Origin of the sequence: Mycobacterium terramassiliense (assembly GCF_900157385.1) — a bacterium.
GTDB lineage: Bacteria > Actinomycetota > Actinomycetes > Mycobacteriales > Mycobacteriaceae > Mycobacterium > Mycobacterium terramassiliense.
This window is the reverse complement of the sequence record NZ_LT717699.1, coordinates 1-225,142: the sequence shown is the minus strand read 5'-3', so window position 1 is coordinate 225,142 and position 225,142 is coordinate 1. Positions and strand designations below refer to the sequence as shown.

The 225,142-nt window shown below is 69.9% G+C and carries 216 protein-coding genes, 4 tRNA genes and 15 pseudogenes (1 of these 235 cut by a window edge); 101 read left to right on the top strand and 134 right to left on the bottom strand.

Features of this window, described 5'->3' with window-relative positions:
- The 8 genes from MTAB308_RS05225 to mqo form a co-directional block, all read right to left on the bottom strand.
- Positions 1–987, bottom strand: partial view of a proline--tRNA ligase gene (locus MTAB308_RS05225; protein ID WP_077098470.1) — the 5' portion only. 771 nt of this gene lie to the left of the window's left edge; the window shows 987 of its 1,758 coding nt (coding positions 1–987); its start codon is at positions 985–987; its stop codon lies off the left edge, out of view.
- An 80-nt stretch (positions 988–1,067) separates the two neighbouring features.
- Complete coding sequence (locus MTAB308_RS05220) at positions 1,068–2,660, bottom strand: MFS transporter (protein ID WP_077098469.1); 1,593 nt, start codon at positions 2,658–2,660, stop codon at positions 1,068–1,070.
- Positions 2,661–2,693: 33 nt separating this feature from the next.
- Entirely contained in the window at positions 2,694–3,899 is a 1,206-nt protein-coding gene (cobA, locus tag MTAB308_RS05215; protein ID WP_077098468.1) for a uroporphyrinogen-III C-methyltransferase, read from the bottom strand.
- Between the two features lie 119 nt (positions 3,900–4,018).
- Positions 4,019–5,404 carry a cobyrinic acid a,c-diamide synthase CobB gene (locus MTAB308_RS05205; protein ID WP_077098467.1) on the bottom strand — a complete coding sequence of 462 codons (1,386 nt, stop codon included), beginning with the start codon at positions 5,402–5,404 and terminating at the stop codon, positions 4,019–4,021.
- Positions 5,405–5,498: 94 nt separating this feature from the next.
- Positions 5,499–6,113 (bottom strand): cob(I)yrinic acid a,c-diamide adenosyltransferase, encoded by a 615-nt coding sequence (cobO, locus tag MTAB308_RS05200; RefSeq protein WP_077098466.1) that lies wholly within the window; start codon positions 6,111–6,113, stop codon positions 5,499–5,501.
- Positions 6,114–6,134: 21 nt separating this feature from the next.
- Positions 6,135–8,051, bottom strand: a complete 1,917-nt coding sequence (locus MTAB308_RS05195; RefSeq protein ID WP_077098465.1) for a magnesium chelatase subunit D family protein — start codon at positions 8,049–8,051, stop codon at positions 6,135–6,137.
- Entirely contained in the window at positions 8,048–8,527 is a 480-nt protein-coding gene (locus MTAB308_RS05190; RefSeq protein ID WP_077098464.1) for a GNAT family N-acetyltransferase, read from the bottom strand. Before MTAB308_RS05190 ends, MTAB308_RS05195 begins: the two co-directional genes overlap by 4 nt.
- Entirely contained in the window at positions 8,524–10,008 is a 1,485-nt protein-coding gene (gene mqo / locus MTAB308_RS05185) for a malate dehydrogenase (quinone) (protein ID WP_077098463.1), read from the bottom strand. Before mqo ends, MTAB308_RS05190 begins: the two co-directional genes overlap by 4 nt.
- Positions 10,009–10,089: 81 nt before the next feature.
- On the opposite strand from mqo, the gene MTAB308_RS05180 reads away from it, so the two are divergent.
- Together MTAB308_RS05180 and mtr are read left to right on the top strand one after the other, a co-directional pair.
- On the top strand, positions 10,090–11,115 hold the full coding sequence (locus MTAB308_RS05180) for an alpha/beta hydrolase (protein ID WP_245831278.1): 1,026 nt from the start codon (positions 10,090–10,092) through the stop codon (positions 11,113–11,115).
- Positions 11,116–11,125: 10 nt separating this feature from the next.
- Positions 11,126–12,505 carry a mycothione reductase gene (gene mtr / locus MTAB308_RS05175; protein ID WP_077098461.1) on the top strand — a complete coding sequence of 460 codons (1,380 nt, stop codon included), beginning with the start codon at positions 11,126–11,128 and terminating at the stop codon, positions 12,503–12,505.
- Between the two features lie 49 nt (positions 12,506–12,554).
- Here mtr and MTAB308_RS05170 read toward each other — a convergent pair whose 3' ends face one another.
- Complete coding sequence (locus tag MTAB308_RS05170) at positions 12,555–12,974, bottom strand: transcriptional repressor (protein WP_108637230.1); 420 nt, start codon at positions 12,972–12,974, stop codon at positions 12,555–12,557.
- A 169-nt stretch (positions 12,975–13,143) separates the two neighbouring features.
- Here MTAB308_RS05170 and nicT point away from each other — a divergent pair, with 169 nt between their 5' ends.
- Genes nicT through hypB form a run of 3 tightly spaced genes read left to right on the top strand, consistent with a single transcriptional unit; the run spans position 13,144 to position 15,431 of the window.
- Entirely contained in the window at positions 13,144–14,271 is a 1,128-nt protein-coding gene (nicT, locus tag MTAB308_RS05165) for a Nickel transporter NicT (protein ID WP_077098921.1), read from the top strand.
- Between the two features lie 25 nt (positions 14,272–14,296).
- Entirely contained in the window at positions 14,297–14,632 is a 336-nt protein-coding gene (locus MTAB308_RS05160) for a hydrogenase maturation nickel metallochaperone HypA (RefSeq protein WP_077098459.1), read from the top strand.
- A gap of 28 nt (positions 14,633–14,660) precedes the next feature.
- Positions 14,661–15,431 carry a hydrogenase nickel incorporation protein HypB gene (gene hypB, locus MTAB308_RS05155; protein ID WP_077098920.1) on the top strand — a complete coding sequence of 257 codons (771 nt, stop codon included), beginning with the start codon at positions 14,661–14,663 and terminating at the stop codon, positions 15,429–15,431.
- An 81-nt stretch (positions 15,432–15,512) separates the two neighbouring features.
- On the opposite strand, the gene MTAB308_RS29195 is transcribed toward hypB, so the two are convergent.
- Positions 15,513–15,842 (bottom strand): hypothetical protein, encoded by a 330-nt coding sequence (locus tag MTAB308_RS29195; protein WP_173842119.1) that lies wholly within the window; start codon positions 15,840–15,842, stop codon positions 15,513–15,515.
- Between MTAB308_RS29195 and MTAB308_RS05150 the strand changes: the two genes are divergently transcribed.
- The 17 genes and pseudogenes from MTAB308_RS05150 to MTAB308_RS05075 all read left to right on the top strand — a co-directional run bounded on the left by MTAB308_RS05150 (position 15,736) and on the right by MTAB308_RS05075 (position 31,313).
- On the top strand, positions 15,736–16,791 hold the full coding sequence (locus MTAB308_RS05150; RefSeq protein ID WP_077098457.1) for an NADH-quinone oxidoreductase subunit B family protein: 1,056 nt from the start codon (positions 15,736–15,738) through the stop codon (positions 16,789–16,791). The two genes, MTAB308_RS29195 and MTAB308_RS05150, sit on opposite strands and share 107 nt — an antisense overlap.
- A 55-nt stretch (positions 16,792–16,846) precedes the next feature.
- Positions 16,847–18,646, top strand: a complete 1,800-nt coding sequence (locus MTAB308_RS05145) for a nickel-dependent hydrogenase large subunit (protein WP_077098455.1) — start codon at positions 16,847–16,849, stop codon at positions 18,644–18,646.
- An 80-nt stretch (positions 18,647–18,726) separates the two neighbouring features.
- Positions 18,727–19,626 carry a NifU family protein gene (locus MTAB308_RS05140; RefSeq protein ID WP_077098453.1) on the top strand — a complete coding sequence of 300 codons (900 nt, stop codon included), beginning with the start codon at positions 18,727–18,729 and terminating at the stop codon, positions 19,624–19,626.
- The gene (locus tag MTAB308_RS05135) at positions 19,623–20,264 is read left to right on the top strand and encodes a DUF5947 family protein (RefSeq protein ID WP_077098451.1); all 642 of its coding nucleotides are present in this window, start codon (positions 19,623–19,625) and stop codon (positions 20,262–20,264) included. The genes MTAB308_RS05140 and MTAB308_RS05135 overlap by 4 nt, the downstream gene beginning before the upstream one ends.
- Positions 20,261–20,914: a DUF6084 family protein gene (locus tag MTAB308_RS05130; RefSeq protein WP_077098449.1), complete on the top strand. Its 654-nt coding sequence runs from the start codon at positions 20,261–20,263 to the stop codon at positions 20,912–20,914. The genes MTAB308_RS05135 and MTAB308_RS05130 overlap by 4 nt, the downstream gene beginning before the upstream one ends.
- Positions 20,911–22,252, top strand: a pseudogene (locus tag MTAB308_RS05125) (hypothetical protein); the annotation flags it as partial. The gene MTAB308_RS05130 and the pseudogene MTAB308_RS05125, both read left to right, overlap by 4 nt.
- The gene (locus tag MTAB308_RS30570; RefSeq protein ID WP_425436186.1) at positions 22,243–22,362 is read left to right on the top strand and encodes a DUF6893 family small protein; all 120 of its coding nucleotides are present in this window, start codon (positions 22,243–22,245) and stop codon (positions 22,360–22,362) included. The pseudogene MTAB308_RS05125 and the gene MTAB308_RS30570, both read left to right, overlap by 10 nt.
- 16 nt (positions 22,363–22,378) lie before the next feature.
- Positions 22,379–22,876, top strand: a complete 498-nt coding sequence (locus tag MTAB308_RS05120) for a hydrogenase maturation protease (protein WP_077098446.1) — start codon at positions 22,379–22,381, stop codon at positions 22,874–22,876.
- Positions 22,876–23,142, top strand: coding sequence for a HypC/HybG/HupF family hydrogenase formation chaperone (locus MTAB308_RS05115; protein ID WP_077098444.1), 267 nt, complete (start codon positions 22,876–22,878; stop codon positions 23,140–23,142). Before MTAB308_RS05120 ends, MTAB308_RS05115 begins: the two co-directional genes overlap by 1 nt.
- Before the next feature lies 1 nt (position 23,143).
- A complete protein-coding gene (hypF, locus tag MTAB308_RS05110) occupies positions 23,144–25,507 on the top strand; it encodes a carbamoyltransferase HypF (RefSeq protein ID WP_077098441.1) in 2,364 nt (787 codons plus the stop codon).
- Entirely contained in the window at positions 25,504–26,235 is a 732-nt protein-coding gene (locus MTAB308_RS05105) for a HypC/HybG/HupF family hydrogenase formation chaperone (RefSeq protein WP_077098439.1), read from the top strand. Before hypF ends, MTAB308_RS05105 begins: the two co-directional genes overlap by 4 nt.
- Positions 26,232–26,900: a D-sedoheptulose-7-phosphate isomerase gene (locus MTAB308_RS05100; RefSeq protein ID WP_077098437.1), complete on the top strand. Its 669-nt coding sequence runs from the start codon at positions 26,232–26,234 to the stop codon at positions 26,898–26,900. The genes MTAB308_RS05105 and MTAB308_RS05100 overlap by 4 nt, the downstream gene beginning before the upstream one ends.
- The gene (hypE, locus tag MTAB308_RS05095) at positions 26,897–28,009 is read left to right on the top strand and encodes a hydrogenase expression/formation protein HypE (RefSeq protein ID WP_077098435.1); all 1,113 of its coding nucleotides are present in this window, start codon (positions 26,897–26,899) and stop codon (positions 28,007–28,009) included. The genes MTAB308_RS05100 and hypE overlap by 4 nt, the downstream gene beginning before the upstream one ends.
- A 20-nt stretch (positions 28,010–28,029) precedes the next feature.
- On the top strand, positions 28,030–28,302 hold the full coding sequence (locus MTAB308_RS05090; RefSeq protein WP_077098433.1) for a HypC/HybG/HupF family hydrogenase formation chaperone: 273 nt from the start codon (positions 28,030–28,032) through the stop codon (positions 28,300–28,302).
- An 11-nt stretch (positions 28,303–28,313) separates the two neighbouring features.
- Positions 28,314–29,444 carry a hydrogenase formation protein HypD gene (hypD, locus tag MTAB308_RS05085; protein ID WP_077098431.1) on the top strand — a complete coding sequence of 377 codons (1,131 nt, stop codon included), beginning with the start codon at positions 28,314–28,316 and terminating at the stop codon, positions 29,442–29,444.
- Complete coding sequence (locus MTAB308_RS05080) at positions 29,441–30,190, top strand: DUF6390 family protein (protein ID WP_281253073.1); 750 nt, start codon at positions 29,441–29,443, stop codon at positions 30,188–30,190. The genes hypD and MTAB308_RS05080 overlap by 4 nt, the downstream gene beginning before the upstream one ends.
- A gap of 10 nt (positions 30,191–30,200) precedes the next feature.
- Positions 30,201–31,313, top strand: a complete 1,113-nt coding sequence (locus tag MTAB308_RS05075) for an alkaline phosphatase family protein (protein ID WP_077098429.1) — start codon at positions 30,201–30,203, stop codon at positions 31,311–31,313.
- Positions 31,314–31,321: 8 nt separating this feature from the next.
- On the opposite strand, the gene MTAB308_RS05070 is transcribed toward MTAB308_RS05075, so the two are convergent.
- Entirely contained in the window at positions 31,322–31,561 is a 240-nt protein-coding gene (locus MTAB308_RS05070; RefSeq protein WP_157900912.1) for a hypothetical protein, read from the bottom strand.
- A gap of 431 nt (positions 31,562–31,992) precedes the next feature.
- Here MTAB308_RS05070 and MTAB308_RS05065 point away from each other — a divergent pair, with 431 nt between their 5' ends.
- Entirely contained in the window at positions 31,993–32,829 is an 837-nt protein-coding gene (locus MTAB308_RS05065) for a PPE domain-containing protein (RefSeq protein ID WP_077098425.1), read from the top strand.
- Here MTAB308_RS05065 and MTAB308_RS05060 read toward each other — a convergent pair.
- The 13 genes from MTAB308_RS05060 to dxr form a co-directional block, all read right to left on the bottom strand.
- Positions 32,816–33,589, bottom strand: coding sequence for a 3-oxoacyl-ACP reductase (locus tag MTAB308_RS05060; RefSeq protein WP_077098918.1), 774 nt, complete (start codon positions 33,587–33,589; stop codon positions 32,816–32,818). The genes MTAB308_RS05065 and MTAB308_RS05060 overlap by 14 nt on opposite strands.
- 8 nt (positions 33,590–33,597) lie before the next feature.
- Positions 33,598–34,965, bottom strand: a complete 1,368-nt coding sequence (locus MTAB308_RS05055; RefSeq protein WP_077098423.1) for an aldehyde dehydrogenase family protein — start codon at positions 34,963–34,965, stop codon at positions 33,598–33,600.
- Positions 34,962–35,729, bottom strand: coding sequence for a gamma-glutamyl-gamma-aminobutyrate hydrolase family protein (locus MTAB308_RS05050; RefSeq protein WP_077098421.1), 768 nt, complete (start codon positions 35,727–35,729; stop codon positions 34,962–34,964). Before MTAB308_RS05050 ends, MTAB308_RS05055 begins: the two co-directional genes overlap by 4 nt.
- Positions 35,710–37,062, bottom strand: a complete 1,353-nt coding sequence (locus MTAB308_RS05045) for a glutamine synthetase family protein (protein WP_077098419.1) — start codon at positions 37,060–37,062, stop codon at positions 35,710–35,712. The genes MTAB308_RS05050 and MTAB308_RS05045 overlap by 20 nt, the downstream gene beginning before the upstream one ends.
- Before the next feature lie 11 nt (positions 37,063–37,073).
- The gene (locus MTAB308_RS05040; protein WP_077098417.1) at positions 37,074–37,625 is read right to left on the bottom strand and encodes an alpha/beta hydrolase; all 552 of its coding nucleotides are present in this window, start codon (positions 37,623–37,625) and stop codon (positions 37,074–37,076) included.
- A 58-nt stretch (positions 37,626–37,683) separates the two neighbouring features.
- A complete protein-coding gene (locus tag MTAB308_RS05035) occupies positions 37,684–39,183 on the bottom strand; it encodes a cobyric acid synthase (protein WP_077098415.1) in 1,500 nt (499 codons plus the stop codon).
- A 19-nt stretch (positions 39,184–39,202) separates the two neighbouring features.
- Positions 39,203–40,060 carry a type I methionyl aminopeptidase gene (gene map, locus MTAB308_RS05030; RefSeq protein WP_077098413.1) on the bottom strand — a complete coding sequence of 286 codons (858 nt, stop codon included), beginning with the start codon at positions 40,058–40,060 and terminating at the stop codon, positions 39,203–39,205.
- Positions 40,061–40,161: 101 nt separating this feature from the next.
- Positions 40,162–40,725 carry a DUF1707 SHOCT-like domain-containing protein gene (locus MTAB308_RS05025; protein ID WP_077098411.1) on the bottom strand — a complete coding sequence of 188 codons (564 nt, stop codon included), beginning with the start codon at positions 40,723–40,725 and terminating at the stop codon, positions 40,162–40,164.
- A gap of 58 nt (positions 40,726–40,783) precedes the next feature.
- On the bottom strand, positions 40,784–42,601 hold the full coding sequence (locus MTAB308_RS05020; RefSeq protein ID WP_077098409.1) for a penicillin-binding transpeptidase domain-containing protein: 1,818 nt from the start codon (positions 42,599–42,601) through the stop codon (positions 40,784–40,786).
- 146 nt (positions 42,602–42,747) lie between these two features.
- A complete protein-coding gene (locus MTAB308_RS05015) occupies positions 42,748–43,602 on the bottom strand; it encodes a GNAT family N-acetyltransferase (RefSeq protein ID WP_077098407.1) in 855 nt (284 codons plus the stop codon).
- Positions 43,603–43,657: 55 nt separating this feature from the next.
- Complete coding sequence (gene ispG / locus MTAB308_RS05010; RefSeq protein WP_077098405.1) at positions 43,658–44,824, bottom strand: flavodoxin-dependent (E)-4-hydroxy-3-methylbut-2-enyl-diphosphate synthase; 1,167 nt, start codon at positions 44,822–44,824, stop codon at positions 43,658–43,660.
- Positions 44,825–44,841: 17 nt separating this feature from the next.
- Positions 44,842–46,056 carry a M50 family metallopeptidase gene (locus MTAB308_RS05005; RefSeq protein ID WP_077098403.1) on the bottom strand — a complete coding sequence of 405 codons (1,215 nt, stop codon included), beginning with the start codon at positions 46,054–46,056 and terminating at the stop codon, positions 44,842–44,844.
- Between the two features lie 19 nt (positions 46,057–46,075).
- Positions 46,076–47,272 (bottom strand): 1-deoxy-D-xylulose-5-phosphate reductoisomerase, encoded by a 1,197-nt coding sequence (dxr, locus tag MTAB308_RS05000; protein ID WP_077098401.1) that lies wholly within the window; start codon positions 47,270–47,272, stop codon positions 46,076–46,078.
- Positions 47,273–47,349: 77 nt separating this feature from the next.
- Here dxr and MTAB308_RS29655 point away from each other — a divergent pair, with 77 nt between their 5' ends.
- Positions 47,350–47,604 carry a DUF2631 domain-containing protein gene (locus tag MTAB308_RS29655; RefSeq protein WP_077098917.1) on the top strand — a complete coding sequence of 85 codons (255 nt, stop codon included), beginning with the start codon at positions 47,350–47,352 and terminating at the stop codon, positions 47,602–47,604.
- Here the strand turns inward: MTAB308_RS29655 and MTAB308_RS04990 are convergent.
- The 3 genes and pseudogenes from MTAB308_RS04990 to MTAB308_RS30235 form a co-directional block, all read right to left on the bottom strand.
- Positions 47,605–48,522: pseudogene (locus MTAB308_RS04990) on the bottom strand (cytochrome c biogenesis CcdA family protein); the annotation flags it as partial. It abuts the gene before it with no gap.
- Between the two features lie 4 nt (positions 48,523–48,526).
- Positions 48,527–49,030, bottom strand: coding sequence for a disulfide bond-forming protein DsbE (dsbE, locus tag MTAB308_RS04985; RefSeq protein ID WP_077098399.1), 504 nt, complete (start codon positions 49,028–49,030; stop codon positions 48,527–48,529).
- A 138-nt stretch (positions 49,031–49,168) separates the two neighbouring features.
- On the bottom strand, positions 49,169–49,810 hold the full coding sequence (locus MTAB308_RS30235) for a PE family protein (protein WP_077098396.1): 642 nt from the start codon (positions 49,808–49,810) through the stop codon (positions 49,169–49,171).
- A 237-nt stretch (positions 49,811–50,047) separates the two neighbouring features.
- On the opposite strand from MTAB308_RS30235, the gene MTAB308_RS04975 reads away from it, so the two are divergent.
- Positions 50,048–52,642 (top strand): helix-turn-helix transcriptional regulator, encoded by a 2,595-nt coding sequence (locus MTAB308_RS04975; protein WP_077098394.1) that lies wholly within the window; start codon positions 50,048–50,050, stop codon positions 52,640–52,642.
- A 72-nt stretch (positions 52,643–52,714) separates the two neighbouring features.
- Here MTAB308_RS04975 and rlmN read toward each other — a convergent pair whose 3' ends face one another.
- From rlmN to pyrH, 4 genes are read right to left on the bottom strand one after another with little or no spacing between them, the layout of a single operon-like run.
- Positions 52,715–53,809, bottom strand: coding sequence for a dual-specificity RNA methyltransferase RlmN (gene rlmN / locus MTAB308_RS04970; RefSeq protein ID WP_077098392.1), 1,095 nt, complete (start codon positions 53,807–53,809; stop codon positions 52,715–52,717).
- 22 nt (positions 53,810–53,831) lie between these two features.
- Positions 53,832–54,755: a phosphatidate cytidylyltransferase gene (locus MTAB308_RS04965; RefSeq protein ID WP_083746433.1), complete on the bottom strand. Its 924-nt coding sequence runs from the start codon at positions 54,753–54,755 to the stop codon at positions 53,832–53,834.
- Between the two features lie 21 nt (positions 54,756–54,776).
- Positions 54,777–55,334 carry a ribosome recycling factor gene (frr, locus tag MTAB308_RS04960; protein ID WP_068234960.1) on the bottom strand — a complete coding sequence of 186 codons (558 nt, stop codon included), beginning with the start codon at positions 55,332–55,334 and terminating at the stop codon, positions 54,777–54,779.
- 10 nt (positions 55,335–55,344) lie between these two features.
- Positions 55,345–56,130: a UMP kinase gene (gene pyrH / locus MTAB308_RS04955; RefSeq protein ID WP_077098390.1), complete on the bottom strand. Its 786-nt coding sequence runs from the start codon at positions 56,128–56,130 to the stop codon at positions 55,345–55,347.
- Between the two features lie 320 nt (positions 56,131–56,450).
- Here pyrH and mbp1 point away from each other — a divergent pair, with 320 nt between their 5' ends.
- Positions 56,451–56,693 (top strand): microaggregate-binding protein 1, encoded by a 243-nt coding sequence (mbp1, locus tag MTAB308_RS04950; protein ID WP_066909539.1) that lies wholly within the window; start codon positions 56,451–56,453, stop codon positions 56,691–56,693.
- A 200-nt stretch (positions 56,694–56,893) separates the two neighbouring features.
- Positions 56,894–57,640: a winged helix-turn-helix domain-containing protein gene (locus tag MTAB308_RS04945; protein ID WP_077098388.1), complete on the top strand. Its 747-nt coding sequence runs from the start codon at positions 56,894–56,896 to the stop codon at positions 57,638–57,640.
- A gap of 40 nt (positions 57,641–57,680) precedes the next feature.
- On the opposite strand, the gene MTAB308_RS04940 is transcribed toward MTAB308_RS04945, so the two are convergent.
- A complete protein-coding gene (locus MTAB308_RS04940; protein ID WP_077098385.1) occupies positions 57,681–58,619 on the bottom strand; it encodes a lysophospholipid acyltransferase family protein in 939 nt (312 codons plus the stop codon).
- A 94-nt stretch (positions 58,620–58,713) separates the two neighbouring features.
- Positions 58,714–59,295 (bottom strand): MPT63 family protein, encoded by a 582-nt coding sequence (locus MTAB308_RS04935; RefSeq protein WP_077098383.1) that lies wholly within the window; start codon positions 59,293–59,295, stop codon positions 58,714–58,716.
- Between the two features lie 338 nt (positions 59,296–59,633).
- On the opposite strand from MTAB308_RS04935, the gene MTAB308_RS04930 reads away from it, so the two are divergent.
- Positions 59,634–60,188, top strand: a complete 555-nt coding sequence (locus MTAB308_RS04930) for an SDR family oxidoreductase (protein WP_077098381.1) — start codon at positions 59,634–59,636, stop codon at positions 60,186–60,188.
- A 12-nt stretch (positions 60,189–60,200) separates the two neighbouring features.
- On the opposite strand, the gene MTAB308_RS04925 is transcribed toward MTAB308_RS04930, so the two are convergent.
- The 3 genes from MTAB308_RS04925 to MTAB308_RS04915 all read right to left on the bottom strand — a co-directional run bounded on the left by MTAB308_RS04925 (position 60,201) and on the right by MTAB308_RS04915 (position 61,486).
- Positions 60,201–60,440 carry a DUF2795 domain-containing protein gene (locus tag MTAB308_RS04925; RefSeq protein WP_077098379.1) on the bottom strand — a complete coding sequence of 80 codons (240 nt, stop codon included), beginning with the start codon at positions 60,438–60,440 and terminating at the stop codon, positions 60,201–60,203.
- Between the two features lie 79 nt (positions 60,441–60,519).
- A complete protein-coding gene (locus MTAB308_RS04920) occupies positions 60,520–60,933 on the bottom strand; it encodes a ChaB family protein (RefSeq protein WP_077098377.1) in 414 nt (137 codons plus the stop codon).
- A gap of 16 nt (positions 60,934–60,949) precedes the next feature.
- Positions 60,950–61,486: a DUF1360 domain-containing protein gene (locus tag MTAB308_RS04915; protein ID WP_077098375.1), complete on the bottom strand. Its 537-nt coding sequence runs from the start codon at positions 61,484–61,486 to the stop codon at positions 60,950–60,952.
- 124 nt (positions 61,487–61,610) lie between these two features.
- Here MTAB308_RS04915 and MTAB308_RS04910 point away from each other — a divergent pair, with 124 nt between their 5' ends.
- Positions 61,611–62,033 carry a MarR family winged helix-turn-helix transcriptional regulator gene (locus MTAB308_RS04910; RefSeq protein ID WP_077098373.1) on the top strand — a complete coding sequence of 141 codons (423 nt, stop codon included), beginning with the start codon at positions 61,611–61,613 and terminating at the stop codon, positions 62,031–62,033.
- Between the two features lie 92 nt (positions 62,034–62,125).
- Here MTAB308_RS04910 and MTAB308_RS04905 read toward each other — a convergent pair whose 3' ends face one another.
- The 3 genes from MTAB308_RS04905 to rpsB are packed head-to-tail and all read right to left on the bottom strand — an operon-like array spanning position 62,126 to position 65,265.
- A complete protein-coding gene (locus MTAB308_RS04905) occupies positions 62,126–63,529 on the bottom strand; it encodes an amidase (protein WP_077098371.1) in 1,404 nt (467 codons plus the stop codon).
- Between the two features lie 30 nt (positions 63,530–63,559).
- A complete protein-coding gene (tsf, locus tag MTAB308_RS04900) occupies positions 63,560–64,375 on the bottom strand; it encodes a translation elongation factor Ts (protein ID WP_077098369.1) in 816 nt (271 codons plus the stop codon).
- Between the two features lie 32 nt (positions 64,376–64,407).
- Positions 64,408–65,265 (bottom strand): 30S ribosomal protein S2, encoded by an 858-nt coding sequence (rpsB, locus tag MTAB308_RS04895; RefSeq protein WP_077098367.1) that lies wholly within the window; start codon positions 65,263–65,265, stop codon positions 64,408–64,410.
- A 203-nt stretch (positions 65,266–65,468) separates the two neighbouring features.
- On the opposite strand from rpsB, the pseudogene MTAB308_RS04885 reads away from it, so the two are divergent.
- Positions 65,469–65,984 (top strand): annotated as a pseudogene (locus tag MTAB308_RS04885) (M23 family metallopeptidase); the annotation flags it as partial.
- 87 nt (positions 65,985–66,071) lie between these two features.
- Here MTAB308_RS04885 and MTAB308_RS04880 read toward each other — a convergent pair.
- The 8 genes and pseudogenes from MTAB308_RS04880 to MTAB308_RS04845 form a co-directional block, all read right to left on the bottom strand.
- Entirely contained in the window at positions 66,072–66,974 is a 903-nt protein-coding gene (locus MTAB308_RS04880; protein WP_077098365.1) for a tyrosine recombinase XerC, read from the bottom strand.
- Between the two features lie 32 nt (positions 66,975–67,006).
- Positions 67,007–68,168, bottom strand: a pseudogene (locus tag MTAB308_RS04875) (lactate 2-monooxygenase).
- Positions 68,169–68,171: 3 nt separating this feature from the next.
- Entirely contained in the window at positions 68,172–69,020 is an 849-nt protein-coding gene (locus tag MTAB308_RS04870; RefSeq protein WP_077098363.1) for a siderophore-interacting protein, read from the bottom strand.
- A 32-nt stretch (positions 69,021–69,052) separates the two neighbouring features.
- A complete protein-coding gene (gene dprA / locus MTAB308_RS04865; protein WP_077098361.1) occupies positions 69,053–70,219 on the bottom strand; it encodes a DNA-processing protein DprA in 1,167 nt (388 codons plus the stop codon).
- Positions 70,216–71,727 (bottom strand): YifB family Mg chelatase-like AAA ATPase, encoded by a 1,512-nt coding sequence (locus tag MTAB308_RS04860; protein WP_077098359.1) that lies wholly within the window; start codon positions 71,725–71,727, stop codon positions 70,216–70,218. The genes dprA and MTAB308_RS04860 overlap by 4 nt, the downstream gene beginning before the upstream one ends.
- Positions 71,727–72,104 carry a YraN family protein gene (locus MTAB308_RS04855; protein ID WP_077098357.1) on the bottom strand — a complete coding sequence of 126 codons (378 nt, stop codon included), beginning with the start codon at positions 72,102–72,104 and terminating at the stop codon, positions 71,727–71,729. Before MTAB308_RS04855 ends, MTAB308_RS04860 begins: the two co-directional genes overlap by 1 nt.
- Positions 72,105–72,207: 103 nt before the next feature.
- Positions 72,208–73,029, bottom strand: a complete 822-nt coding sequence (gene fdhD, locus MTAB308_RS04850; RefSeq protein WP_077098355.1) for a formate dehydrogenase accessory sulfurtransferase FdhD — start codon at positions 73,027–73,029, stop codon at positions 72,208–72,210.
- A 21-nt stretch (positions 73,030–73,050) separates the two neighbouring features.
- Positions 73,051–74,031: an NAD-dependent epimerase/dehydratase family protein gene (locus tag MTAB308_RS04845; protein WP_077098353.1), complete on the bottom strand. Its 981-nt coding sequence runs from the start codon at positions 74,029–74,031 to the stop codon at positions 73,051–73,053.
- A gap of 215 nt (positions 74,032–74,246) precedes the next feature.
- On the opposite strand from MTAB308_RS04845, the gene MTAB308_RS04840 reads away from it, so the two are divergent.
- Positions 74,247–75,017, top strand: a complete 771-nt coding sequence (locus tag MTAB308_RS04840; RefSeq protein WP_077098351.1) for a GAF and ANTAR domain-containing protein — start codon at positions 74,247–74,249, stop codon at positions 75,015–75,017.
- A 10-nt stretch (positions 75,018–75,027) separates the two neighbouring features.
- On the opposite strand, the gene MTAB308_RS04835 is transcribed toward MTAB308_RS04840, so the two are convergent.
- The 4 genes and pseudogenes from MTAB308_RS04835 to rplS all read right to left on the bottom strand — a co-directional run bounded on the left by MTAB308_RS04835 (position 75,028) and on the right by rplS (position 77,370).
- Positions 75,028–75,333: a DUF2469 domain-containing protein gene (locus MTAB308_RS04835; RefSeq protein WP_007171389.1), complete on the bottom strand. Its 306-nt coding sequence runs from the start codon at positions 75,331–75,333 to the stop codon at positions 75,028–75,030.
- Between the two features lie 15 nt (positions 75,334–75,348).
- A pseudogene (locus tag MTAB308_RS04830) lies at positions 75,349–76,117 on the bottom strand (ribonuclease HII).
- A 2-nt stretch (positions 76,118–76,119) separates the two neighbouring features.
- Positions 76,120–76,980, bottom strand: coding sequence for a signal peptidase I (gene lepB, locus MTAB308_RS04825; protein ID WP_077098347.1), 861 nt, complete (start codon positions 76,978–76,980; stop codon positions 76,120–76,122).
- 48 nt (positions 76,981–77,028) lie between these two features.
- Complete coding sequence (rplS, locus tag MTAB308_RS04820; protein ID WP_012393605.1) at positions 77,029–77,370, bottom strand: 50S ribosomal protein L19; 342 nt, start codon at positions 77,368–77,370, stop codon at positions 77,029–77,031.
- A gap of 302 nt (positions 77,371–77,672) precedes the next feature.
- Between rplS and MTAB308_RS04815 the strand changes: the two genes are divergently transcribed.
- Positions 77,673–78,629: a serine hydrolase gene (locus MTAB308_RS04815; RefSeq protein ID WP_077098345.1), complete on the top strand. Its 957-nt coding sequence runs from the start codon at positions 77,673–77,675 to the stop codon at positions 78,627–78,629.
- A gap of 16 nt (positions 78,630–78,645) precedes the next feature.
- Here the strand turns inward: MTAB308_RS04815 and trmD are convergent, their stop codons facing one another.
- The 5 genes from trmD to MTAB308_RS04790 form a co-directional block, all read right to left on the bottom strand.
- Positions 78,646–79,335 (bottom strand): tRNA (guanosine(37)-N1)-methyltransferase TrmD, encoded by a 690-nt coding sequence (gene trmD / locus MTAB308_RS04810; RefSeq protein WP_077098343.1) that lies wholly within the window; start codon positions 79,333–79,335, stop codon positions 78,646–78,648.
- On the bottom strand, positions 79,332–79,853 hold the full coding sequence (gene rimM, locus MTAB308_RS04805; protein WP_077098341.1) for a ribosome maturation factor RimM: 522 nt from the start codon (positions 79,851–79,853) through the stop codon (positions 79,332–79,334). Before rimM ends, trmD begins: the two co-directional genes overlap by 4 nt.
- A 24-nt stretch (positions 79,854–79,877) precedes the next feature.
- On the bottom strand, positions 79,878–80,120 hold the full coding sequence (locus MTAB308_RS04800; protein ID WP_029114920.1) for an RNA-binding protein: 243 nt from the start codon (positions 80,118–80,120) through the stop codon (positions 79,878–79,880).
- 6 nt (positions 80,121–80,126) lie between these two features.
- Positions 80,127–80,654 carry a 30S ribosomal protein S16 gene (rpsP, locus tag MTAB308_RS04795; protein WP_077098339.1) on the bottom strand — a complete coding sequence of 176 codons (528 nt, stop codon included), beginning with the start codon at positions 80,652–80,654 and terminating at the stop codon, positions 80,127–80,129.
- A gap of 160 nt (positions 80,655–80,814) precedes the next feature.
- A complete protein-coding gene (locus tag MTAB308_RS04790) occupies positions 80,815–81,234 on the bottom strand; it encodes a nuclear transport factor 2 family protein (RefSeq protein WP_077098337.1) in 420 nt (139 codons plus the stop codon).
- A 170-nt stretch (positions 81,235–81,404) separates the two neighbouring features.
- On the opposite strand from MTAB308_RS04790, the gene MTAB308_RS04785 reads away from it, so the two are divergent.
- Positions 81,405–81,662: a hypothetical protein gene (locus MTAB308_RS04785; protein ID WP_077098335.1), complete on the top strand. Its 258-nt coding sequence runs from the start codon at positions 81,405–81,407 to the stop codon at positions 81,660–81,662.
- Positions 81,663–81,763: 101 nt separating this feature from the next.
- A complete protein-coding gene (locus MTAB308_RS04780; RefSeq protein WP_077098332.1) occupies positions 81,764–82,642 on the top strand; it encodes a D-alanyl-D-alanine carboxypeptidase family protein in 879 nt (292 codons plus the stop codon).
- 13 nt (positions 82,643–82,655) lie between these two features.
- Here MTAB308_RS04780 and MTAB308_RS04775 read toward each other — a convergent pair whose 3' ends face one another.
- The 6 genes and pseudogenes from MTAB308_RS04775 to ffh all read right to left on the bottom strand — a co-directional run bounded on the left by MTAB308_RS04775 (position 82,656) and on the right by ffh (position 89,155).
- Positions 82,656–83,249, bottom strand: a complete 594-nt coding sequence (locus tag MTAB308_RS04775; RefSeq protein WP_077098330.1) for a TetR/AcrR family transcriptional regulator — start codon at positions 83,247–83,249, stop codon at positions 82,656–82,658.
- Between the two features lies 1 nt (position 83,250).
- Complete coding sequence (locus MTAB308_RS04770; protein WP_077098328.1) at positions 83,251–85,056, bottom strand: N-acyl-D-amino-acid deacylase family protein; 1,806 nt, start codon at positions 85,054–85,056, stop codon at positions 83,251–83,253.
- A 98-nt stretch (positions 85,057–85,154) separates the two neighbouring features.
- Complete coding sequence (locus tag MTAB308_RS04765; RefSeq protein WP_077098326.1) at positions 85,155–86,297, bottom strand: serine/threonine-protein kinase; 1,143 nt, start codon at positions 86,295–86,297, stop codon at positions 85,155–85,157.
- Between the two features lie 38 nt (positions 86,298–86,335).
- Positions 86,336–87,412 (bottom strand): metal-dependent hydrolase family protein, encoded by a 1,077-nt coding sequence (locus MTAB308_RS04760; RefSeq protein WP_108637200.1) that lies wholly within the window; start codon positions 87,410–87,412, stop codon positions 86,336–86,338.
- A gap of 13 nt (positions 87,413–87,425) precedes the next feature.
- Positions 87,426–87,590: pseudogene (locus tag MTAB308_RS30565) on the bottom strand (hypothetical protein); the annotation flags it as partial.
- A complete protein-coding gene (ffh, locus tag MTAB308_RS04750; RefSeq protein ID WP_077098322.1) occupies positions 87,587–89,155 on the bottom strand; it encodes a signal recognition particle protein in 1,569 nt (522 codons plus the stop codon). The gene ffh and the pseudogene MTAB308_RS30565, both read right to left, overlap by 4 nt.
- A gap of 146 nt (positions 89,156–89,301) precedes the next feature.
- Between ffh and MTAB308_RS04745 the strand changes: the two genes are divergently transcribed.
- Together MTAB308_RS04745 and MTAB308_RS04740 are read left to right on the top strand one after the other, a co-directional pair.
- Positions 89,302–90,099 (top strand): alpha/beta hydrolase, encoded by a 798-nt coding sequence (locus MTAB308_RS04745; RefSeq protein WP_077098320.1) that lies wholly within the window; start codon positions 89,302–89,304, stop codon positions 90,097–90,099.
- Positions 90,100–90,225: 126 nt separating this feature from the next.
- Complete coding sequence (locus tag MTAB308_RS04740; protein ID WP_077098318.1) at positions 90,226–91,938, top strand: DEAD/DEAH box helicase; 1,713 nt, start codon at positions 90,226–90,228, stop codon at positions 91,936–91,938.
- Between the two features lie 100 nt (positions 91,939–92,038).
- Here MTAB308_RS04740 and MTAB308_RS04735 read toward each other — a convergent pair whose 3' ends face one another.
- From MTAB308_RS04735 to MTAB308_RS04705, 7 genes are all read right to left on the bottom strand, one after another.
- Complete coding sequence (locus tag MTAB308_RS04735) at positions 92,039–94,483, bottom strand: [protein-PII] uridylyltransferase (protein WP_077098316.1); 2,445 nt, start codon at positions 94,481–94,483, stop codon at positions 92,039–92,041.
- A gap of 45 nt (positions 94,484–94,528) precedes the next feature.
- Positions 94,529–94,867 carry a nitrogen regulatory protein P-II gene (glnB, locus tag MTAB308_RS04730; protein WP_066909426.1) on the bottom strand — a complete coding sequence of 113 codons (339 nt, stop codon included), beginning with the start codon at positions 94,865–94,867 and terminating at the stop codon, positions 94,529–94,531.
- Positions 94,864–96,252, bottom strand: coding sequence for an ammonium transporter (locus tag MTAB308_RS04725; protein ID WP_077098914.1), 1,389 nt, complete (start codon positions 96,250–96,252; stop codon positions 94,864–94,866). Before MTAB308_RS04725 ends, glnB begins: the two co-directional genes overlap by 4 nt.
- Before the next feature lie 187 nt (positions 96,253–96,439).
- Complete coding sequence (ftsY, locus tag MTAB308_RS04720) at positions 96,440–97,756, bottom strand: signal recognition particle-docking protein FtsY (protein ID WP_077098314.1); 1,317 nt, start codon at positions 97,754–97,756, stop codon at positions 96,440–96,442.
- Between the two features lie 176 nt (positions 97,757–97,932).
- Positions 97,933–101,532 (bottom strand): chromosome segregation protein SMC, encoded by a 3,600-nt coding sequence (smc, locus tag MTAB308_RS04715; protein WP_077098312.1) that lies wholly within the window; start codon positions 101,530–101,532, stop codon positions 97,933–97,935.
- A gap of 135 nt (positions 101,533–101,667) precedes the next feature.
- Complete coding sequence (locus tag MTAB308_RS04710; RefSeq protein ID WP_077098310.1) at positions 101,668–101,961, bottom strand: acylphosphatase; 294 nt, start codon at positions 101,959–101,961, stop codon at positions 101,668–101,670.
- Entirely contained in the window at positions 101,948–102,361 is a 414-nt protein-coding gene (locus tag MTAB308_RS04705) for an OsmC family protein (RefSeq protein WP_077098308.1), read from the bottom strand. The genes MTAB308_RS04710 and MTAB308_RS04705 overlap by 14 nt, the downstream gene beginning before the upstream one ends.
- Positions 102,362–102,411: 50 nt before the next feature.
- On the opposite strand from MTAB308_RS04705, the gene MTAB308_RS04700 reads away from it, so the two are divergent.
- The gene (locus tag MTAB308_RS04700; protein WP_077098306.1) at positions 102,412–103,185 is read left to right on the top strand and encodes a PIG-L family deacetylase; all 774 of its coding nucleotides are present in this window, start codon (positions 102,412–102,414) and stop codon (positions 103,183–103,185) included.
- Between the two features lie 80 nt (positions 103,186–103,265).
- Here MTAB308_RS04700 and mutM read toward each other — a convergent pair.
- The 5 genes and pseudogenes from mutM to sepIVA (MTAB308_RS04675) all read right to left on the bottom strand — a co-directional run.
- Positions 103,266–104,072 (bottom strand): annotated as a pseudogene (gene mutM / locus MTAB308_RS04695) (bifunctional DNA-formamidopyrimidine glycosylase/DNA-(apurinic or apyrimidinic site) lyase); the annotation flags it as partial.
- Between the two features lie 311 nt (positions 104,073–104,383).
- Positions 104,384–104,455, bottom strand: a pseudogene (locus MTAB308_RS30560) (DNA-formamidopyrimidine glycosylase family protein); the annotation flags it as partial.
- Between the two features lie 80 nt (positions 104,456–104,535).
- Positions 104,536–105,249, bottom strand: a complete 714-nt coding sequence (gene rnc, locus MTAB308_RS04685) for a ribonuclease III (RefSeq protein WP_077098207.1) — start codon at positions 105,247–105,249, stop codon at positions 104,536–104,538.
- Complete coding sequence (locus MTAB308_RS04680) at positions 105,246–105,833, bottom strand: YceD family protein (protein ID WP_216823646.1); 588 nt, start codon at positions 105,831–105,833, stop codon at positions 105,246–105,248. The genes rnc (MTAB308_RS04685) and MTAB308_RS04680 overlap by 4 nt, the downstream gene beginning before the upstream one ends.
- Before the next feature lie 50 nt (positions 105,834–105,883).
- Positions 105,884–106,621 (bottom strand): cell division protein SepIVA, encoded by a 738-nt coding sequence (gene sepIVA, locus MTAB308_RS04675; RefSeq protein WP_077098904.1) that lies wholly within the window; start codon positions 106,619–106,621, stop codon positions 105,884–105,886.
- 339 nt (positions 106,622–106,960) lie between these two features.
- Between sepIVA (MTAB308_RS04675) and MTAB308_RS04670 the strand changes: the two genes are divergently transcribed.
- Both MTAB308_RS04670 and MTAB308_RS04665 read left to right on the top strand, forming a co-directional pair.
- Positions 106,961–108,142: a permease gene (locus tag MTAB308_RS04670; RefSeq protein WP_077098211.1), complete on the top strand. Its 1,182-nt coding sequence runs from the start codon at positions 106,961–106,963 to the stop codon at positions 108,140–108,142.
- Between the two features lie 6 nt (positions 108,143–108,148).
- Positions 108,149–108,401, top strand: a pseudogene (locus MTAB308_RS04665) (formyltetrahydrofolate deformylase); the annotation flags it as partial.
- Positions 108,402–108,445: 44 nt separating this feature from the next.
- Here the strand turns inward: MTAB308_RS04665 and coaD (MTAB308_RS04660) are convergent.
- The 5 genes from coaD (MTAB308_RS04660) to MTAB308_RS04640 all read right to left on the bottom strand — a co-directional run bounded on the left by coaD (MTAB308_RS04660) (position 108,446) and on the right by MTAB308_RS04640 (position 112,110).
- Positions 108,446–108,928, bottom strand: coding sequence for a pantetheine-phosphate adenylyltransferase (gene coaD / locus MTAB308_RS04660; protein WP_077098213.1), 483 nt, complete (start codon positions 108,926–108,928; stop codon positions 108,446–108,448).
- Positions 108,929–108,939: 11 nt separating this feature from the next.
- Positions 108,940–109,506 (bottom strand): 16S rRNA (guanine(966)-N(2))-methyltransferase RsmD, encoded by a 567-nt coding sequence (gene rsmD / locus MTAB308_RS04655; RefSeq protein WP_077098215.1) that lies wholly within the window; start codon positions 109,504–109,506, stop codon positions 108,940–108,942.
- Between the two features lie 10 nt (positions 109,507–109,516).
- On the bottom strand, positions 109,517–110,155 hold the full coding sequence (locus MTAB308_RS04650) for a vitamin K epoxide reductase family protein (protein WP_077098217.1): 639 nt from the start codon (positions 110,153–110,155) through the stop codon (positions 109,517–109,519).
- Entirely contained in the window at positions 110,155–110,916 is a 762-nt protein-coding gene (locus MTAB308_RS04645) for a DsbA family protein (RefSeq protein ID WP_077098220.1), read from the bottom strand. The genes MTAB308_RS04650 and MTAB308_RS04645 overlap by 1 nt, the downstream gene beginning before the upstream one ends.
- 81 nt (positions 110,917–110,997) lie before the next feature.
- Positions 110,998–112,110, bottom strand: a complete 1,113-nt coding sequence (locus tag MTAB308_RS04640; RefSeq protein WP_077098222.1) for an alpha/beta hydrolase — start codon at positions 112,108–112,110, stop codon at positions 110,998–111,000.
- A gap of 215 nt (positions 112,111–112,325) precedes the next feature.
- Between MTAB308_RS04640 and MTAB308_RS29640 the strand changes: the two are divergent.
- Both MTAB308_RS29640 and MTAB308_RS04635 read left to right on the top strand, forming a co-directional pair.
- Positions 112,326–112,496, top strand: a pseudogene (locus tag MTAB308_RS29640) (aldo/keto reductase); the annotation flags it as partial.
- Between the two features lie 2 nt (positions 112,497–112,498).
- Positions 112,499–113,344 carry an aldo/keto reductase gene (locus tag MTAB308_RS04635; RefSeq protein WP_173842132.1) on the top strand — a complete coding sequence of 282 codons (846 nt, stop codon included), beginning with the start codon at positions 112,499–112,501 and terminating at the stop codon, positions 113,342–113,344.
- Between the two features lie 15 nt (positions 113,345–113,359).
- Here the strand turns inward: MTAB308_RS04635 and MTAB308_RS04630 are convergent, their stop codons facing one another.
- Genes MTAB308_RS04630 through MTAB308_RS04620 form a run of 3 tightly spaced genes read right to left on the bottom strand, consistent with a single transcriptional unit; the run spans position 113,360 to position 117,968 of the window.
- Positions 113,360–114,070 (bottom strand): HNH endonuclease family protein, encoded by a 711-nt coding sequence (locus MTAB308_RS04630; protein WP_077098226.1) that lies wholly within the window; start codon positions 114,068–114,070, stop codon positions 113,360–113,362.
- Positions 114,067–116,286: an ATP-dependent DNA helicase RecG gene (recG, locus tag MTAB308_RS04625; protein WP_077098229.1), complete on the bottom strand. Its 2,220-nt coding sequence runs from the start codon at positions 116,284–116,286 to the stop codon at positions 114,067–114,069. Before recG (MTAB308_RS04625) ends, MTAB308_RS04630 begins: the two co-directional genes overlap by 4 nt.
- A gap of 2 nt (positions 116,287–116,288) precedes the next feature.
- Complete coding sequence (locus MTAB308_RS04620; RefSeq protein ID WP_077098231.1) at positions 116,289–117,968, bottom strand: DAK2 domain-containing protein; 1,680 nt, start codon at positions 117,966–117,968, stop codon at positions 116,289–116,291.
- 281 nt (positions 117,969–118,249) lie between these two features.
- Between MTAB308_RS04620 and rpmB (MTAB308_RS04615) the strand changes: the two genes are divergently transcribed.
- A complete protein-coding gene (rpmB, locus tag MTAB308_RS04615; protein ID WP_007171345.1) occupies positions 118,250–118,444 on the top strand; it encodes a 50S ribosomal protein L28 in 195 nt (64 codons plus the stop codon).
- 9 nt (positions 118,445–118,453) lie between these two features.
- Here rpmB (MTAB308_RS04615) and MTAB308_RS04610 read toward each other — a convergent pair whose 3' ends face one another.
- Positions 118,454–119,275, bottom strand: a complete 822-nt coding sequence (locus tag MTAB308_RS04610; protein WP_077098233.1) for a mycofactocin-coupled SDR family oxidoreductase — start codon at positions 119,273–119,275, stop codon at positions 118,454–118,456.
- Complete coding sequence (locus MTAB308_RS04605) at positions 119,268–120,170, bottom strand: SDR family NAD(P)-dependent oxidoreductase (RefSeq protein WP_077098235.1); 903 nt, start codon at positions 120,168–120,170, stop codon at positions 119,268–119,270. The genes MTAB308_RS04610 and MTAB308_RS04605 overlap by 8 nt, the downstream gene beginning before the upstream one ends.
- A gap of 61 nt (positions 120,171–120,231) precedes the next feature.
- Between MTAB308_RS04605 and MTAB308_RS04600 the strand changes: the two genes are divergently transcribed.
- Genes MTAB308_RS04600 through MTAB308_RS04585 form a run of 4 tightly spaced genes read left to right on the top strand, consistent with a single transcriptional unit; the run spans position 120,232 to position 123,939 of the window.
- Positions 120,232–120,675 (top strand): nuclear transport factor 2 family protein, encoded by a 444-nt coding sequence (locus MTAB308_RS04600; RefSeq protein ID WP_077098906.1) that lies wholly within the window; start codon positions 120,232–120,234, stop codon positions 120,673–120,675.
- Between the two features lie 31 nt (positions 120,676–120,706).
- The gene (locus MTAB308_RS04595) at positions 120,707–121,855 is read left to right on the top strand and encodes a sulfotransferase family protein (RefSeq protein ID WP_077098905.1); all 1,149 of its coding nucleotides are present in this window, start codon (positions 120,707–120,709) and stop codon (positions 121,853–121,855) included.
- A 10-nt stretch (positions 121,856–121,865) separates the two neighbouring features.
- Complete coding sequence (locus MTAB308_RS04590) at positions 121,866–123,110, top strand: hypothetical protein (protein ID WP_077098237.1); 1,245 nt, start codon at positions 121,866–121,868, stop codon at positions 123,108–123,110.
- 1 nt (position 123,111) lies between these two features.
- Positions 123,112–123,939 carry an oxidoreductase gene (locus MTAB308_RS04585; protein WP_077098239.1) on the top strand — a complete coding sequence of 276 codons (828 nt, stop codon included), beginning with the start codon at positions 123,112–123,114 and terminating at the stop codon, positions 123,937–123,939.
- On the opposite strand, the gene MTAB308_RS04580 is transcribed toward MTAB308_RS04585, so the two are convergent.
- The 4 genes from MTAB308_RS04580 to MTAB308_RS04565 are packed head-to-tail and all read right to left on the bottom strand — an operon-like array spanning position 123,936 to position 126,825.
- A complete protein-coding gene (locus MTAB308_RS04580) occupies positions 123,936–124,868 on the bottom strand; it encodes an NADP-dependent oxidoreductase (protein WP_077098907.1) in 933 nt (310 codons plus the stop codon). The genes MTAB308_RS04585 and MTAB308_RS04580 overlap by 4 nt on opposite strands.
- 5 nt (positions 124,869–124,873) lie before the next feature.
- Entirely contained in the window at positions 124,874–125,557 is a 684-nt protein-coding gene (locus tag MTAB308_RS04575) for a uracil-DNA glycosylase (RefSeq protein WP_077098241.1), read from the bottom strand.
- A complete protein-coding gene (locus MTAB308_RS04570) occupies positions 125,554–125,844 on the bottom strand; it encodes a DUF1330 domain-containing protein (RefSeq protein WP_077098243.1) in 291 nt (96 codons plus the stop codon). Before MTAB308_RS04570 ends, MTAB308_RS04575 begins: the two co-directional genes overlap by 4 nt.
- A gap of 9 nt (positions 125,845–125,853) precedes the next feature.
- Complete coding sequence (locus MTAB308_RS04565) at positions 125,854–126,825, bottom strand: thiamine-phosphate kinase (protein ID WP_077098245.1); 972 nt, start codon at positions 126,823–126,825, stop codon at positions 125,854–125,856.
- 110 nt (positions 126,826–126,935) lie between these two features.
- Here MTAB308_RS04565 and MTAB308_RS04560 point away from each other — a divergent pair, with 110 nt between their 5' ends.
- Positions 126,936–127,496 (top strand): DUF3515 domain-containing protein, encoded by a 561-nt coding sequence (locus MTAB308_RS04560; protein WP_077098247.1) that lies wholly within the window; start codon positions 126,936–126,938, stop codon positions 127,494–127,496.
- A gap of 239 nt (positions 127,497–127,735) precedes the next feature.
- Here the strand turns inward: MTAB308_RS04560 and MTAB308_RS04550 are convergent, their stop codons facing one another.
- Both MTAB308_RS04550 and MTAB308_RS04545 read right to left on the bottom strand, forming a co-directional pair.
- Positions 127,736–128,845 carry a D-alanine--D-alanine ligase family protein gene (locus tag MTAB308_RS04550; protein WP_077098248.1) on the bottom strand — a complete coding sequence of 370 codons (1,110 nt, stop codon included), beginning with the start codon at positions 128,843–128,845 and terminating at the stop codon, positions 127,736–127,738.
- 79 nt (positions 128,846–128,924) lie between these two features.
- Entirely contained in the window at positions 128,925–129,935 is a 1,011-nt protein-coding gene (locus MTAB308_RS04545) for an NAD(P)H-dependent glycerol-3-phosphate dehydrogenase (RefSeq protein ID WP_077098251.1), read from the bottom strand.
- A gap of 101 nt (positions 129,936–130,036) precedes the next feature.
- On the opposite strand from MTAB308_RS04545, the gene cofC (MTAB308_RS04540) reads away from it, so the two are divergent.
- The 3 genes from cofC (MTAB308_RS04540) to mutT1 (MTAB308_RS04530) all read left to right on the top strand — a co-directional run bounded on the left by cofC (MTAB308_RS04540) (position 130,037) and on the right by mutT1 (MTAB308_RS04530) (position 133,998).
- Entirely contained in the window at positions 130,037–130,699 is a 663-nt protein-coding gene (cofC, locus tag MTAB308_RS04540; protein WP_077098253.1) for a 2-phospho-L-lactate guanylyltransferase, read from the top strand.
- 53 nt (positions 130,700–130,752) lie between these two features.
- Positions 130,753–132,984: an RNA degradosome polyphosphate kinase gene (locus tag MTAB308_RS04535; protein WP_077098255.1), complete on the top strand. Its 2,232-nt coding sequence runs from the start codon at positions 130,753–130,755 to the stop codon at positions 132,982–132,984.
- 72 nt (positions 132,985–133,056) lie between these two features.
- Positions 133,057–133,998: an 8-oxo-(d)GTP phosphatase MutT1 gene (gene mutT1, locus MTAB308_RS04530; protein ID WP_077098257.1), complete on the top strand. Its 942-nt coding sequence runs from the start codon at positions 133,057–133,059 to the stop codon at positions 133,996–133,998.
- A 63-nt stretch (positions 133,999–134,061) separates the two neighbouring features.
- Here the strand turns inward: mutT1 (MTAB308_RS04530) and MTAB308_RS04525 are convergent, their stop codons facing one another.
- The 3 genes from MTAB308_RS04525 to leuC (MTAB308_RS04515) form a co-directional block, all read right to left on the bottom strand.
- Positions 134,062–134,706, bottom strand: a complete 645-nt coding sequence (locus MTAB308_RS04525; RefSeq protein WP_077098260.1) for an HU family DNA-binding protein — start codon at positions 134,704–134,706, stop codon at positions 134,062–134,064.
- A 214-nt stretch (positions 134,707–134,920) separates the two neighbouring features.
- Positions 134,921–135,517, bottom strand: a complete 597-nt coding sequence (gene leuD / locus MTAB308_RS04520; RefSeq protein WP_077098262.1) for a 3-isopropylmalate dehydratase small subunit — start codon at positions 135,515–135,517, stop codon at positions 134,921–134,923.
- 19 nt (positions 135,518–135,536) lie between these two features.
- Complete coding sequence (gene leuC / locus MTAB308_RS04515; protein WP_077098264.1) at positions 135,537–136,970, bottom strand: 3-isopropylmalate dehydratase large subunit; 1,434 nt, start codon at positions 136,968–136,970, stop codon at positions 135,537–135,539.
- A gap of 63 nt (positions 136,971–137,033) precedes the next feature.
- Here leuC (MTAB308_RS04515) and MTAB308_RS04510 point away from each other — a divergent pair, with 63 nt between their 5' ends.
- Both MTAB308_RS04510 and MTAB308_RS04505 read left to right on the top strand, forming a co-directional pair.
- The gene (locus MTAB308_RS04510; RefSeq protein WP_077098266.1) at positions 137,034–137,735 is read left to right on the top strand and encodes an IclR family transcriptional regulator; all 702 of its coding nucleotides are present in this window, start codon (positions 137,034–137,036) and stop codon (positions 137,733–137,735) included.
- Between the two features lie 202 nt (positions 137,736–137,937).
- Positions 137,938–138,450, top strand: coding sequence for a pyridoxamine 5'-phosphate oxidase family protein (locus MTAB308_RS04505; RefSeq protein ID WP_077098268.1), 513 nt, complete (start codon positions 137,938–137,940; stop codon positions 138,448–138,450).
- Between the two features lie 7 nt (positions 138,451–138,457).
- On the opposite strand, the gene MTAB308_RS04500 is transcribed toward MTAB308_RS04505, so the two are convergent.
- From MTAB308_RS04500 to MTAB308_RS04485, 4 genes are all read right to left on the bottom strand, one after another.
- A tRNA-Glu gene (locus MTAB308_RS04500) sits at positions 138,458–138,530 on the bottom strand.
- A gap of 84 nt (positions 138,531–138,614) precedes the next feature.
- Positions 138,615–138,686 (bottom strand) — tRNA-Gln (locus MTAB308_RS04495).
- A 106-nt stretch (positions 138,687–138,792) separates the two neighbouring features.
- Positions 138,793–140,247: a glutamate--tRNA ligase gene (gene gltX, locus MTAB308_RS04490; RefSeq protein WP_077098269.1), complete on the bottom strand. Its 1,455-nt coding sequence runs from the start codon at positions 140,245–140,247 to the stop codon at positions 138,793–138,795.
- On the bottom strand, positions 140,244–141,044 hold the full coding sequence (locus MTAB308_RS04485; protein ID WP_077098271.1) for a fumarylacetoacetate hydrolase family protein: 801 nt from the start codon (positions 141,042–141,044) through the stop codon (positions 140,244–140,246). The genes gltX (MTAB308_RS04490) and MTAB308_RS04485 overlap by 4 nt, the downstream gene beginning before the upstream one ends.
- Before the next feature lie 68 nt (positions 141,045–141,112).
- Between MTAB308_RS04485 and MTAB308_RS04480 the strand changes: the two are divergent.
- Positions 141,113–142,174, top strand: a pseudogene (locus MTAB308_RS04480) (MFS transporter); the annotation flags it as partial.
- A 133-nt stretch (positions 142,175–142,307) separates the two neighbouring features.
- On the opposite strand, the gene MTAB308_RS04475 reads toward MTAB308_RS04480, so the two are convergent.
- Together MTAB308_RS04475 and serA (MTAB308_RS04470) are read right to left on the bottom strand one after the other, a co-directional pair.
- Complete coding sequence (locus MTAB308_RS04475; RefSeq protein ID WP_077098273.1) at positions 142,308–143,318, bottom strand: 3-isopropylmalate dehydrogenase; 1,011 nt, start codon at positions 143,316–143,318, stop codon at positions 142,308–142,310.
- A complete protein-coding gene (gene serA, locus MTAB308_RS04470) occupies positions 143,315–144,901 on the bottom strand; it encodes a phosphoglycerate dehydrogenase (RefSeq protein ID WP_077098275.1) in 1,587 nt (528 codons plus the stop codon). The genes MTAB308_RS04475 and serA (MTAB308_RS04470) overlap by 4 nt, the downstream gene beginning before the upstream one ends.
- Before the next feature lie 29 nt (positions 144,902–144,930).
- Between serA (MTAB308_RS04470) and MTAB308_RS04465 the strand changes: the two genes are divergently transcribed.
- Complete coding sequence (locus tag MTAB308_RS04465; RefSeq protein WP_077098277.1) at positions 144,931–146,361, top strand: phytoene desaturase family protein; 1,431 nt, start codon at positions 144,931–144,933, stop codon at positions 146,359–146,361.
- The gene (wrbA, locus tag MTAB308_RS04460) at positions 146,358–146,960 is read left to right on the top strand and encodes an NAD(P)H:quinone oxidoreductase (protein WP_077098279.1); all 603 of its coding nucleotides are present in this window, start codon (positions 146,358–146,360) and stop codon (positions 146,958–146,960) included. Before MTAB308_RS04465 ends, wrbA (MTAB308_RS04460) begins: the two co-directional genes overlap by 4 nt.
- A gap of 64 nt (positions 146,961–147,024) precedes the next feature.
- Here wrbA (MTAB308_RS04460) and ilvC (MTAB308_RS04455) read toward each other — a convergent pair whose 3' ends face one another.
- From ilvC (MTAB308_RS04455) to MTAB308_RS04445, 3 genes are read right to left on the bottom strand one after another with little or no spacing between them, the layout of a single operon-like run.
- Positions 147,025–148,026, bottom strand: a complete 1,002-nt coding sequence (gene ilvC, locus MTAB308_RS04455; protein ID WP_077098281.1) for a ketol-acid reductoisomerase — start codon at positions 148,024–148,026, stop codon at positions 147,025–147,027.
- Positions 148,027–148,060: 34 nt separating this feature from the next.
- Positions 148,061–148,561, bottom strand: coding sequence for an acetolactate synthase small subunit (gene ilvN, locus MTAB308_RS04450; protein WP_067009364.1), 501 nt, complete (start codon positions 148,559–148,561; stop codon positions 148,061–148,063).
- On the bottom strand, positions 148,561–150,429 hold the full coding sequence (locus tag MTAB308_RS04445; protein ID WP_077098283.1) for an acetolactate synthase large subunit: 1,869 nt from the start codon (positions 150,427–150,429) through the stop codon (positions 148,561–148,563). Before MTAB308_RS04445 ends, ilvN (MTAB308_RS04450) begins: the two co-directional genes overlap by 1 nt.
- A gap of 324 nt (positions 150,430–150,753) precedes the next feature.
- Between MTAB308_RS04445 and MTAB308_RS04440 the strand changes: the two genes are divergently transcribed.
- Positions 150,754–151,092 (top strand): PH domain-containing protein, encoded by a 339-nt coding sequence (locus MTAB308_RS04440; protein WP_077098909.1) that lies wholly within the window; start codon positions 150,754–150,756, stop codon positions 151,090–151,092.
- Between the two features lie 3 nt (positions 151,093–151,095).
- Here the strand turns inward: MTAB308_RS04440 and MTAB308_RS04435 are convergent, their stop codons facing one another.
- Entirely contained in the window at positions 151,096–151,953 is an 858-nt protein-coding gene (locus tag MTAB308_RS04435) for a DoxX family protein (RefSeq protein WP_077098285.1), read from the bottom strand.
- Between the two features lie 219 nt (positions 151,954–152,172).
- Between MTAB308_RS04435 and MTAB308_RS04430 the strand changes: the two genes are divergently transcribed.
- The gene (locus MTAB308_RS04430) at positions 152,173–153,294 is read left to right on the top strand and encodes a PQQ-dependent sugar dehydrogenase (protein WP_077098287.1); all 1,122 of its coding nucleotides are present in this window, start codon (positions 152,173–152,175) and stop codon (positions 153,292–153,294) included.
- Here the strand turns inward: MTAB308_RS04430 and MTAB308_RS04425 are convergent.
- The 6 genes from MTAB308_RS04425 to gatC (MTAB308_RS04400) form a co-directional block, all read right to left on the bottom strand.
- Positions 153,291–153,830 carry a flavin reductase family protein gene (locus MTAB308_RS04425; RefSeq protein WP_077098910.1) on the bottom strand — a complete coding sequence of 180 codons (540 nt, stop codon included), beginning with the start codon at positions 153,828–153,830 and terminating at the stop codon, positions 153,291–153,293. The genes MTAB308_RS04430 and MTAB308_RS04425 overlap by 4 nt on opposite strands.
- Before the next feature lie 97 nt (positions 153,831–153,927).
- Complete coding sequence (gene gatB, locus MTAB308_RS04420) at positions 153,928–155,436, bottom strand: Asp-tRNA(Asn)/Glu-tRNA(Gln) amidotransferase subunit GatB (protein WP_077098289.1); 1,509 nt, start codon at positions 155,434–155,436, stop codon at positions 153,928–153,930.
- Positions 155,437–155,471: 35 nt separating this feature from the next.
- The gene (locus MTAB308_RS04415; RefSeq protein ID WP_108637199.1) at positions 155,472–156,620 is read right to left on the bottom strand and encodes a MinD/ParA family ATP-binding protein; all 1,149 of its coding nucleotides are present in this window, start codon (positions 156,618–156,620) and stop codon (positions 155,472–155,474) included.
- 143 nt (positions 156,621–156,763) lie between these two features.
- The gene (locus MTAB308_RS04410) at positions 156,764–157,795 is read right to left on the bottom strand and encodes an ATP-dependent 6-phosphofructokinase (RefSeq protein WP_077098291.1); all 1,032 of its coding nucleotides are present in this window, start codon (positions 157,793–157,795) and stop codon (positions 156,764–156,766) included.
- Between the two features lie 48 nt (positions 157,796–157,843).
- Positions 157,844–159,331, bottom strand: coding sequence for an Asp-tRNA(Asn)/Glu-tRNA(Gln) amidotransferase subunit GatA (gatA, locus tag MTAB308_RS04405; protein ID WP_077098293.1), 1,488 nt, complete (start codon positions 159,329–159,331; stop codon positions 157,844–157,846).
- Positions 159,328–159,627 carry an Asp-tRNA(Asn)/Glu-tRNA(Gln) amidotransferase subunit GatC gene (gene gatC / locus MTAB308_RS04400; RefSeq protein ID WP_077098912.1) on the bottom strand — a complete coding sequence of 100 codons (300 nt, stop codon included), beginning with the start codon at positions 159,625–159,627 and terminating at the stop codon, positions 159,328–159,330. The genes gatA (MTAB308_RS04405) and gatC (MTAB308_RS04400) overlap by 4 nt, the downstream gene beginning before the upstream one ends.
- Positions 159,628–159,732: 105 nt before the next feature.
- Between gatC (MTAB308_RS04400) and MTAB308_RS04395 the strand changes: the two genes are divergently transcribed.
- Entirely contained in the window at positions 159,733–160,389 is a 657-nt protein-coding gene (locus MTAB308_RS04395; protein ID WP_108637226.1) for an ACT domain-containing protein, read from the top strand.
- 11 nt (positions 160,390–160,400) lie between these two features.
- On the opposite strand, the gene MTAB308_RS04390 is transcribed toward MTAB308_RS04395, so the two are convergent.
- The 4 genes from MTAB308_RS04390 to MTAB308_RS04375 form a co-directional block, all read right to left on the bottom strand.
- Positions 160,401–161,513 carry a cystathionine gamma-lyase gene (locus MTAB308_RS04390; protein WP_077098297.1) on the bottom strand — a complete coding sequence of 371 codons (1,113 nt, stop codon included), beginning with the start codon at positions 161,511–161,513 and terminating at the stop codon, positions 160,401–160,403.
- 6 nt (positions 161,514–161,519) lie between these two features.
- Positions 161,520–163,604: an NAD-dependent DNA ligase LigA gene (ligA, locus tag MTAB308_RS04385; RefSeq protein ID WP_077098299.1), complete on the bottom strand. Its 2,085-nt coding sequence runs from the start codon at positions 163,602–163,604 to the stop codon at positions 161,520–161,522.
- A 135-nt stretch (positions 163,605–163,739) separates the two neighbouring features.
- Positions 163,740–164,057, bottom strand: coding sequence for an ArsR/SmtB family transcription factor (locus MTAB308_RS04380; protein WP_077098301.1), 318 nt, complete (start codon positions 164,055–164,057; stop codon positions 163,740–163,742).
- On the bottom strand, positions 164,054–164,539 hold the full coding sequence (locus MTAB308_RS04375) for an SRPBCC family protein (protein ID WP_077098303.1): 486 nt from the start codon (positions 164,537–164,539) through the stop codon (positions 164,054–164,056). Before MTAB308_RS04375 ends, MTAB308_RS04380 begins: the two co-directional genes overlap by 4 nt.
- A gap of 328 nt (positions 164,540–164,867) precedes the next feature.
- Here MTAB308_RS04375 and MTAB308_RS04370 point away from each other — a divergent pair, with 328 nt between their 5' ends.
- From MTAB308_RS04370 to MTAB308_RS04355, 4 genes are all read left to right on the top strand, one after another.
- Positions 164,868–165,353 (top strand): SRPBCC family protein, encoded by a 486-nt coding sequence (locus tag MTAB308_RS04370; protein WP_077098303.1) that lies wholly within the window; start codon positions 164,868–164,870, stop codon positions 165,351–165,353.
- Positions 165,350–165,667, top strand: coding sequence for an ArsR/SmtB family transcription factor (locus MTAB308_RS04365; RefSeq protein WP_077098301.1), 318 nt, complete (start codon positions 165,350–165,352; stop codon positions 165,665–165,667). The genes MTAB308_RS04370 and MTAB308_RS04365 overlap by 4 nt, the downstream gene beginning before the upstream one ends.
- A 135-nt stretch (positions 165,668–165,802) precedes the next feature.
- On the top strand, positions 165,803–167,887 hold the full coding sequence (gene ligA, locus MTAB308_RS04360; protein ID WP_077098299.1) for an NAD-dependent DNA ligase LigA: 2,085 nt from the start codon (positions 165,803–165,805) through the stop codon (positions 167,885–167,887).
- Between the two features lie 6 nt (positions 167,888–167,893).
- Complete coding sequence (locus MTAB308_RS04355) at positions 167,894–169,006, top strand: cystathionine gamma-lyase (protein ID WP_077098297.1); 1,113 nt, start codon at positions 167,894–167,896, stop codon at positions 169,004–169,006.
- Between the two features lie 11 nt (positions 169,007–169,017).
- Here MTAB308_RS04355 and MTAB308_RS04350 read toward each other — a convergent pair whose 3' ends face one another.
- Positions 169,018–169,674, bottom strand: coding sequence for an ACT domain-containing protein (locus MTAB308_RS04350; RefSeq protein ID WP_108637226.1), 657 nt, complete (start codon positions 169,672–169,674; stop codon positions 169,018–169,020).
- Positions 169,675–169,779: 105 nt separating this feature from the next.
- Here MTAB308_RS04350 and gatC (MTAB308_RS04345) point away from each other — a divergent pair, with 105 nt between their 5' ends.
- The 6 genes from gatC (MTAB308_RS04345) (at position 169,780) to MTAB308_RS04320 (ending at position 176,116) form a co-directional block, all read left to right on the top strand.
- Positions 169,780–170,079, top strand: coding sequence for an Asp-tRNA(Asn)/Glu-tRNA(Gln) amidotransferase subunit GatC (gene gatC / locus MTAB308_RS04345; protein WP_077098912.1), 300 nt, complete (start codon positions 169,780–169,782; stop codon positions 170,077–170,079).
- The gene (gene gatA, locus MTAB308_RS04340) at positions 170,076–171,563 is read left to right on the top strand and encodes an Asp-tRNA(Asn)/Glu-tRNA(Gln) amidotransferase subunit GatA (protein ID WP_077098293.1); all 1,488 of its coding nucleotides are present in this window, start codon (positions 170,076–170,078) and stop codon (positions 171,561–171,563) included. Before gatC (MTAB308_RS04345) ends, gatA (MTAB308_RS04340) begins: the two co-directional genes overlap by 4 nt.
- A 48-nt stretch (positions 171,564–171,611) precedes the next feature.
- Complete coding sequence (locus MTAB308_RS04335; protein ID WP_077098291.1) at positions 171,612–172,643, top strand: ATP-dependent 6-phosphofructokinase; 1,032 nt, start codon at positions 171,612–171,614, stop codon at positions 172,641–172,643.
- 143 nt (positions 172,644–172,786) lie between these two features.
- Positions 172,787–173,935 carry a MinD/ParA family ATP-binding protein gene (locus MTAB308_RS04330; RefSeq protein ID WP_108637199.1) on the top strand — a complete coding sequence of 383 codons (1,149 nt, stop codon included), beginning with the start codon at positions 172,787–172,789 and terminating at the stop codon, positions 173,933–173,935.
- Positions 173,936–173,970: 35 nt separating this feature from the next.
- Positions 173,971–175,479, top strand: coding sequence for an Asp-tRNA(Asn)/Glu-tRNA(Gln) amidotransferase subunit GatB (gatB, locus tag MTAB308_RS04325; protein ID WP_077098289.1), 1,509 nt, complete (start codon positions 173,971–173,973; stop codon positions 175,477–175,479).
- A gap of 97 nt (positions 175,480–175,576) precedes the next feature.
- Positions 175,577–176,116, top strand: coding sequence for a flavin reductase family protein (locus MTAB308_RS04320; protein ID WP_077098910.1), 540 nt, complete (start codon positions 175,577–175,579; stop codon positions 176,114–176,116).
- Here MTAB308_RS04320 and MTAB308_RS04315 read toward each other — a convergent pair.
- Positions 176,113–177,234 carry a PQQ-dependent sugar dehydrogenase gene (locus MTAB308_RS04315; RefSeq protein WP_077098287.1) on the bottom strand — a complete coding sequence of 374 codons (1,122 nt, stop codon included), beginning with the start codon at positions 177,232–177,234 and terminating at the stop codon, positions 176,113–176,115. The two genes, MTAB308_RS04320 and MTAB308_RS04315, sit on opposite strands and share 4 nt — an antisense overlap.
- 219 nt (positions 177,235–177,453) lie before the next feature.
- Between MTAB308_RS04315 and MTAB308_RS04310 the strand changes: the two genes are divergently transcribed.
- Positions 177,454–178,311 carry a DoxX family protein gene (locus MTAB308_RS04310; RefSeq protein WP_077098285.1) on the top strand — a complete coding sequence of 286 codons (858 nt, stop codon included), beginning with the start codon at positions 177,454–177,456 and terminating at the stop codon, positions 178,309–178,311.
- Between the two features lie 3 nt (positions 178,312–178,314).
- On the opposite strand, the gene MTAB308_RS04305 is transcribed toward MTAB308_RS04310, so the two are convergent.
- Complete coding sequence (locus MTAB308_RS04305) at positions 178,315–178,653, bottom strand: PH domain-containing protein (protein ID WP_077098909.1); 339 nt, start codon at positions 178,651–178,653, stop codon at positions 178,315–178,317.
- Between the two features lie 324 nt (positions 178,654–178,977).
- Here MTAB308_RS04305 and MTAB308_RS04300 point away from each other — a divergent pair, with 324 nt between their 5' ends.
- The 3 genes from MTAB308_RS04300 to ilvC (MTAB308_RS04290) are packed head-to-tail and all read left to right on the top strand — an operon-like array spanning position 178,978 to position 182,382.
- On the top strand, positions 178,978–180,846 hold the full coding sequence (locus tag MTAB308_RS04300) for an acetolactate synthase large subunit (protein ID WP_077098283.1): 1,869 nt from the start codon (positions 178,978–178,980) through the stop codon (positions 180,844–180,846).
- Positions 180,846–181,346, top strand: coding sequence for an acetolactate synthase small subunit (ilvN, locus tag MTAB308_RS04295; protein WP_067009364.1), 501 nt, complete (start codon positions 180,846–180,848; stop codon positions 181,344–181,346). The genes MTAB308_RS04300 and ilvN (MTAB308_RS04295) overlap by 1 nt, the downstream gene beginning before the upstream one ends.
- A gap of 34 nt (positions 181,347–181,380) precedes the next feature.
- On the top strand, positions 181,381–182,382 hold the full coding sequence (gene ilvC, locus MTAB308_RS04290) for a ketol-acid reductoisomerase (protein WP_077098281.1): 1,002 nt from the start codon (positions 181,381–181,383) through the stop codon (positions 182,380–182,382).
- A gap of 64 nt (positions 182,383–182,446) precedes the next feature.
- Here ilvC (MTAB308_RS04290) and wrbA (MTAB308_RS04285) read toward each other — a convergent pair whose 3' ends face one another.
- The gene (gene wrbA / locus MTAB308_RS04285) at positions 182,447–183,049 is read right to left on the bottom strand and encodes an NAD(P)H:quinone oxidoreductase (protein ID WP_077098279.1); all 603 of its coding nucleotides are present in this window, start codon (positions 183,047–183,049) and stop codon (positions 182,447–182,449) included.
- Positions 183,046–184,476 carry a phytoene desaturase family protein gene (locus MTAB308_RS04280; RefSeq protein WP_077098277.1) on the bottom strand — a complete coding sequence of 477 codons (1,431 nt, stop codon included), beginning with the start codon at positions 184,474–184,476 and terminating at the stop codon, positions 183,046–183,048. Before MTAB308_RS04280 ends, wrbA (MTAB308_RS04285) begins: the two co-directional genes overlap by 4 nt.
- Before the next feature lie 29 nt (positions 184,477–184,505).
- On the opposite strand from MTAB308_RS04280, the gene serA (MTAB308_RS04275) reads away from it, so the two are divergent.
- Positions 184,506–186,092: a phosphoglycerate dehydrogenase gene (serA, locus tag MTAB308_RS04275; RefSeq protein ID WP_077098275.1), complete on the top strand. Its 1,587-nt coding sequence runs from the start codon at positions 184,506–184,508 to the stop codon at positions 186,090–186,092.
- Positions 186,089–187,099: a 3-isopropylmalate dehydrogenase gene (locus MTAB308_RS04270; RefSeq protein WP_077098273.1), complete on the top strand. Its 1,011-nt coding sequence runs from the start codon at positions 186,089–186,091 to the stop codon at positions 187,097–187,099. The genes serA (MTAB308_RS04275) and MTAB308_RS04270 overlap by 4 nt, the downstream gene beginning before the upstream one ends.
- A gap of 133 nt (positions 187,100–187,232) precedes the next feature.
- On the opposite strand, the pseudogene MTAB308_RS04265 reads toward MTAB308_RS04270, so the two are convergent.
- Positions 187,233–188,246 (bottom strand): annotated as a pseudogene (locus MTAB308_RS04265) (MFS transporter); the annotation flags it as partial.
- Between the two features lie 116 nt (positions 188,247–188,362).
- On the opposite strand from MTAB308_RS04265, the gene MTAB308_RS04260 reads away from it, so the two are divergent.
- From MTAB308_RS04260 to MTAB308_RS04245, 4 genes are all read left to right on the top strand, one after another.
- A complete protein-coding gene (locus MTAB308_RS04260; RefSeq protein WP_077098271.1) occupies positions 188,363–189,163 on the top strand; it encodes a fumarylacetoacetate hydrolase family protein in 801 nt (266 codons plus the stop codon).
- Positions 189,160–190,614, top strand: coding sequence for a glutamate--tRNA ligase (gene gltX / locus MTAB308_RS04255; protein WP_077098269.1), 1,455 nt, complete (start codon positions 189,160–189,162; stop codon positions 190,612–190,614). The genes MTAB308_RS04260 and gltX (MTAB308_RS04255) overlap by 4 nt, the downstream gene beginning before the upstream one ends.
- 106 nt (positions 190,615–190,720) lie before the next feature.
- Positions 190,721–190,792: transfer RNA gene (locus MTAB308_RS04250), tRNA-Gln, on the top strand.
- Between the two features lie 84 nt (positions 190,793–190,876).
- Positions 190,877–190,949, top strand: a tRNA-Glu gene (locus tag MTAB308_RS04245).
- Between the two features lie 7 nt (positions 190,950–190,956).
- Here MTAB308_RS04245 and MTAB308_RS04240 read toward each other — a convergent pair.
- Complete coding sequence (locus tag MTAB308_RS04240; RefSeq protein ID WP_077098268.1) at positions 190,957–191,469, bottom strand: pyridoxamine 5'-phosphate oxidase family protein; 513 nt, start codon at positions 191,467–191,469, stop codon at positions 190,957–190,959.
- 202 nt (positions 191,470–191,671) lie between these two features.
- The gene (locus MTAB308_RS04235; protein ID WP_077098266.1) at positions 191,672–192,373 is read right to left on the bottom strand and encodes an IclR family transcriptional regulator; all 702 of its coding nucleotides are present in this window, start codon (positions 192,371–192,373) and stop codon (positions 191,672–191,674) included.
- A gap of 63 nt (positions 192,374–192,436) precedes the next feature.
- Here MTAB308_RS04235 and leuC (MTAB308_RS04230) point away from each other — a divergent pair, with 63 nt between their 5' ends.
- The 3 genes from leuC (MTAB308_RS04230) (at position 192,437) to MTAB308_RS04220 (ending at position 195,345) form a co-directional block, all read left to right on the top strand.
- Entirely contained in the window at positions 192,437–193,870 is a 1,434-nt protein-coding gene (gene leuC, locus MTAB308_RS04230; RefSeq protein ID WP_077098264.1) for a 3-isopropylmalate dehydratase large subunit, read from the top strand.
- Between the two features lie 19 nt (positions 193,871–193,889).
- Entirely contained in the window at positions 193,890–194,486 is a 597-nt protein-coding gene (leuD, locus tag MTAB308_RS04225; protein WP_077098262.1) for a 3-isopropylmalate dehydratase small subunit, read from the top strand.
- A 214-nt stretch (positions 194,487–194,700) separates the two neighbouring features.
- Positions 194,701–195,345, top strand: coding sequence for an HU family DNA-binding protein (locus MTAB308_RS04220; RefSeq protein ID WP_077098260.1), 645 nt, complete (start codon positions 194,701–194,703; stop codon positions 195,343–195,345).
- 63 nt (positions 195,346–195,408) lie between these two features.
- Here the strand turns inward: MTAB308_RS04220 and mutT1 (MTAB308_RS04215) are convergent, their stop codons facing one another.
- The 3 genes from mutT1 (MTAB308_RS04215) to cofC (MTAB308_RS04205) form a co-directional block, all read right to left on the bottom strand.
- Entirely contained in the window at positions 195,409–196,350 is a 942-nt protein-coding gene (gene mutT1 / locus MTAB308_RS04215; RefSeq protein WP_077098257.1) for an 8-oxo-(d)GTP phosphatase MutT1, read from the bottom strand.
- A 72-nt stretch (positions 196,351–196,422) separates the two neighbouring features.
- On the bottom strand, positions 196,423–198,654 hold the full coding sequence (locus tag MTAB308_RS04210) for an RNA degradosome polyphosphate kinase (RefSeq protein ID WP_077098255.1): 2,232 nt from the start codon (positions 198,652–198,654) through the stop codon (positions 196,423–196,425).
- 53 nt (positions 198,655–198,707) lie between these two features.
- Entirely contained in the window at positions 198,708–199,370 is a 663-nt protein-coding gene (cofC, locus tag MTAB308_RS04205; protein WP_077098253.1) for a 2-phospho-L-lactate guanylyltransferase, read from the bottom strand.
- 101 nt (positions 199,371–199,471) lie between these two features.
- On the opposite strand from cofC (MTAB308_RS04205), the gene MTAB308_RS04200 reads away from it, so the two are divergent.
- On the top strand, positions 199,472–200,482 hold the full coding sequence (locus tag MTAB308_RS04200) for an NAD(P)H-dependent glycerol-3-phosphate dehydrogenase (RefSeq protein ID WP_077098251.1): 1,011 nt from the start codon (positions 199,472–199,474) through the stop codon (positions 200,480–200,482).
- A gap of 79 nt (positions 200,483–200,561) precedes the next feature.
- A complete protein-coding gene (locus MTAB308_RS04195) occupies positions 200,562–201,671 on the top strand; it encodes a D-alanine--D-alanine ligase family protein (RefSeq protein WP_077098248.1) in 1,110 nt (369 codons plus the stop codon).
- A 239-nt stretch (positions 201,672–201,910) separates the two neighbouring features.
- Here MTAB308_RS04195 and MTAB308_RS04185 read toward each other — a convergent pair whose 3' ends face one another.
- The gene (locus MTAB308_RS04185) at positions 201,911–202,471 is read right to left on the bottom strand and encodes a DUF3515 domain-containing protein (RefSeq protein WP_077098247.1); all 561 of its coding nucleotides are present in this window, start codon (positions 202,469–202,471) and stop codon (positions 201,911–201,913) included.
- A 110-nt stretch (positions 202,472–202,581) separates the two neighbouring features.
- Between MTAB308_RS04185 and MTAB308_RS04180 the strand changes: the two genes are divergently transcribed.
- From MTAB308_RS04180 to MTAB308_RS04165, 4 genes are read left to right on the top strand one after another with little or no spacing between them, the layout of a single operon-like run.
- Positions 202,582–203,553: a thiamine-phosphate kinase gene (locus MTAB308_RS04180; RefSeq protein WP_077098245.1), complete on the top strand. Its 972-nt coding sequence runs from the start codon at positions 202,582–202,584 to the stop codon at positions 203,551–203,553.
- Between the two features lie 9 nt (positions 203,554–203,562).
- Entirely contained in the window at positions 203,563–203,853 is a 291-nt protein-coding gene (locus MTAB308_RS04175) for a DUF1330 domain-containing protein (protein WP_077098243.1), read from the top strand.
- Positions 203,850–204,533 (top strand): uracil-DNA glycosylase, encoded by a 684-nt coding sequence (locus MTAB308_RS04170; protein ID WP_077098241.1) that lies wholly within the window; start codon positions 203,850–203,852, stop codon positions 204,531–204,533. Before MTAB308_RS04175 ends, MTAB308_RS04170 begins: the two co-directional genes overlap by 4 nt.
- 5 nt (positions 204,534–204,538) lie before the next feature.
- On the top strand, positions 204,539–205,471 hold the full coding sequence (locus MTAB308_RS04165) for an NADP-dependent oxidoreductase (protein ID WP_077098907.1): 933 nt from the start codon (positions 204,539–204,541) through the stop codon (positions 205,469–205,471).
- Here MTAB308_RS04165 and MTAB308_RS04160 read toward each other — a convergent pair.
- Genes MTAB308_RS04160 through MTAB308_RS04145 form a run of 4 tightly spaced genes read right to left on the bottom strand, consistent with a single transcriptional unit; the run spans position 205,468 to position 209,175 of the window.
- Positions 205,468–206,295, bottom strand: a complete 828-nt coding sequence (locus MTAB308_RS04160) for an oxidoreductase (RefSeq protein WP_077098239.1) — start codon at positions 206,293–206,295, stop codon at positions 205,468–205,470. The genes MTAB308_RS04165 and MTAB308_RS04160 overlap by 4 nt on opposite strands.
- Before the next feature lies 1 nt (position 206,296).
- A complete protein-coding gene (locus MTAB308_RS04155; RefSeq protein ID WP_077098237.1) occupies positions 206,297–207,541 on the bottom strand; it encodes a hypothetical protein in 1,245 nt (414 codons plus the stop codon).
- A gap of 10 nt (positions 207,542–207,551) precedes the next feature.
- Positions 207,552–208,700, bottom strand: coding sequence for a sulfotransferase family protein (locus MTAB308_RS04150; protein ID WP_077098905.1), 1,149 nt, complete (start codon positions 208,698–208,700; stop codon positions 207,552–207,554).
- 31 nt (positions 208,701–208,731) lie between these two features.
- The gene (locus MTAB308_RS04145) at positions 208,732–209,175 is read right to left on the bottom strand and encodes a nuclear transport factor 2 family protein (protein ID WP_077098906.1); all 444 of its coding nucleotides are present in this window, start codon (positions 209,173–209,175) and stop codon (positions 208,732–208,734) included.
- Between the two features lie 61 nt (positions 209,176–209,236).
- Between MTAB308_RS04145 and MTAB308_RS04140 the strand changes: the two genes are divergently transcribed.
- A complete protein-coding gene (locus MTAB308_RS04140; RefSeq protein WP_077098235.1) occupies positions 209,237–210,139 on the top strand; it encodes an SDR family NAD(P)-dependent oxidoreductase in 903 nt (300 codons plus the stop codon).
- On the top strand, positions 210,132–210,953 hold the full coding sequence (locus MTAB308_RS04135; protein ID WP_077098233.1) for a mycofactocin-coupled SDR family oxidoreductase: 822 nt from the start codon (positions 210,132–210,134) through the stop codon (positions 210,951–210,953). The genes MTAB308_RS04140 and MTAB308_RS04135 overlap by 8 nt, the downstream gene beginning before the upstream one ends.
- 9 nt (positions 210,954–210,962) lie before the next feature.
- Here MTAB308_RS04135 and rpmB (MTAB308_RS04130) read toward each other — a convergent pair whose 3' ends face one another.
- Positions 210,963–211,157 carry a 50S ribosomal protein L28 gene (rpmB, locus tag MTAB308_RS04130; protein ID WP_007171345.1) on the bottom strand — a complete coding sequence of 65 codons (195 nt, stop codon included), beginning with the start codon at positions 211,155–211,157 and terminating at the stop codon, positions 210,963–210,965.
- Positions 211,158–211,438: 281 nt separating this feature from the next.
- Here rpmB (MTAB308_RS04130) and MTAB308_RS04125 point away from each other — a divergent pair, with 281 nt between their 5' ends.
- Genes MTAB308_RS04125 through MTAB308_RS04115 form a run of 3 tightly spaced genes read left to right on the top strand, consistent with a single transcriptional unit; the run spans position 211,439 to position 216,047 of the window.
- Positions 211,439–213,118 carry a DAK2 domain-containing protein gene (locus MTAB308_RS04125; RefSeq protein ID WP_077098231.1) on the top strand — a complete coding sequence of 560 codons (1,680 nt, stop codon included), beginning with the start codon at positions 211,439–211,441 and terminating at the stop codon, positions 213,116–213,118.
- 2 nt (positions 213,119–213,120) lie between these two features.
- Positions 213,121–215,340 carry an ATP-dependent DNA helicase RecG gene (gene recG, locus MTAB308_RS04120; RefSeq protein ID WP_077098229.1) on the top strand — a complete coding sequence of 740 codons (2,220 nt, stop codon included), beginning with the start codon at positions 213,121–213,123 and terminating at the stop codon, positions 215,338–215,340.
- Positions 215,337–216,047 (top strand): HNH endonuclease family protein, encoded by a 711-nt coding sequence (locus MTAB308_RS04115; RefSeq protein ID WP_077098226.1) that lies wholly within the window; start codon positions 215,337–215,339, stop codon positions 216,045–216,047. Before recG (MTAB308_RS04120) ends, MTAB308_RS04115 begins: the two co-directional genes overlap by 4 nt.
- Before the next feature lie 15 nt (positions 216,048–216,062).
- Here the strand turns inward: MTAB308_RS04115 and MTAB308_RS04110 are convergent, their stop codons facing one another.
- Together MTAB308_RS04110 and MTAB308_RS29635 are read right to left on the bottom strand one after the other, a co-directional pair.
- Entirely contained in the window at positions 216,063–216,908 is an 846-nt protein-coding gene (locus MTAB308_RS04110) for an aldo/keto reductase (RefSeq protein ID WP_173842132.1), read from the bottom strand.
- Between the two features lie 2 nt (positions 216,909–216,910).
- Positions 216,911–217,081 (bottom strand): annotated as a pseudogene (locus MTAB308_RS29635) (aldo/keto reductase); the annotation flags it as partial.
- Between the two features lie 215 nt (positions 217,082–217,296).
- Here MTAB308_RS29635 and MTAB308_RS04105 point away from each other — a divergent pair.
- The 5 genes from MTAB308_RS04105 (at position 217,297) to coaD (MTAB308_RS04085) (ending at position 220,961) form a co-directional block, all read left to right on the top strand.
- A complete protein-coding gene (locus MTAB308_RS04105; protein WP_077098222.1) occupies positions 217,297–218,409 on the top strand; it encodes an alpha/beta hydrolase in 1,113 nt (370 codons plus the stop codon).
- Between the two features lie 81 nt (positions 218,410–218,490).
- Positions 218,491–219,252 (top strand): DsbA family protein, encoded by a 762-nt coding sequence (locus MTAB308_RS04100; RefSeq protein ID WP_077098220.1) that lies wholly within the window; start codon positions 218,491–218,493, stop codon positions 219,250–219,252.
- On the top strand, positions 219,252–219,890 hold the full coding sequence (locus tag MTAB308_RS04095) for a vitamin K epoxide reductase family protein (RefSeq protein WP_077098217.1): 639 nt from the start codon (positions 219,252–219,254) through the stop codon (positions 219,888–219,890). The genes MTAB308_RS04100 and MTAB308_RS04095 overlap by 1 nt, the downstream gene beginning before the upstream one ends.
- 10 nt (positions 219,891–219,900) lie before the next feature.
- Positions 219,901–220,467 carry a 16S rRNA (guanine(966)-N(2))-methyltransferase RsmD gene (rsmD, locus tag MTAB308_RS04090; protein ID WP_077098215.1) on the top strand — a complete coding sequence of 189 codons (567 nt, stop codon included), beginning with the start codon at positions 219,901–219,903 and terminating at the stop codon, positions 220,465–220,467.
- A gap of 11 nt (positions 220,468–220,478) precedes the next feature.
- A complete protein-coding gene (gene coaD, locus MTAB308_RS04085; protein ID WP_077098213.1) occupies positions 220,479–220,961 on the top strand; it encodes a pantetheine-phosphate adenylyltransferase in 483 nt (160 codons plus the stop codon).
- A 44-nt stretch (positions 220,962–221,005) separates the two neighbouring features.
- Here the strand turns inward: coaD (MTAB308_RS04085) and MTAB308_RS04080 are convergent.
- Positions 221,006–221,258 (bottom strand): annotated as a pseudogene (locus MTAB308_RS04080) (formyltetrahydrofolate deformylase); the annotation flags it as partial.
- Positions 221,259–221,264: 6 nt separating this feature from the next.
- Complete coding sequence (locus MTAB308_RS04075) at positions 221,265–222,446, bottom strand: permease (protein ID WP_077098211.1); 1,182 nt, start codon at positions 222,444–222,446, stop codon at positions 221,265–221,267.
- A gap of 339 nt (positions 222,447–222,785) precedes the next feature.
- On the opposite strand from MTAB308_RS04075, the gene sepIVA (MTAB308_RS04070) reads away from it, so the two are divergent.
- The 4 genes and pseudogenes from sepIVA (MTAB308_RS04070) to MTAB308_RS04055 all read left to right on the top strand — a co-directional run.
- Positions 222,786–223,523, top strand: coding sequence for a cell division protein SepIVA (gene sepIVA / locus MTAB308_RS04070; protein ID WP_077098904.1), 738 nt, complete (start codon positions 222,786–222,788; stop codon positions 223,521–223,523).
- A 50-nt stretch (positions 223,524–223,573) separates the two neighbouring features.
- Entirely contained in the window at positions 223,574–224,161 is a 588-nt protein-coding gene (locus MTAB308_RS04065) for a YceD family protein (RefSeq protein WP_216823646.1), read from the top strand.
- Entirely contained in the window at positions 224,158–224,871 is a 714-nt protein-coding gene (gene rnc, locus MTAB308_RS04060; protein WP_077098207.1) for a ribonuclease III, read from the top strand. The genes MTAB308_RS04065 and rnc (MTAB308_RS04060) overlap by 4 nt, the downstream gene beginning before the upstream one ends.
- Before the next feature lie 80 nt (positions 224,872–224,951).
- A pseudogene (locus MTAB308_RS04055) lies at positions 224,952–225,023 on the top strand (DNA-formamidopyrimidine glycosylase family protein); the annotation flags it as partial.
- Positions 225,024–225,142: the final 119 nt, after the last annotated feature.

Genomic DNA, 225,142 nt, shown 5'->3' with positions numbered 1-225,142 from the left:
GGCCGGTTCCAGCGCCGCGCCGAGCCGCTTGTCGTCGACCTCGCGGTCGCCGGGCACCCCGATGGCCAGCAGCTCCCACTCGCCGCCGGGCTGGCGCACCTTCAGCAGGACGTTCTTCAGCGTGTCGGCGGCGGTGACGGTGCGGCCGAGACCGGCCCCGTCGGCCGTGTTGGCCCAGGCCACCAGGGTCGCGATCGTGGGGGTGTCGCCGGTGTCGTGGACCACCGCCTCGGGCAGCCCGTCGACCGGGCGCGCCTCGGGCCGGGCGGTGATGACGGCCTCGACGTTGGCCGCATACCCGGACTCCAGGCACCGCACGAAGGTGTCCTCACCGACGGGGCTCTCGGCCAGGAACTCCTCGGACGCGCTGCCGCCCATCGCGCCCGACACCGCGGAGACGATGACGTAGCGCACCTGCAGCCGGGCGAAGATGCGCTGATAGGCCTCCCGGTGCGCGTGATAGGCGGCCTTGAGCCCCGCGTCGTCGACGTCGAACGAGTAGGAGTCCTTCATCAAAAACTCCCGGACGCGCAGGATGCCGGCCCGCGGCCGCGCCTCGTCGCGGTACTTGTTCTGGATTTGGAACAGCAGCAGCGGAAAGTCTTTGTAGGAGCTGTATTCGCCCTTCACGGTCAGCGCGAAGAGCTCCTCGTGGGTGGGGCCCAGCAGGTAGTCGCTGCCGCGGCGGTCCTGCAGCCGAAACACCCCGTCGCCGTACTCGGTCCACCGGTTGGTGGTTTCGTACGGGCCGCGCGGCAGCAGGGCCGGGAACAGGATCTCTTGCCCGCCAATCGCGTTCATCTCGTCGCGCACGATCCGCTCGATCTTGCGCAGCACCCGCAGGCCCAGGGGCAGCCAGCTGTACAGCCCGGGCGCGATGGGCCGGACGTACCCGGCCCGAATGAGGAGTTTGTGGCTGGGCACTTCGGCGTCGGCGGGGTCGTCGCGCAGGGTGCGCAGGAACAGCTCGGACATCCGGGTGATCACAGCGGGCCAGCCTAGCCTGGCTATCGGCCTAGTGACCGGCGGCGTCCGGCCGCAAATCGCCGCGGTTGAGCGGCCGGGAGCTACAGCTCGCCGGCGTCTATCGCTTCCTTGACCTCTTGCGCGTGGGCGACCTGTTCGGGCGTGTAGCCGATGAGCAGCGCCGCGGCGCCGACGATGACGGCCACGCCGGCCACCCACAGCAGCCCGTAGGTGTAGCCGTGGTCCAGCGCACCCAACTGAGCGTCGGTCATGAACTTGACCGGGCCGGTCGTGCCGCCCAGGTACAGCGTGCGGGAGGTGATCACGGCCTGGATGACGGCCAGCACCAGCGGCCCACCCAGGCTCTGCAGCATCAGCGCGATGGCCGACACGGGGCCGATCTGGTCGAAACCGACGCCGGCGATCGCCGACAGAGTCAGGGGGACCACGCAAATGCCGATCCCGATCCCGCCGACGATGATGGGCAGTACCAGGTTGGGGAAGTAGGGCACGCCCCGATGCATGAGAAACGAGCCGTAGATCATCGCCCAGAACAGCAGCAGCCCACCGCCGATCGTCAGCACCCGCGGGGAGAACCGCGACACCAGCTGCGACGACACACCCAGGCCGATCCCCATCGCGATGACGAACGGGATGAAGCCGACGCCGGCGCGCAACGCGCTGTAGCCGAGGATGTCCTGCACGTACAGGCCGATGCACACGGTCAGGCTGAACATGAGCCCGCCGGCCAAAAAGATCGCGGCGAAGGTGACCAGCCGGTTGCGGTCGCGGAACAGCGCGAACGGCACGACGGGGTTTGCGGCGGTGCGCTCGACCACCACGAAGGCCAGCGCGGCGGCCAACGCCACCGCCCCCGAGCCGATGGTGGTGACCGAGATCCAGCCCTTTTCCGGGCCCATCGAGAAGGCGAACACCGCGGCGGTGCACGCGAGCGTGGCCAGCAGGGCGCCGGTGGCGTCGAGCTTCATCCGCTCCCGGTTGGTTTCCCGCAGGGCGGTGCGGGCCAGGTAGATCATCACCAGCCCAATCGGCACGTTGACCAAAAACGCCAGCCGCCAGGACAGTTCGGTCAGCGCCCCGCCGACCACCAGCCCCATCACCGAGCCGACGGCGGTCATCGCGGCGAACACGGCCGTCGCGGCGTTGCGCGCGGGCCCCTTCGGGAAGGTGGTCGCCACCAACGCCAGGCCGGTGGGCGATGCGATGGCCGATCCGATGCCCTGCAGCAACCGCGCGATGACCATGGTCGCCTCGTCCCAGGCGACCGCGCACAACACGGAGGAGATGGTGAACAGCGCGACGCCGACGATGAACGTGCGCTTGCGCCCGATGGTGTCGCCCAGGCGCCCACCGAGCAGCATCAGCCCGCCGAAGGTCAGCACGTACGCGGTGATGACCCAGCTGCGGCCGGCGTCGGACAGGCTCAGCTCGTTTTGGATCTTAGGAAGCGCGACGATGGCGACCGTGCTGTCCATGGTTGCCAGCAACTGCATGCCACCGATCGCGATCACGGCCGCGATGAAGCGCCAGGAAGGGAGCCATGCAGGGTAGTACCTGCCGATACGCGAAGAGGCGGTCTCCGCCGGCGGCGTTGCGCGCACCGGGGCCGGACGATCGGGGCGTACGGATGCCAAGTTTTGGACCGCCCGCTCAGAGTCGTTGAGAGCCGTCATAATGGGTTACCTTACAGTAATCTTAAGATCCTTTTAAATGCCGAACGCCGCCACGGCCCCGATCACGATGATCGCGGGAGGTCGGATCCCCTCTGCGCGGACCTTCTCCGGCGTGTCGGCGAGGGTGGCCCGCAACGTGTGCTGAGCTGCCGTTGTTCCGTGCTGGACCACCAGCACCGGCGTATCCGCAGGTCGGCCGCCGTTCAGCAAGACGTCGACGAAAAGCTCGATGCGTTCGACCGCCATCAGCAAAACGATGGTCCCCCTCATCGCGGCCAGTGCGTCCCAATTTACTAACGATTCGGGATGGCCCGGCGCCACATGGCCGCTGACCACCACGAATTCGTGATTTATCGCCCGATGCGTGACCGGAACTCCGGCCAGAGCGGGCACTCCTATGGCACTCGTCACACCCGGCACCACGGTCACCGGGACGCCGGCCTCGGCGCACGCCAGCACCTCCTCATACCCGCGCGCGAAGACGAACGGGTCCCCACCCTTGAGGCGCACCACGAAGCTCCCCGACCGCGCCCGCTCGATCATCACGTCGTTGATCGCGTCCTGGGCCATGGCCCGCCCGTACGGGATCTTGGCCGCGTCGATCACTTCGACGTGCGGGGGCAGCTCGGCGAGCAGCTCGGGCGGCGCGAGCCGGTCGGCGACCACGACGTCGGCCTGGGCGAGCAGGCGGCGGCCGCGCACCGTGATGAGCTCGGGGTCGCCGGGACCGCCGCCGACCAGCGCCACCCCACCGCGCACCACGTCGGAGCTCGCCGCGCCTTCCGGGGTGATGAGCCCCGTCTGCAGCGCCTCCCGGATGGCCGAGCGGATCGCCGCGGACCGCCGGTGCTCGCCGCCGGCCAGCACCCCCACCGACAGGCCGGCATAGCTGAAGGTCGCCGGGGTCACCGCGGTTCCCTCGACCGCGATGTCGGCGCGGACGCAAAAGATCTGGCGGCGTTCGGCCTCGGCGACGATGGCGGCGTTCACGTGCGGGTCGTCGGTGGCCGCGATCGCATACCAGGCCCCTTCGAGGTCGCCGTCGCGGTATTCGCGCAGCGACAGGACGATTCCCTCCATCGCCTCCACGGCCCGGGTGGCGGACCGCGAGATGACGAGCACGTCCGCGCCGCTGGCGATGAGGAGCGGCAATCGGCGCTGAGCGACGGTCCCCCCGCCGACCACGACGACCTTCTTGCCGGCCAGCCGCAATCCGGCCAGGTAGGCGTTCTCGGTCACCGGCCAAGCCTAGTGGCGATCGCCAGCGCGGCGGAGCCGGGCGCAGAGGGTCGACACCGTCGGCCTAGTGGCGATCGCCAGCGCGGCGGAGCCGGGCGCAGAGGGTCGACACCGCCGGCCTAGTGGCGATCGCCAGCGCGGCGGAGCCGGGCGTGGGCGACGAAGCGCGCCACCGCCGCCGGCGCCGCGGCCGGGTGGGTGTGCAGGTACGACGCGTGGACGCCGGCGTGCACGGCGCCGTCCCGGACCGGAGCTTTCTCGTCCGCGGCGCGGGCCCCATACACCCACGCCGGCGGATACCTCTCGGCGAAAGTGACCGCGGTGCGGTGGAATTCGTGCCCGACCGCCCGCTGCCCGGTCGAGTACAGCGGCGAATCGGCGACGGCGACGGCGTCGCGATAGGCCAGCGTGAGCTGCGGCATGAACCGGGCCGAACCGGCCAGCACCCCGCACATCGGGTGGCCGTCGAGTTCGGAGACCAAGTAGATCAGCCCGGCGCATTCGGCGTGCACGGGCGCGCCGGCGGCCGCCAGCTCGCTGATCTGTTTCCGCACAACGCGATTGGCCGAAAGCTCGGCCGTGAACTGTTCGGGGAAGCCACCGGGCAGCAACACCGCGTCGGTGCCGTCGGGCAGCGCGTCGACGAGCGGGTCGAATTCGGCCACGTCGCCGCCGGCGGCGCGCAGCAGCTCCGCGTGCTCGGCGTAGCCGAAGCTGAACGCCTTGCCGCTCGCCATGGCGACGGTGGCGCGCGCGCCCGACGCCTCGCCCACCGCTGCCGCCGGGTCCCACGGCCGGTCGGCGGACCCGCACCGGGCGGCCGCCACCACGGCGGCCAGGTCGACGTGGCGCGCGACCAGGGTGGTCATCGCGTCGACCGCGTCCCGGGCGTGCCGCCCATACTCCACTGCCGTCACGAGCCCGAGATACCTTGTCGGCAGCTCCAATTCGGCGGCGCGGGGGATGGCGCCCAGCACCGGGACTCCGGCCTGTTCGCATGCCTGGCGCAGCACGTGCTCGTGGCGGGCCGAGCCGACCCGGTTGAGGATCACGCCGCACACCCGGGTCGCGGCGTCGAACGTCGAAAAGCCGTGCAGCAGCGCGGCGATGCTCTGGCTCTGGCCGCGCGCGTCGATGACCAGGATCACGGGGGCACCCAGCAGGCCCGCGACGTGCGCGGTGGAGCCCGCCGCCGGGGCGGTCGTTCCGATCCGCCCGTCGAACAGCCCCATCACCCCCTCGATCACGGCGATGTCGGCGCCACCGCTGCCGTGCGCGTAGAGCGGGCCGATGAGCCCCTCCCCCACCAGCACCGGATCGAGGTTGCGGCCGGGCCGCCCGGCCGCCAGGCCGTGGTAGCCGGGATCGATGAAGTCGGGCCCGACCTTGAACGGCGCGACGCTGTGGCCCGCCCCGCGCAGAGCGCCGATCAAACCCGTTGCCACGGTGGTCTTTCCGCTCCCCGACGCGGGCGCGGCGATGACCACCGCGGGGACGCTGGTCACTGGCCCACCCACCTCGGCGAGCGTGCGCACAATGACACCTCACACGGCGTGTCGGTGTGCAAACACGCACGCTCGCGGGGCCAGGCGGGGACGCTCACCACTCGATGCCCTTCTGCCCCTTGCGCCCGGCGTCCATCGGGTGCTTGACCTTGGTCATCTCAGTGACCAGATCAGCGGCCTCGACCAACCGCGGCGGGGCATCGCGTCCGGTGATCACCACGTGCTGGTGGCCGGGCCGGGCCAGCAGGACGTCCACCACGTCGTCGACGTCGACCCAGCCCCACTTCAGCGGGTAGGTGAATTCGTCGAGCACGTAGAAGTCGTGGCGCTGCGCGGCCAGCCGGCGCGCGATCTCGGACCAGCCGTCGGCCGCGGCCGCGGCGTGATCGATCTCGCTGCCCGCCTTGCGGGTCCACGACCAGCCGGCACCCATCTTGTGCCATTCGACTTGCCCGCCCACGCCGTCCCGGTCGTGCAGTTCGCCGAGTCGCGCGAAGGCCGCCTCCTCGCCCACCTTCCACTTCGCGCTCTTGACGAACTGAAACACCGCCACCCGCAGGCCGGCGTTCCACGCCCGCAACGCCATTCCGAACGCCGCCGTCGACTTCCCCTTGCCCGCGCCGGTGTGCACCGCCAGCACGGGCGTGTTGCGCCGCGCGCGGGTGGTCAGGCCGTCGTCGGGCACGCCGAGCGGTTTTCCCTGTGGCATGGACGCTTATCCCTCGCTCGCTCAGGCCACGCTGCGGACGGCCTGCGTCAGGTGGTCGGCGCGCAGCTGCTCCAGCCGCACCGCCGGCGCGCCGAGCTGGTCGGCTAGCCGGCCCGCCAAACCCAGCCGCACGTACGACGTCTCGCAGTCGACGACCACCGCGGCGGCCCCCTCGGCGAGCAGGCGCGCCGCCGCGATCCGGCTGCGCCCCAACGGGTCCGGCCCGGCGGTGGCCCGGCCGTCAGTGAGCACGACGACCAGCGGCCGCCGCGCGCGGTCGCGCGCCCGCTCCCGGACGATCAGCTCGCGCGCGGCCAGCAGGCCCTCGGCCAGCGGGGTCTTGCCGCCGGTGTCGAACCGGGCCAGCCGCCGCCCGGCGATGTGCGCCGAGGACGTCGGCGGCAGCAGCAGCCGCGCGCCGTGGCCGCGGAACGTGATCACCGCGACCTTGTCGCGACGCTGATAGGCGTCGCGCAGCAACGACAGGGTGGCGCCGCTCACCGCGGCCATGCGATCGCGGGCGGCCATCGAACCCGACGCGTCGACGACGAAGATCACCAGATTGCCTTCGCGCCCTTCGCGGATGGCCCGGCGCACGTCGTCTGGCGTCGGCCGCAACGGCCCAGCCCCGGCGCGCTCGGCGGCCGAGAGCAGGGTCGCGAACAGGTGCAGGCCGTGCGCGCCGGCGCTCGTGTCGCCCGCGTCGGCCGCCGCGACCACGCTGCCGGAGGCGTTACGGGCCCGCGACCGCCGGCCCGGTGCGCCCTCGCCGACCCCCGGAACGGTCAGCGCCCGGGTGCGAAACGCCGCCGACGGGGGCGCGCTGGGCCTGGTCGACGACCGCGCGGGGGGCGAAGCCGGGCGCTGGGGGTACCTCTCGCTTGCGGGGGACGGGTCGTCGCCATCCGAGTTCGGGGCCCGCTGCGGCTTCGAATTCGGCTGTGGCGCAGGCGCATCCGCGGACTGTCCGCCGCCGGGCGGGTCGGGGTCGGGCTGGGGGTCGTCGGCGCCGGCCCGCGCCAGGGCCTCGTCGAGCTGGTCGCGGTCGATGCCCGGGTCGTCGAACGGGTCGCGGCGGCGCCGGTGCGGCAGGGCCAGTTCGGCGGCGGCCCTGACGTCCTGCTCCTCGACGACGGTGGCGCCGCGCCACGCCGCGTGCGCGACGGCGGTACGGGCCAGCACCAGGTCGGCCCGCATGCCGTCGACGTCGAACGCCGCGCACAGGGCAGCGATGCGCCGTAACTCGTTGTCGGGCAACGACACGTCGTCGACGAGGGCGCGGGCCGCGCCGATCCGGCGGGCCAACTCGGCGTCGGCGTCGGCGTAGCGCTGGGCGAACGCGTCGGGGTCGGCCTCGTAGGCCATGCGCCGCCGGACGACCTGCGTCCGCACGTCGACGTCGCGCGACGCGCGCACGTCGACGGTCAGGCCGAATCGGTCCAGCAGTTGCGGGCGCAGCTCGCCCTCCTCGGGATTCATCGTGCCGATCAACACGAACCGCGACTCGTGCGAATGCGAGATGCCGTCGCGCTCGATGTGCACGCGGCCCATCGCCGCCGCGTCGAGCAGCACGTCGACCAGGTGATCGTGCAGCAGGTTCACCTCGTCGACGTAGAGGACGCCGCCGTGCGCGCGGGCGAGCAGCCCCGGGGAGAACGCGTGCTCGCCGTCGCGCAGCACCCGCTGCAGGTCCAGCGAGCCGATCACCCGGTCTTCGGTTGCCCCCAGCGGCATTTCGACAAGGCCGCCCTCGCCGGTCGCGTCGCGTCCCGACGCGGCGGCCAGCAGCGCCGCAAGCCCGCGCACGGCCGTCGACTTCGCGGTGCCCTTCTCGCCCCGGATCAGCGCGCCGCCGATCTCGGGGCGCACGGCGCACAGCAGCAGGGCCAGCCGCAGCTGGTCGTGCCCGACGATCGCGCTGAACGGATACGGCTTCACGGCAGTTCCGCCGGACCGGAGCCGGGGCGCGAGGGCTTGAGCATGGGCACGTGCGGGATGCCGTCGTCGACGAAATCGTCGCCGTCGCGGACGAATCCGTGCTGGGCATACATGTCGGCCAGGTAGGTCTGCGCGTCGATGCGGCACGGGTAGTCCCCCACCTCGGCCAGCGCGGCGCGCAGCAGCCGCGTGGTGTGGCCCTGGCCGCGTGCGCTGCGCTTGGTGCACAGCCGACCGATCCGGAAGGCCTTCTCGCCCCCGGCGTGCTCCTCCATCAGCCGCAGCGTGCAGATCACCTCGCCGTCGGGCGTCTCCAGCCAGAAGTGCCGGGTTTCGGCGAGCAGGTCGCGGCCGTCCAGCTCCGGGTACGGGCAGGCCTGCTCGACGACGAACACCTCCACCCGCAGCTTGAGCAGCTCGTAAAGGGTTGGGACGTCGAGGTCTTTGGACCAGGCGCGGCGCAGCGATTCGCTCATGACGCCTCCAGCTGCAACGCCTTGGTGCCCCATGACCAGACCTCGTCGAACAGCCCGGGCTCGCGGGACAGCTCCACCCCCAGCGACGGCACCATCTCCTTCAGCGCGGGCAGCCACGAGTCGTAGCGCTGCGCGAAGCACCGCGCCAGCACATCGAGCATGGCCGGCACCGCGGTCGACGCCCCCGGCGAGCCGCCCAGCAGCCCGGCGATGCTGCCGTCGGCGGCGCTGAGCAGGGTGGTGTTGAAGTCGAGCGCGCCGCCTCTGCGCCTGTCGCGGCGGATCACCTGGACCCGTTGGCCGGCCACCGTCAGCTCCCAGTCGGAATCCGTTGCGCTGGGCGCGAAGTCGCGCAGCATCCGCACGCGGTCGGGTTCGGAGAGCCGCAGTTGGCCGATGAGGTAGTTGACCAGTGTCAGCTGGGTGACCCCGACACCGAGCATCGACAACAGGTTGTCCGGCTTGATCGAGCGGGGCAGGTCGCTGAAGTGGCCGTGTTTCAAAAACTTCGGCGACCAGCCGGCGTACGGCCCGAACACCAGCCACGACTTGCCGTTGACGAACCGAAGGTCCAGGTGCAGCGCGCCGAGCGGCGGGGCCCCCGGCGCCGGCACGCCGTACACCTTGGCGCGGTGCGCGGCCACCAGCGCCGGATTGTCGGCCCGCAGGAACCGCCCGCCGATCGGGAAGCCGGCGAAGCCCTTGACCTCCTTGATGCCCGACCGCTGCAACAGCGGCAACGCATCCCCGCCGGCGCCGACGAAGACGAATTTGGCGTTCAGCCGGCGCTTTTGGCGGGTCCGGCGGGTGCGGATCGTCAGCGCCCAGCCGTCGGACTGCCGTGTCAGGTCGCGGACCTCGTGACCGAACAGCGCCGTGGCGCCGCCCCGCACGCAGAAGGCGATGAGCTGGCGCGCCAGCGCACCGAAGTCGACGTCGGTGCCGTCGGCGGCCCAGTTGAGCGCGACCGGCTCGGAAAAGTCACGCTTGGCGGCCATCAACGGCAGCCGTCGCGCGAACTCTTGCGCGTCGTCGATCAACTCGGTCCGCGCGAACAGGGGGTTGTCGGCCAGCGCGCGCCGGCGCCGCCGCAGGTAGTCGACGCCCGGCGCGCCGCGCACGAAGCTGACGTGCGGGACGGGGTTGACGAACCCGCGATCCGTCAGGATGCCGTTCTCGACCGCGTACGCCCAGAATTGGCGCGTCACCTGGAACTGCTCGTTGATGCGCACCGCTTTGGTGATGTCGATCGAGCCGTCGGGGTGCTGCGGGGTGTAGTTCAGCTCGCACAGCGCGGAGTGCCCGGTGCCGGCGTTGTTCCAGGGGCTGCTGCTTTCGGCGGCGACGGCGTCCAGCCGCTCCACGATGGTGATCGACCAGTCCGGCTCCAGCCGCCGCAGCAACGCGCCCAGGGTCGCGCTCATGATGCCGGCGCCCACCAGCACGACGTCGGTCCGCGCGGTTCTGGCCTGCCCTGACACCGTCCCAGGTTATCCCGACGCGATCCGGGCGCTCACCGCGTGCGGCCCACCCGTGGCCAGCAAAACCTTTAAGCTGGCCTCGTGACTGGCTGGGTGCCCGACGTGCTGCCCGGCTATTGGCAGCGCACCATCCCGCTCGGTCCCGATCCGGCCGGCGAGGGCGACATCGCGGCGACGCTGGTCCGGCGCGGCGAGCCCGCCGGCGCCGACCACCGCGCGGTCCTGGCGGTGCACGGCTACACCGACTACTTCTTCCACACGGAGTTGGCCGATCACTTCGCGGATCGCGGCTTTGCCTTCTACGCGCTGGACCTCCAGAAATGTGGCCGGTCGCGGCGCGAGGGCCAGACCCCGCACTTCATCACCGACCTCGCCCACTACGACGCCGAACTCGGGCACGCCGTGGCGGCCATCCGCCGGCAGGCGCCCGCCGGCCGGCCCGCCGAGATCCTGGTGTACGGCCATTCCTCCGGCGGGCTGATCGTGTCGCTGTGGCTGGACCGGCTGCGACGGCGGGATCCGGCCGCGCACGCCGCCGTCCGGGGCCTCGTGCTCAACAGCCCGTTCCTGGACCTGCACGGCCCCGCGGTGTTGCGCCATGCGCTGGCCTCGGCGCTGATCGCCGGCCTGTCGCGGGTGCGGTCCAAGGGGGTGGTCCGGGCCCCCACCGAGGGCGGCTACGGCACCACCCTGCACCGCGACTACCACGGCGAGTTCGACTACGACCTGGAATGGAAGCCGGTGGGCGGCTTCCCCATCACGTTCGGCTGGCTGCACGCCATCCGCCGCGGTCACACCCGGCTGCATCGCGGGCTCGAGGTCGGCGTGCCGACTCTGATCCTGCGGTCGGACCACAGCGTGGCCGAATCCGACGACCCCGCATCCATGCACCGTGGCGACGCGGTTCTCGACGTCACCCAGATCGCGAGGTGGGCCGGCCGCATCGGCAAACGCAGCACCGTCGTCCCGGTGGCCGACGCCAAACACGACGTGTTCCTGTCGCTGCCGGAGCCGCGCCGGATGGCCTACCGCCACCTGGACATGTGGCTGGACGAGTACCTGGGCAGCGACAACAGCCAGGCCTCGACGTCCTCGGGAAAGGGGTGAGGACCCAAGGATGGAAACCTACGACATCGCCATCATCGGAACCGGTTCGGGCAACACCATTCTCGACGAGCGCTACGCGCGCAAGCGCGCGGCCATCTGCGAGCAGGGCACCTTCGGCGGCACCTGCCTCAACGTCGGGTGCATCCCGACGAAGATGTTCGTCTACGCCGCCGAGGTCGCCGCGGGCGTCCGGGGCGCGGCCCGTTATGGCGTCGACGCGCACATCGACGGGGTGCGCTGGGACGAGATCGTCTCGCGCGTCTTCGGACGCATCGATCCCATCTCGATGAGCGGCGAGGACTACCGGCGCTCGCTGCCCAATGTCGACCTGTACGAACGGCACACCCGGTTCGGACCGGTTCAGCCCGACGGGCGATACCTGTTGCGCACCGATGCGGGCGAAGAGTTCACCGCCGATCAGGTGGTGATCGCGGCGGGCTCGCGGCCGATAATCCCGGCGACCATCCTCGCCTCCGACGTGCATTACCACACCAGTGACACCATCATGCGCATACCCGAGCTGCCCGAGCACCTTGTGATCATCGGAAGCGGCTTTGTGGCAACGGAATTCGCCCACGTCTTTTCCGCGCTCGGCGTGCGAGTCACGCTGGTGGTCCGGGGCGCCACGCTGCTGCGCCACTTCGACGACACCATCTGCAAACGGTTTACCCGCATCGCCTCGCGCAAATGGGAGCTGCGCACCCACCGGATGGTCGCTCGCGCCGCCAACCGCGGCTCCGGCGTCGCCCTGGAGCTCGACGACGGGTCCACCCTGAACGCCGACCTGCTGCTGGTGGCGACCGGCCGGTTGCCCAACGGCGACCTGCTGGACGCCGACCAGGCCGGCGTCGATGTCCAGAACGGCCAGGTGGTGGTGGACGAATACCAACGCACCTCGGCGCGCGGCGTTTTCGCGCTCGGCGACGTCTCGTCGCCGTACCAGCTCAAGCACGTGGCCAACCACGAGGCCCGCGTCGTGCAGCACAACCTACTGTGCGACTGGGACGACACGGAGTCGATGGCCGTGACCGATCACCGGTTTGTGCCGTCGGCGGTGTTCACCGATCCCCAGCTGGCGACCGTCGGCCTCACCGAAAACCAGGCCATCGCACGGGGATTCGACATCTCGGTCGCGATCCAGGACTACGCCGACGTCGCCTACGGCTGGGCGATGGAAGACACCACCGGCATCGTCAAACTCATCGCCGAGCGCAACAGCGGGTGCCTGCTGGGCGCCCACATCATGGGCCACCAGGCGTCGTCGATCATCCAGCCGCTGATCCAGGCGATGAGCTTCGGGCTGACCGCCACGGAGATGGCGCGCGGCCAGTACTGGATTCATCCGGCACTGCCCGAGGTGGTCGAGAACGCCCTACTGGGCCTGCGCTAGCGGCGATCGCAAGCGCGGCGTAGCCGGGCGTGGCGGGTCGCCGCCGTTGTCAGCCGCGCTGGCACTGCGGGCACAGGCCGCGCAGCGTCAGGCCGGCCGCCTCCGACAGCGTGAACGAACTGCCCGCCATCGCGTGCTCGAGCGCCGAGCTCAGCTGGCGGGCGGGCACCTCGATGATCGAGCCGCAGCGCGTGCACACCGCGTGGTGGTGCGGCGCGGTGGCCAGCCCGTAGGTCGCGACGCCGCCGTCGAGGGTCAGGGCGTGCAGCACCCCCTGGTCGACCAGGGTGGTCACGGTGCGGTAGATGGTCGCGACATCCGGCGGCTGGCCGCCCGGCGGCAGGCAGGCGCGCACCCGCTGGTGGATCTCCGCCACCGGCAGGTGCCCGTTGACCGGCTCGAGGACCGCCAGCACCTGGATCCGCGACGCCATCCGCCGTAGCCCATGGGCCCGCAGGATGTCACCCATCCGTTCGGTGACGGCCGCGTCCAGCACGGGGGCCTTGGGACTCACCCGTTCAGTGTCGCGCCCCACACCCTGGATCGCCAGTCTTCGGCCCAACTCGGCGCGGGCGACCCCCGGTGAGTTCCTGCAATCGACTTGCATTTGGCTCGCGGCGGCCCCTAATGTCGTGCCGGTGGCCAGCACTGAGTTGGACTGGCGGCCATCGCGAATGAGCAGGCTTCGGGGCGCGCTGGCGCCGGCGGAGTGGTGGCGGCTGGGGGCGATGGTGGCGGTGATCGCCGCCCTGCACCTCGTCGGCTGGATCACCCTGGTGCTGATCGTGGATCCGGAGCGATTCAGCCTCGGCGGCAAGGCGTTCGGTGTCGGCGTCGGGCTGACGGCCTACACCCTCGGGATGCGGCACGCCTTCGACGCCGACCACATCGCCGCCATCGACAACACCACCCGCAAGCTGATGAGCGACGGGCAGCGCCCGCTGGCCGTCGGGTTCTTCTTCTCGCTCGGCCACAGCACCGTGGTCTTCGGGCTGGCGCTGCTGTTGGCCACGGGGACGAGGGCCGTCATAACGGCCACAGTCGGGCCGGTCGAGGACGACTCCTCGGCGCTGCATCACTACACCGGCCTCATCGGCACCAGCGTGTCCGGGGCATTCCTCTACCTCATCGCCATCCTCAACGTGATCGTCCTGGTCGGCATCCTGCGCGTGTTCCTGCGGCTGCGCCGCGGCGAGTACGACGAATCCGAACTCGAACGGCAACTGCAGAACCGCGGGCTCATCAACCGGTTCCTCGGGCGGTTCACCCAGTCGATCACCAAGTCCTGGCACCTGTACCCGGTCGGGCTGTTGTTCGGGCTGGGCTTCGACACCGCCACCGAGATCGCGCTGCTGGTGCTGGCGGGCACCAGCGCCGCGGCCGGGCTGCCGTGGTACGCCATCCTGTGTCTGCCGGTGCTGTTCACGGCGGGCATGTGCCTGCTGGACACCATCGACGGCTCGTTCATGAACTTCGCCTACGGCTGGGCCTTCGCCAGCCCGGTGCGCAAGATCTACTACAACATCACCATCACCGGGCTGTCGGTGGCCGTCGCCCTGCTGATCGGGACCGTCGAACTCCTCGGCCTGTTCGCCGACCAGCTGGGCTGGCGCGGTCCGTTCTGGCGCTGGCTGGGCGGCCTCGACCTCAACACCGTCGGTTTCGTCGTCGTCGGCATCTTCGTCGCGACCTGGGCGCTCGCCCTGCTCGTCTGGCGCGTCGCGCGCATCGAGGAGAAGTGGAACTCGGCCGAGACGGCGGGCTGACCCCGGTCGGGTGTAGAACAGTGCCATGCACGAGCTGTCGTTGTGCGAGGCGATCGCCGGGGTGGTCAAGACGCATGCCGACGGCCGGCACGTCGACGTCGTGCGGGTGCGGATCGGGGCGCTCCGTCAGGTGGTGCCGGAGTCGCTGTCGTTCTGCTGGACGCTGGTCCGCGACTCCGAGGACATGCCCGACGCCGAGCTGGAGCTCGAGTGCGTCACCGCCGAGGTGCGCTGCCGTTCGTGCGGCCGCCAGTCCGAGATCACGTCGGCCTGGTCGATCTGGTGCCCGCGGTGCGACAGCCCCGACGTCGAGGTGCTGCGCGGCAACGAATTCCTGGTGACGTCGTTGGACGTCTCGTGAAAACCGCACCGTCTGAATGGACTTGATCATGGGCAGATTTCATCGCCACGACGACGGCACCGTGCACACCCACGATCACGATCAGCCCGACCACGATCACGGCGACCACAGCTCCTACCGGACGGGCGCGCAGCGCATCGAGGTGCTGGAGGCGATCTTCGCCGAAAACGACGTTCTCGCCGATGCCAATCGGGCGGCCTTCGAGAGCAACGGGATCCGCACGCTGAACCTGATGAGTTCACCGGGATCGGGGAAGACGAGCATCGTGGCGGCGACGCTCGACGAGCTCGCCGGTGAACTCGCGATCGGCGTGATCGAGGGCGACATCGCCACGGACCTGGATGCGGCCAAGCTCAGCGGTCGCGGCGCCCAGGTGTCACTGCTCAACACCAGCAACGGGTTTGGCGGCGAATGCCACCTCGACGCGCCGATGGTCAATCGCGCGCTGCCGGGCCTCGACCTGCCCGGTCTGGACCTGGTGATCATCGAAAACGTCGGCAACCTGGTCTGCCCGGCGGAGTTCGACGTCGGCGAGCACGCCAAGGCCATGGTCTACTCGGTGACCGAGGGCGAGGACAAGCCGCTCAAGTACCCGGTGATGTTCCGCTCGGTGGATGTGGTGCTGCTCAACAAGATCGATCTCGTGCCCTACCTCGACGTCGATGTCGACTCGTACATCGCGCACGTGCGCGAGGTCAACGCCGAGGCGGAGATCCTGCCGGTCAGCGCGCGCACGGGGGCCGGCATGGGCGCCTGGTTCGGGTGGCTGCGGCGCTTCGCCACGGACTCCGGCGCGTGATGCGCTGGTGCGATTGATTCGCACGACAAATCCTGCGAATAATTCGCATGACGACATGTTCGGGGCGCTCGTTAGGCTGGCTCACGGTTGGGCCGCGTCGCGGCGGAGGACCGTACCGCCTTGGCGCACAACGGCACTGGCCGGTATCACCGAGTTATAGGGCATATGTGCATTTGTCGGCACACTGAGCCCCGTTGACAACGGTGTGCGGCGGGAGTAGACCCAAAACCAGCGCTGCGCAAGTGGGCCGATGGTCGACTCCGGCAGCGCAGGAGCACCCAGCCCGGCTCCGGAAAGCTGCGTCATGCCAACTGAAGCGGCAGTCAAAGCAGAAGAAACATTGATCCATGTTCTATGGATCAATGCGGGGCTCAGTTGCGACGGCGATTCGGTGGCGTTGACTGCGGCCACCCAGCCCAGCGTCGAGGAGATTGCCCTCGGCGCGCTTCCGGGCTTGCCGAAGGTCGCCGTGCACTGGCCCCTGATCGATTTCGAATGTGGACCCAACGGGGGGGCGGACGACTTCCTCGAGTGGTTCTTCAGAGCCGATCGCGGCGAACTCGAGCCCTTCGTGCTCGTCGTCGAGGGATCGATACCCAACGAGAGGATCAAGGACGAGGGCTACTGGTGCGGGTTCGGCAACGACCCAGCGACCGGCCAGCCCATGACCACCAGCGAATGGCTCGACCGGCTGACGCCCAAGGCCACCGCCGTCGTCGCGGTCGGGACCTGCGCCACCTACGGCGGCATCCACGCGATGGCCGGCAACCCGACCGGTGCGATGGGCGTCCCCGATTACCTCGGCTGGGACTGGAAGAGCAAGGCGGGCATCCCGATCGTCTGCGTGCCGGGGTGCCCGATCCACCCCGACAACCTGTCGGAGACGCTGACCTACCTGCTCTACATGGCGACCGGTCAGGCGCCGATGATCCCGCTCGACGAGGCGCTGCGCCCCAAGTGGTTGTTCGGCAACACCGTGCACGAAGGGTGTGACCGCGCGGGCTACTACGAGCAGGGCGATTTCGCCACCGAGTACGGGTCACCCAAATGCATTGTCAAGCTTGGCTGTTGGGGCCCCGTCGTGAAATGCAATGTGCCCAAGCGCGGCTGGATCAACGGTGTCGGGGGCTGCCCGAACGTCGGCGGCATCTGCATCGGATGCACCATGCCGGGCTTCCCCGACAAGTTCATGCCGTTCATGGACGAGCCGCCGGGCGGCAAGGTTTCCACGACCGCCTCGGGCCTCTACGGGTCGGTGATCCGCAGCCTGCGGGGCGTCACGGCGCGCACCGTTGACAAGGAGCCGCGCTGGCGCCACAACGGCGACGAACTCACCACCGGAGCCCGCCGCACCTGGTAGATCCCCTCTACCAGGTCGGCGCGCTTTCATCCCCACTGCACAGGGAGAAACTTCGATGACAACTATCGTCCCCGAGCCGACCACCGCCAAGCGCGAGCCCGGCCAGCTCGTCGACATGGCCTGGGACCCCATCACCCGCATCGTGGGCAGCCTCGGCATCTACACCAAGATCGACTTCGAGAACAAGGAGGTCGTCGAGTGCCACAGCACCTCGTCGATCTTCCGCGGCTACTCGATCTTCATGAAGGGCAAGGACCCTCGCGACGCCCACTTCATCACCAGCCGCATCTGCGGCATCTGCGGCGACAACCACGCCACCTGTTCGTGCTACGCGCAGAACATGGCGTACGGGGTCAAGCCGCCGCACCTCGGCGAGTGGATCGTCAACCTCGGCGAGGCGGCGGAATACATGTTCGACCACAACATCTTCCAGGAGAACCTGGTCGGCGTGGACTTCTGCGAGAAGATGGTCTCCGAGACCAACCCGAGCGTGCTCGCGCTGGCGGAGAAGACGCCGGCGCCGCAGGCCGGCGCGCACGGCTACCGGACGATCGCGGACATCATGCGCTCGCTCAATCCGTTCAGCGGCGAGTTCTACCGCGAGGCGCTGGTGGTCAGCCGCTGGACGCGAGAGATGTTCTGCCTCATGGAGGGCCGCCACGTGCACCCGTCCACGCTGTACCCCGGCGGGGTCGGGACCGTCGCCACCATCCAGCTGATGACGGATTACATGACGCGGCTGATGCGCTACGTCGAGTTCATGAAGAAGGTCGTGCCGATGCACGACGACCTGTTCGACTTCTTCTACGAGGCGCTGCCCGGCTACGAGAAGGTCGGGCTGCGCCGGACCCTGCTCGGCTGCTGGGGCTCCTTCCAGGACCCCGAGGTGTGCAACTTCGAATACAAGGACATGGAGCGCTGGGGTAACGCGATGTTCGTCACCCCGGGCGTGGTGGTCGACGGCAAGCTGGTCACCCACTCGCTGGTGGACATCAATCTCGGCATCCGAATCCTTTTGGGCAGTTCGTATTACGACGACTGGACCGAGCAGGAGATGTTCGTCAAAACCGATCCGCTGGGCAACGCGGTGGACCGGCGGCACCCGTGGAACCAGCACACCAACCCGCACCCGCAGAAGCGGGACATGGACGGCGGCAAGTACAGCTGGGTGATGTCGCCGCGCTGGTTCGACGGACAGGACCACCTGGCCCTGGACACCGGCGGCGGCCCGCTGGCGCGGCTGTGGGCGACGGCGCTGGCCGGGCTGGTCGACATCGGCTACGTCAAGGCGACGGGCACCAGCGTCAAGATCAATCTCCCGAAGACCGCGCTCAAGGGTCCGGTGGAGTTCGAGTGGAAGATCCCCCAGTACGGCAGCAACACGATCGAACGCGACCGGGCGCGCACCTACTTCCAGGCCTACGCGGCGGCGTGCGCGCTGCACTTCGCCGAGAAGGCGCTCGCGGAGATCCGTGCCGGGCGCACCAAGACGTGGGAGCGCTTCGAGGTGCCCGACGAGGCCATCGGTTGCGGCTTCACCGAGGCAGTACGCGGCGTGCTCAGCCACCACCTGGTGATCCGGGACGGCAAGATCGCCAACTACCACCCGTACCCGCCCACCCCGTGGAACGCCAACCCGCGCGACAGCTACGGCACGCCGGGCCCCTACGAGGACGCGGTGCAGGGGCAGCCGATCTTCGAGGAGAACGGCCGGGACAACTTCAAGGGCATCGACGTCATGCGCACCGTCCGCAGCTTCGACCCGTGCCTTCCGTGCGGCGTGCACATGTACCTGGGTAAGGGCAAGACCCTGGACAGACTGCACACGCCAACGCAATCACCCGTCGGGGAGTGACGATCGCAAGCTCGGCGAAGCCGGGCGCTGGGGGTACCTCCCGCTTGCGGGGGACGGGTCGTCACATTAACGGAGGACGCATGGCGGATCGCCCGGAGAACCCCGAGAAGGACACGCAGTGGCGCGCGGCGGGCGATCGAATCCAGACATTGCTGGATTCCTGCGCGGCGAGTGGGGCCGCCGCGTATGAGCGCGCCCAACAGCTGGTCCGCGAGGTAGTCGGGCTCTACGGGGCCGGTCTGGAGCGGATCGTGCGGGCCGGTGACGCCGGCCTGGCCGAGCGGCTGGCCGCCGACGACCTGGTGGCCAGCCTGCTCCTCGTCCACGGGCTGCACCCGCACGACGTGCACCGGCGGGTGTCCGACGCGCTGGACCGGGTGCGGCCCTACCTCGGCTCGCACGGCGGCGACGTGGACCTGCTCGAGATCGTTGCTGGCGAGGGGCCGGGAGAAAACACCGTGCGGCTGGCGTTCAGGGGGAGCTGCAAGAGCTGCCCGTCGTCGGCGGTGACGCTGGAGCTGGCGGTGCAGGACGCGGTCCGCGCGGCCGCGCCGGAGGTCACCTCGATCGAGGTGGTCACCGCCCCGACCGAGAAGGTCACCGGCGTGATCCCGGCCGAATCGCTGATGGCGCATGTGAAGTCGAACGGGCACGCCGCCGGCTGGCATGCCGTGCCCGAGGTGGGCGACCTGGCTCCCGGCGAGGTGGCGGGTTTCCTGGTGTCGGGCACACCGCTGCTGGTGTGCAGAGTCGGTGACCTGCCGCTGGCCTACCGCGACCATTGTCCGGTGTGCGACGACTCGTTGGCGGGGGCGTTACTGCGCGACGCGCTGCTGGGCTGCCCGCGCTGCGGCACGCAGTTCGACGCCGTGCACGCGGGTGCCGGCCCCGGCGGAGCCCACCTCGAGCCGCTGCCCCTGCTGCTGCGCGATGGGGTGCCCTCGGTGGCGCTGGACGAGCCGATGGGGGCCCGCGCATGACCACTCCTTTCGACGTGCTCAGCCGGATTCGCAGCAACCGGGCCGTCCCGGCGCCCGCGGGCGAACGGTGCGACATGTGCTCCGAGCTCATCGCCGACGAGCACCAGCATGTGGTGAACGTGGCCGAGCGCCAGTTGATGTGCGTCTGCCGGGCCTGCTATCTGCTGTTCACCGACTCCGCCGCCGAACTGCGCTATCGCGCGGTGCCGGACCGGTATCTGGCGTTTCCGGGCTTCGCGCTGAGCCGCCGCGCCTGGGAGGCACTGCAGATCCCGGTGGGCGTCGCCTTCTTCTTCACCAACTCCGAGCTGCACCGCACGGTGGCCTTTTACCCCGGGCCGGCTGGGGCGACCGAATCGGAGCTGGACCTGGACGCGTGGAACGCCGTCGGCGGCGCCGACCCCCGGGCGGGGCTGCTCGCCGACGACGTCGAGGCGCTGCTGGTCCGGGTCCCCCAGAACGACGACGACGAGAATGCCGAGCCGCAAACCTATCTCGTGCCGATCGACGCCTGCTACGAGTTCGTCGGGCGGCTGCGCATGCTGTGGCGGGGGGTCGACGGAGGCCAGGAGGCCCGGGCGTTCATTGACGGCTTCTTCGCCCAGATCGCGGCTCGCGCGGTAAAGACACCGCCATGACCGGAGAGCACGTGGACGTCAACTTCGCGGTGCTCGACGTGGCGCCCGAACCGTACTCGGTGAGCCCGGTGTTGACCGCGCGGGTCAGCGTCGCCGCCGGCGGGGACGACCCGGTGCACGCGATCGCCCTGCGCTGCCAGGTCCGCATCGAGCCGCTGCGCCGTTCCTACTCGGAGGCGGAGGCGGGCGGGCTGCTCGACCTGTTCGGGCCCCGCGAACGCTGGGCCTCCACCCAGCGCACCTTCCTGTGGCAACACGCCACCGCGATGGTGCCGGGGTTCGCCGGAAACACGACGGTCGCGCTCGCGCTGGACTGCACGTACGACTTCGAGGTCGCCGCAGCCAAGTACCTGCACGCGCTGCGCGACGGCGCCCTGCCCCTCCAGTTCCTTTTCAGCGGAACCATTTTCGTCAAGTCCGAACGCGGGTTTTCGGTCCAGCAGGTGCCGTGGGACTGCGAGTATCGCTATGACATGCCGGTCGCGGTCTGGCGGGACCTGATCGCCCAGCACTATCCGAACACCGGCTGGGTGCGGCTGGGCCATGACACCATCGCGGCGCTGGCCTCCTACAAGTCGGCGCAAGGGCTGCTCGACCTCGACCACGCGGTCACCTCGCTGCTGGGCTCCGACCGGGAGGAGGCCCGATGACATCCGATTGGGACCGGGCCCGGGCCGTTGCCGACGCGGTGCTCTACGAGGGCTACCTGCTCTACCCGTACCGCGGGACGTCGAGCAAGAACCAATCGCGTTGGCAATTCGGCGTTCTGGGGCCCCCCGGCGCCGCGGCGGCGGGGCTGGGCGAAGACGACAGCCTGGCGGCGGATTTCCTGGTCGACGGCGCCCGGGCGCTGACGCTGGTGGTCCGGTTCCTGCAGTTGCAGCACCGGCGGGCCGAGCGCGAGTTCACCCACGGCGAGTTCGAGCCGGTGGACGAACTGACCACCCCGGCCGGGTCGTGGCTGACCTGGGACGAGGCGGTCGAACGCGAAGTGTCGTTCGGCCCGCTCGCCATCGACGACGAGCCGTGCACGCTGCCGGTGGTGGCCGAGGAGGGGACGGACGTCGAGCTGATGGCCGGCGGACGCCTGGTGCGGCACCGGCAGGAGGTGCTGGGCGTGCTGTCGGTGGCCAGCGTGCCGGACGGTGACCTGCGCCGGGTGTCGGTTCGGGTCAGCAACGTCGGCGACGGGGCACGCGACAAACACGACGCGATCGCGCGGTCCATGATCGGCACGCATGTCATCGCCGAAGTCGTTGGCGGCGCGTTCGTCTCGCTGCTCGAGCCGCCGCCGAGCGCCGCCGCCGCGGTGGCGCGGTGTGGCCGGCACCGGTGCTTCCCCGTGTTGGCGGGCCCCGCCGGCACCAAACACATCCTGCTGATCTCGCCGATCATCCTCTACGACCACCCCGAGGTCGCCGAACAGAGCAACACCGCCCTGTACGACTGCACCGAGATCGACGAGATCCTCACGCTGCGCGTGATGACGATGACGGACGAGGAGAAGGCCCAGGCGCGGGCCACCGATCCGAGGGCGGCGCGGATCATCGACCAGTGCGACGCCATGTCGCCCGAGTCGATGGCGCGCCTGCACGGTGTGCTGCGCGACCCCCACGCGATCTCCGGTCTCGTCCCCGAGATACCCGAGGGGGTCGATTGGTGGGATCCGCTGGCCGACAACGCCGTTCGCCCCGAAGTCGACGCGGTCGCGGTGAACGGGATCCGCGTCGCCCGTGGCAGCCGGGTCCGGTTACGGCCGCGGCGCAACGCCGACGCCCAGGACATCTTCGTCGTCGGCAAGACCGCCCGCGTCACGTCGGTACATGAGGACGTCGAGGGCAACAAGCACGTCGCGGTGGTCGTCGACGACGACCCCGCCGCCGAGCTGCACGACTGGTACGGACGCTATCTCTACTTCTCCCCCGACGAAGTGGAGCCACTCGAAGCCTCGCAACCCACGACATGAAAGGAGTTCGAAATGGAAGTCTTGGGTTGGATATTCATCGCCATCATCGCGTTGGTGGTCGCGATCGGACTCGTGCTCGGGATGGTGTCGATTCCCGATGCCCGCCGCTACCTGAAACTGAGGCGGATGTAGCCGCCCGGGAGACTCGATGACAGCGCGCATCCTGGTGGCGGGGATCGGCAACATCTTCCTGGGGGACGACGGATTCGGTTCGGAAGTGGTCCGCAACGCCGAGATCCCGCAGGGCGATTCGAGCGGCAATTCCTGCGTCCGGGTCACCGACTACGGCATCCGGGGCATGCACCTGGCGTACGACCTGCTCGAGGAGTGGGACACCCTGGTCCTCGTCGACGCCGTACCCAGCCGCGGCAACCCCGGCACGTTGCACGTCTTCCAGGCCGACCACGAATCCGATTGCGGCGCAGGGGGCCTCGACGGTCACAGCATGGATCCGGCCGCGGTGTTCGCCAGCCTGCGGGCCCTGGGCGGCAGTCCGCCCTACACGGTCGTCGTCGGATGCGAGGCGGCCAGCGTCGAGGAGGGCATCGGCCTGACCGAGCCGGTGGCCCGGGCGGTCCCCCGCGCCGCGCGGGCCGTCGAGGAAATCGTCGCGGCGCTGCAGACGTCCGCGCGGGAGGACCGCTGATGTGCCTGGGGATACCCGGTCAGGTGATCCGGATGCTGGACGGCTACGAGGGCCAGCTCGCGCTGGTCGACGTCACCGGCGAACAGCGCAGGGTCAACGTCGGCATGCTGCCGGAGGAGACGTTCTCACCCGGGGACTGGATAATCATCCACATGGGCTTCGCCGTCGAGAAGACAGACCGCGCCGGAGCGGAACAGGCGATGGCCGGCCTCGAGCTGATGGGCAGGGGCCGCACCGATCCGACAGCCAGCCCGGAGGGCGGTTGAGGTGACCCAATCCCCCCTAGTGCTGCGGACCGGCCCGCCCGCTGCTCAAGTCCGGCGGCGCTTCACCGTGACCGGTGTCGTCCAGGGGGTTGGCTTCCGTCCGTTCGTCCACCGGATCGCCGGCGAGCTCGGCCTGGCCGGCTTCGTCGGCAACGATTCCGGCGCCGTTTTCGTCGAGGTGCAGGGTGAGCCCGCCCGCGTCGGCGAATTCACCCGCCGGCTGCGCGCCGAGGCGCCCCCACTGGCCCGGATCGGCGCCGTCACGGCCACCGATCTGGCCGCCGAAACATCCTGCGGGGGCGGGTTCCGGATCGTGCCGAGCCGGCCGATCGCCGGTGTGGCGACGCCGATTCCCCCCGACATCGCCGTGTGCGACGACTGCGTCGGCGAGCTGTTCGACCCGCACGACCGCCGCTACCGACATCCGTTCGTGACGTGCACCAACTGCGGGCCGCGGTTCACCATCATCCGCGAGTTGCCCTACGACCGCCCCGCCACCACCATGTCGGGCTTCGCCATGTGCGACCGCTGCGCCGCCGAATACCACGATCCGGGCGACCGGCGGTTCCACGCGCAGCCGATCGCCTGCCCCGATTGCGGTCCCTCCCTGAGGTTTTCGTCGTCGGGCGGGCGGCTGGCGGGATCGGACGCCGCGCTGGCGGCCACCCAACGCGCGCTCGCCGCGGGCGCCGTGGTCGCCGTCAAGGGCATCGGCGGTTACCACCTGGCCTGCGCCGCCGACGACGACGCGGCGGTCGCCGCCCTGCGGGCGCGAAAGGCGCGGGCCGCCAAGCCGTTCGCCATGCTGGTCCGCGACCTGGACGTCGCCCGCCGCTACGCGCACGTGGACGCCGACGAGGCGGCGGTGCTGTCGAGCCCCGCGCGGCCGATCGTGTTGCTGCGCCGCCGATCCGGCGCGCCGGTGGCCGACGCCGTCGCGCCCGGCAGCCCGCTGCTCGGATTGATGCTGCCGTACTCCCCCCTGCACCACCTGCTGCTGGCCCCCGTGCCGGGGGCCGACGGGCCGGTGCCGGACGCCCTGGTGTGCACCAGCGCGAACCGCTCCGACGAGCCCATCTGCTTCACGGATGACGATGCCGCCCAACGGCTTCCGCCGCTCTGCGACGCGGTCCTCGACCACGACCGGCCGATCCACGTGCCGTGCGACGACTCGGTGGTGCGCGTCGTGAACGACGGAGGGGCCGGTCGCGAGCTGCCGATCCGCCGATCCCGCGGCTTTGCCCCGTTGCCGGTGGATCTCGGGCGGGCGGGCCCCGCCGTCCTCGCCGTGGGCGGGGAGCTGAAAAACACGTTCTGCCTCACCGCCGGCTCCCGCGCCTACCTGTCCGGCCACATCGGGGACATGGCCACCTGGGAGACGCTGCGGGCGTTCGAGCGCGCGGTGGATCAGCTCACCGGAATGCGCGGCGCGCCGGCGCGCCTGGCCGCCGACCTGCACCCCGGCTACCACACGCGGAACTGGGCCGAGCGCCACGCGGGCGAGCGGCCACTGGACCTCGCCCAGCACCACCACGCGCACGTCGTCTCGCTGCTGGCCGAGCACGGGCGCCTCGGCGAGCCCGTCATCGGGGTGTCGTTCGACGGAACCGGCTACGGCTGCGACCAAACCATCTGGGGTGGCGAAATTCTCGCGTTGGGAAGCGAAAGCCATCGATTCGTGCGCGTCGGCCATCTGTTGCCGGTCCCGCTGCCCGGCGGGGACGCCGCGGTGCGCAACCCCTGGCGGATGGCGCTGTCGCAATTGTGGACCGCCGGCATCGACTGGAGCCCGGATCTGGCGCCGGTCGCCGCCGCCACGCCGGACGAATTGCGCCTCGTCCGTTCGCAGTTGGAGAGCGGCACCGGCTGCGTGCCGTGTTCCAGCATGGGCCGGCTGTTCGACGCCGTCGCCTCCCTGCTCGGGGTGCGGCACCGGATCGACTACGAGGGCCAGGCCGCCATCGAGCTGGAGGCGCTCGCGGAGTCGGTCCCCGACGATCCCGGCCCGTCGCTGCCGATGCTGGTGCTCCCCGACGGGGTGATCGATCCCGCCACGATGGTGCAGGCGATGGTGGCGGCGCGCTACGCCGGCACCCGGCCGGCGCTGCTGGCCGCCGCGTTCCACGATGCGGTCGCCGACGCGGTCGCCAAGGTGGTCGCACAGGTGGCCGGCGAGATCCGGCTGGTGGGCCTGACCGGCGGGGTGTTCCAGAACGTGCTATTGCTGCGCGCGTGCCGTAAGCGCTTGCAGCGCAAGGGGTTCGAGGTGCTGACTCACCACACCGTCCCGCCGAATGACGGTGGCCTCGCGCTCGGTCAGGCCGCGATCTCCATGCTGAGGGGGATGGAGGAGACTGAATCATGACCACCACCGCCATCGATCGCGGGCTGGGCGCCGAGTTGGCCGGGGATTTGGCCGCGACCGCGCTCACGCTGGCCAAGCGGTTCGCCGCGGGGGCGACCATGTGGTCCGTCGCGCCGTCGTGGGAGCCGCATGCGCTGCACATCGCGGTCGAGTTCGTGCATCCGGTGATCATGGGCAAGCGGGCGCTGCCCGCGGTGGCGCTCACCGGACCCGAGCTGGTGGACCTGGTGCGGGTGTCGGTGCGGCCCGGCGACATCGTGATCGCGGTCGCCGGCGCCGACGATCCGCAGGTGCGCTCGGTGATGCGTCGCGGCCCGGCCTGGGGCGCCACCACGATCTGGATCGGCAGCGGCGAGCGTCGCCCGGAGGGCGGCTTCAAATCTAGCCCAGCGGACCACGTGCTCTGGCTCGACGACCCCGACCCGCGGGTGCCGGCGACGGGTGGCTTCGTGCTGTTCTATCACCTGCTGTGGGAGCTGACCCACGTGTGCTTCGAGCACTCGGGGCTCCTCAAAGACGAGTGCTCCGAAGACATCTGCGTCACGTGCAGCGACGAGGGTCGCCTGGGTGAAGTCGTGACGGCGTCGGCGGACGGGCAGGCGGCGGTGCGCACCGCGCGCGGGGTCGAGAACGTCGTCACCACCCTCGTCGACCCGGTCGCCGCCGGCGACCTGGTCCTGGTGCACGCCGGCACCGCGATCAGCAGGCTGGACGAGGAGGACCGATGAGCCAGGACGAACCCACCAACTTCCTGTACCCATTCATCGACGCGCAGGAGGATGACCCCAAGTCGCTGCTGGCCGACCTGGCCGCCTCGGCTCAGGCAAAGGCGGCCGAAAGCCTGGCGCTGCGGCGCTCCACGCTGGAGGCCAACGCCGGGCTGCTGGAGGCGGCGGCCACCGAAATGGCGCGCCGCTTCGCGGCGGGCGGGCGGTTGTTCACCTTCGGAAACGGCGGCAGCTGCACCGATTCCATGACGCTGGCGAGGCTGTTCGCCCGGCCGCCGCTCGGCAGGCCGCTGCCCGCCTGGCCGCTGACCGCCGACCAGGCGGTGATGACCGCGCTGGGCAACGACGTGGGGTTCGAGCTGGTGTTCGCCCGCCAGCTGATCGCCCGGGCGAAGGCCGGCGACATCGCGATCGCGATGTCGACCAGCGGGGGCTCGCCCAACCTGCTCGCGGCGCTCGCCGAGGCCCGCCACCGCGGGCTGTACACCGCCGGGTTCGCCGGCTACGACGGCGGCGCCTTCGCCAACAACCCCAGCGTGGACGCCTGCTTCGTCGTTCGCTCGCAGAGCGTGCACCGCATCCAGGAATCCCAAGCGCTGCTGGGCTATCGGCTGTGGTCGAGCGTGCACCGACATCTCGGCGACCAGGGCCTGGGGGCGGCATGAATAAGCCCGCGGGCGAATACCTTTCGTCGGGCCCCCGGTTCGCCGAGGGCGAGGTGATCGAGCGGATCGAGTCGTTCCGCAGGCGTCGCCCCCGGTTGCTCGACGACCACGTGACCCTGGCCCACGGGGCCGGCGGCAAGGCCTCGGCCGCGCTGGTGGACGCGGTGTTCCTGGAGGCCTTCCGCAACCCGATGCTGGAGTCGCTGGGCGACGGCGCGGTCCTGACGCTGCCCGGCGGCGAGCGGCTGGCAATGTCGACGGATTCGTTTGTGGTGCAGCCCAGGCGCTTTCCCGGCGGGTCGGTCGGCGAACTCGCCGTCCACGGCACCTGCAACGACCTCGCGGGGGCCGGTGCCGTGCCGTCGTGGATCTCGGCGGCGTTCGTGATCGAGGAGGGCTTCCCGATCGCCGAGTTGCGGGAGATCGTCGCCGACATGGCGGCCGCGGCCGCGGCCGCCGGTGTCCAGATCGTCACCGGTGACACGAAGGTGGTGCCCAAGGGCGCCGCCGACGGGCTGTTCGTCACCACCACCGGGGCCGGCATCGTCCCGGCGGGTCGCGCGCTGTCGCCCGCGTCGGTGCGCAGCGGCGACAAGGTGCTGTTGTCGGGATCGATGGGCGATCACGGCATGGCCGTCATGCTCGCCCGCGGCGACCTGGCCATCGAGGCCGACATCGTCTCCGACACCGCCAGCCTCAGCCCGCTGGTGGAACGGCTGCTGGCGGCCGCCCCGTCCACCCGATGGATGCGCGACGCGACCCGCGGCGGGGTCGGCACCGTCTGCAACGAGCTGGCACAGGCCTGCGGCCTCGGGGTGCTGCTGGACGAGGAGCGACTGCCCGTGCGCCCCATGGTGAACGGCGCCTGCGAGTTGCTCGGCATCGATCCCCTCTACGTCGCCAACGAGGGCAAGTTCGTCGCCGTCGTCGCGCCGGAGGAGGCCGAGGCCGGGCTGGCCGCGCTGCGGTCGCACCCGCTGGGCGCCGAGGCGGCCCAGGTCGGGGAGATCGTCACCGAACCCGCCGAAACCGTGGTGCTGCGCACCGGGTTCGGCGGAACGCGGATCGTCGACATGCTCGTCGGCGACCCGCTGCCGAGGATCTGCTGAGAGCGTGGAGGTATAGACCGATGTGTCTTGGGATTCCGGGCCGGATCGTCGAAATCACCGACCCCGCCAACTATCTGGCGAAGATCGACGTCAGCGGTGTCCAGCGCACGATCAGCGTGCGGCTGCTGGAGGACGACATGCCCGAACCCGACGACTGGGTCCTGGTGCACGTCGGGTTCGCCATGGCCAAGATCGACGAGACGGAGGCGTTGCTGACCCTGGCCGCGATCCAGAAACTCGGCGAGGCCTACGCCACCGAAATGGAAGCCTTCGACTCGTCGGCCATCATCTAAGGGGAAACGCTATGAAGTTCGTTGACGAGTTTCGCGATCCGGCCGCGGCCCGCAAGCTGCTGGGCGCCATCGAGCGACTGGCCGGGGACGGTGGCGACGAGTTCAAGTTCATGGAGGTGTGCGGGGGGCATACCCACACCATCTACCGGCACGGCATCGAGCACCTGCTGCCCGACAACGTCGAACTGGTGCACGGACCGGGCTGCCCGGTGTGCGTGATCCCGATGGGCCGCATCGACGACGCGATGTGGCTGGCCGGCCAGCCCGACGTGATCTTCACCTGTTTCGGCGACATGATGCGGGTGCCCGGGTCGGCCGGCAGCCTGCTGGACGCCAAGGCGCGCGGCGCCGACGTGCGGTTCGTCTACTCCCCGCTGGACGCGCTGAAGATCGCGGTCGACAACCCCGACAAGCAGGTGGTGTTCTTCGCCATCGGCTTCGAGACCACCGCGCCCTCGACGGCGGTGACGCTGGTGCGGGCCCGAGACCTCGGCCTGTCCAATTTCAGCGTCTTCTGCAACCACGTCACGATCGTGCCGCCGATCAAGGCCATCCTGGAGTCACCGGACCTGCGGCTGTCGGGTTTCATCGGTCCCGGGCACGTGTCGACGGTGGTCGGCAACCGCCCCTACCGGTTCGTTCCCGACGTGTACCGAAAGCCGTTGGTGGTGGCGGGTTTCGAGCCGCTGGATATCCTGGCGGCCGTCGCGATGCTGCTGACCCAGATCCGTGAGGGCCGCTGCGAAGTGGAGAACCAGTACAAGCGCGTGGTGCCCGAGCACGGCAACCCCGCCGCCCTGGCGTTGATGGGCAGGGTGTTCGCGTTGCGGCCGCACTTCGAATGGCGCGGGCTGGGGTTCATCTCGCAAAGCGCGCTGCGCCTGCACGACGATTTCGCGGAGTTCGACGCCGAGCTGCGGTTCGCGATGCCCGGCGTGCGGGTCGCCGACCCCAAGGCCTGCCAGTGCGGCGAGGTGCTCAAGGGCGTGCTCAAGCCCTGGGAATGCAAGGTTTTCGGCACCGCGTGCACGCCGGAGACGCCGATCGGGACCTGCATGGTCTCGCCGGAGGGCGCCTGCGCGGCCTACTACAACTTCGGTCGCATGCACCGCGACGCGGTCAAGCTGGTGGGGCGCACTTGACACCCGAGGCGGCCGGCTCGGAAAAGGGTGCGCAGATGTTCGCCCGCTACGCGTATGCCCCCAACGCGCTGGGCTACTGCGGACCCCCGCTGGGGGCCACCCTGCGGGACGGCTCCGTCGACGAAGTGCGCCGCGCGGCGGCCACGTTCTCCGGGGCCTGGCCGTACCTGCGGGTGCTGTCGGAGCTGACCGGCATCGCCGACCCGCTGGACTACCGGCTCGTCGAATCCTATTGGCTCGGCGGCGGGGTGGGCGCCGAGCTGGACCCGCAAGCGTTCGTCGACGCGCTGCTGGGGATCATCGGCCCGCAGGCCGGCCGCTACTGGTCACACCTGACGGCCGACCTGGCCCAGGAGGCCGCCGGCAATCATTGCTTCCACGTCTTCGGGGTGTATCCCTGGACCCGCTTCCTCGGGCGGGGCATCGACGAACACCCGCTGAGCGTCCTGGACAACTGCCGAATCGCCTGGGGCACAGTGGTTTCCCGCGCTGGCGACCTCGTCGAGGTGTCGTGCCGGAAGTTGCTCTGGGACGGTCGTGCGCTGACGCTGTCCGAGCCCGCGGTCCGGCCGCTCGACGTCTGGGCCGACGGGTACAGTGCGGTGCCCGATGTGGCCGTCGGCGACGAGGTCGCGGTGCACTGGGGCCGGCTGTGCGGCCGCCTGTCGCCGGAGCAGGTTCGCGCGCTCGCCGCCAGCACCGAGCGGCAGCTGCGGGTGACCAGCCGGCGCCTGGCGCCCGTCTAGTCTTGCCCCTGTGCCCAAGTCGATCTGCGACGTGCTGCCCGCCGCGGCCGCGCTGCTCGGGGCCCCGGGCGCGGTCGACGGCCTGGGCCTGGCTCAGTCGGTTGACGCGAAAGACCGCGTCGCGGTCGTGCTGGTCGACGGGCTGGGCTGGCACCTGTTGCCGGAGTTGGCCGCGAGCGCCCCGTTGCTCGCCTCGGTGCTCGCCGGGGAGGTCGGGCGGCTCACCGAACTGGCCTGCACCTTCCCGTCGACGACGCCGAGCAGCCTGGTGTCCCTGGGCACCGGCGCCCGCCCCGGCGAGCACGGCATCCTCGGCTTCACGCTCAACATTCCGGGCACCGACAGGGTGCTCACCCACATCGTGTGGCGCGACGACCCGCCGCACGCCGAATGGCAGCCGCTGCCCACCTGGTTCGGGCGGCTGCAGCGGTCCGGCATCGCCGCGCGCGCCGTGTTGCCCGCGGCCTTCATGGGCAGCGGGCTGACGGATGCGGCCTACCGCGGCGCCCAATTCCGCCCGACCCTGCCGGCGGATGACTACACGGCGCAGCTGGCCGACGAGCTGCGCGCGGCGCCCGGGCTCGTCTACGGCTATACCGCCGAGCTGGACACCGCGGCGCACGTGTTCGGCATCGGTTCGCAGCGGTGGCACGAGGCGGCCGCCCGCGTCGACGCCCTGCTCACCCGGCTGGTCGAGACCCTGCCGCCGGGCGCGGCGTTGCTGGTGACGGCCGACCACGGCGGCCTGAACGTCCCGCCGGACGCCCGCGTCGACCTCGACGCCGACCCGCGGCTGGGCGAGGGGGTGCGCGTGGTCGCCGGCGAGCCGCGGGTGCGCTACCTGCACACCGAGCCGGGGGCCGCCGCGGACGTGCGGGCCGCGTTCGGCGAGGCGCTCGACGGCCGGGCGCGCGTCTACCTCCGCGACGAGGCGGTGGCCACCGGCATGTTCGGGCCGGTCGCCCCGCAGCACCTGGCGCGGATCGGCGACGTCGTCGTGGTCTGCACCGGCGATGCCGCCGTGCTGGCGACCGGCCACGAGCCGCCGGAAACGGCTCGGCTCATCGGTTTTCACGGGGCGGCCACCCCCGCCGAGATGGCGATCCCGCTGATCGTCTTCTGACTGCCCCGCTACCACCAGGCCATGCGGGACCGCGCCAGGTCCCGCAGCCAGACGAGGGCATGTCGCAGCCGAATCCGGACGATCTCGGGGATGAACGGCGCGCGGCGACGGCGGCGCGGACGACCCTCCCGGTCGCCCTCGGGAGGCGCCGCCGCAGGGCCGGAGTCGGTGTCCGCCGCCGCGGTCACGCGAGCCCGGGAACTGTCCGGGGACAGCCACCGCGGCGCCCCCGCCAAGTCGGAAGGCATGGGTTCGTGCAAGATCCGGGACCGTTGCTCGCCTGCCGGGCCCCGGCAATAAACGCCGTCCTGATCGCTCTTCACCGAGCCGTCCCGGGGCACCCACACCCCCGAAGGGTGCTGGACGATTGCCCTGCCACAGTGGCGGCAGATGGCCGCGTACAACTTTGCCCCCTGTGATATCGCTGCAGCTCCGCGCCCCCGACTGCATCGCTCGTTCTCAACTCTACGTCGCGGGGCCCCGCAATGAAAGTGCTCGTTTTCAATACCCGCGGTGAGGACCCGCCGGGCCCGACGGTTCGGCAGACTTCGAGCGTTTTCACAGCCCGCTCCCGTCGTGGATTAAGCGTGCGGCACTACCGTCGGTGCACTGTGAGCCCCGGCTGTAACCCCCGCGTCTATCTGAAGGAAGACTCCACGTTTCGGGTGCGGGGGTGGTAATGGATTTCGCGTCGCTACCGCCGGAAATCAACTCCGGGCTGATGCATTCGGGCCCCGGCGCGGGTTCGATGGCGCGGGCCGCCACCGCCTGGGACGGGCTGGCGGCGGGGCTGCGTGCCGCCGCGGCGCGAATGGCGATGACCGACGCCGCGGCGCCCTACGTCGACTGGCTCCACGCGACCGCGGCGCGCGCCGAGCAGGCGGCCGCCCAAGCCGCGGCGGCGGCCCACGCCCATCGGTCGGCGCGCCAGGCGATCGTGCCCACGCCGGCGATCGCCGCCAACCGCGCGCGGCGAAGGTCGCTGGCCCAGCGGAACTGGCTGGGGCACGCCGGCCCGGCGATCGCGGACACCGACGCGCAGTACGAGCGGATGTGGGCTCACGACGCCGACGCCATGTACGCCTACGCGGCCGCCTCGGCCAAGGCGGCGGCGCTGACGCCGTTCGCGTCGCCGCCGGGTAACCACGGCACCGGCACCTGGGCGCTGGCGTCGGCGCCGGACGTGGTAGCGGCCGCCGGCCGGGTGATGGCGGCGATTCCCGAAGCCCTGCAGGCGCTTTCGACGTCGCCGCTGACGCCGCTCGAGGCGGCGCTGTCGCCGGTGACGCCCACGTTGTCAAGACTGAGTTCGCTGTCGGCGCCGACGGACACCGCCATCAGCCACCTGAATTCCCTGAACAAGCGGGCCGCGCTGTGCGCCCTGTTCACAAAGCCCGCCCGCGCGGCGTCCGTCCCGGGTTTCGGTCGCGGCGCGCCGGTCGGGAAGCTGTCCACGCCGCGGGCCTGGGCGACGGCCACGTCGCGGCCCCGCCATCCGGCGGTCAGAGCGGGGTGACGTAGGCCGAGCTGATGCCGCCGTCGACCAGGAACGTCGAGGCGGTGATGAACGAGGCGTCGTCGCTGGCCAGAAAGGCCACCGCGGCGGCGATCTCGTCGGGTTCGGCGAAGCGGCCCAACGGCACGTGCACCAAGCGGCGGGCGGCGCGCTCGGGGTCCTTGGCGAAAAGCTCTTGCAGCAGCGGGGTGTTGACCGGCCCCGGGCACAGCGCGTTGACGCGGATGCCCTGCCGCGCGAACTGCACGCCCAGCTCCCGCGACATCGCCAGCACCCCGCCCTTGGAGGCGGTGTAGGAGATCTGCGAGGTCGCCGACCCCAGCACCGCGACGAAGGACGCCGTGTTGATGATCGACCCCTTGCCGGCGGGCACCATGTGCCGCAGCGCGGCCCGGCAGCACAGATACACCGATGTGAGGTTGACGTCCTGGACTCGTTGCCACGCCGCAAGTTCGGTGTTCTCGATCAGGTCGTCCTCGGGGGGCGAGATGCCGGCGTTGTTGAAGGCGATGTCGACCCGTCCACAGGCCTCGGCCGCGGCGTCGAACAGCGCGTTGACCGCGGCCTCGTCCGAAACATCGGTGGGCACGAACAAACCGGACAGCTCCCCGGCGGCCGCGACGCCGGCGTCGCGGTCGACGTCGCCGACGACGACGGTCGCGCCCTCGGCGTGCATCCGCCGGGCCGCGGCCAACCCGATGCCGCCCGCGCCGCCGGTGATGACCGCCACCCGGCCGGCCAGCCGTTGCGTCAGGTCCATCGAATCCACTAGCCCTCCTCAGCGACGGCGATGAACACGTTCTTGGTCTCGGTGAAATGCAGCGGCGCGTCGGGGCCGAGCTCGCGGCCCAGGCCGGACTGCTTGAAACCACCGAAGGGCGTGTGGTAGCGGACCGACGAGTGCGAGTTCACCGACAGGTTGCCGGACTCGATGGCCCGCGACACCCGCAGCGCGCGGGACAGCTCGTCGGTCCAGATCGATCCCGACAGGCCGTAGGCGGTGTCGTTGGCCAGCCCGACGGCGTCGTGCTCGTCCTCGAACGGCAACACGGTGACGACCGGGCCGAAGATCTCTTCGGTGACGCTGCGGTCGGTGCGCTCGGGCGTGAGGACCGTTGGCGGGAACCAGAACCCGGGGCCCGGCGGCGCCGTCCCGCGAAACGCGACGGGGGCGTCGTCGGGCACGTAGGAGGCCACCCGGGCGCGGTGCTCCGCCGACACCAGCGGGCCCATCTCGGTGTCCCGGGAGGCGGGGTCGCCCACGGCGACGGCTCGAACCGCGGGCTCCAGCAATTCCATGAACCTCTCATAGACGCTGCGCTGCACCAGGATCCGGCTGCGCGCACAGCAGTCCTGCCCGGCATTGTCGAACACCCCGGCGGGCGCGGTCGCCGCCGCGCGCTCCAGGTCGCAATCGGCGAAGACGATGTTCGCGCTCTTGCCGCCCAGTTCCAGCGTCACCCGCTTGACGTGGGCCGCCGCTCCGGCCATCACCCGCTTGCCGACTTCGGTGGAGCCGGTGAACACGACCTTGCGCACCCCCGGATGGGTGACGAGCCGCTCCCCCACCACGGCACCCTTGCCGGGCAGGACCTGCAGCAGGTCCGCGTCGAGACCGGCCTGTACCGCCAGCTCGCCGAGCCGGATCGTGGTCAGCGGCGTCAATTCGGCGGGCTTGACGAGGACCGCGTTGCCGGCGGCGAGGGCAGGGCCGATACTCCAGGACGCGATCGGCATCGGGAAGTTCCACGGGGTGATCACGCCGACGACGCCCAGCGGCTCGTTGAAGGTCACGTCGAGCCCGCCCGCGACAGGAATCTGCCTGCCGGACAGGCGTTCCGGGCTGCCGGCGTAGAACGTCAGCACGTCGCGGACGTGGCCGGCCTCCCATTCGGCCGACGCGATCGGGTGTCCGGAATTGGCCACCTCGAGCGCGGCCAGTTCGTCGGTGTGGGCGGCGACGGCGGCGGCGAAGGCGCGCAGGCCCTCTGCGCGTTCCCACGGGGACAGTCGGGCCCAGCGCCGCTGGGCCACGGCGGCGCGGGCCACGGCGTCGTCGACCGCGGCGGCGTCGAGGAGCTCGACCGAGGCCAGCGCCTCCTCGGTCGCGGGGTTGACTAGTTCCGTTGCGGTCATCGGCTTTGCGCATACGATTGGGCGGCCTGCACCACCGCCTTGAACAGCCGCAGGTCGTCCAGCGACTTCTCCGGATGCCACTGCACCGCAAGGACGAACGGCTCGCCTGGCAGCTCCACGGCCTCGACCACACCGTCGGCGTCCATCGCGCTGACCACCAGGGGATCGCCCACCGTGTCGATGGCCTGGTGGTGATAGCACGGCGCGTCGATGGATTCGCCGAGCAGCGCGGCGAGCCGCGTGCCCGCCACGGTGCGCACCGGCAACCTCGTGAACACTCCGTTGCCCGCTCGATGGCCGTTGTGCCCCAGAACATCCGGGAGGTGCTGATGCAGCGTGCCGCCGAATGCGACGTTGAGGATCTGGGCGCCGCGACAGATGCCCAGCACCGGAAGCCCGCGGTCCAGCGCGCCCCGCAGCAGCGTCAACTCGAGGTCGTCGCGGTCGGTGCGGGGCCGGTCGGTGGCCGGATGCGGATCCTGGCCGTAGCGGGCGGGGTCGATGTCGTAGCCCCCGGTGATCACCAGCCCGTCGAGGCGGTCGAGGAGCACACCGGCGGTCTCGGCGTCCGCCGGCTGCGGCGGCAGCAGCGTCGCGATGCCGCCGGCCATGACGACGCCCTCGAAGTAGTCGGAAGGTAGATATCCCGCGGCGATGTCCCAGATCCCCGTCTTCACCTGCTCCAAGTAACTCGTCAGGCCGATCACCGGCCTAGCCGGGCGACGCGGGTCGCCACCGTCCGACTCAGAGGCGTTCAAACCCACGTATCCTCTCCCAGTCGGTGACCGCCGCGTTGAAGGCCGCCAGCTCCACGCGGGCGTTGTTCAGGTAATGCGCGACGACGTCGTCGCCGAACGCCTCCCGCGCGAGTGCCGACGCTTCGAACGCCGCCGCCGCGTCGGCCAGTGTGGCGGGCAGCCGCTCGAGATCGGTTGCCTCGTAGGCATTCCCGACGTAGGGTGCGGGGGGCTCGAGGCCCCGTTCGACGCCGTGGAGCCCCCCGGCGATCAGGGCGGCCACCGCGAGGTAGGGGTTGACGTCACCGCCGGGAACGCGGCATTCGACGCGGATGTTGCGGCCGTGCCCGACCACCCGCAGGGCGCAGGTGCGGTTGTCCAGCCCCCAGGCCAGCGCCGTGGGCGCGAAGCTGCCGTCGGCAAAGCGCTTGTAGGAGTTGATGTTTGGCGCATAGAACAACGTCAATTCGCGCACGGTGGCCAACAGTCCCGCGAGGAAGCTACCGAATGTCGCCGACATGCCGTGCGGGCCGGCGGCGTCGTCGAACACCGCCGCGCCATCCTTGTCACGCAGCGACAGATGGATGTGGCAGCTATTGCCTTCGCGTTCATCGTATTTCGCCATGAACGTCAGGCTCTTGCCGTGCCGGTCGGCGATCTCCTTGGCACCGTTCTTGTAGATGGCGTGGTTGTCGCAGGTGACCATCGCCTCGGCGTAGCGGAAGCCGATTTCCTGCTGGCCCCTGTTGCATTCGCCCTTGACGGCTTCGAACCGCAGGCCCGCCCCCTCCATTCCCAGCCGGATGTCGCGCAGCAGCGGCTCCATCCGCGCCGACGCCAGCATCGCGTAGTCGATGTTGTAGTCACTGGCCGGGGTCAGCCCGCGATAGCCGCCGGCCCAGGCCTGACGATATGACTCGTCGAACACGATGAACTCCAGCTCGGTGGCGACGTCGGCGACCAGCCCGCGCGCGCCCAGCCGGTCGAGCTGCCGGCGCAGGATCGCCCGGGGCGCCGCGGCGACCTCGCCGCCGCCGGCCCAGCCGAGGTCGGCGATCACCAGGGCGGTGGCGTGCAGCCACGGGGTGAGCCGGAGGGTGGACAGGTCCGGGGTCATCACCATGTCGCCGTAGCCGGTCTCCCAGCTCGACATCGCATACCCGGGCACGGTGTTCATCTCGACGTCGACGGCCAGCAGATAATTGCAGCACTCGACCCCGTGCGCGGCGACTTCCTCGACGAAAAGCCCGGCGGCCATGCGCTTGCCGACCAGCCTGCCCTGCATGTCGGCGAACGCCACGATGACGGTGTCCACCGCGCCGCGTTGCACCAGCTGTTCCAGCGCGGCCAGCGACAACATCGCGGAAGGCGCTACCACGTGCTGGTGCGCAAGACGATCTCGGCGGCCAACTGCGCCGTCGACTCCTGCGCGGTGCGCCGGCCCAGCTCCACCACGCGGTACTCGGCGTAGACGTAGCGCTGGCTGGCGGCCGCCGCCGCCCGGGCGGCCGAGGAGCTGACCAGCACGGTGGTGCCGATTTCCACTGGCGGGCAGTGCTCGTCGAGAACCACTCCCTTGGCGTCGGGCACCCGCGGATGCCCGCGGTCGATCACGATCAGGCCCACGAACCGGCCCAGCCGGGTCGCCGCCAGCTCCCAGGCCAGCTCGCCGCCGGCGCGGTCGCCGCAGACCACGGCCCAGCGAATCCCCAGCGCATCGAGGATCCCGACCACCGATTTGGCGGTCAGCCGCTTGTCGAGGCCGATGACGACGGTCCGCAGCGACGCGGTGTGCAGCCGCTCGCATACCGCGTCGTAGGCGACGGGCGCGCGCTCCTGGTCGCCGAGGATGACGACGACGACGCCCTTTTCCGGACCCGCCACGGCCACCGGGACCGGAAATCCGTCGAGCGTGTTCATCATCGAGTGCACTCACGCACGCTACAACCAAGGGGCCAGCTCGCGCGAGGTTTCCTATCGCTCACGGCCGCAGCCGGATCGCGACCTGGGGCCGTCGCGGCGGCGGCCCGTCGAGTAGGTCCAGGACGGCGTCGAGATCGAGATGGGCGGCCAGCAGGTCGGCGATCGTGTCCAGCTGGGCATCGCGCCGCGCGGCGACGTTCGTGTCGGCCAGGACGAAGCCGCTGCGGCCCGCCGCATCGGCGACCCGGGTGAGCCACGCCCGGCGGAAGTCGTCGTTGTCGAGCAGGCCGTGCCAATGGGTGCCGAAAACCGCGCCGCGCGCGATGCCGTGAGCCTGCGAGCCGACGGTGAACCACGCGTCCTCGGCGCACCGGGAAAGCCGCCCGTGATGGATTTCGTAGCCGGTCAGGGGCGGCTGCCAGCGGCGCAAGACCTTGGCCGGCTCGAAGGCGATGTCGGCGTCCAGCAGGCGCAGGCCGGTGACCTCCCCGGCGCCGGATTCCACCCTGTCCTCGATGCTCCGGCACAGCATCTGGAACCCGCCGCAGATGCCCAGCACCGGCCTGCCGGCCCCGGCGTGGTCGACGATCGCGCCGGCCAGGCCGCGATCGCGCAGCCAGGACAGGTCCGCCACCGTCGCCTTGCTTCCGGGCAGCACGATCAGGTCGGTGTCGGCCAGCTCGGCGGGGTCGGTGACCCAGCGCACCAGCACGCCGGGCTCGCAGGCCAGCGCCTCGACATCGGTGGAGTTGGAAATCCGGGGCAACCGGATCGCGGCCACCCGCAGCCAGTCGTCGCCGCGCGGCGGCGCCGGCGCGCCCACGACGCGGTGCGCGAGGACCGACAGCGAGTCCTCGGCGTCCAGCCAGAGCTCCTCGGCGTAGGGCAGCACGCCGTACGTCGGGCGGCCGGTCATGCAGCGCAGCTGCTGCAGCCCCGGTTCCAGCAGCGCCGCATCCCCGCGGAATTTGTTGACGACGAAGCCGGCGATCAGCGCCTGGTCGTCGGGCTCGAGCACCGCGACCGTCCCGAACAGATGGGCCAGCAGGCCGCCGCGGTCGATGTCGCCGACCAGGATCACCGGCAGCCTCGCGGCCCGGGCCAGGCCCATGTTCGCCAAATCCGTGGCCCGCAGGTTGATCTCGGCGGGCGACCCGGCGCCCTCGCAGATCACCGCGTCGAACTCGTCACGCAGGCAGGACAATTCGTCGAAGACGATGCCGGCGAGCCGGTCGCGATGGGCCACGTAGTTGGCCGCGGAGACCGACTCGGCGACCTGACCCCGGATCACCAGCTGCGAGGTGCGGTCACTGCCCGGTTTGAGCAGGATCGGGTTGAACCGCACGCTGGGCTCCAGGCCCGCCGCCCGTGCCTGGATCGCCTGGGCGCGGCCGATCTCGCCCCCCTCGACGGTGACCACGGAGTTGTTGGACATGTTCTGCGCCTTGAACGGCGCCACTTTCGTGCCGCGGCGCGCGAGCAGCCGGCACAGGCCCGCCACCACCACCGATTTCCCGGCGTCGGAGCTGGTGCCCGCGACCAGCAGGGCCCCGCTCACGTCGTGCCGGCGGGGAAGCTCACGGCAGGGTGAGGATCTCGACGCCGGTATCGGTGACCAGCAGGGTGTGTTCGAACTGCGCCGTCCACTTGCGGTCCCTGGTGACCACCGTCCAGCCGTCGTCCCAGATCTCGTAGTCCAGCCCGCCGAGGTTGATCATCGGCTCGATGGTGAACGTCATGCCCGGCTGGATGATCGTGGCCACGGAGGGCTGTTCGTAGTGCAGCACGACCAGTCCGTTGTGGAAGGTGGTGCCGATGCCGTGGCCGGTGAAGTCACGAACCACGTTGTACCCGAACCGGTTTGCGTATGACTCGATGACGCGCCCGACGACCGACAGTGCGCGGCCCGGTTTGACGGCGTTGATCGCGCGCATCGTGGCCTCCCGCGTTCGCTCCACGAGCAGCCGGTGCTCCTCGGAGACATCGCCGGCCAGAAACGTCGCGTTGGTGTCGCCGTGCACCCCGTCGATGTAGGCGGTGACGTCGATGTTGACGATGTCCCCGTCCTCGATCACCGTCGAGTCGGGGATGCCGTGGCAGATCACCTCGTTGAGCGACGTGCAGCACGACTTCGGGAATCCCTTGTAGCCCAGCGTCGACGGGTAGGCCCCGTTGTCGATCATGTACTCGTGGGCGATCCGGTCCAGTTCGTCGGTCGTCACCCCGGGCGCGACGGCCTTGCCCGCCTCGGCCAGTGCGCCGGCCGCGATCCGGCCGGCGACGCGCATCTTCTCGATGACCTCGGGCGTCTGCACCCACGGCTCGCTACCCTCCCGGGCGGTCGGCTTGCCGACGTATTCCGGGCGCGGGATGCGGCCGGGCACCGGCAGAGTCGGCGATATCACTCCGGGGGAAAGCGCGGTCCGGGCAGGCATGGGGCCAGCTTAATGCTGCTCGCGGGGCGGTGCCGTCGGCGAGCCGGTAAATTCGCAGGGTCCTACTCGCACTTCTGCTGCAGATTTTCAGGCTCGGCGCATCAGAGCTTGCCGCGGCGCAGAAACGAGCGGCGCGGCCCCCGCACGATCACCGACCCGCACACCACCCGGCCCGTCAGCACGACGTGCGGCGTCCCCTCGGCCCGGGCGTCCTTGCGGCGGTCGCTGGCGCTGCCCACGTAGACCTCGACGTCGTCGATCGAGGCGCTGGCGCCGTCGGGCAGGCGGACCTCCACCGAGCCGAACCTCATGTCGAGTTCGATGACCACCACCGGCCCCGCGAATCGGGCCCTGGTCAGGTCGAGTTCGACCGAGCCCAGCCGGCGCACCAGCGCCAGCCGGGTGGGCACGGTCCATTCGCCGTGGCGCTTCAGCGAGCCGGCCCAGCCGCGCAGTTCGACCCGGTCGGCCGCGGACGTGACGATCGCGCCCGGCCCGGGCAGGTCGCCGACCAGCCCGTCCAGCTCGCCCCGGGTGCGCGCGTAGGAGACCTGCGAGGAGCGCTGCTCGAACTCTTCGATGTCGATCAGCCCCAGCGCGACGGCGTTGTGCAGCCGCCGCATCGTGCCGTTGCGGTCGGCGTCGGAGACCCGCAGCGCCACCATGTCCCCGCCGGATGTTTCGCCCACGCTTGCAATTTACCGCCGCCAACGGGCCGGAGCTCTAGGCCAAATAGTCCCGCGGCAGCGACTCGAACATCACCTTGGTCATCCGCACCGCGTATTCCGAGCTGCCGCCCCCGACGATCAGCGCCGCGAACGCCAGGTCGCCGCGGTACCCGGCGAACCACGAGTGCGATCCGCCCGGGAACTCGGCCTCACCGGTCTTCCCGTAGATCTCGCCGCAACAGCCGGCGATCTCCTTGGCCGTCCCGTTGGTGACCACCAGCCGCATCATCGGCCGCAGCGCGTCGACCATCTTCTCCGAAATCGGCGTGTCGTCGCCCTCGACCGTCGTCGGCCGGCCCGCGATCAGCTGCGGCACCGGCGTTTTGCCGGCGTCGACGGTGGCGGCGACCAGGGCCACGCCGAAGGGGCTCGCCAGTACCTTGCCCTGCCCGAAGCCGTCCTCGGTGCGCTCGGCCAGGTCCACCGTGGGCGGCACCGACCCCGTCACCGTGGTGATGCCGTCGACCGTGTAGTCCAGCCCGATGCCGTAGCGGTTGGCCGCCTGGGTGAGGCCGCGAGGCGGCATCCTGCTGCTCAGCTCGGCGAACGTCGTGTTGCACGAACTGGCGAACGCGCGCGACATCGGGACCACGCCCAGGTCGAAGCCGCCGTAGTTGGGGATGGTGCGGTGCCCGATATCGATGCGGCCCGGGCAGCCCAGCATCGTGTTGGGCGTGGCCATGTCGCGGTCGACGGCGGCGCCGGCGGTGACCATCTTGAAGGTCGACCCCGGCGGGAACAGGCCGTTGGTGGCCGGCAGGCCGTCGGCGTCTGCGCCCTTGTTCTGCGCGATCGCCAGGATCTCCCCGGTCGACGGCTTGATCACGACGATCATCGCCTTGCCGCCCCGGGTGTCCACCGCGTGCTGCGCGGCGTTCTGCACCGCGCGGTCCAGGGTGATCGACACCGACGGCGCCGGGGAGCCCTCGACCTCGTGCAGCACGGCCACGTCGACGCCGTTCTGGTTGACGCTGACCACCCGCCAGCCGGCCTGGCCGTCGAGCTGGTCCAGCACGGCCTTTTTCACCTCGGCGATGACGGCCGGCGCGAAATGCGGGTCGGTCGGCAGCATCTCGGCCTGCGGCGTCACCACGACGCCTGGGAGCCTGCCGATCGCGGGGAAAACCTTGTCGTTGTCGTCGGGATGCAGCGTGACCCCCAGGTCCAGCGGCTGCGTCGCCGAGGTCGCCTGTTCGGCCAGCAGCTGCGGGTCGGCGAGCGCGTTGTTGAACGGCCGCAGCACGTCGACCACCGCGTGCGTCGTCCCGATCAGGGCGGGCCCGGCCTGCGTGGCGTCCAGCGTGTAGTGGTACAGGTAGCCCGGCGCGAGCACATCGCTGCCGCCGAGCTCGTTCACCGAGGCCCGCCGCGGTTGATCGGCCCGCAGCGCGAACGTCTGATGCTCGCCCAGCTTGGGGTGCAGCCCGGTGGTGGCCCACCGGACCTCCCAGCGCCCCTCGTCGCGGGCCATCTGCAGCTGGCCGTCATAGCTCCAGGTCCGGTTCTTGGGCAGGTGCCAGGTGAAGCGGTAGTTGACCGTGCCGGTGTCCTCGGCGTACTTGGCGCTGAGGACCTGCGCGTCCAGGTGGGAGGCCTGCAGCCCGGCCCAGGCGGCGTTCAGCGCTTCGCGGGCTTCGTTGGGGTTGTCGCTGAGCTGGGCGGCCGTCGCGGTGTCCCCGACCCCGAGGGCGCGGAAGAACTTCTCGGCGGCCGGGCCGGGCCCGTCGGGCCTCGGGGTGCACCCGGACAGGGCGATTGCCGCGACGAGCAGCAACGCGGAAAAAGCTGAGGCTGCTGTTGTTTTTGTGACCATCGGTGCTGATGTTAAGAACTGAGGTCTCGCCAGGGGCCTCGACACACCGAGACCGAAGCGTTATGCCGTCCGGCGATGCCGAGTGTGCGGTCAGCAGCAGCGTCGGCGGCGGGCGTGCGGCCGGCCGCACACCCGCGGGCAGCGGCCTAGTCCAGCAGGACCGTCGCGAAGGTGCCGACCTCGGCGAAGCCCACCCGCGCGTACGCGGCGCGGGCGACGGTGTTGAAGTTGTTCACGTACAGGCTGGCGACCCGCCCGGTGGCGACGATCACGGCGGCCACCGTCGCGGTGCCCCTGGTGCCGATGCCCTGACCGCGCCACTCCGGGTGCACCCAGACGCCCTGGATCTGACCCACCCCGGGCGACTGCGACCCCACCTCGGCCTTGAAGACGACCTGGCCGTGCTCGAAGCGCGCCCACGCCCGCCCCGCCGCGATCAGGCTGGCCACCCGCCGGCGGTAGCCGCGGCCGCCGTCGCCGAGCCGCGGGTCGACGCCGACTTCGCCGATGAACATGTCGACGGCGGCCACCAGGTAGGCGTCCAGCTCGTCGGGCCGGACCTGGCGCACGCCGACGTCGATCTCGCAGTTGGGATGGCGGGCCAGCGCCATCAGCGGCTGGTCGTCGCGCACGTCGCGCGCCGGGCCCCAGGCCGATTCGAGCCGCTCCCACATCGGCATCACCAGATGGGCCCGGCCGACCAGCGAGGAACAGCGCCGCGCGCCGCTCATCGCCTCGTCGGCGAAGGCGTTCAGGTCGACCGGCGCTCCGCGCAGCGGGATCAGGTTGGCACCGGCGAAGCACAGCGACTCGTCCGGGCCGCGGCGGGTCCACAGTTCCCCGCCGATCGAATTCGGGTCGATGCCGTGGTCGGCCACCCGGGCCGCGACCATGCACGAACCGACCGGGTCGTCTTCGAGCACCCGCCAGACGGCGGCCGCGTCACGCACCACGGACACCCGTCGCTCGCCGACAAGGCGCATGATGGGCGGAGCCGACATCTACGGAACTCTCTGTGGTGCGAAAAGACGATCAGTGCAGGGGCACAAGCCCCTATCAGCTTACGGTCACAATCGGCGAACCGCTCGCTTCTGTGTGAGGATCGTGATCGGTTTCCATCTCGGCCGCCAGCCGCATGGCCTCCTCGATGAGCGTCTCGACGATCTGGGCTTCCGGCACGGTCTTGATCACCTCGCCCCGAACAAAGATCTGTCCCTTGCCATTTCCCGACGCGACGCCCAGGTCGGCCTCGCGGGCCTCCCCCGGGCCGTTGACGACGCAGCCCATCACGGCCACCCGCAGCGGCACGTCGAGCCCGTCCAGCCCGGCGGTGACCTCGTTGGCCAGGGTGTAGACGTCGACCTGCGCGCGACCGCACGACGGGCAGGACACGATCTCCAGCCCGCGCGGCCGCAGGTTGAGCGATTCGAGGATCTGGATGCCGACCTTGACTTCCTCGACGGGCGGGGCCGACAGCGACACCCGGATGGTGTCGCCGATGCCGCGCGACAGCAACGCACCGAAGGCGACCGCGGACTTGATGGTGCCCTGGAACGCGGGACCGGCCTCGGTGACGCCCAGGTGCAGCGGGTAGTCGCACCGGGCGGCGAGTTGCTCGTAGGCGGCGACCATCACGACGGGATCGTTGTGCTTGACGCTGATCTTGATGTCGCCGAAGCCGTGCTCCTCGAACAGCGAGGCCTCCCACAGCGCCGACTCGACGAGCGCCTCGGGCGTGGCCTTGCCGTACTTCTCCATGAACCGCTTGTCCAGCGAGCCGGCGTTGACGCCGATGCGGATCGGGATGCCGGCCGCCGCGGCGGCCTTGGCGACCTCGCCGACGCGGCCGTCGAATTCCTTGATGTTGCCCGGGTTTACCCGCACCGCGGCGCAGCCGGCGTCGATCGCGGCGAAGATGTACTTCGGCTGGAAGTGGATGTCCGCGATCACCGGGATCTGGCTCTTCTTGGCGATCGCGGCCAGGGCGTCGGCGTCCTCCTGGCGCGGGCAGGCCACCCGGACGATGTCGCAGCCGGCGGCGGTCAGCTCGGCGATCTGTTGCAGCGTGGAGTTGATGTCGTGCGTCTTGGTGGTGCACATCGACTGCACGGAAATCGGATGGTCGCTGCCGACCCCGACGTCGCGGACCATCAATTGCCGCGTGGTGCGCCGGGGGGCGAGCGTGGGCGCCGGGGCGTCCGGCATGCCCAGGCCAATGGTCACTTTCTGCCTTCTCTCACTTACTGGAAGAGCCTGATCGGGTTGACCAGATCCGCGGTCACGGTCAGCAGCATGTAGCCGACCACGAATACCAGCACCACGTAGGTCGCCGGCATCAGCTTGAGGTAGTTCACCGGCGCCGCCGCGACCATGCCGCGGGCCGACCGGATCAGGTTGCGGACCTTCTCGAACAGCGCGATGGCGATGTGGCCGCCGTCGAAGGGCAGCAGCGGCACCAGGTTGATCGCGCCCAGGATGAGGTTCAGCTGGGCCAGGAAGAACCAGAACGCCACCCACAGCCCGTGGTCGACGGTGTCGCCGCCGATGATGCTGGCCCCGACCACGCTCATCGGCGTCTGCGGGTCGCGCTGCCCGCCGCCGATGGCGTGCACCAGCGCCCCGACCTTCGTCGGGATCGTCACCAGCGCCTTGCCCACCTCGACGGTCAGGTCGCCGGCGAAGGCGACGGTGGCCGGTATCGCCGACAGGACGTTGTAGTGCGTCGGCGGGGTCTTGATGGCGCCGACGCCCATGGCACCGACGGTGGCGGGTTCGGGCTTGCCGGCCTGTCCCTTGGAGATGTAGCGCTGGGTGGGTGTGACGTCGACATAGGTGGTGATGGTGGCGCCGCCGCGCTCGACGACGACGGGGACGGTGCCGTGCAATTTGCGCACCGCGGCGGCCATGTCCTCGAAGGTGGACACCGGGGTGTCGCCCACCTTGACGACGACGTCGCCTGCGCGAATTCCGGCCAGCGCCGCCGGACCCGGCCCGGTGCAGTCCCCGACCTTGCCGGGGGCCACTTCCGGTGCGACGCAAGCGGTTTCGCCGACGATGGCCTTGGTGGGCGGGTGCAGGTTGGGCAGCCCCCAGACGAGGGCGATGCCGTAGATCAGCACCAGGCAGATGACGAAGTTCATCCCCGGGCCCGCGAACAGCGTGGCGACCCGCTTCCAGGTCGCCTGCTTGTACATCGCGCGCTCGGTCTCGTCGGGCTCCAGGTCTTCGACCGGCGTCATGCCGGCGATGTCGCAGAAGCCGCCGAGCGGGACGGCCTTGATCCCGTACTCGATTTCGCCGCGCCGCGTCGACCACAGCGTGGGTCCGAAACCGACGAAATAGCGACGCACCTTCATGCCGGTGCCGCGGGCGACCCACATGTGGCCGCATTCGTGCAGGGCCACCGAGATCAGGATGGCGAGGGCGAACAGCGCAATGCCGATAGCGAACATCATCAGGCTGCCAGGACCTTTCTCACACCATTCCGGAGATCTTGTGGGCGCTCGCGTCTCCGACTCGCTCAATCCGGCGCTTAGCTTTTTCCCTCGCCCAGCGCTGCGCGTCGAGTACCTCATCCACGTTAGCCGGTGAAACCGCCCATTGGTCGGCGGCGTGCAGCACGTCGGCGATGGTTTGCACGATGGCGGGGAACCCGATGCGGCCTCGCAGGAACGCCTCGGCCGCCTCTTCGTTGGCCGCGTTGTACACCGCGGTCATGCAGCCGCCGGTCACCCCGGCGTGGCGGGCCAGCTCGACGGCGGGGAAGACCTCGCTGTCCAGCGGCTCGAATTCCCAGCTAGAGGCGGTGGTGAAGTCGCAGGAGGCCGCCGCCCCGGGCACCCGGTGGGGCCAGCCGAGGGCCAACGAGATGGGCAGCTTCATGTCCGGGGGGCTGGCCTGCGCGATGGTCGAGCCGTCGGTGAAGGTGACCATCGAATGAACAATCGACTGGGGGTGCACGACGACCTCGATGCGGTCGTAGTCGATGCCGAACAACAGGTGCGTTTCGATGAGCTCGAGCCCCTTGTTGACCAGCGACGCCGAGTTCAGCGTGTTCATCGGGCCCATCGACCAGGTGGGGTGGGCGCCGGCCTGCTCGGGGGTGACGGCCTCGAGGTCCGCGGCCGACCAGCCGCGGAACGGGCCGCCGGAGGCCGTCAGCACCAGCTTGGCGACCTCGTTCGGGCTGCCGCCGCGCAGGCACTGGGCCAGCGCGGAGTGCTCGGAGTCGACGGGCACGATCTGGCCCGGCCGCGCCGCCCGCAGCACCAGCGGACCGCCGGCGATCAGCGATTCCTTGTTGGCCAGGGCCAACCGGGCCCCGGAGTCCAGGGCGGCCAGCGTCGGTCGCAGGCCCAGGGCCCCGACCAGCGCGTTGAGGACGACGTCGGCCTCGGTCTCCTGGACCAGCCGGGTCACGGCCTCCGGGCCGCTGAAGGGGACGTCGCCGACCTGCTGCGCCGCGCGCTCGTCGGCGACGGCGACGTTGGTGACCCCGGTCTCGGCGCGCTGCCGTGCCACGGTCTCGGGGTTGGCGCCCCCGGCGGCCAGCCCGACGACCTCGAAACGGTCCGGGTTGGCCGCGATGACCTCGAGCGCCTGGGTGCCGATCGAGCCGGTGCTGCCCAGCACCAGCACGCGCAGGCGGCGCTCGGCAGTCGCGTTGGTCACTCACCCATTGTGCCCGCTCGGCCCCGCGGCGGATGTGCCAGAATCTCCCTACCAGCCGATCACGAAAGGGATTCGCCGTGGCCAGTACCGAGGTGGAGCACTTCAACGGCGTCGACGTCGCCGAGGTGCCGTCGGCAGCGTGGGGGTGGAGCCGGATCAATTACCGCACCTGGCACGCCACCGGGCTGGTCATCGTGATCTTCCTGCTGGCCATGCTGCGCGGAAACCACGTCGGCCACATCGAGAACTGGTTCCTGATCGTGTTTGCCGCGCTGACGGTCGTCGTGCTGGTTCGCGACCTGTGGGGCCGCCGCCGGGGCTGGATCAGGTAGGCGCCGCACCCGGCGATGCCAGGCGGCCGCGAGCGCGCCCGCCACCAAAATGCACAGGGCCACCGCCCAGGGCACGACGCCGTGTTGGTGCACCCAGCCGGCCAGCGCGCCCTGCAGCCGCCCGGCCGAGGTGATCACCGCGTCGCGGGGACTCGCGTTGCCGTTGAACAGGCGCAACTCGTAGACGCCGTAGTAGCCGACGTAGAGCCCGACCAGCACCAAAAGGGCGCCGCTGATCCGGTTGACGAACGGCAGGACGCGGCGCAGCCGATCGGCCAGGGCCGAGCTGGCCGAGGCCGCGGCGATCGCCAGCACCCCCACCACCAGGGTCAGTCCCGCGACATAGGCGAGAAAGATCGACACGCCCGTGAGCACCGATGCCTTGAAGCCGGCGGCGGTGACCGCCAGGAACGGCCCGATGGTGCACGACAGCGAGGCGATGGCGTAGCTGACGCCATAGGAATACATCGAGCCCAGCCGCACGGTCGGGGCCCACCGCGGGCCGAGCGGGCGGGGTGTCAGCGCCGTCAAGTCGCGACCCGCCAGCAGCCAAACCCCAAGCGCGACAAGCACAATCCCGATCACCGCGGTCCCGTAGGGCAGGTAGCGCTGGACGGTGTTGGCCGCCGAAATCGTCAGCGCGCCGAACAACCCGAAGACCGTCAGGAAGCCCAGCGCCATCCCGAGGGTGGCCGCCAGGGCGCGCCCGAGCGCGCGGATGGGGCTCGTCGCGGACCGCGCGCCGAGCGTGCACTGGCGGCGAGATTTCGGCGATTTTTCCGCCGTGAGTGCACGCTCGGCGGGCTGCGGCCCGCGCACCACGAGGAGCAGGTACGCGGGCAGCATCGCGAACCCGCAGGGGTTCAGGGCCGCGACCAATCCGGCGGCGAAGGCCAGTCCGACCAGAGCGCGATCCACGGGATCAGCGCAGCGCGGCCACGCGGCCGGCAAGCTCGCTCTGGGGCATGGCCGCGGTGGGGTTGTTGACGAACGTCGAGCTCCCGTCCGCCCGATAGAACACGTAGGCCGGCTGCCACGGGACGTTGTAGCGGGCCCAGATCGATCCGTCGGTGTCGTTGAGGTTGGTGAAGTTCAGGTTGTACTTGGAGACGAAGTTCTGCATGGCCCCGACGTCCGAGTGCGCCGCGACGCCGACGAAGGTGACGCCCGGATTGGCGGCCGCCACCTGGCTGACCCCGGGCGCCTCGGCGTTGCAGAACGGGCACCACGGCGTCCAGAACCACAGCACCGCGGGCTTGCCCTGCAGGCCGGCGCCGTTGAACGGCGCGCCGGCGAGCGTCGTCCCGGTGAATTGCAGGCGGTCGTCGGCGGCCGCCGAGCGCGGGGCCTCGGCCAGGCCGAAGATCAGCGCAGCGGCGAAAACGGCCGCTGCGAACAGCTTGAGCGGTGACAACAAGCGCACCATCGCGGCATCCCCTCGTTTGCTGGTGTTCTGCCCTAAAGACGGTGGCGCCGCCCGCCGGGTTCATCGCGAGGGCTCAGCCGTATCCGTGCCCGCGGCGCGGGTGAGCGAATTCGTTGCTTTCCGGGTCGTCGAGCGGTATCAGCCGGGTTGGCCCGTCGCGCCGGTGTCGCCCGGGCTGCCGTCGCTGCCCGGAGTGCCGGTGACGTTGGTGGAACCACCGGACGCCTGGCCGCCCGCGCCGGCGTGACCGAGTCCGCCCCCGGGGCCGCCGGGGCCACCGGCGCCGCCCTGGCCGCTGCTGCCCGCGGTCACCAGCGGCCCGAACACCACCGCCACCGGCGGTAACGGCGGCGACGGCGGCGACGGCCCTGTTCGGGCGCCCGCCTGCCCCGGCCCACCCGGCGTGCCGTTGCCGATCAGCGGGCGCCCGAACAGGGCTTGGGCCGGCGCGTTGACCGCGCCCATGGCGTTTTGCTCCGCGGCCGCCAGCGGCGAAGCGTTGGCCGCCTCGGAGGCCGCATACGACCCCGCCGCGGCCTGCATGGCCTGCACAAATTCGGCGTGGAACGCCGCCGCCCGCGCGCCGACCTCCTGAAAGGCCTGCGCGTGACCGCCGAACAGCGCCGCCACCGCCGCCGACACCTCATCGGCCCCGGCCGCCAACAACCCCGTCGTCGGCCCCACCGCCGTCGCATGCGCCTGGGTCAACGCCGACCCGATACTGCGCAGATCCGCCGCCGCCGACGCCACAACCGCCGGTGCGGCTATCACATACGGCATCTGATTCCCCTGCCCCCGAAGACGTTTCGCCGACTTAGCGCGCACCCGGGCGGCGTCGCGGCTACATTAAGAGCGCATCATGTCCAGATGTTGCCGTTGCTGCGGCCGTGTCGGCCGCCCGGGGCGCACGCTGCCCAGTGTGCGCCGTTCGAAAGCCGCGGAAATCCGTAAATCTACGTATTTCGGGCGCCCGGCTTCGTGGCTCCCTTCCGGCCCCCGGCCGCGAGTGCGCAGCTGATGGAACGGTTGCTGGAGCGCGAGGCGGTGCTGGCCGAGCTGGGCAAGCTGCTGCGGGCGCCGGCCAACTCGGGCCGCGTGATGTTGCTCCGGGGCGAGGCCGGAGTGGGCAAGACCGCGGTGGTGCGGCGGTTTATCACCAGAGTCAATTCGGCGACGGTGTTGGTGGGTTGGTGTGACCCGTTGGCCGCGCCGCGTCCGCTGGGGCCGCTGATCGACGCCCTCGCCGGCCTGAGCCCCGCGGCAGCCGGCGGACTGATCTCGGCAATCGAATCCAGTGACACCGGCGCGCTGTACCGGCGCCTGCTGACGGTGTTACGCAACGGGCAGCGCTGGGTGTGGGTGATCGAGGATGCCCACTGGGCCGACGGGGCCACGCTCGATCTGGTGCGCTTCCTCACCCGGCGCATCGAGTCGTTGCCGGTGCTGCTGGTGGTGACCTATCGCGAGGACGAGGTCGATCGCCAGCACCCCCTTTCGGTCGCCCTCGGGGACCTGGCGGGCTGCGCCGGAGTCAGCCGCATCAAGTTGGAGCCGCTGAGCCGTGCCGCGGTCGCGGTGCTGGCCGCCGGCAGTGGGGTCAACGCCGCCCAATTACACGAAGTCACCGGGGGAAACCCTTTTTACCTCACCGAGGTTCTGGCGGCGGGCGCCGAGGCGCTGCGCCGACGGGCGTTGCCGCACAGCGTGACTGAGGCGGTGTGGGGCCGGCTGGCGCGGTTGTCGCCGGACGGGCGCGCTGTCGCCGATGCGGCCGCGACCTGCGGCCCGCGCGTGGAGGTCAACCTGCTGACCCGGGTATGCCCGGACGGCGGCGCGGCGCTGGCCGAATGTGTCAGCGCCGGGGTGCTACTGGTCGACGAGCAGGGCGTGCGGTTCCGCCATGAATTGGCCCGGCGTGCCACCCTGGAACAAATCCCCGAAACGCAGCGTCGCATGCTGCACAAGCGGGCGCTGACCGCGCTGGCCGAATCGCCTATCGATCCAAACACGTTGGCCGCGTTGGCCTTTCACGCCGACCGGGCGGGTGACACCGATGCGGTGATCCGCCATGGGGTTGCCGCCGCCGAGCGTTCCATCGCGCTGGGCGCCAACCGCGAAGCCGCCCAGCTGTACGCGCTGGTGTTGGGCAGCGCGCAGGCCGTTCCTCCCGACCAAAAGGTGCGCTGGGTTGAACAACACGCGCTGGCCAGCTATCTGTGCGGGCTGGCCGAAGAGGCGGTGTCGTCGTGGCGCGAGGCGATCCAATTGCGCCAGTCGCTGGGTGATCGGCTCGGACAAAGCGAGAACCTGCGCTGGCTCTCGCACGAGTTGTGGGGCATGGGCCGCGTTCGCGAGGCCTTTGATGCGGCACGAGCCGCGCTGGCACTGGTGCACGACGCCGGCCCGTGCCCACAGCTGGGCTGGGCGCTGGCCAACTTGGCCGACTTCGGAAGCTGGGGGTTCGACCCGGCCGCCGTCGAATACGCTGCCCGAGCCACCGCCCTAGGAACGCACATCGGCGACAACGCCTTGGTGATCCGGGCCCGCGCCGCTGCGGCGACGGCGCAGATCCTCACGACTAACACCGGGTGGGAACTGCTGGAAGCGGCGTGGCGTGGCGCGATGGCTACGGAAACTCGCGGCGAACATGCCGGACTACTGGCGACTCTCGTTTGCTTGCTGGCGGCCTTGCATTACGACATCGATCGCGCCGATCGCTACATCGCCGACTCGCTCGCCTATTGCCGCGACCATAACGTGTTCACCTTCGAGGCCTTGGTCGTCGGGGTCGATGCGGTGGTGCGGCTGCACCGCGGCGACTGGGACCACGCCCGCACGGTGGCCGAGGATCTTCTCACCCGGCCGGGGCTGGCCGCTGTAAACAGGACGTTGCCGCAAGTGGTCTGTGGGCTCATTTCGGCCCGACGCGGCCAGCGGCCCGCCTTGACTCCGTTTGACGACGACCTGGGCAGAGCCGAACCCGACCAGCTGCGACTTTTCTCGGTGTGGGCTGCGCGCGCCGAGGCGGCCTGGCTGGCCGGCGACGACGACGCCTGCCGCAGCGAAGCCCGGACCGGGCTGGCGGTCACCCCCGCCCACGCCGATCCGTGGCTGATCGGAGCGCTGCAACGCTGGCTGTATCTGACCGGCGCCGACCCCGCACCCGGCAGCGAGCACCCGCGCACGCCGTTCGAGTTGGAGATCTGCGGTGACTGGCAGGCCGCCGCCGCCGAATGGCTGCGCCGCCGCTGCCCCTACGACGCCGCCATCGCCCAGCTCGGCGGTGACGTCGCCGCCGTCGAATCCGCACTGGCCACGTTTCGCGACCTGGGCGCCCGGGCCGCCGCACGGCGCGCCCAGCAGCGGCTATCGGCGCTGCGCGGCTCCGCCCGACGCAGCCGCCGCGCCGATACTTCCGCCAACCCCCACGGGTTGACCCGCCGCGAACACGAGGTTTTGGAGCTGCTGGCCGGCGGGCAAAGCGACGCCCAGATCGCCGCCGCGTTGCATATCAGCACAAGAACCGTCAGTTGCCATGTGAGCAAGATCCTGCTCAAACTGGGCGCCGCCAACCGCACCCAGGCCGCCGGACAGTTCCGCCTCGGCTCTTAAGGCGTTGGCATTGTCCAGCAGGGCACCCTTTTGCCGGCCAATCAGGCCACGGCCGATGCGCCTGCGCTCCAGCTACCCGCCCTCGGCGGCCAGCTGTCCGCAGGCGGCGCTGATCTCTCGCCCCCGCGTATCCCGCACCGTGCAGGAAACGCCTTGGGCCCGGACCCGCCGCACGAACTCCCGCTCCACCGCCTTGGGGCTGGCATCCCAATCGCTGCCGGGCGTCGGGTTCAGCGGGATCAGATTCACGTGCACCAGCGCGCCGAGCGCGCGATGCAGCCGCTTGCCCAGCAGGTCAGCCCGCCAGGTCTGGTCGTTGACGTCGCGGATCAGGGCGTACTCGATTGACACTCGCCGGCCGGTCACGTCGGCGTAATACCGGGCCGCCTCGAGCGCCTCGGCGATCTTCCACCGGTTGTTGACGGGGACCAGGGTGTCGCGCAGTTCGTCGTCGGGCGCGTGCAACGACAGCGCCAGCGTCACCGCGAGGCGCTCGTCGGCGAGTTTGCGGATCGCCGGGGCCAGGCCCACCGTGGACACCGTCACCGAGCGGGCCGAAATGCCGAAGCCGTGCGGCGGCGGCTCGGTGATGCGCCGCACCGCGGCCAGCACCCTGGCGTAGTTGGCCAGCGGCTCGCCCATGCCCATGAAGACCACGTTGGAAAGCCGGTCCCCGAAGTCGTCGCGCAGCGCCGCCGCCCCGGCCCGCACCTGTTCCAGGATTTCGGCGGTGGACAGGTTGCGGGTCAGCCCGCCCTGGCCGGTGGCGCAGAACGGGCACGCCATGCCGCACCCGGCCTGCGACGAGATGCACACCGTGTTGCGGTCCGGGTAGCGCATCAGCACCGACTCCACGGTGGCGCCATCGATGGCCCGCCACAACGTCTTTCGCGTCTGCCCAGCGTCACAGGTGACCTCGGCGGCCGCGGTGAGCAGCGTCGGGAACATCGCCTCCGCGATCGCCTCACGCACCGCCGCGGGAAGGTCGGTCATCCGCCGCGGGTCGGCGATCAGCCGGCCGTAGTACTGATGCGCGAGCTGCTTGGCGCGAAACGCCGGCAGGCCCAGCTCCGCGACGGCCGACGCGCGGCCCGCCGCGTCGAGATCGGCCAGGTGCCGCGGCGGCCGGCTCGGGCGCGGTTCGGTGAAGACCAATTGTTGGACCATGACCCGTCCAGTATCGGCCACCTCAGCGCACGAGCGTCAGGATCGTCCACGCCGCGACCGCCGACGGGAGCACCCCGTCGAGCCGGTCCATCAGGCCGCCGTGACCGGGCAGCAGCCGGCCCATGTCCTTGATGCCGAGGTCGCGCTTGATCTGGGACTCGACCAGATCACCCAGCGTGCACGTCAGGACCAGGACGACGCCGAGCAACGCGCCGACCCAGAGCGGTTTGTGGGCCAGGAGGGTCGCCGTCAGGATCGCGGCCGTGATCCCGAAGACGAGCGATCCGGCGAGTCCCTCCCACGACTTCTTCGGGCTGATCGCCGGGACCATCGGATGCTTGCCCAGCAGCACCCCCACCGCGTAGCCACCCACATCGGAGGCGACGACAGTGATCATCAGGCAAAACACCCGTCCGGCGCCGTCCTTGGGGTAGACGAGCATCGCGGCGAAGGAGGCGAACAGCGGGACCCAGGCGGCCAGGAAAACGGTGGCGGACGCGTCGCGCAGGTAGTTGGCCGACGGTGAACCGGCGAACGGCTCCGGCCGCTTGCGGTTGTCCTGCATGAACAGGCGCCACACCATGCAGGCCACCACGGTGGCCCCGAAGCCGGCCACCGCACCGCCGGAACGGTACGGCCAGGTCAGCCAGACGGTGACCTGCCCGCCGATCAGCAACGGGATGAGCGGGATGACGTACCCGGCCTCGCGCAACCGGCGCACCACCTCGTGGCTGGCGACCAGGATGGCCCCCGCGCACAGCACCACCCAGCACCGCGGGGCGAACAGCAGCGTCGCGACGAGAACGGCGCCGATGCCGACGCCGACCGCGATCGCGGCGCGCAGGTCGCGCCCGGCCCGCGACGTCTTCTTGGCCGGCTGCTGCGTCGTTTCCGGGGACCCGCGCCGCGGCTCGTCGGACGGGGCGCCTGCGCCGGTAGTCACCACGGATACGTTGCTGAGCGGCCGCTAGACCTCCAGCAGCTCGCCTTCTTTGTGCTTGACCAACTCATCGATCTGGGTGACGTACTGATGGGTGGTCTTGTCCAAATCCTTTTCCGCCCGGCCGACCTCGTCCTCGCCGGCTTCCCCGTCCTTGCGGATGCGGTGCAGCTCCTCCATGGCCTTACGGCGAATGTTGCGCACCGACACCCGCGCCTCCTCCCCCTTGTGCTTGGCCTGCTTGACCAGCTCCCGGCGACGCTCCTCGGTCAGCTGCGGCACCGCGACCCGGATCAATGTGCCGTCGTTGGTGGGGTTCACGCCCAGGTCGGAATTGCGAATGGCGGTCTCGATGGCGTGCAGCTGACTGGCCTCGTAGGGCTTGATCACCACGAGCCGCGCCTCGGGAACGTTGATGCTGGCCAGCTGCGTGATGGGCGTGTTGGTGCCGTAGTAGTCGATCACGATCCGGTTGAACATGCCCGGGTTGGCGCGCCCGGTGCGGATGGTGGACAGGTCGTCGCGAGCCACCGACACGGCCTTCTCCATTTTCTCTTCCGCGTCGAAGAGAGCCTCATCAATCATCGTCTTCCCCTCAGGTGGTGACCAGCGTCCCGATCTTCTCACCAGCGACCGCCCGAGCGATATTGCCGTTGGTCAGCAGGTTGAATACCAGGATCGGCATGCCATTGTCCATGCACAGGCTGAACGCCGTGGCATCGGCCACGCGCAGCCCGCGGTCGATCACCTCGCGATGGCTGATCGCGGTGATCAGCTCGGCCTCGGGGTTGAGCCGCGGGTCGGCGGAGAACACCCCGTCGACCGCCTTGGCCATCAGGACCACGTCGGCGCCGATCTCCAGCGCCCGCTGCGCGGCCGTGGTGTCGGTGGAGAAGTACGGCAGGCCCATGCCGGCCCCGAAGATCACCACCCGGCCCTTCTCCAGGTGGCGGACGGCCCGCAACGGCAGGTATGGCTCGGCCACCTGGCCCATCGTGATCGCGGTCTGGACCCGGGTGACGATGCCCTCTTTCTCGAGGAAGTCCTGCAGGGCCAGGCTGTTCATGACGGTGCCGAGCATGCCCATGTAGTCCGAGCGGGTGCGCTCCATGCCGCGCTGCTGAAGCTGCGCGCCCCGGAAGAAGTTGCCACCGCCGATCACCACCGCGACCTGCACACCGCCGCGGACCACCTCCGCGATCTGGCGGGCCACCTGGGCGACAACGTCGGGATCCAGCCCGACCTGGCCGCCGCCGAACATCTCGCCACCGAGCTTGAGCAAGACTCTGGAATACTGCGATCGCCTCTCCGGCTGCCCGGAAGTCGCGCTCTCCGGTGAAGATGTCGGTACGCCGTTGGCGCTTCTCGTCGGCTCCGTCATCAGACTCCTCGCATGAGAGTGCCATCCCGGGGCGAACTCGTCCGGAACGGCATTTCACATCCTGCCTCATCGCAACACAATGCGGCGCGGGCGGGGTGCATTATCTGCACAGTTGGCGAATTACATGGGTTTCCCGGCGCCGCCTCGCCTTCCGGCGCCGGATGTTTGAGCGGGTGGCGACACGGGGAATAGGCAGCACGGCGGGGGGCGAACCAACGGTCTTGAGAATAAGGACCGCGCCTCACCGTGGGTCGATCGCTTTCGCGATCGGCGCTGAGCAAGTGCTCAAAGCACGTACGCCAATGAGGAGGAACAAATCCATGGCGGACAACGAGAACAAGTCGGGACCTGCCGAGGCGGTCAAGGGCGTCGTCGAGGACGTCAAGGGCAAGGCCAAGGAGGCCGTCGGTGCGGTGACCGGGCGCGACGACCTCACCCGCGAGGGGCAGGCCCAGCAGGACAAGGCCGAGGCTCAGCGCGACGCAGCAAAGAAGGAAGCCGAAGCGGAGGCCGCCCGAGGCGGCGCCAAGGCGGCTGAGGAGCGCCAGAAGGCCAACCAGTAGCAGCTTGTCGCGAAGATGGGTCCGGTCCGTGCAAACGGGCCGGGCCCATCGGCGTCCCGGGCCGGAGCATTGACCCCGCGATCGCGGGCAATAAACTTTGCATAGTTTGGCTCTGAATCGGGTACTCAGCGCTGCGCTGGCAGACATCTCGCCGTGAGGTGCCTACGGGTGGGGGGCGATGACAAACTCACGAGTTGGAGATGTCGTTGGACGTTTTACTACTGACCGAGGTAGACGACTTCGAAACGGCCCTGCCCACCCTGAACTCTTTCGCGCCCACGGTGCGGCGCGTTCCCCTCACCGCCGGCGTCGACGGGCACCGCGGTAGCGCCGACGTCGCGATCGTCGACGCGCGCGCCGACCTCGAGGCCGCGCGCAGCGCCTGCCGCCGGCTGGCTTCCGACGCCCCGTCCACCGCGGTGGTGGCCATGGTGGCGCCCGCGGACTTCCCGGCGGTGGACGTCGACTGGCACGTCGACGACGTGCTGCTGCCCGCCGCCGGGGCCGACGAGCTGCAGGCGCGGCTGCGGCTGGCGATCTCGCGGCGGCGCAGCGCGATGGACGGCACGCTGAAATTCGGCGACCTGCTGCTGCACCCGGGCAGCTTCACCGGCTCGCTCGACGGTGTGGACCTGGGGCTGACGCTCACCGAGTTCAAACTGCTGAACTTCCTTGTGCAGCATGCCGGCCGGGCTTTCACCCGAACCCGGCTGATGCACGAAGTGTGGGGCTATGACTGCAACGGCCGCGTCCGCACGGTAGACGTTCACGTGCGCCGCCTGCGCGCCAAGCTGGGACCCGAACACGAATCCATGGTCGACACCGTGCGCGGGGTCGGCTACATGGCGGCCACGCCACCGCACCCCGAATGGGTCCTGCGCGGGTCGACGCTGGCCCCGCTGTGGACATCGGCGACGCGGCCGGTCACCGACCCGGTGGCGCACTAGCCGCGACAGATCTTGTCGCGCAGGGTCTTTCGCGATCGACTCACGCGAAGAGCGGCAGCGCCCGCTTGCGCGCCAGCGCGTCCATCCCTTGCTGAATCGAGTCTTCGACCTCGTGGTACTTGCGGTCGACGTAATCGTCGTCGTCGGCACGCGCCGGGTCGCGGTCCAGCTCGACGGCGGGCATGAACCGGGTCCTGATCTTTGCCGGCAGCGGCAGCTGGGGCAGCGCCGCCGGGGCGATCCCCCACGGCAGGGAGACGGCCAACGGGAAGACCTTGAGCCGCAGCACCCGGTCGAGCTTGAGCGCCTTCGACAGGCGGTCGCCGCGGATCAGCACCGGCATTGCGTCGGCTCCGCCGACGGTCGCGATCGGCACGATCGGCACGCCGGCGCGAATCGCCATTTTGACGAAGCCTTTTCGCCCCGCCAGGTTGGCGCGATCGCGCTCGGTCCACGGGCGCAGCGAATCCACCTCCCCGCCGGGCCACAGCGCCACGTCGCGCCCCTCCGCCAGCGCCGTCGCGATCGCGTCCGGGGCTGCCGGCAGCACGCCCATCGCGCGGAAGTAGCGCCCGAAGACCGGGATCGCCATCAGCGCGTCGTGTGCCGTGCCGTGCAGCGGGCGGTCCTGGCCGAAGCGCCGCCACCATTGCAGGCCGACGGTCCAGGCGTCCCAGACGAACGGGGCGCCCGAGTGGATGCCCACCAGCAGCGCCGGCGGCTCCGCCGGGATGTTCTCCCAGCCGTCGACCTCCATCCGGAACCAGTAATCCACCAGCACATTCCAGAAAAACTTCTGGCGCTGCAGGGTGGCCTCGTCCTGGCCGCTGAGATCCCACCTGCCGGCGCGCTCGGCGACCCAGCCGGCGATCCCTCCTTGCTGCTTGCTGCGGCGCTCGTCCATGGTCACGCGGGCCCGCCTGGCGTGCAGCTTGGCCTGTGCGCGTACCTCGGCTGGTCTGTGATCGGGGTTACTCATGGGTGTCGGGTACCCGATTCGGGCGCGCGGGACTCCCGCATACGCAAATCTCCCCGCGCCATCGGGGTGGCGCGGGGAGACAGCTGCTACCGGATTACGCGTGCGGCGCCGGCGCCGGCGGTTGACCCGGTGCCGGGCTGGGTTGACCCGGTGCCGGGCTGGCGTTCGGCGCTTCGCCAGGCGTCGAGGCGCCCGGCACGTTCGACGTCCAGATCAGGATGTCCTGCATCCCGTCGTTGTAGACGACGCCGTTCGGCGGCGCGCCGGTCACGTCGAAGTACAGCGTGCCGGTGGACTCTTGGCCCTGCGGGATCGGCGCCGGGTTGAGGCCGCCCGGGGCGCCCGGCTTGTCGATCAGCTTGTAGGTCTGACCGTTGGGGCCGCGGGCGCTGAAGTCCTTGACCATCGGCGTAACGACCCCGGCGTCCGACCTGGCCGTGATTTCGGCCTGGTACAGCGTCCCCTTCGGCGTATAGCCCGGAATCGAAACATTGCTCGGCTGCAGGTTGCTGACGGTGTAGTTGGTGATCATGGGCCCGTCAACGAGTTGTTCGCTGGCGCCGAAGCCCTGAATGTTGGGCGGCGCAGCGGAAGCGGTTGCTGCTGCGAAAACGCCTGCAGCCGCTATAGCTCCGGCAGCAATAGCACTCTTTACAGCGGTGGTGGTGACCTTCATGGTGTTCCTTTCGTGTCGAACAATCGCCCCCACATATAGGGCGATAACCGCACTGCGTGGAGATAACCCTTTGGCCGCGGCAGTAAACCGGCATGCCCGCCGAATTTGCCGATATATGCGTTGTCACCAGCATTAACCGTGCGGTATTTATTTTGTCCCGCAGCGCCTTTCGCGCCACAGAATTAACATTGGCACCATCGACACCACGGCTTTTTGCCGCTGATTAGTTCCGTTCCAGCCGGGTATGTGCACCCACGGAGCGGCGCTGAAAGCCAAGCCTTCGCGCACCCGCGAATCGTAACCGGCGCGTAGTGCGAGCACGAAAGGATCACTCCCCAATGAGTTTTGCGGCGCAGCAACAGGAAGTTCCGGGCGTGCAGGGGAAAATGAACCCCGTTCCCGACTGCGGGGAAAACGGTTACCGGGGCTCGGGAAAGCTCACCGGCAAAAGGGCCATCATCACCGGCGGCGACAGCGGCATAGGCCGCAACGTCGGCGCCTATTTCCACCTCGCCAAGGCCGCCGTGCCGCACATGAAGCCGGGCTCGTCGATCATCGGCAGCTCGTCGGTCAACTCCGATTCGCCCAACCCCACCCTGGCGCCCTACGCGGCGACGAAGGCGGCCATCGCGAACTTCTCGGCCAGCCTCGCCCAGCTGTTGGGCGACAAGGGAATCCGGGTCAACAGCGTGGCGCCGGGCCCGATATGGACGCCGCTCATCCCGTCGACGATGCCCCCGGAAAGCGTGGAGTCGTTCGGCGACAACGTACCGCTGGGGCGTGCCGGCCAGCCGGCCGAGCTGGCCCCCATCTGCGTCGTGCTGGCCTCCGACGACGCGAGCTACATCTCCGGCGCGCGGGTCGCCGTGACGGGCGGCCGGCCGATCCTGTAGCGCCCGAACCGATTAGGAGCCCCGGTTCTCGCCCAGCTCCTGCACGATAGGGCTTTGGGCCGCCGCCTCCCCGGCGCCGTCGCCACCCCGGTCGTCGTCGACGGTCACCGACGCGGCGACCTGCGCGAGGTTCGCGTAGGTCTCCGGCGGAACCGCGCGCAACGCACGGACGGTCTGCTCGTCGCAGCCGTTGCGGTCGGCGGCCTCGATCAGGTCCTGCTTGCTGGCCGGAAGTCCACGTCGTTGAGGCACTTTCGGAGTTGACTGCGGGTGGTAGACGCGACCATTGCTGTCGGGATGCCCACCGGGTGCCGGCCTAAACGCGTGGCCGTCAGCGGCCGCGCACCCGGCGGTTCTGCTTCATGATCGCGTCGACCAACTCCGACTTGTTCATCGACGACCGGCCGCGCACATCGAGCCGGCGCGCCACGTCGAGCAGATGCTTCTTGCTCGCGTTGGCGTCGACACCCTCGGCCGAGCGGCCGCTGTTGTCCGGACCGCCGCCCTCGGCCAGCTCGTCCGACGGTCCCTTGCGTTCCTTGGGCTCCCAGTGGTCACCGACCTTTTCGAAGCTGTGCTTGAGCGCCGAGTAGGCCACCCGGTGGGCGCGCTCCTCGCTGCCGTACTCCTCGGCGGCCGAGTCGTGGGTCTTGGCGAACGTGCGTTGCGCTTTGGCGTTGGAGCGCCGCAGGGTGCTGGGCAATTCGCTCTTCTTTGCCGCGCCGCCTTTCGTCGTCTTGGGCATCGAACCCCCTCGCTTGTCAGCCCTCGGTGATCTGCTGTGCCCGCGCGTAGGCCAGCTGCAAGAAGTCGGCGCCGGCCAGGGCGGTGAAGGTGCCCGCGACCAGCCGGGTCGGCCTCGGCGCGAAGATCAGCCCGATGACGAACGCGGTGGCCACCCACATGTCGAGGCAGAAGGGGCACGTCAACAACTCCCCCAGGCTGTGGCGCAGCGCGCTGCCGTGCCGCGTTTCCTCCATCACCTCGGCCGGGCCACCGGTACCCGCATAGCGCGCGAACGGCGCCCGCAGCGGGCTGGTCACGGCGTCCTTGGACACCGTGCGCGCCAGCTTGTGGGTGCCGATGGTGACGGTCAGGAGATCCTGAACACTCCAGCGCTCGGGCAACTTGCGCCCGGTGGCCGCGGCGACGACGCCGGCCAGGGCGACCAGGGCGCCGTAGATCGCGAGGACCACGGTGTAGCCCTCCAGGGGGCGGGGGTTGTCGCCGCGGTACGCGTCGGCTTCGCGCCGCGCGCGCTCGGCCACCCCGTGGGTCATTTCGGTTGCATCGCCCATGGCGCTCCTTGTCGTCTGGATCCCCTGTGGGTTACCCCGTTGGGCGCCCGGAAATCACGATCGCGCTGAACCGCACCGGCGAAGCTGCGCGGCCAGGCGCCCCGGATATGTCAAGATCGCTGACATGGGCCAGGCCGAAGACGCGCCGCTGGGTTACCTGTTGTATCGGGTGGGAGCCGTGCTCCGGCCGGAGGTGGCCACGGTGCTGGGTCCGCTGGGCCTGACGCTGCCCGAATTCGTCTGCCTGCGCATCCTGTCGATGCACCCGGGCATGTCGAGCGCGGAACTGTCCCGGCACACCAACGTCACACCGCAGGCGATGAACACCGTGCTGCGCGCGCTGGAAGACGTGGGGGCGGTGGAACGGCCGGCGTCGGTCTCCTCGGGCCGGGCGCTGCCGGCCACGCTGACCGCTCAGGGCCGCGCGCTGCTGAAGCGCGCGGAGGCCGCCGTCCGGGGCGCCGATGCCCGGATCCTGGGCAAGCTGACCGACGCGCAGCAGCGCGAGTTCAAGCGCATGCTCGAGAAGCTCGGATCCGACGGCTGATCAGCGGCGATCGCGGGGGCTCCCCCAGCCCCGCGGGGGCCTGGCGCTGGGGGTACCCCCGCGGGGCTGGGGGACGGGTCGCCGCCAGCGAGCTACGCGGCCTGGATGCGGGCCCACGGCCGCGCCTCTTCGAGTTCGTACGCGAGCTGCAGCAGCAGCGACTCCTGCCCCAGATCGGCCGACAGCATCATGCCCACCGGCATGCCGGTGGGCGACTGCGCCAGCGGCAGCGAGATCGCGGGCTCGCCGGTGACGTTCTGCAGCGGGGTGAACGCCACCCAATCGATCAGCCGGTCCATCACCTGCCGGTAGTCCGTGGGCGCCAGGTAGCCGATGCGGGGCGTTTCGTCGGCGAGGGTCGGCGTCAGCACCGCGTCGTAGGTGCGGAAGAACTCCGCGGTGCGCCGCCGCAGCCTGCGCAGCCGCATGATCGCCGTCGGCAGGCGGTGGATGTTGCGGCCGCTGTGCCGCTCCAGGCCCAGGGTCAGGCTGTCCAGCCGGGTTCGGTCGAAGCTGCGGCCGAACAGGCGCCGGCCGCCCCGCACCTGCGCGAATGCCAAGAAACCCCAATACAGCACGAAGTCGTCGACGAAGCTGGGCGGCACCGGGGGCTCGTCGAGGTGTTCGACGCGGTGGCCCAGTTCTTCGAGGAGCCCCGCCGATTTCAGGGCCAGCTCCCGCACGGCGGGGCTGCACTCGCGCTGCACCGAGCGGGTGAGGACGGCGATGCGCAGCCGCTGCCGGCCGGGCCCCGTCACGTCCCCGATCGGGGCCAGTTTGGGGTTGCGCCAGATTCGCTCGGCCTCCCGATAAAACGCCGCGGTGTCCCGCACCGTACGGGTCAGCACGCCGTTGGCGACGATGCCCACGGGCATTCGGCGATGCGCCGGGTCCAGCGGCAGCCGGCCGCGCGACGGCTTGAGGCCGACCAGCCCGTTGCACGCGGCCGGGATGCGGATCGAGCCGCCGCCGTCGTTGGCGTGCGCGATCGGCACCACCCCGGCGGCGACGAACGCGCCCGACCCCGACGACGAGGCCCCGGCGGTGTAGTCGGGGTCCCACGGGTTGCGGACCGGCCCCAGCCGCGGGTGCTCGGCGGCCGCGCTGAACCCGAACTCCGATAGCTGCGTCTTGCCCAGCGAGGTCAGCCCGGTGCCGAGAAACACCGTCGTCAAGACGCTGTCGGCGGGGGCGTCGAAGGGCACCCACGCGTCGGCGCCGTGCATGCTGGGCTGCCCGGCGACGTCGACGTTGTCCTTGACGAAGGTCGGGACGCCGCCGAAAAACCCGTTCACGGGCTCCGAGGCGGCGGCTCGCGCCCGGTCGAAGGCGGCGTGCGCCAAGCCGTTCAGGGTCGGGTTGACGAGCTCGGTGCGCGCGATGGCCGCCTCGACGAGGTCGGCCCTGCCGACCGAACCGCCTCGCAGGGCGTCGGCCAGGCCGACCGCGTCGAGGTCACCGAGGGCATCGTCACCGAAAGCGTGCACGCGTCGCATGACACGACGCTAGCCGCTTGCGCCCGCCGGTTAAGCCTGGCCCACCTCAAAGCGAACGAACCGTGTCACCGTCACCCCGGCCTCGTCGAGCAGGGCCTTGACGGTCTTCTTGTTGTCGGACACCGAGGGCTGCTCGAGCAGCACCGCGTCCTTGAAGAAGCCGTTGAGGCGGCCCTCGACGATCTTGGGCAGCGCCTGCTCGGGCTTGCCCTCGGCCTTCGCGGTCTCCTCGGCGATGCGGCGCTCGCTGGCCACCACGTCCTCGGGGACGTCGTCGCGGGACAGGTAGCGCGCCTTGAGCGCCGCGATCTGCAGTGCGACGGCGTGCGCCGCGTCCTGGCTCTCGCCCTCGAACTCGACCAGCACGCCGACGGCCGGCGGCAGGTCGGCCGCACGCTTGTGCAGGTAGGCCTCGACGTTTCCGTCGAAGTACTGCACGCGCCGCAACTCGAGCTTCTCGCCGATCTTGGCCGAGAGGTCGGCAATGGCCTGCTCGACGGTCGTGTCGCCGATCTTGGCGGCCTTCAGGGAATCGACGTCGGTGGCCTTGGCCTGAAGCGCGGCGTCGACGACCTGGTCGGCCAGCTTCTGGAACTCGGCGTTCTTGGCGACGAAGTCGGTCTCGCTGTTCAGCTCGATCAGCGCGCCGCCCTTGGCCGCGACCAGGCCCTCCGCGGTGGCCCGCTCGGCGCGCTTACCGACGTCCTTGGCGCCCTTGATCCGCAGCGCCTCGACGGCCTTGTCGAAGTCGCCGTCGGTTTCGGCCAGCGCGTTCTTGCAGTCGAGCATGCCGGCGCCGGTGAGTTCCCGAAGCCGCTTGACGTCGGCAGCGGTGAAATTCGCCAATGCTCAGCCTTCCTATGAGGGGTCGGGCCTTCCTATGAGGGGTCGGTTGTTGATTCGGGGGTGCCCGCAGCGGCGTCGGTGGGGGCGGCAGACGGGGCGGTGGCGGCGGCCGTGGCCGTCGCCGAGGCCAGCAGCTCCTGCTCCCATTCGGCGAGCGGCTCGGCGGACTCCGCCTCGGGCTTGCCGTCGCCGCGGCCCAGCCCGGCGCGCGCCTGCAGGCCCTCGGCGACCGCGGAGGCGATCACCTTGGTGAGCAGGGCGGCGGAGCGAATCGCGTCGTCGTTGCCCGGGATCGGGTAGTCGACCTCGTCCGGGTCGCAGTTGGTGTCCAGGATCGCGATGACCGGGATGCCGAGCTTGCGGGCCTCGCCGACCGCGATGTGCTCCTTGTTGGTGTCGACGACCCAGATCGCCGACGGCACCTTGTTCATGTCACGGATACCGCCGAGGCTGCGCTCCAGCTTGTTCTTCTCGCGGGTCAGGCCCAAGATCTCCTTCTTGGTGCGACCCTCGAAGCCGCCGGTCTGCTCCATCGCCTCGAGCTCCTTGAGGCGCTGCAGCCGCTTGTGCACCGTGGAGAAGTTGGTGAGCATGCCGCCCAGCCAGCGCTGGTTGACGTACGGCATGCCGACGCGGGTCGCCTCGGCCGCGACGGACTCCTGCGCCTGCTTCTTGGTACCGACGAACAGGACCGTGCCACCGTGGGCGACGGTTTCCTTGACGAACTCGTACGCCTTGTCGATGAAGGTCAGCGTCTGCTGCAGGTCGATGATGTAGATGCCGTTGCGGTCGGTGAAGATGAACCGCTTCATCTTGGGATTCCAGCGCCGGGTCTGATGCCCGAAGTGGGTGCCGCTGTCGAGCAGCTGCTTCATGGTTACGACAGCCATTGCCGCCATTCCTTTGTTGTCGGTTGTCGCCCGGCATCGGGTGAGGCCGGGCCCTGGCGCCTGCGGAATGCCGCACCCGTCCTGGATGTCCGGGACGGGACCGCACGGCAATCTCTTGGTTGCAGGCGCGCGAAGTCAGCCCGCTAACGAGCTGCGACCAGGAGTTTACACCGTCTCAGCAGGTGCTTTTTCCACAGCGGTGACTGGCGAGGTTCGGCGGCTCCCGCTGTACTCGCCTGGTGCGGCGGGCGACGCTCCTGATCCTGGCGATGCTGTGGGCTGCCCCGGCCCACGCCGACGACGTGCGGCTGGATTGGCCGCTGCGCCCGCCCCCGCCGGTCGCCCGCGGATTCGACGCCCCCTCACCCGACTGGCATCCCGGGCATCGCGGTGTGGACCTGCCGGGCTCCCCAGGTCAGCCGGTGTACGCCGCCGGCGCCGCGACCGTGGTGTTCGCCGGGCTGCTGGCCGGGCGGCCCGTGGTGTCGCTGGCCCATCCCGGCGGGCTGCGCACCAGCTACGAGCCGGTGCGGGCGGCCGTGCGGGCCGGCCAGGCGGTGACGGCCGGGAGCGTGATCGGTTCGCTCCAGGCCGGGCACGCCGGCTGCCGGGCCGCGGCCTGCCTGCACTGGGGGGCGATGTGGGGCCCGGCGTCGGGTGCGCGGTACGTCGACCCGCTGGGGCTGTTGCGGGCGACGCCGATCCGGCTCAAGCCGCTTGGGTGACCGGCGCGGGGTGTCAACCCGGGGCGGCCCGCCCGGCGTGTCGTCGCCCGGGCCGCACACCCACGGCGCTCAGCGCACCGCTCAGGCCCGCGGGTGGGCCTGGTCGTGCACCGCCCGCAGCCGGGAGACCGCGACGTGGGTGTACAGCTGGGTGGTCGCCAGGCTGGAATGGCCGAGCAGCTCCTGGACGACCCGCAGGTCGGCGCCGCCCTCCAGCAGGTGCGTGGCCGCGGTGTGCCGCAGCCCGTGCGGCCCCATGTCGGGCGCGCCGTCCACCGCGGCGACGGTCTGGTGCACGACGGTGCGGGCCTGGCGCACGTCGAGCCGCCGGCCGCGCGCGCCCAGCAGCAGCGCCGGCCCGGAACCCGCGGTCGCCAGGGCGGGCCGCCCGTCGGTCAGCCAGGCGTTCAGGGCCTCGGCGGCCGGCATCCCGAACGGCACGGTGCGCTGCTTGTTGCCCTTGCCGAGCACCCGGACCAGCCGGTGGTGGGCGTCGACGTCGTCGAGGTCCAGGCCGCACAGCTCGCTGACCCGGATGCCGGTGGCGTACAGCAGCTCGACGATCAGCCGGTCCCGCAGGGCCAGCGGATCGCCTTGCCCCGCACCGGATTTGGCGGCGGCCATCGCGTCGAGCGCCTGATCCTGGCGCAGCACCGACGGCAGGGTGCGGTGCGCTTTGGGCACCTGCAGCCGCGCGGCCGGATCGCCCGCGAGCAGGCCCCGCCGCGCCGCCCATGCGGTGAACGCCTTGATCGCCGAGGTGCGACGGGCCAAGGTGGTGCGGGCCGCCCCGGCGCCGGCGGCCGCGGCAAGCCACGCGCGCAGCACCGGCAGGCTCAGCGCCTCCAGGCTCGTCCCGTTCGGATGGCCGTCGAGAAACGCCAACAGCGAGCGCAGGTCGCCCAGGTACGCCCGGCGGGTGTGCGCCGAGCGCCCGCATTGCAGGTCCAGGTATTGGTCGAACTCGTCGAGGATCGCCTCCACGCCTTTACGTTCGCAGGCGCCGGGGCTTGGGTTCAGGTGACGCGCCGCAGCGTTTCCGGGGTGAGATCTTTGCGGGTGGGATATCCGTCGACGGCCATGATCAGGTCGGCCTCGGCGAGGATCGCCCGCAGCACGTGCACAATGCCGTCGATGCCGCCGAGGGCCAGGCCGTAGGCGTACGGGCGGCCGATCCCGACCGCCGTCGCGCCCAGCGCGAGCGCCTTGATGACGTCGGCGCCGCTGCGGATGCCCGAGTCGAAGAGCACCGGCAGCCCACCCGCGGCCTCCACCACCCCGGGCAGGCAGTCGATCGCCGGCAGCCCGCCGTTGGCCTGCCGGCCGCCGTGGTTGGAGCAGTAGATGCCGTCGACGCCGCCGTCGATGGCGCGCCGGGCGTCGTCGGGGTGGCAGATCCCCTTCACCAGCAGCGGCAGGTCGGTCAGCGAGCGCAGCCACGGCAGGTCGTCCCAGCTCAGGGGGTTTCCGAAGACCTGCACCCAGCGCAGGGTGGCGCCCTGGCGGTCCTCCTCCGGCGGGCGCTGCAGACCGGCGCGGAACACGGGGTCGCTGGTGTAGTTGGCCAGGCAGTGCCCGCGCAGCTGGGGGAAGTTCGACGTGCCCAGGTCGCGCGGCCGCCACCCGGTGACCCAGGTGTCGAGGGTCACGACGATGCCCTTGAAGCCCGCTGCCTCGGCGCGCTGGACGAGGCTGGCGGCCAGCTCGCGGTCGTTCGGCGTGTACAGCTGGAAGAAGCCGGGCGTGTCCCCCAGGGCGGCGGCGACCTCCTCCATCGGGTCGACCGTCAGCGTGGAGGCCACCATCGGGACGCCGGTGCGCGCGGCCGCGCGCGGTGGCCAGGTCGCCGTGGCCGTCCTGGGCGCACAGGCCGATGACCCCGATGGGGGCCATGAAGACCGGGGACGGCAGGGTCATGCCGAACAGCTCGACGGACAGGTCGCGCTGGGCGGCGCCGACGAACATGCGCGGGATCAGGCCCCACCCCTCGAAGGCCGTGCAGTTGGCCCGCTGCGTGCGCTCGTCGCCGGCCCCGCCCGCGACGTAGGACCAGACCGAGGGCGGCAGCGCCGTGGCGGCCTTGGCCTCCAGCTCCGCGAAGGCCATCGGCAGCGGCGGCACCACTCCGGCCAGGCCCTGCAGGTAGATCTCGTTCTGGTAGTCGCCGAAGTGGGCCATGGGTTAAGCGCCCGCCTCCGCCTCGGCCAATTCCCTCTTCCACTGCCGGAACGTTTCCTCGGTGCGGCCGCGGCGCCAGTAGCCCGAGATCGACGACGCCCATTTCGCGTCCACGCCACGCTCTTTGCGGATGTAGGGGCGCAGGTTGTGCATGACGGTTTGCGCCTCGCCGTGGATGAACACGTGCACCTGCCCGGGCAGCCACGGGGCCGTGGTGACCGCCTCGATGAGCGGCGCGAAATCCCCGGCGCGGTCCTCGGGCACCAGGTCGGCGCGGCCACCGCGGTAGACCCAGCTCACCTCGACGTTGTCCGGCGCGCTCAGCGGGATCTCGTCTTCGGGGCCGGCGACCTCGAGGAACGCCTTGCCGACGGCGTTGGGGGGCAACGCTTCCAGCGCCACGGCGATCGCCGGAAGCGCCGACTCGTCGCCGGCCAGCAGGTGCCAGTCGGCGGCCGGGTCGGGGGTGTAGGCGCCGCCGGGACCCATCAGGTAGATCGGCTGACCGGGTTGGGCCGCCGCCGCCCAGGCGCCCGCGATGCCGTGTTCGCCGTGCACCACGATGTCCAGGGTCAGCTCACCGGCCGCGACGTCGACGCCGCGGACGGTCATGGTCCGCACCGACGGCCTCTTCTCCGGCGGCAGCCCGTTGAAGCTGTCCAGGGTCAACGGCCCCGGCAGCCCGGCCACGTCGACGTCCTCGGCCACGAAGGCCAGCTTGACGTAGGAGTCGGTGAATTTGCTGGGCGCGAAGGTGTCGAAATGACCGCTGCCGAGCACCACCCGAACCATGTTCCGGGTGAGTTGCTCGGTGCGGACCACTTCGAAGCTCTGCAGAGGTCGACCTGCCACTTGTCCTCCTGTCCAGACCCGACCCCCGTCGACTATACGAGCCGCGCCGTGAAGCTCCGGGCCTCGGAGCGGCGACCGGCGGCGCGGACGATCCGCCACCGCCCGTCCTGGCGCTGCGCCAACCCGGCCAGCTCGAGGATGGCCAGCGGCCCGAGCACCCGCTCGGGGGCCAGCCCCGACGAGATCGCGACCTCGTCGACCGTGACAGCGCCGCGCCCCGGCAGCGCCTCGTATACCCGGCGCTCGTCGTCGCTCAGCCCGTCCAGCTCGGTGGCCGGCCGCGGCTGTTCAGCCGCTAATTCGCCGATGCGGCCGACCAATTCGACGACGTCGTCGGCCCGGGTGATCAGCTCCGCGCCGTTGCGCAACAGCGCGTGACAGCCCGCCGACGCCGACGACGTCACCGGTCCGGGAACCGCGGCCACCACCCGCCCCAGCGCCCGCGCCCAAGCCGCGGTGTTGGCCGCGCCGCTGCGCAGGCCGGCCTCCACCACCACGGCGGCCCCGGCGACGGCGGCGACCAGGCGGTTGCGGGTCAAAAACCGGTGCCGGGCCGGCCGCACGCCGGGCGGATATTCGCTGAACAGCAGCCCGCGCCGGCCGATGCGGTGCAACAGCGTGGCATGGCCGGCTGGATAAGGGATGTCGACGCCCCCGGCAAGCACCGCCACGGTGCTGCCGTCGGACGCGAGCGCGGCGCGGTGCGCCGCGCCGTCGATTCCGTAGGCTCCGCCGGAGACCACCGCGACGTCGCGCTCGACCAGCCCGGCGGCCAGGTCGGCGGCCACCTGCTCGCCGTACACGGTGGAGGCACGCGTTCCCACCAGGGCGGCGGCGCGGTGTGCCACCTCGTCGAGGCGTTGGGGGCCCAGCGCCCATAGCACCAGCGGTGGGCCGCCGCGAACCTTGACCTCGGCGCCGCCGAAGGCAGCGAACGCCAGCAGCGGCCACTCGTCGCAGTCGGGGGTAATCAATCGGCCGCCGCGGGCGGCGAGCAGCTCGAGATCTGATGCGGCCATGTCTATTTCGCGTCTGGCCTGGGTGTGCCGCGCGACGCCGTCGTCGACCGCGCCGCGCCGAACCCTTTCGGCCGCCTCGACCGGCCCGACCCGGGCCACGAGGTCCGCCAGCACCGCGCAGGGCGGTTCGGCCACCCGGGACAGGTAGGCCCACGCCAGCGCCACGGGATCGGCCGTCATCGGTGCGCCCCCGGTTGCCGGAAGCTGAGCGCGGCCGCGACCTCGCCGGGCCCGGGGACGTCGCGGCCGGCGAGGTCGGCGAGGCTCCACGCGACCCGCAGCGTGCGGTCCAGGCCGCGGATGCTGAGCAGCCCGGTGTCGAGCGCCCTGCGCAGCGGCTGCATCGCGGCGTTGCCGGGTCGGAACTTTCGCCGCAACAGGGTCCCGCTGACCTCGGCGTTGGTGCGGACACCGTAGGGGCGCCAACGCGCAGCGGCCGCATCTCGCGCGGTGGCCACCCGCCGGCGAACCTGCGCCGTCGATTCGCCGTCGGCGACCGAGATCGCCCCGGCGCGTACCGGATTCATCTGCACCCGCAGGTCCACCCGATCCATCAACGGCCCGGACAGCTTGCCCAGGTAGCGGCGCTTGGCCGGCGCGGCGCAGACGCAGTCCCGCGGGTCGGCCGGCGCGCACGGGCACGGGTTGGCGGCCAGCACCAGCTGGAAGCGGGCTGGGTAACAGGCCACCCCGTCACGGCGGGCGAGACGAATCTCCCCGTCCTCCAACGGGGTTCGCAACGCCTCCAGCGCACGAACGCTGATCTCGGCGCACTCGTCGAGAAACAGCACCCCGCGATGGGCCCGGCTGACGGCACCGGGGCGCGCCATCCCGGAGCCGCCGCCGACCAGCGCCGCGACGCTGGAGCTGTGGTGTGGCGCCACGAACGGCGGCGTGGTGATCAGCGGCGTCTCCGCGGACAACAGCCCGGCCACCGAGTGGATCGCGGTGACCTCGAGCGACTCGTCCTCGCTCAGCGGCGGGAGCAGGCCCGGAAGACGTTGGGCCAGCATCGTTTTGCCGACCCCGGGCGGGCCGGTCAGCATCAGGTGATGCGCCCCGGCCGCCGCCACCTCCACCGCGAACCGCGCCTGCGACTGCCCGACCACGTCGGACAGATCTGCCGCCGGTTCGGGAGATGGCGTGCCCGCGCTGATCCGGGCGTCCAGCCCACCGGAACCGCTCAACCAGCCCTGCAGCTGGCGCAACGTGCGCACGCCCCACACGTCGATCCCGTCGACCAGGCTGGCCTCGGCCAGGTTGTCCACCGGGACGACGACGGCAGGCCAGCCCTGGCGCTTGGCGGCCAGCACGGCGGGCAGCACCCCCCGGACCGCGCGCACCCGCCCGTCCAGCGACAGCTCACCCAGCAGCACCGTCTTCTCCAGGCGCTCCCACGCATGCTTTCGCTGCGCCGACAGCACGGCCGCGGCCAGGGCGACGTCGTAGACCGAGCCCATCTTCGGCAGCGTCGCCGGCGACAGCGCAAGCGTGAGCCGGGCCTGCGGCCAGTCGTTGCCGCAGTTGTTGACCGCCGCCCGCACCCGGTCCCGGGACTCCTGCAGGGCGGCGTCGGGCAGGCCCACCAGGTACACGCCCGGCAGTCCGGAGGCGATGTCGGCCTCGATCTCGACGATCTCCCCGTCCAGCCCGCGCACCGCGACCGAGAACGCCCGCCCCAGCGCCATCAGCCGACCCCCCGCAGGTGGGTGATCTCCGGGATCCGGCGGCGCCCGACCCGCACGCCGATCACGTCGAGGCGCAGCGCCGCCCACCGCTCGTGCTGGCCGGCCAGCCACAGCCCGGCCAGCCGGCGCAACCGCCAGACCTTGCGCGGCGTCACCGCGTTCGCCAGCCCGCCGTAGCCGTCGCCGGTGCGGGTCTTCACCTCGACGAAAACCACGGTGCGGGTGGCGTCGTCGGCGGCGATCACGTCCAGCTCGCCGTAGCGGCAACGCCAGTTGCGGCCCAGGATCCGCAACCCCATCCGGCTCAGGTGATCGACGGCGAGCGCCTCGCCCATCGCGCCCAACTCGGCGCGGGTCATCGTGTTGTGGGTCGTCATGGGGGCCACGGTGCCCGTCGACCGCGACAGGGCGGACCGCTACCGCCGGCGGCGGCCCCCGGCACGAGCGGGTTATCCCCAGCCGGCCGCTCATCCACAGCGCTTACGTGACGCGGTCCGCCCTGGTGTAGACGTTCATCGAGTCCTCCCGCAGGAAGGCCACCAGCGTCAGCCCGGAGTCTTCGGCCAGCGAGACCGCCAGCGACGACGGCGCCGACACCGCGGCCAACACGGGAATGCCCGCCATCACCGCCTTTTGCGTCAGCTCGAACGAGGCGCGCCCGCTGACCAGCAGGACGCACGCCCGCAGCGGGAGGCGCTCATGCTCCAGCGCCCAGCCGACGACCTTGTCGACCGCGTTGTGGCGGCCGATGTCCTCGCGCACCACCAGCGCCGTGCCGTCGACGCCGAAAAGGGCCGCGGCGTGCAGCCCGCCGGTACTGTCGAAAACCTTTTGCGCGGAGCGAAGTTGGTAGGGCATGGCCTGCAGCGTCGCGGCGGCGACGGTCGCCGGATCCGCGCCGGGCGAGAAGCGCCCGGTCAGCCGCACCGCCTCCAGCGACGCCTTGCCGCACACCCCGCACGAGGAGGTGGTGTAAAAGTTGCGGGTGACGTCCAGCCCGGGCGGTTCGACCCCGGGCGCCAGGGTCACGTCCACCACGTTGTAGGTGTTGGCCCCATCCTCGTCGCGACCGCCACAGTAGCGGATGCTCAGCACGTCGTCGCGGCCCCCGACGACTCCTTCGGTGAGCAGAAACCCTTGCGCCAGTTCGAAATCCGAGCCGGGAGTGCGCATCGTCACCGTGACCGGCGCGCCGTTGACGCGGATCTCCAACGGCTCCTCGACGGCCAGGGTTTCCGGTCGGGTGACGGCCCGATCGGCGGTGAGATGGTGCGCGCGTCGGCGCGCCGTCACATGGCTCACCGGCGCCGGAACCTCATGCGTTCAAACTACATTGGCCAGCGCGGCCAGCGTCTCCTGCGCCGAGTGAACCGGGCGCCAGCCCAGCTGGGTCCTCGCCTTGGTGGTGTCCATCACCACCGACGTCCGCGCGACGTGCAGCCATTCCAGCATGGACGGGACGAACGGCACCCGCGAAATCGCCGCGGACGCCGCCGAGGCGGCCACGGCGGGCACCCGTACCGGCCGGCCGCCCAGCGCCCTGGCCACCTCGGAAATCGTCACCACGCCGTCGCCGGCGATGTTGTATGCCCCGGGCGGCGCCGGGGCCGTCGCCGCCAACGCGATCGCTTCGGCGACGTCGTCGTGGTGGACCAGCTGCAGCGGGAAACCCGGATCGGGCACCACCGGCTTCAGCATCGGGGCCACCTTGGACATGGCGCGCACCGGACCGGGCAGCTGATTCCACGGCATCGCGTCGGCCAGGGCCGTCGCCTTGGGCCCCGCGACGACGCACGGTCGCAGGACGAACACCTCGAGCGACGAGCCCGTGGTGACGTCGGCCAGCAGCGCCTCACACGCCGCCTTCTGCTCCGAGTAGTAGTGCTCGGCCGATCCCCGGGCGGGCACGTCCTCGGTGAGCGGGACCGGGTTGTCGGAGTGATAGCCGTACGCCGCCACCGACGAGGTGTACACCAGGCGCCGCGGCCGCTCGGCCGCGACCGTCGCCTCGAACACGTTGCGGGTGCCCTGCAGGTTGATGCGTGAGCTCTCTTCGCGGGAGCCCATGATGATGAACGCCAGGTGGACGACCACGTCGGCCTGCGCCACCAGGTCGTCGACCGCCTCGCGGTCGAGGATGTCGCCCTGTTGGTACACCGTCTTTTGCCAGCCGCACGAGACCGGGTCGAACGGCCGACGCGCCATCCCGATGATGGTCTCGACGGCGGGCTCGCGCTCGAGTGCCGTCACCGCCGAGATACCGATCTCTCCGGTCGGTCCGGTCACCGCCACGGTTAGCCCCATTTGAATAGCCCCATTTGAAACGAGCTTCCCTTCCGCGGCGCTTCGAAACCACGAGTGACCAAACTCGCAAGTCGATACTCTCGACAAGGGAGCGTGAGCAGCCACGCCACCCATCCGCCTGAGCAACGGGCCATACAGGGTGTGGGGCCCGCGTCGGCGACCGATAATCTACGGCGATTGAGGGTCAACGCGGCCCGCAGGAACGGGGACACCACGTGGCAGACGACGCGCATGCCGTCGCGGACGGTCCGACACCGGGTGGGGACAAGGCCGACCCGGCGACCGTCTTCGCCGCCCTCGCCGAGATCATCTATCAAGGCTCGGACGCCACCCAGATGTACGCGGCCATCTGCATCGCCGCGACCCTGACCGTCCGCGGCTGTGACCACGCCAGCCTGCTGGTGCGGGAGGGCGACCGCTATGTCACGGTCGGGGCCAGCGACCACATGGCATACCAGATCGACGAGCTGGAGCGGCGCGCCGGAGACGGCCCGTGCATCGACGCCATCGAGGAAGAGACGCCCCAGATCGACACGGACCTGACGACGCCGTCGCTGTGGCCCAAGCTGGCCTCCGTCCTGGTCAGGGAAACCCCGGTGCGCGGGGCCATGGGTTTTAGGCTGCTGGTGGAGAAGCGCAAGGGGGCCGCGCTGAACCTCTTCAGCGACACGCCCAACCTGTTCGATGCCGAATCCGCCGGCCGGGCGGCGGTGCTGGCGGCGTTCGCCAGCGTGGCCATCAACGCGGTCGCCAAGGGCGAAGACGCCTCGACCCTGCGTCGGGGGCTGCTGAGCAACCGCGAGATCGGCAAGGCCGTCGGCATGCTGATGCTGCTGCACGACATGACCGAGGAGCAGGCGTTCGACCTGCTGCGGCGCCACTCGCAGTCCCTGAACATCAAGCTCGCCGACGTGGCGCGCGCCGTCATCGAAGGCCGCGGTCAGCTGCCGTCCGACGGCGAAACGAAGCTCCCGCCGAACGGCTAGGCGCTCGGCGCTACTCGGGCAGCCGCAGCTCGGGCTTTTCGACCTCTTCGATGTTGACGTCCTTGAAGGTGACCACCCGCACCTGCTTGACGAAGCGGGCCGGCCGGTACATGTCCCACACCCAGGCGTCGGACAGTCGCAGCTCGAAGTACACCTCGCCGTCGGCGTTGCGCGGCACCATCTCCACGCTGTTCGCCAGGTAGAAGCGCCGCTCGGTTTCCACGACGTAGCTGAACTGGCCGACGATGTCCTTGTATTCGCGGTAGAGCGAGAGCTCCATCTCGGTTTCGTACTTTTCGAGATCTTCCGCGCTCATCTGCCACTCATCTGCTCAGACGCCTCCGTCGCCGGGAACCTGGTCCCATCTTTCCTCACCGGTGCCCGTCATGGTCGGCCGGAGGGTCGGGTTTGCACTCGGCCACCACAGTGGGGCCCGACCCGTCTGGCCCCAGAGCCACGCGCCGGACGTTGATGAAGGAATAGCGGTGCTCGGCGCAGGGCCCCAGCCGGGTCAGCGCCATCGAGTGCGCCGGGGTGCTGTAGCCCTTGTGGTCGGCGAAGCCGTAGCCCGGGTGGTCGGCGTCCATGGCGACCATCAGCCGGTCCCGGCTGACCTTGGCCAGCACGCTGGCCGCCGCGATGCAGGCGGCCGCGGCGTCGCCCCCGATCACCGGCAGCGACGGCATCGGCAGCCCGGGCACGCGGAACCCGTCGCTGAGCACATACCCCGGCCGGACGGACAGGCCGGCCACCGCGCGCCGCATGCCCTCGATGTTGGCCACGTGCACCCCGCGCCGGTCGACCTCACCCGAAGGGATGAACACCACGTGGTAGGCCAACGCGTAGCGGCGGATGAGCGGGAACAACTTCTCCCGCACCTTCTCCGTAAGTTTCTTCGAATCATCAAGGGCAGCAAGGCTTTCCAATCTCCCCGGTCCCAGCACGCAGGCCGCCACCACCAGCGGGCCGGCGCAGGCGCCGCGGCCCACCTCGTCCACCCCGGCCACCGGTCCCAGGCCGCTGCGATACAGCGCCGACTCCAGGGTGCGCATCCCGGATGACTTGCGGATCACCGTCCGCGGCGGCCACGTGGTGGCCACGGCTACTGACCCTGTTGGGGATTCACCGATCCGACCCCGCCCCAGCGCGACGGCGGCCACACGATGAATCTCGCCTTGCCGATGACGTTGGACACCGGCACCGTTCCCGAATTCGGGTCGCCGGTGCACAGGATGCCCTTGAGGGCTTCCGCCGGGACGCTCGTGCAGTGGGCCCGCGAGTCCGCCGAGTGCGTCCGGTTGTCGCCCATCACCCACAGCCGTCCCTGCGGGACGGCGACCGGGCCGAACTCGCTGCCCAGGCAGGGGTACTTCGCAGGGTCGGCCATCATGGTGTTCGGATCCAGGTAGGGCTCCTTGAGCGGCTTGCCGTCGACCGTCAGGCCGGTGTCGGCCCGGCACTGCACGGTCTGTCCCCCGACCGCGATGACGCGTTTCACCAGGTCGTTTTCGTCGGGGGGCACGAACCCGATGAACGACAGCCCGTCCTGCACCCAGCGCAGCGCGGTGTTGTTCGAGCGGATCGACTTGTATCCGGCGTTCCACGACGGCGGACCCTTGAAGACGATCACGTCGCCGGGCCGCGGCTGGCCGAACCGGAAGGTCAGCTTGTCGACCATGATCCGGTCGCCGACGCAGCCGGTGCAGCCGTGCAGCGTGGGCTCCATGGATTCCGACGGAATCAGGTACGGGCGGGCGATGAACGTCAGCATGACGTAATAGAGCACGATCGCGATCACCGCGAGGACCGCGAGTTCGCGCAGCGTGGACTTCTTCTTGGGCTCCGGCTCGGCCGCGTCGGGCGGCGGGGACCCCTCGGGCGCGTCGGGGTCGCGGGTGGAGACCTTCGGCTCCGGTTGGCCGGCGTCGGACTGGGGCTCAGATGGGTCCGCGTTGTCGGTCACGGGATCAGCGTAGCCAGCATGGTTCGTGGCCTGGTGAACCGCGTCCGGTCAGCGCTTTTCCTTGATCTTGGCCTTCTTGCCGCGGAGTTCACGCAGGTAGTACAGCTTCGCGCGGCGCACGTCGCCGCGGGTCACCACCTCGATGTGGTCGATGTTCGGCGAGTGCACCGGGAAGGTCCGCTCGACGCCGACGCCGTAGCTCTCCTTGCGCACGGTGAACGTCTCGCGGATGCCTCCGCCCTGGCGGCGGATCACCACGCCCTTGAACACCTGGATGCGCTCCTTGGCGCCCTCGATGACCTTGACGTGCACGTTGATGGTGTCGCCCGGGCTGAAGGCCGGGATGTCGTCGCGCAGCGACGCCTGGTCGACGAAGTCCAGCCTGTTCATCTACGAAGCACTTCCTTGCGGTCGCGGCTTGCGACGCCTGCCCACACGCCGCGCGTGGGGCGGTCACAAGCCGATGGTTTCGGGCTTTTATGCGCATCTCGCAGCGGCCGGGAAGCGGCCCGGCCCGCTGACGGGTTCGAGACAACTGAGCAATTGTGCCAGATGGGGCGCGTGCATTGAAAATCACATGTAAACGTCGCGGTTCATACGCAGCCGAAAACGCTGGTGAGTGGTTACATATGACTCGGGTCAAAACGCGCCAATCGGCCGGTTGTACCCCAGGCAACCTAGGAGATCCACACATGCGCCGCCGCCCGCTCACCGTACTCACCGCAGTGGCGGCGGTGACGCTGGTGCTGGCCGGGTGCGACGAGGCACTGGTGGACCGCCAAAGCCAACCGAAGGTGTCGGGCAGCCCGGACACCAGCGCGCCCGTGCGTCAGCCCCCCAAGCAGCCCGAGACGGTTCAGCTGCTGCTGGACTCCGTGCCGATGCACGGGCCGCCGCAGGTGCTGCCGGGGACGGTGTTCGGCGGCCTGCCGGCGCGGATTCAGCAGGCCATCGACGAAGCCGCCGCCGCCGGGGCCACCCTGTCGGTCGCCGTGCTCGATCGCAAGACCCATGAGCTGGTCTCCAACGGCAACGGCCAGGTCATCGGCACCGCCTCGGTGGCCAAGCTGTTCATCGCCGACGACCTGCTGCTGGCCGAGTCGCAGGGCAGGACCGCCCTGTCCCCGGAGGACCGCCAGGCCCTGGATGCCATGCTGCAGTCATCCGACGACGGAGCCGCCGAGAAGTTCTGGGGTCAGGGCGGCGGCGACGCCATCATCAGCCAGGTCGCGGCCCGCTACGGGCTGTCGTCCACCACCCCGCCCAGCGACGGGCGCTGGTGGAACACGATGAGCTCGCTGACCGACCTGGTCCGCTACTACGACATGCTGCTCGACGGGTCGGGCGGGCTGCCGGCCGAGCGGGGCAAGATCATCGTCAACGACCTGGCCCAGTCCACCCCCACCGGGATCGACGGTTACCCCCAGCGGTTCGGCATTCCGGAGGGGCTGTTCGCCGAGCCCGTGGCGGTCAAGCAGGGCTGGATGTGCTGCATCGGCAGCGACTGGATGCACCTGTCGACCGGCGTGATCGGTGCCGACCACCGCTACATCATGGTGGTCCAGTCCCTGCAGACCTCCGACGACGCCACCGCGCGGCAGACCATTACCCAGGCCGTCAAGACGATCTTCCCCAGCGGCAAGATCTGACGCAGCCTCGCCAGGCCTACTCGCCCAACAGGTCGGGGCGGCGTTCCCGCGTGCGCTGCAGCGACACCTCGCGCCGCCAGGCCGCGATTCGCGCGTGATCACCGGACAACAAAACCTCGGGGACGTCGAGACCGCGCCAGGTGGGCGGCCGGGTGTAGCTGGGGCCCTCGAGCAGCCGGTCGAGGGCCGGCGAGTGCGAATCCTCTTGCAGCGACGCGGGATTGCCCAACACCCCGCTCAGCAGCCGCAGCACGGCTTCGATCATCACGATGGCGGCCGACTCCCCGCCGGGCAGCACATAGTCACCGATCGACACCTCCTCGACCCGCATCCGTCGGGCGGCGTCCTCGATGACCCGCTGGTCGATGCCCTCGTACCGCCCGCAGGCGAAGACCAGGTGCCGCTCGGCGCTGAAGCGCTGCGCGGTCGCCTGAGTGAACAGGGCGCCGGCGGGGGTGGGTACCACCAGAAGCGTCTCGCCGGAACACGTTTCGTCCAGCGCCTCCCCCCATACCGGCGCCTTCATCACCATCCCCGGGCCACCGCCGTAGGGCGCGTCGTCCACCGCGTGGTGCACGTCGTAGGTCCACCGCCGCAGATCGTGCACGCGCAGATCCACCAGACCCGACGCAATCGCCTTGCCGGGCAACGACTGTCGCAGGGGTTCCAGATAGGCCGGGAAGATGGTGACGACGTCGATCCTCATGCCAGGTCCAGCAGTCCCTCGGGCGGGTCGATCTCGACGCTGCGGTCGTCCAGCGACACCGACGTGACGATCGCGCCGACGAACGGAATCAAGACCTCCCCGCCGTCGCCGCGCCGGACCGCCAGCAACTCACCGGCGGGGGTGTGCAGCACCTCGGCGACGACACCGACGTCCTGCCCCGTCGCGGTGCGGACGCTCAGGCCCTCGAGCTGGTGGTCGTAGTAGGTGTCCGGCTCGTCGATCGGCGGCAGCTCCGCCGAGTCCACCACGAACAGGCTGCCCCGCAACGCGTCGGCGGCGTCGCGGTCGTCCACCCCGGCCAATCGCACCAGCAGCCGCGCACCGTGCTCGCGCACCTGGTCGATGACGAAGCTGGCTGCCTCGCCGGTCCGAGAGTTCTTGGCGCGCAACGTATTACCCGGGGCGAAACGGGCGGCAGGATCGTCGGTGCGGACCTCCACGACAAGCTCGCCGCCGATGCCGTGCGCCTTGACGACGCGCCCGACCGTTAACTCCAAGGGAGTTCCATCCGCAGCGCTCCGCTACTGGTCGGTGTCCACCACGTCGACGCGGATGCCGCGGCCACCGATTCCGGCGACCAGTGTGCGCAACGCGGTCGCGGTGCGTCCGCCGCGACCGATCACCTTGCCGAGGTCGTCGGGGTGGACGTGCACCTCAACGGTGCGCCCACGCCGATTGGTCACCATGTCCACCCGGACATCGTCGGGATTGTCGACGATCCCGCGGACCAGGTGCTCGACTGCGTCAACGACGACCGTGCTCACCGCGGGTCAGCTTTCCGCGGCGGGCTCGGCGGGCTCGGACGGCGCGTCGGCCTCGGCTGGCGCGTCGTCCGCCGGCGGAGCCGCCTCGGCCACCGGCGCGTCGGCGGGCCCCTGCGACGGTTCGGCGGCCTTGGCGGCCTTCTTGGCGGGCGCCTTCTTCTTCGGCTTCGCGGCCTCGGTGGTGGGGGCGCCGTCGGCCTCGGCCAGCGCGGCGTTGAACAGCTCCAGCTTGCTGGGCTTGGGCGGGGCGGTCTTCAGGCTGCCCTCGGCGCCCGGCAGCCCTTTGAACTTCTGCCAGTCACCGGTGATCTTCAGCAGCTTGAGGACCGGCTCGGTCGGCTGGGCGCCCACCGAAAGCCAGTACTGGGCGCGCTCGGAGTTGATCTCGATCAGGCTCGGCTCTTCCTTCGGGTGGTAGCGGCCGATGACCTCGATCGAGCGGCCGTCGCGGCGGGTGCGCGCGTCGGCGACGGCGATGCGGTACTGGGGATTGCGGATTTTTCCAAGCCGGGTGAGCTTGATCTTCACAGCCATGGTTAAGCGACTTCTCCTGTGGTGTCACGCTGCAATTCAGCGACTCGGGCGGGATGCCCGGATCCGGTTTTGCCTCGCGTGTCTGACCACCGGGCGGCCGTGACCGCGCGGTGGACAGCCGCCCATTGTGCCAGAACGCGGCGGCCGGGCGGAAATTCGCCTACATCACCTTCTGGTAGACCTTCGTTTCCACCCGCCTGGCCATTCGCCAGCCCTCCGAGGTGCGCACGAACTCGTCGTCATACCAGAGCCCGCAGAACAGAACTTGATCCTTGTCGCCGCCAAGCACCATCGGGTTGAAGCAGATCACCCGCGACGAGGCCTTGTCCCCGTCGACGCGCACCGAGAAGTTCCCCAGCATGTGCGCGTAGACCGGGAAGTTCGGCAGCACCTCCGACAGCCACTTCTTGACCTCCGGATAGCGACCCTCGATTCCCCCCAGGGCCGTGTAATCGATGTACGCGTCCTCGGTGAAGACCTTGTCAAGATCGTCGAATCGGCGGTTGTCGATCGCGGTGGAGTAGTCCACCAGCAGCTGCTGGATCTCTAGGCGGTCGGATATTTCGGCCAGGCTCAACATGCCTCGATTCAACACCGCGACGCATCCACGGTTGGGATCGGTAGCCGTGCGTGCGGTGTGCACTTGGCGCAGGAGCGGCAGCAACGAAGGAGCACGACATGAACTCCACGCGGCGAGTTTCGCGTTTTCCCAGGACAGCGGCACCGACGCGGGGGAATAATGCCACGGGTATGAAGGCAATGATCGCGGGATTAGCAACCGCGTTGCTGATGTACGCGGGCGCGGGGCTGGCCGCGCCGTCCGCCCAGGCGGATCCGTGCCCGGCCGGCAAGTCCTGCCAGCACTGGTGCCCCGGCGACGTCCTGCCGGCGGGCCGGCCGGTCCCGTGGGACGGCAACGTCTGCCACGACTACTTCTGGGACTACTACGGCGTGCACGACATCGGCGACGGGAAGTTCTACTCCTGGCGCGACATGCCCTGGCACTAGTCCATGGTGGCGCCCCGGCGCGCCCGGCACACCGCGCTCGCGATCGCCACTAGTCCTATGGTGGCGGCCCGGCGCAAGCTCGGAAGTTAAACTATGGGCCCATGCGCAAGCTCATGGCCGCGGCCGCCGTGCTCGTGGCCGTCGCTTCCGGCGCCACCGTCGGAGTGATGCCCGCGTGGGCCGACAGCACGCAGCCGATCGGCTCGGTGCCCATCCCGGAGGGCCCGGCCCAGACCTGGATCGTCGCCGACCTCGACAGCGGTCAGGTGCTGGCGGGGCGCGACCAGAACGTGGTCCACCCGCCCGCGAGCACCATCAAGGTGCTGTTGGCGCTGGTGGCGCTGGACCAGGTGAGCCTGGACTCGACCGTCGTCGCCGACGCCGCCGACACCGAGGTGGAGTGCAACTGCGTCGGCATCAAGCCGGGCCGCACCTACACCGCGCGCCAACTGCTGGACGCCCTGCTCTTGGTCTCGGGCAACGACGCCGCCAACACGCTCGCGCACCTGCTGGGCGGGGCCGACGCGACGGTCGCCAAGATGAACGCCAAAGCCGCGTCGCTGGGCGCGACCAGCACCCATGCGGCGACCCCGTCGGGTCTGGACGGGCCGGGCGGCTCCGGGGCCTCCACGGCGCACGACCTGGCCGTCATCTTCCGGGCCGCCATCGCCAACCCGGTGTTCGCCCAGATCACCGCCGAGCCGTCGGCGACATTCCCCGGCGATCACGGCGACGAGCCGATCGTCAACCAGGACGAGCTGCTAGCGCGCTACCCCGGCGCCATCGGCGGCAAGACCGGCTTCACCGACGCCGCGCGCAAGACCTTCGTCGGCGCCGCCGCGCGCGGTGGCCGCCGGTTGGTGATCGCGATGATGTACGGGCTGGTGAAACCGGGCGGGCCGTCGTATTGGGATCAGGCCGCCAGCCTGTTCGACTGGGGTTTCGCCCTCAACCCCGAGACGGGCGTGGGTTCGCTGTAGCCACGCGCGGAAATTATTGGGGCAGCGCCGCGGTCAGCAGCGCCGTGAGAACCCCGATCCGCTGCTCCGCGATCGCCGGCTGCGGCAGCACGCCCTCCACCACCGCGGCGCCGTCGAACACATTCGTCATCAGCGCCACGACGACGGGGAAGGTTTCCTCCGGGAAGCCCTCGGCGCCGGGCAGGGCCCGGGCGGCCTCGACGATCTTGGCGGAGTACTGGCCGAGCTCGTGTCGCAAAGTCTCCCTGAGCTTTTCGTCGGTGCGCGCGGCGATCAGCAGCTCGTAGACGACCGCGTTGGTGGGGCCGCTGGTGATGTCGCGGAGTATCGCCAGCGCGGCCTCGAGGGCCGGCCCGTCGGCCGGTATTTCGGCGACCCCTTTGGTGAAGGACTCCAGCTGACGGCGCAACACCTCGGATGCGGTGGCCGCCATGAAATCGCCCATGGTCTCGAAGTGGCGGAACAGGGCGCCGACGGACACCCCGGCGCGCTTGGTGATCACGGCGGCCGAGGCCCGGGCGTAGCCGACCTCGACGATGGTGTCGATGCAGGCGTCGATGAGCCGCGCGACGGTCTCCTCCCGCCGCTGCTGCTGGGTCCTGGCCATGTCAGACCCCGACTTTTTGGGCGCTCGAGGCCGCGTGCCGCACACCGGCCCGCAGGTAGCGCCCGGACTTCACGGATTGGCCGTAGCCGTCGCGGAATCGGCCCTTGCCGAAGACGACGGACCCGCCCACGCCGGTCGCGATGACGGCGTCGTCGTTGCGGTTGACCATGCGGCGCAGGCCGCCGTAGAACGGCACCGCTTCCTCGTGATAGCCGTCCACCGCCTCGGTGAGCCCGGCCGGGTCGATCACGACGAAGTCGGCCCGGTCGCCCTGGCGCAGTGTGCCGGCGTCGATGCCGAACCACTCGGCCAGCTCGCCGGTCAGGCGATGCACCGCCCGCTCGGTGGACATGAACGGCGCGCCCGCCCGCTGGGCATCGCGGGTCCGCTTGAGCATCTTCAGACCGAAGTTGTAGAACGCCATGTTGCGCAGGTGCGCGCCGGCGTCGGAGAAGCCCATGTGGATGCTCGGCTCGTTGGCGAGCTTGTCGAGTTGCTTGGGCCGGTGGTTGGCCACCACCGTCGTCCACCGGACGTTGCGCTCGCCGTTCTCGACGAGCACGTCGAGGAACGCGTCCAGCGGGTGCAGCCCGCGCTCGTCGGCGATCGCGCCGAAGCTCTTGCCGATCAACGAGGCGTCGGGGCATTCGACGATGACGGCGTCGTGGAAGTCGCGGTGCCACAACGACGGTCCGAGCTTGATGCGGTCGAACTCGCGGCGGAACTTGCGGCGGTATTCCTCGTCGGCCAGCAGCTCGTTGCGTTCCAGCTGGTCGCGCAGGTGCAGCGCCGCCGTCCCGGCGCCGAACTCCTCGAAGACCGGCAGGTCGATCCCGTCGGAATACAGCTCGAACGGCACCGGCAGATGCTGGAATCGCACGGCCGAGCCCAGCACCTTGTTCAGCATGCGGGTGCCGAACCCGAACGTGTGCACGGCGAACGGCATCGACTTGGAGTCCGCGGACACCAGCATGCTCATGCGAACTCCCTTGCCGCGACCGAAGATTCGGCTGCTGGTCAAAAAGAACATCAGCGCCGACACCGGGCTCTCCACATTGGGGGCGCTTTGCAGCATCCGCCCGCGCTTGCGCAGCACCTTGATCAGCCTGCGCCGTTCCCGCCAGGTGGCGAAGGTCGACGGCAGCGCGCGCGACCGGAAGCGGTCGCCGTCGAGCTTGTCGATGGCCGCGTCCATGCCGGACATGCCGAGCATCCCGGCGTCCAGCGCCTCCTCCAGCAGCGTCGCCATCTTTTCCAGTTCGGCGTCGGTGGGGCGGACGGTGGCGTCGGTGGCGCGGTCGAGGCCCAGCACCGCGGTCCGCAGGTCCGAATGACCAAGCAAGGAGCCGACGTTCGGTCCGAGCGGCAGGGCGTCGATGGCCTTGACGTAGCCCGCGGCCGTCGACCACGTCTTGTTGGAGTTCAGGGCGCCGTGCACGAATTCGCGGGGCACCGCCTCGACGCGACTGAACAGGTCGGCCGCATCCTCGGAGTCGGCGTAGACCGTCGACAACGAGCAGTTGCCCAGCAGCACCGTGGTGACGCCGTGGCGCACCGACTCCCGCAGCCCGGGGTCCAGCAGCACCTCGGCGTCGTAGTGGGTGTGCACGTCGATGAAACCGGGCAGGACCCACTTGCCGGCCGCGTCGATCACCTCGGGGCAACCGCTCTCGTCCAGCGCGGTGGCCGACACCGTGGCCACCACGCCGTCGCGGATGCCGAGCGTGCGGGTCTGCGGCGCGCCGCCGGTGCCGTCGAACCACAGCCCGTCGCGAATGATCACGTCGTAGGTCACGGTCTCCTCCATCGTTGTCGAGTTGCCACGAACCGTAACATAGATAGCAAGCACTCGCAATCTTTTCTGGAAACTCGGCGCTCCCCTGAGAACGTGCACGAAAGCGGGGGTTAGCGGGACGGCCCCGGCGGCCCGCTGGTCGGCGATGCGGGGTCGACCGGGGCGGGCGCGGCCGGCGCGGTCGTCGTCGGGCGCCCGGCCGGGGCGACGGTCGCGTCGGTCCTGCGGCCGATGACGAAGCCGGCCGCGAGCATGGCCGCGACGAGCAGCACCGCGACCGCGCCCACCGCGCGCCGGCGCGTCCAGCGCCTGCGGGGTGCGGCCCCCGCCGGATCCCGCTGATCCGCCGCTGTCGGCCCGGAACCCGCGGCCGGGTTTTCCCGGCGAGGGGCCGACGATACGGCCGGCGGCCGCCTGCGCGCGGCGCGGGAGGCGTACGCCGGAAACTCGGCCACGAGGACGGCTTCGGGACCGCGACCGCCGCCGGGCACGCCCGCCCGTTCGTTCGCCGCCGCCGCGAACTCGCGGCAGCTCCCGAACCGGCCGTCAGCGCCGCTGGCGAGCGCCCGGGCGAACACGCCGTCGAGGCGCGCCAGTTCCGGCCGTTGTTCGCTGATCCGGGGCGGTGCGCCGTCGGGTGGCGGCGGCGCCCCGGTCAGCAGGTGAAACGCGGTCGCGGCCAGCGCGTACTGGTCGGCGCGCGCGTCGACGCCGGCGCCCAGCAGCTGCTCGGGCGCGACGTAGCCGACCGTGCCGGGGCGGCGGACCACCCCGAAGTCCGTCAGCAAAGTGCGTCGCTCGCCCTCATCCCGACCCGTCAGCAGCACGTTGGCGGGTTTGACGTCGCGATGCAGCAGCCCGCGGTCATGGGCGTAGTCCAGGGCGCCGGCGAGGGCGGTCACGATGGCGAGCACCTCGCCCGCCGGGGCGACCGCCGGGAAGCGATCGGCGATCAGCCGCGCCGCGGTGATCCCCTCGACGTACTCCATCGCGACATAGAGCTGACCGTCGAACTCGCCGCGATCGCGCGCCTCGACGATGTTCGGGTGCGAAAGGCGCGACGCGACAAAGACCTCGTCGGTGAACTGGCGGCGGAAGTCGTCGTCGTCCGACAGCTCCGGCGACAGCACCTTCAACGCCTGCCAGCGCGACGCCCGCGGATCCTGGGCAAGGTACACCGTGCCAGTCGGTCCAGAACCCAGCCTCCGCGCGACCAGGTAACCGGCGAAGGTCGCGCCGCTGGCCAACGCCATTCGAAGGATCCTATCCGCGATCGCGACGCCGTGGGCGCCTATCCGTGGGGCCGAAAGGCCTTGCCCCGCAATATCACCAGGTCGGGCCGGTTCAGGACACCCGGACCCTGTCGTGGGTCCTCGGCGTAGCACAACAGGTCGGCCGACGCCCCGTATTCCAGGCCGGGCCGGCCCAGCCAGCGGCGGGCGTCCCAGCACGCCGCGCCCAGCGCCTCGGTCGGGCTCATCCCGAGGCCCTTGAGGGCCTCGACCTCGTCCGCGATCCGCCCGTGCGCGATCATGCTGCCCGCGTCGCTGCCGGCGTACACCGGCACGCCCGCCTCGCGCGCCGCGGCCGTCCGCGCGAGGCAGCGGGCGTGCAGGTCGCGCATGTGCGCGGCGTAGGCGGGGTAGCGCCCCGCGGATTCCGCGATGCCCGGGAAGTTCTCCAGGGTGTTGATCAGCGTCGGAACCAGCGCGGTCCGATGCTCGACCATCAGCGCGATCGTGTCGTCGGTGAGGCCGGTGCCGTGCTCGATGCAGTCGATGCCGGCGTTGATCAGGCCGGGCAGGGCGGCCTCGCTGAAGACGTGCGCGGTGACGCGCGCGCCGTGCTCGTGTGCGGTCGCGATCGCGGCCTTGAGCACGTCGTCGGACCACAGCGGGGCCAGGTCACCGACGCCGCGGTCGATCCAGTCGCCGACCAGCTTGATCCAGCCGTCGCCGCGCTTCGCCTCCCGGGCCACCGCCTCCGGCAGCTGGGATTCGTCCTCGAGCTCGACGGCGAAGCCCCGCGAATAGCGCTTGGGCCTGGCCAGGTGCTTTCCCGCGCGGATGATGCGGGGCAGATCGTCGCGGTCGTCGAGGCTGCGGGTGTCGGTCGGGGCTCCGCAGTCGCGCAGCAGCAGCGCGCCGGCATCGCGCTCGGCCTCGGCCTGGCCGATCGCGTCCTCGAGCGGGATCTCGCCGTCGTCGCCGAGCCCGACGTGGCAGTGCGCGTCGACCAGCCCGGGCAGCACCCAACCGCCGTCGAAGACGGTGTCGGCGCCGGCGAGGGGTTCGGTGCTGATGCGGCCGTCGACGATCCACAGCTGCAGCTCGGTCTCGTCGGGCAGGCCCCGACCCCGCACGTGCATCCGCACGGCGCGGCTACGTCTGATGGTGACGACCCGCTTCGCCCGGCTCCGCCGCGCTCGCGATCGTCACGTTCTGATGGTGACGACCCGCTTCGCCCGGCTCCGCCGCGCTCGCGATCGTCACGTTCTGATGGTGACGACCCGCTTCGCCCGGCTCCGCCGCGCTCGCGATCGTCACGACCTCTTGCCCGGGTTGCCGGGGAACTTCAGCTTGGACAGGTCGAAGTCGGCCAGCCCCGGCGGCAGCTCGTTGAGGCCTTCGGGCATCTGCGACAGGTCGGGGAACCCGGCCGGCATGCCCGGCATGCCCTGCATGAGCGGGTTCCTGACCTTCGGCGGCGTCGGCCCGCGCCCGCCCTTCTTGCCTTTCTTGCCCTTTGCCCCCTTGGCCTTTCGGGTCGCCGACTTGCGGCCCAGCCCGGGGATGCCCATGCCGCCGAGCATCGACGACATCATCTTGCGGGCTTCGAAGAAGCGGTCGACCAGCTGGTTGACCTCCGACACCGTCACCCCCGAGCCGTTGGCGATGCGCAGCCGCCGCGACGCGTTGATGATCTTCGGGTCGGCCCGCTCTTGGGGCGTCATGCCGCGGATAATGGCCTGCAGCCGGTCGAGCTGCTTGTCGTCGACCTCGGCGAGGGCGTCCTTCATCTGGCCCGCGCCGGGCAGCATGCCCAGCAGGTTGCCGATGGGGCCCATCTTGCGGATGGCGAGCATCTGCTCGAGGAAGTCCTCCAGCGTGAGCTCGCCGCTGCCGATCTTGGCGGCGGCCTCCTCGGCGCGCTGCGCGTCGAAGACCTGCTCGGCCTGCTCGATCAGGGTCAGCACGTCGCCCATGCCCAGGATGCGGCTGGCCATCCGGTCCGGGTGGAAGACGTCGAAGTCCTCCAGCTTCTCGCCGCTGGCCGCGAAAAGGATTGGCACGCCGGTCACCTCGCGGACCGACAGCGCGGCGCCGCCGCGGGCGTCCCCGTCGAGCTTGGTCAGCACCACGCCGGTGAATCCGACGCCCTCGCGGAACGCCTCGGCGGTGGTGACGGCGTCCTGGCCGATCATCGCGTCGAGGACGAACAACACCTCGTCGGGGTCGACGGCGTCGCGGATGGCCGCGGCCTGGGCCATCAGCTCGTCGTCGATGCCCAGCCGGCCAGCGGTGTCCACGATGACGACGTCGAAGTGCTTGGCCCGGGCCTCCGCCAGCCCGGCCGCCGCGACGGCGACGGGATCGCCGGGGCCGGACTCGGGCGAGGCGCCGGGATGCGGCGCGAACACCGGTACCCCGGCGCGTTCGCCGACCACCTGCAGCTGGTTGACCGCGGCGGGCCGCTGCAGGTCGCAGGCCACCAGGAGCGGCGTGTGTCCCTGGCCGCGCAGCCACGCGGCCAACTTGCCGGCCAGCGACGTCTTGCCGGAACCCTGCAGGCCGGCCAGCATGATGACGGTCGGAGGCGACTTCGCGAACGCCAGCTGGCGGGTTTCCCCACCCAGGATGCCGATGAGTTCCTCGTTGACGATCTTGACGACCTGTTGCGCAGGGTTGAGGGCGCCCGAGACCTCGGCGCCCTTCGCGCGTTCCTTGATCCGGCCGACGAACGCCCGCACCACGGGCAGGGAGACGTCGGCTTCCAGCAGGGCCAGCCGGATTTCGCGGGTGGTCGCCTCGATATCGGCGTCGGTCAGTCGACCCTTGCCGCGCAGCCCCGAAAGGGCACCGGTCAATCGGTCGGACAGGGATTCAAACACCCCGTCAGCCTAGTGGAGCGGGGCGAGCCGAACTCACGCGCGAGTGTGCGCCTGGCCGCACCCCCACCGCCGGAGGTGCGGCGGGCCGCATGCTCGCCGCGACGAGGGGATTGACGGGGCGAGCGCAGCAAACAAAAGTCAGGCTCATGCTCGAGGTGATCGACAAGGGGTCCTGCAGCGACGCGCACCCGGTGCCGCTGCTGTTCGTGCACGGCGGCTGGCACGGCGCATGGTGCTGGGACGAGCACTTCCTGGATTTCTTCGCCGACGCGGGTTATCGCGCGGTCGCAATGAGCCTGCGCGGGCACGGCACCAGCCCCACGGACAAGCCGCTGCCGAGGGTTTCCATCGCCGACTACATCGACGACATCCGGTCGGTGGCCGACGACCTGGGCGGCTCGCCGGTGCTGATAGGCCACTCCCTGGGCGGCTACACGATCCAGCGCTACCTCGAAGACCGAACGGCGCCGGCCGCCGTGCTGGTCGGCTCCCTCCCGCCGTCGGGCGTGCTCGGCGCGGCGCTGCGGGTCTGGCGCCGGCGCCCGTGGATGACCGTGCACTCGTTCAACGACCCCACCCTGGTCAGGTTCCTCCGGACGTCGGCGCTGGCCCGCGAATATCTCTTCTGCGCGGACACGCCCGAGGTCGTCGTGCAATCCTGCTGGCACCGCGCCGGGCCCGAGAGCATCCGCGCGGCGATGACCGAACCGATGTTCCGCCGGGTCGACACCGAGCGGGTGCGTACCCCGATGCTGGTCCTCGGCGCCGTGCACGACGGCTTCGTCAGCGTCCGCGCGGTGCGCGCCACCGCGCGCGCCTACCGGACCGAGCCGGAATTCTTCGACATGGGCCACAACATGATGCTCGAACCGGGATGGGCCGACGTCGCCCGACGAATTCACACGTGGCTTCAATCCCGCGACCTGGTGAGCCACGCCGTCTAGCTCGCGTCGCTGCTGCGCCGAAAAGCGTTGGCATGCTACATTTCACACCCGCCACCGGCCGCGTCGACGCTGTCGCGGACACGAAGACGCCACGCGCGCAGAGTATCAACGAGGGGGACTGTGTCGATGCGGTTGGGCAGCGACACCGGCCTGCCGCTGCGCGGCTGGCAGCGCAGAGCGCTGGTGCGCTACCTCGCCGCCCAGCCGCGCGATTTCCTGGCCGTCGCCACCCCCGGCTCCGGGAAGACGACGTTTGCGCTTCGGGTCGCCGCCGAACTGCTCGGCCAGCGCGCCGTCGAGCAGCTCACCGTCGTCGTGCCCACCGAGCACCTCAAGATCCAGTGGGCGCTGGCCGCGGAGCGGCACGGGTTGGCCCTGGACCCGAAATTCTCCAACACCAACCCCCAGACGTCGCCGGAGTTTCACGGCGTCATGGTGACCTATGCCCAGGTCGCCGCGCACCCGACGCTGCACCGGGTGCGCACCGAACAGCGCAAGACGCTGGTCGTCTTCGACGAGATCCATCACGGGGGCGACGCGAAGACCTGGGGCGAGGCGATCCGCGAGGCGTTTGGCGATGCCACTCGGCGACTCGCCTTGACGGGCACGCCGTTTCGCAGCGACGACAGTCCCATCCCGTTCGTCGATTACGCGGCGGGCACGGACGGGGTGTTGAAGTCGCGGGCCGACCACACCTACGGCTACGCCGAGGCGCTGGCCGACGGTGTGGTCCGGCCGGTGGTGTTCCTCGCCTACTCGGGCGAGGCGCGCTGGCGCGACAGCGCGGGCGAGGAGCACGCCGCCCGATTGGGCGAGCCGTTGACGGCCGAACACACCGCGCGGGCATGGCGTACCGCGCTCGACCCGGCCGGCGAGTGGATGCCCGCGGTGATCGCCGCCGCCGACGAGCGGCTGCGCCAGAAGCGAGCCCACGTGCCCGACGCCGGCGGCATGATCATCGCCTCCGACCGCACCGCGGCGCGCGCGTACGCCGCGCTGCTGAGGAGGCTCACCGGGGAGGTGCCCGCGGTGGTGCTGTCCGACGATCCGGGATCGTCGGCCCGGATCAGCGAATTCGCCGCGGGCACCAGCCGGTGGCTGGTCGCGGTGCGCATGGTCTCCGAGGGCGTCGACGTGCCGCGGCTGTCGGTCGGGATCTACGCGACCAGCGCCTCGACGCCGCTGTTCTTCGCCCAGGCCATCGGCCGGTTCGTGCGCTCGCGCCGGGCGGGCGAAACCGCGAGCATCTTCCTGCCGTCGGTGCCCAACCTGCTGCAGCTCGCCAGCGAGCTGGAGGCCCAGCGCAATCACGTGCTCGGCCAACCGCACCGCGAGGCCGATGACGATCCTCTCGACGGCGATCCGGCGACCAGGCGGCGGACCGAAAAGACCGAAACCGACCAGGGTTTCACCTCGCTGGGCGCCGACGCCGAGCTGGATCAGGTCATCTTCGACGGATCCTCCTTCGGCACCGCGGCGCCGGCGGGCAGCGAGGAGGAGGCCGACTACCTCGGCATCCCGGGGCTGCTCGACGCCGAACAAATGCGCGCCCTGCTGCACCAACGCCAGGACGAGCAGCTCAAGAGGCGGGCCGCCTCCGGCGATGAACCGCCGGCGGCTCGGCTTTCCATGCACGGACAACTCCGCGACCTGCGCCGCGAGCTGAACACCCTCGTCTCGGCGACCCACCACCGCACCGGCAAACCGCACGGGTGGATTCACAACGAGCTGCGCCGCCGCTGCGGGGGACCCCCGATCGCCGCGGCGACGCGCGAGCAGATCCAGGCCCGCATCGAGGCCCTGCGACAGCTGAATTCCGAGCAGTCCCGGCCCGGCTGATCCGATGGCGGCGACCCATCCCCCAGCTCCGCGGGGGTGCCCCCAGCGCCCGGTCCCCCGCAAGCGGGAGGTGCCCCCAGCGCCGCGCTTGCGATCGCCGCTAGCCGAACGCCACCTCCGCCTGCCCGCCCAACACGTCGAGCAGGTGCTTGTCCACCGCGGCGCGCGCATCGTCCATTGCCTCCACGCAGAACACGTCGGCCGCCGTCGACCCGAAGGTGTTGACCTTCGCCCACCCGATGTCGACCCCGGCGCGCTCCAATGCCCGGGCCAGCAGCGCGAGCAGGCCCGGCCGGTCCGTGGCGCGCACCTCGACCACCAGGTGGCCGTCGGCGGCGGGGTCGAGCCACACGATCCGCGGCGGGGCCGTCGAACGCGTCACGGGCACGCCGGCCTGCACCTCCCCCGCCCGCGCGGCACCCGGGCCGGTCGCCTCGCTGTCGCGCTTCTCCAGCGCGGCCATCACGTCGATGTCGCCCGCCAGGGCGCCGACGAATTGCTGCCGCAACAGCTCCGGGGCGGCCGGGGAACCGAAGTGCGGTGATACCACGAACTCGGTGATCGCGACGCCCTCGTAGCTGTTCACCGTCGCCGAGTGGACCCCCAGGGAGTTCAGCGCCAGCACGGCCGCGGCCTTGGAGACCAGGCCCCGCTGGTCCGGGGCGACCATGACGACCTGATACATGCGCGCGCTGTCGCCCGGGGTGATCTCCACGTGCACCCCGTGATCGGCGGCCAGCGAAAGATAGTGCGGCGCCGCCGGATCGGCCTGCGGCAGCGGCTCACCGGCCATCACCAGCCGGCAGCGGCGCACCAGGTCCTCGATCAGCGACGCCTTCCAGTCGCTCCACACGCCGGGGCCGGTCGCCTTGGAATCCGCCTCGGTCAGCGCGCGCAGCACCTCGAGCAGCAGCGGATCCCCGCCCAGGGCCTCCGACACGCCCTCGATGGTTTTCGGGTCGTTGAGGTCGCTGCGGGTGGCCACCACCGGCAGCAGCAGGTGGTGGCGGACCAGCTTGGACAGGAACGCGGCGTCGTTGGGCGCGACCCCGAGCCTGGCGCCCATCTCGATGGCCATCTGCGCGCCGAGCACGCTGTGGTCGACTCCCCTGCCCTTGCCGATGTCGTGCAGCAGCGCGCCCAGCGCCAGCAGGTCCGGTCGCGCCACCCGGGTGGCCAGCGCGGCGGCGTTGACGGCGGTCTCGACGACGTGCCGGTCCACCGTCCACTTGTGCGCGACGTCGCGGGGCGGAAGGTCGCGGATCGCGGCCCATTCCGGCAACAACCGCTCCCACAGCCCGGTGCGGTCGAGCGCCTCGACCGTCGCCACCGCGGTGGGCCCGGCGGAAAGCACGACCAGCAAGTCGTCCAATGCCTCGCGCGGCCAGGGGATGGGCATCTCGGGCGCGCCGGCGGCCAAACGGCTCAGCGTGGCGGCGCCGATGGGCACCCCGGTCTCGGCCGAGGCGGCGGCGACCCGCAGCACCAGCCCGGCGTCGGTTTCGGGCGAGGCGTCGCGGGCGAGCACGATTTCGCCGGCGTACTCGACCACGCCCTCGTCCAGGGGTCGCCGCTTGGGCCGCCGGACCAGGGCCGACACGCCGCGCCGCGGCAGGGCGTTTTCGGCGGTCCGCAACCCGGTTTCGGCGTGGTAGGCGATGGTGCGGCCGGCCCCGGAAAGCTTGCGCGCCAAGTCGAATCGGTCACCGATGTGCAGGGCGGCGCTGATCTCGTCGGCGTACTGGGCCAGCAGCTGATCGCGGCCCCGCCCGGACACCCGGTGCAGCTCGGTGCGCACGTCGAGCAGCGTCAGGTAGGCGTCGTCGAGTGAACCCCCCGGCGTTTCCGGGCGGGCCATGCCGTGGCGGTCGATGAGCTGGGCGACCCCCAGCGCGTCGAGCAGTTGGACGTCGCGGAGGCCGCCGCGGCCGGACTTGAGATCCGGCTCGGCGCGTTGCGCGATCCGGCCGCAGCGCTCCCAGCGGGCCTGGGTGATGTCGACCAGCTCGTTCATCCGAGAGCGAATCGCGCTGCGCCACTGCCTTCTTGCGCCGGCGATCAATTCCTCGGACAGCCGCGCGTCGCCGGCGATGTGGCGAGCATCCAGCATGCCCAGCGCGGCGATCATGTCGGCGTTGGCGACGCCGAGGGCGCCGGAGACGGTGCGCACGCTGTGGTCAAGCCGAACGTTGGCGTCCCACAACGGATACCACAGTTTGTCGGCGACCCCCTGCAGCGCCTCGGCGGGCTTGTCGTCGTGCAGCAACATGAGGTCCAGATCGGAATATGGCAGCAGCTCGTGGCGGCCCAGTCCGCCGATGCCGACGATCGCGAGGCCGCTGCCGTCGGTGATCCCGATCTCATCGGCCTTTGCGGTCAGCCACGACTCGTGCAGATCCAGCCACGCGTGGCGCAGCTCGGCCGCGTGCAGCCCGGAGCCCTCCGATAGCAGCTGACGCCGCGCGGCAGCCAAATCGCTTGCCGCGCGGGCGTTTTCTGTTCCCGCTCCAGATGACCCGGACGGGTCGGGTGGGTCCTGTTTCATACCCTCCCGGCCCGTCCGGCCTGGATCAACAATGTAGGGCTGGGGTCAGAGGGCATCGGTTCCGCGTTCACCCGTGCGCACCCGCACAATGGTTTCCACGGGGCTCACCCAGACCTTGCCGTCACCGATCTTGCCGGTGCGGGCCGCCCGGACGATGCTGTCCACGACCTTGTCGACGATGGAGTCGTCGACGACCACCTCGATCCGCACCTTCGGCACGAAGTCGACCGAATACTCGGCACCGCGGTACACCTCGGTGTGGCCCTTCTGGCGGCCATAGCCCTGGATTTCGCTGACCGTCATCCCCAGGACCCCGGCCTCCTCGAGGCTGGTCTTGACGTCATCGAGGGTGAATGGCTTCACGATCGCCGTGACTAGCTTCATGACTGCTCTGCCTCCACTTTGTCGGCCGCCCGGTCGTCGAGACCGTTACGGTCATCCACGGGAATCCTCGCCGCCGGAAGAACCGATCCCTGCCCGCCGATCACGCCAAAATCGTATCCGCTCTCCGCGTGTTCGGACTCATCGATGCCCGACGATTCTGCCTCGGGGTTCAGGCGCAGCCCGATCGTGTACTTCAGGATCAAGGCCAAGATCAGCGTGACGATGCCGGAGTAGAAGAGGACGGAGAACGCACCGACCGCCTGCCGCTCCAGCTGCGCCCAGCCGCCGCCGTAGAACAACCCCTTCGACACCCCGGTCACGCCGTTGATCGCCGTGCTCTCCGGCGCCGCGAGCAACCCGACCAGCAGCGTGCCCGCCAGACCGCCGACCAGGTGCACCCCGACCACGTCGAGCGAGTCGTCGAAGCCCAGCTTGAACTTCAGGCCGACCGCCAGCGCGCACACCACGCCGGCCACCGCGCCGACCACGATCGCACCCAGGATGTTGACCGACGAGCACGACGGCGTGATGGCAACCAGGCCGGCGACGATGCCCGACGCCGCTCCCAGCGTGGTGGGCTTGCCGTCGCGGATGCGCTCGGTCAGCAGCCACGCGAGCATGGCCGTGGCCGTGGCGACCGTGGTGGTCATGAACGTGCTACCGGCGGAGCCGTTGGAGCTCGTCGCCGATCCGGCGTTGAACCCGAACCAGCCAAACCACAGCAGGCCGGCGCCGAGCATGACGAACGGCAGGTTGTGCGGGCGGAACAGGGTCGTCGGCCAACCCTTGCGCTTGCCCAGCACGATCGCCAGCATCAGGCCGGCCACACCGGAGTTGATATGGACCGCCGTTCCACCCGCGAAGTCGATCGCGTGCAGCTTGTTGTTGATCCAGCCGCCGTGCTCGGACGCGAACCCGTCGGCCGCGAAGACCCAGTGCGCGACCGGGAAGTACACCAGCGTCGCCCACAGCCCGGCGAACACCAGCCACGCGGTGAACTTCAGCCGGTCCGCCACGGCGCCGGAGATCAGGGCGACGGTGATGATCGCGAACATCAGCTGGAAGGCCACGAAGACGGTGGCCGGCATCGTGCCGGCGAGCGGGATATCCACTTGCGCGGTGCCCTTGGACGGATCGGCCTTGACGGCATTCCCGCCGATGAGCTTCGCCAGGCCCCAATAGTCCGTCGGGTTGCCGACGACGCCACCCTTGCTGTCGCCGAACGACATTGAGTAGCCGTACAGCACCCACAGCACCGTGACAATGCCCATCGCGCTGATGCTCATCATGATCATGTTGAGCACGCTTCTGGTCCGGACCATGCCGCCGTAGAAGAAGGCAAGACCCGGCGTCATCAACAGCACGAGCGCGGAACTCGCCAACATCCAGGCGGTATCGCCGGTATCGGGTTGGCCCAATTGCGGGAAACTCACTCGCTTTCACCTCCGGTCGGCATCAGCAGGCCCACAGGCAGCTGCCTGTAGCCTGCGAGAACCATGCTCAATGGTTGTTTCGGCAATGGGGCCGCGATGTTTCGGCGTTATTAACGTCGCGCTCGGCGTGTAAGGGGTTTCAGCCGAGCAGGGCGTCCACGAAGGCGGCGGGTTCGAAGGGCGCGAGATCGTCGGGACCCTCGCCGAGCCCGACCAGCTTCACCGGCACCCCGAGCTCCTGCTGGACGCGGAATACGATGCCGCCCTTGGCCGTTCCGTCCAGCTTGGTGAGCACCGCGCCGGTGATGTCGACGACGTCGGCGAACACCCGGGCCTGGGCCAGCCCGTTCTGCCCGATGGTGGCGTCGAGCACCAGCAACACCTCGTCGACGGCCGCGCGCCGGGTTATCACGCGCTTAACCTTGTCGAGCTCGTCCATCAGCCCGACCTTGGTGTGCAGCCGCCCGGCGGTGTCGACGACCACGACGTCGGCGCCGCAGGCGATGCCCTTGTCGACGGCGTCGAACGCCACCGACGCCGGGTCGGCGCCTTCGGCCCCGCGCACCACCTCCGCGCCGACCCGGGACGCCCAGGTCTGCAGCTGATCGGCCGCCGCGGCCCGGAAGGTGTCGGCCGCGCCGAGTACCACGCGGCGCCCGTCGGCGACCAGCACCCGCGCCAGTTTGCCCACGGTGGTCGTTTTCCCGGTGCCGTTGACGCCGACGACCAGCAGCACCGCCGGGTGGTCGGCGTGCGGCAGCGCGCGGATCGAGCGGTCCATGTCGGGGTGCAACTCGTTGATCAGGACGTCGCGCAGCACCGCCTTGGCGTCGGCCTCGGTGCGCACGTTGCCGCCGGCCAGCCGGCTGCGCAGCTGGGAGATCACCGACTCGGTGACCACCGGGCCCAGGTCGGCGACCAGCAGGGTGTCCTCGACGTCCTGCCAGGATTCTTCGTCGAGGTCGCCGCCCCCGATCAGGCCGAGCATGCTGCGCCCGAGCGCGTTCTGCGACCTGGCGAGCCGGCCGCGGAGCCGCTCCAGCCGGCCTTCGGGCGGGGCGATGGCCTCGATCTCGGCGCCCACGGCGGACTCGGGCGGGGCCGGCGGGGCCTGCGGCGCCGGCGGCGGCGGGGCCGGCGGGGCCTGCGGCGCCGGCGGCGGCGGCGTCTCGGTTTCGGGCAGTTGGACGTCGGAGATGGTGCGCCGCGGCGCGTCGCGCGGAACGGTGGCGTCGTCGCCTACCGCGGGCAGCCCGCCGGTGTCGATCGTCGGTGCGGACTGGCTGAACGTGATGCCCGACGACGCCGTGTAACCCCCGGAGCGGTCGAGCGCGCCCGGCTCCGGCCGGGCGAGGCTGATCCTTCGGCGGCGGTAGCGCACCAGGCCCAGGACCAGCGCGGCGATGACAACCAGGGCTGCGACGACCGCGACGGCGATCCAAAGACCTTGTGACACGGTGACAATCCTTCCAGCCGCGGGTCACCCGGCCGCTCACGGGGCATTGGTGTGCGTCCCGGGCGTCGAGTGTGTCGCCCGGGTGTCGGGTGTGCTTCCTGGGCGGAGAAATCGCCGAAATCCCGCCCTCAGTGCACGCCGAAGACCGTCAGTTCACACTGGAGCGTGATCTAGCCCTAAGACGAGCTCGAGACCAGCTGGTCCACCTGCTGGCCGCGCATCCGCTGGGAGATCACCGCGGTGATGCCGTCACCCTGCATGGTCACGCCGTACAGCGCGTCGGCGACCTCCATCGTGGGCTTCTGGTGGGTGATGATGATGATCTGCGACCGGGCCCGCAGCAGTTCGAACAGGCCGATCAGGCGGCGCAGGTTCGTGTCGTCCAGCGCGGCCTCCACCTCGTCCATGATGTAGAAGGGCGACGGGCGGGCGCGGAAGATCGCCACCAGCATCGCCACCGCCGTCAGCGCCTTCTCGCCGCCGGACAGCAACGACAGCCGGGTGATCTTCTTGCCGGGCGGGCGCGCCTCCACCTCGATGCCGGTGGTGAGCATGTCGTTGGGGTCGGTCAGCCGCAGCCTGCCCTCGCCGCCGGGGAACAGCACGGTGAAGACTTCCCGGAATTCGCGCTCGACGTCGGTGAAGGCGTCGCTGAACACCTGCAGGATGCGGGCATCGACATCGGCGATGACGTCGAGCAGGTCCTTGCGGGCGGCCCTGACGTCCTCGAGCTGGGTGGACAGGAAGTTGTAACGCTCCTCGAGGGCGGCAAACTCTTCGAGCGCCAGCGGATTCACCCTGCCCAGCTCGGCCAGCTCGCGCTCGGCCCGCTTGGCCCGACGCTCCTGGGTCGGCCGGTCGTAGGGAATCGGGGCGGGCGCGTACACCTGCTCGCCGCGCTCGCGGGCCTGGGAGTATTCCGCCATTTCCAGCTCGGTCGGCGGCAGCGCCACCTCCGGGCCGTACTCGGCGATCAGGTCGGTCGGGGCCATGCCGAACTGCTCGAGCACCATCTGCTCGAGCTGCTCGATGCGCATCGCCGCCTGGGCGTTGGCCACCTCGTCGCGGTGCAGGGAATCGGTGAGCTGGGCCACCCGCGCGCCCAGCGCGTGCACCTCTTCGCGCACCGCCGCCATCGCCGCCGAACGCTCCTGGCGTTCGGCGATCAGCGCGTCGCGCATGGCCGATGCCGCGGCGACCACCCGGTCCAACCGCGCCGCCAGCAGCCGCCCGGCGTCGGCAACCGCGGCGGCCACGGCGGCCGCGCGCAGCCGCGCCTCGCGCGCCTGCTGGGCCCGCAGCCGCGCCTCGCGCTCGGCGGCCGCCGCCCGGCGCAACGACTCCGCCCGCCCGCGCACCGCGTTGGCGCGCTCCTCCGCGGTCCGCACCGCCAGCCGGGCCTCCACCTCCACACCGCGGGCGTTTTCGGCGGCCGCGGCGATCTGGTGCCGGTCGACGGGTTCGGCCGCCTGCACGTGCTGGGTCTCCTGGGCGTTGCGCAGCCGGGTCTCCAGCTCGGTGACCTCGTCGACGGTCTGCGCGCGACCCGTTTCGAGCTCCGCGCGCTGGCGCAGCAACCCGTTCCACTCCTCCTCGGCGGCGCGGGCCTCCTGGCCCAGGCGGCCCAGCTGCTCGTACATCGCCGAGATCGCGGTGTCGGATTCGTTGAGGGCGGCCAGCGCCTGCTCGGCGGAATCCTGGCGGGAGGTCTGCTCGGTCAGCGCGCCGGACAGCGCCGCGGTCAGCTGCGCCACCTGCGCTTCGGCGGCGGCCAGCTCGGCGCCGGCCTTGTCGATCTCCGACGTCAGCTCCAGCGTGGACAGCTTGCGGTCGGAGCCACCGCTGACCCAGCCGGCGCCCACCAGGTCGCCGTCGAGCGTCACCGCGCGCAGCTGCGGGCGCGCCGCCACCAGGTCCAGCGCGTCGCCGAGCGCGTTGACCACCGCGACGCCCGACAGCATGGCGGTCATCGCCCCGCGCAGCCGCGCGGGCGCCTCGACCAGGTCGAGCGCCCACACCGCGCCGTCGGGCAGCGGGACGGCGGGCCCGGGCTGCTCGGCCGGCCAGTCGCCCAGCACCAGGGCCGCGCGGCCCGCGTCGGCCTGCTTGAGGGCGGCGACCGCCGAACGGGCCGCGCCGAAGCTTTCCGCGGCCAGCGCGTCGGCCGCCGAGCCGAGCACCGCGGCCAGGGCCGCCTCGTAGCCGGACCGGACCCGCACCAGCTTGGCGATTGGGCCGAAAAGCCCGGCGCCGGAAAGGTTTTGCGTGAGCCACGCCGCGCCGTCCTTGCGCTCCAGCCCCACCGAGAGCGCGTCGATGCGGGCGCGCAGCGAAGCCACCTGCCGTTCGGCGCCGCGCTCGGCGGCCTGCAGTTCGGCGACGCGTTCGTCGGCGAGCCGCAGCGCGGCGACGGTCCGCTCGTGGTGCTCGTCGAGGCCCACCTCGCCCTGGTCGAGTTCGCCGACGCGGGCCTGCACGGTCTCGAATTCGGCCCGGGTCTGCTGGGCGCGGTTGGCGGCCTGTTCGATGCGCTCGGACAGCCGCGCGACGCTGTCGTCGATCGATTCGACGCGCGCCCGCATGGTCTCCACCTGGCCGGCCAGCCGCGCCAGGCCCTCGCGCCGGTCCGCCTCGGCTCGGACCGCCGCCAGGTGGGCCCGGTCGGCCTCGGCGGCCTCGCGCTCGCGCTCGGCCAGTTCGGCGCGCGCGGCGTCCAGGCGGGTGCGCGCGCCGGCCAGCTCGGCCAGCAGCCGCTGCTCGGTCACCTCGACCTGCTGGGCCTCGGCTTCCAGCGCGTCCGGGTCGGTGTCGCCGGTGGCCACCGGCTCGGGGTCCAGGTGCTGGGCGCGTTCGCTGGCGATGCGCACGGTGGCGCTTACCCGCTCGGCCAGCGCGGACAGCCCGAACCAGGTGTGCTGGACCGATTCGGCCCGCACCGAGAGCTCGGCGAGCGCGGCCTCGTGCGCCGTGAGCTCCTCGGATGCCACCGCGAGGCGGGCGGCGGCCTCGTCGTGGTCGCGGCGCATGATCGCCTCGGCCTCGAAGATCGCGTCGCGCTCGGTCTGCCGGCTGACCAGGTCGTCGGCGGCCAGCCGCAACCGGGCGTCGCGCAGGTCGGCCTGGATGGTCTGCGCGCGCCGGGCCACCTCGGCTTGGCGGCCCAGCGGCTTGAGCTGGCGGCGCAGCTCGGTGGTCAGGTCGGAGAGCCGGGCCAGGTTCGCCTGCATCGCGTCGAGCTTGCGCAGGGCCTTCTCCTTGCGCTTGCGGTGCTTGAGCACGCCGGCGGCCTCTTCGATGAAGGCGCGGCGGTCCTCGGGCCGCGACTGCAGGATCTCGTCGAGCTTGCCCTGCCCCACGATGACGTGCATCTCGCGGCCGATCCCGGAGTCGCTCAGCAGCTCCTGGACGTCCATCAAACGGCAACTGCTGCCGTTGATTTCGTATTCGCTGGCGCCATCGCGGAACATCCGTCGCGTGATCGAGACCTCGGAGTACTCGATGGGCAGCGCGTTGTCGGAGTTGTCGATGGTGACCGTGACCTCGGCGCGGCCCAGCGGCGCCCGCGACGAGGTGCCGGCGAAGATGACGTCCTCCATCTTTCCGCCGCGCAGCGTCTTGGCCCCCTGCTCCCCCATCACCCAGGCCAGGGCGTCGACGACGTTGGACTTGCCCGAGCCATTGGGGCCGACGACCGCGGTGATGCCCGGTTCGAAGCGCAGAGTCGTCGGCGAAGCGAAGGACTTGAAGCCCTTCAGCGTCAGACTCTTGAGGTACACGGCGAGCCAGACTACCGCTCAAATCGCGCGAGCCGCCGTCACCGAGCGGGTGTCGACGCGCTCGAAATACGCCCGGCGTTTACCGGCTCGACACACTGGTCACATTGGCCGCATCAGTCACTGCGCTGGTTGCTTTCAGCGCTCGACGAAACCGTCGAACTGCTGTTGCGGTGCCGACCATTCGGCGACGACCTTGTCGACGCGACCCGGCCGGGAGGGCCACGCCGCGCCGCCTTCCAGCAGCTGCAGCAGTTTCTCGCCGGCCGCGCGCGGACCCTGGGCCACCACCAGCACCCGGCCGTCGGCCTGGTTGGCCGCGAACCCGGTGAGCCCCAACTCGAGCGCGCGGCACCGCGTCCACCAGCGAAAGCCCACCCCCTGGACGCTGCCGTGCACCCAGGCGGTGAGCCGGACGTCAGGATCCGGCATCGGCGACCTCGAAGTTGACGGTCGTACCCGACTTCAGCGTGCGCCCGACGGTGCAGACCAGGTCGACCGCCCGGTTGGCGACCACGAGCACGCGTTGCTTCTCCTCCTCGGACAAGCCGGACAGATCCAGCTCGAGCGTCTCCTCGAGCAGCGGATACCGTTCCTGCTCGCGGTCGGCGGGCCCGGACACCGTGATCACCGCCGTGTAGTCGTCACCGAGGCGGCGGGCCAGCGGCTCGTCGGTGGACATGCCGCTGCACGCGGCCAGCGCGATCTTGAGCAGCTCGCCCGGGGTGAACACGCCCTCGACGTCCTCGGAGCCCACCAGCACCTGCGCGCCGCGCGAGCTGTACCCGGTGTAGCGGCGCGATCCGGTGCGTTCGACCCACAGTTGCGTCATGGCTTCTTTTCTACCGGGCGCGGTTTGCGGCGGCGGGCATACTGCGTTGCATGGCCACGGTCGTCGCATTCCACGCGCATCCGGACGACGAGGTGATTCTCACCGGTGGCACGCTGGCGCTGGCGGCGGCGGCGGGGCATCGCGTGGTCCTCGTCACCGCGACCGACGGCCGCGTGCACAATGACGACGATGAACGCCGGTTGAACGAATTGCGTTTGAGCGCAAGCATTCTCGGCGTGCATCGGGTCGAATGCCTCGGCTATGCCGACAGCGGATTCGGACCCGTCTTCTATCCCGATCCACCGGGCCGCGTCAGGTTCGGCCGGGCCGACGTCGACCAGGCGGCAGGGCGGCTCGCGGAGATACTGCGCGATGAGGCCGCCGATCTGCTGCTCAGCTACGAGCGCAACGGCGGCTACGGCCACCGCGATCATGTCCAGGTGCACCATGTCGGCAAGCGGGCCGCCGAGCTGGCGGCGACGCCGCGAGTGCTCGAGGCGACGATGCCGCGCGAATCGCTGGTGCGCATCGGCCATCTCGCCCGCCTGCTGCGGTTACCCGCGCCCTACGAGCTGGAGGTCGCCCGCACCGCCTACGCGCCCACGGCGACCATCACGCACCGGATCAACGTCTTCGGCTACGCGCGCCAGAAGCGCGACGCGATGGCGGCCCACCGCTCGCAGATCGGCTCCTCATCAGGCGCACGCGCGTTCGGTGTGCTGCTCGCGCTCCCGCCCCAGGCGTTTGGCCTGCTCTTTCCGCGCGAATGGTTCGTCGACCCCGCGCTACCCGCAGGGTCCACGCACCGCGACATCTTCGACTGACTCGCCGTTGAGCGTGAACCCAGAGCGACACCGCTCGGCGTGTGCAGCCCTGAGCCCACACTCGAAAGCCGTGCGCGCACTCAGCGCCGCGGCCGCGGCTGGCATCGCGGGCAGTAGAACGACGACCGGTTCATGAACTTCTCCCGTCGCATCACCGCGCCGCAGCGCCGGCAGGGTTCCCCCTCTCGGCCGTAGGCGTCCAGGGACCGGTCGAAGTATCCCGACTCGCCGTTGACGTTGACGTAGAGCGAGTCGAACGACGTCCCGCCCTTGGCCAGCGCGTCGCGCATGACCTGTGCGGCGGCGTCCAGGACGGCGGTCAGTTGGCGCCGGCTCAACGTGTCGGCGATCCGCGCGCCGTGCACCTTGGCCCGCCACAACGCCTCGTCGGCGTAGATGTTGCCGATCCCCGACACCACCTGCTGGTCGAGTAGCTGCCGCTTGATCTCGGAATGCTTGCGCCGCAACACCTTCACCACCGCGTCGGCATCAAACCTGGGGTCCAGCGGGTCGCGCGCCAGGTGGGCGACCGGCACCGGCACCACGCTGCCATCCACGCTCACCAGGTCGGCGAGCATCCAGCCGCCGAAGGTGCGCTGGTCGGCGAAGCTCAGCACCGTCCCGTCGTCGAGCAGCGCGGAGATGCGGACGTGGTCGGCGCGCGGCACCTTCCCCCTCGCCGCTCCGCGGCTGGGGGTACCCCCACCGAGCAGCATCTGCCCGCTCATGCCGAGGTGCACCACGAGCGCCGTGTCCGGGTCGGCCGGACCGTCCAGCAGCAGCCATAGGTACTTGCCGCGCCGATCGGTTCCGGCGATCCGCGCGTCGAGCAGCCGGGCGGTGAGATCGGCGGGCCCCCCCCCCTGGCGGCGCACCGCCCGCGGNAGCTTGCCCTCCAATTCGTCCAGCGCCATCGCCTTGAGCGCCTGATACGAGGAGAACGACGGGCCGCGGCTGGAACTGTATTTGCCGTAGGCCTCCACGATCCGCGCGACCATCGCCACCAGGCGCTCGTCCATGTCCGCGAGGTCGGGGTTCTCGTTGAGCAGGTCCAGCAGCATCTGGCGCATGGCTTCGACGTCGTCGGCCGGCAACGCTTCGCCGCCCGACTCCGCGTCGGCCGCATCGTCGGCGACCACCGCGCGCGCGCCCAGCGCCGCGGGGAACCACAGGTCGAACATGGCGTCGTAGGTGTCGCGGTGATCGTCTTGCCCACCACGCGGGCCTGCAAGCCGCGGCGCACCACCTCGACTTCGGGCAGTTCGGGCATTCAGTGATGATCGCAAGCGCGGCGAAGCCGGGCGCTGGGGGCACCCCCGCGGAGCTGGGAGACGGGTCATCACCGTCGGGCTACGCGGACGTTTTTCCCGCGGTGTCCAGCGTCTCGAGCGCTTTCCAGGTCGCCGCCGCGGCCTTCTGCTCGGCCTCCTTCTTCGAGCGGCCGACCCCCGACCCGTATTCGGTTTCCATCACGACGACCACAGCCGTGAATTCCTTGTCGTGGTCGGGTCCGGTGGAGGTCACCAGGTAGGACGGTGCGCCCATGCCGCGCGCCGCGGTCAGCTCCTGCAGGCTGGTCTTCCAGTCCAGCCCGGCCCCCAGGGTGGGCGCGGCGTCCAGCAGCGGGCCGAACAGACGCAGGATCACCTCACGCGCCGTGTCGATGCCGTGCTGCAGGTAGATGGCGCCCAGCAGCGACTCCATGCCGTCGGCCAGGATGCTCGACTTGTCGGCCCCGCCGGTGTTCGACTCGCCGCGGCCCAGCAGCAGGTGCGCGCCGAGGCCCTCGTCGGACAGGTTCCGCGCGACGTCGGCCAGCGCCTGCGTGTTGACCACGCTGGCCCGCAGCTTGGCCAGGTCGCCCTCCGACCGATCGGGATGACGATGGTAGAGCTCGTCGGTGATGGTCAGGCCCAGGACCGCGTCACCGAGAAACTCCAGGCGTTCGTTGGTCGGCAGCCCGCCGTGTTCGTAGGCGTAACTGCGGTGTGTGAGCGCGAGCGACAGCAATTCGTCGGGCAGGTCGGCCCCGAGCGCGTCCAACAGGGCTTGCCGCGACGTCACCGCTCGTCCCGCTTGGCATCCGGCTGGGGCGGCAACATGTCAGCCAACTTGGCCCAGCGCGGGTCGACACGGTCGTGGTGATGGTCGGGCTCGGCCGCCAGGGAAACACCGCATTCGGGGCACAACCCGGGGCAGTCCTGGCTGCACACCGGCGAAAACGGCAGCTCGAGTCCGACCGCGTCGATGATCGGCTGCTCGAGGTCGATGGTGTCGTCGACGATGTGGCCGACCTCGTCCTCCTCGGTGGTCGCCTCGGTGGCGCTGTCCGGGTACGCGAAAAGTTCGGTCAACCCGACCTCGACCCGCCCGTCCACCGGCGTCAGGCAACGGGCGCATTCGCCGACGATCGGCGCGGCGACGGTGCCCGTCACCAACACGCCCTCGGACACCGACTGGATTTGCAAGTCCATCTCCAGCTGGGCACCCTGCTCGATCGCGATCATCGGCAGCCCGATGCGCGCCGGGCTGGGCACGGTATTGCGCAGGGTGACCATCGCGCCCGGGCGCCGGCCAAGTCGGGTGATGTCAATCCTCATCGGCGAGGTCGAATGGCGCTGCGCCGTGCTGCTGTGCTGCCGCGTCATAGAGGAAATCCTACGGCGCGCCGCGCGTAAGGAAAGGGCTTGCCGTCCCGCTACCGGGTCGCGTAGTCGTGGGTACCGGCGGCCGTCCGCAGCTGGTGACGGCCGCGGCCGACGGACCGCAGGGTGCCGTTGAGGAATTCCTCGAACTCGGCCAGCTTGTTGTCGACGTAGATGTCGCACTCGCCGCGCAGCCGATCCGCCTCGGCATGCGCCGTGTCGATGAGGCGGGTCGCCTCGCTGTTGGCCGCCTGCACCACCTCGTTCTGCGACACCAGCCGCTGCTGCTCCTTGATGCCCTCTTGCACGGCCTTCTCGTAGGAGATGTTGCCGTTTTCGATCAGCCGGTCGGCTTCGGCCTGGGCGCGGCTGACGCTGGCCTCGTACTCGCGTTTCGCCGCGGTGGCGATGCGGATCGACTCCTCGCGGGCCTCGCCGACCATCCGCTCGCTGTGCTGGCGGGCCTCGCTCACCATCCGGTCGGCCTGCGCTTTCGCGTCGGACAACAGGCGGTCGGCCTCCGCGCGGGCGTGGTTGAGCATCGACTCGGACTCCGTCGTCGCCGAGGAGACCATTGATTCGGCGTGCGACTTCGCGTCCTGCAGCATCGAATCGCGCGCGTCGAGCACGTCCTGGGCGTCGTCCAGCTCGCCAGGGATCGCGTCCTTGATGTCGTCGATCAGTTCCAGCACGTCACCGCGGGGCACGACACAGCCGGCCGTCATCGGCACACCGCGCGCCTCCTCCACGATGGCGCCCAATTCGTCCAGCGCCTCAAAAACTCGGTACACGGCCATGCCCTCCTGGCGTCGTTGTTGTTACCAGTGTGCCTGCTGTTGCGTCTGTGACAGTGGTGGCGACGCCGGTGTGTCGAAGATTTGCCCGGTAAACGGGCCCGCCGTGAGTGAAATCCATTGATTTTGCCCGTTCACGCCGTGCCGCGGGCCCATCCGGCGCGCGGGGTTGCTCAGTCCATATTCTTTTGCCCGGTCCCCGCACCGATTGTGGAGCCATTCTAGGGAAAACGGCGGCCCGGGGCCGCGACGGACCCGGCGACGCCCTTGACGTATACCCCATGGGGGTATAGTTTGGCTGACGGCGCGGCCCGAGCAAGCGAAGGGGAGGACTCAATGAGGGCGCTGGCAGCGGTCGGTCATGCCTTGGGGCTGGCGGGGTCGATGACGTGGGAGATCCTCTGGGCGCTGATCCTCGGCTTCGCCCTGTCGGCGGTGGTGCAGGCCGTGGTGCGGCGGTCGACGGTCGTGTCCCTGCTGGGCGACGACCGGCCGCGCACGCTGGCGGTGGCGGCCGGGCTGGGCGCGGCCTCGTCGTCGTGCTCGTATGCCGCGGTTGCCCTGGCGCGCTCACTGTTCCGCAAAGGCGCCAACTTCACCGCCGCGATGGCTTTCGAGATCGGTTCCACCAACCTCGTGGTGGAGTTGGGCATCATCCTTGCCCTGCTGATGGGCTGGCAATTCACCGCGGCGGAATTCGTCGGCGGCCCGCTGATGATCGTGGTGCTCGCCGTCCTGTTCCGGTTGTTCGTGCGGTCCCGGCTCGTCGACGCCGCCCGCGAGCAGGCCGAGCGCGGCATCGCCGGCTCCATGGAAGGCCATGCCGCCATGGACATGTCGATCCAAAAAGAGGGCTCGTTTTGGCGGCGGCTGCTGTCGGCGCAGGGCTTCACCTCGGTCTCGCACGTGTTCGTCATGGAGTGGTTGGCGATCTTGCGCGACCTCGTCTTGGGCTTGCTGATCGCGGGCGCCATCGCGGCGTGGGTGCCCGAAAAGTTCTGGCAGATCTTCTTTTTGGCCGATCACCCCGGTTGGTCGGCAGTGTGGGGGCCGATCGTCGGACCGATCGTCGCGATCGTGTCGTTCGTCTGCTCGATCGGCAATGTGCCCCTGGCCGCGGTGCTGTGGAACGGCGGCATCAGCTTCGGCGGTGTCATCGCCTTCATCTACGCCGACCTGGTGATCCTGCCGATCCTCAACATCTACCGCAAGTACTACGGCACCCGGATGATGCTGACGCTGCTGGCCACCTTCTACGGCGCAATGGCCGCGGCGGGCTATCTCATCGAATTACTCTTCGGCGCAACGGGTCTGGTGCCCAAACAGCGAAACGCCACGGTCATGGAAGCGTCGATCTCGTGGAACTACACCACCTGGCTCAACATCGCCTTCCTGGTTGTCGCTGCGATACTGATCGCGCGGTTCCTCACCTCGGGGGGACTCCCGATGGTGCGCATGATGGGCGGCTCCCCCGCGCCGATAGAGGGTCACCACGATCACAGCCATCAATGCGAATGACGGCCGCAGCACAGGGCTGACCGCGCCCGCACCGTCGCCGACCGAGCCAATATCGACTACCGGTTCACCGAGGCAGCCGAGCCCAAGCGCGCCGCGATCACGGCGTCCAAGGTTGACCACCGCCGGTTGGACCTGTTGTGGCGCAACGGTCGTGGTGATCGCCAACCACCCGGACCTGGCCGACTACGTGCGCCCCTTCGGGGTGCCGTTCATCCACATCCCCGCCACCCGCGCCGTGCTCCGGCATTGCGAGGACCGGGTCATCTCTCGCGACGACCAAAGCGTCGTCTTCTGACCGGCGCCTCAGGGTCGGACCGACAGCTTCTCGCGCAACCGGCGGTTGACCGGTTCGGGCAGCAGCTCCGACACGTTGCCGCCCAGCAGCGCGACCTCCTTGGCCAGCGAGGACGACACGAACGAATAGCGCGGCGTGGTGGCCACGAAAAACGTGTCCACACCGGCGATGTGCTTGTTCATCTGCGCCATCTGCAGCTCGTATTCGAAGTCGGTGCCGGTGCGCAGACCCTTCACGATCGCGGTCATCCCCCGCGACCTGACAAAGTCGACCACCAGGCCCTGGCCGGACTCCACCCGCAGGTTGGGCAGGTGCGCCGTCGACTCCTCGATCATCGCGATCCGCTCGTCGAGGTCGAACATGCCCTTCTTGGCGGGGTTGACCAGGATCGCCACCACCACCTCGTCGAACTGGGCCGAGGCGCGTTCGAAGACGTCGATGTGGCCCAACGTCACCGGGTCAAACGAGCCCGGGCACACCGCGCCGCTCATACGCGATGACGCTACACGTTTGGCGGCGCGTGTTCGGCCAGCTCTAGACGGGTGTCGCCGTACACGCGCTCGGGCCACACGGACCAGCCCGCCGGCCACGTGAGCGGCGCACCGGCGGCCGGACGCTCCACGGCCGCAACGGTTCCCTCGCGCGCCCAGCCGTGCGTGATCAGAGCGGCCAGCACGGCGCCCAGCTCCGCGGCGTCAATGCCGTAGGGCGGGTCGGCCAACACCACGTCCACCGCGGAGGGGGCCCCGGCCGCCAGCACCGTCGCCACCGCGCCGCGGCGCAGGGTCGCGCCGGGCAGTCCGAGAGTCTCGATGTTGCGCGCGATGACGGCCGCGGTGCGCGGGTCGGACTCCACGAACAGCGCCGAGGCGGCCCCGCGCGACAGGGCCTCGAGCCCCAGCGCGCCCGACCCGGCGTACAGGTCCAGCACCGCCAGACCGGCCAGATCCCGGCGCGCGGTGATGATGTTGAACAGCGATTCGCGCACCCGGTCGGTGGTCGGCCTGGTGCCCCGCGCCGGGACGATGATGCGCCGCCCCCCGGCGACACCGCCGATGATCCGGGTCACGGGCGGTCGTTCACAACAGCGTGGACCAGTAGTCCCAGAACCGCACCATGATCAGCAGGAAGACCGCGGTGAACCACAGCGCGGCGATCGACCACCGCCACTGGTACAGCACCCGCAGCGGACCGGTTTGCAGCGAGGGCCGAAAGGCGATCGACGCGACCACCACCAGCAGCGAGATGGTGACCGCCCAGACCACCATGCAGTACGGGCACAACGCCCCGATGCGGTACAGGCTCTGGAAGATCAGCCAGTGCACGAACGCCGAACCTGCCAGCACCCCGACCGTCAGGCCAACCCAATACCATTGCGGCAGAGAGACTTTCGCTACAGCCAAGACGCCGGTGACGACCACCACGGCGAAGCCCACCAGCCCGAGCAGCGGATTGGGGAAGCCCAGCACCGACGCCTGCGGGGTGATCATCACCGAGCCGCACGACAGGATCGGGTTGATGTTGCACGACGGCACGTACGACGGGTTGAGCAGGATGTCGATCTTCTCCACGGTCAGCGTCATGGAGGCAACCAGGCCGATCACGCCCGCGATCAGCACCCACCACGCGCTGGGCGCGGGCACGCGCGCTGGGGCCGGCGCATCCGGTGTCTCGCCGCCGGCGTCCTCGGCGGGCTGAGCTGACACCGGCGTCGTCATCAGGCCGCGGGAGAAACGGCGGTGTCGATGCCCGGCACGTCGCCGACGATCGACTTGATCTTGCTGACCAGCGCGTCGGGCGTCGACGGCTCGTAATCCTGGCCGTTGATCTTGATGGTCGGCGTCGCGTTGATGTTCGCTTTCGCGGCCTCCCCGGCGACCCTGGACAGGTACTTGCCGCTGTTGACGCAGTCGGGCACCTTGCCCACGACGCCGTCGACGCGGGCGATTTCGATCAACCGCGCGTTGTCGGGGAAGCTGGTGCCGCGTTCGTCAGGCTGGATCTCGGTGCTGAACAGCGCGCTGTGGAAACGGCGGAACGCGTCGACGGATTCGTCGGCGACGCACAAGGCGGCCGCGCCGGCGCGCGACGAATAGTTGTTGTTCTTCTGGCTGTCGAGGATCGCCACCATGGAGTAATCGGCCGCGATGGCGCCGATGTCGATGAGCTTGGAAACCGTCGGCCCGAAGGTCCGCTCGAAGTTACCGCAGGCCGGGCAGAGGAAATCCTCGTAGAACGCGACGACGGCCTTGGGATTGCTGGTGCCGGGCTGGTTGACCACCTTGCTCGACGTCACCCGCACCGTGTCGCCCTCGCCCGTGGCGCCGCCCTTCTTGTGATGGGACGTCACGATGTAGAAGACGAGCGCAACCGCGAAGATCACGATGAAGGCGGTGCCGCCGATCTGGACGAGCCGGCCGGATTTGCCGGTGGCGGACTTGACATCGAATCGCGGGGGACGCTTGGGTTTGTCGGCCACAGGTTCGCTGATCCTTCGGTGCGGGCCCGCCCGGCGGTCGGACGGAGGCGCCTCTAGAGTACCGGCGCTCCACCCGACGGCTCAGGCGCGGCTCAGGTGCGCGCGCAGGGCCGAAACCAGCTCGCTCGTGCCCACGGCGCTGTCGCCGCCCAGCGGAAACAGGTTCGCGAAGCCGTGGGTCAGCGACCCCAGGTACCGCAGGTCCACCGGGGTGCCGGCGGCCCGCAGCGCCGCCGCGTAGGCCTCGCCCTCGTCGCGCAACGGGTCGAAGCCCCCCACCGCGATCAACGCCGGCGCCAGCCCCGCCAGCGACGCGGCGAGCAGCGGCGACACCCGCGGGTCGGTCGGGTCGAACGCCTTCAGGTACTGAGCGGTAAACCAGTCCATGTCCCGCCTGGTCAGCAGGAAGCCGCGGGCGAACAGGCTCATGGACCGGGTCTGCGCGGTGAAGTCGGTCCGCGGGTAGATCAGCCACTGCAGCACGGGGGCGGGCCCTCCGTCATCGCGAGCGAGCTGGGCGACCACGGCGGCCAGGTTTCCGCCGGCGCTATCACCGCCGACCGCGACTCGCCCGGGGGCGGCACCGAGCTCACCGGCGTGCTCGTGCGCCCACCTGAAGGCCGCATAGGCGTCCTCGACGGCCGCCGGGGCCGGGTGCTCGGGGGCCAGCCGGTAGTCGATCGACAACACGTGGATGCCGGCATCACGGCACGTCAGTCGGCACAGCGAGTCGTGGGTGTCCAGGTCGCCGATCACCCAGCCACCGCCGTGGTAGAAGACCAGCAGGGGCGCGGCGGCCCCACCGGGCGGACGGTAGTGCCGCGCGCGGATCTCACCGGCCGGTCCGGGCAGCGAGAGGTCCTCGACCTCGACGTGAATCTGCGGGCCGGGTAGACCCGCCAGCGTCTCCCGCATCTGGGCGCGGGATGCGGCCGGTTCGTCGTCGACGACGAGGCCATCGATGCCGACGGCGCGCAGCCCCGACAGCATCAGCTGCAGCGTGGGGTCGAGCGTGTTGCCGTCGATGATGACCGAACGGCCGTGGAACAGCACCCGCTTGGCGGCGGTCGGGATCCACGGGATGACCTTGACGCCGGCGGTGGTGACGACGCCCTGGACCCGACTGAGCCAGCGCATCGGTGGGCGTTTGGCACCAAGGTCCAGGTCCGGCCCGCCCTGCACACTTCTGGTCATGGCTGCTCCTGCTCCCCCTGAAAATTCATGGCCATGCTGAAACGACGGAAATGGGATACCCGTCTTTTGGCTCGGAGAGTCTTCCAGGTCCCGCCGGCGCGATTGCCGATTCCGACGTGCCGCGCGGTCAACTCTACGTCGTCGCCCAATGGCCCCATTCCGGCCGCGGTGTGCGCAACGCGCCGCGCCCGCGACCAGGTATTGATTAGGCGCTTATCGGGCTGGGTAATATCGTGGTCCCCAAGTCGGTGAACCCCATACGGATTGCGAGCAACTTCGACGTGTTCGATCTCGGATCAGCGCCGGAATGCCTCGACCTCCCGCTCGACGAGGGAACCCGACCGGGTCCGGATCTACGAACCTTCAATTCACAGGTAGGTGAATGACATTGACTGGCGAGTCGGGCGCCGCCATACCGTCGATAGCGCTTAACGACGAAAACACCATGCCGGTGCTCGGCCTGGGCGTCGCCGACCTCTCGGAGGACGAAGCCGAGCGCGCCGTCGCGGCCGCGCTGGAGATCGGGTGCCGGCTCATCGACACCGCCGCCGCCTATGGCAACGAGGCCGGCGTCGGCCGCGCGATCGCGGCTTCCGGCATCCCGCGCGCGGAGCTGTTCGTCACCACCAAGCTGGCTACCGAGGACCACGGTTTTTCCAAGGCCCCGGTGGCCTGCACCGCCAGCCTGGAGCGACTCGGCCTCGACTACGTCGACCTCTACCTCATTCATTGGCCGGCGCCGGCGCAGGGCAAATACGTCGACGCGTTCGGCGGCATGATCCAATCCCGCGGGGAAGGCCAGGCCCGCTCGATCGGGGTTTCCAACTTCACCGAGGATCACCTCTCGACGGTCATCGACCTGACCTTCGTCACCCCCGCGGTCAACCAGGTCGAGCTGCACCCGCTGCTCAACCAGGCCGATCTGCGCAAAGCGAATGCGCAGCACAACGTCGTCACGCAGTCCTACACGCCGCTGGTTCTCGGCAAGCTGATGGATAACCCGACGGTGAACTCGGTCGCCGCCGAATACGGCAAGACGCCCGCGCAAATTCTGTTGCGGTGGAACGTGCAATTGGGCAATTCGGTGATCTTCCGCTCGAGCAAACCCGAGCACATCGCCACCAACCTCGACATCTTCGATTTCGAGCTGGCCGGCGAGCACATGGACGCGATCAACGGTCTCAACGACGGCACCCGGCTGCGCCCGGATCCCGACACGTACGAGGGCCCGTAACGCCGGCCGGGAGGTTCAGCCCGCCGGGCAGGTGGCCGCCGCCTGCCGCAGCACCCCCGCCGAGGCCTGGTCCACCGGCAGCTGGTAACCGCGCAGCACGGTGATGAACTGCATGGCGTACTGGCACGCGAAAGCGGTGTTCGGCGGCATCCACTGGGCCGGCGGCGAGTCGCCCTTGTCCTGATTGGCCTGCCCTTCCACGGCCAGCAGGTTGGCCGGGTCGTTGGCGAACCGCAGGCGCTCCGGCGGCGGCCAGCCGTAGGCCCCCATGTCCCAGGCGTAGGCCAGCGGGACGATGTGGTCGATCTGCACCGCCTCACCGACCTTGGCGCCACGCTGGAACGCAACCGTGGTGTTGGTGTACGGGTCGTGCAGGGTGCCGGTGGCCACGGCGTCCGGGCAGCGCTTGGTCGACACGTAGGTCTTGTCGACGAGATCGCGGTTGAGGATGTCGTCGCGGGTGTCGCACCCGTTGTGCCCCAGCGGTGCGTCGTTGTCGTCGTCCCAGGCGTCGCCGAACGCCGGGCGCCGGTAGTCGTAGCGGTGGGCCCGCTCGGGAAGCACCGCGACACCGGCGAGCACGTCCGCGCCGGGTTGGACGGTGGGCACGTCGGCGCGGGCGGCCACTTCGGCGCGCTTGGCGGCCTGGGATCCCAGCGTCTGATAGGCCACCAGCACCGCGAGCACGGCGATCGCCGACAACCACAGCAGCAGCTTGCGGTTCATGCCTTGTCCAGGTAGTCGATTCGATCGGTGTCGGTGAAACGCGCGGCAAGCAAAGCCAATTCGCCGTTCGACGGATCCCGCTCGTAGGCGTGGACCGCGAAGTCGCGGGCGGCTTCGATGTAGGTTCCGTGGTCGGCCAGCGACAGCAGCCGCAGGGTGACCGCCCTGCCGGATTGGTTGCGGCCCAGCACATCTCCTTCGCGGCGCTCCTTGAGGTCAAGGTCGGCGAGGGCGAACCCGTCCAGGGTCTCGGCGACCGCACGCAACCGCCGGCCGGCCTGCGAGTCCGGGGGAACCCAGCTGGCCAGCAGGCACAGGCTCGGATGCTCGCCGCGGCCGATGCGCCCACGCAGCTGATGCAGCTGGCTGATGCCGAACCGGTCGGCGTCCATCACCAGCATGACCGTGGCATTGGGGACGTCGACTCCGACCTCGATGACCGTGGTGCAGACCAGCACATCGACCTCACCCGCGCGAAACGCCGCCATCGCGGCGTCCTTCTCGTCGGCCGACAAGCGACCGTGCATCAGCGCCAGCCTCAGGTCCGCCAGCTCGCGCGAGCGCAACCGGTCGAAGAGCCCGACCGCGGTGGAAGAGGGCCGGCGGCCCTCCTCGCGTTTTTCGGTGTCGTCGGTCTCGTCGATCCGGGGCGCCACCACGTAGGCCTGACGGCCCGCCGAGACCTCCTCGATGATGCGGTGCCAGGCACGTTCGAGCCAGGTGGGTTTGTCGGCGACGAAGATGACGTTGCTGGCGATCGGCCGGCGACCGCGCGGGAGTTCGCGCAGTGTCGAGGTCTCCAGGTCGCCGTACACGGTGAGCGCAACGGTGCGCGGTATCGGCGTTGCCGTCATCACCAGCAGGTGCGGTGTGATGCCGGCACGGGCCTTGGCGCGCAACTGATCCCGCTGTTCGACACCGAATCGATGCTGTTCGTCGACCACCACCATGCCGAGGTTGTGGAAGTCCACCGCGTCCTGCAGCAGCGCATGGGTACCGACGACGATGCCGGCATGACCGCCGGCGACCTCGTCGCGGACGTGCTTCTTGTGCGCGGCCGTCATGGAACCGGTGAGCAGGGCCACCCGCGTCGCGTTGTCCGCCCCGCCCAGCTGGCCCGCCATCGCCAACTCGCCCAGGACATCGTGGATCGACCGGAGATGTTGCGCCGCAAGCACTTCCGTAGGGGCAAGCAACGCGCACTGGTAGCCGGCGTCGACCATCTGCAGCATGGCCAGCACCGCGACGATCGTCTTGCCGGAGCCGACCTCCCCCTGCAGCAGGCGGTTCATCGGGCGGGTCGCCGCCAAACCCTCGGAAAGCACTTCCAGCACTTCGCGCTGTCCCCCGGTCAGCTCGAAGGGCAACCGCCGCAACAGTTCCGCTCTCAGGCCGTCCGGCCGCGCGGGCGCCGGCGGCCCCGACTCGGACAGCTCACCGTGGCGGCGGGCGACCAGCGCCCACTGCAGGCCGACGGCTTCGTCGAACGTCAATCGCTCCCGGGCCCTTTGCCGTTCGCGCTCGTCCTCGGAGAGGTGGATCGCGCGCAGCGCCTCGTCCTCGGTGATCAGGCCGAGTTCGGCGCGCAGGTCCGCGGGCAGCGGATCGGGCACCGGGTCGAGGACGTCGAGCACCTGGCGCACGGCAGCGAAGATGTCCCAGCTCTGCAGTTTGGAACTGGCGGGATAGATCGCGTAGAAGCGGCCTTCGAGAACCTCGATCACCTCGTCGCCGCCGGCGGTGTGGGAGGCGTTCGCGATGGTTTTCAGCGATTTGGTGCCGCGGTTGCGCCCGTCCGGCGAGTCGAGGACGAGGAAGGCCGGGTGCGTCAGCTGCATCGCGCCCTTGAAGAACCCGACTTCACCGGAGAGCATCACGCGCGTGTTTTTGGTGAGGTCCTTGCTGATGTAGTCCGCGTTGAAGAACGTCGCGGTCACCTTGCCGCGCCCGGAGCCGACGGTGATGCGCAGGCACTTCCTCCTGGGGGTCTTCTTCATCGGGAAGGAGTGCGCATCGGTGATGGTGTCGACGATGGTGATGTGCTGGCCCTCTTCCGGCCGCTCGTTTTCGGCGCCCCGCACGGCGGCGCCCTCCGTGTAGCCGCGCGGGTAGTGGCGCAACAGGTCGTTGACGGTGCGAATGCCGAACACCTCGTCGAGGAGGGGCACGATCTTGCCGCCCACGACGTAGTCCAGCCGGTCGGACAGCGACGCCACGGCTACTCGACCCCGATCAGCAGAACGTCGCCGCGGTGGCCGGTGCGGTAGGTCATCAGCTCGGTCCCCGGGTGATTGTCGTGCACGTGCTTCTGCAGGACGTCGCCCACGGCGCCGGCCCCGGCCTCGTCCTCGATGCCCGCGCCGATCAACACGGTCACCAGGTCGCCGCCCGACGCCAGCAGCAGGTCGAGCAGTCCGATCGCCGCCCCGGCGGCATCGCCGGCCACGATGAGCACCTCGTCGCCGGCGATGCCCAGGCCGTCGCCGGGCTGGCAGCGACCGGCCCACGTCAGCGCGCTCCCGGTCGCGATGCGCACCGATCCGTGCCGGGACGCGCCGGCGGCGCGGGCCATGGTGAAGCCGTCGTCGACCGCCTGTCTTTCCGGCTCGTGCACGGCCAGGGCGGCCAGCCCCTGCACCATCGACCCGGTCGGGATCGGCACCACGTCGATCCCCCACCCGATGGCAGCGGTGCACCCGGCGACCAGCTCCTCGGCGGCCACGTACCCGTTGGGCAGCACCATCACCTGGGCGGCGCCGGTGTCGACGACGGCGCGCACCAGCTGGTGGGCGCTGATGTTCGCGGCCGGGTCGGGCTGCAGGACGCAAGCGCCCTCGGCGGAGAACAACTCGGCGGCGCCGTCGCCGTCGACGACGGCCAACACGGCGCGTTCGCGCGTCCAGCCGCCCGCCGGCCGCCCGGCCGCTCCGGAGCTCAGCGCCGAGATGACGATCCGGCTGAGCCGCCCCGCCGCCAGGCCGGCTTCCACGGCGGCGCCGGCGTCGTCGGTGTGCACGTGCACGGAGTAGCTGTCGATCCGGGCCGACTCCTCCGCGGCGGCCTGCGCCAGCGCCACCGATTCCCCGAGCTCCTCGAGCCGATTGCGCAGGAGGTGGGCGGCCGCGGTGTCGCAGCCGTCCAGCCGGTACATCACCTCGAACTGCGGGCCGGGGCGCGCGGCGGGGGCATCGGGCTCCGGGGCGCGCGGCGACAGCTCGTAGACCGTGCGCGCGGGCGCCTGCCCGCCGATGGTGCACCGCAGCGCGTCCAGCAGGACGAGCAGCCCCCGCCCGCCGGCGTCCACCGCGCCGGCGTCAGCCAGGACGGCGAGCTGCTCGGGGGTCTTTTCCAGGGCAACCACCGCGGCGTCGCCGGCGGCGGTGATCGCCGAGGCCAGCCCGTCGTCGGCGCATTTTTCGATAGCGTCGGCGGCGGCCCGCAACACCGAGACGATGGTCCCGGGCACCTCGTCGCCGCCCATCGACGCGATGACCAGCTCGACGGCGCGCTGCAGCCCGGCCCCGAGAATGGCCGCGTCCATGTGGCGCAGCTCACCGCCGGCCTCTGCCGCCGCGGCCGCGGTGACGTCGGCGATCCCCCGCAGGATCTGCGACAAGATCACCCCGGAGTTGCCGCGGGCGCCGTTCAGCGCACCGGAGGACAGGGCCGCCGCCACCCGCGCCACGCAGCCCGTCCCCCCGTCCGCGCCGGCGCCCGCGTTGGCCTCGGCCAAGGCGGAACGCATGGTGAACAGCATGTTGGCGCCGGTGTCGGAATCGGCGACCGGAAACACGTTGAGCCGGTTGATTTCGTCGATGTGGGTGATCAAATCGCTGACGGCGGTGTGCGCCCAGTTCCGCAGGGTCGCGGCGTCCAGCAGCGCCTCTGACGTGCCCACGCGACCCACCTCCTCGGAGCCTCCCAGCGCCGGCCCCCGGTGGGCGCCAGCGTAGCCCGGCGACGACGCGCGCGGCGGCCAGCCATGACCGCACGCCTGCTGCCCGAGCGCACCGGCGCATTGAGCCTAGCCAGGGCGGGCGACAGTCCGGGGTACGTCGCCGGGCGGGTGTTGATCGTTTTGGTGGTTGCCCATGTCAGTCGGTATCCTGGGCTGGCCCGAGTCATTCCGGGCCGTCCTGGCCACCTGCCGGACCCTAAGACATTTGAGGAGCTAGAACCATGGCCGCTGTGTGCGATATCTGCGGGAAAGGCCCCGGCTTCGGCAAGTCGGTGTCGCACTCCCACCGCCGCACCAGCCGCCGGTGGGACCCCAACGTCCAGACCGTGCACGTCGTGACCCGTCCCGGCGGCAACAGGCAGCGCCTGAACGTCTGCACGTCCTGCATCAAGGCCGGCAAGGTCGTCCGCGGCTAACCGCCCGCCTCACATCACGACGTGACCGGCGTCGACCGGTATGGACACGCCGGTGACGTAGCGCGACCGCGGGCCGACGAGCCACAGCACCGCTTCGGTGACGTCGCGCGCCTCGACCAGCGGCACGCCGGGCAGCAGCGTCTGCGAGACGGCCGGGTTGGGATTGTCGATCATCCGGTTCGCCACGAAGTCGTTGAGAATCATCGGCGTCGCGACACCGCTGGGGTGCACTGCGTTGACCCGAATCTTGTGTTGCGCGTAGGCGTTCGCCGCCGAGCGCATCAGTCCTACGACACCGTGCTTGGAGGCGGCGTAGGCGAACATCGCGGCGCTGCCGTCGCCGCCCCGACCGGTCAGGCCCTGCGCCGAACTGACCATAACGACCGAACCGCCCCGGCCCTTGCGAATGATTGACGGCACGGTTGCCAGCAGCGTGTGCCAGACGCCCTTGAGGTTCGTGTCGACGATCGTGGTGAACACCGGTTCGGAGTGAGTCTCGGTGTCGCCGATCGCCACCACCCCGGCATTGGCGATGACGATGTCGATCTCGCCGAGCTCGTCGATCGCGGCCCGCACCCCGGCTTGCAACTGCGCCAGGTCGCGGACGTCGGCGACCACGGGGACGACCCTGCCGCCCGCGTGCCGCACCAGCCGCGCGGTCTCGTCGAGATCGGTTTTGGTGCCCAGCGCGTACGGAATCGCGTCGATGTCGGCGCAGATGTCCACGGCGACGATGTCGGCGCCCTGTTCGGCGAGGGCGACGGCATGGCTGCGGCCCTGGCCCCGCGCGGCGCCGGTGATGACGGCGACGGTGTCATCGAGTTCACCCATGGGCGGGCACCTCCAGTTTCGTGCCGGTCTCCCGTTCGGCGAACGCGACGAGGCGGGCGGCGGCGTCGTAGTCGCAGGCGCACACAGAGCGGCCGATGAGCACGGGGCCGCCGCGCAGACCCAGCCTGCCGCTGACACCCACATAGCTGCCGGGCGGCACCGGTTCGCTGATGCAATACAGCGTGGGCGCGGCGCCCTCGTCGATGTCGTTCGCCAGCCGGTCGGCGACGATCTTGACCGCTTTGTGCGACAACGACATCAGCGGCGAGTCGGACAGGTGCGACAGGTTCGACGCCACCCAGCCGGGGTGGGTGAGGTGGGTGACGACCGGCGATCCGGCGGCGCGCAGCCTGCGGTCCAGCTCGAGCCCCCACAACATCACCGCAAGCTTCGACTGGCCGTAGGCCCCCAGCCTCGTCCATTTGTGCCGGCGCAGATGCAGGTCGTCGAGGTGCAACGTCGCGTGCCGGTGGGCGTCGGAGCCCACGTTGATGACCTGCGAACGCACCCGGGGCAACAACAAGTTGGTCAGCGCGAAAGGTCCGAGCAGGTTGGTGCCCAGCGTCATCTCGAAGCCGTCCACCGTGTCGGTGCGGCGATCGGTGAGGGTGCCGGCGTTGTTGATCAGGATGTCGATCTGCCCGTCGATCAGGTCGGGGAAAGCGCGCACCGAAGACAGGTCGGCGAGGTCGAGCTTGGCCACGGTGGTGGTGCCACCCATCTGCGCCGCGCGCCGCTCACCGAGTTCGGTGTTGCGCACGGCCAGGATCACATGGGCCCCGGCTCGGGCAAGAGCGCGCGACGTGCCCAGCCCGACGCCGTTGGTCGCACCGGTCACCACGACTCGTTTGCCGGTCAGCTCGCCCAGGCGGCCCGGCGTCCACGGTGACGTCACGGCGACCAAGAATAGTGGGAGGTTCTATGTAAATGAGCGCGGGTCTGCCAACATGGTCGGCGTGAGTGACAGCGCGACGGAAATCAGCAACCTGATTTTCACCTACGCTGAGCTCCTGGACCGCGGTGACCTGGACGGCGTGGCCCGGCTCTTCGAGCACGGTCGCATCTGCGGGGTCGAGGACGGTCCGCCGGAGACGGTGTTCGACGGGGCCGCTCGGGTGCGGGCCATGTACGAGATGGCCACCCGCATCTACGACGACGGCACCCCGAAGACCAAACACCTCACGTCCAACGTGCAGCTGCATATCGACGATGCCGAGGGCACCGCACGCAGCACGTCCTACTACTGCGTCACCCAGGCCACCCCGGACTTGCCGCTCCAGGTGATCGTGACCGGGCACTATAAGGACACCTTCCACCGGATCGACGGCGTCTGGCACTTCGACAGCCGCACCATGTTCGTTGACCAGGTCGGCGACGTCAGCCACCACCTGAAGTTCTGAGCCGGTGGGCCACTTCGACGTCGCCGCCGTCATGGCCGACGCGCAACGCAAGGAGTCGCTGGACGACTGGGGTCCCGGCGAATTCGAACGTCCGCTGCGGGTGTTGCTGGCCGACTACGCGCGTGCCGAGCTCAACGCGATCGGAATCCACATCCTGCGGTCGGGGATCGTGCACAGCCTGCGGATGCGGCTGCGGGCACAGGAGTGGATCCGCCGTCACCCGGAGATCCTCGAGGAGCGACTCGCCCCGCCGATCGTCGTCGTCGGGATGATGCGCAGCGGCACCACGCTGCTGCAGCGACTGCTGGCCGCCGACCCGCGCTTCGTTTGCGCCTACGGCTGGGAGGTGGTCGAGGTCGCACCCCGGCTGGACCACCAATTCACCGATGTCGACCCGCGCATCGCCATCAGCGAAGCGCGGGAAGTCAAATCGCGCGAACTCGCACCGGAACTGTTCGCCATCCACCCCATGTACGCGCGCGAGGCCGAGGAGGAGATCGTCTTTTTGGCCGACGCATTCTTGTCGCACGTGCCCGAATCCGGGGCTCACCTTCCGCATTACCGCGCCTGGCTCGACGAGCAGGACTTCTCCCCGGCCTACGACCACCTGCACCGCATGCTGCAATTCCTGCAGTGGCAGAAGCGGCAGAGATCTTCTGGCGAAGGCCCTCAGCGCTGGGTGCTCAAGTCACCGGCGCACCTGGGTTACCTGGAATTGCTGCGGGCGCGGTTCCCCGGCCTGCACATCGTGCACATGCACCGCGACCCCCGCGCCACGATCGCATCGGGAGCCAGCCTGAATGCCACCCTGCATGCGATGCACGCCGACGCCGTCGACCTGCCGCGGGTCAGCGCGCAGTGGCTGGAGCGGATGGGCTGGACCAATGACCGGGCGATGGCGGTTCGGGACGGCTGGACCGACCAGGCGTGCCTGGTCACCGACATCGGGTTCGACGACGCGGTGGCCGATCCGATCGGGCAGGTGGCCCGCGTCTACGACGCTGTCGGCCTGCCGCTCACCGCGCAGGCCGAAGACGCGATGCGGCGCTGGCTGGACGTGCGTCCCCGCGAGCTGCCGCGCCCGCCGTACGGCCTGCAAGACTTCGGCCTGCACAACGAGCAGGTCGACGAGCGATTCACGTTGTACAACAAGCGTTTTCGAGAGCACATCGGACACTGAGGAGCATTAGATGGTTGAAGACCCCGTCTCGACCGCGTCGCAACGCGAACAGGAACTGGCCGCCCTCGACCTGATCGAGCACCCCACCGTCAAGGCCGCCTACGCGACCGTGGCCAACACGTGGCTGGGCCGGGCGAAGGCCTCCGACGCGATGCGCGAGCGGTTCGACGACGCGTTCGCCGAGGTGATGTTCTCCGCGGCGGTGTGGTCGTCCAACCAGGACAAGCTGCGGCCCAAAGTCAGCTGCATCACCCGGCTGGCGCACCCGGTGGACGGCCGTCGCATCCCCGGATCACGATGGGGCATCGACAATCCCGACAGCGTGTACCGGGTGATCCCGATCTCCGGCGACGAGCGCTACGAGATCCACGGCCGGGTCGGCGAGCACCGCATGACCGAGAACTACTTCACGCTGTGGGACGCGCACATGGGCACCGTCGACGTGCTCAACGGACGCACCATGCAGGTCGACGCGGACGGCAGCTTCACCATCACCGTCGACTCCGAGCCCGCCAACGGGCGGCCCAACCACGTGCGGACCACCCCCGAGGCCCACGAGTTCTACATTCGCGACGTGCTGCTGGATTGGGCCCGCGACGACCCCAATTATCTTGAGGTGCAACGACTCGGCGGTGCACCGGTCACGCCGGCGCGCACGCTCGACGAGCAGGCCGAGGCGACCGCGGCGATGATGGCGTATTTCGCCGACTTCACCGGAAAGCTCAGCCATGGCGTGTACAAGATGCCGGCCAACCATTTCAACCTGGCGTGGTCGGCTGACAAGGCCGGCGCGATGCGCAACCAGGTCTACGTCATGGGCCGCTTCGATCTCGCCCCGGACGAGGCGTTCGTGGTCGACCTCAACGACGGTGGTGCCGAATACTTCACGGTGCCGCTGAGCAACATCTGGGGCACCACGCTGGACATCGTCGACCGCACCGGAAGCCTCAACAAGGCGCAGTCGGTCGCCAACGACGACGGCACCTACACCTACGTGATCGCGCCGGCCGACCCCGGCGTGGCGAACTGGATCGACTCAGACGGGCTCGCCGAGGGCATCCTGACCTTGCGCATGGCGGAGTTCGGCGGCACCGGTCCGCGCGAAGACCTCGGCGCGCGCGGGCGCGTGGTCAAGCTGGACCGGCTCGACACCGAGGTGCCCCACCTGCCGCGGGTGAGCCCGTCGCAGCGGGCGGCCGAACTCGCCGACCGCCGCGCGGCGTACCTGCGGCGCCTGCCGGAAGGAACGGTCTGAGATGACACGCTGGCTGGTCACCGGATGTTCCACCGGCTTCGGCCGCGAAATCGCCCGCGCCGCACTGGAAGCCGGCCACAGCGTGGTGGTGACCGCGCGGCGGGCGGAAGCGGTGCGGGATTTGGCCGACGAGTTCGGGGATCGCGCCGCGGCCGTCGCCCTGGACGTGACGGACGCCGGTCAGATCGCGACCGCGGTGTCGGCGGCCGACGACGCATTCGGCGGGATCGACGTCCTGGTCAACAACGCCGGCCACGGCTACCTGTCGGCGGTGGAAGAGGGCGAGGACGCCGAGGTTCGAAAGCTGTTCGATGTCAACTACTTCGGTGCGGTCGACATGATCAAGGCCGTGCTGCCGGCGATGCGTGCCCGCGGATCCGGGCACATCATCAACATGTCGTCGATGACGGGCCTGGTGGCCAACCCGCCCAACGCGTACTACTCGTCAACGAAGTTCGCACTGGAGGCGATCACCGAGGCCCTGGCCACCGAGGTGCGGCCACTGGGCATCAAGGTGACCGCCATCGAGCCGGGCGCCTTCCGCACCGACTGGGCGACGCGGTCGATGAAGGAGTCGGCCACCCCGATAGCCGACTACTCCGACGTCGCCGCGCGCAAAGACCTGATCAAGCAGTTCGCCGATCACCTGCCGGGCGACCCGCGCAAGGTCGCCGAGGCCGTGCTCATGGTCACCGAGCTCGACGACCCACCGCTGCGGCTGCTGCTGGGGCGCGACGTGCTCAAGGCGATGCGCGACAAGATCGCCGCGACGTCGGCGTCGATCGAAGAATGGAAATCCGTCACCAAGGACGTCAACTTCCCCGGTTAGTCGCGCACGACGATGACGGTCTTGCCCGGCCGCCGGCCGGGCTCACGACCGCTTTCGAACGCCTCCCGTCCCCGGTCGAGCGGAAACGTCCGCGCGATTTCCACCCGCAATCGACCCTGATCGACGCGCGCCGCGAGCTCGGCGAGCTGCTCGGTATTGGGCCTGACGATAAAGAAGGTGGCCGTCACGCCGTGTTCGTCGGCCCTGCCCGGCGGCGGCGGAGCCGACAGCGTGATCAGCCGTCCCCCCGGGCGCAGCACACCGAACGAGCGGTCCAACGTCTCACCGCCGACGGTGTCGACGACGACGTCGTATGCGGGGCCGCCCGCGTCGAACGCCTCGGCGCGCACGTCGATCACCCGCTGCGCGCCGAAGCCGCCGACCAGCTCGCGCGCGTCGCTGCGCACGGTGGCGGTGACCCGCGCGCCGAGCGCCGCGGCCAGCTGCACCGTCAGGGCGCCGACCCCGCCCGCTCCGCCGAGAACCAGCACCGACTCACCGGGCTGGACCGCGGCGTGCTCGACCAGCGCCTGCCACGCGGTGAGCCCGGCCAGCGGGAGCGCGGCGGCGACAACGTGGGAGGCGGTCGACGGCTTGGCGGCCAGGTCGCTCGCCGGGACCGTGACGAATTCGGCCGCCCCGCCGTCCCGGTCGAAATCGATCAACCCGTAGACCTCGGCGCCGGGCGCCAAACCCGTTACCCCCGGCCCGATTTCGGAGATCACGCCCGACACCTCGTGCGACGGGATCACCGGCGTACGGCTGGCGCCGTCGCGCGTCCAGGTCTCCTCCCACCTCAGCTCGTCGAACGTGATGGCCGCGGCGTGCACCTCGATCAAGACCTCGCCGGCCGCGGGGACCGGGACCGGCGCGCGTTCAACGACCACCACCTCGGGGCCACCCCGGCGGTGCGCGCGCAGGGCCGTCATCTCGGTCACGGCAGCTTCCAATCGATCGGATCGGCACCGAGCCCGGCGAGCAGCTCATTCGCGCGGCTGAACGGCCGCGAACCGAAGAACCCTCGCGACGCCGACAGCGGCGACGGGTGCGGGGACTCGATGGCGACGCAATTACCTTCGGCCAGAACGGGTTTGAGCGTCGAGGCGTCGCGGCCCCACAGGATGGCCACCAGGGGCCGCGACCGTGTTACCAGCGCGCGAATCGCGCACTCCGTCACCGCTTCCCAGCCCTTGCCCCGGTGCGACGCCGGATTGTTCGGGCGCACCGTGAGCACCCTGTTGAGCAACAGCACGCCGCGCTCGGCCCACGGCGTCAGGTCGCCGCACGCGGGCGGGGGATGACCGAGGTCGGCGCGATACTCGTCGAAGATGTTGGCCAGGCTGCGCGGCAGCGGACGCACCTCGGGGGCCACCGAGAAGCTCAGGCCGACGGCGTGCCCGGGAGTCGGGTACGGGTCTTGCCCGACGATCAGCACCCTGACGTTTTCGAAGGGGTAGGTGAAGGCGCGCAACACGTTTGGTCCCGCCGGTAGGTACCCGCGACCGGCGGCGATCTCGGCCCGCAGGAACTGGCCCAGCTGGGCGACCTGCTCGGTGACCGGCTCGAGTGCCGTCGCCCAGCCCGGCTCGACGAGCTCGCCCAGCGGGCGCGCGGTCACACCAACCCCCGCGCGAGCAGGACCACCGTATCGGCTCCCGCCCGCCGGTCTTCGGAGATCTCCTGATATTCCGGCGATTGCGCCCAGCGGCGAAACGCGGCCTCGTCGGGAAACGACATCAGCACCAGCTTCTCGCGGTCCCACTGCCCCTCGACGACCTCGGGCGATTCGTCGGCGGCCAGCAACGTTCCCGGATGGCGACGGAAAACCTCCATGAATCTCGCCTGGTAGCGGTCGTAGGCTGCCCGGTCGGTGAATCTCAGCTGGGCGATCGCGTAGACGGTCACGGCGTCACACTAATACGACTGCCACCCGGCGTAGCCGCTCCACTCCGCGCCGTCGACGAGCACGCGGGCCGGCCCGTCGAGCACCGTGCCGACGACGCGCCACCCGGCCGGTGCGGGGCCGGCGAAACAGGCGGCCAGGGCGTGGTCCTCGCCGCCCCCCAGCACCCACGCCAGCGGGTCGGCGCCCACGGCGTTCGCGGCCGCCGTCACCGCCTCGCGGTCCGCGGCCAGCGCCGCGGTGGACACATCGATGCTCACCCCCGACGCCTCGGCGACGTGCCGCAGGTCGGCGACCAGGCCGTCGGAGACGTCGATCATCGCCTGCGCCCCCGCCGCCGCGGCCGCCGCCCCCTGCCCGTAGGGAGGCTGCGGCACCAGGTGACGGCGCCGCAGTTCCGCAAAACCACCAATGCCCTTGTCCCACAACGCGTATCCCGCAGCTGAGCGGCCCAGTTCACCGGTGACGGCGAGCACCGAGCCCGCCTGCGCCCCCGATCGCAACACCGGCGTTCGCCCGTCGAGGTCACCCAGCACCGTCACCGACAACACCCATAGGGGGCCGCTGACCAAGTCGCCGCCGACGATGCCGGCGCCGATCCGCGCCGCCTCGTCCCACATCCCGTCCACCAGCGCGTCCACCCGGGCGGCCGGGGTGTCACCGGGCGCCGCGAAACCGGCCACGAAGGCCGTCGGCCGCCCGCCCATCGCCTCGATGTCGGCGGCGTTCTGGGCGATGGCCTTGCGGCCGACATCGTGGGGTGTCGACCAGTCCAGCCGAAAGTGCCGGTCCTGCACCAGCACATCGGTCGAGATCAGGGTGCGGCCGTCGGCCGCGGACACCAGCGCGGCGTCATCGCCGGGTCCCAGCAGCACCGCACCGGGTTGGCGGCGGCCCCGCACCAACCGATCGATGATGGCGAATTCGCCGATCCGTTGCAGCGTGGGGGACTCGTCCTGGGCCCCGGGATTGTCGTCGCGCACGCCACCTCCTGAGGCGCGGGCCTGGTGACGGCCAGTGTGCGGCCGGTAAGTTAGGTTCCTGCCCGCGCGAGCGGACCGCGCCAGTGTAGAAGATCGGAGGTGCGCGGGCGGTGACGACCGAGCCCGATGCCGACCCGGGGCCGCCGCGCGCCGTCCTGATCGCCGCGGTCGCGCTGGCCGTCGTGGCGATCGGCGTGATCCTGGCGGTCGCGGCGACCCGCCAGGCGCCGCCGCCACCGGTTGCCGTCCCCGCCGCCCCGGCGCCGCACGCGTCCGACGGCGCGTGCCGGTCACTGGCCGGCGCGCTACCGCAGCGGCTCGGGGACTATCAGCGCGCCGCGCTGGCGCAGCCGGCCCCCGAGGGCGCGGCGGCCTGGCGGGCCGGGTCCGGCGGCGAGCCGGTGGTGTTGCGCTGCGGGCTGGACCGCCCGAGCGAGTTCGTGGTCGGGTCTCCGATCCAGATCGTCGATCGGGTGCAGTGGTTCCAGGTTTCGGCCGACCAGCAATCCGCCGGCGACGCGGGCAGGTCCACCTGGTACGCGGTCGACCGTCCCGTGTATGTGGCCCTCACGCTGCCCTCGGGATCGGGGCCGACACCCATCCAGCAGCTCTCCGACGTGATCGACCACACCATGGCGGCCGTGCCCATCGACCCGGGCCCCCCGCGCTAGGCCGGCCCGCTCCCCCGCGCTAGGTCGATGGCGGCGACCCGCCACGCCCGGCAACGCCGCCCTCGCGATCACCGCTAGCGCGATGGCGGCGACCCGCCACGCCCGGCAACGCCGCGCTCGCGATCGCCGCTAGCCCGATGGCGGCGACCCGCCACGCCCGGCAACGCCGCGCTCGCGATCGCCGCTAGCCCGATGGCGGCGACCCGCCACGCCCGGCAACGCCGCGCTCGCGATCGCCGCTAGCGCAGGCCCACGCCGCGAGCCAACGCCGTCTGCACCATGGTCGCCAGCAGGGTGGGATAGTCGACGCCGCTGGCCGCCCACATCCTCGGGTACATCGAGATGGTGGTGAACCCCGGCATCGTGTTGATCTCGTTGATGATGGGGCCGTCCTCGGTCAAAAAGAAATCGACCCGGGCCAGCCCCTGGCAATCGATGGCCTTGAACGCCCGAATCGCCAACTGGCGCACCGCATCAGCGACATCGTCGTCGACCTTCGCGGGCACGTCCAGTTCGGCCGCGTCGTCGAGGTATTTCGTCGCGAAGTCGTAGAAGGAGTCCTCGCGGCCCCGCACCCCGACCACCCGGATCTCGCCCAACGTGCTGGCTTCGACTGTGCCGTCCGGCATTTCGAGGACGCCACACTCCAGCTCGCGACCGCTGATCGCGGCCTCGACGATCACCTTCGGATCGTGCCGTCGCGCGTTGGCCACCGCCGCGGGCAGCTCGTCCCAGCTCGCGACCCGGCTGACCCCGATCGAGGAACCGCCCCGCGCGGGTTTGACGAACACCGGCAAACCGAGCCGCTCGCGCTCCTCGAGATCCAGGGCCGACCGCGGGGCCCGCAGCACCGCGTGCGCGCCGACCGGAAGTCCTTCGGCGACAAGGAGCTTCTTGGTGAATTCCTTGTCCATGCCCGCGGCGCTGGCCAGCACGCCGGCGCCGACGTACGGCACGCCGGCGAGTTCGAGCAGCCCCTGAATGGTGCCGTCCTCGCCGTAGGCGCCGTGCAGCACGGGAAACACCACGTCGACCGACGCCAGGACGTCACTCGCGCCGGGCTGAAGCGACACCAGTTGACCGCTGCGCCGCGGGTCGGCCGTCAGGGCCAGCTCGGTGCCCGATTCGGCGGTCACCTCGGGCAGCCGCCGGTCGCTGATCGCCAACGCGTCCGGGTCCCCGTCGGTGAGCACCCACGAGCCCTCCGGGGTGATGCCGACCGCGACCACCTCGAAACGCTGCGGGTCGAGATTGCGCAGGATGCTGCCCGCCGACACGCAGGAGATGGCGTGCTCGTTGCTGCGCCCGCCGAAGACGACGGCGACGCGCACGCGCTCGCTGGGGCTCACAACCTTCAGAGGCTACCGGGTGCGGGGCTCCCGGGTCGGATCCCGAGCCGCTAGCTGCGGTTTTGCCGGCTCGTGCGCCTCATTCGGGCTTGGTGCTGCGACCGAGCAGCAGCGCCATCGCCTCGTCCACCGACAACCCCTTGTGGCACACCCGGTGCACCGCGTCGGTGAGCGGCATTTCGACGTCGTAACTGGAGGCCAGCGCGAGCACCGCCTCGCAGGACGTCACCCCCTCGACGACGTGCCCGTGTCCCGCCTCCGTGGCCGACTCCATGGTCCCGCCGCGGCCCAGGCGTTCGCCGAAGGACCGGTTGCGCGAATGCGGCGAGGTGCACGTGGCGACCAGGTCACCCACGCCCGCCAGTCCGGCCAGCGTGGCGCCCTTGGCGCCGAGGGCGATCCCCAGCCGCATGATCTCCGCCAATCCCCGGGTGATGATCGCCGCCGCGGTGTTCTCGCCGAGCCCGACGCCGGCGGCCATCCCGCACGCGAGCGCGATGACGTTCTTGCACGCCCCGCCGATCTCGGTGCCCACCACATCGCTGTTGGTATAAGGACGGAAGTACCCACTGTTGAGCATCCGCTGCACCGCGACCGCCCGGCCGGAGTCGCTGCACGCGATGACCGTCGCGGTCGGCTGGCATTCGGCGATCTCGCTGGCCAAGTTCGGCCCCGAGATGACCGCGACCTGCGCCGGGTCCACGCCGGTCACCGAAATGATCACCTGGCTCATGCGCATGAGCGTGCCCAGCTCGATGCCCTTGGCGAGGCTGACCAGGGTCGCGCCGTCGGCCACCAGCGGCGCCCACCGCTCGAGGTTGCCACGCATCGTCTGCGCCGGAACCCCGAGCAGCACCGTCGTCACACCGGCCAGCGCATCACCGGCGTCGACGGTGGCACGGATGCCCGGCGGCAACGGGGTGCCGGGCAAATAGTCGGGGTTGTACCGGGTGGCGTTGATCTCGTCGGCGACCTCGGATCGCCGGGCCCACAGCACCACCTCCTGCCCGGCATCGGCCAGCACCTTGGCCAGCGCCGTGCCCCAGGCACCGGCGCCCATCACCGCAATGGCGCCCTCTGAACCGGCCATCTGCCATCCCCGTCTGTCGGTGTCGTCCCGTCGGTGTCGTCGCTGTGCCGTCACGCTACCGTGGCGCCCGGCCGCCGCGGTCGCGCTGGCAGGATGGCCCCATGAGCGGCACACGGCCCGACGGTGCGGGCGACGGCGCCGGCGACGTGGCGTTGATCATCGCCGTCAAGCGGTTGGCCGCCGCCAAGACCCGGCTGGCGCCGGTGTTCTCGGCGCGGACCCGCGAGCGGGTGGTGCTGGCCATGCTGATCGACACGCTGACCGCCGCGTCCGGCGTTGCCGCGCTGGGCTCGATCACCGTCATCACGCCCGACGACGCCGCGGCGGCCGCCGCCGCCGGGCTGGGCGCCGGCGTGCTCGCCGATCCGACGCCCGACGGCAATAGCGATCCGCTCAACAACGCGATCGCCACCGCGGAACGCGCCGTGTCCGGATCCTTCGCCAATATCGTTGTCCTGCAAGGTGATTTGCCGGCGCTGCAGACCCAGGAGCTGGCCGAGGCGATCGCCGCCGCGCGCCACCACCGGCGCAGTTTCGTCGCCGACCGGTTGGCGACGGGAACCGCCGCGCTGTGCGCGTTCGGGGCCCCGCTGGATCCGCAGTTCGGGCCGGATTCGTGCGCGCGGCACCGTCGTTCGGGCGCGATCGAGCTGACGGGCGCGTGGCCCGGCCTGCGCTGCGACGTCGACACGCCCGCCGACCTGACGGCCGCCCGCCGCCTGGGGGTCGGGTCCGCGACGGCCCGGGCCGTCACGCAGCACTGATCCGGGCGCGACGGCGAAAACTGTACGCACGGTGAACTGCGCGCCAACGGGCGATGGATGTCCGTCGGGCGCTAGCAGCACCAGCGGGAATGAGCAATGATCGCAGGGTGACCGAAATCGAAGCCGAGGCGCGCCTCGAAGAATCCGCGTGGCAAACCAACGACTCGGCCGTGGGCGCGCCGCCTGCCGCAACCCCGGCCGCGATCGATGACGTGCTGCCGGAGGACCGCTACCTCAATCGCGAGCTGAGCTGGCTGGATTTCAACGCGCGCGTGCTCGCCTTGGCGGACGACAACTCTCTGCCGTTGCTGGAGCGCGCGAAGTTCTTGGCGATCTTCGCCTCCAATCTCGACGAGTTCTACATGGTTCGGGTGGCCGGCCTCAAGCGCCGCGACGAGATGGGGCTGTCCGTGCGCTCGGCCGACGGCCTGACGCCGCGCGAGCAACTGGCCCTCATCGGCGAGCACACGCAGCGGATCGCGACCCGGCACGCGCGCGTGTTCCTCGATTCGGTGGAGCCGGCGCTGGCCGCCGAAGGCATCCACATCGTCACGTGGGCCGATCTGGATCAGGATGAGCGCGACGAACTGTCGACGTACTTCCACGAGCAGGTCTTCCCGGTGCTGACGCCGTTGGCCGTCGACCCCGCCCACCCCTTCCCCTTCGTCAGCGGGTTGAGTTTGAACCTGGCGGTCATGGTGCGCCAGCCCGAGGACGGCGGCCAGCACTTCGCCCGCGTCAAGGTGCCCAACAACGTCGATCGCTTCGTCGAACTCCAGAACCACCGCGACGCGGAGGGCGGCGCCGAAGGGCCCACCATAATCCGCTACCTGCCAATGGAAGAACTGATCGCGGCCTTTCTGCCGGTGCTCTTCCCCGGCATGGAGATCGTGCAGCATCACGCGTTCCGCATCACCCGCAACGCCGACTACGAGGTCGAAGAGGACCGCGACGAAGACCTGCTGCAGGCGCTGGAGCGAGAGCTGGCGCGCCGCCGGTTCGGTTCGCCGGTCCGACTCGAGATCGCCGATGACATGACAGAGAGCATGCTGGAGTTGCTCCTTCGCGAACTCGACGTGAACCCCGGTGACGTCATCGAGGTGCCCGGGCTGCTCGATCTGTCGTCGTTGTGGCAGATATACGGACTGGACCGCCCGGCGCTCAAAGACCCGGCCTTCGTTCCGGCCACCAGCCCCGCCTTCGTCGACCGCGAAACACCGAGGAGCATCTTCGCGACGCTGCGCGAAGGCGATGTGCTGCTTCATCATCCGTACGAGTCGTTCTCCACCAGCGTGCAGCGATTCATCGAGCAGGCCGCCGCCGATCCCAACGTGCTGGCGATCAAGCAGACGTTGTACCGCACCTCCGGTGACTCGCCGATCGTTCGCGCACTCATCAACGCCGCCGAGGCCGGAAAGCAAGTGGTGGCAATGGTGGAGATCAAGGCGCGCTTCGACGAGCAGGCCAACATCCGCTGGGCGCGCGAGCTGGAGCAGGCGGGCGTGCATGTGGTTTACGGGTATGTGGGGCTCAAGACGCACTGCAAGACCTGCCTGGTGGTGCGCCGCGAGGGCCCAACGATCCGGCGGTACTGCCACATCGGGACCGGCAACTACAACGGCAAGACGGCGCGGCTGTACGAGGACGTCGGACTGCTCACCGCCTCTCCCGAAATCGGGGCCGACCTGACCGACCTGTTCAATTCGCTCACCGGATACTCGCGGAAGGTGTCCTACCGCAACCTGTTGGTGGCCCCGCACAGCATCCGCACCGGCATCATCGAACGCGTCGAGCGCGAGATCGCCGCCCACCGCGACGGCGGTGGGGGACGCATCAGGATGAAGATGAATGCCCTGGTCGACGAGCAGGTCATCGACGCGCTCTACCGCGCGTCCCGCGCCGGCGTGCGCGTGGAGATCGTGGTGCGCGGCATCTGCGCGCTGCGCCCGGGCGCGGAAGGGTTTTCGGAGAACATCTCGGTCCGTTCGATCCTCGGCCGATTCCTGGAGCACTCGCGGATCATGCATTTCGGCCGCATCAACGAGTTCTGGATCGGCAGTGCCGACATGATGCACCGCAACCTCGACCGACGCGTCGAAGCGCTGGTTCAGGTCAAGGACCCCAGGCTCACGGCGTACCTGGACGACTTGTTCGAGTCCGCGCTGAACCCGTCCACCCGGTGCTGGGAGCTCGGCGCCGACGGGCAGTGGATCGCGGCGCCGCGGGAGGGCCACACGGTGCGCGACCATCAGGAATCGCTGATGGAGCTGCACCGGAGCGCCTGAGGATATGTGGTAGCTTTCCTGGTCGCGCCCACGGCCGTGCGTACCTCGCCGAATTGACCTGCAGGAGTTGAGTTGCCAACCCAGAACTCGTCCGCCAATCGGCGCTCGGGGAGTCGGGTCGTGTACGCGGCGGGCGCCGTGCTGTGGCGGCCCGGGGAATCCGGCAACCCCGGCCTCGAGGTCGCCGTCATCCATCGCCCCCGATACGACGACTGGTCACTGCCCAAGGGCAAGGTGGACCCCGGCGAGACGGCGCCGGTCGCGGCGGTGCGAGAGGTGTTAGAGGAGACCGGTCATGGCGCCGTCCTCGGCCGGCGGCTGGACGTGGTGAGCTACCCGATCGAGCAGGGCGTCAAGAAGGTGCACTACTGGTCGGCGCGCAGCACGGGCGGCGAATTCACACCGGGCAGCGAGGTCGACGAACTCCTCTGGTTGCCGCTCGCCGAAGCCAAGGACAGACTCACCTACCCACACGACCGAAAGATGCTGCGCCACTTCGCAAAACAGCCCGCCGACACGCAAACGGTGCTGGTGGTCCGGCACGGCACCGCCGGCAGAAAGTCACGCTTCAAAGGCGACGACACCCAACGACCGCTGGATAAGCGGGGACGCGCGCAGGCGGAAGCCCTGGTGCCACAACTGCTCGCCTTCGGCGCCTCCGACGTGTACGCCGCCGACCGGCTCCGCTGTCACCAGACGGTCGAACCGCTCGCCGCAGAGCTCGGTGTGAGCGTGCACAACGAACCCGCCCTCACCGAGGAGTCCTACGCCAAGAACCCCAAGCGCGCCCGCCACCGGATGCTCGGCATCGCCCAGGAGGCCCGCACCCCGGTGATTTGCACGCAGGGCAAGGTGATTCCGGACCTGATCGCCTGGTGGTGCGAACGCGACGGAGTGCGCGCCGATAAATCCCGCAACCACAAGGGCAGTACGTGGGTGCTGTCCCTATCCGGCGGCCGGCTGGTGTCCGCCGACCACATCGGCGGCGCACTGGCCGCCAACGTGCGGGCCTGACACGCGAATACCCCCCGGGTGGCGTTGCTGCCACCCCGAAGGGTATCCGCGTATCGGAACCTGTTACCGGCGGCCGCGCCGCGCGGTGGCCTTCTTGGCCGGAGCCTTCCGAGCCGGAGCCTTGCTCGCGGCCTTCTTGGCCGGCGCCCTCTTCACCGCGGCCTTCTTGGCGGGAGCCTTCTTCACCGCGGCCTTCTTGGCGGGAGCCTTCTTCACCGCGGCCTTCTTGGCGGGAGCCTTCTTCACCGCGGCCTTCTTGGCCGGAGCCTTCTTCACCGCGGCCTTCTTGGCCGGAGCCTTCTTAGCGGCGGCCTTCTTGGCCGGAGCCTTGCTCGCGGCCTTCTTGGCCGGAGCCTTCTTCGCGGCCTTCTTGGCCGCACCGCCTGCCACAACACCACGCTTCACTGCTGGTCCTTCCGACGGGAGGCGCTGCGCGCCAGACACAACCGCTTTAAATTGGGCACCGGGCCGGAACGCGGGAACCGATGTCGGCTTTACCTTTACCGTCTCGCCGGTACGCGGATTGCGGGCCACGCGCGCCGCGCGCCGCCGCTGTTCGAACACACCGAACCCGGTAATGGTGACGCTGTCGCCCTTGTGCACCGCGCGCACAATGGTGTCGACGACATTCTCGACGGCAGCGGTCGCCTGTCGACGGTCCGAGCCCAATTTCTGTGTGAGCACATCTATGAGCTCTGCTTTGTTCATCCAAACCCTCCGAAGCTAGTGGTCCTCGTTTTGGGAACCGACTAGTGGACACGGTAAACCCTCACCCAGCAAATTTCCAAGAGCCACGCGCAATTTCGCCGACCGAACGGCGAAACTTTTCGCAATCCGGTTGCCGCCCTTGACCGGTGGCGGGACCGGGAAATCGGCCGGGTTAGTTAGCCGACCGAGAAGAAAATCGGCACCGATCGACCGTTCAGGAGGCGGCCGTAGTGCGCGGTTTCCACTCCGGGCGCGCCGCCTCGAAGCTCTCAATGTTGTCAAGTTTCCGCAGCGTAAGGGCTATATCGTCGAGACCCTCCAGTAGCCGGTAGGCCGTATGGTCGTCAATCTTGAACGGCAGCACCGTCGTTCCGGCGGTGATATTTCGATCTTGAAGATTGGCAGTGATTTCCAAGCCCGGGCTGCCCTCGATGAGCTTCCAAAGGAGTTCGACGCCGTCCTGAGAAACTTCGGCGGCCAGCAGGCCCGCCTTGCCGGCGTTGCCCCGAAAAATGTCACCGAATCGAGACGAGATGACCACCCGGAACCCGTAGTCCATCAGCGCCCACACCGCGTGCTCGCGCGACGACCCCGTGCCGAAATCGGGCCCGGCGACCAGAACCGAGCCGCGGTCAAAGGGGCTGAGGTTGAGCACGAATGAGGGATCGGAACGCCACGTGGCGAACAAGCCGTCCTCGAAACCGGTTCGGGTAACGCGTTTCAAAAATACGGCGGGAATGATCTGATCGGTGTCGACATTGGACCGTCGCAGCGGCACGCCGATACCCGTGTGGGTGCGAAAGGCTTCCATTTTCGTCCTCGATTCGAAGTCAGTTGGAGTGCAAGTCAGCCGGCGCGGACAGCCTGCCCCGGACCGCCGTTGCGGCGGCGACGGCCGGCGACACCAGGTGCGTGCGGCCCCCTTTGCCCTGCCGCCCTTCAAAGTTGCGGTTGGACGTCGCGGCGCACCGCTCGCCCGGCGAAAGCTGATCGGGGTTCATGCCCAGGCACATCGAGCATCCGGCCTGACGCCACTCCGCGCCGGCGGCCGTGAAGATCTCACCCAGCCCTTCGGCCTCCGCCTGTGCGCGCACCCGCATGGAACCCGGCACCACCAGCATTCGCACCCCCTGGGCGACCTTGCGTCCGCGCAACACGTCGGCCACCACGCGCAGGTCTTCGATACGACCGTTGGTACAAGAACCGACGAACACGGCGTCGACGCCGATATCGCGCATCGGCGTGCCGGGTCGAAGGTCCATGTACGCCAAGGCTTTCTCGGCGGCCTGTCGCTCGCCGTCATCCCCGATCAGTTCGGGATCGGGCACGGCCGCGTCCAGCGGCACCCCCTGGCCGGGGTTGGTCCCCCACGTGACGAACGGACTCAGCGAGGCCGCGTCGAGATGGACCTCGGTGTCGAAGGCGGCGCCGGGGTCGGTGCGCAGCCGCTGCCAGTACTCGACGGCGGCATCCCATTGCGCGCCGGTGGGCGCGTGCGGGCGCCCACGCAGGAATTCGTAAGTGGTGTCGTCGGGCGCCACCATGCCCGCCCGGGCGCCGGCCTCGATGCTCATGTTGCAGACCGTCATCCGGCCTTCCATGGACAGCGATTCGATGGCACTGCCCCGGTATTCGATGACGTGACCCTGCCCGCCACCGGTGCCGATCTTCGCGATCAGCGCGAGGATGATGTCCTTGGCGGTCACGCCTGGGGGCAACGTGCCGTCGACATTGACCGCCATCGTCTTGAAGGGCCGCAACGGCAGGGTCTGGGTGGCCAGCACGTGTTCGACCTCCGAGGTGCCAATCCCCATGGCCAGCGCGCCAAATGCGCCGTGCGTGGACGTGTGACTGTCGCCACAGACGATCGTCATGCCCGGCTGGGTGAGGCCCAGTTGCGGACCGACGACATGCACGATGCCCTGATCGATGTCGCCCATCGGGTAGAGCCGGACGCCGAATTCCGCGCAGTTGCGCCGCAAGGTCTCGACCTGGGTGCGCGAGATCGGGTCGGCGATCGGCTTGTCGATGCCGACGGTGGGCACGTTGTGGTCCTCGGTGGCCAGCGTCAGGTCGGGTCGTCGCACCGGGCGGCCGGCCAGGCGCAGCCCGTCGAAAGCCTGCGGGCTGGTGACCTCGTGCACCAAATGCAGATCGATGTAGATCAGGTCGGGGGCGCCTGCCTGTTCGGATTCGCCCCCTCGCACCACAACGTGGTCCTCCCAGACCTTTTCGGCCAGGGTGCGCGGTTTGTCGGATCCCATCTTGAATTCGCCTCTGTTCGGTCTTTCGCTGTATCTCAGAATATGAGACACTAGTATCTCCTTATGAGACAGCATAGCGGCATCGGCGTCCTGGACAAAGCGGTGGTTGTGCTGCACACGATCGCGGAATCCCCCTGCGGTTTGGCCGAACTGTGCGAGCGGACCGGGCTGCCCCGGGCGACCGCCTACCGGCTGGCCGCCGCCCTGGAGGTCCATCGGCTGCTCGCGCGCGACGACGCGGGGCGCTGGGGCTTGGGCCCGGCGGTCACCGAACTGGCGGCCCGGGTCAACGACCCGCTGCTGGCCGCGAGCGCGTCGGTGCTGCCCGCGTTGCGTGAGACCACCGGCGAGAGCATTCAGCTCTATCGACGCGAGGGCACCTCGCGGGTCTGCGTGGCCGCCCTGGAACCGGCTGCGGGTCTTCGCGATACGGTTCCGGTCGGCGCGCGGCTACCGATGACGGCGGGTTCCGGGGCCAAGGTGCTGCTCGCCTATGCCGACACCGCCACCCAGAAGGCCGTACTGCCGGCGGCGAAATTCACCGACCGGACGCTGGCCGACGTGCGCCGGCGCGGCTGGGCGCAAAGCGTCGCCGAGCGCGAGCCCGGTGTGGCCAGCGTGTCGGCGCCGGTGCGCGACAACCGCGGCGTCGTCGTCGCCGCAATCTCGGTGTCGGGCCCCGTCGACCGGATCGGCCGGCGCCCGGGGGCCCGCTGGGCCGCCGATCTGCTGTCCGCCGCCGAAGCGCTCACCCGCCGGATGTAGGCACTGTGTCGCCCGCGGCGGCGGCTTTGGTGTGCGCCCACGGCTCTGCGCGTGCCCGCACGGCGCCCACACCGCACGATCTCCACCCTGCGTTCACACCGAAGGCCCGCAGTGCACACTCGACGCCGTCGCCCCCTGAGCGCACACCCCGAAACGCCACCACCGCACACCCAACCGCGCACCGCCTGACACACTGACCGCCATGGGAACCAATCAGCGCGCGAGCATCGTCATGTCCGAAGACGAGATCGCCGACTTCGTCGTGAAGAGCCGCACCGGCACGCTGGCCACCGTCGGCCCCGACGGCCAGCCGCACTTGACCGCGATGTGGTACGCCGTCGTCGACGGCGAGATCTGGCTCGAGACCAAGGCCAAGTCGCAGAAGGCGGTCAACCTCACGCGGGATCCTCGGGTGAGCTTTTTGATCGAGGACGGCGACACCTACGACACGCTGCGCGGGGTGTCGTTCGAGGGCGTCGCCGAGATCGTCGACGACCCGGAGGTCTCGCACCGTGTCGGCGTCAGCGTGTTCGAGCGCTACACCGGTCCCTACAGCGACGAGATGAAGCCGTTCGTCGAGCAGATGATGAACAAGCGGGTCTGCGTGCGCATCGTCGCCCGCCGCGCGCGCTCGTGGGATCACCGCAAGCTCGGGTTGCCGCAGATGCCGGTGGGCGGATCGACCGCGCCGGCCGCGCTGCGGACCGGCCAATAGACATTTGTAGCCCCGATGGGATTCGAACCCACGCTACCGCCGTGAGAGGGCGGCGTCCTAGGCCGCTAGACGACGGGGCCAGAACCGATCCGAGCAGCCAGCATAGCTCACCTCAGAAAGGCGACCTAATCGCTGAGCATGCTGCATCCAAAACCTCTCTAGTGCTGGGGTACCAGGACTCGAACCTAGAATGGCTGAACCAGAATCAGCTGTGTTGCCAATTACACCATACCCCATCGGCGACCTAAAACCGCTGGTCACAACGGTTTTGCGGGGCGTCCCGCAACCGCTGCGGCCAACCGTTGCCGGCCTTTGTAAACCGCAGTGCAGACTACCAAAAACCTAGACCGCGCCGTCGCGCGCGGCCCGCAACCGCGCCATGCTCCGGTCGCGGCCCAGCAGTTCCAGTGATTCGAACAACGGTGGGCTGATCGTCGTTCCCGTCACGGCGACCCGAATCGGACCAAACGCCTTGCGCGGTTTGAGTCCGAGGTTTTCGACGAGCGCGGTCTTCAGCGCGTGCTCGATGTCGGCCGTGGTCCAGCCCGCCACGCCGTCCAGCGCGGTCAGCGCCGCGTCCAACACCGCGATGCCGTCCGGGCCGAGCTCCTTGGCGGCGGCCTTGGGGTCGATCGCGTATTCGTCGTCGTTGAAAAACTTCAGCAGGTCCCACGCGTCGGCGAGGACCACGATGCGCGTCTGCACCAGCTCGGCGGCGGTGGCGAATCCGGCATCATCCAGCCCGGTCTGATGGCCGTGGGCGTTCAGGAACTCGCGCAGCCTGGCGGCGAAGTCGCCGGCGTCCAGCATCCGGATGTGCTCGGCGTTCAGCGCGTCGGCCTTCTTCTGGTCAAACCGGGCCGGGTTCGAATTGACGTCGACGACGTCGAAAGCCCCCACCATTTCGTCGAGGGTGAACACGTCGTGGTCGTCGGCGATCGCCCAGCCCAGCAGCGCAAGGTAATTCAGCAACCCCTCCGGGATGAAGCCCCGGTCGCGGTGGGCGAACAGGTTGGACTGCGGGTCGCGCTTGGAGAGCTTCTTGGTGCCCTCCCCCAACACCGTTGGCAGATGCGCGAATTGTGGGGTGCGTTCGGCGACCCCGATCCGGATCATCGCCTGATAGAGGGCGAGCTGGCGCGGGGTCGACGGCAGCAGGTCCTCGCCGCGCAACACGTGGGTGATCTTCATCAGCGCGTCGTCGACCGGGTTGACCAAGGTGTACAACGGTTCTCCGTTGGCGCGGGTCAGCGCGAAATCGGGGATGGTGCCCGCCGCGAACGTTGTGGTTCCGCGCACCATGTCGTCCCAGCCGAGGTCTTCGTCGGGCATCCGCAGGCGCACCACCGGCTGCCGGCCCTCGGCGAGAAAGGCCGCGCGCTGCGAATCGGTGAGCTGCCGATCGAAGTTGTCGTAGCCCAGCTTGGGATTACGGCCGGCCGCGATGTGGCGGGCCTCGACCTCCTCCGGGGTGGAGAAGGCGTAGTAGGCCTCCCCGGCCTCGAGCAGCCTGGCCACCACGTCGCGATAGATCTCGACGCGCAGCGACTGGCGGTACGGGCCGTAGGGGCCGCCGACCTCGGGGCCCTCGTCCCAGTCGAGGCCGAGCCAGCGCAGCGCGTCGAGCAGCGCCAGGTAGCTTTCCTCGGTGTCGCGCTGGGAGTCGGTGTCCTCGATGCGAAAGACGAAGGTACCGCCGGTGTGTCGGGCGTAGGCCCAGTTGAACAGCGCGGTGCGGACCATCCCGACGTGCGGGGTGCCGGTCGGCGACGGGCAGAATCGGACTCGTACGGTCACGACTTTCCTTTGCGGACAACGGGGTTGACGAGGCTGCCGATGCCCTCGATCGTGATCGAGACCGTGTCGCCGTCCTCGATGGGACCGACGCCCGCGGGTGTTCCGGTCAGGATGAGATCGCCCGGCAGCAGGGTCATCACCGCCGAGATCCACTCCACGATGGCGCCGACGTCGTGAATCATCAGCGAGGTGCGGCTGTGTTGCTTCACCTCGCCGTTGACCTCGGTGCGCAGTTCGAGGTCCGCCGGATCGACGTCGGTGACGATCCACGGCCCGACCGGGCAGAAGGTGTCATGGCCCTTGGCGCGAGTCCATTGGCCGTCGGCCTGTTGTTGGTCGCGCGCCGAGACGTCGTTGCCGATGGTGTAGCCGAGGATGTTGTCGGCGGCCTGAGCGGCGGGCACGTCCTTGCACGGCCGGCCGATCACCGCGGCCAGCTCGCCCTCGAAGTGCACCGGTGAGGCGTTGGCGGGCAACCGGATCGGTACGTTCGGGCCGATGATGGCGGTGTTCGGTTTGAGGAAGATGATCGGATCCGCCGCCGCCGGGCCGGTCGCGAAGCTGCTCATCTCGGCGATGTGATCGGCGTAATTCTTGCCGACGCAGACCACCTTGCCGGCCAGTATCGGGGCCAGCAACCGCACGTCGGCCAGCGGCCAGGAGCGGCCGGTGAAGTTCGGCGTGCCGAACGGGTGCTCGGCGATCTCCCGCACGATCATCCCGGCGGGATCCTCCAGCTCGCCCTCGATGCTGACGAACGCGACACCGTCCGGGCTGGCGATTCGACCAAGGCGCATTCGTTGCAGCCTAGTAGTCGTTTTCAGAGTTACCGCGGCCGGTGTCGGCCCTGTGCAAGCATGGATTGATGCCGAAGGGCGACGCCACGCTCAGCGCGGGAGCGCGCTGGACGGTGATGGTCGTCTCGCTGTTCGTGACGGCCAGTTCCTTCCTCTTCATCAACGGCATCGCCTTCCTGATCCCCTCGCTCGAGGACCGGCGCGGGATTGCGCTGACCGAAGCGAGTCTGTTGTCGTCGATGCCCAGCTGGGGCATGGTCGTCACCCTGGTGCTGTGGGGCTACGTCCTAGACCGCGTGGGCGAACGGATCGTGCTGACCGCGGGTTCCGCGCTGACCGCGGCCGCGGCCTACGGCGCGGCGTCGGTGCATTCGATGGTGTGGGTCGCCATCTACCTGTTTCTGGGTGGCATGGCCGCCGCAAGCTGCAACGCCGCCGGGGGGCGACTGGTGTCGGGGTGGTTCCCGCCGCAGCAGCGCGGCCTGGCGATGGGCATCCGCCAGACCGCACAACCGCTGGGCATCGCCGTGGGCGCGCTGGTGATGCCCGAGCTGGCCGAGCGCGGCCCGCACGCGGGGCTGATGTTTCCGGCGTTCGTGTGCAGCGCGGCGGCGGTGGCCGCCGCGGTCGGCGTCGTCAACCCGCCGCGCAAATCCCGGGAGGCGGCCACGGAATCCGAACTGGCCAGCCCGTATCGCGGATCCTCGGTGCTGTGGCGCATTCACGCGGTCGCGGGCCTGCTCATGATGCCGCAGACGGTGACGGTCACCTTCATGCTGGTGTGGCTGGTCAACCACCACCACTGGTCGGTCGCCGCGGCCGGCGGTCTGGTCACCCTGTCGCAGCTGCTCGGCGCGGCGGGGCGCATCGCGGTCGGCCGCTGGTCGGATCGCATCGGCTCACGCATGCAACCCGTCGCCGTCATCGCCGCGGCCGCCGCGTTGACCCTTTTCCTCCTGGCGCTTTCGGACCTGGTGGATTCGCGATTCGACATCGCGCTGATGGTCGCGATCTCGGTGATCGCGGTGCTGGACAACGGGCTGGAGGCGACCGCCATCACCGAATTCGCCGGGCCGTTCTGGAGCGGGCGCGCGCTGGGCATCCAGAACACCACCCAGCGGGTGGTGGCGGCCGTCGGTCCCCCGCTGTTCGGTGTGCTGATCAGCGCGGCGAAGTATCCGCCGGCCTGGGCGCTGTGCGGGCTGTTCCCCCTGGCGGCCGTGCCGTTGGTGCCGATCCGGTTGTTGCCGCCCGGGTTGGAATCTAGAGCGCGGCTGCGATCAGTTCGCCGACTTCGCCGGTGGCGCGCCGTTCGTTCCCACGAGTTGCCAGATGATGCTCGACGGCACGGTCCACCCGGGCAGCGGCCTCGTCCTCGCCGAGGTGGTCGAGCAGCAGCGCCACCGACATGATGGCCGCGGTCGGATCCGCGATGCCCTGACCGGCGATGTCGGGTGCGCTGCCGTGCACCGGCTCGAACATCGACGGGTTGGTCCGGGTGGCGTCGATGTTTCCACTGGCGGCCAAGCCAATTCCGCCGCACACCGCCGCGGACAGGTCGGTGATGATGTCGCCGAACAGGTTGTCGGTGACGATCACGTCGAAGCGGCCGGGGTCGGTGACCATGAAGATGGTGGCCGCGTCGACGTGTTGGTAGGCCACCTCGACGTCGGGATACTCCTCGCCGACCTCGGCGACGATCCGCGACCACAGCTTCCCCGCGAACGTCAGCACGTTGTTCTTGTGCACCAGCGTCAGGTGCTTGCGGCGCAACATGGCGCGTTCGAACGCGTACTGCACCACCCGCCGCACGCCGTACGCGGTGTTCAGGCTGACCTCGGTGGCCACTTCGTGCGGCGTCCCGGCGCGAATCGCGCCGCCGTTGCCCGTGTAGGGCCCCTCGGTGCCCTCGCGAACCACGACGAAGTCGATCTCGGGGTTTCCCGCGAGCGGGCTGCTCACCCCGGGATACAGCCGACCCGGCCGCAGGTTCACGTGGTGATCCAGCTCAAAACGCAGGCGCAGCAACAACCCTCGCTCCAGCACGCCGCTGGGCACCGAGGGATCGCCGACGGCTCCGAGCAGGATGGCGTCGTGCCCGCGCAACTCGGCGAGCACCGAGTCCGGCAGCAACTCGCCCGTGGCATGGAAGCGGCGGGCGCCGAGGTCGTAGCCGGTCTTTTCCACCCCCGGCACCACCGCGTCGAGGACTTTGACGGCCTCGGCCACCACCTCCGGCCCGATGCCGTCGCCGCCGATCACCGCGAGTCTCACGACAGGTCAACCACTTCGAGCTTCTTGGCGCTCACCGCGGCCGCGATCGCCGACCGCACATCCTCCGGCACGTCCTGGTCGACTCGCAGCAGGATGGTGGCGAACGGGCCCTCGGCGTCCTCGGACAGTTGGGCCGCGTGGATGTTCACCCCGGCGCCACCGAGCAGGGTGCCGATCTTGCCCAACGCCCCCGGCTGGTCGACGTAGTGGACGATCAGGTTGGTGCCTTCGGCGCGCAGGTCGAAGTGGCGCCCGTTGATCTGCACGATCTTCTGCACTTGCTGCGGCCCGGCCAGCGTGCCGGCGACGTTGACGGTCGTCCCGTCGTGGGCCACGCCCCGCACGTCGACCACGCTGCGGTAGTTGGGGCTTTCCGAGGCCGTCGAGATCTCGGCCGAAACGCCGCGCTCGGCGGCCAGCGCCGGCGCGTTGACGAACGTCACCGGGCCCTCGACGACGGCCGAGAACAGCCCGCGCAGGGCCGAAAGCTTCAGCACCTCAACGTCTTCGGCGGCGAGCTCGCCGCGCACCTGCACCGACAACGACACCGGCGGCCCGTCGGACAGCGTGGCGACCAGCACGCCGAGCTTGCGCGCCAGGTCCAGCCAGGGCGCCACCTCCTCGTTGACCACGCCGCCCCCGACGTTGACCGCGTCGGGAACGAATTCACCGGCCAGGGCCAGCCGCACGCTCTCGGCGACGTCGGTGCCGGCCCGGTCCTGGGCTTCGGCGGTCGACGCCCCCAGGTGCGGCGTGACCACCACCTGCGGCAGCTCGAAAAGCGGGCTGTCGGTGCAGGGTTCGCTGGAGAACACGTCGAGGCCGGCGGCGCGCACATGCCCGCTGTTCACGGCTTCGGCCAGCGCCGCCTCGTCCACCAGGCCGCCGCGCGCCGCGTTGACGATGATGACGCCCGGCTTGGTCTTCGCCAGCGCCTCCTTGTCGATCAGGCCGGCGGTCTCCGGCGTCTTCGGCAGATGCACCGAGATGAAATCGGCGCGGCCCAGCAGGTCGTCCAGGGACAGCAGCTCGATGCCGAGCTGCGCGGCCCGGGCCGGCGCCACGTAGGGGTCGTAGGCGACCACGTGGGTGCCGAAGGCCGCGATCCGTTGCGCGAACAACTGCCCGATCCGGCCCAGCCCGACGACACCGACCGTCTTGCCGAAAATTTCGGTGCCGGAGAACTTCGACCGCTTCCAGGTGTGCTCGCGCAGCGTGGCATCGGCCGCCGGGATCTCACGCGCGGCGGACAGGAGCAGCGCCATCGCGTGTTCGGCGGCGCTGTGGATGTTCGACGTGGGGGCGTTGACCACCAGCACCCCGCGCGCCGTGGCGGCGTCGACGTCGACGTTGTCCAGGCCGACCCCGGCGCGGGCCACGATCTTCAGCTTGGGAGCGGCCGCCAGCACCTCGGCGTCGACGGTGGTGGCCGATCGCACCAGCAGCGCGTCGGCCTCGGGCACGGCCGCCAGCAGCTTCGGCCGGTCGGGCCCGTCGACCCAGCGCACCTCGACCTGGTCCCCCAGGGCGGCGACGGTTGATTCGGCGAGTTTGTCGGCAATGAGTACAACAGGCAGATTCACGCGGCCAGCCTATCGGCTGTAATTGACCGGTGGACGTCACCGTCGTCGGCAGCGGGCCCAACGGCCTCAGCGCGGCCGTCATCTGCGCCCGCGCGGGACTGAAAGTGCAGGTCGTCGAGGCGCAGCCGACGTTCGGCGGCGGCGCTCGCACCGCCGCAGACAACGAATTCCCAGCAATCTCACACGACGTGTGCTCGGCGGTCCACCCGCTGGCGTTGGCATCCCCGTTCTTCGCGGCGTTCGACCTGCCCGCGCGGGGCGTGCGGCTGGCCGTCCCGGAGATCTCCTACGCCAACCCGCTGCCGGGCCGCCCGGCCGCCATCGCCTACCGGGATCTGGAGCGCACCTGCGCGGAGCTGGAGCGCGGCGCGTCCTGGCGGCGGCTGCTGGGCCCATTGGTGGAGAATTCGGGCGCCGTGGTGGGATTGCTGCTCGGCGACAAGCGGTCGCTGCCCCCTTCGGTGCCGCCGGCCCTGCAGCTGGGCCTGCGCATGCTGGCGCAGGGGACGCCCGCGTGGGGATTGCTCGCCGGCCAGGACGCCCGCGCCCTGTTCACGGGCGTTGCGGCGCATGTGATTTCGCGGATGCCGTCGTTGACCTCCTCGGGCGCCGGGTTGATGCTGGCCACGCTGGCCCATGCCGCCGGCTGGCCGATCCCGGTCGGGGGCAGCCAGGCGATCACCGACGCGCTGATCGTCGATTTGCGCGCGCACGGCGGCGAACTGACGGCCGGCACGGAAGTCACCGAACCACCCGGCGGCGTCGTCGCCTACGACACGGCGCCGACCGCGCTGCTGCGCATCTACGGGAACGCCCTTCCGGATCGCTACGCCAAAGCGTTGCGCCACTACACGTTTGGTCCCGGCGTCGCCAAGGTGGACTTCGTGCTCAGCGAGGACATCCCGTGGTCGGACCCGCGGCTGGGTCAGGCGCCGACCCTGCACCTCGGCGGCACCCGCGAGCAGATGGCGCGGGCCGAGGCCGACATCGCCGCCGGGCAGCACGCCCAGTGGCCGATGGTGCTGGCCGCCTCGCCGCACATCGCGGACCCCGGCCGCATCGACAGCGCCGGCCGGCGCCCCTTCTGGACCTATGCCCACGTGCCGGCGGGCTCCACCGTCGACGCGACCGAGGCCGTCACCGGAATCGTCGAGCGGTTCGCGCCCGGGTTCCGCGACATCGTGGTGGCGGCCCGGGCCGTGCCCGCCGCAGCGATGGCCGACCACAACGCCAACTACGTCGGCGGCGACATCGGGATGGGCGCAAATTCCGCCTGGCGCGCGATCGCCGGCCCGACGCCTCGCCTGAACCCTTGGAGCACACCGGTTCCCAAGGTCTATCTGTGCTCGGCGGCCACCCCGCCGGGCGGCGGGGTGCACGGCATGTCCGGTTACTATGCCGCCCGCACGCTGTTGCGCCGCGAATTCGGCATCACCGGCATGCCTAGGCTGGCTCCATGACCAAACTCGCGATCATCTATTACTCGGCCACCGGTCATGGCACCTCGATGGCCCAGCGCGTCGCCGCGGCGGCCGAGTCGGCCGGCGCCGAAGTGCGCCTGCGGCACGTCGCCGAAACCCACGACCCGGAATCGTTCGCCCACAACCCGGCCTGGACCGCGAACTACGAAGCGACCAAGGATCTCCCGGCGGCCACCGGCGACGACGTCGTGTGGGCCGACGCGGTGATCTTCGGCTCGCCGACGCGCTTCGGCTCGCCGGCCGCGCAATTGCGCACCTTCCTGGACTCGCTGGGCGGTCTGTGGGCCCAGGGCAAGCTCGCCGACAAGGTGTACGCGGCGTTCACGTCGTCCAACACGCTGCACGGCGGTCAGGAGACCACCCTGCTCTCGCTGTACATCACGATCATGCATTTCGGCGGCATCATCGCGCCGCCGGGTTACACCGACCCGATCAAGTTCGTCGACGGCAACCCGTACGGGGTGAGCCTGGTGTCCACCCACGACAACATCCACGAATTCGACGACGCGACCCAGGACGCGCTGGACCACCTGGCGCGCCGGGTCGTCGAAACGGCCGGCCGCCTCCGCGACACATAAACGTTTGCGACGACACGCCGAAAACCGTAGCAGCGGTTTATGTTTCGAGGCAGGCGGCTGACCCCTACGCCGTCTCGGTGATCGGGCGGTCCACCCAGCTCATCAGGTCGCGCAGCTTCTTGCCGGTGACCTCGATGGGGTGCTCGGCGTTCTCCTTGCGCAGCTGCTCGAGCTGCTTGTTGCCGCCCTCGATGTTGGCGACGAGCTTCTTGACGAAGGTGCCGTCCTGAATCTCGCGCAGGATGTCCCGCATCCGGTCCCGGGTGCCGGCGTCGATGACGCGGGGCCCGGACAGGTAGCCACCGAACTCGGCGGTGTCGGACACCGAGTAGTTCATCCGGGCGATGCCGCCCTCGTACATCAGGTCGACGATCAGCTTGAGCTCGTGCAGCACCTCGAAGTACGCCATCTCCGGCGGGTAGCCCGCCTCGACCATCACGTCGAAGCCGGCCTTCACCAATTCCTCTGTGCCGCCGCACAACACGGCCTGCTCACCGAACAGGTCGGTCTCGGTCTCGTCCTTGAAGGTCGTCTTGATGACGCCGGCCCGGGTGCCGCCGATGGCCTTGGCGTACGACAGGGCCAGGGCCTCGCCCTGACCGGTCGGGTCCTGGTCGACGGCGATCAGGCAGGGCACGCCCTTGCCGTCGACGAACTGGCGGCGCACCAGGTGGCCGGGCCCCTTGGGGGCGACCATCGCGACCGTGACGTCGGCTGGCGGCTTGATCAAGTCGAAGTGGATGTTGAGCCCGTGACCGAAAAACAAAGCGTCGCCGGCCTTCAGGTTGGGCTCGATGTCGTTCTTGAAGATGTCGGCCTGAGCGGTGTCGGGGGCCAGCAGCATGATCACGTCGGCCCACTTGGCGACCTCAGCCGGGGTGTCGACCTCCAGCCCCTGCTCCTCGACCTTGGCCCGCGACTTCGAACCCTCCTTGAGCCCGACGCGCACCTGCACGCCCGAGTCGCGCAGGCTCAGCGAGTGCGCGTGCCCCTGGCTGCCGTATCCGATGACGCCGACCTTGCGGCCCTGGACGATCGTCAGGTCTGCGTCGTCGTCGTAGAACATCTCTAGTGCCACGGTGAACTTTCTCCTTGTTTTGCTATTTGGCCGTGCCGATACCGCGCGGACCGCGGGATAGCGACACCATTCCGGATTGAGCGATTTCGCGGATGCCGAACGGCTCCAGCACGCGCAGGAACGCCTCGATCTTGCCGCGGTCACCGGTGGCCTCGATGGTCAGCGATTCTGGTGACACGTCAATCACCTTGGCGCGGAACAGATTCACCGCCTCGATGACCTGGCTTCGGGTGCCGGCGTCGGCCCGCACCTTGATCAGCGACAACTCCCGGGACACCGAGTTGTCGTCGTCCTGCTCGATGATCTTGATCACGTTGATCAGCTTGTTGAGCTGCTTGGTGATCTGCTCGAGCGGGGTCTCCTCGGCGGAGACCACGATGGTCATCCGCGACATGTCCTTTTGTTCGGTCGCGCCGACGGCCAGCGACTCGATGTTGAAACCGCGCCGGGAGAACAGCGCCGCCACGCGCGCGAGCACGCCGGGCTTGTCCTCCACCAACACCGACAGCGTGTGCGTGTGCATCAGGCGTGCCCTTCGCTTTCGTCGTCGAACAGCGGGCGGATCCCGCGGGCGGCCTGGATCTCGTCGTTGCTGGTGCCGGCCGCCACCATCGGCCACACCTGCGCGTCGGCGCCGACGATGAAGTCGATCACCACCGGGCGGTCGTTGATCGCCCGCGCCGCCTTGATCACGTCGACGACGTCTTCGGCACGCTCGCAACGCAATCCGACGCAGCCAAGCGCCTCGGCCAGCTTCACGAAGTCCGGGATCCGGTGCGAGTGCGTGGCCAGGTCGGTCTGCGAGTACCGCTCCTGGTAGAACAGCGTCTGCCACTGGCGCACCATGCCCAGGTTGCCGTTGTTGATCAGCGCCACCTTGATCGGCGCACCCTCGATGGCGCACGTCGCCAGCTCCTGGTTGGTCATCTGGAAGCAGCCGTCGCCGTCGATCGCCCAGACCTCGGCGTCGGGGCGGGCGATCTTGGCGCCCATGGCCGCCGGGATGGCGAAGCCCATGGTGCCCAGACCGCCGGAATTGAGCCAGGTGCGCGGCTTTTCGTAGGAGATGAACTGCGCGGCCCACATCTGGTGCTGGCCGACACCGGCGACGTATACGGCGTCGGGGCCGGCGATCTCGCCCAGCTTCTCGATCACGTATTCCGGGCTCAGGCTGCCGTCGCTCTGCGGGCCGTAGCTCAGCGGGTAGGTGGACTGGACGCCGTGCAAGTAGGCCCACCAGTCGGTCATCTCGATGTTTCCCGGGATGTCGTGGTGGCGCAGCATCGCGATGAGGTCGGTGATGACGGCCTTGACGTCGCCGACGATCGGCACGTCGGCGTGCCGGTTCTTGCCGATTTCGGCCGGGTCGATGTCGGCGTGGATGACCTTCGCCTCGGGGGCGAAGGAGTCGAGCTGTCCGGTCACCCGGTCATCGAAGCGGGTGCCCAGCGCGATCAGCAGGTCGCTGCGCTGCAGCGCCGCCACCGCCGCGACGGTGCCGTGCATGCCGGGCATGCCCAGGTTCTGCGGGTGGCTGTCCGGGAACGCGCCGCGCGCCATCAGCGTGGTGACCACCGGGATGCCGGTCAGCTCGGCCAGCTCGCGCAGCTGCTCGGTCGCCTCGCCGCGGATGACCCCGCCGCCGACGTAGAGCACCGGTTTGTGCGCGGTCGCGATCAGCTTGGCGGCCTCGCGGACCTGCCGGTTGTGCGGTTTGGTGTTCGGCTTGTAGCCGGGCAGGTCCATGCGGGGCGGCCAGCTGAACGTGCACTGGCCCTGCAGCACGTCCTTGGGGATGTCGACGAGCACCGCTCCGGGACGGCCCGAGGCGGCGATGTGGAACGCCTCGGCCAGCACCCGGGGGATGTCGTCGCCGGAACGCACCAGGAAGTTGTGCTTGGTGATCGGCATCGTGATGCCCGAGATGTCGGCCTCCTGGAAGGCGTCGGTGCCGATCAGCCCGCGCCCGACCTGACCGGTGATGGCGACGACGGGGATCGAGTCCATCTGGGCGTCGGCCAGCGGCGTCACCAGATTGGTGGCGCCGGGACCCGAGGTCGCCATGCAGACCCCGACCTTGCCGGTGGCGTGCGCGTACCCGCTGGCCGCATGCCCGGCGCCCTGCTCGTGGCGAACCAGCACGTGGCGCAGCTTCTTCGAGTCGAACAGCGGGTCGTACACCGGCAGCACGGCGCCGCCGGGAATGCCGAAGATCACCTCGACGTCGAGTTCCTCCAGCGACCGGATCACCGACTGGGCACCGGTAAGTTGTTCGGGCCCAACGCGTTTCGGTTGGGCCGCCGGTGTCCTTGCGGCGGGTTTCACGGCGTCGGTGGCGACGCTGGCCGCGTCAGGCGGCCTAGGTGATTGTGGCTTGGTGGGTGCGCTCACTGTCGTCCTCGCCCTCTTGTCCCGTCTGTTCACGCTCGTCGTTATGTCTCGTTGCCGCGCAAGAAAAAACCCCCGTCAGCTCGGCCGCTGAACGAGGGTTGCGCGTTGGTGCTGGATAGCTTCAAATGCCGAAGAGCCGGTCAGCCACCAACGCGCTGACTAAGTACTACGAGCATTCCGGGCTTTCCGGCGGTATCCATAGCGTCCGACGGTAGCCTTCGCACAGCTCAGGAGTCAAATCCGGGTCTCGTGTGCGGCCCGGGCCGCCGGTGAAAGGATGCTCCCGTGGCTACCGATTCCCCCGTGGTGATCAAGGTGTCGCCGATGGCCCACTTCGCCGTCGGATTCTTCACCCTCGGCCTGCTGATACCGGTGCTGGCCTGGCCGGTGTGCGCGCCGCTGCTGATCATCCCGGTGGTGTTGTCCGCGTTGATCATCCGGCTACGCACGGTCGCCGACGCGCAGGGCGTGACCGTCCGGACTCTGTTCGGCAGCCGGACGGTGCGCTGGGAAGAGATCGAGGGGCTGCGCTTTTCCCGCGGGTCCTGGGCGCGCGCCCGCCTCGCGAGCGGCGCGGAGCTGCGCTTGCCCGCCGTCAGCTTCGCGACGCTGCCGCAGCTGACCGAGGCCAGCTCGGGACGGGTGCCCAATCCCTACCGATGAGGCTCAGGCGATCGGGTTGACCCCGTTGAGCAGCACCCATACCGCGACACCGGCGGCGATGCCGGCCAGCAGGGCGACGAACGACCCGATGAAGGGCCGGTGCGACCAGCCTCGGTTCGCGTCGAGGCCGTAGCGGCCCGGCCCGCACAGCACGACCGCGGCGGCCAGGACGATCAGGGTGATCTGGTATTCGTGCCCCTGCGGCAGGAAGTACGAGAAGGCGTGTGACCGGGAGCCGCCCGACACGGTGGCCAGCAGTTCGTTGATCAGGAACGCCAGCGCGCCCGCCGCGGCGATCGGGGTGAACAGCCCCAATATCAGCAGCACGGCGGCCACGATCTCACCGCCCGCGCTCACGTACGCGAGGACGTCGGCGTGGTGGTAGCCGACGTCGGAGAGGGAATTCTTCAGCCCGGTCAATCCGCCGCCGCCCCACCAGCCGAACAGTTTCTGCAACCCGTGAGCCCCGAGCACCACGCCCAGCCCGACCCGCAACACCAGCAAACCCAGGTGCTGGGTGCCGCGCCTGCCGACCTCGCGATGCCGCTCGTCGTCGGGCTCCGCGTCGATCTGGGCCGGCTCGGTGGCCGAGATCGGTGCCGCCTGCGCCACCGCGGCCGGCTGGACGTACGGCAGGGGTTCCTGCTGGTCGAGCAGGTGGTATCCGCCGGCGCCCGGCCCGGCGTGTTGGTTGGGGTCCTGGTAGGGGATGACCGTGGTGGTCCCGAAATCCCCCGGGTACCCGACCGGCGTCAGGTCGTCCTCGGGGTCGACCAGGCGCGCCGAGGCGGGGCGCCCGGGGATCGGCTCCGGGGTATCGCCCGGACGCTGCCAAGGTGCGTCATTCGATTGACTGGTCACGGGTGCCAGGGTAAGGGGCAAAAGGGCCTGAATCGGGGATTTGAGCGGCGCTTTCGCCGGGTAAGTCCGCCAAATCGGCCCGAATCGGTCCAAAATGGCCGTCCCGCGCGTCCGCGACGGCGGAAAGGGTCAAATCGGCGCTCCACCGGCGGCGCTGGCGCAGCCGGACACGGGCGGGCGTGTGGCGGCGGTGCGCGCACAGTCCGTAGCCTGTCGAACATGCGGATACGGGGCTCGGCTCGCGGCGCGGTGGCCGCGCTCTCCGCTGTGCTGCTCGTCGCGAGCGGCTGCGCGCGGTTCAACGACGCCCAGTCCCAGCCCTTCACGACGGCCCCCGAACTCAAGCCCCAGCCGAGCTCGACGCCTCCCCCGCCACCGCCGCTGCCGCCGACGCCGTTCCCCAAGGCCTGCCCCGCGCCGGGGGTGATGCAGGGCTGCCTGGAGAGCACCAGCGGCCTGATCATGGGCCCCGACAGCAAAACCGCGTTGGTCGCCGAGCGCACCACCGGCGCCGTCAAGGACATTTCCGTCAACGCCGAGCCGAAGGTGAAGACCGTCATCCCGGTCGACCCGTCCGGTGACGGCGGCCTGATGGACATCGTGCTGTCGCCCACCTATCAGCAAGACCGGCTGATGTACGCCTACATCAGCACGCCCACCGACAATCGGGTGATCCGGGTGGCCGACGGCGACATCCCGAAGGACATCCTGACCGGGATCCCCAAGGGCGCCACCGGAAACACCGGGGCCCTGATCTTCACCAGCCCCACCACGCTGGTCGTGATGACCGGCGACGCCGGCAACCCGGCGATGGCCGCCGACCCCAAGTCCCTCGCCGGCAAGGTGCTGCGCATCGAGCAGCCGACCACCGTCGGCCAGGCGCCGCCGACGACCGCGCTGTCCGGCGTCGGCTCCGGCGGCGGCATGTGCATCGATCCCGTCGACGGCTCGCTGTACGTCGCCGACCGCACCCCCACCGCGGATCGCCTGCAGCGCATCACCAAAACCTCCGAGGTCTCCACGGTGTGGACCTGGCCGGACAAGCCGGGCGTGGCCGGCTGCGCGGCGATGGACGGGACCGTGCTGGTGAACCTGATCAACACCAAGCTGACGGTCGCGGTGCGGCTCGCGCCGTCGACGGGCGCCGTCACCGGCGAGCCCGACGTCGTCCGCAAGGACACCCACGCCCACGCGTGGGCGTTGCGGATGTCGCCGGACGGAAACGTCTGGGGCGCCACGGTCAACAAGACCGCCGGGGACGCCGAGAAGCTCGACGACGTGGTGTTCCCGCTATTCCCGCAGGGCGGCGGCTTCCCCCGGAACAACGACGACAAGACCTAGACGGGCCCGTCGAGGGTGAACCTGATGCCGTATTTGCGCGGCTCGGCGGCCGGCTTGTGCAGTACGAACCGCTCCGGCGCCTCGTGGCCGGGCTCGAGGTCGTCGAGGTCGGAAAGGTACAGCACGTCCTCGTAGGCATCCGGGACCCATCCGGCGACGGGTTCCACGATGTAGGCCACGTGATCGCCGATATCGATCCAGTGCGCGATCCTCCCGACGAACCACGCGATCGCCTCGTCGAGGATCGGCATCTCGTTGGGGCCGGCGCGCCACGAGCAGTGAGCGAATTTGTCGGCCTCGTCGTCGGTTTCGCCGTCGAACAGCTCGGCCAGGGCCACTTGGTGCTGGGCCAGCACGTGCACCGCCAGGTGCTCGGATCGGCGCGCCGCGTCGCACGTGGCGCTGCTGCGCGGCATCACCACCATGAAGCTCGGGGGCCGCACGCTGGTTTGGGTGGCGAAACTGATCAGGCAACCCGACGGGTGACCCTCGGTCTGGGTGGTTACGACGAACACCGGGCCGTCCAGCATCGCCATCAGGTCGTCGAACACATGACCATCATGGGTCCGCACGGCGCTTTACAACACTCTTTCCCCCACTATTTCCGCGCGGGTCGCTCGGCCGCGGCGCCGCTCAGCCCTGCCCGCAGGCGGTCAGGACGAGTTCGCGCACCCGCGCCGCGTCGGCCTGTCCGCGGGTGGCCTTCATCACCGCGCCGACGATCGCGCCGGCCGCGGCCACCTTGCCGCCACGGATCTTCTCGGCGACATCGGGATTGGCGGCCAGCGCCTCGTCGACGGCGGCCTGCGTCACCGAATCGTCGCGCACCAGCGCCAGGCCGCGCGCGGTCATCACCTGCTCGGGTTCGCCTTCCCCGGCGAGCACGCCCTCGACCACCTGGCGGGCCAACTTGTTCGACAGCCTGCCCTCGTCGACCAGCGCGATCACCGCGGCGACCTGGGCCGGGGCGATGGCCAGCTCGTCCAACTCGACGCCCGCCTCATTGGCCTTCTGCACCAAGAAGTTTCCCCACCAGGCGCGGGCGGCCTCGCTCGACGCGCCGTGCTTGACGGTCTGGATGACCAGATCGACGGCGCCGGCATTGACGAGGTCGCGCATCACCTCGTCGGAGACGCGCCACTCGTCCTGGATCCGCTTGCGGCTCAACCACGGAAGCTCGGGGATGGTCTGCCGCAACCGCTCGACGAGCTCGCGGCTGGGCGCGACGGGCTCCAGGTCGGGCTCGGGAAAATAGCGGTAGTCCTCGGCGGTCTCCTTGGTGCGGCCCGGGCTGGTGTACCCGGATTCGTGAAAGTGCCTGGTTTCCTGGGTGATCCGGCCGCCGGAGGACAGAACGGCACCCTGGCGCTGCATTTCGTAGCGCACGGCGACCTCGACGCTTTTGAGCGAGTTGACGTTCTTGGTTTCGGTGCGGGTGCCGAACTCGGTGGTGCCCTTCGGCATCAGTGACACGTTGGCGTCGCAACGCATCGAGCCCTGATCCATCCGGACGTCGGATACATCCAACGCGCGCAACAGGTCTCGCAGCGCGGTGACGTAGGCCCGGGCGATCTGCGGGGCCCGCGCGCCGGCCCCCACGATCGGCTTGGTGACGATCTCGATCAGCGGAACGCCGGCCCGGTTGTAGTCGATCAGCGACGTCGTCGCTCCGTGGATGCGGCCGGTTTCGCTGCCCAGGTGGGTCAGCTTGCCGGTGTCCTCTTCCATGTGCGCCCGCTCGATCTCCACCCGCCAGGTGCTGCCGTCTTCCAGCGGCGCATCCAGGTAGCCGTTGATGGCGATGGGCTCGTCGTACTGTGAAATCTGGTAGTTCTTCGGCATGTCCGGATAGAAGTAGTTCTTCCGCGCGAAGCGGCACCAGGGCACGATCTCGCAATTCAGCGCCAGCCCGATTCGGATCGCCGATTCCACCGCCGCCCGGTTGAGCACCGGGAGCGAACCCGGCAGCCCGAGGCATACCGGGCAGACCTGGGTGTTGGGTTCACCGCCGAATGTGGTGGCGCAGCCGCAGAACATCTTGGTCACGGTGGACAGCTCGACATGCACCTCGAGGCCGAGGACCGGGTCGAAGCGCGCGATGACCTCGTCGTATTCCATCAGCTCGGCGGCGGCAACACTCATGCCGTCGATCCTAATCGGGTGCGAGGGCGTCCTGCTCAGCGGTCGTGCGGCGGTTGCCGGGCCCCTAACCGGGGGTTCGGCCGCGCGCCGTGGTCGGGGAACATGTCGGCGATCGCGGCCGCCATCTCCAAATAGCTGCGCCTGCTGTCCCTGCTCAGCCGGTCCAGGCCGATCTCCTTGCCGTCGTGCACGTGCCGATCGAAGGGCAGCACCACGCTCGCCGCGACGCGGGCGGACAATCCGTCGAGCTCCTTGGCGGCGACCACGCCGACCTTTCCGGCCTCCACGTGGTTGATCGCGAGCACTGTCGACTTCAGCAATCGCTGATAGCCGTTGTTGCGCAACAGGTCCAGCGTCGTCTTGGTCTTCCGTATCGCGTCGATGGACGTGCTGGTGACCACCACGAGGGCCCCCGCCTCCGGCAACACGGCGTCCATCACGGCCGAGTTGACCGCCTTGACACAGTCCACCAACAGCACCGAATAGTGCTTGCGCAGAAGAGAAAATGCCCTGACGACGTCGTGGCGCTCCAGCCGCCAGTCGGTGTGCGCATAGTCCGGCAGGCCGAGTACCTCGAGCCCGAAGCTGTTCTTGTAGGTGTGGGCCCGCACGTCCGAATACTGCGTGGCGGCGTCGTGTCGGAGCAGGTCGGCCATGCTCAGCGGGTTCCGGCGACCGTGGCGCTCCGCCAAGTCGCCGGCGTCGATGTCCACGGCGATGACCCGGTCGTCGCGCACCGCGGCGAAGGTCGAGCCCAGCGCCTCGACCACCACGGTCTTGCCGACACCGCCCTTGAGGTTGAGGACGGCGATGGGAAACGCACCGCCGACGGGCCTGCGGATGCGCTCTCGCAACGCCTGTTCGTGCGCCGAGGATTTGCCCGGACCGACGTTGATCCCGGTAAGCCGGCGGATCACGTCGCGCCAGTTGAACGAGTCGTCAAGCTCCGGCTGGTCGAGGCCGTCGAGCGCCGTCCCGCCGACCGTCAAATCCGGCCGAGGCCGCGGTGGGACACGCCGCGCCGGGGCGGGCTTGGTCGGCGGAAGCTGCGGCACCGTGGGCGATGCCGCATCGGCGTCGGCGCGCCAGGCCGGCGGCGGCCGCTGACGGCCCGGCGACCGCGAGGGCCCCGCCGGGGCCGGCGGATGCTGAACGATCCCGCGAAGTGAACCGCGGTGGCTCATACGTCCCGGTATAACCGCTTCGAACTGGCAGAAAACCACCAAATCGCGCCCGGCCGCCGCGAGCTGCGCAATCCGGCGGCAAATTCAGGCGGTCGTCGAGTGGTAGCCACCGATCGTTTGCCAACGGGTCGCCGCCCAGCCGATCAGCCGAAGAAGGCCGCGGCGTCGTCGTAGCGGCTTTCGGGCACCAGCTTGAGCTGGCGCGTGGCATCCGCCAGCGGCACCCGCCCGATGTCCTGGCCGCGCAGCGAGACCATCTGGCCGTACTCCCCGGCATGGGCGGCGTCGGCCGCGTTGACGCCGAACCGGGTCGCCAGCACCCGGTCGTAGGCCGTCGGAGTGCCGCCGCGCTGGACGTGGCCCAGCACGGTCACCCGGACCTCCTTGTTGATGCGCGTCTCGACCTCGGCGCCCAGCTGCGCCGCGACACCGGTGAAGCGTTCATGGCCGAACTCGTCAATTCCGCCTTCCCGCAAACTGATTGAGCCGGCCACCGGCTTGGCGCCCTCGGCGACCACGCAGATGAAGTGCGAATCCCCGCGCTGGAAGCGACGTTTCACCAGGCGACATACCTCTTCGACGTCGAAGGGCTGCTCGGGGATCAGCGTCATGTGGGCGCCGGACGCCAGCCCGGCGTTCAAGGCGATCCATCCCGCATGCCTGCCCATCACCTCCACCAGCATCACCCGCTGGTGGGATTCGGCCGTGGAATGCAACCGATCGATGGCGTCGGTGGCCACGGTCAGCGCGGTGTCGTGGCCGAATGTCACGTCGGTGCAATCGATGTCGTTGTCGATGGTCTTGGGCACGCCGACCACCGGAACGTTTTCTTCCGAGAGCCAGTGGGCGGCCGTCAGCGTGCCCTCGCCGCCGATGGGGATCAGCACGTCGATGCCGTTGTCGTCCAGAGTTTGTTTGATCTGGTTCAGCCCGGCGCGGAGCTTGTCCGGGTGCACCCGGGCGGTGCCCAGCATCGTTCCGCCCTTGGCCAGCAGGCGGTCGTTGCGGTCGTCGTTCTGCAGCTGGATGCGCCGGTTCTCCAGCAACCCGCGCCAGCCGTCCTGGAATCCGACCACCGACGAGCCATACCTCGAGTCGCAGGTGCGCACCACCGCCCGGATGACGGCATTGAGCCCGGGGCAGTCGCCGCCTCCGGTGAGAATTCCGATCCGCATCTTTTTATCTTGCCTGGGCGGCCCGGCAATGGCGCGACTAACGCGCGACTAAGCCGTCGGCGGCGCGGGCAGCGTGCCGCGGGCCGCCTCGTAGGCGCCTGCCACCCGGTACAGGCGGTCGTCGGCCAGGGCCGGGGCCATGATCTGCAGCCCGACCGGCAGGTCGTCGTCCGGGGACAGCCCCGCCGGCACCGACATGCCGCAGTGCCCGGCCAGGTTCAGTGGCAGCGTGCACAAGTCGAACAGGTACATCGCCAGCGGATCGTCGACCTTCTCGCCGAGCGGGAACGCGGTCGTCGGCGTCGCCGGGGACACCAGCACGTCGACGGATTCGTAGGCGCGGTCCAGGTCGCGGGCGATCAGCGTGCGGACCTTCTGCGCCTGGTTGTAGTAGGCGTCGTAGTAGCCGGCCGACAGCGCGTAGGTGCCGATCATGATGCGCCGCTTGACCTCCGGCCCGAAGCCGGCGGCCCGGGTCAGCGCCATGACCTCCTCGGCGCTGTGCGTGCCGTCGTCGCCGACCCGCAGCCCGTAGCGCATCGCGTCGAAGCGGGCCAGGTTGCTCGACACCTCCGACGGCAGGATCAGGTAGTAGGCGGCGAGCGCGTGATCGAAGTGCGGGCAATCGACTTCGCTGACCTCCGCGCCCAACGCGGTCAACTGCTCGACCGCGGCCTCGAACGACGCGAGCACGCCCGGCTGATAGCCCTCGCCGCGCAGCTGCCGGACCACCCCGACGCGCACGCCCCGCAGATCACCGTCCGCGCCGGCCCTGGCGGCGGCCACGACGTCGGGCACCTCGGCGTCCACGGACGTCGAGTCGCGGCCGTCGTGGCCGGCGATCACCTGGTGCAGCAGCGCGGTGTCCAGCACGGTGCGCGCGCACGGGCCGCCCTGATCCAGCGACGACGCGCACGCCACCAGCCCGTAGCGGGACACCGTGCCGTAGGTGGGCTTGACGCCGACGGTCGCGGTCAGCGCGGCCGGCTGGCGGATGGAGCCGCCGGTATCGGTGCCGATGGCCAGCGGCGCCTGGAACGCGGCCAGCGCCGCCGCGCTGCCGCCGCCCGAGCCGCCGGGCACCCGGTCGAGGTTCCACGGGTTGCGGGTGGGGCCGTAGGCCGAGTTCTCCGTCGAGCTGCCCATCGCGAACTCGTCCATGTTCGTCTTGCCCAGGATCGGGATGCCCGCGGCGCGCAACCGCGCGGTGACGGTCGCGTCGTACGGGGAACGCCAGCCCTGCAGGATCTTGGAGCCGCAAGTGGTGGGCATGTCGACGGTGGTGAACACATCCTTGAGCGCCAGCGGGACCCCGGCCAGCGCCGACGGCAGCGGCTCGCCGGCGGCCACCAACTGGTCGACGGCCGCCGCGGCCGCCAGCGCCTCGTCGGCCGCCACGTGCAGAAACGCGTGGTAGCGGTCGTCGGTCGCCTCGATCCGGTCCAGGCAGGCGCGGGTGATCTCCGTGGACGACAGCTCCCCGGCGGCGACCCGGGCGGCCAGCGTCGCGGCGTCGGAGCGGACGATCTCGGTCACTCGGCATCCCCCAGGATCTGCGGCACGGCGAAGCGGCCGTCGACGGCTGCGGGCGCTTCGGCCAGCGCGTCGGCCTGCGACAGGCACGGCGTCTTTTCGTCGGGGCGGGTGACGTTGACGTCCTTGAGGGGGTTGTCGGTCGGTTCGACGCCCGTGACGTCGACGGCCTGAATCTGGCTGACGTGGGTCAGGATGGCGTCGAGTTGGCCGGCGAAGCTGTCCAGCTCGGGTTCGGTCAGCGCCAGCCGGGCCAGCCGGGCAAGATGCGCCACGTCGTCGCGGGAGATCTGGGACACGACTGGAAAGCCTAGCCGCGAGCGCGAACCCGGCGTCACGCCCATCGCCCGCGGCCGGCTGCGGTCGAAATGCCACGGATACATAGCTGTGCGACAGTGTTGGCCGTGCCGTCGTATCTCTTGCGCATCGAGCTGGCCGATCGCCCGGGCAGCCTGGGCTCGCTGGCGGTGGCGCTCGGCTCGGCGGGCGCCGACATCTTGTCGCTCGACGTGGTGGAGCGCAGCTCGGGGTATGCGATCGACGACCTGGTCATCGAGCTGCCGCCGGGGGCGATGCCGGACCGCCTGATCACCGCGGCGGAATCGCTGCCCAACGTCCGGGTGGACAGCGTCCGGCCGCACACCGGGCTGCTGGAGGCGCACCGCGAGCTGGAGCTCCTCGACCACGTCGCCGCCGCCGGCGACAACGCCTCGCGGCTGAAAGTCCTGGTCAACGAGGCGCCCAAGGTGCTGCGGGTCAGCTGGTGCACAGTGTTGCGCAGCTCGCAGGGGGAGCTGGAGCGCCTCGCCGGCAGCCCGGGGTGCCCGGAAACCAAGGCCGATTCCGCCCCGTGGCTGCCGATCGAACGCGCGGCGGCGTTGGACCACACCGCCGAGTGGGTGCCGCAGGCATGGCGCGATATGGACACCATGATGGTCGCCGCGCCGCTGGGCGACCCGCACACGGCGGTGGTGCTGGGCCGCCCCGGCCCGGAATTCCGGCCGTCGGAGGTGGCCCGGCTGGGCTACCTGGCCGGCATCGTGGCGACCATGCTGCGCTGAGGCTCCGCGCATCACCGAGCCGCGGTGAGGCCACGCTCGATGTCGGCGACGAGGTCGTCGGTGTCCTCAATTCCGAGCGAGAGGCGCGCGAATCCGGCGGCGACGGGGTCGCCCCAGCGCGCCCGGCGGTCCACCGAGGTATGGATCCCCCCAAAGCTGGTGGAGGCAATGAGCAGCTCGCTGCCCTCGACGAAAGCCTGCACCGCGGCCGCGTCGGCCAATTCGAATGACACGAGGGCTCCAAACCGGCGCATCTGCGCGACGGCCACGGGGTGAGCCGGGTCCTCAACCAACCCTGGGTAGCGCACCGTTCGTACCGCCGGATGGCGAGCCAGCCTCATCGCAACCGCCTGCGCATTGAGGCACTGGCGCTCAAATCGCAGCCCGGCGCTTCCCAGGCTGCGCAGTAGCAGCCACGCCTCGAACCCGCCGAGGATCGCGCCGGCGAGCAGCCGTTGGCGTTCGACTGCGGCGGCGAGCTCCGGCTGGTTGGTCGCCACGTATCCGGCCAGCAGGTCACTCTGACCAGAGAGTCCCTTGGTGGCGCTGGCCACCACGAGATCGGCCCCCAATGACAGTGGGCACTGACCGAACGGTGTGGCGGCGGTGTTGTCGACGATCAGGCGGGCTCCACGAGAGTGGCAAATTGTGGCCAACCGCTGGACGTCAACAACGTCCAGAGCCGGGTTGGTGGGGGTTTCGGCCAGCACCACGTCGGCGCCGGCGGCGGCGTCATAGATTTGCGAACTCGACGCCTCGATGACTGCCACGCCCGCGGGCGCAAGGTGTTCCGCGACGAAGCGGCGCACCTGGTAATAGCCGTCGGACGGCACGACTAAAGCGGAACCCGGCCCGGTCAGCCCGCGCAGCGCGGCGCTGATGGCCGCCATGCCCGAGCTGAAGACCACCGCGCTGGTCGCTCCCTCCAGCGCGGCGACCGCCGATTCGACTTGCCGCCAAGTCGCATTGGAGTTGCGGCCGTAGGCATCCAAACCGGAGGTTTCGTCGGCCGACAGGTAATACGTAGAGGCCAGCACCGCCGGAGGCGTCACCGGCTGCCCCGGGATTGCCGGGGAGCTGACGGCCTTGACGCTACGCGTCGAATCGCCGTGCCGACTGCTCATCGCCGGTCACTCTGCAGTCTCAGTCTCAGCAGGCCCGTCGGCCAACAATTTTCGAAATCCGTCCTCGTCGAGGATCGGCACCCCCAGCTCCACCGCCTTGTCGTATTTGGATCCCGGCGCGTCGCCGGCGACGACGTAATCGGTCTTCTTCGACACCGACCCCGCCGCCTTGCCGCCGCGGGACACGATCGCCTCCTTGGCGTCGTCGCGGGAAAAACCCGCCAGCGAGCCGGTGACGACGATGGTCATGCCCTCCAGCGTGCGCGGCACGCTCGCGTCGCGCTCGTCGGCCATCCGCACCCCGGCCGCCCGCCACTTGTCCACGATCGCGCGGTGCCAGTCGACGGTGAACCATTCGGTGACCGCGGCGGCGATCGTCGGGCCGACGCCCTCGACCGCGGCCAGCTGCTCGGTGGACGCCGCCTCGATGGCCTCGAGGTTCCCGAACTCGGTGGCCAGCGCGCGGGCGGCCGTCGGCCCCACATGCCGGATCGACAACGCCACCAACACCCGCCACAGCGGCTTGGCCTTGGCCGCGCCCAGGTTGGCCAGCAGCCGCGCGCCGTTGGCGGACAGGCCGCCGGCCTTCGTCCGGAACAACTCGGTGCGCAGCAGGTCGTCCTCGGAGAGGGTGAACAGGTCCCCCTCGTCGGCGATCGCCCCGGCCTGCAGCAGCGCGATGGCGGCCTCATACCCCAGCCCCTCGATGTCCAGCGCGCCGCGGCCGGCGACGTGAAACACGCGCTCCCGCAACTGCGCCGGGCAGGAACGGGCGTTGGGGCAGCGGATATCGGCGTCGCCCTCCTTCGCGGGGGCGAGCGGGGTGCCGCATTCGGGACACGTGGTGGGCATGACGAATTCGCGTTCGGAGCCGTCGCGCAGGTCGACGATCGGGCCCAGCACCTCGGGGATGACGTCGCCGGCCTTGCGGATCACCACGGTGTCGCCGATCAACACGCCCTTGCGCTTGACCTCCGCGGCGTTGTGCAGGGTGGCCAGCCCCACCGTCGACCCCGCGACCTTGACCGGCGTCATGAACGCGAACGGCGTGACGCGCCCGGTCCGGCCGACGTTGACGCGGATGTCCAGCAGCTCGGTCTGCACCTCCTGGGGCGGGTACTTGTACGCGATCGCCCAGCGCGGCGCCCGCGACGTGGACCCGAGCCTGCGCTGCAACGCCACGTCGTCGACTTTGACTACCACACCGTCGATTTCGTGATCGACGTCGTGGCGGTGCTCGCCCCAGTAAGTGATGCGCTCGAGCGCGCCGCCCACGTTTTCCACCCGGGTGGTGTGTTCGGAGACGGGCAGGCCCCACGCGCCCAGCGCCAGGTAGGCATCGTGCAGGGTGACGGGCCGAAAGCCTTCGGTGTGTCCCACCCCGTGGCAGATCATCCGCAGCTTGCGGCGCGCGGTGACCGCGGGGTCCTTCTGCCGCAGCGATCCCGCGGCGCTGTTGCGCGGGTTGGCGAACGGCGTCTTGCCGTCCTCGACGAGCGCGGCGTTGAGCGCCTCGAAGTCGGCGAGGCGGAAGAACACCTCACCGCGCACCTCGAGGACGTCCGGCACGGGGTAGCCCTTGGCGGGCGTCAGCCGCTCCGGGACGTCGTCGATGGTGCGGGCGTTCAGCGTGACGTCCTCGCCGGTGCGGCCGTCGCCCCGGGTCGCCGCCCGCACCAGCCGGCCTTCGCGATACACCAGCGACAGCGCGACGCCGTCGATCTTGAGCTCGCACAGGTAGGGCACCTCGTCACCGACCTCGCCGCGCACGCGAGCGGCCCACAGCTCGAATTCGTCGGGGCTGAAGACGTTGTCGAGGGACAGCATCCGCTCCAGGTGCTCGGCCTCGGTGAAATCGGTGGCGAAGCCGGCGCCGCCGACGAGCTGGGTGGGCGAATCGGGCGTGCGCAGCTCGGGATGCCGCTCCTCGAGCGCTTCGAGCCGGCGCAGCAGCTGGTCGAACTCCGCGTCGGAGATGATCGGCGCGTCGCGCACGTAGTAACGGAACTGGTGTTCGCGCACCTCGTCGGCGAGTTCGCGCCATTCCCGCCGAACCTCGGGCGCAACCGAGTCCGCCTCTGCTGAAGTCACCTCCGCAGGCTATCGAAGGGCGCCGACGCCAGACGACTTCCACGCCTCGCTGCACGATGTGCCCGCCTCAGAGCGACCATCATCGACGCCACAGCCGGCCGGATCAGCCGTCGCTGTGAGGCGGGTACGACTGGCTCACTTTTCTTCCACGTAGGCTCGCAACCGGTCGACCGCGGCGTCCCAGCGCCGCGATAGCTGGTCGAGGTAGTCACTGGCGCGGGCCAGCGGTTCGGTGCGCACCGTCCAGACGCGCTCGCGCCCGCGCCGCGCGCTGGCGACCAGGCCCGCGGACTCCAGCAGCGCCAGGTGCTTGCTGGCAGCCTGCCGGGTCACCGGAATGGCCTGGGTGACTTGGGATGTCGAGCATGGTCCGACGTCGCAGAGCCGGACGATGATGCGCAGCCGATTCGCGTCCCCCAGCGCGTCGAAGAGCGGCGCGCCGACGGCGCTCATACCCGCGTGCCCTCGAGATACCTGCGCACGAGATCGGTCTGCATCGCCCAGCCCTCGGAATTGGACTCGAACGCCGACGAGCGGCGCGCCGCGGGGATCGCGTCGAAGCCGGACTCGGTGATGGTCAGCAGCACCCCGTCGGGCGTCTCCGCCAGGACGAACTCGACCAGCGTGGTGGGCTCCTGGTCGACGTCCGGCTCGCCCGCGCACGGGTGCCAGCGGTAGGCGAACCGCCGCCGCGGCTCGATGGCGACGATCTGCCACGTGCTGGTCACCCCGGCGTGCGGCTCCTGGCGCTTGGCGACGTCGTCGTCGACCGTCGTCGGGGTGATGGTCGCGGTGACGGGCCGGCCGGCCACGAAGGGCCCGTCGAAGCGGACCCCGAACCAGCGCCCGAATTCCTCGGCCTCGGTGATGGCCCGCCACACCCGGTCCAGCGACGCGCGCAACACGACTTGCTTCTCGATTCGATCAGTGCTCATATGCAACCTCCTGGTTGCCTATCAGTAGATCACGCCCCGGCTGTAAAACGCAACCTTTCGGTTGCAAGTCATGAATCGACCTACGGGACAACGAGTTTGGACGATGTCTGCTAGGTCAGGCCGTCCGAGCCGTTCTCGCCGAAGATTCCCGACGCACCGCCGGCGCCGGCGGTGCGTCGGGAATCTTCGGCGAGAACGGCTCGGACGGCCTGACCTAGCAGACATCGTCCAAACTCGTTGTCCCGTAGGTCGATTCATGACTTGCAACCGAAAGGTTGCGTTTTACAGCCGGGGCGTGATCTACTGATAGGCAACCAGGAGGTTGCATATGAGCACTGATCGAATCGAGAAGCAAGTCGTGTTGCGCGCGTCGCTGGACCGGGTGTGGCGGGCCATCACCGAGGCCGAGGAATTCGGGCGCTGGTTCGGGGTCCGCTTCGACGGGCCCTTCGTGGCCGGCCGGCCCGTCACCGCGACCATCACCCCGACGACGGTCGACGACGACGTCGCCAAGCGCCAGGAGCCGCACGCCGGGGTGACCAGCACGTGGCAGATCGTCGCCATCGAGCCGCGGCGGCGGTTCGCCTACCGCTGGCACCCGTGCGCGGGCGAGCCGGACGTCGACCAGGAGCCCACCACGCTGGTCGAGTTCGTCCTGGCGGAGACGCCCGACGGGGTGCTGCTGACCATCACCGAGTCCGGCTTCGACGCGATCCCCGCGGCGCGCCGCTCGTCGGCGTTCGAGTCCAATTCCGAGGGCTGGGCGATGCAGACCGATCTCGTGCGCAGGTATCTCGAGGGCACGCGGGTATGAGCGCCGTCGGCGCGCCGCTCTTCGACGCGCTGGGGGACGCGAATCGGCTGCGCATCATCGTCCGGCTCTGCGACGTCGGACCATGCTCGACATCCCAAGTCACCCAGGCCATTCCGGTGACCCGGCAGGCTGCCAGCAAGCACCTGGCGCTGCTGGAGTCCGCGGGCCTGGTCGCCAGCGCGCGGCGCGGGCGCGAGCGCGTCTGGACGGTGCGCACCGAACCGCTGGCCCGCGCCAGTGACTACCTCGACCAGCTATCGCGGCGCTGGGACGCCGCGGTCGACCGGTTGCGAGCCTACGTGGAAGAAAAGTGAGCCAGTCGTACCCGCCTCACAGCGACGGCTGATCCGGCCGGCTGTGGCGTCGATGATGGTCGCTCTGAGGCGGGCACATCGTGCAGCGAGGCGTGGAAGTCGTCTGGCGTCGGCGCCCTTCGATAGCCTGCGGAGGTGACTTCAGCAGAGGCGGACTCGGTTGCGCCCGAGGTTCGGCGGGAATGGCGCGAACTCGCCGACGAGGTGCGCGAACACCAGTTCCGTTACTACGTGCGCGACGCGCCGATCATCTCCGACGCGGAGTTCGACCAGCTGCTGCGCCGGCTCGAAGCGCTCGAGGAGCGGCATCCCGAGCTGCGCACGCCCGATTCGCCCACCCAGCTCGTCGGCGGCGCCGGCTTCGCCACCGATTTCACCGAGGCCGAGCACCTGGAGCGGATGCTGTCCCTCGACAACGTCTTCAGCCCCGACGAATTCGAGCTGTGGGCCGCTCGCGTGCGCGGCGAGGTCGGTGACGAGGTGCCCTACCTGTGCGAGCTCAAGATCGACGGCGTCGCGCTGTCGCTGGTGTATCGCGAAGGCCGGCTGGTGCGGGCGGCGACCCGGGGCGACGGCCGCACCGGCGAGGACGTCACGCTGAACGCCCGCACCATCGACGACGTCCCGGAGCGGCTGACGCCCGCCAAGGGCTACCCCGTGCCGGACGTCCTCGAGGTGCGCGGTGAGGTGTTCTTCCGCCTCGCCGACTTCGAGGCGCTCAACGCCGCGCTCGTCGAGGACGGCAAGACGCCGTTCGCCAACCCGCGCAACAGCGCCGCGGGATCGCTGCGGCAGAAGGACCCCGCGGTCACCGCGCGCCGCAAGCTGCGGATGATCTGCCACGGGGTGGGACACACCGAAGGCTTTCGGCCCGTCACCCTGCACGATGCCTACCTGGCGCTGGGCGCGTGGGGCCTGCCCGTCTCCGAACACACCACCCGGGTGGAAAACGTGGGCGGCGCGCTCGAGCGCATCACTTACTGGGGCGAGCACCGCCACGACGTCGATCACGAAATCGACGGTGTGGTAGTCAAAGTCGACGACGTGGCGTTGCAGCGCAGGCTCGGGTCCACGTCGCGGGCGCCGCGCTGGGCGATCGCGTACAAGTACCCGCCCCAGGAGGTGCAGACCGAGCTGCTGGACATCCGCGTCAACGTCGGCCGGACCGGGCGCGTCACGCCGTTCGCGTTCATGACGCCGGTCAAGGTCGCGGGGTCGACGGTGGGGCTGGCCACCCTGCACAACGCCGCGGAGGTCAAGCGCAAGGGCGTGTTGATCGGCGACACCGTGGTGATCCGCAAGGCCGGCGACGTCATCCCCGAGGTGCTGGGCCCGATCGTCGACCTGCGCGACGGCTCCGAACGCGAATTCGTCATGCCCACCACGTGTCCCGAATGCGGCACCCCGCTCGCCCCCGCGAAGGAGGGCGACGCCGATATCCGCTGCCCCAACGCCCGTTCCTGCCCGGCGCAGTTGCGGGAGCGCGTGTTTCACGTCGCCGGCCGCGGCGCGCTGGACATCGAGGGGCTGGGGTATGAGGCCGCCATCGCGCTGCTGCAGGCCGGGGCGATCGCCGACGAGGGGGACCTGTTCACCCTCTCCGAGGACGACCTGCTGCGCACCGAGTTGTTCCGGACGAAGGCCGGCGGCCTGTCCGCCAACGGCGCGCGGCTGCTGGCCAACCTGGGCGCGGCCAAGGCCAAGCCGCTGTGGCGGGTGTTGGTGGCGTTGTCGATCCGGCATGTGGGGCCGACGGCCGCCCGCGCGCTGGCCACCGAGTTCGGGAACCTCGAGGCCATCGAGGCGGCGTCCACCGAGCAGCTGGCCGCGGTCGAGGGCGTCGGCCCGACGATCGCCGCCGCGGTCACCGAATGGTTCACCGTCGACTGGCACCGCGCGATCGTGGACAAGTGGCGGGCGGCCGGGGTGCGGATGGCCGACGAGCGCGACGCGAGCGTGCCGCGCACGCTGGAGGGCATGACCATCGTCGTCACCGGCTCGCTGGCGGGTTTTTCCCGCGACGACGCCAAGGAGGCGATCGTGTCCCGCGGCGGCAAGGCGGCGGGGTCGGTGTCGAAGAAGACCGATTACGTCGTCGCCGGCGACGCGCCGGGATCCAAATACGACAAGGCGGTGGAGCTGGGGGTGCCGATCCTCGACGAGGACGGATTTCGAAAATTGTTGGCCGACGGGCCTGCTGAGACTGAGACTGCAGAGTGACCGGCGATGAGCAGTCGGCACGGCGATTCGACGCGTAGCGTCAAGGCCGTCAGCTCCCCGGCAATCCCGGGGCAGCCGGTGACGCCTCCGGCGGTGCTGGCCTCTACGTATTACCTGTCGGCCGACGAAACCTCCGGTTTGGATGCCTACGGCCGCAACTCCAATGCGACTTGGCGGCAAGTCGAATCGGCGGTCGCCGCGCTGGAGGGAGCGACCAGCGCGGTGGTCTTCAGCTCGGGCATGGCGGCCATCAGCGCCGCGCTGCGCGGGCTGACCGGGCCGGGTTCCGCTTTAGTCGTGCCGTCCGACGGCTATTACCAGGTGCGCCGCTTCGTCGCGGAACACCTTGCGCCCGCGGGCGTGGCAGTCATCGAGGCGTCGAGTTCGCAAATCTATGACGCCGCCGCCGGCGCCGACGTGGTGCTGGCCGAAACCCCCACCAACCCGGCTCTGGACGTTGTTGACGTCCAGCGGTTGGCCACAATTTGCCACTCTCGTGGAGCCCGCCTGATCGTCGACAACACCGCCGCCACACCGTTCGGTCAGTGCCCACTGTCATTGGGGGCCGATCTCGTGGTGGCCAGCGCCACCAAGGGACTCTCTGGTCAGAGTGACCTGCTGGCCGGATACGTGGCGACCAACCAGCCGGAGCTCGCCGCCGCAGTCGAACGCCAACGGCTGCTCGCCGGCGCGATCCTCGGCGGGTTCGAGGCGTGGCTGCTACTGCGCAGCCTGGGAAGCGCCGGGCTGCGATTTGAGCGCCAGTGCCTCAATGCGCAGGCGGTTGCGATGAGGCTGGCTCGCCATCCGGCGGTACGAACGGTGCGCTACCCAGGGTTGGTTGAGGACCCGGCTCACCCCGTGGCCGTCGCGCAGATGCGCCGGTTTGGAGCCCTCGTGTCATTCGAATTGGCCGACGCGGCCGCGGTGCAGGCTTTCGTCGAGGGCAGCGAGCTGCTCATTGCCTCCACCAGCTTTGGGGGGATCCATACCTCGGTGGACCGCCGGGCGCGCTGGGGCGACCCCGTCGCCGCCGGATTCGCGCGCCTCTCGCTCGGAATTGAGGACACCGACGACCTCGTCGCCGACATCGAGCGTGGCCTCACCGCGGCTCGGTGATGCGCGGAGCCTCAGCGCAGCATGGTCGCCACGATGCCGGCCAGGTAGCCCAGCCGGGCCACCTCCGACGGCCGGAATTCCGGGCCGGGGCGGCCCAGCACCACCGCCGTGTGCGGGTCGCCCAGCGGCGCGGCGACCATCATGGTGTCCATATCGCGCCATGCCTGCGGCACCCACTCGGCGGTGTGGTCCAACGCCGCCGCGCGTTCGATCGGCAGCCACGGGGCGGAATCGGCCTTGGTTTCCGGGCACCCCGGGCTGCCGGCGAGGCGCTCCAGCTCCCCCTGCGAGCTGCGCAACACTGTGCACCAGCTGACCCGCAGCACCTTGGGCGCCTCGTTGACCAGGACTTTCAGCCGCGAGGCGTTGTCGCCGGCGGCGGCGACGTGGTCGAGGAGCTCCAGCTCGCGGTGCGCCTCCAGCAGCCCGGTGTGCGGCCGGACGCTGTCCACCCGGACGTTGGGCAGCGATTCCGCCGCGGTGATCAGGCGGTCCGGCATCGCCCCCGGCGGCAGCTCGATGACCAGGTCGTCGATCGCATACCCCGAGCTGCGCTCCACCACGTCGAGCGACAAGATGTCGGCGCCCGCCGAGCCGAGCGCCACCGCCAGCGAGCCCAGGCTGCCCGGGCGATCGGCCAGCTCGATGCGCAAGAGATACGACGGCACGGCCAACACTGTCGCACAGCTATGTATCCGTGGCATTTCGACCGCAGCCGGCCGCGGGCGATGGGCGTGACGCCGGGTTCGCGCTCGCGGCTAGGCTTTCCAGTCGTGTCCCAGATCTCCCGCGACGACGTGGCGCATCTTGCCCGGCTGGCCCGGCTGGCGCTGACCGAACCCGAGCTGGACAGCTTCGCCGGCCAACTCGACGCCATCCTGACCCACGTCAGCCAGATTCAGGCCGTCGACGTCACGGGCGTCGAACCGACCGACAACCCCCTCAAGGACGTCAACGTCACCCGCCCCGACGAAAAGACGCCGTGCCTGTCGCAGGCCGACGCGCTGGCCGAAGCGCCCGCAGCCGTCGACGGCCGCTTCGCCGTGCCGCAGATCCTGGGGGATGCCGAGTGACCGAGATCGTCCGCTCCGACGCCGCGACGCTGGCCGCCCGGGTCGCCGCCGGGGAGCTGTCGTCCACGGAGATCACCCGCGCCTGCCTGGACCGGATCGAGGCGACCGACGACCGCTACCACGCGTTTCTGCACGTGGCGGCCGACGAGGCGCTGGCGGCCGCGGCGGCCGTCGACCAGTTGGTGGCCGCCGGCGAGCCGCTGCCGTCGGCGCTGGCCGGGGTCCCGCTGGCGCTCAAGGATGTGTTCACCACCGTCGACATGCCCACCACTTGCGGCTCCAAGATCCTGCAGGGCTGGCGTTCCCCGTACGACGCGACCGTCACCGCGCGGTTGCGCGCCGCGGGCATCCCGATCCTGGGCAAGACGAACATGGACGAGTTCGCGATGGGCAGCTCGACGGAGAACTCGGCCTACGGCCCCACCCGCAACCCGTGGAACCTCGACCGGGTGCCCGGCGGCTCGGGCGGCGGCAGCGCGGCGGCGCTGGCCGCGTTCCAGGCGCCGCTGGCCATCGGCACCGATACCGGCGGCTCCATCCGCCAGCCGGCCGCGCTGACCGCGACCGTCGGCGTCAAGCCCACCTACGGCACGGTGTCCCGCTACGGGCTGGTGGCGTGCGCGTCGTCGCTGGATCAGGGCGGCCCGTGCGCGCGCACCGTGCTGGACACCGCGCTGCTGCACCAGGTGATCGCCGGCCACGACGGCCGCGACTCGACGTCCGTGGACGCCGAGGTGCCCGACGTCGTGGCCGCCGCCAGGGCCGGCGCGGACGGTGATCTGCGGGGCGTGCGCGTCGGGGTGGTCCGGCAGCTGCGCGGCGAGGGCTATCAGCCGGGCGTGCTCGCGTCGTTCGAGGCCGCGGTCGAGCAGTTGACCGCGTTGGGCGCGGAGGTCAGCGAAGTCGATTGCCCGCACTTCGATCACGCGCTCGCCGCCTACTACCTGATCCTGCCGTCGGAGGTGTCGAGCAACCTGGCCCGCTTCGACGCGATGCGCTACGGGCTGCGGGTCGGCGACGACGGCACGCACAGCGCCGAGGAGGTCATGGCGCTGACCCGGGCCGCCGGCTTCGGGCCGGAGGTCAAGCGGCGCATCATGATCGGCACCTACGCGCTGTCGGCCGGCTACTACGACGCCTACTACAACCAGGCGCAGAAGGTCCGCACGCTGATCGCCCGCGACCTGGACCGCGCCTACGAATCCGTCGACGTGCTGGTGTCCCCGGCGACGCCGACGACCGCGTTCCCGCTCGGCGAGAAGGTCGACGATCCGCTGGCGATGTACCTGTTCGACTTGTGCACGCTGCCACTGAACCTGGCCGGGCACTGCGGCATGTCGGTGCCGGCGGGGCTGTCCCCGGACGACGACCTGCCGGTCGGGCTGCAGATCATGGCCCCGGCCCTGGCCGACGACCGCCTGTACCGGGTGGCAGGCGCCTACGAGGCGGCCCGCGGCACGCTGCCCGCGCCGCCGACGGCTTAGTCGCGCGTTAGTCGCGCCATTGCCGGGCCGCCCAGGCAAGATAAAAAGATGCGGATCGGAATTCTCACCGGAGGCGGCGACTGCCCCGGGCTCAATGCCGTCATCCGGGCGGTGGTGCGCACCTGCGACTCGAGGTATGGCTCGTCGGTGGTCGGATTCCAGGACGGCTGGCGCGGGTTGCTGGAGAACCGGCGCATCCAGCTGCAGAACGACGACCGCAACGACCGCCTGCTGGCCAAGGGCGGAACGATGCTGGGCACCGCCCGGGTGCACCCGGACAAGCTCCGCGCCGGGCTGAACCAGATCAAACAAACTCTGGACGACAACGGCATCGACGTGCTGATCCCCATCGGCGGCGAGGGCACGCTGACGGCCGCCCACTGGCTCTCGGAAGAAAACGTTCCGGTGGTCGGCGTGCCCAAGACCATCGACAACGACATCGATTGCACCGACGTGACATTCGGCCACGACACCGCGCTGACCGTGGCCACCGACGCCATCGATCGGTTGCATTCCACGGCCGAATCCCACCAGCGGGTGATGCTGGTGGAGGTGATGGGCAGGCATGCGGGATGGATCGCCTTGAACGCCGGGCTGGCGTCCGGCGCCCACATGACGCTGATCCCCGAGCAGCCCTTCGACGTCGAAGAGGTATGTCGCCTGGTGAAACGTCGCTTCCAGCGCGGGGATTCGCACTTCATCTGCGTGGTCGCCGAGGGCGCCAAGCCGGTGGCCGGCTCAATCAGTTTGCGGGAAGGCGGAATTGACGAGTTCGGCCATGAACGCTTCACCGGTGTCGCGGCGCAGCTGGGCGCCGAGGTCGAGACGCGCATCAACAAGGAGGTCCGGGTGACCGTGCTGGGCCACGTCCAGCGCGGCGGCACTCCGACGGCCTACGACCGGGTGCTGGCGACCCGGTTCGGCGTCAACGCGGCCGACGCCGCCCATGCCGGGGAGTACGGCCAGATGGTCTCGCTGCGCGGCCAGGACATCGGGCGGGTGCCGCTGGCGGATGCCACGCGCCAGCTCAAGCTGGTGCCCGAAAGCCGCTACGACGACGCCGCGGCCTTCTTCGGCTGATCGGCTGGGCGGCGACCCGTTGGCAAACGATCGGTGGCTACCACTCGACGACCGCCTGAATTTGCCGCCGGATTGCGCAGCTCGCGGCGGCCGGGCGCGATTTGGTGGTTTTCTGCCAGTTCGAAGCGGTTATACCGGGACGTATGAGCCACCGCGGTTCACTTCGCGGGATCGTTCAGCATCCGCCGGCCCCGGCGGGGCCCTCGCGGTCGCCGGGCCGTCAGCGGCCGCCGCCGGCCTGGCGCGCCGACGCCGATGCGGCATCGCCCACGGTGCCGCAGCTTCCGCCGACCAAGCCCGCCCCGGCGCGGCGTGTCCCACCGCGGCCTCGGCCGGATTTGACGGTCGGCGGGACGGCGCTCGACGGCCTCGACCAGCCGGAGCTTGACGACTCGTTCAACTGGCGCGACGTGATCCGCCGGCTTACCGGGATCAACGTCGGTCCGGGCAAATCCTCGGCGCACGAACAGGCGTTGCGAGAGCGCATCCGCAGGCCCGTCGGCGGTGCGTTTCCCATCGCCGTCCTCAACCTCAAGGGCGGTGTCGGCAAGACCGTGGTGGTCGAGGCGCTGGGCTCGACCTTCGCCGCGGTGCGCGACGACCGGGTCATCGCCGTGGACATCGACGCCGGCGACTTGGCGGAGCGCCACGGTCGCCGGAACCCGCTGAGCATGGCCGACCTGCTCCGACACGACGCCGCCACGCAGTATTCGGACGTGCGGGCCCACACCTACAAGAACAGCTTCGGGCTCGAGGTACTCGGCCTGCCGGACTATGCGCACACCGACTGGCGGCTGGAGCGCCACGACGTCGTCAGGGCATTTTCTCTTCTGCGCAAGCACTATTCGGTGCTGTTGGTGGACTGTGTCAAGGCGGTCAACTCGGCCGTGATGGACGCCGTGTTGCCGGAGGCGGGGGCCCTCGTGGTGGTCACCAGCACGTCCATCGACGCGATACGGAAGACCAAGACGACGCTGGACCTGTTGCGCAACAACGGCTATCAGCGATTGCTGAAGTCGACAGTGCTCGCGATCAACCACGTGGAGGCCGGAAAGGTCGGCGTGGTCGCCGCCAAGGAGCTCGACGGATTGTCCGCCCGCGTCGCGGCGAGCGTGGTGCTGCCCTTCGATCGGCACGTGCACGACGGCAAGGAGATCGGCCTGGACCGGCTGAGCAGGGACAGCAGGCGCAGCTATTTGGAGATGGCGGCCGCGATCGCCGACATGTTCCCCGACCACGGCGCGCGGCCGAACCCCCGGTTAGGGGCCCGGCAACCGCCGCACGACCGCTGAGCAGGACGCCCTCGCACCCGATTAGGATCGACGGCATGAGTGTTGCCGCCGCCGAGCTGATGGAATACGACGAGGTCATCGCGCGCTTCGACCCGGTCCTCGGCCTCGAGGTGCATGTCGAGCTGTCCACCGTGACCAAGATGTTCTGCGGCTGCGCCACCACATTCGGCGGTGAACCCAACACCCAGGTCTGCCCGGTATGCCTCGGGCTGCCGGGTTCGCTCCCGGTGCTCAACCGGGCGGCGGTGGAATCGGCGATCCGAATCGGGCTGGCGCTGAATTGCGAGATCGTGCCCTGGTGCCGCTTCGCGCGGAAGAACTACTTCTATCCGGACATGCCGAAGAACTACCAGATTTCACAGTACGACGAGCCCATCGCCATCAACGGCTACCTGGATGCGCCGCTGGAAGACGGCAGCACCTGGCGGGTGGAGATCGAGCGGGCGCACATGGAAGAGGACACCGGCAAGCTGACCCACCTGGGCAGCGAAACCGGCCGCATCCACGGAGCGACGACGTCGCTGATCGACTACAACCGGGCCGGCGTTCCGCTGATCGAGATCGTCACCAAGCCGATCGTGGGGGCCGGCGCGCGGGCCCCGCAGATCGCCCGGGCCTACGTCACCGCGCTGCGAGACCTGTTGCGCGCGTTGGATGTATCCGACGTCCGGATGGATCAGGGCTCGATGCGTTGCGACGCCAACGTGTCACTGATGCCGAAGGGCACCACCGAGTTCGGCACCCGCACCGAAACCAAGAACGTCAACTCGCTCAAAAGCGTCGAGGTCGCCGTGCGCTACGAAATGCAGCGCCAGGGTGCCGTTCTGTCCTCCGGCGGCCGGATCACCCAGGAAACCAGGCACTTTCACGAATCCGGGTACACCAGCCCGGGCCGCACCAAGGAGACCGCCGAGGACTACCGCTATTTTCCCGAGCCCGACCTGGAGCCCGTCGCGCCCAGCCGCGAGCTCGTCGAGCGGTTGCGGCAGACCATCCCCGAGCTTCCGTGGTTGAGCCGCAAGCGGATCCAGGACGAGTGGCGCGTCTCCGACGAGGTGATGCGCGACCTCGTCAATGCCGGCGCCGTCGATCTGGTCATCCAGACCGTCAAGCACGGCGCGTCGAGCGAGGCCGCCCGCGCCTGGTGGGGAAACTTCTTGGTGCAGAAGGCCAATGAGGCGGGCGTCGAGTTGGACGAGCTGGCCATCGCCCCGGCCCAGGTCGCCGCGGTGATCGCGCTGGTCGACGAGGGCAGGCTGTCGAACAAGTTGGCCCGCCAGGTGGTCGAGGGCGTGCTCGCCGGGGAAGGCGAACCCGAGCAGGTGATGACCGCGCGCGGCCTGGCGCTGGTGCGCGACGATTCGGTGACGCAGGCCGCCGTCGACGAGGCGCTGGCCGCCAATCCCGATGTCGCCGAGAAGATCCGTGGCGGCAAGGTGGCCGCGGCCGGCGCGATCGTCGGCGCGGTGATGAAGGCCACCCGCGGACAGGCCGACGCGGCGCGGGTGCGCGAACTCGTCCTGACCGCCTGCGGGCAGGGCTGAGCGGCGCCGCGGCCGAGCGACCCGCGCGGAAATAGTGGGGGAAAGAGTGTTGTAAAGCGCCGTGCGGACCCATGATGGTCATGTGTTCGACGACCTGATGGCGATGCTGGACGGCCCGGTGTTCGTCGTAACCACCCAGACCGAGGGTCACCCGTCGGGTTGCCTGATCAGTTTCGCCACCCAAACCAGCGTGCGGCCCCCGAGCTTCATGGTGGTGATGCCGCGCAGCAGCGCCACGTGCGACGCGGCGCGCCGATCCGAGCACCTGGCGGTGCACGTGCTGGCCCAGCACCAAGTGGCCCTGGCCGAGCTGTTCGACGGCGAAACCGACGACGAGGCCGACAAATTCGCTCACTGCTCGTGGCGCGCCGGCCCCAACGAGATGCCGATCCTCGACGAGGCGATCGCGTGGTTCGTCGGGAGGATCGCGCACTGGATCGATATCGGCGATCACGTGGCCTACATCGTGGAACCCGTCGCCGGATGGGTCCCGGATGCCTACGAGGACGTGCTGTACCTTTCCGACCTCGACGACCTCGAGCCCGGCCACGAGGCGCCGGAGCGGTTCGTACTGCACAAGCCGGCCGCCGAGCCGCGCAAATACGGCATCAGGTTCACCCTCGACGGGCCCGTCTAGGTCTTGTCGTCGTTGTTCCGGGGGAAGCCGCCGCCCTGCGGGAATAGCGGGAACACCACGTCGTCGAGCTTCTCGGCGTCCCCGGCGGTCTTGTTGACCGTGGCGCCCCAGACGTTTCCGTCCGGCGACATCCGCAACGCCCACGCGTGGGCGTGGGTGTCCTTGCGGACGACGTCGGGCTCGCCGGTGACGGCGCCCGTCGACGGCGCGAGCCGCACCGCGACCGTCAGCTTGGTGTTGATCAGGTTCACCAGCACGGTCCCGTCCATCGCCGCGCAGCCGGCCACGCCCGGCTTGTCCGGCCAGGTCCACACCGTGGAGACCTCGGAGGTTTTGGTGATGCGCTGCAGGCGATCCGCGGTGGGGGTGCGGTCGGCGACGTACAGCGAGCCGTCGACGGGATCGATGCACATGCCGCCGCCGGAGCCGACGCCGGACAGCGCGGTCGTCGGCGGCGCCTGGCCGACGGTGGTCGGCTGCTCGATGCGCAGCACCTTGCCGGCGAGGGACTTGGGGTCGGCGGCCATCGCCGGGTTGCCGGCGTCGCCGGTCATCACGACCAGCGTGGTGGGGCTGGTGAAGATCAGGGCCCCGGTGTTTCCGGTGGCGCCCTTGGGGATCCCGGTCAGGATGTCCTTCGGGATGTCGCCGTCGGCCACCCGGATCACCCGATTGTCGGTGGGCGTGCTGATGTAGGCGTACATCAGCCGGTCTTGCTGATAGGTGGGCGACAGCACGATGTCCATCAGGCCGCCGTCACCGGACGGGTCGACCGGGATGACGGTCTTCACCTTCGGCTCGGCGTTGACGGAAATGTCCTTGACGGCGCCGGTGGTGCGCTCGGCGACCAACGCGGTTTTGCTGTCGGGGCCCATGATCAGGCCGCTGGTGCTCTCCAGGCAGCCCTGCATCACCCCCGGCGCGGGGCAGGCCTTGGGGAACGGCGTCGGCGGCAGCGGCGGTGGCGGGGGAGGCGTCGAGCTCGGCTGGGGCTTGAGTTCGGGGGCCGTCGTGAAGGGCTGGGACTGGGCGTCGTTGAACCGCGCGCAGCCGCTCGCGACGAGCAGCACAGCGGAGAGCGCGGCCACCGCGCCGCGAGCCGAGCCCCGTATCCGCATGTTCGACAGGCTACGGACTGTGCGCGCACCGCCGCCACACGCCCGCCCGTGTCCGGCTGCGCCAGCGCCGCCGGTGGAGCGCCGATTTGACCCTTTCCGCCGTCGCGGACGCGCGGGACGGCCATTTTGGACCGATTCGGGCCGATTTGGCGGACTTACCCGGCGAAAGCGCCGCTCAAATCCCCGATTCAGGCCCTTTTGCCCCTTACCCTGGCACCCGTGACCAGTCAATCGAATGACGCACCTTGGCAGCGTCCGGGCGATACCCCGGAGCCGATCCCCGGGCGCCCCGCCTCGGCGCGCCTGGTCGACCCCGAGGACGACCTGACGCCGGTCGGGTACCCGGGGGATTTCGGGACCACCACGGTCATCCCCTACCAGGACCCCAACCAACACGCCGGGCCGGGCGCCGGCGGATACCACCTGCTCGACCAGCAGGAACCCCTGCCGTACGTCCAGCCGGCCGCGGTGGCGCAGGCGGCACCGATCTCGGCCACCGAGCCGGCCCAGATCGACGCGGAGCCCGACGACGAGCGGCATCGCGAGGTCGGCAGGCGCGGCACCCAGCACCTGGGTTTGCTGGTGTTGCGGGTCGGGCTGGGCGTGGTGCTCGGGGCTCACGGGTTGCAGAAACTGTTCGGCTGGTGGGGCGGCGGCGGATTGACCGGGCTGAAGAATTCCCTCTCCGACGTCGGCTACCACCACGCCGACGTCCTCGCGTACGTGAGCGCGGGCGGTGAGATCGTGGCCGCCGTGCTGCTGATATTGGGGCTGTTCACCCCGATCGCCGCGGCGGGCGCGCTGGCGTTCCTGATCAACGAACTGCTGGCCACCGTGTCGGGCGGCTCCCGGTCACACGCCTTCTCGTACTTCCTGCCGCAGGGGCACGAATACCAGATCACCCTGATCGTCCTGGCCGCCGCGGTCGTGCTGTGCGGGCCGGGCCGCTACGGCCTCGACGCGAACCGAGGCTGGTCGCACCGGCCCTTCATCGGGTCGTTCGTCGCCCTGCTGGCCGGCATCGCCGCCGGTGTCGCGGTATGGGTGCTGCTCAACGGGGTCAACCCGATCGCCTGAGCCTCATCGGTAGGGATTGGGCACCCGTCCCGAGCTGGCCTCGGTCAGCTGCGGCAGCGTCGCGAAGCTGACGGCGGGCAAGCGCAGCTCCGCGCCGCTCGCGAGGCGGGCGCGCGCCCAGGACCCGCGGGAAAAGCGCAGCCCCTCGATCTCTTCCCAGCGCACCGTCCGGCTGCCGAACAGAGTCCGGACGGTCACGCCCTGCGCGTCGGCGACCGTGCGTAGCCGGATGATCAACGCGGACAACACCACCGGGATGATCAGCAGCGGCGCGCACACCGGCCAGGCCAGCACCGGTATCAGCAGGCCGAGGGTGAAGAATCCGACGGCGAAGTGGGCCATCGGCGACACCTTGATCACCACGGGGGAATCGGTAGCCACGGGAGCATCCTTTCACCGGCGGCCCGGGCCGCACACGAGACCCGGATTTGACTCCTGAGCTGTGCGAAGGCTACCGTCGGACGCTATGGATACCGCCGGAAAGCCCGGAATGCTCGTAGTACTTAGTCAGCGCGTTGGTGGCTGACCGGCTCTTCGGCATTTGAAGCTATCCAGCACCAACGCGCAACCCTCGTTCAGCGGCCGAGCTGACGGGGGTTTTTTCTTGCGCGGCAACGAGACATAACGACGAGCGTGAACAGACGGGACAAGAGGGCGAGGACGACAGTGAGCGCACCCACCAAGCCACAATCACCTAGGCCGCCTGACGCGGCCAGCGTCGCCACCGACGCCGTGAAACCCGCCGCAAGGACACCGGCGGCCCAACCGAAACGCGTTGGGCCCGAACAACTTACCGGTGCCCAGTCGGTGATCCGGTCGCTGGAGGAACTCGACGTCGAGGTGATCTTCGGCATTCCCGGCGGCGCCGTGCTGCCGGTGTACGACCCGCTGTTCGACTCGAAGAAGCTGCGCCACGTGCTGGTTCGCCACGAGCAGGGCGCCGGGCATGCGGCCAGCGGGTACGCGCACGCCACCGGCAAGGTCGGGGTCTGCATGGCGACCTCGGGTCCCGGCGCCACCAATCTGGTGACGCCGCTGGCCGACGCCCAGATGGACTCGATCCCCGTCGTCGCCATCACCGGTCAGGTCGGGCGCGGGCTGATCGGCACCGACGCCTTCCAGGAGGCCGACATCTCGGGCATCACGATGCCGATCACCAAGCACAACTTCCTGGTGCGTTCCGGCGACGACATCCCCCGGGTGCTGGCCGAGGCGTTCCACATCGCCGCCTCGGGCCGTCCCGGAGCGGTGCTCGTCGACATCCCCAAGGACGTGCTGCAGGGCCAGTGCACGTTCAGCTGGCCGCCCCGCATGGACCTGCCCGGCTACAAGCCGAACACCAAACCGCACAACCGGCAGGTCCGCGAGGCCGCCAAGCTGATCGCGACCGCGCACAAACCGGTGCTCTACGTCGGCGGCGGGGTCATCCGCGGCGAGGCGACCGAGCAGCTGCGCGAGCTGGCCGAGCTGACCGGCATCCCGGTGGTCACCACGCTGATGGCGCGCGGCGCGTTCCCGGACAGCCACCCGCAGAACCTGGGCATGCCCGGCATGCACGGCACCGTCGCGGCGGTGGCGGCGCTGCAGCGCAGCGACCTGCTGATCGCGCTGGGCACCCGCTTCGATGACCGGGTGACCGGACAGCTCGACTCCTTCGCCCCCGAGGCGAAGGTCATCCACGCCGACATCGACCCGGCCGAAATCGGCAAGAACCGGCACGCCGACGTGCCGATCGTCGGCGACGTCAAGGCCGTCATCACCGACCTCATCGCGATGCTGCGCCACCACGACATCCCGGGAAACATCGAGATGACCGACTGGTGGGCCTACTTGCACGGCGTCCAGTCCACCTACCCGCTGAGCTACGGCCCGCAGAGCGACGGCAGCCTGAGCCCGGAATACGTGATCGAGAAGCTGGGCGAGATCGCCGGCCCCGACGCCGTATACGTCGCCGGTGTCGGCCAGCACCAGATGTGGGCCGCGCAGTTCATCTCCTACGAAAAGCCGCGCACCTGGCTCAATTCCGGCGGTCTGGGCACCATGGGCTTCGCCATCCCGGCGGCCATGGGCGCCAAGATCGCCCGCCCCGACGCCGAGGTCTGGGCGATCGACGGCGACGGCTGCTTCCAGATGACCAACCAGGAGCTGGCGACGTGCGCCATCGAGGGTGCGCCGATCAAGGTGGCGCTGATCAACAACGGCAACCTGGGCATGGTGCGCCAGTGGCAGACGCTGTTCTACCAGGAGCGGTACTCGCAGACCGACCTGGCCACGCACTCGCACCGGATCCCGGACTTCGTGAAGCTGGCCGAGGCGCTTGGCTGCGTCGGATTGCGTTGCGAGCGTGCCGAAGACGTCGTCGACGTGATCAAGGCGGCGCGGGCGATCAACGACCGCCCGGTGGTGATCGACTTCATCGTCGGCGCCGACGCGCAGGTGTGGCCGATGGTGGCGGCCGGCACCAGCAACGACGAGATCCAGGCCGCCCGCGGGATCCGCCCGCTGTTCGACGACGAAAGCGAAGGGCACGCCTGATGCACACGCACACGCTGTCGGTGTTGGTGGAGGACAAGCCCGGCGTGCTCGCGCGCGTGGCGGCGCTGTTCTCCCGGCGCGGTTTCAACATCGAGTCGCTGGCCGTCGGCGCGACCGAACAAAAGGACATGTCGCGGATGACCATCGTGGTCTCCGCCGAGGAGACCCCGCTCGAGCAGATCACCAAGCAGCTCAACAAGCTGATCAACGTGATCAAGATCATCGAGCAGGACGACGACAACTCGGTGTCCCGGGAGTTGTCGCTGATCAAGGTGCGGGCCGACGCCGGCACCCGAAGCCAGGTCATCGAGGCGGTGAATCTGTTCCGCGCCAAGGTGATTGACGTGTCACCAGAATCGCTGACCATCGAGGCCACCGGTGACCGCGGCAAGATCGAGGCGTTCCTGCGCGTGCTGGAGCCGTTCGGCATCCGCGAAATCGCTCAATCCGGAATGGTGTCGCTATCCCGCGGTCCGCGCGGTATCGGCACGGCCAAATAGCAAAACAAGGAGAAAGTTCACCGTGGCACTAGAGATGTTCTACGACGACGACGCAGACCTGACGATCGTCCAGGGCCGCAAGGTCGGCGTCATCGGATACGGCAGCCAGGGGCACGCGCACTCGCTGAGCCTGCGCGACTCGGGCGTGCAGGTGCGCGTCGGGCTCAAGGAGGGTTCGAAGTCGCGGGCCAAGGTCGAGGAGCAGGGGCTGGAGGTCGACACCCCGGCTGAGGTCGCCAAGTGGGCCGACGTGATCATGCTGCTGGCCCCCGACACCGCTCAGGCCGACATCTTCAAGAACGACATCGAGCCCAACCTGAAGGCCGGCGACGCTTTGTTTTTCGGTCACGGGCTCAACATCCACTTCGACTTGATCAAGCCGCCAGCCGACGTCACGGTCGCGATGGTCGCCCCCAAGGGGCCCGGCCACCTGGTGCGCCGCCAGTTCGTCGACGGCAAGGGCGTGCCCTGCCTGATCGCCGTCGACCAGGACCCGACCGGTCAGGGCGAGGCCCTGGCCCTGTCGTACGCCAAGGCCATCGGCGGCACCCGGGCCGGCGTCATCAAGACGACCTTCAAGGACGAGACCGAGACCGACCTGTTCGGTGAGCAGGCCGTGTTGTGCGGCGGCACAGAGGAATTGGTGAAGGCCGGCTTCGACGTGATGGTCGAGGCGGGCTACCCGCCGGAGATGGCGTACTTCGAGGTGCTGCACGAGCTCAAGCTGATCGTCGACCTGATGTACGAGGGCGGCATCGCCCGGATGAACTACTCGGTGTCCGACACCGCCGAGTTCGGTGGCTACCTGTCCGGGCCCCGCGTCATCGACGCCGGCACCCGGGACCGGATGCGGGACATCCTGCGCGAGATTCAGGACGGCACCTTCGTCAAGAAGCTCGTCGCCAACATCGAGGGCGGCAACAAGCAGCTCGAGCAGCTGCGCAAGGAGAACGCCGAGCACCCCATCGAGGTCACCGGCAAGAAGCTGCGCGACCTGATGAGCTGGGTGGACCGCCCGATCACCGAGACGGCGTAGGGGTCAGCCGCCTGCCTCGAAACATAAACCGCTGCTACGGTTTTCGGCGTGTCGTCGCAAACGTTTATGTGTCGCGGAGGCGGCCGGCCGTTTCGACGACCCGGCGCGCCAGGTGGTCCAGCGCGTCCTGGGTCGCGTCGTCGAATTCGTGGATGTTGTCGTGGGTGGACACCAGGCTCACCCCGTACGGGTTGCCGTCGACGAACTTGATCGGGTCGGTGTAACCCGGCGGCGCGATGATGCCGCCGAAATGCATGATCGTGATGTACAGCGAGAGCAGGGTGGTCTCCTGACCGCCGTGCAGCGTGTTGGACGACGTGAACGCCGCGTACACCTTGTCGGCGAGCTTGCCCTGGGCCCACAGACCGCCCAGCGAGTCCAGGAAGGTGCGCAATTGCGCGGCCGGCGAGCCGAAGCGCGTCGGCGAGCCGAAGATCACCGCGTCGGCCCACACGACGTCGTCGCCGGTGGCCGCCGGGAGATCCTTGGTCGCTTCGTAGTTCGCGGTCCAGGCCGGGTTGTGGGCGAACGATTCCGGGTCGTGGGTTTCGGCGACGTGCCGCAGGCGCACTTCGGCGCCGGCCGACTCGGCCGCCGCGGCGACGCGCTGGGCCATCGAGGTGCCATGACCGGTGGCCGAGTAATAGATGATCGCGAGTTTGGTCATGGAGCCAGCCTAGGCATGCCGGTGATGCCGAATTCGCGGCGCAACAGCGTGCGGGCGGCATAGTAACCGGACATGCCGTGCACCCCGCCGCCCGGCGGGGTGGCCGCCGAGCACAGATAGACCTTGGGAACCGGTGTGCTCCAAGGGTTCAGGCGAGGCGTCGGGCCGGCGATCGCGCGCCAGGCGGAATTTGCGCCCATCCCGATGTCGCCGCCGACGTAGTTGGCGTTGTGGTCGGCCATCGCTGCGGCGGGCACGGCCCGGGCCGCCACCACGATGTCGCGGAACCCGGGCGCGAACCGCTCGACGATTCCGGTGACGGCCTCGGTCGCGTCGACGGTGGAGCCCGCCGGCACGTGGGCATAGGTCCAGAAGGGGCGCCGGCCGGCGCTGTCGATGCGGCCGGGGTCCGCGATGTGCGGCGAGGCGGCCAGCACCATCGGCCACTGGGCGTGCTGCCCGGCGGCGATGTCGGCCTCGGCCCGCGCCATCTGCTCGCGGGTGCCGCCGAGGTGCAGGGTCGGCGCCTGACCCAGCCGCGGGTCCGACCACGGGATGTCCTCGCTGAGCACGAAGTCCACCTTGGCGACGCCGGGACCAAACGTGTAGTGGCGCAACGCTTTGGCGTAGCGATCCGGAAGGGCGTTCCCGTAGATGCGCAGCAGCGCGGTCGGCGCCGTGTCGTAGGCGACGACGCCGCCGGGTGGTTCGGTGACTTCCGTGCCGGCCGTCAGTTCGCCGCCGTGCGCGCGCAAATCGACGATCAGCGCGTCGGTGATCGCCTGGCTGCCCCCGACCGGGATCGGCCAGCCGGCGGCATGGGCCAGCGTGGCCAGCATCAACCCGGCGCCCGAGGAGGTCAACGACGGCATCCGCGAAATCACATGCGCCGCAACGCCCGTGAACAGGGCGCGGGCGTCCTGGCCGGCGAGCAATCCCCACGCGGGCGTCCCCTGCGCCAGCATGCGCAGGCCCAGCTGCAGGGCCGGCGGCACCGAAGGGGGCAGCGACCGCTTGTCGCCGAGCAGCAATCCCACCACGGCGCCCGAATTCTCCACCAATGGGCCCAGCAGCCGCCGCCAGGACGCGCCGCGCTCCAGCTCCGCGCAGGTGCGCTCCAGATCCCGGTAGGCGATGGCGGCCGGGCGGCCCGGCAGCGGGTTGGCGTAGGAGATCTCCGGGACGGCCAGCCGCACGCCCCGCGCGGGCAGGTCGAACGCCGCGAAGAACGGGGATGCCAACGCCAGCGGGTGGACCGCCGAGCACACGTCGTGTGAGATTGCTGGGAATTCGTTGTCTGCGGCGGTGCGAGCGCCGCCGCCGAACGTCGGCTGCGCCTCGACGACCTGCACTTTCAGTCCCGCGCGGGCGCAGATGACGGCCGCGCTGAGGCCGTTGGGCCCGCTGCCGACGACGGTGACGTCCACCGGTCAATTACAGCCGATAGGCTGGCCGCGTGAATCTGCCTGTTGTACTCATTGCCGACAAACTCGCCGAATCAACCGTCGCCGCCCTGGGGGACCAGGTCGAGGTGCGCTGGGTCGACGGGCCCGACCGGCCGAAGCTGCTGGCGGCCGTGCCCGAGGCCGACGCGCTGCTGGTGCGATCGGCCACCACCGTCGACGCCGAGGTGCTGGCGGCCGCTCCCAAGCTGAAGATCGTGGCCCGCGCCGGGGTCGGCCTGGACAACGTCGACGTCGACGCCGCCACGGCGCGCGGGGTGCTGGTGGTCAACGCCCCCACGTCGAACATCCACAGCGCCGCCGAACACGCGATGGCGCTGCTCCTGTCCGCCGCGCGTGAGATCCCGGCGGCCGATGCCACGCTGCGCGAGCACACCTGGAAGCGGTCGAAGTTCTCCGGCACCGAAATTTTCGGCAAGACGGTCGGTGTCGTCGGGCTGGGCCGGATCGGGCAGTTGTTCGCGCAACGGATCGCGGCCTTCGGCACCCACGTGGTCGCCTACGACCCCTACGTGGCGCCGGCCCGGGCCGCGCAGCTCGGCATCGAGCTGCTGTCCCTGGACGACCTGCTGGGCCGCGCCGATTTCATCTCGGTGCATCTGCCGAAGACGCCGGAGACCGCCGGCCTGATCGACAAGGAGGCGCTGGCGAAGACCAAGCCGGGCGTCATCATCGTCAACGCGGCGCGCGGCGGCCTGGTGGACGAGGCGGCGCTGGCCGAAGCCGTGAACAGCGGGCATGTGCGCGCCGCCGGCCTCGACGTGTTCTCCAGCGAACCCTGCACCGACAGCCCGCTTTTCGAGCTGCCGCAGGTGGTGGTCACGCCGCACCTGGGGGCGTCGACCGCCGAAGCCCAGGACCGGGCCGGCACCGACGTCGCCGAGAGCGTGCGGCTGGCCCTGGCCGGTGAATTCGTTCCCGACGCGGTCAACGTCGGGGGCGGCGTGGTCAACGAGGAGGTGGCGCCCTGGCTGGACCTGGCGCGCAAGCTCGGCGTGCTGGTCGCCACGCTGTCCGACGGGCCGCCGGTGTCGTTGTCGGTGCAGGTGCGCGGCGAGCTCGCCGCCGAAGACGTTGAGGTGCTGAAGCTTTCGGCCCTGCGCGGGCTGTTCTCGGCCGTCGTCGAGGGCCCGGTGACGTTCGTCAACGCGCCGGCGCTGGCCGCCGAGCGCGGCGTTTCGGCCGAGATCTCGACGGCCTCGGAAAGCCCCAACTACCGCAGCGTGGTCGACGTGCGGGGCGTGGCCCACGACGGGACGACCGTCAACGTCGCCGGCACGCTGGCCGGGCCGCAGCAAGTGCAGAAGATCGTGCAGATCAACGGGCGCCACTTCGACCTGCGCGCCGAAGGCACCAACCTGATCGTCCACTACGTCGACCAGCCGGGGGCGTTGGGCAAGATCGGCACCCTGCTCGGTGGCGCCGGGGTGAACATCCACGCGGCCCAACTGTCCGAGGACGCCGAGGGCCCGTTCGCCACCATCCTGCTGCGAGTCGACCAGGACGTGCCGGAGGATGTGCGGTCGGCGATCGCGGCCGCGGTGAGCGCCAAGAAGCTCGAAGTGGTTGACCTGTCGTGAGACTCGCGGTGATCGGCGGCGACGGCATCGGGCCGGAGGTGGTGGCCGAGGCCGTCAAAGTCCTCGACGCGGTGGTGCCGGGGGTGGAAAAGACCGGCTACGACCTCGGCGCCCGCCGCTTCCATGCCACGGGCGAGTTGCTGCCGGACTCGGTGCTCGCCGAGTTGCGCGGGCACGACGCCATCCTGCTCGGAGCCGTCGGCGATCCCTCGGTGCCCAGCGGCGTGCTGGAGCGAGGGTTGTTGCTGCGCCTGCGTTTTGAGCTGGATCACCACGTGAACCTGCGGCCGGGTCGGCTGTATCCCGGGGTGAGCAGCCCGCTCGCGGGAAACCCCGAGATCGACTTCGTCGTGGTTCGCGAGGGCACCGAGGGGCCCTACACGGGCAACGGCGGCGCGATTCGCGCCGGGACGCCGCACGAAGTGGCCACCGAGGTCAGCCTGAACACCGCGTACGGCGTGCGGCGGGTGGTGCAGTACGCGTTCGAACGCGCCATGTTGCGCCGCAAGCACCTGACGCTGGTGCACAAGAACAACGTGCTGACGTTCGCGGGGAAGCTGTGGTCGCGGATCGTCGCCGAGGTCGGCGAGGAGTATCCCGACGTCGAGGTGGCCTACCAACACGTCGACGCGGCCACCATCTTCATGGTCACCGACCCCGGCCGCTTCGACGTGATCGTCACCGACAACCTGTTCGGCGACATCATCACCGACCTGTCCGCGGCGGTGTGCGGCGGAATTGGCTTGGCCGCCAGTGGAAACATCGACGCCACCCGGACCAACCCGTCGATGTTCGAGCCGGTGCACGGCAGCGCACCCGACATCGCCGGTCAGGGCATCGCGGATCCGACCGCGGCCATCATGTCGGTGGCGCTGCTGCTCGACCACCTCGGCGAGGACGAGGCCGCTGCCCGGGTGGACCGTGCCGTCGAGCATCATCTGGCAACTCGTGGGAACGAACGGCGCGCCACCGGCGAAGTCGGCGAACTGATCGCAGCCGCGCTCTAGATTCCAACCCGGGCGGCAACAACCGGATCGGCACCAACGGCACGGCCGCCAGGGGGAACAGCCCGCACAGCGCCCAGGCCGGCGGATACTTCGCCGCGCTGATCAGCACACCGAACAGCGGGGGACCGACGGCCGCCACCACCCGCTGGGTGGTGTTCTGGATGCCCAGCGCGCGCCCGCTCCAGAACGGCCCGGCGAATTCGGTGATGGCGGTCGCCTCCAGCCCGTTGTCCAGCACCGCGATCACCGAGATCGCGACCATCAGCGCGATGTCGAATCGCGAATCCACCAGGTCCGAAAGCGCCAGGAGGAAAAGGGTCAACGCGGCGGCCGCGGCGATGACGGCGACGGGTTGCATGCGTGAGCCGATGCGATCCGACCAGCGGCCGACCGCGATGCGCCCCGCCGCGCCGAGCAGCTGCGACAGGGTGACCAGACCGCCGGCCGCGGCGACCGACCAGTGGTGGTGGTTGACCAGCCACACCAGCATGAAGGTGACCGTCACCGTCTGCGGCATCATGAGCAGGCCCGCGACCGCGTGAATGCGCCACAGCACCGAGGATCCGCGATACGGGCTGGCCAGTTCGGATTCCGTGGCCGCCTCCCGGGATTTGCGCGGCGGGTTGACGACGCCGACCGCGGCGGCCACCGCCGCCGCGCTGCACACGAACGCCGGAAACATCAGCCCCGCGTGCGGGCCGCGCTCGGCCAGCTCGGGCATCACCAGCGCGCCCACGGCGATGCCCAGCGGTTGTGCGGTCTGGCGGATGCCCATCGCCAGGCCGCGCTGCTGCGGCGGGAACCACCCCGACACCAGTCGCCCCCCGGCGGCGTTGCAGCTTGCGGCGGCCATGCCACCCAGAAACAGGTAGATGGCGACCCACACCATCGAATGCACCGACGCCGCGCCGTAGGCCGCGGCCGCGGTCAGCGCGGAACCCGCGGTCAGCACGATCCGTTCGCCCACGCGGTCTAGGACGTAGCCCCACAGCACCAGGGTGACGACCATGCCCCAGCTGGGCATCGACGACAACAGACTCGCTTCGGTCAGCGCAATCCCGCGCCGGTCCTCGAGCGAGGGGATCAGGAAGGCGATGCCGTTGATGAAGAGGAAGGAACTGGCCGTCACGAACAGCGAGACGACCATCACCGTCCAGCGCGCTCCCGCGCTGAGCGTGGCGTCGCCCTTCGGCATCAATCCATGCTTGCACAGGGCCGACACCGGCCGCGGTAACTCTGAAAACGACTACTAGGCTGCAACGAATGCGCCTTGGTCGAATCGCCAGCCCGGACGGTGTCGCGTTCGTCAGCATCGAGGGCGAGCTGGAGGATCCCGCCGGGATGATCGTGCGGGAGATCGCCGAGCACCCGTTCGGCACGCCGAACTTCACCGGCCGCTCCTGGCCGCTGGCCGACGTGCGGTTGCTGGCCCCGATACTGGCCGGCAAGGTGGTCTGCGTCGGCAAGAATTACGCCGATCACATCGCCGAGATGAGCAGCTTCGCGACCGGCCCGGCGGCGGCGGATCCGATCATCTTCCTCAAACCGAACACCGCCATCATCGGCCCGAACGTACCGATCCGGTTGCCCGCCAACGCCTCACCGGTGCACTTCGAGGGCGAGCTGGCCGCGGTGATCGGCCGGCCGTGCAAGGACGTGCCCGCCGCTCAGGCCGCCGACAACATCCTCGGCTACACCATCGGCAACGACGTCTCGGCGCGCGACCAACAACAGGCCGACGGCCAATGGACTCGCGCCAAGGGCCATGACACCTTCTGCCCGGTCGGGCCGTGGATCGTCACCGACGTCGATCCGGCGGACCTCGAACTGCGCACCGAGGTCAACGGCGAGGTGAAGCAACACAGCCGCACCTCGCTGATGATTCACGACGTCGGCGCCATCGTGGAGTGGATCTCGGCGGTGATGACCCTGCTGCCGGGCGATCTCATCCTGACCGGAACACCCGCGGGCGTCGGTCCCATCGAGGACGGCGACACGGTCTCGATCACGATCGAGGGCATCGGCAGCCTCGTCAACCCCGTTGTCCGCAAAGGAAAGTCGTGACCGTACGAGTCCGATTCTGCCCGTCGCCGACCGGCACCCCGCACGTCGGGATGGTCCGCACCGCGCTGTTCAACTGGGCCTACGCCCGACACACCGGCGGTACCTTCGTCTTTCGCATCGAGGACACCGACTCCCAGCGCGACACCGAGGAAAGCTACCTGGCGCTGCTCGACGCGCTGCGCTGGCTCGGCCTCGACTGGGACGAGGGCCCCGAGGTCGGCGGCCCCTACGGCCCGTACCGCCAGTCGCTGCGCGTCGAGATCTATCGCGACGTGGTGGCCAGGCTGCTCGAGGCCGGGGAGGCCTACTACGCCTTCTCCACCCCGGAGGAGGTCGAGGCCCGCCACATCGCGGCCGGCCGTAATCCCAAGCTGGGCTACGACAACTTCGATCGGCAGCTCACCGATTCGCAGCGCGCGGCCTTTCTCGCCGAGGGCCGGCAGCCGGTGGTGCGCCTGCGGATGCCCGACGAAGACCTCGGCTGGGACGACATGGTGCGCGGAACCACAACGTTCGCGGCGGGCACCATCCCCGATTTCGCGCTGACCCGCGCCAACGGAGAACCGTTGTACACCTTGGTCAACCCGGTCGACGACGCGCTGATGAAGATCACCCACGTGTTGCGCGGCGAGGACCTGCTGCCGTCGACCCCGCGCCAGCTCGCCCTCTATCAGGCGATGATCCGGATCGGGGTCGCCGAACGCACCCCACAATTCGCGCATCTGCCAACGGTGTTGGGGGAGGGCACCAAGAAGCTCTCCAAGCGCGACCCGCAGTCCAACCTGTTCGCCCACCGCGACCGGGGCTTCATCCCGGAGGGGTTGCTGAATTACCTTGCGCTGCTGGGCTGGGCGATCGCCGACGACCACGACGTGTTCACCCTCGACGAAATGGTGGGGGCTTTCGACGTCGTCGACGTCAATTCGAACCCGGCCCGGTTTGACCAGAAGAAGGCCGACGCGCTGAACGCCGAGCACATCCGGATGCTGGACGCCGGCGACTTCGCCGCCAGGCTGCGCGAGTTCCTGAACGCCCACGGCCATCAGACCGGGCTGGATGATGCCGGATTCGCCACCGCCGCCGAGCTGGTGCAGACGCGCATCGTGGTCCTCGCCGACGCGTGGGACCTGCTGAAGTTTTTCAACGACGACGAATACGCGATCGACCCCAAGGCCGCCGCCAAGGAGCTCGGCCCGGACGGCATCGCGGTGTTGGACGCGGCGCTGACCGCGCTGGACGGCGTGGCGGGCTGGACCACGGCCGACATCGAGCACGCGCTGAAGACCGCGCTCGTCGAAAACCTCGGACTCAAACCGCGCAAGGCGTTTGGTCCGATTCGGGTCGCCGTGACGGGAACGACGATCAGCCCACCGTTGTTCGAATCACTGGAACTGCTGGGCCGCGACCGGAGCATGGCGCGGTTGCGGGCCGCGCGCGACGGCGCGGTCTAGGTTTTTGGTAGTCTGCACTGCGGTTTACAAAGGCCGGCAACGGTTGGCCGCAGCGGTTGCGGGACGCCCCGCAAAACCGTTGTGACCAGCGGTTTTAGGTCGCCGATGGGGTATGGTGTAATTGGCAACACAGCTGATTCTGGTTCAGCCATTCTAGGTTCGAGTCCTGGTACCCCAGCACTAGAGAGGTTTTGGATGCAGCATGCTCAGCGATTAGGTCGCCTTTCTGAGGTGAGCTATGCTGGCTGCTCGGATCGGTTCTGGCCCCGTCGTCTAGCGGCCTAGGACGCCGCCCTCTCACGGCGGTAGCGTGGGTTCGAATCCCATCGGGGCTACAAATGTCTATTGGCCGGTCCGCAGCGCGGCCGGCGCGGTCGATCCGCCCACCGGCATCTGCGGCAACCCGAGCTTGCGGTGATCCCACGAGCGCGCGCGGCGGGCGACGATGCGCACGCAGACCCGCTTGTTCATCATCTGCTCGACGAACGGCTTCATCTCGTCGCTGTAGGGACCGGTGTAGCGCTCGAACACGCTGACGCCGACACGGTGCGAGACCTCCGGGTCGTCGACGATCTCGGCGACGCCCTCGAACGACACCCCGCGCAGCGTGTCGTAGGTGTCGCCGTCCTCGATCAAAAAGCTCACCCGAGGATCCCGCGTGAGGTTGACCGCCTTCTGCGACTTGGCCTTGGTCTCGAGCCAGATCTCGCCGTCGACGACGGCGTACCACATCGCGGTCAAGTGCGGCTGGCCGTCGGGGCCGACGGTGGCCAGCGTGCCGGTGCGGCTCTTCACGACGAAGTCGGCGATCTCGTCTTCGGACATGACGATGCTCGCGCGCTGATTGGTTCCCATGGCGGTCAGTGTGTCAGGCGGTGCGCGGTTGGGTGTGCGGTGGTGGCGTTTCGGGGTGTGCGCTCAGGGGGCGACGGCGTCGAGTGTGCACTGCGGGCCTTCGGTGTGAACGCAGGGTGGAGATCGTGCGGTGTGGGCGCCGTGCGGGCACGCGCAGAGCCGTGGGCGCACACCAAAGCCGCCGCCGCGGGCGACACAGTGCCTACATCCGGCGGGTGAGCGCTTCGGCGGCGGACAGCAGATCGGCGGCCCAGCGGGCCCCCGGGCGCCGGCCGATCCGGTCGACGGGGCCCGACACCGAGATTGCGGCGACGACGACGCCGCGGTTGTCGCGCACCGGCGCCGACACGCTGGCCACACCGGGCTCGCGCTCGGCGACGCTTTGCGCCCAGCCGCGCCGGCGCACGTCGGCCAGCGTCCGGTCGGTGAATTTCGCCGCCGGCAGTACGGCCTTCTGGGTGGCGGTGTCGGCATAGGCGAGCAGCACCTTGGCCCCGGAACCCGCCGTCATCGGTAGCCGCGCGCCGACCGGAACCGTATCGCGAAGACCCGCAGCCGGTTCCAGGGCGGCCACGCAGACCCGCGAGGTGCCCTCGCGTCGATAGAGCTGAATGCTCTCGCCGGTGGTCTCACGCAACGCGGGCAGCACCGACGCGCTCGCGGCCAGCAGCGGGTCGTTGACCCGGGCCGCCAGTTCGGTGACCGCCGGGCCCAAGCCCCAGCGCCCCGCGTCGTCGCGCGCGAGCAGCCGATGGACCTCCAGGGCGGCGGCCAGCCGGTAGGCGGTCGCCCGGGGCAGCCCGGTCCGCTCGCACAGTTCGGCCAAACCGCAGGGGGATTCCGCGATCGTGTGCAGCACAACCACCGCTTTGTCCAGGACGCCGATGCCGCTATGCTGTCTCATAAGGAGATACTAGTGTCTCATATTCTGAGATACAGCGAAAGACCGAACAGAGGCGAATTCAAGATGGGATCCGACAAACCGCGCACCCTGGCCGAAAAGGTCTGGGAGGACCACGTTGTGGTGCGAGGGGGCGAATCCGAACAGGCAGGCGCCCCCGACCTGATCTACATCGATCTGCATTTGGTGCACGAGGTCACCAGCCCGCAGGCTTTCGACGGGCTGCGCCTGGCCGGCCGCCCGGTGCGACGACCCGACCTGACGCTGGCCACCGAGGACCACAACGTGCCCACCGTCGGCATCGACAAGCCGATCGCCGACCCGATCTCGCGCACCCAGGTCGAGACCTTGCGGCGCAACTGCGCGGAATTCGGCGTCCGGCTCTACCCGATGGGCGACATCGATCAGGGCATCGTGCATGTCGTCGGTCCGCAACTGGGCCTCACCCAGCCGGGCATGACGATCGTCTGTGGCGACAGTCACACGTCCACGCACGGCGCATTTGGCGCGCTGGCCATGGGGATTGGCACCTCGGAGGTCGAACACGTGCTGGCCACCCAGACCCTGCCGTTGCGGCCCTTCAAGACGATGGCGGTCAATGTCGACGGCACGTTGCCCCCAGGCGTGACCGCCAAGGACATCATCCTCGCGCTGATCGCGAAGATCGGCACCGGTGGCGGGCAGGGTCACGTCATCGAATACCGGGGCAGTGCCATCGAATCGCTGTCCATGGAAGGCCGGATGACGGTCTGCAACATGAGCATCGAGGCCGGCGCCCGGGCGGGCATGGTGGCGCCCGACGACACCACTTACGAATTCCTGCGTGGGCGCCCGCACGCGCCCACCGGCGCGCAATGGGATGCCGCCGTCGAGTACTGGCAGCGGCTGCGCACCGACCCCGGCGCCGCCTTCGACACCGAGGTCCATCTCGACGCGGCCTCGCTGAGTCCGTTCGTCACGTGGGGGACCAACCCCGGCCAGGGGGTGCCGCTGGACGCGGCCGTGCCCGATCCCGAACTGATCGGGGATGACGGCGAGCGACAGGCCGCCGAGAAAGCCTTGGCGTACATGGACCTTCGACCCGGCACGCCGATGCGCGATATCGGCGTCGACGCCGTGTTCGTCGGTTCTTGTACCAACGGTCGTATCGAAGACCTGCGCGTGGTGGCCGACGTGTTGCGCGGACGCAAGGTCGCCCAGGGGGTGCGAATGCTGGTGGTGCCGGGTTCCATGCGGGTGCGCGCACAGGCGGAGGCCGAAGGGCTGGGTGAGATCTTCACGGCCGCCGGCGCGGAGTGGCGTCAGGCCGGATGCTCGATGTGCCTGGGCATGAACCCCGATCAGCTTTCGCCGGGCGAGCGGTGCGCCGCGACGTCCAACCGCAACTTTGAAGGGCGGCAGGGCAAAGGGGGCCGCACGCACCTGGTGTCGCCGGCCGTCGCCGCCGCAACGGCGGTCCGGGGCAGGCTGTCCGCGCCGGCTGACTTGCACTCCAACTGACTTCGAATCGAGGACGAAAATGGAAGCCTTTCGCACCCACACGGGTATCGGCGTGCCGCTGCGACGGTCCAATGTCGACACCGATCAGATCATTCCCGCCGTATTTTTGAAACGCGTTACCCGAACCGGTTTCGAGGACGGCTTGTTCGCCACGTGGCGTTCCGATCCCTCATTCGTGCTCAACCTCAGCCCCTTTGACCGCGGCTCGGTTCTGGTCGCCGGGCCCGATTTCGGCACGGGGTCGTCGCGCGAGCACGCGGTGTGGGCGCTGATGGACTACGGGTTCCGGGTGGTCATCTCGTCTCGATTCGGTGACATTTTTCGGGGCAACGCCGGCAAGGCGGGCCTGCTGGCCGCCGAAGTTTCTCAGGACGGCGTCGAACTCCTTTGGAAGCTCATCGAGGGCAGCCCGGGCTTGGAAATCACTGCCAATCTTCAAGATCGAAATATCACCGCCGGAACGACGGTGCTGCCGTTCAAGATTGACGACCATACGGCCTACCGGCTACTGGAGGGTCTCGACGATATAGCCCTTACGCTGCGGAAACTTGACAACATTGAGAGCTTCGAGGCGGCGCGCCCGGAGTGGAAACCGCGCACTACGGCCGCCTCCTGAACGGTCGATCGGTGCCGATTTTCTTCTCGGTCGGCTAACTAACCCGGCCGATTTCCCGGTCCCGCCACCGGTCAAGGGCGGCAACCGGATTGCGAAAAGTTTCGCCGTTCGGTCGGCGAAATTGCGCGTGGCTCTTGGAAATTTGCTGGGTGAGGGTTTACCGTGTCCACTAGTCGGTTCCCAAAACGAGGACCACTAGCTTCGGAGGGTTTGGATGAACAAAGCAGAGCTCATAGATGTGCTCACACAGAAATTGGGCTCGGACCGTCGACAGGCGACCGCTGCCGTCGAGAATGTCGTCGACACCATTGTGCGCGCGGTGCACAAGGGCGACAGCGTCACCATTACCGGGTTCGGTGTGTTCGAACAGCGGCGGCGCGCGGCGCGCGTGGCCCGCAATCCGCGTACCGGCGAGACGGTAAAGGTAAAGCCGACATCGGTTCCCGCGTTCCGGCCCGGTGCCCAATTTAAAGCGGTTGTGTCTGGCGCGCAGCGCCTCCCGTCGGAAGGACCAGCAGTGAAGCGTGGTGTTGTGGCAGGCGGTGCGGCCAAGAAGGCCGCGAAGAAGGCTCCGGCCAAGAAGGCCGCGAGCAAGGCTCCGGCCAAGAAGGCCGCCGCTAAGAAGGCTCCGGCCAAGAAGGCCGCGGTGAAGAAGGCTCCGGCCAAGAAGGCCGCGGTGAAGAAGGCTCCCGCCAAGAAGGCCGCGGTGAAGAAGGCTCCCGCCAAGAAGGCCGCGGTGAAGAAGGCTCCCGCCAAGAAGGCCGCGGTGAAGAGGGCGCCGGCCAAGAAGGCCGCGAGCAAGGCTCCGGCTCGGAAGGCTCCGGCCAAGAAGGCCACCGCGCGGCGCGGCCGCCGGTAACAGGTTCCGATACGCGGATACCCTTCGGGGTGGCAGCAACGCCACCCGGGGGGTATTCGCGTGTCAGGCCCGCACGTTGGCGGCCAGTGCGCCGCCGATGTGGTCGGCGGACACCAGCCGGCCGCCGGATAGGGACAGCACCCACGTACTGCCCTTGTGGTTGCGGGATTTATCGGCGCGCACTCCGTCGCGTTCGCACCACCAGGCGATCAGGTCCGGAATCACCTTGCCCTGCGTGCAAATCACCGGGGTGCGGGCCTCCTGGGCGATGCCGAGCATCCGGTGGCGGGCGCGCTTGGGGTTCTTGGCGTAGGACTCCTCGGTGAGGGCGGGTTCGTTGTGCACGCTCACACCGAGCTCTGCGGCGAGCGGTTCGACCGTCTGGTGACAGCGGAGCCGGTCGGCGGCGTACACGTCGGAGGCGCCGAAGGCGAGCAGTTGTGGCACCAGGGCTTCCGCCTGCGCGCGTCCCCGCTTATCCAGCGGTCGTTGGGTGTCGTCGCCTTTGAAGCGTGACTTTCTGCCGGCGGTGCCGTGCCGGACCACCAGCACCGTTTGCGTGTCGGCGGGCTGTTTTGCGAAGTGGCGCAGCATCTTTCGGTCGTGTGGGTAGGTGAGTCTGTCCTTGGCTTCGGCGAGCGGCAACCAGAGGAGTTCGTCGACCTCGCTGCCCGGTGTGAATTCGCCGCCCGTGCTGCGCGCCGACCAGTAGTGCACCTTCTTGACGCCCTGCTCGATCGGGTAGCTCACCACGTCCAGCCGCCGGCCGAGGACGGCGCCATGACCGGTCTCCTCTAACACCTCTCGCACCGCCGCGACCGGCGCCGTCTCGCCGGGGTCCACCTTGCCCTTGGGCAGTGACCAGTCGTCGTATCGGGGGCGATGGATGACGGCGACCTCGAGGCCGGGGTTGCCGGATTCCCCGGGCCGCCACAGCACGGCGCCCGCCGCGTACACGACCCGACTCCCCGAGCGCCGATTGGCGGACGAGTTCTGGGTTGGCAACTCAACTCCTGCAGGTCAATTCGGCGAGGTACGCACGGCCGTGGGCGCGACCAGGAAAGCTACCACATATCCTCAGGCGCTCCGGTGCAGCTCCATCAGCGATTCCTGATGGTCGCGCACCGTGTGGCCCTCCCGCGGCGCCGCGATCCACTGCCCGTCGGCGCCGAGCTCCCAGCACCGGGTGGACGGGTTCAGCGCGGACTCGAACAAGTCGTCCAGGTACGCCGTGAGCCTGGGGTCCTTGACCTGAACCAGCGCTTCGACGCGTCGGTCGAGGTTGCGGTGCATCATGTCGGCACTGCCGATCCAGAACTCGTTGATGCGGCCGAAATGCATGATCCGCGAGTGCTCCAGGAATCGGCCGAGGATCGAACGGACCGAGATGTTCTCCGAAAACCCTTCCGCGCCCGGGCGCAGCGCGCAGATGCCGCGCACCACGATCTCCACGCGCACGCCGGCGCGGGACGCGCGGTAGAGCGCGTCGATGACCTGCTCGTCGACCAGGGCATTCATCTTCATCCTGATGCGTCCCCCACCGCCGTCGCGGTGGGCGGCGATCTCGCGCTCGACGCGTTCGATGATGCCGGTGCGGATGCTGTGCGGGGCCACCAACAGGTTGCGGTAGGACACCTTCCGCGAGTATCCGGTGAGCGAATTGAACAGGTCGGTCAGGTCGGCCCCGATTTCGGGAGAGGCGGTGAGCAGTCCGACGTCCTCGTACAGCCGCGCCGTCTTGCCGTTGTAGTTGCCGGTCCCGATGTGGCAGTACCGCCGGATCGTTGGGCCCTCGCGGCGCACCACCAGGCAGGTCTTGCAGTGCGTCTTGAGCCCCACATACCCGTAAACCACATGCACGCCCGCCTGCTCCAGCTCGCGCGCCCAGCGGATGTTGGCCTGCTCGTCGAAGCGCGCCTTGATCTCCACCATTGCCACCACTTGCTTTCCGGCCTCGGCGGCGTTGATGAGTGCGCGAACGATCGGCGAGTCACCGGAGGTGCGGTACAACGTCTGCTTGATCGCCAGCACGTTGGGATCGGCGGCGGCCTGCTCGATGAATCGCTGCACGCTGGTGGAGAACGACTCGTACGGATGATGAAGCAGCACATCGCCTTCGCGCAGCGTCGCGAAGATGCTCCTCGGTGTTTCGCGGTCGACGAAGGCGGGGCTGGTGGCCGGAACGAAGGCCGGGTCTTTGAGCGCCGGGCGGTCCAGTCCGTATATCTGCCACAACGACGACAGATCGAGCAGCCCGGGCACCTCGATGACGTCACCGGGGTTCACGTCGAGTTCGCGAAGGAGCAACTCCAGCATGCTCTCTGTCATGTCATCGGCGATCTCGAGTCGGACCGGCGAACCGAACCGGCGGCGCGCCAGCTCTCGCTCCAGCGCCTGCAGCAGGTCTTCGTCGCGGTCCTCTTCGACCTCGTAGTCGGCGTTGCGGGTGATGCGGAACGCGTGATGCTGCACGATCTCCATGCCGGGGAAGAGCACCGGCAGAAAGGCCGCGATCAGTTCTTCCATTGGCAGGTAGCGGATTATGGTGGGCCCTTCGGCGCCGCCCTCCGCGTCGCGGTGGTTCTGGAGTTCGACGAAGCGATCGACGTTGTTGGGCACCTTGACGCGGGCGAAGTGCTGGCCGCCGTCCTCGGGCTGGCGCACCATGACCGCCAGGTTCAAACTCAACCCGCTGACGAAGGGGAAGGGGTGGGCGGGGTCGACGGCCAACGGCGTCAGCACCGGGAAGACCTGCTCGTGGAAGTACGTCGACAGTTCGTCGCGCTCATCCTGATCCAGATCGGCCCACGTGACGATGTGGATGCCTTCGGCGGCCAGCGCCGGCTCCACCGAATCGAGGAACACGCGCGCGTGCCGGGTCGCGATCCGCTGCGTGTGCTCGCCGATGAGGGCCAGTTGCTCGCGCGGCGTCAGGCCGTCGGCCGAGCGCACGGACAGCCCCATCTCGTCGCGGCGCTTGAGGCCGGCCACCCGAACCATGTAGAACTCGTCGAGATTGGAGGCGAAGATCGCCAAGAACTTCGCGCGCTCCAGCAACGGCAGAGAGTTGTCGTCCGCCAAGGCGAGCACGCGCGCGTTGAAATCCAGCCAGCTCAGCTCGCGATTGAGGTAGCGGTCCTCCGGCAGCACGTCATCGATCGCGGCCGGGGTTGCGGCAGGCGGCGCGCCCACGGCCGAGTCGTTGGTTTGCCACGCGGATTCTTCGAGGCGCGCCTCGGCTTCGATTTCGGTCACCCTGCGATCATTGCTCATTCCCGCTGGTGCTGCTAGCGCCCGACGGACATCCATCGCCCGTTGGCGCGCAGTTCACCGTGCGTACAGTTTTCGCCGTCGCGCCCGGATCAGTGCTGCGTGACGGCCCGGGCCGTCGCGGACCCGACCCCCAGGCGGCGGGCGGCCGTCAGGTCGGCGGGCGTGTCGACGTCGCAGCGCAGGCCGGGCCACGCGCCCGTCAGCTCGATCGCGCCCGAACGACGGTGCCGCGCGCACGAATCCGGCCCGAACTGCGGATCCAGCGGGGCCCCGAACGCGCACAGCGCGGCGGTTCCCGTCGCCAACCGGTCGGCGACGAAACTGCGCCGGTGGTGGCGCGCGGCGGCGATCGCCTCGGCCAGCTCCTGGGTCTGCAGCGCCGGCAAATCACCTTGCAGGACAACGATATTGGCGAAGGATCCGGACACGGCGCGTTCCGCGGTGGCGATCGCGTTGTTGAGCGGATCGCTATTGCCGTCGGGCGTCGGATCGGCGAGCACGCCGGCGCCCAGCCCGGCGGCGGCGGCCGCCGCGGCGTCGTCGGGCGTGATGACGGTGATCGAGCCCAGCGCGGCAACGCCGGACGCGGCGGTCAGCGTGTCGATCAGCATGGCCAGCACCACCCGCTCGCGGGTCCGCGCCGAGAACACCGGCGCCAGCCGGGTCTTGGCGGCGGCCAACCGCTTGACGGCGATGATCAACGCCACGTCGCCGGCGCCGTCGCCCGCACCGTCGGGCCGTGTGCCGCTCATGGGGCCATCCTGCCAGCGCGACCGCGGCGGCCGGGCGCCACGGTAGCGTGACGGCACAGCGACGACACCGACGGGACGACACCGACAGACGGGGATGGCAGATGGCCGGTTCAGAGGGCGCCATTGCGGTGATGGGCGCCGGTGCCTGGGGCACGGCGCTGGCCAAGGTGCTGGCCGATGCCGGGCAGGAGGTGGTGCTGTGGGCCCGGCGATCCGAGGTCGCCGACGAGATCAACGCCACCCGGTACAACCCCGACTATTTGCCCGGCACCCCGTTGCCGCCGGGCATCCGTGCCACCGTCGACGCCGGTGATGCGCTGGCCGGTGTGACGACGGTGCTGCTCGGGGTTCCGGCGCAGACGATGCGTGGCAACCTCGAGCGGTGGGCGCCGCTGGTGGCCGACGGCGCGACCCTGGTCAGCCTCGCCAAGGGCATCGAGCTGGGCACGCTCATGCGCATGAGCCAGGTGATCATTTCGGTGACCGGCGTGGACCCGGCGCAGGTCGCGGTCATCTCGGGGCCGAACTTGGCCAGCGAGATCGCCGAATGCCAGCCGACCGCGACGGTCATCGCGTGCAGCGACTCCGGCCGGGCGGTCGCGGTGCAGCGGATGCTCAACAGTGGGTACTTCCGTCCTTATACCAACAGCGATGTGGTGGGCACCGAGATCGGCGGGGCGTGCAAGAACGTCATCGCGCTCGCGTGCGGGATGGCCGCCGGCGTCGGGCTCGGCGAGAACACCGCGGCGGCGATCATCACCCGGGGATTGGCGGAGATCATGCGGCTGGGGATCGCCCTCGGCGCCAAGGGCGCCACGCTGGCCGGACTGGCGGGCGTGGGTGACCTGGTCGCCACGTGCACCTCGCCGCATTCGCGCAACCGGTCCTTCGGCGAACGCCTGGGCCGCGGCGGGACCATGGAGTCGGCCACGGAGGCGGGACACGGGCACGTCGTCGAGGGGGTGACGTCCTGCGAGGCGGTGCTCGCGCTGGCCTCCAGTTACGACGTCGAAATGCCGCTCACCGACGCGGTGCACCGGGTGTGCCACAAGGGGTTGTCGGTGGACGAGGCGATGGCGCTGCTGCTCGGTCGCAGCACCAAGCCCGAATGAGGCGCACGAGCCGGCAAAACCGCAGCTAGCGGCTCGGGATCCGACCCGGGAGCCCCGCACCCGGTAGCCTCTGAAGGTTGTGAGCCCCAGCGAGCGCGTGCGCGTCGCCGTCGTCTTCGGCGGGCGCAGCAACGAGCACGCCATCTCCTGCGTGTCGGCGGGCAGCATCCTGCGCAATCTCGACCCGCAGCGTTTCGAGGTGGTCGCGGTCGGCATCACCCCGGAGGGCTCGTGGGTGCTCACCGACGGGGACCCGGACGCGTTGGCGATCAGCGACCGGCGGCTGCCCGAGGTGACCGCCGAATCGGGCACCGAGCTGGCCCTGACGGCCGACCCGCGGCGCAGCGGTCAACTGGTGTCGCTTCAGCCCGGCGCGAGTGACGTCCTGGCGTCGGTCGACGTGGTGTTTCCCGTGCTGCACGGCGCCTACGGCGAGGACGGCACCATTCAGGGGCTGCTCGAACTCGCCGGCGTGCCGTACGTCGGCGCCGGCGTGCTGGCCAGCGCCGCGGGCATGGACAAGGAATTCACCAAGAAGCTCCTTGTCGCCGAAGGACTTCCGGTCGGCGCGCACGCGGTGCTGCGGGCCCCGCGGTCGGCCCTGGATCTCGAGGAGCGCGAGCGGCTCGGTTTGCCGGTGTTCGTCAAACCCGCGCGGGGCGGTTCCTCGATCGGGGTCAGCCGGGTCGCGAGCTGGGACGAGCTGCCCGCGGCGGTGGCCAACGCGCGACGGCACGATCCGAAGGTGATCGTCGAGGCCGCGATCAGCGGTCGCGAGCTGGAGTGTGGCGTCCTCGAAATGCCGGACGGCACAGTCGAAGCCAGCACGTTGGGCGAGATCCGGGTGGTCGGGGTGCGGGGCCGCGAGGACTCCTTCTACGACTTCGCGACGAAATACCTCGACGACGCGGCCGAACTGGACGTGCCCGCGAAGGTCGACGACGATGTCGCTGATGCGGTGCGCCAGTTGGCGATTCGGGCGTTCAAGGCCATCGATTGCCAGGGGCTGGCCCGGGTCGATTTCTTTTTGACCGAGGACGGCCCCATCATCAACGAGATCAACACGATGCCGGGGTTCACCACCATCTCGATGTACCCGAGGATGTGGGCGGCCAGCGGCGTCGACTATCCCACCCTGCTGGCGACCATGGTGCAGACGGCGTTGGCTCGCGGCGTGGGCCTGCGCTAGCGGCGATCGCGAGCGCGGCGTTGCCGGGCGTGGCGGGTCGCCGCCATCGGGCTAGCGGCGATCGCGAGCGCGGCGTTGCCGGGCGTGGCGGGTCGCCGCCATCGGGCTAGCGGCGATCGCGAGCGCGGCGTTGCCGGGCGTGGCGGGTCGCCGCCATCGCGCTAGCGGTGATCGCGAGGGCGGCGTTGCCGGGCGTGGCGGGTCGCCGCCATCGACCTAGCGCGGGGGAGCGGGCCGGCCTAGCGCGGGGGGCCCGGGTCGATGGGCACGGCCGCCATGGTGTGGTCGATCACGTCGGAGAGCTGCTGGATGGGTGTCGGCCCCGATCCCGAGGGCAGCGTGAGGGCCACATACACGGGACGGTCGACCGCGTACCAGGTGGACCTGCCCGCGTCGCCGGCGGATTGCTGGTCGGCCGAAACCTGGAACCACTGCACCCGATCGACGATCTGGATCGGAGACCCGACCACGAACTCGCTCGGGCGGTCCAGCCCGCAGCGCAACACCACCGGCTCGCCGCCGGACCCGGCCCGCCAGGCCGCCGCGCCCTCGGGGGCCGGCTGCGCCAGCGCGGCGCGCTGATAGTCCCCGAGCCGCTGCGGTAGCGCGCCGGCCAGTGACCGGCACGCGCCGTCGGACGCGTGCGGCGCCGGGGCGGCGGGGACGGCAACCGGTGGCGGCGGCGCCTGGCGGGTCGCCGCGACCGCCAGGATCACGCCGATCGCCACGACGGCCAGCGCGACCGCGGCGATCAGGACGGCGCGCGGCGGCCCCGGGTCGGCATCGGGCTCGGTCGTCACCGCCCGCGCACCTCCGATCTTCTACACTGGCGCGGTCCGCTCGCGCGGGCAGGAACCTAACTTACCGGCCGCACACTGGCCGTCACCAGGCCCGCGCCTCAGGAGGTGGCGTGCGCGACGACAATCCCGGGGCCCAGGACGAGTCCCCCACGCTGCAACGGATCGGCGAATTCGCCATCATCGATCGGTTGGTGCGGGGCCGCCGCCAACCCGGTGCGGTGCTGCTGGGACCCGGCGATGACGCCGCGCTGGTGTCCGCGGCCGACGGCCGCACCCTGATCTCGACCGATGTGCTGGTGCAGGACCGGCACTTTCGGCTGGACTGGTCGACACCCCACGATGTCGGCCGCAAGGCCATCGCCCAGAACGCCGCCGACATCGAGGCGATGGGCGGGCGGCCGACGGCCTTCGTGGCCGGTTTCGCGGCGCCCGGTGACACCCCGGCCGCCCGGGTGGACGCGCTGGTGGACGGGATGTGGGACGAGGCGGCGCGGATCGGCGCCGGCATCGTCGGCGGCGACTTGGTCAGCGGCCCCCTATGGGTGTTGTCGGTGACGGTGCTGGGTGACCTCGACGGGCGAACGCCGGTGTTGCGATCGGGGGCGCAGGCGGGCTCGGTGCTCGCCGTCACCGGTGAACTGGGCCGCTCAGCTGCGGGATACGCGTTGTGGGACAAGGGCATTGGTGGTTTTGCGGAACTGCGGCGCCGTCACCTGGTGCCGCAGCCTCCCTACGGGCAGGGGGCGGCGGCCGCGGCGGCGGGGGCGCAGGCGATGATCGACGTCTCCGACGGCCTGGTCGCCGACCTGCGGCACGTCGCCGAGGCGTCGGGGGTGAGCATCGATGTGTCCACCGCGGCGCTGGCCGCGGACCGCGAGGCGGTGACGGCGGCCGCGAACGCCGTGGGCGCCGACCCGCTGGCGTGGGTGCTGGGGGGCGGCGAGGACCACGCCCTGGCCGCCTGTTTCGCCGGCCCCGCACCGGCCGGGTGGCGCGTCGTCGGCACGGTGCTCGACGGGCCGGCCCGCGTGCTCGTCGACGGCGCGGAGTGGAGCGGCTACGCCGGGTGGCAGTCGTATTAGTGTGACGCCGTGACCGTCTACGCGATCGCCCAGCTGAGATTCACCGACCGGGCAGCCTACGACCGCTACCAGGCGAGATTCATGGAGGTTTTCCGTCGCCATCCGGGAACGTTGCTGGCCGCCGACGAATCGCCCGAGGTCGTCGAGGGGCAGTGGGACCGCGAGAAGCTGGTGCTGATGTCGTTTCCCGACGAGGCCGCGTTTCGCCGCTGGGCGCAATCGCCGGAATATCAGGAGATCTCCGAAGACCGGCGGGCGGGAGCCGATACGGTGGTCCTGCTCGCGCGGGGGTTGGTGTGACCGCGCGCCCGCTGGGCGAGCTCGTCGAGCCGGGCTGGGCGACGGCACTCGAGCCGGTCACCGAGCAGGTCGCCCAGCTGGGCCAGTTCCTGCGGGCCGAGATCGCCGCCGGTCGCGGGTACCTACCGGCGGGACCAAACGTGTTGCGCGCCTTCACCTACCCCTTCGAAAACGTCAGGGTGCTGATCGTCGGGCAAGACCCGTACCCGACTCCCGGGCACGCCGTCGGCCTGAGCTTCTCGGTGGCCCCCGAGGTGCGTCCGCTGCCGCGCAGCCTGGCCAACATCTTCGACGAGTATCGCGCCGACCTCGGTCATCCCCCGCCCGCGTGCGGCGACCTGACGCCGTGGGCCGAGCGCGGCGTGCTGTTGCTCAACAGGGTGCTCACGGTGCGCCCGAACAATCCGGCGTCGCACCGGGGCAAGGGCTGGGAAGCGGTGACGGAGTGCGCGATTCGCGCGCTGGTAACACGGTCGCGGCCCCTGGTGGCCATCCTGTGGGGCCGCGACGCCTCGACGCTCAAACCCGTTCTGGCCGAAGGTAATTGCGTCGCCATCGAGTCCCCGCACCCGTCGCCGCTGTCGGCGTCGCGAGGGTTCTTCGGTTCGCGGCCGTTCAGCCGCGCGAATGAGCTGCTCGCCGGGCTCGGTGCCGATCCGATCGATTGGAAGCTGCCGTGACCGAGATGACGGCCCTGCGCGCGCACCGCCGGGGTGGCCCCGAGGTGGTGGTCGTTGAACGCGCGCCGGTCCCGGTCCCCGCGGCCGGCGAGGTCTTGATCGAGGTGCACGCCGCGGCCATCACGTTCGACGAGCTGAGGTGGGAGGAGACCTGGACGCGCGACGGCGCCAGCCGTACGCCGGTGATCCCGTCGCACGAGGTGTCGGGCGTGATCTCCGAAATCGGGCCGGGGGTAACGGGTTTGGCGCCCGGCGCCGAGGTCTACGGGTTGATCGATTTCGACCGGGACGGCGGGGCGGCCGAATTCGTCACGGTCCCGGCGAGCGACCTGGCCGCCAAGCCGTCGACCGCCTCCCACGTTGTCGCCGCCGCGCTCCCGCTGGCCGGGCTCACCGCGTGGCAGGCGCTGGTCGAGCACGCCGCGGTCCAGCCCGGTGAGTCGGTGCTGGTTCTCGGCGGAGCGGGCGGGGTCGGCGCCCTGACGGTGCAGCTGGCCGCGGCGCTCGGCGCGCGGGTCACCGCCACCGTGCGCAGCGACGCGCGCGAGCTGGTCGGCGGCTTCGGCGCGCAGCGGGTGATCGACGTGCGCGCCGAGGCGTTCGACGCGGGCGGCCCCGCATACGACGTCGTCGTCGACACCGTCGGCGGTGAGACGTTGGACCGCTCGTTCGGTGTGCTGCGCCCGGGGGGACGGCTGATCACGCTGTCGGCTCCGCCGCCGCCGGGCAGGGCCGACGAACACGGCGTGACGGCCACCTTCTTTATCGTCAGGCCCAATACCGAGCAGCTCGCCGAGCTCGCGGCGCGCGTCGATCAGGGTCGATTGCGGGTGGAAATCGCGCGGACGTTTCCGCTCGACCGGGGACGGGAGGCGTTCGAAAGCGGTCGTGAGCCCGGCCGGCGGCCGGGCAAGACCGTCATCGTCGTGCGCGACTAACCGGGGAAGTTGACGTCCTTGGTGACGGATTTCCATTCTTCGATCGACGCCGACGTCGCGGCGATCTTGTCGCGCATCGCCTTGAGCACGTCGCGCCCCAGCAGCAGCCGCAGCGGTGGGTCGTCGAGCTCGGTGACCATGAGCACGGCCTCGGCGACCTTGCGCGGGTCGCCCGGCAGGTGATCGGCGAACTGCTTGATCAGGTCTTTGCGCGCGGCGACGTCGGAGTAGTCGGCTATCGGGGTGGCCGACTCCTTCATCGACCGCGTCGCCCAGTCGGTGCGGAAGGCGCCCGGCTCGATGGCGGTCACCTTGATGCCCAGTGGCCGCACCTCGGTGGCCAGGGCCTCGGTGATCGCCTCCAGTGCGAACTTCGTTGACGAGTAGTACGCGTTGGGCGGGTTGGCCACCAGGCCCGTCATCGACGACATGTTGATGATGTGCCCGGATCCGCGGGCACGCATCGCCGGCAGCACGGCCTTGATCATGTCGACCGCACCGAAGTAGTTGACATCGAACAGCTTTCGAACCTCGGCGTCCTCGCCCTCTTCCACCGCCGACAGGTAGCCGTGGCCGGCGTTGTTGACCAGGACGTCGATCCCGCCGAATGCGTCGTCGGCCGCCGACACCGCGGTCGCGATCTGACCGGCGTCCGTCACGTCCAGGGCGACGGCCGCGGCGCGATCCCCGAACTCGTCGGCCAAATCCCGCACCGCTTCCGCCCGCCGCGCGGTCACCACCACGCTGTGGCCGGCTTCCAGTGCGGCGCGGGCGATTTCGCGGCCGAAGCCGGTGGAACATCCGGTGACCAGCCAGCGTGTCATCTCAGACCGTTCCTTCCGGCAGGCGCCGCAGGTACGCCGCGCGGCGGTCGGCGAGTTCGGCCGCCCGCTGCGACGGGCTCACCCGCGGCAGGTGGGGCACCTCGGTGTCGAGCCGGTCCAGCTTGACCACGCGCCCGCGCGCGCCGAGGTCTTCGCGCGGACCGGTGCCGCCGAACTCCGCCATGCGCAAGGTCAGGATGCCCTCGGCGAGCCCGTCTGAGTCGATCCAGTTCGCCACGCCGGGGTCGGCCGGCGCGATCACGTAGGTGTAGGTGCCGTCGTCGTTGGCGACCGACTGCGCCTTGTTGAGGCTTCCGGTGCGGTCGACGATGTCCAGCGTGGTGCCCCAGATGTTGCTCAGCGGCACCGTGAAGTATTCGGCACCACCGTCGTTGAGGTCGACCACGAACGCCTCGTCCGGGGCGAGATCGAAGCGGCCCATGACGTAGACCTGGTTGCGCATCGCGCCGGCCTTGTCAGCCGACCACGCCAGGTTGAAATGGTTGGCCGGCATCTTGTACACGCCATGGCTGAGCTTTCCGGTGAAGTCGGCGAAATACGCCATCATCGCCGCGGTCGCCTCGGCCTGCTCGTCGAGCGTGCGCGCCGGCGTGACCGGTGCACCGCCGAGTCGTTGCACCTCAAGATAATTGGGGTCGTCGCGGGCCCAATCCAGCAGCACGTCGCGAATGTAGAACTCGTGGGCCTCGGGGGTGGTCCGCACGTGGTTGGGCCGCCCGTTGGCGGGCTCGGAGTCGACGGTGATGGTGAAGCTGCCGTCCGCGTCGACCTGCATGGTGCGTCCGTTGAGCACGTCGACGGTGCCCATGTGCGCGTCCCACAGCGTGAAGTAGTTCTCGGTCATGCGGTGCTCGCCGACCCGGCCGTGGATCTCGTAGCGCTCGTCGCCGGAGATCGGGATCACCCGGTACACGCTGTCGGGATTGTCGATGCCCCATCGTGATCCGGGGATGCGACGGCCGTCCACCGGGTGCGCCAGCCGGGTGATGCAGCTGACTTTGGGCCGCAGCTTGTCCTGGTTGGACGACCACACCGCCGCGGAGAACATCACCTCGGCGAACGCGTCGTCGAACCGCTCGCGCATCGCGTCGGAGGCCTTCGCCCGGCCCAGCCACGTGTTGGCCACGGTCGCGTAGGCGGCCTTGACGGTGGGGTGCTCGATCAGGTCGAGGGCGGCCAGTTCCTGTTCGCGTTGCGACGCGGTCGAGACGGGGTCTTCAACCATCTAATGCTCCTCAGTGTCCGATGTGCTCTCGAAAACGCTTGTTGTACAACGTGAATCGCTCGTCGACCTGCTCGTTGTGCAGGCCGAAGTCTTGCAGGCCGTACGGCGGGCGCGGCAGCTCGCGGGGACGCACGTCCAGCCAGCGCCGCATCGCGTCTTCGGCCTGCGCGGTGAGCGGCAGGCCGACAGCGTCGTAGACGCGGGCCACCTGCCCGATCGGATCGGCCACCGCGTCGTCGAACCCGATGTCGGTGACCAGGCACGCCTGGTCGGTCCAGCCGTCCCGAACCGCCATCGCCCGGTCATTGGTCCAGCCCATCCGCTCCAGCCACTGCGCGCTGACCCGCGGCAGGTCGACGGCGTCGGCGTGCATCGCATGCAGGGTGGCATTCAGGCTGGCTCCCGATGCGATCGTGGCGCGGGGGTCGCGGTGCATGTGCACGATGTGCAGGCCGGGGAACCGCGCCCGCAGCAATTCCAGGTAACCCAGGTGCGCCGGTGACTTGAGCACCCAGCGCTGAGGGCCTTCGCCAGAAGATCTCTGCCGCTTCTGCCACTGCAGGAATTGCAGCATGCGGTGCAGGTGGTCGTAGGCCGGGGAGAAGTCCTGCTCGTCGAGCCAGGCGCGGTAATGCGGAAGGTGAGCCCCGGATTCGGGCACGTGCGACAAGAATGCGTCGGCCAAAAAGACGATCTCCTCCTCGGCCTCGCGCGCGTACATGGGGTGGATGGCGAACAGTTCCGGTGCGAGTTCGCGCGATTTGACTTCCCGCGCTTCGCTGATGGCGATGCGCGGGTCGACATCGGTGAATTGGTGGTCCAGCCGGGGTGCGACCTCGACCACCTCCCAGCCGTAGGCGCAAACGAAGCGCGGGTCGGCGGCCAGCAGTCGCTGCAGCAGCGTGGTGCCGCTGCGCATCATCCCGACGACGACGATCGGCGGGGCGAGTCGCTCCTCGAGGATCTCCGGGTGACGGCGGATCCACTCCTGTGCCCGCAGCCGCATCCGCAGGCTGTGCACGATCCCCGACCGCAGGATGTGGATTCCGATCGCGTTGAGCTCGGCACGCGCGTAGTCGGCCAGCAACACCCGCAGCGGACGTTCGAATTCGCCGGGACCCCAGTCGTCCAGCGACTCCTTGCGTTGCGCGTCGGCCATGACGGCGGCGACGTCGAAGTGGCCCACCGGCTCAGAACTTCAGGTGGTGGCTGACGTCGCCGACCTGGTCAACGAACATGGTGCGGCTGTCGAAGTGCCAGACGCCGTCGATCCGGTGGAAGGTGTCCTTATAGTGCCCGGTCACGATCACCTGGAGCGGCAAGTCCGGGGTGGCCTGGGTGACGCAGTAGTAGGACGTGCTGCGTGCGGTGCCCTCGGCATCGTCGATATGCAGCTGCACGTTGGACGTGAGGTGTTTGGTCTTCGGGGTGCCGTCGTCGTAGATGCGGGTGGCCATCTCGTACATGGCCCGCACCCGAGCGGCCCCGTCGAACACCGTCTCCGGCGGACCGTCCTCGACCCCGCAGATGCGACCGTGCTCGAAGAGCCGGGCCACGCCGTCCAGGTCACCGCGGTCCAGGAGCTCAGCGTAGGTGAAAATCAGGTTGCTGATTTCCGTCGCGCTGTCACTCACGCCGACCATGTTGGCAGACCCGCGCTCATTTACATAGAACCTCCCACTATTCTTGGTCGCCGTGACGTCACCGTGGACGCCGGGCCGCCTGGGCGAGCTGACCGGCAAACGAGTCGTGGTGACCGGTGCGACCAACGGCGTCGGGCTGGGCACGTCGCGCGCTCTTGCCCGAGCCGGGGCCCATGTGATCCTGGCCGTGCGCAACACCGAACTCGGTGAGCGGCGCGCGGCGCAGATGGGTGGCACCACCACCGTGGCCAAGCTCGACCTCGCCGACCTGTCTTCGGTGCGCGCTTTCCCCGACCTGATCGACGGGCAGATCGACATCCTGATCAACAACGCCGGCACCCTCACCGATCGCCGCACCGACACGGTGGACGGCTTCGAGATGACGCTGGGCACCAACCTGCTCGGACCTTTCGCGCTGACCAACTTGTTGTTGCCCCGGGTGCGTTCGCAGGTCATCAACGTGGGCTCCGACGCCCACCGGCACGCGACGTTGCACCTCGACGACCTGCATCTGCGCCGGCACAAATGGACGAGGCTGGGGGCCTACGGCCAGTCGAAGCTTGCGGTGATGTTGTGGGGGCTCGAGCTGGACCGCAGGCTGCGCGCCGCCGGATCGCCGGTCGTCACCCACCTCACCCACCCCGGCTGGGTGGCGTCGAACCTGTCGCACCTGTCCGACTCGCCGCTGATGTCGTTGTCGCACAAAGCGGTCAAGATCGTCGCCGACCGGCTGGCGAACGACATCGACGAGGGCGCCGCGCCCACGCTGTATTGCATCAGCGAACCGGTGCCGCCCGGCAGCTATGTGGGTGTCAGCGGCAGGCTGGGTCTGCGCGGCGGCCCCGTGCTCATCGGCCGCTCTGTGTGCGCCTGCGACTACGACGCCGCCGCCCGCCTCGTCGCGTTCGCCGAACGGGAGACCGGCACGAAACTGGAGGTGCCCGCCCATGGGTGAACTCGATGACACCGTCGCCGTCATCACCGGCGCCGCGCGGGGCCAGGGCCGCAGCCATGCCGTCGCCCTCGCCGAACAGGGCGCCGACATCGTCGCCGTGGACATCTGCGCCGACATCGACGCGATTCCGTACGCGCTGGGCACCAAAACCGATCTCGACGAGACCGCGCGGCTGGTGCGGCACGCGGGCGGCAGGGTCGTCCCCGTGGTCGCCGACGTCCGCGACCTGGCGCAGTTGCAAGCCGGGGTGCGGGCCGCGATCGACGAGCTCGGCGAGATCGACATCGTCATCGCCAATGCCGGGGTGGTGGCGATCGGCGACACCGAGACTCACTCCGAACCGGTGTTCACCACGATCGTCGACACGAACCTCAAGGGCGTCTGGCACACGCTGCTGGCAACCGTGCCGTCAATCATTCGCAAGGGCCGGGGCGGTTCGGTCGTTATGGTCAGTTCGGCGCAGGGCCTGACCGGTCGGGGCGGCGACGGCAGCGCCGCGATGTTCGCCTACGCCGCCTCCAAGCACGGTGTCGTAGGACTGATGCGCTCGGCGGCGAACGCCTACGCGCAACACAAGATTCGGGTCAACGCAGTGCACCCCAGCGGTGTCGCGACGCCGATGATTCTCAACGACTTCGTGGCGAACCGGATGATCGACAATCCCAACCCGGCCGTCTCGCAGACGCTGCTGCCCGGCGTGCCGCTGGTCGAGGCGCGCGACGTCACCGAAGCGGTGCTGTGGCTCGTCGGCCCGCGGTCGCGCTACGTCACCGGCGTGTCCATACCGGTCGACGCCGGTCACGTCGTGATGTGAGGCGGGCGGTTAGCCGCGGACGACCTTGCCGGCCTTGATGCAGGACGTGCAGACGTTCAGGCGCTGCCTGTTGCCGCCGGGACGGGTCACGACGTGCACGGTCTGGACGTTGGGGTCCCACCGGCGGCTGGTGCGGCGGTGGGAGTGCGACACCGACTTGCCGAAGCCGGGGCCTTTCCCGCAGATATCGCACACAGCGGCCATGGTTCTAGCTCCTCAAATGTCTTAGGGTCCGGCAGGTGGCCAGGACGGCCCGGAATGACTCGGGCCAGCCCAGGATACCGACTGACATGGGCAACCACCAAAACGATCAACACCCGCCCGGCGACGTACCCCGGACTGTCGCCCGCCCTGGCTAGGCTCAATGCGCCGGTGCGCTCGGGCAGCAGGCGTGCGGTCATGGCTGGCCGCCGCGCGCGTCGTCGCCGGGCTACGCTGGCGCCCACCGGGGGCCGGCGCTGGGAGGCTCCGAGGAGGTGGGTCGCGTGGGCACGTCAGAGGCGCTGCTGGACGCCGCGACCCTGCGGAACTGGGCGCACACCGCCGTCAGCGATTTGATCACCCACATCGACGAAATCAACCGGCTCAACGTGTTTCCGGTCGCCGATTCCGACACCGGCGCCAACATGCTGTTCACCATGCGTTCCGCCTTGGCCGAGGCCAACGCGGGCGCCGGCGCGGACGGGGGGACGGGCTGCGTGGCGCGGGTGGCGGCGGCCCTGTCCTCCGGTGCGCTGAACGGCGCCCGCGGCAACTCCGGGGTGATCTTGTCGCAGATCCTGCGGGGGATCGCCGACGTCACCGCGGCCGCGGCGGCAGAGGCCGGCGGTGAGCTGCGCCACATGGACGCGGCCATTCTCGGGGCCGGGCTGCAGCGCGCCGTCGAGCTGGTCATCGCGTCGATGGGCGGCGACGAGGTGCCCGGGACCATCGTCTCGGTGTTGCGGGCCGCCGCCGACGCTATCGAAAAATGCGCCGACGACGGGCTGGCCTCGGCGATCACCGCCGCCGGCGACGCCGCGGTGGTTGCCCTGGAAAAGACCCCCGAGCAGCTCGCCGTCCTGGCTGACGCCGGCGCGGTGGACGCCGGCGGGCGGGGGCTGCTCGTCCTGCTGGACGCGCTGCGGTGCACCATCGGCGGGCAGGCGCCCGCGCGCACGGTCTACGAGCTGTCGCCGCGCGCCCCGGAGCCCGATGCCCCCGCCGCGCGCCCCGGCCCGCAGTTCGAGGTGATGTACCGGCTGGACGGCTGCGACACCGCGGCCGCCCACCTCCTGCGCAATCGGCTCGAGGAGCTCGGGGAATCGGTGGCGCTGGCGCAGGCCGCCGCGGAGGAGTCGGCCCGGATCGACAGCTACTCCGTGCACGTGCACACCGACGACGCCGGCGCCGCCGTGGAAGCCGGCCTGGCGGCGGGGCGGCTCAGCCGGATCGTCATCTCGGCGCTGAGCTCCGGAGCGGCCGGGCGGCCGGCGGGCGGCTGGACGCGCGAACGCGCCGTGTTGGCCGTCGTCGACGGCGACGGCGCCGCCGAGTTGTTCTCCGCCGAGGGCGCTTGCGTCCTGCAGCCCGACCCGGCCGCGAACATCAGCGCCCACCAGCTGGTGCGCGCCGTCGTCGACACCGGCGCCGCCCAGGTGATGGTGCTGCCCAACGGGTACGTGGCCGCCGAGGAGCTGGTCGCCGGGTGCACCGCTGCCATCGGGTGGGGGATCGACGTGGTGCCGATCCCGACCGGGTCGATGGTGCAGGGGCTGGCCGCCCTGGCCGTGCACGAGCCGGAAAGACAGGCGGTCGACGACGGCTTCACCATGGCCCGCGCCGCCGGCGCGTCCCGGCACGGATCGGTGCGCATCGCGACCGGGAGCGCGCTGACGTGGGCCGGTCGCTGCCAGCCCGGCGACGGCCTGGGCATCGCCGGCGACGAGGTGCTCATCGTGGCCGGCGATGCCGCCGGGGCGGCGATCGGACTGCTCGACCTGCTGCTGGCGTCGGGCGGCGACCTGGTGACCGTGTTGATCGGCGCGGGCATCGAGGACGAGGCCGGGGCCGGCGCCGTGGGCGACGTCCTGCAGAAGCACGTGCACGACAATCACCCGGGGACCGAGCTGATGACCTACCGCACCGGCCACCGCGGCGACGTTCTGCTGATCGGGGTCGAGTAGCCGTGGCGTCGCTGTCCGACCGGCTGGACTACGTCGTGGGCGGCAAGATCGTGCCCCTCCTCGACGAGGTGTTCGGCATTCGCACCGTCAACGACCTGTTGCGCCACTACCCGCGCGGCTACACGGAGGGCGCCGCCGTGCGGGGCGCCGAAAACGAGCGGCCGGAAGAGGGCCAGCACATCACCATCGTCGACACCATCACCGATGCGCACTCCTTCCCGATGAAGAAGACCCCCAGGAGGAAGTGCCTGCGCATCACCGTCGGCTCCGGGCGCGGCAAGGTGACCGCGACGTTCTTCAACGCGGACTACATCAGCAAGGACCTCACCAAAAACACGCGCGTGATGCTCTCCGGTGAAGTCGGGTTCTTCAAGGGCGCGATGCAGCTGACGCACCCGGCCTTCCTCGTCCTCGACTCGCCGGACGGGCGCAACCGCGGCACCAAATCGCTGAAAACCATCGCGAACGCCTCCCACACCGCCGGCGGCGACGAGGTGATCGAGGTTCTCGAAGGCCGCTTCTACGCGATCTATCCCGCCAGTTCCAAACTGCAGAGCTGGGACATCTTCGCTGCCGTGCGCCAGGTGCTCGACGTCCTCGACCCGGTGCCCGATCCGCTGCCCGCGGACCTGCGCGCCGAACTCGGCCTGATCACCGAGGACGAGGCGCTGCGCGCGATCCACCTCTCCGAGGACGAGCGCGAACGGCAAAGGGCCCGGGAGCGATTGACGTTCGACGAAGCCGTCGGCCTGCAGTGGGCGCTGGTCGCCCGCCGCCACGGTGAGCTGTCCGAGTCGGGGCCGCCGGCGCCCGCGCGGCCGGACGGCCTGAGAGCGGAACTGTTGCGGCGGTTGCCCTTCGAGCTGACCGGGGGACAGCGCGAAGTGCTGGAAGTGCTTTCCGAGGGTTTGGCGGCGACCCGCCCGATGAACCGCCTGCTGCAGGGGGAGGTCGGCTCCGGCAAGACGATCGTCGCGGTGCTGGCCATGCTGCAGATGGTCGACGCCGGCTACCAGTGCGCGTTGCTTGCCCCTACGGAAGTGCTTGCGGCGCAACATCTCCGGTCGATCCACGATGTCCTGGGCGAGTTGGCGATGGCGGGCCAGCTGGGCGGGGCGGACAACGCGACGCGGGTGGCCCTGCTCACCGGTTCCATGACGGCCGCGCACAAGAAGCACGTCCGCGACGAGGTCGCCGGCGGTCATGCCGGCATCGTCGTCGGTACCCATGCGCTGCTGCAGGACGCGGTGGACTTCCACAACCTCGGCATGGTGGTGGTCGACGAACAGCATCGATTCGGTGTCGAACAGCGGGATCAGTTGCGCGCCAAGGCCCGTGCCGGCATCACACCGCACCTGCTGGTGATGACGGCAACGCCGATACCGCGCACCGTTGCGCTCACCGTGTACGGCGACCTGGAGACCTCGACACTGCGCGAACTCCCGCGCGGTCGCCGGCCGATCGCCAGCAACGTCATCTTCGTCGCCGACAAACCCACCTGGCTCGAACGTGCCTGGCACCGCATCATCGAGGAGGTCTCGGCGGGCCGTCAGGCCTACGTGGTGGCGCCCCGGATCGACGAGACCGACGACACCGAAAAACGCGAGGAGGGCCGCCGGCCCTCTTCCACCGCGGTCGGGCTCTTCGACCGGTTGCGCTCGCGCGAGCTGGCGGACCTGAGGCTGGCGCTGATGCACGGTCGCTTGTCGGCCGACGAGAAGGACGCCGCGATGGCGGCGTTTCGCGCGGGTGAGGTCGATGTGCTGGTCTGCACCACGGTCATCGAGGTCGGAGTCGACGTCCCCAATGCCACGGTCATGCTGGTGATGGACGCCGACCGGTTCGGCATCAGCCAGCTGCATCAGCTGCGTGGGCGCATCGGCCGCGGCGAGCATCCGAGCCTGTGCCTGCTGGCCAGCTGGGTTCCCCCGGACTCGCAGGCCGGCCGGCGGTTGCGTGCGGTCGCCGAGACCCTGGACGGGTTCGCCCTCGCCGACCTTGACCTCAAGGAGCGCCGCGAAGGAGATGTGCTGGGCCGCAACCAATCCGGCAGGGCGGTCACCCTGCGGCTGCTGTCGCTGGCCGACCACGGAACCTACATCGAAGCCGCCCGCGACTTCGCGGTCCACGCCTACGAGCGGGATCCGTCGAACGGCGAATTGGCTTTGCTTGCCGCGCGTTTCACCGACACCGATCGAATCGACTACCTGGACAAGGCATGAACCGCAAGCTGCTGCTGTGGTTGTCGGCGATCGCCGTGCTCGCGGTGCTGGTGGCCTATCAGACGCTGGGATCCCAGGCCGCCAAGCGCGCCGAAGTGGCCGCCCGCGCCGACGTGCCCACCGTCCAACCCGGCGCGGACGTGCTCGCCGGTGTCGCGGTGCTTCCCGAGCGGGCCCACCGCTACGACTACCGGCGCCCGGCGTTCGGCGACGCCTGGGACGACGACAACGACGCACCGCTGGGGCACAACGGGTGCGACACCCGCGACGACATCCTCAACCGCGATCTCGTCGACAAGACCTACGTGTCGACCAAGCGCTGCCCGGACGCCGTGGCCACCGGCACCCTGCACGACCCGTACACCAACACCACGGTTGCGTTCCAGCGTGGCGCCAAGGTCGGTGAGGCGGTGCAGATCGACCACATCGTCCCGCTGGCCTACGCCTGGGACATGGGGGCCTACGGCTGGCCGCCGCCGGAGCGCCTGCGGTTCGCCAACGACCCGGCCAACCTGCTGGCCGTGGAAGGGCAGGCCAATCAGGACAAGGGCGACTCGCCGCCGGCCCAGTGGATGCCGCCGAACACCGCTTTCGCGTGCCAGTACGCCATGCAGTTCATCACCGTGCTGCGCGGTTACCAGCTGCCGGTGGACCAGGCCTCGGCGGGGGTGCTGCGGCAGGCGGCGGCCACCTGCCCGGCGGGCTGAACCTCCCGGCCGGCGTTACGGGCCCTCGTACGTGTCGGGATCCGGGCGCAGCCGGGTGCCGTCGTTGAGACCGTTGATCGCGTCCATGTGCTCGCCGGCCAGCTCGAAATCGAAGATGTCGAGGTTGGTGGCGATGTGCTCGGGTTTGCTCGAGCGGAAGATCACCGAATTGCCCAATTGCACGTTCCACCGCAACAGAATTTGCGCGGGCGTCTTGCCGTATTCGGCGGCGACCGAGTTCACCGTCGGGTTATCCATCAGCTTGCCGAGAACCAGCGGCGTGTAGGACTGCGTGACGACGTTGTGCTGCGCATTCGCTTTGCGCAGATCGGCCTGGTTGAGCAGCGGGTGCAGCTCGACCTGGTTGACCGCGGGGGTGACGAAGGTCAGGTCGATGACCGTCGAGAGGTGATCCTCGGTGAAGTTGGAAACCCCGATCGAGCGGGCCTGGCCTTCCCCGCGGGATTGGATCATGCCGCCGAACGCGTCGACGTATTTGCCCTGCGCCGGCGCCGGCCAATGAATGAGGTAGAGGTCGACGTAGTCGAGGCCGAGTCGCTCCAGGCTGGCGGTGCAGGCCACCGGGGCCTTGGAAAAACCGTGGTCCTCGGTAGCCAGCTTGGTGGTGACGAACAGCTCCGCGCGCGGGATGCCGGAAGCCGCGATCGCGCGGCCGACGCCGGCCTCGTTGCCATAGGCGGCGGCGGTGTCGATGAGCCGGCACCCGATCTCCAGCGCGGCCGCGACGGCGCGCTCGGCTTCGTCCTCCGAGAGGTCGGCGACGCCCAGGCCGAGCACCGGCATGGTGTTTTCGTCGTTAAGCGCTATCGACGGTATGGCGGCGCCCGACTCGCCAGTCAATGTCATTCACCTACCTGTGAATTGAAGGTTCGTAGATCCGGACCCGGTCGGGTTCCCTCGTCGAGCGGGAGGTCGAGGCATTCCGGCGCTGATCCGAGATCGAACACGTCGAAGTTGCTCGCAATCCGTATGGGGTTCACCGACTTGGGGACCACGATATTACCCAGCCCGATAAGCGCCTAATCAATACCTGGTCGCGGGCGCGGCGCGTTGCGCACACCGCGGCCGGAATGGGGCCATTGGGCGACGACGTAGAGTTGACCGCGCGGCACGTCGGAATCGGCAATCGCGCCGGCGGGACCTGGAAGACTCTCCGAGCCAAAAGACGGGTATCCCATTTCCGTCGTTTCAGCATGGCCATGAATTTTCAGGGGGAGCAGGAGCAGCCATGACCAGAAGTGTGCAGGGCGGGCCGGACCTGGACCTTGGTGCCAAACGCCCACCGATGCGCTGGCTCAGTCGGGTCCAGGGCGTCGTCACCACCGCCGGCGTCAAGGTCATCCCGTGGATCCCGACCGCCGCCAAGCGGGTGCTGTTCCACGGCCGTTCGGTCATCATCGACGGCAACACGCTCGACCCCACGCTGCAGCTGATGCTGTCGGGGCTGCGCGCCGTCGGCATCGATGGCCTCGTCGTCGACGACGAACCGGCCGCATCCCGCGCCCAGATGCGGGAGACGCTGGCGGGTCTACCCGGCCCGCAGATTCACGTCGAGGTCGAGGACCTCTCGCTGCCCGGACCGGCCGGTGAGATCCGCGCGCGGCACTACCGTCCGCCCGGTGGGGCCGCCGCGCCCCTGCTGGTCTTCTACCACGGCGGTGGCTGGGTGATCGGCGACCTGGACACCCACGACTCGCTGTGCCGACTGACGTGCCGTGATGCCGGCATCCACGTGTTGTCGATCGACTACCGGCTGGCCCCCGAGCACCCGGCCCCGGCGGCCGTCGAGGACGCCTATGCGGCCTTCAGGTGGGCGCACGAGCACGCCGGTGAGCTCGGTGCCGCCCCCGGGCGAGTCGCGGTCGGCGGTGATAGCGCCGGCGGAAACCTGGCCGCCGTGGTCGCCCAGCTCGCTCGCGATGACGGAGGGCCCGCCCCCGTGCTGCAGTGGCTGATCTACCCGCGGACCGACTTCACCGCGCAGACCCGGTCCATGAGCCTGTTCGCCCGCGGCTTCCTGCTGACCAGGCGGGACATGGACTGGTTTACCGCTCAGTACCTGAAGGCGTTCGACCCGACCGACCCGCGGGTGTCGCCGCTGCTCGCCGCGTCGCTGGCGGGGCTGGCGCCGGCGTTGATCGCGGTGGGGGGCTTCGACCCGTTGCGCGACGAGGGCGAGGCCTACGCGGCGGCGCTGCGGGCCGCCGGCACCCCGGTGGACCTGCGGTACCTGGGGTCGCTGACCCACGGCTTCGCGAACCTGTTTCCGCTGGGCGGCGACAGCGCCGTGGGCACGAGCGAGCTGGTTTCGGCCCTGCGCGCGCACCTGAGCCGCGCCTGAGCCGTCGGGTGGAGCGCCGGTACTCTAGAGGCGCCTCCGTCCGACCGCCGGGCGGGCCCGCACCGAAGGATCAGCGAACCTGTGGCCGACAAACCCAAGCGTCCCCCGCGATTCGATGTCAAGTCCGCCACCGGCAAATCCGGCCGGCTCGTCCAGATCGGCGGCACCGCCTTCATCGTGATCTTCGCGGTTGCGCTCGTCTTCTACATCGTGACGTCCCATCACAAGAAGGGCGGCGCCACGGGCGAGGGCGACACGGTGCGGGTGACGTCGAGCAAGGTGGTCAACCAGCCCGGCACCAGCAATCCCAAGGCCGTCGTCGCGTTCTACGAGGATTTCCTCTGCCCGGCCTGCGGTAACTTCGAGCGGACCTTCGGGCCGACGGTTTCCAAGCTCATCGACATCGGCGCCATCGCGGCCGATTACTCCATGGTGGCGATCCTCGACAGCCAGAAGAACAACAACTATTCGTCGCGCGCCGGCGCGGCCGCCTTGTGCGTCGCCGACGAATCCGTCGACGCGTTCCGCCGTTTCCACAGCGCGCTGTTCAGCACCGAGATCCAGCCTGACGAACGCGGCACCAGCTTCCCCGACAACGCGCGGTTGATCGAAATCGCCCGCGTCGACGGCGTCGTGGGCAAGGTGCCCGACTGCGTCAACAGCGGCAAGTACCTGTCCAGGGTCGCCGGGGAGGCCGCGAAAGCGAACATCAACGCGACGCCGACCATCAAGATCAACGGCCAGGATTACGAGCCGTCGACGCCCGACGCGCTGGTCAGCAAGATCAAGTCGATCGTCGGCGACGTGCCGGGCATCGACACCGCCGTTTCTCCCGCGGCCTGATGACGACGCCGGTGTCAGCTCAGCCCGCCGAGGACGCCGGCGGCGAGACACCGGATGCGCCGGCCCCAGCGCGCGTGCCCGCGCCCAGCGCGTGGTGGGTGCTGATCGCGGGCGTGATCGGCCTGGTTGCCTCCATGACGCTGACCGTGGAGAAGATCGACATCCTGCTCAACCCGTCGTACGTGCCGTCGTGCAACATCAACCCGATCCTGTCGTGCGGCTCGGTGATGATCACCCCGCAGGCGTCGGTGCTGGGCTTCCCCAATCCGCTGCTCGGGCTGGTGGGCTTCGCCGTGGTGGTCGTCACCGGCGTCTTGGCTGTAGCGAAAGTCTCTCTGCCGCAATGGTATTGGGTTGGCCTGACGGTCGGGGTGCTGGCAGGTTCGGCGTTCGTGCACTGGCTGATCTTCCAGAGCCTGTACCGCATCGGGGCGTTGTGCCCGTACTGCATGGTGGTCTGGGCGGTCACCATCTCGCTGCTGGTGGTGGTCGCGTCGATCGCCTTTCGGCCCTCGCTGCAAACCGGTCCGCTGCGGGTGCTGTACCAGTGGCGGTGGTCGATCGCCGCGCTGTGGTTCACCGCGGTCTTCCTGCTGATCATGGTGCGGTTCTGGGACTACTGGTCCACGCTGTTGTGAACGACCGCCCGTGACCCGGATCATCGGCGGTGTCGCCGGGGGGCGGCGCATCATCGTCCCGGCGCGGGGCACCAGGCCGACCACCGACCGGGTGCGCGAATCGCTGTTCAACATCATCACCGCGCGCCGGGATCTGGCCGGTCTGGCGGTGCTGGACCTGTACGCCGGGTCGGGCGCGCTGGGGCTCGAGGCCCTGTCGCGCGGGGCCGCCTCGGCGCTGTTCGTGGAGTCCGACCCGCGCACCGCGGCCGTCATCGCGCGCAACATCGAGACTCTCGGACTGCCCGGCGCGACCCTGCGCCGCGGCGCGGTGGCGACGGTGCTGGCGGCCGGGGCCCCCTCCGCGGTGGACGTGGTGTTGGCCGACCCGCCCTACGGCATTGACGCCGCGGAGCTGGGCGCCGTGCTGGCCGCTCTGATCACGCACGGCTGGGCGCGCGAGGGAACCGTTGCGGCCGTGGAGCGTCCGGCCGCCGGTGCGCCGCTCACGTGGCCGGCGGGCTGGTCCGTGTGGCCCGAGCGCGTGTACGGCGACACCCGTCTAGAGCTGGCCGAACACGCGCCGCCAAACGTGTAGCGTCATCGCGTATGAGCGGCGCGGTGTGCCCGGGCTCGTTTGACCCGGTGACGTTGGGCCACATCGACGTCTTCGAACGCGCCTCGGCCCAGTTCGACGAGGTGGTGGTGGCGATCCTGGTCAACCCCGCCAAGAAGGGCATGTTCGACCTCGACGAGCGGATCGCGATGATCGAGGAGTCGACGGCGCACCTGCCCAACCTGCGGGTGGAGTCCGGCCAGGGCCTGGTGGTCGACTTTGTCAGGTCGCGGGGGATGACCGCGATCGTGAAGGGTCTGCGCACCGGCACCGACTTCGAATACGAGCTGCAGATGGCGCAGATGAACAAGCACATCGCCGGTGTGGACACGTTTTTCGTGGCCACCACGCCGCGCTATTCGTTCGTGTCGTCCTCGCTGGCCAAGGAGGTCGCGCTGCTGGGCGGCAACGTGTCGGAGCTGCTGCCCGAACCGGTCAACCGCCGGTTGCGCGAGAAGCTGTCGGTCCGACCCTGAGGCGCCGGTCAGAAGACGACGCTTTGGTCGTCGCGAGAGATGACCCGGTCCTCGCAATGCCGGAGCACGGCGCGGGTGGCGGGGATGTGGATGAACGGCACCCCGAAGGGGCGCACGTAGTCGGCCAGGTCCGGGTGGTTGGCGATCACCACGACCGTTGCGCCACAACAGGTCCAACCGGCGGTGGTCAACCTTGGACGCCGTGATCGCGGCGCGCTTGGGCTCGGCTGCCTCGGTGAACCGGTAGTCGATATTGGCTCGGTCGGCGACGGTGCGGGCGCGGTCAGCCCTGTGCTGCGGCCGTCATTCGCATTGATGGCTGTGATCGTGGTGACCCTCTATCGGCGCGGGGGAGCCGCCCATCATGCGCACCATCGGGAGTCCCCCCGAGGTGAGGAACCGCGCGATCAGTATCGCAGCGACAACCAGGAAGGCGATGTTGAGCCAGGTGGTGTAGTTCCACGAGATCGACGCTTCCATGACCGTGGCGTTTCGCTGTTTGGGCACCAGACCCGTTGCGCCGAAGAGTAATTCGATGAGATAGCCCGCCGCGGCCATTGCGCCGTAGAAGGTGGCCAGCAGCGTCAGCATCATCCGGGTGCCGTAGTACTTGCGGTAGATGTTGAGGATCGGCAGGATCACCAGGTCGGCGTAGATGAAGGCGATGACACCGCCGAAGCTGATGCCGCCGTTCCACAGCACCGCGGCCAGGGGCACATTGCCGATCGAGCAGACGAACGACACGATCGCGACGATCGGTCCGACGATCGGCCCCCACACTGCCGACCAACCGGGGTGATCGGCCAAAAAGAAGATCTGCCAGAACTTTTCGGGCACCCACGCCGCGATGGCGCCCGCGATCAGCAAGCCCAAGACGAGGTCGCGCAAGATCGCCAACCACTCCATGACGAACACGTGCGAGACCGAGGTGAAGCCCTGCGCCGACAGCAGCCGCCGCCAAAACGAGCCCTCTTTTTGGATCGACATGTCCATGGCGGCATGGCCTTCCATGGAGCCGGCGATGCCGCGCTCGGCCTGCTCGCGGGCGGCGTCGACGAGCCGGGACCGCACGAACAACCGGAACAGGACGGCGAGCACCACGATCATCAGCGGGCCGCCGACGAATTCCGCCGCGGTGAATTGCCAGCCCATCAGCAGGGCAAGGATGATGCCCAACTCCACCACGAGGTTGGTGGAACCGATCTCGAAAGCCATCGCGGCGGTGAAGTTGGCGCCTTTGCGGAACAGTGAGCGCGCCAGGGCAACCGCGGCATACGAGCACGACGACGAGGCCGCGCCCAGCCCGGCCGCCACCGCCAGCGTGCGCGGCCGGTCGTCGCCCAGCAGGGACACGACCGTCGACCGCCGCACCACGGCCTGCACCACCGCCGACAGGGCGAAGCCGAGGATCAGCGCCCAGAGGATCTCCCACGTCATCGACCCCGCCAGCCCCAAGGCATGACCGACCGCTGCCAGCGCCCTCATTGAGTCCTCCCCTTCGCTTGCTCGGGCCGCGCCGTCAGCCAAACTATACCCCCATGGGGTATACGTCAAGGGCGTCGCCGGGTCCGTCGCGGCCCCGGGCCGCCGTTTTCCCTAGAATGGCTCCACAATCGGTGCGGGGACCGGGCAAAAGAATATGGACTGAGCAACCCCGCGCGCCGGATGGGCCCGCGGCACGGCGTGAACGGGCAAAATCAATGGATTTCACTCACGGCGGGCCCGTTTACCGGGCAAATCTTCGACACACCGGCGTCGCCACCACTGTCACAGACGCAACAGCAGGCACACTGGTAACAACAACGACGCCAGGAGGGCATGGCCGTGTACCGAGTTTTTGAGGCGCTGGACGAATTGGGCGCCATCGTGGAGGAGGCGCGCGGTGTGCCGATGACGGCCGGCTGTGTCGTGCCCCGCGGTGACGTGCTGGAACTGATCGACGACATCAAGGACGCGATCCCTGGCGAGCTGGACGACGCCCAGGACGTGCTCGACGCGCGCGATTCGATGCTGCAGGACGCGAAGTCGCACGCCGAATCAATGGTCTCCTCGGCGACGACGGAGTCCGAGTCGATGCTCAACCACGCCCGCGCGGAGGCCGACCGCCTGTTGTCCGACGCGAAAGCGCAGGCCGACCGGATGGTGAGCGAGGCCCGCCAGCACAGCGAGCGGATGGTCGGCGAGGCCCGCGAGGAGTCGATCCGCATCGCCACCGCGGCGAAACGCGAGTACGAGGCCAGCGTCAGCCGCGCCCAGGCCGAAGCCGACCGGCTGATCGAAAACGGCAACATCTCCTACGAGAAGGCCGTGCAAGAGGGCATCAAGGAGCAGCAGCGGCTGGTGTCGCAGAACGAGGTGGTGCAGGCGGCCAACAGCGAGGCGACCCGCCTCATCGACACGGCGCATGCCGAGGCGGATCGGCTGCGCGGCGAGTGCGACATCTACGTCGACAACAAGCTGGCCGAGTTCGAGGAATTCCTCAACGGCACCCTGCGGTCCGTCGGCCGCGGCCGTCACCAGCTGCGGACGGCCGCCGGTACCCACGACTACGCGACCCGGTAGCGGGACGGCAAGCCCTTTCCTTACGCGCGGCGCGCCGTAGGATTTCCTCTATGACGCGGCAGCACAGCAGCACGGCGCAGCGCCATTCGACCTCGCCGATGAGGATTGACATCACCCGACTTGGCCGGCGCCCGGGCGCGATGGTCACCCTGCGCAATACCGTGCCCAGCCCGGCGCGCATCGGGCTGCCGATGATCGCGATCGAGCAGGGTGCCCAGCTGGAGATGGACTTGCAAATCCAGTCGGTGTCCGAGGGCGTGTTGGTGACGGGCACCGTCGCCGCGCCGATCGTCGGCGAATGCGCCCGTTGCCTGACGCCGGTGGACGGGCGGGTCGAGGTCGGGTTGACCGAACTTTTCGCGTACCCGGACAGCGCCACCGAGGCGACCACCGAGGAGGACGAGGTCGGCCACATCGTCGACGACACCATCGACCTCGAGCAGCCGATCATCGACGCGGTCGGACTCGAGCTGCCGTTTTCGCCGGTGTGCAGCCAGGACTGCCCCGGGTTGTGCCCCGAATGCGGTGTTTCCCTGGCGGCCGAGCCCGACCATCACCACGACCGTGTCGACCCGCGCTGGGCCAAGTTGGCTGACATGTTGCCGCCCCAGCCGGATGCCAAGCGGGACGAGCGGTGACGTCGCGGCAAGCCCTGTTGGACGCGCTCGGGGCCGACCTGCCCGACGAATTGCTGTCGCTCGCGCTCACACACCGCAGTTACGCCTACGAACACGGCGGGCTGCCGACCAACGAACGCCTGGAGTTTCTCGGTGACGCGGTCCTGGGCCTGACCATCACCGACGAGCTCTACCATCGTCATCCCGATCGGTCGGAGGGCGACCTGGCCAAGCTGCGGGCCAGCGTGGTCAACACGCAGGCGCTGGCCGACGTCGCGCGGAACCTGTCCGACGAGGGCCTCGGCGCGCACCTGCTGCTGGGCCGCGGCGAGTCGAACACCGGCGGGGCCGACAAGTCGAGCATCCTGGCCGACGGCATGGAGTCGCTGCTGGGCGCCATCTACCTGCAGCACGGCATCGACACGGCGCGTGAGGTGATCCTGCGTCTGTTCGGCCCGCTGCTGGACGCCGCGCCCACCCTGGGGGCCGGGCTGGACTGGAAGACCAGCCTGCAGGAGCTGACCGCGGCGCGCGGCATGGGCGCACCGTCCTACCTGGTGACCTCCACCGGACCCGACCACGACAAGGAATTCACGGCTGTGGTCGTCGTGATGGAAACCGAATACGGGTCGGGGGTCGGCCGCTCGAAGAAGGAGGCCGAGCAGAAGGCCGCGGCGGCGACCTGGAAAGCGCTCGAGACGCTGGACACCGCGGGAAAAACGTCCGCGTAGCCCGACGGTGATGACCCGTCTCCCAGCTCCGCGGGGGTGCCCCCAGCGCCCGGCTTCGCCGCGCTTGCGATCATCACTGAATGCCCGAACTGCCCGAAGTCGAGGTGGTGCGCCGCGGCTTGCAGGCCCGCGTGGTGGGCAAGACGATCACCGCGACACCTACGACGCCATGTTCGACCTGTGGTTCCCCGCGGCGCTGGGCGCGCGCGCGGTGGTCGCCGACGATGCGGCCGACGCGGAGTCGGGCGGCGAAGCGTTGCCGGCCGACGAC

Bases quoted from the DNA above. Each gene is read 5' to 3' on its own strand.
- MTAB308_RS05220 (WP_077098469.1), bottom strand. From the start codon at position 2,660: ATGACGGCTCTCAACGACTCTGAGCGGGCGGTCCAAAACTTGGCATCC.
- cobO (WP_077098466.1), bottom strand. From the start codon at position 6,113: ATGCCACAGGGAAAACCGCTCGGCGTGCCCGACGACGGCCTGACCACC.
- MTAB308_RS05190 (WP_077098464.1), bottom strand. From the start codon at position 8,527: ATGAGCGAATCGCTGCGCCGCGCCTGGTCCAAAGACCTCGACGTCCCA.
- mtr (WP_077098461.1), top strand. From the start codon at position 11,126: ATGGAAACCTACGACATCGCCATCATCGGAACCGGTTCGGGCAACACC.
- MTAB308_RS05170 (WP_108637230.1), bottom strand. From the start codon at position 12,974: ATGGGTGACATCCTGCGGGCCCATGGGCTACGGCGGATGGCGTCGCGG.
- MTAB308_RS05160 (WP_077098459.1), top strand. From the start codon at position 14,297: ATGCACGAGCTGTCGTTGTGCGAGGCGATCGCCGGGGTGGTCAAGACG.
- hypB (WP_077098920.1), top strand. From the start codon at position 14,661: ATGGGCAGATTTCATCGCCACGACGACGGCACCGTGCACACCCACGAT.
- MTAB308_RS05150 (WP_077098457.1), top strand. From the start codon at position 15,736: ATGCCAACTGAAGCGGCAGTCAAAGCAGAAGAAACATTGATCCATGTT.
- MTAB308_RS05145 (WP_077098455.1), top strand. From the start codon at position 16,847: ATGACAACTATCGTCCCCGAGCCGACCACCGCCAAGCGCGAGCCCGGC.
- MTAB308_RS05140 (WP_077098453.1), top strand. From the start codon at position 18,727: ATGGCGGATCGCCCGGAGAACCCCGAGAAGGACACGCAGTGGCGCGCG.
- MTAB308_RS05135 (WP_077098451.1), top strand. From the start codon at position 19,623: ATGACCACTCCTTTCGACGTGCTCAGCCGGATTCGCAGCAACCGGGCC.
- MTAB308_RS05130 (WP_077098449.1), top strand. From the start codon at position 20,261: ATGACCGGAGAGCACGTGGACGTCAACTTCGCGGTGCTCGACGTGGCG.
- MTAB308_RS30570 (WP_425436186.1), top strand. From the start codon at position 22,243: ATGGAAGTCTTGGGTTGGATATTCATCGCCATCATCGCGTTGGTGGTC.
- MTAB308_RS05120 (WP_077098446.1), top strand. From the start codon at position 22,379: ATGACAGCGCGCATCCTGGTGGCGGGGATCGGCAACATCTTCCTGGGG.
- MTAB308_RS05115 (WP_077098444.1), top strand. From the start codon at position 22,876: ATGTGCCTGGGGATACCCGGTCAGGTGATCCGGATGCTGGACGGCTAC.
- MTAB308_RS05105 (WP_077098439.1), top strand. From the start codon at position 25,504: ATGACCACCACCGCCATCGATCGCGGGCTGGGCGCCGAGTTGGCCGGG.
- MTAB308_RS05100 (WP_077098437.1), top strand. From the start codon at position 26,232: ATGAGCCAGGACGAACCCACCAACTTCCTGTACCCATTCATCGACGCG.
- hypE (WP_077098435.1), top strand. From the start codon at position 26,897: ATGAATAAGCCCGCGGGCGAATACCTTTCGTCGGGCCCCCGGTTCGCC.
- MTAB308_RS05090 (WP_077098433.1), top strand. From the start codon at position 28,030: ATGTGTCTTGGGATTCCGGGCCGGATCGTCGAAATCACCGACCCCGCC.
- hypD (WP_077098431.1), top strand. From the start codon at position 28,314: ATGAAGTTCGTTGACGAGTTTCGCGATCCGGCCGCGGCCCGCAAGCTG.
- MTAB308_RS05070 (WP_157900912.1), bottom strand. From the start codon at position 31,561: ATGCCTTCCGACTTGGCGGGGGCGCCGCGGTGGCTGTCCCCGGACAGT.
- MTAB308_RS05065 (WP_077098425.1), top strand. From the start codon at position 31,993: ATGGATTTCGCGTCGCTACCGCCGGAAATCAACTCCGGGCTGATGCAT.
- MTAB308_RS05060 (WP_077098918.1), bottom strand. From the start codon at position 33,589: ATGGACCTGACGCAACGGCTGGCCGGCCGGGTGGCGGTCATCACCGGC.
- MTAB308_RS05055 (WP_077098423.1), bottom strand. From the start codon at position 34,965: ATGACCGCAACGGAACTAGTCAACCCCGCGACCGAGGAGGCGCTGGCC.
- MTAB308_RS05045 (WP_077098419.1), bottom strand. From the start codon at position 37,062: ATGTTGTCGCTGGCCGCGCTGGAACAGCTGGTGCAACGCGGCGCGGTG.
- MTAB308_RS05040 (WP_077098417.1), bottom strand. From the start codon at position 37,625: ATGATGAACACGCTCGACGGATTTCCGGTCCCGGTGGCCGTGGCGGGT.
- map (WP_077098413.1), bottom strand. From the start codon at position 40,060: ATGCCTGCCCGGACCGCGCTTTCCCCCGGAGTGATATCGCCGACTCTG.
- MTAB308_RS05025 (WP_077098411.1), bottom strand. From the start codon at position 40,725: ATGGTGGCGCTGCGGGTCTCCGACGCCGACCGCAACGGCACGATGCGG.
- MTAB308_RS05020 (WP_077098409.1), bottom strand. From the start codon at position 42,601: ATGGTCACAAAAACAACAGCAGCCTCAGCTTTTTCCGCGTTGCTGCTC.
- MTAB308_RS05015 (WP_077098407.1), bottom strand. From the start codon at position 43,602: ATGTCGGCTCCGCCCATCATGCGCCTTGTCGGCGAGCGACGGGTGTCC.
- MTAB308_RS05005 (WP_077098403.1), bottom strand. From the start codon at position 46,056: ATGATGTTCGCTATCGGCATTGCGCTGTTCGCCCTCGCCATCCTGATC.
- dsbE (WP_077098399.1), bottom strand. From the start codon at position 49,030: ATGGTGCGCTTGTTGTCACCGCTCAAGCTGTTCGCAGCGGCCGTTTTC.
- MTAB308_RS30235 (WP_077098396.1), bottom strand. From the start codon at position 49,810: ATGCCGTATGTGATAGCCGCACCGGCGGTTGTGGCGTCGGCGGCGGCG.
- MTAB308_RS04975 (WP_077098394.1), top strand. From the start codon at position 50,048: ATGGAACGGTTGCTGGAGCGCGAGGCGGTGCTGGCCGAGCTGGGCAAG.
- rlmN (WP_077098392.1), bottom strand. From the start codon at position 53,809: ATGGTCCAACAATTGGTCTTCACCGAACCGCGCCCGAGCCGGCCGCCG.
- frr (WP_068234960.1), bottom strand. From the start codon at position 55,334: ATGATTGATGAGGCTCTCTTCGACGCGGAAGAGAAAATGGAGAAGGCC.
- pyrH (WP_077098390.1), bottom strand. From the start codon at position 56,130: ATGACGGAGCCGACGAGAAGCGCCAACGGCGTACCGACATCTTCACCG.
- mbp1 (WP_066909539.1), top strand. From the start codon at position 56,451: ATGGCGGACAACGAGAACAAGTCGGGACCTGCCGAGGCGGTCAAGGGC.
- MTAB308_RS04945 (WP_077098388.1), top strand. From the start codon at position 56,894: ATGTCGTTGGACGTTTTACTACTGACCGAGGTAGACGACTTCGAAACG.
- MTAB308_RS04940 (WP_077098385.1), bottom strand. From the start codon at position 58,619: ATGAGTAACCCCGATCACAGACCAGCCGAGGTACGCGCACAGGCCAAG.
- MTAB308_RS04935 (WP_077098383.1), bottom strand. From the start codon at position 59,295: ATGAAGGTCACCACCACCGCTGTAAAGAGTGCTATTGCTGCCGGAGCT.
- MTAB308_RS04930 (WP_077098381.1), top strand. From the start codon at position 59,634: ATGAGTTTTGCGGCGCAGCAACAGGAAGTTCCGGGCGTGCAGGGGAAA.
- MTAB308_RS04920 (WP_077098377.1), bottom strand. From the start codon at position 60,933: ATGCCCAAGACGACGAAAGGCGGCGCGGCAAAGAAGAGCGAATTGCCC.
- MTAB308_RS04915 (WP_077098375.1), bottom strand. From the start codon at position 61,486: ATGGGCGATGCAACCGAAATGACCCACGGGGTGGCCGAGCGCGCGCGG.
- MTAB308_RS04910 (WP_077098373.1), top strand. From the start codon at position 61,611: ATGGGCCAGGCCGAAGACGCGCCGCTGGGTTACCTGTTGTATCGGGTG.
- MTAB308_RS04905 (WP_077098371.1), bottom strand. From the start codon at position 63,529: ATGCGACGCGTGCACGCTTTCGGTGACGATGCCCTCGGTGACCTCGAC.
- rpsB (WP_077098367.1), bottom strand. From the start codon at position 65,265: ATGGCTGTCGTAACCATGAAGCAGCTGCTCGACAGCGGCACCCACTTC.
- dprA (WP_077098361.1), bottom strand. From the start codon at position 70,219: ATGACGGCCGATCCCGTGGCGCTGGCGTGGGCCTACCTGTCCCGGGTG.
- MTAB308_RS04860 (WP_077098359.1), bottom strand. From the start codon at position 71,727: ATGGCGCTGGGGCGGGCGTTCTCGGTCGCGGTGCGCGGGCTGGACGGG.
- MTAB308_RS04855 (WP_077098357.1), bottom strand. From the start codon at position 72,104: ATGACGACCCACAACACGATGACCCGCGCCGAGTTGGGCGCGATGGGC.
- MTAB308_RS04845 (WP_077098353.1), bottom strand. From the start codon at position 74,031: ATGGGGCTAACCGTGGCGGTGACCGGACCGACCGGAGAGATCGGTATC.
- MTAB308_RS04835 (WP_007171389.1), bottom strand. From the start codon at position 75,333: ATGAGCGCGGAAGATCTCGAAAAGTACGAAACCGAGATGGAGCTCTCG.
- rplS (WP_012393605.1), bottom strand. From the start codon at position 77,370: ATGAACAGGCTGGACTTCGTCGACCAGGCGTCGCTGCGCGACGACATC.
- MTAB308_RS04815 (WP_077098345.1), top strand. From the start codon at position 77,673: ATGCGCCGCCGCCCGCTCACCGTACTCACCGCAGTGGCGGCGGTGACG.
- trmD (WP_077098343.1), bottom strand. From the start codon at position 79,335: ATGAGGATCGACGTCGTCACCATCTTCCCGGCCTATCTGGAACCCCTG.
- rpsP (WP_077098339.1), bottom strand. From the start codon at position 80,654: ATGGCTGTGAAGATCAAGCTCACCCGGCTTGGAAAAATCCGCAATCCC.
- MTAB308_RS04790 (WP_077098337.1), bottom strand. From the start codon at position 81,234: ATGTTGAGCCTGGCCGAAATATCCGACCGCCTAGAGATCCAGCAGCTG.
- MTAB308_RS04785 (WP_077098335.1), top strand. From the start codon at position 81,405: ATGAAGGCAATGATCGCGGGATTAGCAACCGCGTTGCTGATGTACGCG.
- MTAB308_RS04780 (WP_077098332.1), top strand. From the start codon at position 81,764: ATGCGCAAGCTCATGGCCGCGGCCGCCGTGCTCGTGGCCGTCGCTTCC.
- MTAB308_RS04775 (WP_077098330.1), bottom strand. From the start codon at position 83,249: ATGGCCAGGACCCAGCAGCAGCGGCGGGAGGAGACCGTCGCGCGGCTC.
- MTAB308_RS04770 (WP_077098328.1), bottom strand. From the start codon at position 85,056: ATGGAGGAGACCGTGACCTACGACGTGATCATTCGCGACGGGCTGTGG.
- MTAB308_RS04765 (WP_077098326.1), bottom strand. From the start codon at position 86,297: ATGGCGTTGGCCAGCGGCGCGACCTTCGCCGGTTACCTGGTCGCGCGG.
- MTAB308_RS04760 (WP_108637200.1), bottom strand. From the start codon at position 87,412: ATGCACGTGCGGGGTCGGGGCCTGCCCGACGAGACCGAGCTGCAGCTG.
- MTAB308_RS04745 (WP_077098320.1), top strand. From the start codon at position 89,302: ATGCTCGAGGTGATCGACAAGGGGTCCTGCAGCGACGCGCACCCGGTG.
- MTAB308_RS04740 (WP_077098318.1), top strand. From the start codon at position 90,226: ATGCGGTTGGGCAGCGACACCGGCCTGCCGCTGCGCGGCTGGCAGCGC.
- MTAB308_RS04735 (WP_077098316.1), bottom strand. From the start codon at position 94,483: ATGAAACAGGACCCACCCGACCCGTCCGGGTCATCTGGAGCGGGAACA.
- glnB (WP_066909426.1), bottom strand. From the start codon at position 94,867: ATGAAGCTAGTCACGGCGATCGTGAAGCCATTCACCCTCGATGACGTC.
- MTAB308_RS04725 (WP_077098914.1), bottom strand. From the start codon at position 96,252: ATGTTGGCGAGTTCCGCGCTCGTGCTGTTGATGACGCCGGGTCTTGCC.
- MTAB308_RS04710 (WP_077098310.1), bottom strand. From the start codon at position 101,961: ATGCCGGATCCTGACGTCCGGCTCACCGCCTGGGTGCACGGCAGCGTC.
- MTAB308_RS04705 (WP_077098308.1), bottom strand. From the start codon at position 102,361: ATGACGCAACTGTGGGTCGAACGCACCGGATCGCGCCGCTACACCGGG.
- MTAB308_RS04700 (WP_077098306.1), top strand. From the start codon at position 102,412: ATGGCCACGGTCGTCGCATTCCACGCGCATCCGGACGACGAGGTGATT.
- MTAB308_RS04680 (WP_216823646.1), bottom strand. From the start codon at position 105,833: ATGACGCGGCAGCACAGCAGCACGGCGCAGCGCCATTCGACCTCGCCG.
- MTAB308_RS04670 (WP_077098211.1), top strand. From the start codon at position 106,961: ATGAGGGCGCTGGCAGCGGTCGGTCATGCCTTGGGGCTGGCGGGGTCG.
- coaD (WP_077098213.1), bottom strand. From the start codon at position 108,928: ATGAGCGGCGCGGTGTGCCCGGGCTCGTTTGACCCGGTGACGTTGGGC.
- MTAB308_RS04650 (WP_077098217.1), bottom strand. From the start codon at position 110,155: ATGACGACGCCGGTGTCAGCTCAGCCCGCCGAGGACGCCGGCGGCGAG.
- MTAB308_RS04640 (WP_077098222.1), bottom strand. From the start codon at position 112,110: ATGACCAGAAGTGTGCAGGGCGGGCCGGACCTGGACCTTGGTGCCAAA.
- MTAB308_RS04630 (WP_077098226.1), bottom strand. From the start codon at position 114,070: ATGAACCGCAAGCTGCTGCTGTGGTTGTCGGCGATCGCCGTGCTCGCG.
- rpmB (WP_007171345.1), top strand. From the start codon at position 118,250: ATGGCCGCTGTGTGCGATATCTGCGGGAAAGGCCCCGGCTTCGGCAAG.
- MTAB308_RS04610 (WP_077098233.1), bottom strand. From the start codon at position 119,275: ATGGGTGAACTCGATGACACCGTCGCCGTCATCACCGGCGCCGCGCGG.
- MTAB308_RS04595 (WP_077098905.1), top strand. From the start codon at position 120,707: ATGGCCGACGCGCAACGCAAGGAGTCGCTGGACGACTGGGGTCCCGGC.
- MTAB308_RS04590 (WP_077098237.1), top strand. From the start codon at position 121,866: ATGGTTGAAGACCCCGTCTCGACCGCGTCGCAACGCGAACAGGAACTG.
- MTAB308_RS04585 (WP_077098239.1), top strand. From the start codon at position 123,112: ATGACACGCTGGCTGGTCACCGGATGTTCCACCGGCTTCGGCCGCGAA.
- MTAB308_RS04580 (WP_077098907.1), bottom strand. From the start codon at position 124,868: ATGACGGCCCTGCGCGCGCACCGCCGGGGTGGCCCCGAGGTGGTGGTC.
- MTAB308_RS04545 (WP_077098251.1), bottom strand. From the start codon at position 129,935: ATGGCCGGTTCAGAGGGCGCCATTGCGGTGATGGGCGCCGGTGCCTGG.
- cofC (WP_077098253.1), top strand. From the start codon at position 130,037: ATGAGCGGCACACGGCCCGACGGTGCGGGCGACGGCGCCGGCGACGTG.
- MTAB308_RS04535 (WP_077098255.1), top strand. From the start codon at position 130,753: ATGGATGTCCGTCGGGCGCTAGCAGCACCAGCGGGAATGAGCAATGAT.
- MTAB308_RS04525 (WP_077098260.1), bottom strand. From the start codon at position 134,706: ATGAACAAAGCAGAGCTCATAGATGTGCTCACACAGAAATTGGGCTCG.
- leuD (WP_077098262.1), bottom strand. From the start codon at position 135,517: ATGGAAGCCTTTCGCACCCACACGGGTATCGGCGTGCCGCTGCGACGG.
- leuC (WP_077098264.1), bottom strand. From the start codon at position 136,970: ATGGGATCCGACAAACCGCGCACCCTGGCCGAAAAGGTCTGGGAGGAC.
- MTAB308_RS04510 (WP_077098266.1), top strand. From the start codon at position 137,034: ATGAGACAGCATAGCGGCATCGGCGTCCTGGACAAAGCGGTGGTTGTG.
- MTAB308_RS04505 (WP_077098268.1), top strand. From the start codon at position 137,938: ATGGGAACCAATCAGCGCGCGAGCATCGTCATGTCCGAAGACGAGATC.
- MTAB308_RS04485 (WP_077098271.1), bottom strand. From the start codon at position 141,044: ATGCGCCTTGGTCGAATCGCCAGCCCGGACGGTGTCGCGTTCGTCAGC.
- wrbA (WP_077098279.1), top strand. From the start codon at position 146,358: ATGACCAAACTCGCGATCATCTATTACTCGGCCACCGGTCATGGCACC.
- ilvC (WP_077098281.1), bottom strand. From the start codon at position 148,026: ATGTTCTACGACGACGACGCAGACCTGACGATCGTCCAGGGCCGCAAG.
- ilvN (WP_067009364.1), bottom strand. From the start codon at position 148,561: ATGCACACGCACACGCTGTCGGTGTTGGTGGAGGACAAGCCCGGCGTG.
- MTAB308_RS04440 (WP_077098909.1), top strand. From the start codon at position 150,754: ATGGCCCACTTCGCCGTCGGATTCTTCACCCTCGGCCTGCTGATACCG.
- MTAB308_RS04430 (WP_077098287.1), top strand. From the start codon at position 152,173: ATGCGGATACGGGGCTCGGCTCGCGGCGCGGTGGCCGCGCTCTCCGCT.
- MTAB308_RS04425 (WP_077098910.1), bottom strand. From the start codon at position 153,830: ATGGCGATGCTGGACGGCCCGGTGTTCGTCGTAACCACCCAGACCGAG.
- gatB (WP_077098289.1), bottom strand. From the start codon at position 155,436: ATGAGTGTTGCCGCCGCCGAGCTGATGGAATACGACGAGGTCATCGCG.
- MTAB308_RS04415 (WP_108637199.1), bottom strand. From the start codon at position 156,620: ATGAGCCACCGCGGTTCACTTCGCGGGATCGTTCAGCATCCGCCGGCC.
- MTAB308_RS04410 (WP_077098291.1), bottom strand. From the start codon at position 157,795: ATGCGGATCGGAATTCTCACCGGAGGCGGCGACTGCCCCGGGCTCAAT.
- MTAB308_RS04390 (WP_077098297.1), bottom strand. From the start codon at position 161,513: ATGAGCAGTCGGCACGGCGATTCGACGCGTAGCGTCAAGGCCGTCAGC.
- MTAB308_RS04380 (WP_077098301.1), bottom strand. From the start codon at position 164,057: ATGAGCGCCGTCGGCGCGCCGCTCTTCGACGCGCTGGGGGACGCGAAT.
- MTAB308_RS04375 (WP_077098303.1), bottom strand. From the start codon at position 164,539: ATGAGCACTGATCGAATCGAGAAGCAAGTCGTGTTGCGCGCGTCGCTG.
- MTAB308_RS04370 (WP_077098303.1), top strand. From the start codon at position 164,868: ATGAGCACTGATCGAATCGAGAAGCAAGTCGTGTTGCGCGCGTCGCTG.
- MTAB308_RS04365 (WP_077098301.1), top strand. From the start codon at position 165,350: ATGAGCGCCGTCGGCGCGCCGCTCTTCGACGCGCTGGGGGACGCGAAT.
- MTAB308_RS04355 (WP_077098297.1), top strand. From the start codon at position 167,894: ATGAGCAGTCGGCACGGCGATTCGACGCGTAGCGTCAAGGCCGTCAGC.
- MTAB308_RS04335 (WP_077098291.1), top strand. From the start codon at position 171,612: ATGCGGATCGGAATTCTCACCGGAGGCGGCGACTGCCCCGGGCTCAAT.
- MTAB308_RS04330 (WP_108637199.1), top strand. From the start codon at position 172,787: ATGAGCCACCGCGGTTCACTTCGCGGGATCGTTCAGCATCCGCCGGCC.
- gatB (WP_077098289.1), top strand. From the start codon at position 173,971: ATGAGTGTTGCCGCCGCCGAGCTGATGGAATACGACGAGGTCATCGCG.
- MTAB308_RS04320 (WP_077098910.1), top strand. From the start codon at position 175,577: ATGGCGATGCTGGACGGCCCGGTGTTCGTCGTAACCACCCAGACCGAG.
- MTAB308_RS04315 (WP_077098287.1), bottom strand. From the start codon at position 177,234: ATGCGGATACGGGGCTCGGCTCGCGGCGCGGTGGCCGCGCTCTCCGCT.
- MTAB308_RS04305 (WP_077098909.1), bottom strand. From the start codon at position 178,653: ATGGCCCACTTCGCCGTCGGATTCTTCACCCTCGGCCTGCTGATACCG.
- ilvN (WP_067009364.1), top strand. From the start codon at position 180,846: ATGCACACGCACACGCTGTCGGTGTTGGTGGAGGACAAGCCCGGCGTG.
- ilvC (WP_077098281.1), top strand. From the start codon at position 181,381: ATGTTCTACGACGACGACGCAGACCTGACGATCGTCCAGGGCCGCAAG.
- wrbA (WP_077098279.1), bottom strand. From the start codon at position 183,049: ATGACCAAACTCGCGATCATCTATTACTCGGCCACCGGTCATGGCACC.
- MTAB308_RS04260 (WP_077098271.1), top strand. From the start codon at position 188,363: ATGCGCCTTGGTCGAATCGCCAGCCCGGACGGTGTCGCGTTCGTCAGC.
- MTAB308_RS04240 (WP_077098268.1), bottom strand. From the start codon at position 191,469: ATGGGAACCAATCAGCGCGCGAGCATCGTCATGTCCGAAGACGAGATC.
- MTAB308_RS04235 (WP_077098266.1), bottom strand. From the start codon at position 192,373: ATGAGACAGCATAGCGGCATCGGCGTCCTGGACAAAGCGGTGGTTGTG.
- leuC (WP_077098264.1), top strand. From the start codon at position 192,437: ATGGGATCCGACAAACCGCGCACCCTGGCCGAAAAGGTCTGGGAGGAC.
- leuD (WP_077098262.1), top strand. From the start codon at position 193,890: ATGGAAGCCTTTCGCACCCACACGGGTATCGGCGTGCCGCTGCGACGG.
- MTAB308_RS04220 (WP_077098260.1), top strand. From the start codon at position 194,701: ATGAACAAAGCAGAGCTCATAGATGTGCTCACACAGAAATTGGGCTCG.
- MTAB308_RS04210 (WP_077098255.1), bottom strand. From the start codon at position 198,654: ATGGATGTCCGTCGGGCGCTAGCAGCACCAGCGGGAATGAGCAATGAT.
- cofC (WP_077098253.1), bottom strand. From the start codon at position 199,370: ATGAGCGGCACACGGCCCGACGGTGCGGGCGACGGCGCCGGCGACGTG.
- MTAB308_RS04200 (WP_077098251.1), top strand. From the start codon at position 199,472: ATGGCCGGTTCAGAGGGCGCCATTGCGGTGATGGGCGCCGGTGCCTGG.
- MTAB308_RS04165 (WP_077098907.1), top strand. From the start codon at position 204,539: ATGACGGCCCTGCGCGCGCACCGCCGGGGTGGCCCCGAGGTGGTGGTC.
- MTAB308_RS04160 (WP_077098239.1), bottom strand. From the start codon at position 206,295: ATGACACGCTGGCTGGTCACCGGATGTTCCACCGGCTTCGGCCGCGAA.
- MTAB308_RS04155 (WP_077098237.1), bottom strand. From the start codon at position 207,541: ATGGTTGAAGACCCCGTCTCGACCGCGTCGCAACGCGAACAGGAACTG.
- MTAB308_RS04150 (WP_077098905.1), bottom strand. From the start codon at position 208,700: ATGGCCGACGCGCAACGCAAGGAGTCGCTGGACGACTGGGGTCCCGGC.
- MTAB308_RS04135 (WP_077098233.1), top strand. From the start codon at position 210,132: ATGGGTGAACTCGATGACACCGTCGCCGTCATCACCGGCGCCGCGCGG.
- rpmB (WP_007171345.1), bottom strand. From the start codon at position 211,157: ATGGCCGCTGTGTGCGATATCTGCGGGAAAGGCCCCGGCTTCGGCAAG.
- MTAB308_RS04115 (WP_077098226.1), top strand. From the start codon at position 215,337: ATGAACCGCAAGCTGCTGCTGTGGTTGTCGGCGATCGCCGTGCTCGCG.
- MTAB308_RS04105 (WP_077098222.1), top strand. From the start codon at position 217,297: ATGACCAGAAGTGTGCAGGGCGGGCCGGACCTGGACCTTGGTGCCAAA.
- MTAB308_RS04095 (WP_077098217.1), top strand. From the start codon at position 219,252: ATGACGACGCCGGTGTCAGCTCAGCCCGCCGAGGACGCCGGCGGCGAG.
- coaD (WP_077098213.1), top strand. From the start codon at position 220,479: ATGAGCGGCGCGGTGTGCCCGGGCTCGTTTGACCCGGTGACGTTGGGC.
- MTAB308_RS04075 (WP_077098211.1), bottom strand. From the start codon at position 222,446: ATGAGGGCGCTGGCAGCGGTCGGTCATGCCTTGGGGCTGGCGGGGTCG.
- MTAB308_RS04065 (WP_216823646.1), top strand. From the start codon at position 223,574: ATGACGCGGCAGCACAGCAGCACGGCGCAGCGCCATTCGACCTCGCCG.